Annotated in this window: 218 protein-coding genes, 2 tRNA genes, 1 pseudogene and 2 riboswitches (1 of these 223 only partly in view); of the genes and pseudogenes, 121 read left to right on the top strand and 100 right to left on the bottom strand. The window is 54.7% G+C overall.

The genetic code is table 11. The features are described 5' to 3' along the window. Positions 1-504, bottom strand: the 5' end (the start) of a protein-coding gene (locus tag IE156_RS13925; RefSeq protein WP_189393152.1) for an arabinose transporter. Its footprint begins 717 nt before the window's first position; only the first 504 of its 1,221 coding nucleotides appear in the window; it begins with the start codon at positions 502-504; its stop codon lies beyond the left edge, outside the window. An 86-nt stretch (positions 505-590) separates the two neighbouring features. Here IE156_RS13925 and IE156_RS13920 point away from each other — a divergent pair, with 86 nt between their 5' ends. Continuing rightward, positions 591-1,214, top strand: coding sequence for a TetR/AcrR family transcriptional regulator (locus tag IE156_RS13920; protein ID WP_189393151.1), 624 nt, complete (start codon positions 591-593; stop codon positions 1,212-1,214). A gap of 130 nt (positions 1,215-1,344) precedes the next feature. On the opposite strand, the gene IE156_RS13915 is transcribed toward IE156_RS13920, so the two are convergent. From IE156_RS13915 to dapD, 4 genes are read right to left on the bottom strand one after another with little or no spacing between them, the layout of a single operon-like run. Then, positions 1,345-3,270, bottom strand: a complete 1,926-nt coding sequence (locus IE156_RS13915; protein WP_189393150.1) for an ABC-F family ATP-binding cassette domain-containing protein — start codon at positions 3,268-3,270, stop codon at positions 1,345-1,347. Continuing rightward, a complete protein-coding gene (prmB, locus tag IE156_RS13910; RefSeq protein ID WP_189393149.1) occupies positions 3,267-4,190 on the bottom strand; it encodes a 50S ribosomal protein L3 N(5)-glutamine methyltransferase in 924 nt (307 codons plus the stop codon). The genes IE156_RS13915 and prmB overlap by 4 nt, the downstream gene beginning before the upstream one ends. Continuing rightward, positions 4,184-5,320: a succinyl-diaminopimelate desuccinylase gene (gene dapE, locus IE156_RS13905; protein ID WP_189393148.1), complete on the bottom strand. Its 1,137-nt coding sequence runs from the start codon at positions 5,318-5,320 to the stop codon at positions 4,184-4,186. Before dapE ends, prmB begins: the two co-directional genes overlap by 7 nt. 2 nt (positions 5,321-5,322) lie before the next feature. Then, a complete protein-coding gene (gene dapD, locus IE156_RS13900; RefSeq protein ID WP_189393147.1) occupies positions 5,323-6,141 on the bottom strand; it encodes a 2,3,4,5-tetrahydropyridine-2,6-dicarboxylate N-succinyltransferase in 819 nt (272 codons plus the stop codon). Positions 6,142-7,002: 861 nt separating this feature from the next. Here dapD and IE156_RS13895 point away from each other — a divergent pair. Beyond that, positions 7,003-7,908: a hypothetical protein gene (locus IE156_RS13895; protein ID WP_189393146.1), complete on the top strand. Its 906-nt coding sequence runs from the start codon at positions 7,003-7,005 to the stop codon at positions 7,906-7,908. Between the two features lie 132 nt (positions 7,909-8,040). Here IE156_RS13895 and IE156_RS13890 read toward each other — a convergent pair whose 3' ends face one another. Next, positions 8,041-8,808 carry an AraC family transcriptional regulator gene (locus IE156_RS13890; protein ID WP_189393145.1) on the bottom strand — a complete coding sequence of 256 codons (768 nt, stop codon included), beginning with the start codon at positions 8,806-8,808 and terminating at the stop codon, positions 8,041-8,043. A 105-nt stretch (positions 8,809-8,913) separates the two neighbouring features. Between IE156_RS13890 and IE156_RS13885 the strand changes: the two genes are divergently transcribed. The 3 genes from IE156_RS13885 to IE156_RS13875 all read left to right on the top strand — a co-directional run bounded on the left by IE156_RS13885 (position 8,914) and on the right by IE156_RS13875 (position 12,125). Then, positions 8,914-9,720: a sulfite exporter TauE/SafE family protein gene (locus tag IE156_RS13885; protein ID WP_189393144.1), complete on the top strand. Its 807-nt coding sequence runs from the start codon at positions 8,914-8,916 to the stop codon at positions 9,718-9,720. Positions 9,721-9,843: 123 nt separating this feature from the next. Continuing rightward, positions 9,844-11,610 (top strand): SLC13 family permease, encoded by a 1,767-nt coding sequence (locus IE156_RS13880; protein WP_189393143.1) that lies wholly within the window; start codon positions 9,844-9,846, stop codon positions 11,608-11,610. 44 nt (positions 11,611-11,654) lie between these two features. Next, positions 11,655-12,125: a PaaI family thioesterase gene (locus IE156_RS13875; protein WP_229841349.1), complete on the top strand. Its 471-nt coding sequence runs from the start codon at positions 11,655-11,657 to the stop codon at positions 12,123-12,125. 6 nt (positions 12,126-12,131) lie between these two features. On the opposite strand, the gene IE156_RS13870 is transcribed toward IE156_RS13875, so the two are convergent. Then, entirely contained in the window at positions 12,132-12,470 is a 339-nt protein-coding gene (locus IE156_RS13870) for a DUF202 domain-containing protein (protein WP_229841348.1), read from the bottom strand. Positions 12,471-12,819: 349 nt separating this feature from the next. Here IE156_RS13870 and IE156_RS13865 point away from each other — a divergent pair, with 349 nt between their 5' ends. After that, the gene (locus tag IE156_RS13865) at positions 12,820-13,218 is read left to right on the top strand and encodes a DUF1090 domain-containing protein (protein ID WP_189393141.1); all 399 of its coding nucleotides are present in this window, start codon (positions 12,820-12,822) and stop codon (positions 13,216-13,218) included. Positions 13,219-13,404: 186 nt separating this feature from the next. Next, entirely contained in the window at positions 13,405-14,328 is a 924-nt protein-coding gene (locus IE156_RS13860) for a DNA/RNA non-specific endonuclease (protein ID WP_189393140.1), read from the top strand. 14 nt (positions 14,329-14,342) lie between these two features. Here the strand turns inward: IE156_RS13860 and IE156_RS13855 are convergent, their stop codons facing one another. Further along, the gene (locus IE156_RS13855) at positions 14,343-14,768 is read right to left on the bottom strand and encodes a hypothetical protein (RefSeq protein ID WP_189393139.1); all 426 of its coding nucleotides are present in this window, start codon (positions 14,766-14,768) and stop codon (positions 14,343-14,345) included. A gap of 133 nt (positions 14,769-14,901) precedes the next feature. Between IE156_RS13855 and IE156_RS13850 the strand changes: the two genes are divergently transcribed. The 3 genes from IE156_RS13850 (at position 14,902) to IE156_RS13840 (ending at position 17,057) form a co-directional block, all read left to right on the top strand. Beyond that, complete coding sequence (locus IE156_RS13850) at positions 14,902-15,141, top strand: hypothetical protein (protein WP_189393138.1); 240 nt, start codon at positions 14,902-14,904, stop codon at positions 15,139-15,141. A gap of 45 nt (positions 15,142-15,186) precedes the next feature. Then, the gene (locus IE156_RS13845) at positions 15,187-16,152 is read left to right on the top strand and encodes an arsenic resistance protein (protein ID WP_229841400.1); all 966 of its coding nucleotides are present in this window, start codon (positions 15,187-15,189) and stop codon (positions 16,150-16,152) included. Positions 16,153-16,520: 368 nt separating this feature from the next. Then, on the top strand, positions 16,521-17,057 hold the full coding sequence (locus IE156_RS13840; RefSeq protein ID WP_189393137.1) for an AmiS/UreI family transporter: 537 nt from the start codon (positions 16,521-16,523) through the stop codon (positions 17,055-17,057). Positions 17,058-17,128: 71 nt separating this feature from the next. Here the strand turns inward: IE156_RS13840 and soxR are convergent, their stop codons facing one another. After that, positions 17,129-17,590, bottom strand: coding sequence for a redox-sensitive transcriptional activator SoxR (soxR, locus tag IE156_RS13835; RefSeq protein WP_189393136.1), 462 nt, complete (start codon positions 17,588-17,590; stop codon positions 17,129-17,131). A 239-nt stretch (positions 17,591-17,829) separates the two neighbouring features. Between soxR and IE156_RS13830 the strand changes: the two genes are divergently transcribed. Next, positions 17,830-19,185: an MFS transporter gene (locus IE156_RS13830; RefSeq protein ID WP_229841397.1), complete on the top strand. Its 1,356-nt coding sequence runs from the start codon at positions 17,830-17,832 to the stop codon at positions 19,183-19,185. A gap of 710 nt (positions 19,186-19,895) precedes the next feature. Further along, positions 19,896-20,213: a hypothetical protein gene (locus tag IE156_RS13825; RefSeq protein ID WP_189393134.1), complete on the top strand. Its 318-nt coding sequence runs from the start codon at positions 19,896-19,898 to the stop codon at positions 20,211-20,213. Between the two features lie 717 nt (positions 20,214-20,930). Here the strand turns inward: IE156_RS13825 and IE156_RS13820 are convergent. Together IE156_RS13820 and IE156_RS13815 are read right to left on the bottom strand one after the other, a co-directional pair. Then, a tRNA-Leu gene (locus tag IE156_RS13820) sits at positions 20,931-21,015 on the bottom strand. A 123-nt stretch (positions 21,016-21,138) separates the two neighbouring features. After that, positions 21,139-22,356 (bottom strand): CaiB/BaiF CoA transferase family protein, encoded by a 1,218-nt coding sequence (locus IE156_RS13815; protein ID WP_189393133.1) that lies wholly within the window; start codon positions 22,354-22,356, stop codon positions 21,139-21,141. A 167-nt stretch (positions 22,357-22,523) separates the two neighbouring features. Here IE156_RS13815 and tig point away from each other — a divergent pair, with 167 nt between their 5' ends. From tig to lon, 4 genes are all read left to right on the top strand, one after another. Further along, positions 22,524-23,834 (top strand): trigger factor, encoded by a 1,311-nt coding sequence (gene tig / locus IE156_RS13810; protein WP_189393132.1) that lies wholly within the window; start codon positions 22,524-22,526, stop codon positions 23,832-23,834. Continuing rightward, positions 23,834-24,487, top strand: a complete 654-nt coding sequence (gene clpP, locus IE156_RS13805; RefSeq protein WP_308430479.1) for an ATP-dependent Clp endopeptidase proteolytic subunit ClpP — start codon at positions 23,834-23,836, stop codon at positions 24,485-24,487. The genes tig and clpP overlap by 1 nt, the downstream gene beginning before the upstream one ends. Before the next feature lie 100 nt (positions 24,488-24,587). Continuing rightward, a complete protein-coding gene (clpX, locus tag IE156_RS13800; RefSeq protein WP_189393131.1) occupies positions 24,588-25,889 on the top strand; it encodes an ATP-dependent Clp protease ATP-binding subunit ClpX in 1,302 nt (433 codons plus the stop codon). Between the two features lie 267 nt (positions 25,890-26,156). Beyond that, positions 26,157-28,622 carry an endopeptidase La gene (gene lon / locus IE156_RS13795; protein WP_189393130.1) on the top strand — a complete coding sequence of 822 codons (2,466 nt, stop codon included), beginning with the start codon at positions 26,157-26,159 and terminating at the stop codon, positions 28,620-28,622. 273 nt (positions 28,623-28,895) lie between these two features. Here the strand turns inward: lon and lexA are convergent, their stop codons facing one another. From lexA to IE156_RS13780, 3 genes are all read right to left on the bottom strand, one after another. Further along, entirely contained in the window at positions 28,896-29,552 is a 657-nt protein-coding gene (gene lexA / locus IE156_RS13790; RefSeq protein WP_189393129.1) for a transcriptional repressor LexA, read from the bottom strand. Positions 29,553-29,657: 105 nt separating this feature from the next. Further along, a complete protein-coding gene (locus IE156_RS13785; protein ID WP_189393128.1) occupies positions 29,658-30,218 on the bottom strand; it encodes a GNAT family N-acetyltransferase in 561 nt (186 codons plus the stop codon). Positions 30,219-30,290: 72 nt separating this feature from the next. Beyond that, complete coding sequence (locus IE156_RS13780) at positions 30,291-31,493, bottom strand: amino acid aminotransferase (RefSeq protein WP_189393127.1); 1,203 nt, start codon at positions 31,491-31,493, stop codon at positions 30,291-30,293. Positions 31,494-31,577: 84 nt separating this feature from the next. Between IE156_RS13780 and uvrB the strand changes: the two genes are divergently transcribed. The 8 genes from uvrB (at position 31,578) to IE156_RS13740 (ending at position 39,238) form a co-directional block, all read left to right on the top strand. Next, the gene (gene uvrB / locus IE156_RS13775) at positions 31,578-33,599 is read left to right on the top strand and encodes an excinuclease ABC subunit UvrB (RefSeq protein WP_189393126.1); all 2,022 of its coding nucleotides are present in this window, start codon (positions 31,578-31,580) and stop codon (positions 33,597-33,599) included. Between the two features lie 375 nt (positions 33,600-33,974). Continuing rightward, positions 33,975-34,466, top strand: coding sequence for a low molecular weight protein-tyrosine-phosphatase (locus IE156_RS13770; protein WP_189393520.1), 492 nt, complete (start codon positions 33,975-33,977; stop codon positions 34,464-34,466). Between the two features lie 141 nt (positions 34,467-34,607). Beyond that, on the top strand, positions 34,608-35,084 hold the full coding sequence (gene iscR / locus IE156_RS13765; RefSeq protein ID WP_189393125.1) for a Fe-S cluster assembly transcriptional regulator IscR: 477 nt from the start codon (positions 34,608-34,610) through the stop codon (positions 35,082-35,084). A gap of 33 nt (positions 35,085-35,117) precedes the next feature. After that, a complete protein-coding gene (locus IE156_RS13760; RefSeq protein WP_189393124.1) occupies positions 35,118-36,311 on the top strand; it encodes an IscS subfamily cysteine desulfurase in 1,194 nt (397 codons plus the stop codon). Continuing rightward, a complete protein-coding gene (locus IE156_RS13755) occupies positions 36,308-36,712 on the top strand; it encodes an iron-sulfur cluster assembly scaffold protein (protein ID WP_189393123.1) in 405 nt (134 codons plus the stop codon). The genes IE156_RS13760 and IE156_RS13755 overlap by 4 nt, the downstream gene beginning before the upstream one ends. 31 nt (positions 36,713-36,743) lie before the next feature. Next, entirely contained in the window at positions 36,744-37,067 is a 324-nt protein-coding gene (locus tag IE156_RS13750) for a HesB/IscA family protein (RefSeq protein ID WP_189393122.1), read from the top strand. A 6-nt stretch (positions 37,068-37,073) separates the two neighbouring features. Further along, positions 37,074-37,952, top strand: a complete 879-nt coding sequence (locus tag IE156_RS13745; protein ID WP_189393121.1) for a methylglyoxal synthase — start codon at positions 37,074-37,076, stop codon at positions 37,950-37,952. A 269-nt stretch (positions 37,953-38,221) separates the two neighbouring features. Beyond that, positions 38,222-39,238 (top strand): Bug family tripartite tricarboxylate transporter substrate binding protein, encoded by a 1,017-nt coding sequence (locus tag IE156_RS13740; protein ID WP_189393120.1) that lies wholly within the window; start codon positions 38,222-38,224, stop codon positions 39,236-39,238. Between the two features lie 201 nt (positions 39,239-39,439). On the opposite strand, the gene lysS is transcribed toward IE156_RS13740, so the two are convergent. From lysS to infA, 5 genes are all read right to left on the bottom strand, one after another. Beyond that, positions 39,440-40,963: a lysine--tRNA ligase gene (gene lysS / locus IE156_RS13735; RefSeq protein WP_189393119.1), complete on the bottom strand. Its 1,524-nt coding sequence runs from the start codon at positions 40,961-40,963 to the stop codon at positions 39,440-39,442. A gap of 11 nt (positions 40,964-40,974) precedes the next feature. Further along, positions 40,975-41,712, bottom strand: coding sequence for an SDR family NAD(P)-dependent oxidoreductase (locus IE156_RS13730; RefSeq protein WP_189393118.1), 738 nt, complete (start codon positions 41,710-41,712; stop codon positions 40,975-40,977). Between the two features lies 1 nt (position 41,713). After that, positions 41,714-42,818 (bottom strand): peptide chain release factor 2 gene (gene prfB, locus IE156_RS13725; protein ID WP_189393117.1). Its coding sequence is split into 2 segments (ribosomal slippage): positions 41,714-42,736 and positions 42,738-42,818, totalling 1,104 coding nucleotides; the frame shifts between segments, so codons are not numbered across the junction. A 111-nt stretch (positions 42,819-42,929) separates the two neighbouring features. After that, entirely contained in the window at positions 42,930-44,639 is a 1,710-nt protein-coding gene (locus tag IE156_RS13720) for a methyl-accepting chemotaxis protein (protein WP_189393116.1), read from the bottom strand. A gap of 112 nt (positions 44,640-44,751) precedes the next feature. Beyond that, complete coding sequence (gene infA / locus IE156_RS13715) at positions 44,752-45,021, bottom strand: translation initiation factor IF-1 (protein ID WP_189393115.1); 270 nt, start codon at positions 45,019-45,021, stop codon at positions 44,752-44,754. 701 nt (positions 45,022-45,722) lie between these two features. Here infA and IE156_RS13710 point away from each other — a divergent pair. After that, a complete protein-coding gene (locus tag IE156_RS13710; protein ID WP_189393114.1) occupies positions 45,723-46,628 on the top strand; it encodes a DMT family transporter in 906 nt (301 codons plus the stop codon). Between the two features lie 127 nt (positions 46,629-46,755). Here IE156_RS13710 and IE156_RS13705 read toward each other — a convergent pair whose 3' ends face one another. After that, on the bottom strand, positions 46,756-47,691 hold the full coding sequence (locus IE156_RS13705) for a bile acid:sodium symporter family protein (protein ID WP_189393113.1): 936 nt from the start codon (positions 47,689-47,691) through the stop codon (positions 46,756-46,758). 347 nt (positions 47,692-48,038) lie between these two features. Between IE156_RS13705 and IE156_RS13700 the strand changes: the two genes are divergently transcribed. Further along, positions 48,039-48,962: a DMT family transporter gene (locus IE156_RS13700; protein WP_189393112.1), complete on the top strand. Its 924-nt coding sequence runs from the start codon at positions 48,039-48,041 to the stop codon at positions 48,960-48,962. Positions 48,963-49,072: 110 nt separating this feature from the next. On the opposite strand, the gene recJ is transcribed toward IE156_RS13700, so the two are convergent. Together recJ and IE156_RS13690 are read right to left on the bottom strand one after the other, a co-directional pair. Next, positions 49,073-50,782 carry a single-stranded-DNA-specific exonuclease RecJ gene (recJ, locus tag IE156_RS13695; protein ID WP_189393111.1) on the bottom strand — a complete coding sequence of 570 codons (1,710 nt, stop codon included), beginning with the start codon at positions 50,780-50,782 and terminating at the stop codon, positions 49,073-49,075. Next, positions 50,764-51,711, bottom strand: a complete 948-nt coding sequence (locus IE156_RS13690) for a hypothetical protein (RefSeq protein WP_189393110.1) — start codon at positions 51,709-51,711, stop codon at positions 50,764-50,766. Before IE156_RS13690 ends, recJ begins: the two co-directional genes overlap by 19 nt. Positions 51,712-51,753: 42 nt before the next feature. Between IE156_RS13690 and IE156_RS13685 the strand changes: the two genes are divergently transcribed. The 9 genes from IE156_RS13685 (at position 51,754) to guaB (ending at position 65,566) form a co-directional block, all read left to right on the top strand. Continuing rightward, positions 51,754-53,028, top strand: coding sequence for a lipoprotein-releasing ABC transporter permease subunit (locus IE156_RS13685; protein WP_189393109.1), 1,275 nt, complete (start codon positions 51,754-51,756; stop codon positions 53,026-53,028). Continuing rightward, on the top strand, positions 53,021-53,734 hold the full coding sequence (locus tag IE156_RS13680) for an ABC transporter ATP-binding protein (RefSeq protein ID WP_189393108.1): 714 nt from the start codon (positions 53,021-53,023) through the stop codon (positions 53,732-53,734). Before IE156_RS13685 ends, IE156_RS13680 begins: the two co-directional genes overlap by 8 nt. 78 nt (positions 53,735-53,812) lie before the next feature. Further along, on the top strand, positions 53,813-54,646 hold the full coding sequence (locus IE156_RS13675) for a TatD family hydrolase (RefSeq protein WP_189393107.1): 834 nt from the start codon (positions 53,813-53,815) through the stop codon (positions 54,644-54,646). Between the two features lie 173 nt (positions 54,647-54,819). Continuing rightward, a complete protein-coding gene (locus IE156_RS13670; RefSeq protein WP_189393106.1) occupies positions 54,820-57,285 on the top strand; it encodes a DNA internalization-related competence protein ComEC/Rec2 in 2,466 nt (821 codons plus the stop codon). A gap of 121 nt (positions 57,286-57,406) precedes the next feature. Continuing rightward, complete coding sequence (locus tag IE156_RS13665) at positions 57,407-58,303, top strand: alpha/beta fold hydrolase (protein ID WP_189393519.1); 897 nt, start codon at positions 57,407-57,409, stop codon at positions 58,301-58,303. A 6-nt stretch (positions 58,304-58,309) separates the two neighbouring features. Next, positions 58,310-59,158 carry a 3',5'-nucleoside bisphosphate phosphatase gene (locus IE156_RS13660; protein WP_189393105.1) on the top strand — a complete coding sequence of 283 codons (849 nt, stop codon included), beginning with the start codon at positions 58,310-58,312 and terminating at the stop codon, positions 59,156-59,158. A 16-nt stretch (positions 59,159-59,174) separates the two neighbouring features. Continuing rightward, positions 59,175-59,768 (top strand): transcription elongation factor GreB, encoded by a 594-nt coding sequence (gene greB / locus IE156_RS13655; RefSeq protein ID WP_189393104.1) that lies wholly within the window; start codon positions 59,175-59,177, stop codon positions 59,766-59,768. A gap of 232 nt (positions 59,769-60,000) precedes the next feature. After that, positions 60,001-64,062 (top strand): phosphoribosylformylglycinamidine synthase, encoded by a 4,062-nt coding sequence (gene purL, locus IE156_RS13650; RefSeq protein WP_189393103.1) that lies wholly within the window; start codon positions 60,001-60,003, stop codon positions 64,060-64,062. A gap of 43 nt (positions 64,063-64,105) precedes the next feature. Next, complete coding sequence (gene guaB / locus IE156_RS13645) at positions 64,106-65,566, top strand: IMP dehydrogenase (RefSeq protein WP_189393102.1); 1,461 nt, start codon at positions 64,106-64,108, stop codon at positions 65,564-65,566. 839 nt (positions 65,567-66,405) lie between these two features. On the opposite strand, the gene IE156_RS13640 is transcribed toward guaB, so the two are convergent. Beyond that, entirely contained in the window at positions 66,406-67,311 is a 906-nt protein-coding gene (locus IE156_RS13640) for a DMT family transporter (protein ID WP_189393101.1), read from the bottom strand. A gap of 97 nt (positions 67,312-67,408) precedes the next feature. Here IE156_RS13640 and IE156_RS13635 point away from each other — a divergent pair, with 97 nt between their 5' ends. Next, a complete protein-coding gene (locus IE156_RS13635; RefSeq protein WP_189393100.1) occupies positions 67,409-68,203 on the top strand; it encodes an AraC family transcriptional regulator in 795 nt (264 codons plus the stop codon). Here IE156_RS13635 and IE156_RS13630 read toward each other — a convergent pair. Further along, entirely contained in the window at positions 68,200-69,090 is an 891-nt protein-coding gene (locus IE156_RS13630; RefSeq protein WP_189393099.1) for an alpha/beta fold hydrolase, read from the bottom strand. The two genes, IE156_RS13635 and IE156_RS13630, sit on opposite strands and share 4 nt — an antisense overlap. A gap of 161 nt (positions 69,091-69,251) precedes the next feature. Between IE156_RS13630 and guaA the strand changes: the two genes are divergently transcribed. Next, entirely contained in the window at positions 69,252-70,838 is a 1,587-nt protein-coding gene (gene guaA, locus IE156_RS13625; RefSeq protein ID WP_189393098.1) for a glutamine-hydrolyzing GMP synthase, read from the top strand. Positions 70,839-71,467: 629 nt separating this feature from the next. Here guaA and hpaI read toward each other — a convergent pair. Genes hpaI through IE156_RS13605 form a run of 4 tightly spaced genes read right to left on the bottom strand, consistent with a single transcriptional unit; the run spans position 71,468 to position 74,231 of the window. Then, a complete protein-coding gene (gene hpaI / locus IE156_RS13620) occupies positions 71,468-72,232 on the bottom strand; it encodes a 4-hydroxy-2-oxoheptanedioate aldolase (protein ID WP_189393097.1) in 765 nt (254 codons plus the stop codon). Positions 72,233-72,256: 24 nt separating this feature from the next. Continuing rightward, positions 72,257-73,060 (bottom strand): 2-oxo-hept-4-ene-1,7-dioate hydratase, encoded by an 804-nt coding sequence (gene hpaH, locus IE156_RS13615; RefSeq protein ID WP_189393096.1) that lies wholly within the window; start codon positions 73,058-73,060, stop codon positions 72,257-72,259. Further along, positions 73,044-73,754 (bottom strand): flavin reductase family protein, encoded by a 711-nt coding sequence (locus IE156_RS13610; protein ID WP_189393095.1) that lies wholly within the window; start codon positions 73,752-73,754, stop codon positions 73,044-73,046. The genes hpaH and IE156_RS13610 overlap by 17 nt, the downstream gene beginning before the upstream one ends. 24 nt (positions 73,755-73,778) lie before the next feature. Further along, positions 73,779-74,231, bottom strand: a complete 453-nt coding sequence (locus IE156_RS13605; protein WP_189393094.1) for a VOC family protein — start codon at positions 74,229-74,231, stop codon at positions 73,779-73,781. A 157-nt stretch (positions 74,232-74,388) separates the two neighbouring features. Between IE156_RS13605 and IE156_RS13600 the strand changes: the two genes are divergently transcribed. Continuing rightward, the gene (locus tag IE156_RS13600) at positions 74,389-74,955 is read left to right on the top strand and encodes a MarR family winged helix-turn-helix transcriptional regulator (protein WP_189393093.1); all 567 of its coding nucleotides are present in this window, start codon (positions 74,389-74,391) and stop codon (positions 74,953-74,955) included. A 452-nt stretch (positions 74,956-75,407) separates the two neighbouring features. On the opposite strand, the gene IE156_RS13595 is transcribed toward IE156_RS13600, so the two are convergent. Then, positions 75,408-76,322: a LysR family transcriptional regulator gene (locus tag IE156_RS13595; RefSeq protein ID WP_189393092.1), complete on the bottom strand. Its 915-nt coding sequence runs from the start codon at positions 76,320-76,322 to the stop codon at positions 75,408-75,410. 111 nt (positions 76,323-76,433) lie between these two features. On the opposite strand from IE156_RS13595, the gene metE reads away from it, so the two are divergent. The 3 genes from metE (at position 76,434) to IE156_RS13580 (ending at position 81,041) form a co-directional block, all read left to right on the top strand. After that, the gene (metE, locus tag IE156_RS13590) at positions 76,434-78,728 is read left to right on the top strand and encodes a 5-methyltetrahydropteroyltriglutamate--homocysteine S-methyltransferase (protein WP_189393091.1); all 2,295 of its coding nucleotides are present in this window, start codon (positions 76,434-76,436) and stop codon (positions 78,726-78,728) included. A gap of 277 nt (positions 78,729-79,005) precedes the next feature. Then, positions 79,006-79,983 carry a DUF1852 domain-containing protein gene (locus tag IE156_RS13585; RefSeq protein WP_189393090.1) on the top strand — a complete coding sequence of 326 codons (978 nt, stop codon included), beginning with the start codon at positions 79,006-79,008 and terminating at the stop codon, positions 79,981-79,983. A gap of 29 nt (positions 79,984-80,012) precedes the next feature. Continuing rightward, positions 80,013-81,041 carry a methionine synthase gene (locus tag IE156_RS13580; protein WP_189393089.1) on the top strand — a complete coding sequence of 343 codons (1,029 nt, stop codon included), beginning with the start codon at positions 80,013-80,015 and terminating at the stop codon, positions 81,039-81,041. A gap of 253 nt (positions 81,042-81,294) precedes the next feature. Here the strand turns inward: IE156_RS13580 and IE156_RS13575 are convergent, their stop codons facing one another. Next, positions 81,295-81,897 (bottom strand): DJ-1/PfpI family protein, encoded by a 603-nt coding sequence (locus IE156_RS13575; protein ID WP_229841340.1) that lies wholly within the window; start codon positions 81,895-81,897, stop codon positions 81,295-81,297. A gap of 108 nt (positions 81,898-82,005) precedes the next feature. Here IE156_RS13575 and IE156_RS13570 point away from each other — a divergent pair, with 108 nt between their 5' ends. From IE156_RS13570 to IE156_RS13560, 3 genes are all read left to right on the top strand, one after another. Further along, on the top strand, positions 82,006-82,557 hold the full coding sequence (locus IE156_RS13570) for a TetR/AcrR family transcriptional regulator (RefSeq protein ID WP_189393087.1): 552 nt from the start codon (positions 82,006-82,008) through the stop codon (positions 82,555-82,557). A 321-nt stretch (positions 82,558-82,878) separates the two neighbouring features. Beyond that, positions 82,879-83,526, top strand: a complete 648-nt coding sequence (locus tag IE156_RS13565) for a TetR/AcrR family transcriptional regulator (protein ID WP_189393086.1) — start codon at positions 82,879-82,881, stop codon at positions 83,524-83,526. 18 nt (positions 83,527-83,544) lie between these two features. Next, positions 83,545-85,257 (top strand): acyl-CoA dehydrogenase family protein, encoded by a 1,713-nt coding sequence (locus tag IE156_RS13560; protein ID WP_189393085.1) that lies wholly within the window; start codon positions 83,545-83,547, stop codon positions 85,255-85,257. Between the two features lie 36 nt (positions 85,258-85,293). Here IE156_RS13560 and IE156_RS13555 read toward each other — a convergent pair whose 3' ends face one another. After that, entirely contained in the window at positions 85,294-86,169 is an 876-nt protein-coding gene (locus tag IE156_RS13555; protein ID WP_189393084.1) for a LysR family transcriptional regulator, read from the bottom strand. A gap of 150 nt (positions 86,170-86,319) precedes the next feature. Between IE156_RS13555 and IE156_RS13550 the strand changes: the two genes are divergently transcribed. From IE156_RS13550 to IE156_RS13535, 4 genes are all read left to right on the top strand, one after another. Further along, on the top strand, positions 86,320-87,873 hold the full coding sequence (locus tag IE156_RS13550; protein ID WP_189393083.1) for an MFS transporter: 1,554 nt from the start codon (positions 86,320-86,322) through the stop codon (positions 87,871-87,873). Positions 87,874-88,047: 174 nt separating this feature from the next. After that, a complete protein-coding gene (locus tag IE156_RS13545; protein ID WP_189393082.1) occupies positions 88,048-89,028 on the top strand; it encodes a GlxA family transcriptional regulator in 981 nt (326 codons plus the stop codon). 115 nt (positions 89,029-89,143) lie between these two features. Beyond that, complete coding sequence (locus tag IE156_RS13540; protein WP_189393081.1) at positions 89,144-91,276, top strand: amidohydrolase; 2,133 nt, start codon at positions 89,144-89,146, stop codon at positions 91,274-91,276. A 22-nt stretch (positions 91,277-91,298) separates the two neighbouring features. Then, positions 91,299-91,700, top strand: coding sequence for a YybH family protein (locus IE156_RS13535; RefSeq protein WP_189393080.1), 402 nt, complete (start codon positions 91,299-91,301; stop codon positions 91,698-91,700). 58 nt (positions 91,701-91,758) lie between these two features. Here the strand turns inward: IE156_RS13535 and IE156_RS13530 are convergent, their stop codons facing one another. The 13 genes from IE156_RS13530 to IE156_RS13470 form a co-directional block, all read right to left on the bottom strand. Continuing rightward, positions 91,759-92,997 (bottom strand): MFS transporter, encoded by a 1,239-nt coding sequence (locus IE156_RS13530; protein WP_189393079.1) that lies wholly within the window; start codon positions 92,995-92,997, stop codon positions 91,759-91,761. A 228-nt stretch (positions 92,998-93,225) separates the two neighbouring features. Beyond that, positions 93,226-94,746: a tripartite tricarboxylate transporter permease gene (locus tag IE156_RS13525; RefSeq protein ID WP_189393078.1), complete on the bottom strand. Its 1,521-nt coding sequence runs from the start codon at positions 94,744-94,746 to the stop codon at positions 93,226-93,228. A gap of 3 nt (positions 94,747-94,749) precedes the next feature. Then, positions 94,750-95,199 carry a tripartite tricarboxylate transporter TctB family protein gene (locus IE156_RS13520; RefSeq protein ID WP_189393077.1) on the bottom strand — a complete coding sequence of 150 codons (450 nt, stop codon included), beginning with the start codon at positions 95,197-95,199 and terminating at the stop codon, positions 94,750-94,752. Positions 95,200-95,345: 146 nt separating this feature from the next. Continuing rightward, positions 95,346-96,704 carry a sensor histidine kinase gene (locus tag IE156_RS13515; protein ID WP_189393076.1) on the bottom strand — a complete coding sequence of 453 codons (1,359 nt, stop codon included), beginning with the start codon at positions 96,702-96,704 and terminating at the stop codon, positions 95,346-95,348. After that, on the bottom strand, positions 96,697-97,416 hold the full coding sequence (locus tag IE156_RS13510; protein WP_189393075.1) for a response regulator transcription factor: 720 nt from the start codon (positions 97,414-97,416) through the stop codon (positions 96,697-96,699). The genes IE156_RS13515 and IE156_RS13510 overlap by 8 nt, the downstream gene beginning before the upstream one ends. 326 nt (positions 97,417-97,742) lie before the next feature. Continuing rightward, the gene (locus tag IE156_RS13505; protein ID WP_189393074.1) at positions 97,743-98,921 is read right to left on the bottom strand and encodes a YncE family protein; all 1,179 of its coding nucleotides are present in this window, start codon (positions 98,919-98,921) and stop codon (positions 97,743-97,745) included. Between the two features lie 33 nt (positions 98,922-98,954). After that, entirely contained in the window at positions 98,955-99,263 is a 309-nt protein-coding gene (locus tag IE156_RS13500) for a DUF3325 domain-containing protein (RefSeq protein ID WP_189393073.1), read from the bottom strand. Further along, on the bottom strand, positions 99,260-100,936 hold the full coding sequence (locus IE156_RS13495; RefSeq protein WP_189393072.1) for a PepSY-associated TM helix domain-containing protein: 1,677 nt from the start codon (positions 100,934-100,936) through the stop codon (positions 99,260-99,262). Before IE156_RS13495 ends, IE156_RS13500 begins: the two co-directional genes overlap by 4 nt. Then, the gene (locus IE156_RS13490) at positions 100,933-101,250 is read right to left on the bottom strand and encodes a DUF3649 domain-containing protein (RefSeq protein ID WP_189393071.1); all 318 of its coding nucleotides are present in this window, start codon (positions 101,248-101,250) and stop codon (positions 100,933-100,935) included. Before IE156_RS13490 ends, IE156_RS13495 begins: the two co-directional genes overlap by 4 nt. Positions 101,251-101,261: 11 nt before the next feature. Beyond that, the gene (locus tag IE156_RS13485) at positions 101,262-103,697 is read right to left on the bottom strand and encodes a TonB-dependent receptor (RefSeq protein WP_189393070.1); all 2,436 of its coding nucleotides are present in this window, start codon (positions 103,695-103,697) and stop codon (positions 101,262-101,264) included. Positions 103,698-104,040: 343 nt separating this feature from the next. Next, on the bottom strand, positions 104,041-105,078 hold the full coding sequence (locus IE156_RS13480) for a FecR family protein (protein ID WP_189393069.1): 1,038 nt from the start codon (positions 105,076-105,078) through the stop codon (positions 104,041-104,043). Continuing rightward, a complete protein-coding gene (locus tag IE156_RS13475; RefSeq protein WP_189393068.1) occupies positions 105,071-105,637 on the bottom strand; it encodes an RNA polymerase sigma factor in 567 nt (188 codons plus the stop codon). The genes IE156_RS13480 and IE156_RS13475 overlap by 8 nt, the downstream gene beginning before the upstream one ends. 237 nt (positions 105,638-105,874) lie before the next feature. Further along, complete coding sequence (locus IE156_RS13470) at positions 105,875-106,663, bottom strand: AraC family transcriptional regulator (RefSeq protein WP_189393067.1); 789 nt, start codon at positions 106,661-106,663, stop codon at positions 105,875-105,877. Between the two features lie 93 nt (positions 106,664-106,756). On the opposite strand from IE156_RS13470, the gene IE156_RS13465 reads away from it, so the two are divergent. From IE156_RS13465 to IE156_RS13445, 5 genes are all read left to right on the top strand, one after another. Next, entirely contained in the window at positions 106,757-107,011 is a 255-nt protein-coding gene (locus tag IE156_RS13465) for a hypothetical protein (protein WP_189393066.1), read from the top strand. Next, positions 107,008-107,151 (top strand): hypothetical protein, encoded by a 144-nt coding sequence (locus IE156_RS13460; RefSeq protein ID WP_189393546.1) that lies wholly within the window; start codon positions 107,008-107,010, stop codon positions 107,149-107,151. The genes IE156_RS13465 and IE156_RS13460 overlap by 4 nt, the downstream gene beginning before the upstream one ends. A gap of 16 nt (positions 107,152-107,167) precedes the next feature. Continuing rightward, positions 107,168-107,554, top strand: coding sequence for a hypothetical protein (locus IE156_RS13455; protein WP_229841332.1), 387 nt, complete (start codon positions 107,168-107,170; stop codon positions 107,552-107,554). Positions 107,555-107,722: 168 nt separating this feature from the next. Next, the gene (locus IE156_RS13450) at positions 107,723-108,259 is read left to right on the top strand and encodes a dihydrofolate reductase family protein (protein ID WP_189393064.1); all 537 of its coding nucleotides are present in this window, start codon (positions 107,723-107,725) and stop codon (positions 108,257-108,259) included. Next, positions 108,256-108,804 carry a TetR/AcrR family transcriptional regulator gene (locus tag IE156_RS13445; protein WP_189393063.1) on the top strand — a complete coding sequence of 183 codons (549 nt, stop codon included), beginning with the start codon at positions 108,256-108,258 and terminating at the stop codon, positions 108,802-108,804. Before IE156_RS13450 ends, IE156_RS13445 begins: the two co-directional genes overlap by 4 nt. A gap of 143 nt (positions 108,805-108,947) precedes the next feature. Here IE156_RS13445 and IE156_RS13440 read toward each other — a convergent pair whose 3' ends face one another. The 10 genes from IE156_RS13440 to IE156_RS13395 form a co-directional block, all read right to left on the bottom strand. Beyond that, positions 108,948-110,585, bottom strand: coding sequence for a copper resistance CopC/CopD family protein (locus IE156_RS13440; protein WP_189393062.1), 1,638 nt, complete (start codon positions 110,583-110,585; stop codon positions 108,948-108,950). A gap of 54 nt (positions 110,586-110,639) precedes the next feature. Next, positions 110,640-111,176, bottom strand: a complete 537-nt coding sequence (locus tag IE156_RS13435; RefSeq protein WP_189393061.1) for a YcnI family copper-binding membrane protein — start codon at positions 111,174-111,176, stop codon at positions 110,640-110,642. Between the two features lie 58 nt (positions 111,177-111,234). Further along, complete coding sequence (locus IE156_RS13430; protein WP_189393060.1) at positions 111,235-111,660, bottom strand: DUF2946 family protein; 426 nt, start codon at positions 111,658-111,660, stop codon at positions 111,235-111,237. Between the two features lie 92 nt (positions 111,661-111,752). Further along, positions 111,753-112,160 (bottom strand): NUDIX hydrolase, encoded by a 408-nt coding sequence (locus IE156_RS13425; protein ID WP_189393059.1) that lies wholly within the window; start codon positions 112,158-112,160, stop codon positions 111,753-111,755. 120 nt (positions 112,161-112,280) lie between these two features. After that, positions 112,281-112,901, bottom strand: coding sequence for a glutathione S-transferase family protein (locus tag IE156_RS13420; RefSeq protein ID WP_189393058.1), 621 nt, complete (start codon positions 112,899-112,901; stop codon positions 112,281-112,283). Between the two features lie 21 nt (positions 112,902-112,922). After that, positions 112,923-113,525 (bottom strand): ATP-dependent Clp protease proteolytic subunit, encoded by a 603-nt coding sequence (locus IE156_RS13415; RefSeq protein WP_189393057.1) that lies wholly within the window; start codon positions 113,523-113,525, stop codon positions 112,923-112,925. Between the two features lie 375 nt (positions 113,526-113,900). Beyond that, positions 113,901-115,388, bottom strand: a complete 1,488-nt coding sequence (locus IE156_RS13410) for a surface lipoprotein assembly modifier (protein ID WP_189393056.1) — start codon at positions 115,386-115,388, stop codon at positions 113,901-113,903. A 118-nt stretch (positions 115,389-115,506) separates the two neighbouring features. After that, the gene (locus IE156_RS13405; protein WP_189393055.1) at positions 115,507-116,385 is read right to left on the bottom strand and encodes a Slam-dependent surface lipoprotein; all 879 of its coding nucleotides are present in this window, start codon (positions 116,383-116,385) and stop codon (positions 115,507-115,509) included. 62 nt (positions 116,386-116,447) lie between these two features. Further along, positions 116,448-119,615: a TonB-dependent receptor domain-containing protein gene (locus tag IE156_RS13400; protein ID WP_189393054.1), complete on the bottom strand. Its 3,168-nt coding sequence runs from the start codon at positions 119,613-119,615 to the stop codon at positions 116,448-116,450. A gap of 315 nt (positions 119,616-119,930) precedes the next feature. Continuing rightward, the gene (locus IE156_RS13395) at positions 119,931-120,908 is read right to left on the bottom strand and encodes a helix-turn-helix domain-containing protein (RefSeq protein ID WP_189393053.1); all 978 of its coding nucleotides are present in this window, start codon (positions 120,906-120,908) and stop codon (positions 119,931-119,933) included. A 145-nt stretch (positions 120,909-121,053) separates the two neighbouring features. On the opposite strand from IE156_RS13395, the gene IE156_RS13390 reads away from it, so the two are divergent. The 10 genes from IE156_RS13390 to IE156_RS13345 all read left to right on the top strand — a co-directional run bounded on the left by IE156_RS13390 (position 121,054) and on the right by IE156_RS13345 (position 132,445). Beyond that, complete coding sequence (locus IE156_RS13390; protein WP_229841330.1) at positions 121,054-122,118, top strand: class I SAM-dependent methyltransferase; 1,065 nt, start codon at positions 121,054-121,056, stop codon at positions 122,116-122,118. A 5-nt stretch (positions 122,119-122,123) separates the two neighbouring features. Then, positions 122,124-123,359, top strand: a complete 1,236-nt coding sequence (locus tag IE156_RS13385; RefSeq protein ID WP_229841328.1) for an MFS transporter — start codon at positions 122,124-122,126, stop codon at positions 123,357-123,359. A gap of 160 nt (positions 123,360-123,519) precedes the next feature. Continuing rightward, positions 123,520-124,692: a molybdopterin-synthase adenylyltransferase MoeB gene (moeB, locus tag IE156_RS13380; protein ID WP_189393051.1), complete on the top strand. Its 1,173-nt coding sequence runs from the start codon at positions 123,520-123,522 to the stop codon at positions 124,690-124,692. A gap of 19 nt (positions 124,693-124,711) precedes the next feature. Then, positions 124,712-125,119 (top strand): M67 family metallopeptidase, encoded by a 408-nt coding sequence (locus IE156_RS13375; RefSeq protein ID WP_189393050.1) that lies wholly within the window; start codon positions 124,712-124,714, stop codon positions 125,117-125,119. A gap of 72 nt (positions 125,120-125,191) precedes the next feature. Next, positions 125,192-125,464 (top strand): MoaD/ThiS family protein, encoded by a 273-nt coding sequence (locus tag IE156_RS13370; protein ID WP_189393049.1) that lies wholly within the window; start codon positions 125,192-125,194, stop codon positions 125,462-125,464. An 83-nt stretch (positions 125,465-125,547) separates the two neighbouring features. Next, entirely contained in the window at positions 125,548-127,365 is a 1,818-nt protein-coding gene (locus IE156_RS13365) for a CoA transferase (protein WP_229841326.1), read from the top strand. Beyond that, positions 127,362-129,023, top strand: a complete 1,662-nt coding sequence (locus tag IE156_RS13360) for an AMP-binding protein (RefSeq protein WP_189393048.1) — start codon at positions 127,362-127,364, stop codon at positions 129,021-129,023. The genes IE156_RS13365 and IE156_RS13360 overlap by 4 nt, the downstream gene beginning before the upstream one ends. After that, on the top strand, positions 129,020-130,213 hold the full coding sequence (locus tag IE156_RS13355) for an acyl-CoA dehydrogenase family protein (RefSeq protein WP_189393047.1): 1,194 nt from the start codon (positions 129,020-129,022) through the stop codon (positions 130,211-130,213). Before IE156_RS13360 ends, IE156_RS13355 begins: the two co-directional genes overlap by 4 nt. Further along, on the top strand, positions 130,210-131,403 hold the full coding sequence (locus IE156_RS13350; protein WP_229841325.1) for an MFS transporter: 1,194 nt from the start codon (positions 130,210-130,212) through the stop codon (positions 131,401-131,403). Before IE156_RS13355 ends, IE156_RS13350 begins: the two co-directional genes overlap by 4 nt. 1 nt (position 131,404) lies before the next feature. Then, positions 131,405-132,445, top strand: a complete 1,041-nt coding sequence (locus IE156_RS13345; RefSeq protein ID WP_189393046.1) for a glucuronyl hydrolase — start codon at positions 131,405-131,407, stop codon at positions 132,443-132,445. Positions 132,446-132,728: 283 nt separating this feature from the next. Here IE156_RS13345 and IE156_RS13340 read toward each other — a convergent pair whose 3' ends face one another. Then, positions 132,729-133,103, bottom strand: a complete 375-nt coding sequence (locus IE156_RS13340) for a DsrE family protein (RefSeq protein WP_189393045.1) — start codon at positions 133,101-133,103, stop codon at positions 132,729-132,731. Between the two features lie 138 nt (positions 133,104-133,241). Between IE156_RS13340 and IE156_RS13335 the strand changes: the two genes are divergently transcribed. The 4 genes from IE156_RS13335 (at position 133,242) to IE156_RS13320 (ending at position 134,793) form a co-directional block, all read left to right on the top strand. Further along, entirely contained in the window at positions 133,242-133,553 is a 312-nt protein-coding gene (locus IE156_RS13335) for an ArsR/SmtB family transcription factor (RefSeq protein ID WP_189393044.1), read from the top strand. Between the two features lie 99 nt (positions 133,554-133,652). Then, complete coding sequence (locus IE156_RS13330; protein WP_189393043.1) at positions 133,653-133,850, top strand: YgaP family membrane protein; 198 nt, start codon at positions 133,653-133,655, stop codon at positions 133,848-133,850. Positions 133,851-134,063: 213 nt separating this feature from the next. Next, positions 134,064-134,612 carry an ATPase gene (locus IE156_RS13325; protein ID WP_189393042.1) on the top strand — a complete coding sequence of 183 codons (549 nt, stop codon included), beginning with the start codon at positions 134,064-134,066 and terminating at the stop codon, positions 134,610-134,612. Beyond that, positions 134,605-134,793, top strand: coding sequence for a hypothetical protein (locus IE156_RS13320; protein WP_189393041.1), 189 nt, complete (start codon positions 134,605-134,607; stop codon positions 134,791-134,793). Before IE156_RS13325 ends, IE156_RS13320 begins: the two co-directional genes overlap by 8 nt. A gap of 99 nt (positions 134,794-134,892) precedes the next feature. Here IE156_RS13320 and IE156_RS13315 read toward each other — a convergent pair whose 3' ends face one another. Then, positions 134,893-135,729 carry an AraC family transcriptional regulator gene (locus tag IE156_RS13315; RefSeq protein ID WP_189393040.1) on the bottom strand — a complete coding sequence of 279 codons (837 nt, stop codon included), beginning with the start codon at positions 135,727-135,729 and terminating at the stop codon, positions 134,893-134,895. Between the two features lie 283 nt (positions 135,730-136,012). Between IE156_RS13315 and IE156_RS13310 the strand changes: the two genes are divergently transcribed. Continuing rightward, on the top strand, positions 136,013-137,683 hold the full coding sequence (locus IE156_RS13310; RefSeq protein ID WP_189393039.1) for a 2-isopropylmalate synthase: 1,671 nt from the start codon (positions 136,013-136,015) through the stop codon (positions 137,681-137,683). 198 nt (positions 137,684-137,881) lie between these two features. Here the strand turns inward: IE156_RS13310 and IE156_RS13305 are convergent, their stop codons facing one another. The 3 genes from IE156_RS13305 to IE156_RS13295 all read right to left on the bottom strand — a co-directional run bounded on the left by IE156_RS13305 (position 137,882) and on the right by IE156_RS13295 (position 140,251). After that, a complete protein-coding gene (locus tag IE156_RS13305) occupies positions 137,882-138,352 on the bottom strand; it encodes a MarR family winged helix-turn-helix transcriptional regulator (protein ID WP_189393038.1) in 471 nt (156 codons plus the stop codon). Positions 138,353-138,374: 22 nt separating this feature from the next. Next, positions 138,375-139,250 (bottom strand): alpha/beta hydrolase family protein, encoded by an 876-nt coding sequence (locus IE156_RS13300; protein WP_189393037.1) that lies wholly within the window; start codon positions 139,248-139,250, stop codon positions 138,375-138,377. 128 nt (positions 139,251-139,378) lie between these two features. Beyond that, positions 139,379-140,251 carry a LysR family transcriptional regulator gene (locus tag IE156_RS13295; protein ID WP_189393036.1) on the bottom strand — a complete coding sequence of 291 codons (873 nt, stop codon included), beginning with the start codon at positions 140,249-140,251 and terminating at the stop codon, positions 139,379-139,381. 143 nt (positions 140,252-140,394) lie between these two features. On the opposite strand from IE156_RS13295, the gene IE156_RS13290 reads away from it, so the two are divergent. The 12 genes from IE156_RS13290 to IE156_RS13235 all read left to right on the top strand — a co-directional run bounded on the left by IE156_RS13290 (position 140,395) and on the right by IE156_RS13235 (position 152,664). After that, positions 140,395-141,570, top strand: a complete 1,176-nt coding sequence (locus IE156_RS13290) for a muconate/chloromuconate family cycloisomerase (RefSeq protein ID WP_189393513.1) — start codon at positions 140,395-140,397, stop codon at positions 141,568-141,570. Between the two features lie 68 nt (positions 141,571-141,638). Beyond that, complete coding sequence (catA, locus tag IE156_RS13285) at positions 141,639-142,574, top strand: catechol 1,2-dioxygenase (protein ID WP_189393035.1); 936 nt, start codon at positions 141,639-141,641, stop codon at positions 142,572-142,574. A gap of 136 nt (positions 142,575-142,710) precedes the next feature. Continuing rightward, on the top strand, positions 142,711-143,406 hold the full coding sequence (locus IE156_RS13280; RefSeq protein WP_189393034.1) for a 3-oxoacid CoA-transferase subunit A: 696 nt from the start codon (positions 142,711-142,713) through the stop codon (positions 143,404-143,406). 26 nt (positions 143,407-143,432) lie between these two features. After that, on the top strand, positions 143,433-144,113 hold the full coding sequence (locus IE156_RS13275; RefSeq protein ID WP_189393033.1) for a 3-oxoacid CoA-transferase subunit B: 681 nt from the start codon (positions 143,433-143,435) through the stop codon (positions 144,111-144,113). Then, a complete protein-coding gene (pcaD, locus tag IE156_RS13270) occupies positions 144,110-144,913 on the top strand; it encodes a 3-oxoadipate enol-lactonase (protein ID WP_189393032.1) in 804 nt (267 codons plus the stop codon). The genes IE156_RS13275 and pcaD overlap by 4 nt, the downstream gene beginning before the upstream one ends. Positions 144,914-144,951: 38 nt before the next feature. Further along, positions 144,952-145,227 (top strand): muconolactone Delta-isomerase, encoded by a 276-nt coding sequence (gene catC / locus IE156_RS13265; protein ID WP_189393031.1) that lies wholly within the window; start codon positions 144,952-144,954, stop codon positions 145,225-145,227. A gap of 141 nt (positions 145,228-145,368) precedes the next feature. Further along, positions 145,369-146,550, top strand: coding sequence for a benzoate/H(+) symporter BenE family transporter (locus tag IE156_RS13260; RefSeq protein WP_189393030.1), 1,182 nt, complete (start codon positions 145,369-145,371; stop codon positions 146,548-146,550). Beyond that, positions 146,547-147,809: a GTPase gene (locus IE156_RS13255; RefSeq protein WP_189393029.1), complete on the top strand. Its 1,263-nt coding sequence runs from the start codon at positions 146,547-146,549 to the stop codon at positions 147,807-147,809. The genes IE156_RS13260 and IE156_RS13255 overlap by 4 nt, the downstream gene beginning before the upstream one ends. Next, complete coding sequence (locus tag IE156_RS13250) at positions 147,809-149,344, top strand: GTPase (RefSeq protein WP_189393028.1); 1,536 nt, start codon at positions 147,809-147,811, stop codon at positions 149,342-149,344. The genes IE156_RS13255 and IE156_RS13250 overlap by 1 nt, the downstream gene beginning before the upstream one ends. A 268-nt stretch (positions 149,345-149,612) precedes the next feature. Next, the gene (locus tag IE156_RS13245) at positions 149,613-150,551 is read left to right on the top strand and encodes a ZIP family metal transporter (RefSeq protein ID WP_373296537.1); all 939 of its coding nucleotides are present in this window, start codon (positions 149,613-149,615) and stop codon (positions 150,549-150,551) included. A gap of 184 nt (positions 150,552-150,735) precedes the next feature. Beyond that, a complete protein-coding gene (locus IE156_RS13240; RefSeq protein ID WP_189393026.1) occupies positions 150,736-151,377 on the top strand; it encodes an ABC transporter ATP-binding protein in 642 nt (213 codons plus the stop codon). Positions 151,378-151,554: 177 nt separating this feature from the next. After that, positions 151,555-152,664, top strand: coding sequence for a histone deacetylase-like amidohydrolase (locus IE156_RS13235; RefSeq protein WP_189393025.1), 1,110 nt, complete (start codon positions 151,555-151,557; stop codon positions 152,662-152,664). A 51-nt stretch (positions 152,665-152,715) separates the two neighbouring features. Here the strand turns inward: IE156_RS13235 and IE156_RS13230 are convergent, their stop codons facing one another. The 7 genes from IE156_RS13230 to IE156_RS13200 all read right to left on the bottom strand — a co-directional run bounded on the left by IE156_RS13230 (position 152,716) and on the right by IE156_RS13200 (position 160,832). Next, positions 152,716-153,651 (bottom strand): helix-turn-helix domain-containing protein, encoded by a 936-nt coding sequence (locus IE156_RS13230; RefSeq protein ID WP_189393024.1) that lies wholly within the window; start codon positions 153,649-153,651, stop codon positions 152,716-152,718. Between the two features lie 237 nt (positions 153,652-153,888). Beyond that, a complete protein-coding gene (locus IE156_RS13225) occupies positions 153,889-154,500 on the bottom strand; it encodes a superoxide dismutase (RefSeq protein ID WP_189393023.1) in 612 nt (203 codons plus the stop codon). Positions 154,501-154,554: 54 nt separating this feature from the next. After that, entirely contained in the window at positions 154,555-155,034 is a 480-nt protein-coding gene (locus tag IE156_RS13220; protein ID WP_189393022.1) for a DUF2753 family protein, read from the bottom strand. 299 nt (positions 155,035-155,333) lie between these two features. Continuing rightward, positions 155,334-156,767 (bottom strand): hypothetical protein, encoded by a 1,434-nt coding sequence (locus IE156_RS13215; RefSeq protein ID WP_189393021.1) that lies wholly within the window; start codon positions 156,765-156,767, stop codon positions 155,334-155,336. 248 nt (positions 156,768-157,015) lie between these two features. After that, entirely contained in the window at positions 157,016-158,944 is a 1,929-nt protein-coding gene (locus IE156_RS13210) for a DUF8189 domain-containing protein (RefSeq protein ID WP_189393020.1), read from the bottom strand. Between the two features lie 165 nt (positions 158,945-159,109). Beyond that, positions 159,110-160,273 (bottom strand): NnrS family protein, encoded by a 1,164-nt coding sequence (locus IE156_RS13205; RefSeq protein ID WP_189393019.1) that lies wholly within the window; start codon positions 160,271-160,273, stop codon positions 159,110-159,112. A 79-nt stretch (positions 160,274-160,352) separates the two neighbouring features. Beyond that, positions 160,353-160,832, bottom strand: coding sequence for a MarR family winged helix-turn-helix transcriptional regulator (locus tag IE156_RS13200; protein ID WP_189393018.1), 480 nt, complete (start codon positions 160,830-160,832; stop codon positions 160,353-160,355). 414 nt (positions 160,833-161,246) lie between these two features. On the opposite strand from IE156_RS13200, the gene IE156_RS13195 reads away from it, so the two are divergent. Beyond that, the gene (locus IE156_RS13195; protein ID WP_189393017.1) at positions 161,247-162,386 is read left to right on the top strand and encodes an FAD-dependent monooxygenase; all 1,140 of its coding nucleotides are present in this window, start codon (positions 161,247-161,249) and stop codon (positions 162,384-162,386) included. 269 nt (positions 162,387-162,655) lie between these two features. Next, positions 162,656-163,972 carry an MFS transporter gene (locus IE156_RS13190; RefSeq protein WP_189393016.1) on the top strand — a complete coding sequence of 439 codons (1,317 nt, stop codon included), beginning with the start codon at positions 162,656-162,658 and terminating at the stop codon, positions 163,970-163,972. 195 nt (positions 163,973-164,167) lie between these two features. Here IE156_RS13190 and IE156_RS13185 read toward each other — a convergent pair whose 3' ends face one another. Further along, a complete protein-coding gene (locus IE156_RS13185) occupies positions 164,168-164,437 on the bottom strand; it encodes a hypothetical protein (protein WP_189393015.1) in 270 nt (89 codons plus the stop codon). After that, a complete protein-coding gene (locus IE156_RS13180; protein WP_189393014.1) occupies positions 164,434-165,237 on the bottom strand; it encodes a YggS family pyridoxal phosphate-dependent enzyme in 804 nt (267 codons plus the stop codon). Before IE156_RS13180 ends, IE156_RS13185 begins: the two co-directional genes overlap by 4 nt. A 77-nt stretch (positions 165,238-165,314) precedes the next feature. Here IE156_RS13180 and IE156_RS13175 point away from each other — a divergent pair, with 77 nt between their 5' ends. Further along, the gene (locus IE156_RS13175) at positions 165,315-166,622 is read left to right on the top strand and encodes an aminotransferase class I/II-fold pyridoxal phosphate-dependent enzyme (protein WP_189393013.1); all 1,308 of its coding nucleotides are present in this window, start codon (positions 165,315-165,317) and stop codon (positions 166,620-166,622) included. Positions 166,623-166,720: 98 nt separating this feature from the next. Here IE156_RS13175 and IE156_RS13170 read toward each other — a convergent pair whose 3' ends face one another. After that, positions 166,721-167,596 carry a DMT family transporter gene (locus IE156_RS13170; RefSeq protein WP_189393012.1) on the bottom strand — a complete coding sequence of 292 codons (876 nt, stop codon included), beginning with the start codon at positions 167,594-167,596 and terminating at the stop codon, positions 166,721-166,723. 85 nt (positions 167,597-167,681) lie between these two features. Between IE156_RS13170 and IE156_RS13165 the strand changes: the two genes are divergently transcribed. From IE156_RS13165 to IE156_RS18555, 3 genes and pseudogenes are all read left to right on the top strand, one after another. Next, entirely contained in the window at positions 167,682-168,197 is a 516-nt protein-coding gene (locus IE156_RS13165; RefSeq protein WP_189393011.1) for a MarR family winged helix-turn-helix transcriptional regulator, read from the top strand. A gap of 39 nt (positions 168,198-168,236) precedes the next feature. Beyond that, entirely contained in the window at positions 168,237-169,904 is a 1,668-nt protein-coding gene (locus IE156_RS13160) for a VRR-NUC domain-containing protein (protein WP_189393010.1), read from the top strand. After that, positions 169,901-172,078, top strand: a pseudogene (locus tag IE156_RS18555) (ATP-dependent DNA helicase); the annotation flags it as partial. The gene IE156_RS13160 and the pseudogene IE156_RS18555, both read left to right, overlap by 4 nt. Here the strand turns inward: IE156_RS18555 and IE156_RS13155 are convergent. The 10 genes from IE156_RS13155 to IE156_RS13110 all read right to left on the bottom strand — a co-directional run bounded on the left by IE156_RS13155 (position 172,023) and on the right by IE156_RS13110 (position 185,588). Beyond that, a complete protein-coding gene (locus tag IE156_RS13155) occupies positions 172,023-173,384 on the bottom strand; it encodes a D-amino acid dehydrogenase (protein WP_189393009.1) in 1,362 nt (453 codons plus the stop codon). The pseudogene IE156_RS18555 and the gene IE156_RS13155 sit on opposite strands and share 56 nt — an antisense overlap. A 48-nt stretch (positions 173,385-173,432) precedes the next feature. Next, a riboswitch (glycine riboswitch) is annotated at positions 173,433-173,513 on the bottom strand. Positions 173,514-173,517: 4 nt separating this feature from the next. After that, positions 173,518-173,605, bottom strand: a riboswitch (glycine riboswitch). Positions 173,606-173,696: 91 nt separating this feature from the next. Next, positions 173,697-174,767, bottom strand: coding sequence for an ABC transporter ATP-binding protein (locus IE156_RS13150; protein WP_189393008.1), 1,071 nt, complete (start codon positions 174,765-174,767; stop codon positions 173,697-173,699). Continuing rightward, a complete protein-coding gene (locus IE156_RS13145) occupies positions 174,764-176,530 on the bottom strand; it encodes an ABC transporter permease (RefSeq protein WP_189393007.1) in 1,767 nt (588 codons plus the stop codon). The genes IE156_RS13150 and IE156_RS13145 overlap by 4 nt, the downstream gene beginning before the upstream one ends. A gap of 72 nt (positions 176,531-176,602) precedes the next feature. Continuing rightward, positions 176,603-177,688 (bottom strand): ABC transporter substrate-binding protein, encoded by a 1,086-nt coding sequence (locus IE156_RS13140; protein ID WP_189393006.1) that lies wholly within the window; start codon positions 177,686-177,688, stop codon positions 176,603-176,605. 95 nt (positions 177,689-177,783) lie between these two features. Continuing rightward, a complete protein-coding gene (locus tag IE156_RS13135; protein WP_189393005.1) occupies positions 177,784-180,321 on the bottom strand; it encodes a sensor histidine kinase in 2,538 nt (845 codons plus the stop codon). Further along, complete coding sequence (locus IE156_RS13130) at positions 180,321-180,995, bottom strand: response regulator transcription factor (RefSeq protein WP_189393004.1); 675 nt, start codon at positions 180,993-180,995, stop codon at positions 180,321-180,323. Before IE156_RS13130 ends, IE156_RS13135 begins: the two co-directional genes overlap by 1 nt. Before the next feature lie 139 nt (positions 180,996-181,134). Continuing rightward, entirely contained in the window at positions 181,135-182,625 is a 1,491-nt protein-coding gene (nadB, locus tag IE156_RS13125; RefSeq protein ID WP_189393003.1) for an L-aspartate oxidase, read from the bottom strand. Further along, positions 182,625-183,758, bottom strand: a complete 1,134-nt coding sequence (gene nadA, locus IE156_RS13120; protein WP_189393002.1) for a quinolinate synthase NadA — start codon at positions 183,756-183,758, stop codon at positions 182,625-182,627. Before nadA ends, nadB begins: the two co-directional genes overlap by 1 nt. Positions 183,759-183,968: 210 nt before the next feature. Further along, positions 183,969-185,015 carry an NADP(H)-dependent aldo-keto reductase gene (locus IE156_RS13115; RefSeq protein ID WP_189393001.1) on the bottom strand — a complete coding sequence of 349 codons (1,047 nt, stop codon included), beginning with the start codon at positions 185,013-185,015 and terminating at the stop codon, positions 183,969-183,971. A 156-nt stretch (positions 185,016-185,171) separates the two neighbouring features. Continuing rightward, positions 185,172-185,588, bottom strand: coding sequence for a YkgJ family cysteine cluster protein (locus IE156_RS13110; protein ID WP_189393511.1), 417 nt, complete (start codon positions 185,586-185,588; stop codon positions 185,172-185,174). Positions 185,589-186,045: 457 nt separating this feature from the next. Between IE156_RS13110 and IE156_RS13105 the strand changes: the two genes are divergently transcribed. Next, positions 186,046-186,122, top strand: a tRNA-Val gene (locus IE156_RS13105). A gap of 160 nt (positions 186,123-186,282) precedes the next feature. On the opposite strand, the gene IE156_RS13100 is transcribed toward IE156_RS13105, so the two are convergent. Both IE156_RS13100 and IE156_RS13095 read right to left on the bottom strand, forming a co-directional pair. Continuing rightward, positions 186,283-187,503, bottom strand: a complete 1,221-nt coding sequence (locus tag IE156_RS13100; RefSeq protein ID WP_189393000.1) for a tyrosine-type recombinase/integrase — start codon at positions 187,501-187,503, stop codon at positions 186,283-186,285. A 16-nt stretch (positions 187,504-187,519) separates the two neighbouring features. Next, complete coding sequence (locus IE156_RS13095) at positions 187,520-187,756, bottom strand: helix-turn-helix transcriptional regulator (RefSeq protein ID WP_189392999.1); 237 nt, start codon at positions 187,754-187,756, stop codon at positions 187,520-187,522. Positions 187,757-188,038: 282 nt separating this feature from the next. On the opposite strand from IE156_RS13095, the gene IE156_RS18600 reads away from it, so the two are divergent. After that, positions 188,039-188,323 carry an HNH endonuclease gene (locus IE156_RS18600; RefSeq protein WP_189392998.1) on the top strand — a complete coding sequence of 95 codons (285 nt, stop codon included), beginning with the start codon at positions 188,039-188,041 and terminating at the stop codon, positions 188,321-188,323. Positions 188,324-188,354: 31 nt separating this feature from the next. Here IE156_RS18600 and IE156_RS13085 read toward each other — a convergent pair whose 3' ends face one another. Then, a complete protein-coding gene (locus IE156_RS13085; RefSeq protein WP_189392997.1) occupies positions 188,355-188,828 on the bottom strand; it encodes a class I SAM-dependent methyltransferase in 474 nt (157 codons plus the stop codon). Positions 188,829-188,916: 88 nt separating this feature from the next. On the opposite strand from IE156_RS13085, the gene IE156_RS13080 reads away from it, so the two are divergent. Then, positions 188,917-190,338 (top strand): HNH endonuclease, encoded by a 1,422-nt coding sequence (locus IE156_RS13080; RefSeq protein WP_189392996.1) that lies wholly within the window; start codon positions 188,917-188,919, stop codon positions 190,336-190,338. Between the two features lie 28 nt (positions 190,339-190,366). Here the strand turns inward: IE156_RS13080 and IE156_RS18550 are convergent, their stop codons facing one another. Together IE156_RS18550 and IE156_RS13075 are read right to left on the bottom strand one after the other, a co-directional pair. Further along, positions 190,367-190,672 carry a hypothetical protein gene (locus IE156_RS18550; protein WP_308430478.1) on the bottom strand — a complete coding sequence of 102 codons (306 nt, stop codon included), beginning with the start codon at positions 190,670-190,672 and terminating at the stop codon, positions 190,367-190,369. After that, positions 190,650-191,306 (bottom strand): phosphoadenosine phosphosulfate reductase domain-containing protein, encoded by a 657-nt coding sequence (locus IE156_RS13075; RefSeq protein ID WP_308430477.1) that lies wholly within the window; start codon positions 191,304-191,306, stop codon positions 190,650-190,652. The genes IE156_RS18550 and IE156_RS13075 overlap by 23 nt, the downstream gene beginning before the upstream one ends. A gap of 166 nt (positions 191,307-191,472) precedes the next feature. Between IE156_RS13075 and IE156_RS13070 the strand changes: the two genes are divergently transcribed. Then, positions 191,473-192,162, top strand: coding sequence for a hypothetical protein (locus tag IE156_RS13070; RefSeq protein WP_189392995.1), 690 nt, complete (start codon positions 191,473-191,475; stop codon positions 192,160-192,162). Here IE156_RS13070 and IE156_RS13065 read toward each other — a convergent pair. Further along, complete coding sequence (locus IE156_RS13065; RefSeq protein ID WP_189392994.1) at positions 192,159-193,055, bottom strand: recombination-associated protein RdgC; 897 nt, start codon at positions 193,053-193,055, stop codon at positions 192,159-192,161. The genes IE156_RS13070 and IE156_RS13065 overlap by 4 nt on opposite strands. 66 nt (positions 193,056-193,121) lie before the next feature. Between IE156_RS13065 and IE156_RS13060 the strand changes: the two genes are divergently transcribed. Then, a complete protein-coding gene (locus IE156_RS13060; protein WP_189392993.1) occupies positions 193,122-193,703 on the top strand; it encodes a hypothetical protein in 582 nt (193 codons plus the stop codon). Positions 193,704-194,276: 573 nt separating this feature from the next. Here the strand turns inward: IE156_RS13060 and ssb are convergent. The 6 genes from ssb to IE156_RS13030 all read right to left on the bottom strand — a co-directional run bounded on the left by ssb (position 194,277) and on the right by IE156_RS13030 (position 198,261). Beyond that, positions 194,277-194,774: a single-stranded DNA-binding protein gene (ssb, locus tag IE156_RS13055; RefSeq protein WP_189392992.1), complete on the bottom strand. Its 498-nt coding sequence runs from the start codon at positions 194,772-194,774 to the stop codon at positions 194,277-194,279. Continuing rightward, positions 194,775-195,410, bottom strand: a complete 636-nt coding sequence (locus IE156_RS13050) for a lambda exonuclease family protein (protein ID WP_189392991.1) — start codon at positions 195,408-195,410, stop codon at positions 194,775-194,777. After that, positions 195,410-196,147, bottom strand: a complete 738-nt coding sequence (locus tag IE156_RS13045) for an ERF family protein (protein ID WP_189392990.1) — start codon at positions 196,145-196,147, stop codon at positions 195,410-195,412. The genes IE156_RS13050 and IE156_RS13045 overlap by 1 nt, the downstream gene beginning before the upstream one ends. 7 nt (positions 196,148-196,154) lie before the next feature. Then, complete coding sequence (locus IE156_RS13040) at positions 196,155-197,222, bottom strand: coiled-coil domain-containing protein (protein WP_189392989.1); 1,068 nt, start codon at positions 197,220-197,222, stop codon at positions 196,155-196,157. Between the two features lie 195 nt (positions 197,223-197,417). Further along, entirely contained in the window at positions 197,418-197,795 is a 378-nt protein-coding gene (locus IE156_RS13035; RefSeq protein ID WP_189392988.1) for an ead/Ea22-like family protein, read from the bottom strand. Between the two features lie 106 nt (positions 197,796-197,901). Next, the gene (locus IE156_RS13030) at positions 197,902-198,261 is read right to left on the bottom strand and encodes a hypothetical protein (RefSeq protein ID WP_189392987.1); all 360 of its coding nucleotides are present in this window, start codon (positions 198,259-198,261) and stop codon (positions 197,902-197,904) included. A gap of 282 nt (positions 198,262-198,543) precedes the next feature. Between IE156_RS13030 and IE156_RS13025 the strand changes: the two genes are divergently transcribed. Next, positions 198,544-198,876 (top strand): hypothetical protein, encoded by a 333-nt coding sequence (locus tag IE156_RS13025; RefSeq protein ID WP_189392986.1) that lies wholly within the window; start codon positions 198,544-198,546, stop codon positions 198,874-198,876. A 169-nt stretch (positions 198,877-199,045) separates the two neighbouring features. Here IE156_RS13025 and IE156_RS13020 read toward each other — a convergent pair whose 3' ends face one another. The 7 genes from IE156_RS13020 to IE156_RS12990 form a co-directional block, all read right to left on the bottom strand. Then, positions 199,046-199,384: a hypothetical protein gene (locus IE156_RS13020; RefSeq protein WP_229841322.1), complete on the bottom strand. Its 339-nt coding sequence runs from the start codon at positions 199,382-199,384 to the stop codon at positions 199,046-199,048. Continuing rightward, entirely contained in the window at positions 199,369-199,608 is a 240-nt protein-coding gene (locus IE156_RS13015) for a hypothetical protein (RefSeq protein ID WP_189392984.1), read from the bottom strand. Before IE156_RS13015 ends, IE156_RS13020 begins: the two co-directional genes overlap by 16 nt. Before the next feature lie 115 nt (positions 199,609-199,723). Then, positions 199,724-199,951 carry a hypothetical protein gene (locus IE156_RS13010; RefSeq protein ID WP_189392983.1) on the bottom strand — a complete coding sequence of 76 codons (228 nt, stop codon included), beginning with the start codon at positions 199,949-199,951 and terminating at the stop codon, positions 199,724-199,726. A gap of 954 nt (positions 199,952-200,905) precedes the next feature. After that, positions 200,906-201,139, bottom strand: coding sequence for a hypothetical protein (locus IE156_RS13005; protein WP_189392982.1), 234 nt, complete (start codon positions 201,137-201,139; stop codon positions 200,906-200,908). A 787-nt stretch (positions 201,140-201,926) separates the two neighbouring features. Continuing rightward, positions 201,927-202,769, bottom strand: coding sequence for a DNA adenine methylase (locus IE156_RS13000; RefSeq protein WP_189392981.1), 843 nt, complete (start codon positions 202,767-202,769; stop codon positions 201,927-201,929). A gap of 64 nt (positions 202,770-202,833) precedes the next feature. Next, positions 202,834-204,225, bottom strand: a complete 1,392-nt coding sequence (locus IE156_RS12995) for a ParB N-terminal domain-containing protein (protein WP_229841319.1) — start codon at positions 204,223-204,225, stop codon at positions 202,834-202,836. Positions 204,226-204,374: 149 nt separating this feature from the next. Then, positions 204,375-204,755: a helix-turn-helix transcriptional regulator gene (locus IE156_RS12990; protein ID WP_189392980.1), complete on the bottom strand. Its 381-nt coding sequence runs from the start codon at positions 204,753-204,755 to the stop codon at positions 204,375-204,377. A gap of 48 nt (positions 204,756-204,803) precedes the next feature. Here IE156_RS12990 and IE156_RS18595 point away from each other — a divergent pair, with 48 nt between their 5' ends. After that, positions 204,804-205,064 (top strand): transcriptional regulator, encoded by a 261-nt coding sequence (locus IE156_RS18595; RefSeq protein WP_189392979.1) that lies wholly within the window; start codon positions 204,804-204,806, stop codon positions 205,062-205,064. 42 nt (positions 205,065-205,106) lie between these two features. Here the strand turns inward: IE156_RS18595 and IE156_RS12980 are convergent, their stop codons facing one another. Then, a complete protein-coding gene (locus IE156_RS12980) occupies positions 205,107-205,313 on the bottom strand; it encodes a hypothetical protein (protein ID WP_189392978.1) in 207 nt (68 codons plus the stop codon). A 63-nt stretch (positions 205,314-205,376) separates the two neighbouring features. Between IE156_RS12980 and IE156_RS12975 the strand changes: the two genes are divergently transcribed. From IE156_RS12975 to IE156_RS12935, 9 genes are all read left to right on the top strand, one after another. Beyond that, positions 205,377-205,949, top strand: coding sequence for a toxin YdaT family protein (locus IE156_RS12975; RefSeq protein WP_189392977.1), 573 nt, complete (start codon positions 205,377-205,379; stop codon positions 205,947-205,949). Positions 205,950-206,007: 58 nt separating this feature from the next. Beyond that, entirely contained in the window at positions 206,008-206,361 is a 354-nt protein-coding gene (locus IE156_RS12970; protein WP_229841311.1) for a recombination protein NinB, read from the top strand. Further along, positions 206,358-206,756, top strand: coding sequence for a nuclease domain-containing protein (locus IE156_RS12965; protein WP_189392975.1), 399 nt, complete (start codon positions 206,358-206,360; stop codon positions 206,754-206,756). Before IE156_RS12970 ends, IE156_RS12965 begins: the two co-directional genes overlap by 4 nt. Then, complete coding sequence (locus tag IE156_RS12960) at positions 206,753-207,583, top strand: phage replication initiator YdaU family protein (protein ID WP_189392974.1); 831 nt, start codon at positions 206,753-206,755, stop codon at positions 207,581-207,583. Before IE156_RS12965 ends, IE156_RS12960 begins: the two co-directional genes overlap by 4 nt. A gap of 1 nt (position 207,584) precedes the next feature. Next, entirely contained in the window at positions 207,585-208,238 is a 654-nt protein-coding gene (locus IE156_RS12955; protein ID WP_189392973.1) for a DUF6475 domain-containing protein, read from the top strand. Beyond that, a complete protein-coding gene (locus IE156_RS12950; RefSeq protein ID WP_189392972.1) occupies positions 208,235-208,570 on the top strand; it encodes a DUF1064 domain-containing protein in 336 nt (111 codons plus the stop codon). The genes IE156_RS12955 and IE156_RS12950 overlap by 4 nt, the downstream gene beginning before the upstream one ends. Before the next feature lie 150 nt (positions 208,571-208,720). Continuing rightward, on the top strand, positions 208,721-209,080 hold the full coding sequence (locus IE156_RS12945) for a hypothetical protein (protein ID WP_189392971.1): 360 nt from the start codon (positions 208,721-208,723) through the stop codon (positions 209,078-209,080). A gap of 469 nt (positions 209,081-209,549) precedes the next feature. Next, the gene (locus tag IE156_RS12940) at positions 209,550-209,933 is read left to right on the top strand and encodes a hypothetical protein (RefSeq protein WP_189392970.1); all 384 of its coding nucleotides are present in this window, start codon (positions 209,550-209,552) and stop codon (positions 209,931-209,933) included. A gap of 549 nt (positions 209,934-210,482) precedes the next feature. Next, positions 210,483-210,704 carry a hypothetical protein gene (locus tag IE156_RS12935; protein ID WP_189392969.1) on the top strand — a complete coding sequence of 74 codons (222 nt, stop codon included), beginning with the start codon at positions 210,483-210,485 and terminating at the stop codon, positions 210,702-210,704. A gap of 136 nt (positions 210,705-210,840) precedes the next feature. Here IE156_RS12935 and IE156_RS12930 read toward each other — a convergent pair whose 3' ends face one another. Then, on the bottom strand, positions 210,841-211,647 hold the full coding sequence (locus IE156_RS12930; protein WP_189392968.1) for an HNH endonuclease: 807 nt from the start codon (positions 211,645-211,647) through the stop codon (positions 210,841-210,843). 98 nt (positions 211,648-211,745) lie between these two features. On the opposite strand from IE156_RS12930, the gene IE156_RS12925 reads away from it, so the two are divergent. From IE156_RS12925 to IE156_RS12840, 19 genes are all read left to right on the top strand, one after another. Continuing rightward, positions 211,746-212,354 carry a terminase small subunit gene (locus IE156_RS12925; RefSeq protein WP_189392967.1) on the top strand — a complete coding sequence of 203 codons (609 nt, stop codon included), beginning with the start codon at positions 211,746-211,748 and terminating at the stop codon, positions 212,352-212,354. Beyond that, positions 212,341-213,816, top strand: coding sequence for a phage terminase large subunit family protein (locus tag IE156_RS12920; protein WP_189392966.1), 1,476 nt, complete (start codon positions 212,341-212,343; stop codon positions 213,814-213,816). The genes IE156_RS12925 and IE156_RS12920 overlap by 14 nt, the downstream gene beginning before the upstream one ends. Before the next feature lie 4 nt (positions 213,817-213,820). Then, a complete protein-coding gene (locus IE156_RS12915; RefSeq protein ID WP_189392965.1) occupies positions 213,821-215,245 on the top strand; it encodes a DUF4055 domain-containing protein in 1,425 nt (474 codons plus the stop codon). A 12-nt stretch (positions 215,246-215,257) separates the two neighbouring features. Then, the gene (locus IE156_RS12910) at positions 215,258-216,004 is read left to right on the top strand and encodes a hypothetical protein (RefSeq protein ID WP_189392964.1); all 747 of its coding nucleotides are present in this window, start codon (positions 215,258-215,260) and stop codon (positions 216,002-216,004) included. A gap of 96 nt (positions 216,005-216,100) precedes the next feature. Further along, positions 216,101-217,075 (top strand): major capsid protein, encoded by a 975-nt coding sequence (locus IE156_RS12905; protein ID WP_189392963.1) that lies wholly within the window; start codon positions 216,101-216,103, stop codon positions 217,073-217,075. A 49-nt stretch (positions 217,076-217,124) separates the two neighbouring features. Further along, positions 217,125-217,478 carry a hypothetical protein gene (locus IE156_RS12900; RefSeq protein WP_189393545.1) on the top strand — a complete coding sequence of 118 codons (354 nt, stop codon included), beginning with the start codon at positions 217,125-217,127 and terminating at the stop codon, positions 217,476-217,478. Positions 217,479-217,487: 9 nt separating this feature from the next. Further along, positions 217,488-218,000: a DnaT-like ssDNA-binding protein gene (locus IE156_RS12895; RefSeq protein WP_189392962.1), complete on the top strand. Its 513-nt coding sequence runs from the start codon at positions 217,488-217,490 to the stop codon at positions 217,998-218,000. 395 nt (positions 218,001-218,395) lie between these two features. After that, complete coding sequence (locus tag IE156_RS12890; protein WP_189392961.1) at positions 218,396-219,457, top strand: structural protein; 1,062 nt, start codon at positions 218,396-218,398, stop codon at positions 219,455-219,457. Continuing rightward, a complete protein-coding gene (locus tag IE156_RS12885) occupies positions 219,454-219,915 on the top strand; it encodes a hypothetical protein (RefSeq protein WP_189392960.1) in 462 nt (153 codons plus the stop codon). Before IE156_RS12890 ends, IE156_RS12885 begins: the two co-directional genes overlap by 4 nt. Beyond that, positions 219,912-220,337 carry a DUF4128 domain-containing protein gene (locus IE156_RS12880; RefSeq protein WP_189392959.1) on the top strand — a complete coding sequence of 142 codons (426 nt, stop codon included), beginning with the start codon at positions 219,912-219,914 and terminating at the stop codon, positions 220,335-220,337. The genes IE156_RS12885 and IE156_RS12880 overlap by 4 nt, the downstream gene beginning before the upstream one ends. Before the next feature lie 591 nt (positions 220,338-220,928). Continuing rightward, a complete protein-coding gene (locus IE156_RS12875; RefSeq protein ID WP_189392958.1) occupies positions 220,929-221,711 on the top strand; it encodes a hypothetical protein in 783 nt (260 codons plus the stop codon). Then, a complete protein-coding gene (locus tag IE156_RS12870; RefSeq protein ID WP_189392957.1) occupies positions 221,702-222,112 on the top strand; it encodes a hypothetical protein in 411 nt (136 codons plus the stop codon). Before IE156_RS12875 ends, IE156_RS12870 begins: the two co-directional genes overlap by 10 nt. Before the next feature lie 137 nt (positions 222,113-222,249). After that, positions 222,250-222,969, top strand: a complete 720-nt coding sequence (locus IE156_RS12865) for a hypothetical protein (protein WP_189392956.1) — start codon at positions 222,250-222,252, stop codon at positions 222,967-222,969. Between the two features lie 89 nt (positions 222,970-223,058). Then, a complete protein-coding gene (locus IE156_RS12860) occupies positions 223,059-223,475 on the top strand; it encodes a phage-derived protein YdaY family protein (protein ID WP_189392955.1) in 417 nt (138 codons plus the stop codon). Then, a complete protein-coding gene (locus IE156_RS18650) occupies positions 223,460-223,795 on the top strand; it encodes a phage tail assembly chaperone (RefSeq protein ID WP_444541880.1) in 336 nt (111 codons plus the stop codon). The genes IE156_RS12860 and IE156_RS18650 overlap by 16 nt, the downstream gene beginning before the upstream one ends. Before the next feature lie 63 nt (positions 223,796-223,858). Next, positions 223,859-224,236 (top strand): outer membrane protein assembly factor BamE domain-containing protein, encoded by a 378-nt coding sequence (gene bamE / locus IE156_RS12855; protein ID WP_189392954.1) that lies wholly within the window; start codon positions 223,859-223,861, stop codon positions 224,234-224,236. A 57-nt stretch (positions 224,237-224,293) separates the two neighbouring features. Continuing rightward, entirely contained in the window at positions 224,294-227,749 is a 3,456-nt protein-coding gene (locus IE156_RS12850; RefSeq protein ID WP_189392953.1) for a tape measure protein, read from the top strand. 134 nt (positions 227,750-227,883) lie between these two features. Beyond that, complete coding sequence (locus tag IE156_RS12845; protein WP_189392952.1) at positions 227,884-228,240, top strand: hypothetical protein; 357 nt, start codon at positions 227,884-227,886, stop codon at positions 228,238-228,240. After that, on the top strand, positions 228,227-228,658 hold a 432-nt coding region (locus IE156_RS12840), incomplete at its 3' end, for a hypothetical protein (protein ID WP_194523899.1). The genes IE156_RS12845 and IE156_RS12840, both read left to right, overlap by 14 nt.

Below are 228,658 nucleotides of genomic sequence, written 5' to 3'. Positions count from 1 at the left end.
CGCACCGTACATGGCCACACCGACCCAAGCCATGACCTTGCCGGCATTCTGTGGGCCGACTAAGCCAATCCCCCAGCTCAAAGCACCTGTCACGATCAGGCTTTCCCCGCAGCCAAGCAGGATACGGCCTATGACCAGCACCCAGACCGACAGGGTGGGCGTAGTGATAAAGCTTAAGGACGCCATATAGGTCAGCCCGGACAGGCCCATCACCATCAGGCCCAGCATCATGGCGTGCTTGGCCCCTTGCGTGTCGGCCAGATTGCCGGCCCAGGCACGCGAGAACAAGGCGGCTGCGAATTGGGCTCCAATGACCAAACCCACTACCAGGGTGCTCATCTCCAGAGCATTGTGTACATGCAAAGGCAGCACAGGTAAGGGCAGGCCTATGCTTAAAAAACTGATGAAAACCGCCAGAGTAATAGGCAGCAGCGCTCGAAAAACATGGGCGGCAGGTGGGGACTGCGCCGTAGAGGTGGCTAGAGCCGATTGGGGTACAGACATACAGAAACTCCAAACATGAGTAATTGCTCGATATTTAAGATAATATGAATAATTGCTCACATCGAAAACTCGCCTTTGGAGTCTCTATGCCAACGCTTCCTCAAGCCAGACGTATCCCTCGTCAAAGCCGCTCACGGGCTTTGGTGGAAGCCATTTTGGAGGCAACGGCTCGCGTTTTGTCCGAGCGTGGCTACGCCGGAACCAATACCAATGTGGTGGCGGAGATGGCCGGAGTCAGTGTGGGATCGGTGTATCAGTATTTCCCTAACAAGGATTCCTTGATCGCCGCTTTACACGAGCGCCATGCGCTGCAGATGAACACGGCCATGGAAAGTAGTCTGGCGGATACGCGGCCCCTGGATTTAAGGGGGCGGCTGACGGCCTTAGTGCAAGCCTGGTTGGCCGCGCATCGGGTGGACCCGGAATTGCATCGTGTACTGGAAAAAGACTTTCCTTTCTTCGATGCGCCGCCCACCGAGAGTCAGGCCGATCAAAGCATCCGTAATCGTATACGCCAGCTATTGGAAGAGCATCGCAGCGAGGTAGGGCCCCAGGACCTGGATCTGGCCACTTGGGTGGTGATGCAATGTTTGGAATCACTTATTCACGGCGCGATTATCCCGCCCGGTGTTCCTTACCCGCCTGAACAGGTGGAGCAAGCTATTGTGGGTTTGCTGTGTGGCTATCTGGGCTGTGCCAGTTCGGCGTGATGCTGCAAGCTGCCTCCCTGAGCCAGAAGAAAGGCGCCACCCTTTTCGGTATGGCGCCTTCTTGGTTTCCGTCCGTTCAGACAGGCTTCAGTGAGCCCAATAAGAAGATTGGCTGCCAACGCAGGTTTGTTTAAACCTGTCGTCCAATCTCCTCCATCGCTTCCTGAATGTCGAGCCACTCTTCTTCCAGCGTCTGATGCGTCTTGCTGAGTTCACCGTGTTCGGCCATCAGGGCTGGACGCTGATCTTTATAGCGGTCTGAATAAAAGTCCGGGTCTTGCATCAAGGTATCCAACTCTTGCAAGCGCAGCTGAGCTTTCTCCATGGTGGACTCCACTTTCTTCAAGCGGCTTTCCAATGGCTTGCGTTGCTGGGCCTGACGCTGGCGTAACTCGGCTTCCTGGCGGCGTTGGGCTTTACGGTCGGTGGTGTCGGCACCGGAATCTGCTCGTGCTTCCTGGCGAGCTTCTGAGCGTGATTGCGCACTGCGAGCCAGCAACCAGTCGCGGTAGTCTTCCAGGTCACCGTCAAACTCTTGAACTTGGCCGTCGGCCACAATCCAGAAAGAGTCGACGGTAGAGCGCAGCAAATGACGATCGTGCGACACCAGCAGCACACTGCCGCCGTAATCGGCCAGCGCGGTTGCCAGGGCTTCACGGGTGTCCACATCCAAGTGGTTGGTGGGCTCGTCCAGCAAAAGCAGATTGGGTTTTTGCCAGACAATCAGGGACAGGGCCAAGCGTGCCTTTTCACCACCCGAGAAGGGGGCTGTCAGGCTGGTGACCATATCGCCGCTGAAACCAAAGGAGCCCAGGTAATTACGCAGCTCCTGCTCGCGTACATCCGGGGCCAGACGGGCCAGATGCTGCAAAGGAGTGGCATCGGCATCAATGGAATCCAGTTGGTGCTGCGCGAAGTAACCTATCACCAGGCCTTTGGCTTCTTGACGTTCTCCGTGTATGGGTTCCAGTTTGCCCGCCAAGGTTTTGACTAGCGTCGATTTACCCGCACCGTTCATCCCCAGAATCCCCACGCGAGCGCCGCCACGCACCATCAGGCGCACTTGAGCCAAAATGGGTTTTTCTTGACCTGGGTAGCCTAAATCGGCTTGATTCAAGGTCAGCAAGGTGTCGGGTGTGTAGTCAGGCGAAGGCAAGCGAATAGAGACGCTGGAATCTTCCCGCAAGGGAGAGACCATTTGCATGCGGGCCAGGGCCTTGACCCGGCTTTGGGCTTGTTTGGCTTTGGTGGCCTGGGCTTTGAAGCGGTCAATAAAGCCTTGCAACCGAGCGGCTTCGCGGGTTTGACGCTCGTAGGCAATTTGGCTTTGTTGCATCCGTTCGGCGCGTTGTGCCAGAAAATCGTTATAGCCACCTTTGTAGCGTACGAGCTTGCCTTGGTCCACGTGCAGAATCGAACGGGCCACGGCATCCAGAAATTCGGTATCGTGCGAAATTAACAGCACGGTGCCGGGATAAGACACTAACCAGCGCTCCAGCCAGAGCATGGCATCCAGGTCCAGGTGGTTTGTAGGCTCGTCCAGTAAAAGCAGATCGGAAGGGGCCATCAGGGCGCGTGCCAGGGACAGGCGCATTTGCCAGCCACCGGAGAACTCCTGCACAGGCAGCATCCACTGATCGGGGCGGAAACCCAGGCCGGCCAGCAACTGCTCCGCACGTGACGGTGCGGACCAGGTATCGGCTTCGATCAGGGCGTTTTCTAGCTCGGCAATGGTGTGGCCGTCGCTGTCGGGTGTATTGGCGCGTGCTTCTTGCAAGGCGCGTAAGCGCTCGTCGCCGTCAATCACAAACTCGCGGGCAGGGCGGCTGCGGTCTGGGATCGTTTGGCGCACACTGGCTACTTTCCAAACTTCAGGGATGCTCAGGTCACCCCCATCCAGATCCAGCTCGCCTTGTAGCAAAGCAAACAGCGAGGATTTACCTGCGCCATTCTTTCCCACAATCCCCAGGCGTTCGCCTGGATTGACGATGAAATCGGTATTGTCCAGCAGGACTTTGACGCCGCGACGCAGCGTAATTCCAGTTGCGCGTATCACAGAGCCAGTTGCTCCCGGCTTAACAAGAGAATCTGGTCTTCAGCGGTTTCGGTGCTTAACCAGATGGGTTCCAGCTCCGGGAAAGCGGCGACGAAGTTGTCGTACTCATTACCGATCTCCAGTACCAGCACGCCTTCAGGCGCCAGGAAGTTGGGGGCGGCTTCCAGAATTCGACGCACCAAGTCCATGCCATCGTCACCACCCGCCAGGGCCAGTTGTGGCTCGTGCTTGTATTCCTGCGGCAAGCACTGCATGGACTGTTCGTTCACATAAGGCGGGTTGCAGATGATCAGGTCGTAAGAGGCCTGTGGCAGCTGATCCAGCAGATCGCTCTTGTACAGGCTCATCCTGTCGTTCAGCTCAAACGCATCGATATTCGATTGGGCCACTTCCAAGGCCGCGTCAGAAAGATCAACGGCATCGACTTGAGCTTGTGGGAAGGCCAATGCCGTCAAAATTGCCAGACAGCCAGAGCCGGTACACAAATCCAACGCATGGTAGACCGCGTCGGGGTCTGCTACCCAAGGTTGCAGTTGCTCGGACAGCAATTCAGCAATAGGCGAGCGGGGCACGATCGTGTCGGCGGTAACGCGGAAGCGATGGCCTTGCAGCCAGGCTTCGCCGGTCAGATAGGCAGCGGGAACACGTTCGTTACAGCGGCGGGCGAGCAAAGCCAAGTAGGCGGCGCGTTCCGACTCCAGAAGCGTGGCATCCAGATAGGGCTCCAGCGTATCCAGCGGCAAATGCAAGCTGTGCAGCAGCAAATACGCGGCCTCGTCCCAGGCGTTGTCGCTGCCATGACCAAAGGCCAACTGACAGCGATTGAACTGGCTAACGGACCAGCGTAGTAAGTCGCGCACAGTGCGCAGCTCCTGCTGGGCTTCCAGCAGGGAGGAATTGTCGATGCAAGGGCTTAACAAAGCAGGGATTCCAATGTACGGCGATAAATGTTTTTAAGAGGCTCAAGATCAGCAACAGCAACGTGCTCGTTGATCTGGTGAATACTGGCATTGAGCGGGCCAAACTCGACCACTTGAGGGCAGATTTTAGCGATAAAGCGACCGTCCGAGGTGCCTCCTGTCGTAGACAAGTCGGTTTCCAAACCGGTTTCGGCTTCAATGGCCTGGCTCAGGGCCTGGCTCAAGGGGCCTGCTTCGGTCAGGAAGGGCTCACCGCCCAGTGTCCATTCCAACTGGAAGTCCACGCCGTGGCGTCGCAAAATATAGTCAACTTCGGCTTGCAGACCGGCAGGGGTCTGCTCTGTAGAAAAACGGAAGTTGAAGTGCACATCCAGTTGACCAGGGATCACATTGCCCGCACCGGTACCGGCATGGATATTGGAGATCTGAAAGCTGGTAGGCGGAAAGTCGATATTGCCCGCGTCCCACATGCGATCCGTCAACTCGTGCAGGGCAGGAGCGAAGACGTGCAGTGGGTTGATCGCCAATTGCGGGTAAGCCACATGGCCTTGGCGGCCTTTGACTATCAAATGACCCGACAAGGAGCCGCGACGACCATTCTTGATGGTGTCACCCAATTGGCGCGAGCAGGTGGGCTCACCCACAATGCAGTAATCCAGTTGCTCGCCACGCTCTTGCAGCACCCGGCATACATGCACGGTGCCATCAGTGGCCGGCCCTTCCTCATCCGAAGTCAGCAACAGGGCAATCGAACCCTTGTGGTCAGGATGCGCCTGCGTGAATTCTTCGACTGCATGCACAAAGGCGGCAATCGAGGCTTTCATATCGGCGGCGCCACGACCATACAGTTGCCCGTCGCGCACAGTAGGCTCAAACGGTGGCGAGTCCCACGCCGCTTCCGGGCCAGTGGGAACAACATCCGTATGGCCGGCAAAAACGAATAAGGGGGCTTGGGTACCACGGCGGGCCCACAGATTGGCAACCGGGCCGCTGGGTAGGTGTTCCAAGCTGAAACCGGCTTGCTCCAGCCGTGCGCCCAGCCATTGCTGGCAGTGGGCGTCCTCAGGGGTTACCGAGGGGCGGGCAATCAGGGCGCTTAGTGTATCTAGTACAGAAAAGTCAGTGCTCATGTTCAGGCGCGAAGTAAGTCATTAATACTGGTCTTGGCGCGGGTACGGGCGTCCACACGCTTGACGATGATGGCGCAGGCCAGGCTATACAGTCCATCTGCCGAGGGCAGGGAACCGGGTACCACGACCGAACCGGCGGGGACGCGGCCTTGGTAAATCTTGCCCGTTTCGCGCTCGTAAATTTTGGTGCTTTGCGACAGGAATACGCCCATGGCCAGCACCGAGTTCTCTTCTACGATGACCCCTTCCACTACTTCGGATCGGGCACCAATAAAACAGTTGTCCTCAATGATAGTGGGATTGGCTTGCAAGGGTTCCAATACCCCACCTATACCCACCCCACCGGACAGATGAACGTGTTTGCCGATCTGTGCACAAGAGCCCACCGTGGCCCAGGTGTCCACCATGGTGCCTTCGCCCACATAGGCGCCGATGTTCACAAAGGAGGGCATCAGCACGACATCGGGGGCGACGTAAGCGCCCTGGCGCACGATGGCACCGGGCACGGCTCTAAAGCCTGCCTGGGCGAACGCGGCTTGGTCGTGCTGCTCGAACTTAAGGGGCACCTTGTCGTAAAACGGGGCGGGTTCGCTGGCCATGACGCGGTTCTCATTGATCCTGAAGGACAAGAGAATGGCTTTTTTTACCCAGTCATTAACCTGCCATTGTCCATCGAGTTTTTCCGCCACGCGCAGGGAACCGTAGTCCAGCTTTTCAATCACGGTATGGATGGCCGTGCGCAGTTCAATGCTGTGTTCTTGGGGGGAGAGGGAAGCTCGTTGTTCCCACGCCGCTTCGATTAGACTTTGGAGGTCGCTCATAGGCTAGGCTCTGTGTGAATTCAGGCCGTCTTTGGCAGTACAGGGATGCAGAAGGCGCATGATGCGCGGCTTACCACCGCAGCGGCCGAACTTGAATGGAGGCAACAGGATAACCGAGTCTGCTACTTCCATGCACGGTTTTATGGTTTTCTTTGTCGCTTTTGGACGCTTGGCGGCTGGTCGTGAACGCTGGAGCGAGGGTTATGGTTTGGGGGTTATCTGGCAGGTAGAGGCAAGGTCCAAGGGTCATATTTGGATTTTGGCTTAAATGCAGACTTTTAAAATTTACTTTATTGGTAAAGTTGTTTTCTCTCGATTCCTAACCCTCGAGAATTTTTTCAATTTGCCTTTGTTTTTCTTATTGCTCTTATTTTATTTATTTATTCTTATGGGACTCAATTAAATCTTCTGAGTAAATAAATATTTCAAAATAATAAAAAATGCAGATGGGCGGTTCTGCTTATTCTGAGTTCTGCTGTGCTGATAAAGCCTGCCGGGTTTACTTCGTATGCTGGTGATTCAGTCCCTTTTCCCCTGTAGACCATAGACGTAAAGACATTTGACCCTGCTTGCCCGGAGTTTAGTACTCTGCCGGCTTTGTTCGCTTTCTTCTGCGCGAATACGTCCAGTGATTCGGTTTCCGTTTTTACATTTTATAAAGATAATCGATCTTTTATCTGCCTAGAATAATTACGAAGTCTTGATTTTCAATGCAATTTGTTCTGGTTTCTTCATTCATTGGGAGGGGTTATGAGATCGATCCTTTTATGGCTAGTGGGTGTACCTATCCCTATCATCATCTTGCTGGCTTTGTTTTGGCACTAAGGTGCTTGCGATCACAATCTTGAATAAGGAATCATCATGGCTATAACGCAATTTGGTTCGGATGCAGGCTTGGGAACGCCAGCAATAGCGGAATCTTCACATTCCGCCTTGTCTTGGGGAGCCGTGATCGGGGGCGCTGTCATTGCAGCCGCCCTGACTGTGACGTTGCTGGTGGGCGGTACTGGTCTGGGTTTTATGGCGATCTCTCCCTGGAGCAATGATGGGGCCTCAGGGACCACCCTGGCCATCAGCACGATTGTTTGGCTGTTTGCCACGCAAATCATTGCTTACGGTATTGCCGGTTATGTGACAGGACGCCTGCGTACTAATTGGACCGGTGTGCATGGCGATGAAGTTCATTTCCGTGATACGGCCCATGGCTTTCTGGTTTGGGCGGTGAGTGTGGTTGTCAGTGTGTTCTTGCTGGGTTCCGGTGTTGCTTCCCTGGTGTCGGGAACGGCTCAAGCAGGTGCCAATTTGGCGGGTGCGGGTGTTGGTGCCGCCTCGGCAGTGGTCGGTCAAGCGGGTAAGGATCAGGCTCAAGGTCCCGGTCTGGCCTATTTCACTGATACCTTGCTGCGTCCTTCGGACCCGGCCAATACACCGGCACAGAACGCCAATCCGGAGCGCGAAGTTAGCCGGATTTTGGCCCGTAGCCTGAAAGAAGGGCAGGTGTCCGATCAAGACCAGGACTACTTGCTGCGTCTGGTGGCAGATCGCACGGGTTTGACTCCAGAGCAGGCTAAGGAACGCTTGGACTCGGTACAAAAGCAAGCCAAGGAAGCGGCAGAGAAGTTGGAGCAGCAGGCGCGTGAAGCGGCTGACACTGCCCGCAAGGCGGCAGCTGCCTTTGCATTGTGGGCTTTTGCTTCCTTGTTAGTTGGAGCCTTCGTAGCCAGTTTGGCGGCAACCATTGGTGGACGGGCGCGCATCACGCGTTAAGCCCAGCCAAGCGGGCATGATCCGCTGTGTTTTGAAGCGGATATGGCAAGGCCCCCAGATTCCTGAAATCTGGGGGCCTTGTTTGTATAGGCTCAAGTGGAGCGTGTTTTACCGAAGTCGCTTCAGGCGACTTCAAGAAGCACGAATAAAGTTGCTTGGGGCTTGCCCCAAGCGACGGCGGAACATGGTGGAAAAGGCACTGCTGCTGTCATATCCCAAATCCAGTGCAATCTGCGTGACTGACTGCCCGGCAGCGAGCTTGGCCAGGGCCGCCAGCAGGCAGGCTTGCTGGCGCCATTCACTAAAACTCATGCCTGTTTGTTGACGGAACAGGCGCGTAAACGTGCGCAGGCTTTTGTTTAAGCGCCCGGCCCATTGTTCGGGTGTGGTCTGAATATGGGGTGCACTTAAAAACGCTTTGCACAGCTTGGCCAACAGTGGATCTTGGGGGATGGGGGCAAACAATGGCATCGTTGGGGCCAGCCCCACTTCATGCAGAAGCAGTTGGGCCAATGCGCCATCGCGTCCTGCTTCATCGTATAGAGCGGGCATAGTCAAGGAAGCTAGCAAAAGCTCATGCAATAAGGCGCTGATCACCAGCACCTCGCAATAATTGCCTATCCGGGGAGCGGCATCCGGCTCTATATAAAGGCTGCGTGTGCTGGCTCCTTGCATGCGCACTTGGTGACGCTTGCCAGCTGGAATCCATACACCGCTATAGGGCGGAATAAGCCAGGCACCATCGTCCGTCTCTACCTCCATCAGGCCGGTCATGGCATAGAGCATTTGTGCCCGTCGGTGCACATGGAAGTCGAGTAATGTGCCCGGTGCGTAGTCCGTTCCAATGGCCAGCAAGGGGCGGGGGGTGGCATCCACGCTGTCCAGTCGTACATTGTGCATAAGGTGTTTTCTGGCCGAAACTCAAGTATTGTTGACCGATTTTAGTATGTCAGCCAAAACAGGGCGACTTATCCTGAGACTTTGCAAGTACTTTGCCGGGTCGCTATGTATTTTCTTTTGCTGTTTTTCGGTTTGCTGGCCGGTGTGACGACCGTGCTGTTTGGGTTTGGCGGTGGCTTCGTCGTGGTCCCCGTGCTGTATTCGGTGCTGATTGGGCTGTACGGTACGGATAGCCAAATGGGGCAGTCGGCCATGCATATTGCGGTCGCCACCTCGACCTGCGTGATGATTTTTGGTGCTGGCTTGTCGACGTGGCGTCATCATAAGGCCGGCACCGTGCAGTGGGATCAGGTGCGTCCTTTGCTTGTGTTTATTGCCATTGGGGCCATTCCGGGTGCGGCGGTGGCCATGGCCTTGAGTGGTTCCTGGGTGCGTTGGGTTTTTGTGGTGTATTTGGGCATCACCATTGTGGATAGTCTGTTTCGCTCGGGTTTTACGCAAGAGGCGACCCGTGGCATTCGTCCTTTGGGCCAGGCCACCAGTGCCGGGACAGGTGTGCTCATTGGAGCTATTGCCGCTTTTTTAGGCGTGGGGGGTAGTGTGATTACCGTGCCCTTGATGCGCCGACGCGGTGCCAGCATGACGGCGGCAACCGCAGCGGCCAACCCCTTGTCCCTGCCTATGGCGGTCGTTGCTAGCCTGATCTATGCCATCCTGGCTTGGGACGTCGGTTCTTTTGGCCCTTGGCATGTGGGCTTCATCGATTTACGCGCTTGCCTAGTGCTGGTCGTGGGTTCCTGGTTGGGGATTCGTTTTGGCTCGCGCTGGATTGGCAAGATCCCCGATAGCCTGCATGCCAAGGCCTATGTCGCTTTGCTGGGTTTGGTGTTCTTGGTGATGCTGCTGGTTTAAGCGGGTTCAGCCCGTCCTGCCCAATGAACTTGTATTTTTTGTTTGCTGCGGCCGTGCGCAGCCGCTTAGAAGCGTAGTTTTTCCCTATACTGGGTTGCACCAAACAAAGGGGAGTGGCGCAGCATGACAGCAGAGATTGCGGTGGTCTTGGGTCTGGCTCTAATAGCGATTGTCTTGTTTGCTACCGAAAAACTCAGAATAGATGCCATTGCCTTGCTGGTCCTGAGTGCCTTGGCTGTCTTGGGGCTGGTGACACCGGAGCAGGCTGTGGGCGGCTTCAGCAATCCGGCCACTATTACGGTGGCCGCCATGTTTGTACTGGCTGCTGGTCTGCAAAACAGCGGGGCGCTCTCGGGGATTGGGGATTTGCTGGGCAAGGCCCGCTCACCGTTTCAGTTCTTATTAGTGCTGTTTTTAGTCTTGGCCGTGATTGCCCCTTTTGTGAACAACACGGCGGTCGTGGCAGTGTTCATTCCGATAGTGATGGCGGCCACTGCCCGCATTGGCATGTCGGCCTCCAAGGCTTTGATCCCCTTGTCCTATGTCTCGCAAATGGCCGGTGTCTGTACCTTGGTCGGGACCTCTACCAACTTGCTGGTCAATGCCATTGCGCGTGATCTGGGCCACCCTGGCTTCACCATGTTCGAGTTCACCTCGCTGGGTGTGATCTGCATGGTCGTCGGTTGTTTCTACTTGTTGACGGTGGGGCGTTGGTTATTGCCCGATGCGCGTGGTGGCGAGCTGGTCGAACAATATGAGCTGGGCAAGTACATTACTGAGCTGCGGGTGATGCCTGACTCTTCCCTGATTGGCCAGTCGGTCGGTGACGCCAAATTAGGAGAGCAGTACGGCGTGTTCGTGCTGGAACTGTTGCGTGGCGACACCAAGGTTTGGGGGCCGCGCGAGCAAAAGATTGAGGCGGGTGATGTACTGCTGGCGCGCGGGGATTGGACCAAGCTGGACGAGCTGCGTAAAGAAGCCGGCCTGGAAGTGGACCCGCAGTTCAAGTTGGAGCAAGGCTCTTTTGAACAGGTGGATCAGGTTCTGACCGAAGTGATGATTGCACCGCGTTCGCGCCTTAGCGGTCGTACGCTGGGTAGCTTGGGGGCAGGTTGGCACAAGAATGCCACCGTCTTGGGGATTCATCGCCGTGCTCAGGTTTTGCGGGAGCAACTGCGCGCCGTGCGCTTGCAGGTGGGCGATATCTTATTGGTCTTGACCCCGGCTTCCGAGGCTGCGGATCTGCGTGCCGACAGCAATATCATTGTGCTGTCTGAACGCGAAGCCGAAAAAGAAATGGGCTGGCGTGCGCCGTTTGCCTTGATCACGATGGTGTTGGTGATCTTGCTGCCCGCCTTGGGTTGGGTACCTATCAGCATCACCTCCCTGGTGGGGGCGGTGGCCATGACACTGGCTGGTTGTTTGAAGGCTGATGAGGTTTACGACGCGATCGATTGGCGCATCATTATCTTGATGGCGGGCTTATTGCCCTTGGGAATGGCCATGAGCGAGACGGGCGCTGCCCAGTTCCTGGTGGAAAATACAGTGGGCCTGGTGAAATCCTATGGGCCTTTAACGGTATTGGCTGTGGTGTACCTGATGGCCTTGCTGCTGACGGAGTTCATGAGTAACGCTGCCGCCGCTGTGCTGCTGACTCCTATTGGCATGTCTACCGCCAAAATGATGGACGTGGACGCCACTCCCTTTCTAATCGCGGTGACTTTCGCGGCCTCCACCAGTTTTGCCACTCCCGTGGGTTATCAAACCAACACCATGGTGTACGGGGCAGGTGGCTATCGATTTACGGATTTTCTGAAAGTGGGCTTGCCGCTGAACTTGATTTTCTGGGTTCTGGGCGTCATTTTTATTCCTGTCTTCTGGCCGTTTTAATCTTGCCTGACAGAGTCACGATAACAATAAAGGAGAGCTGATCCATGAGCACAGCTACTACTCAAGCCAAATCTACACTGGACCCACAGATTGCGCAGGCGGTGCAGGACAGCTTTGCCCGGCAAAATGCCATGAGTCTGATTCGCGCCACCTTGCCTGTGGTGGAAGAGGGTTTGGTGGAAATCCATTTGCCGCATTGGGATGGGGTACAGCAACAGCATGGCTTTGTACACGGCGGGGTGGTTGGGATGATTGCCGATTCAGCCGGGGGCTATGCGGCGATGAGCTGTACGCCCTTGGGTGCCAGTGTCTTAAGCGTGGAATACAAACTGAATTTTTTGGCACCGGCGAATGGCCGGTCCCTGATTGCCCGCGGTTCGGTAGTGCGTCGAGGCCGTAATCTGATTGTGACCCAGGCCGAGGTGTTTGCTGTGCAAGAGGATAAACACACGCTGTGTGCATTGATGCAGCAAACCATTATGGTGATGCAGGGACGTGACGAGAAAAACGCGTAGACCTGATTAACCTGTCAGATCACCTGAGGAGCTTGGCAGCTCTTTTTGGCTTTTGCATCGGTAGCTCAACAACAAGGCCCATAAGCTCACCATGCACACACCATAGATGATGGCCCCGTAAGAGACGGAGATATCGATGCCGCAGACGCGTGAAAACCGGTCTGCCGTATCGCAGATATTTTTAATGGCCAGCACAAACAAGACCGTGTTGACCGCCATGGCCAGACACGCAGAAACTGCGCGTTCTGCCCAGACCAAACTGGCGACGGCCAAAATGGACAGGGGCATCAAGGAATTGAGCACACTGGTATGCCAGGTCGAGTAGGCCTGGGAGGTATTGAGCAAACTTTCACTGACGTGCGCAAACGGAAAGAGCCAGAGAACAAGCAAAGCAGCGCACAGGAAAAAGATCAGTTTCCTGATAGTGATGTTGAACACGATTAAAGTAAAAATTTGCTTTATAAGAATTTTGAGTGTAACTGAAGTGTTTTATGTCTAAAGACAAGTTGTGTAAATTTTCCGCCACAACTTAAGACAGTTTTGTTACTTGAATGTGATTGTCAGGACTAAACCGTGAGTTTAGTCCGGGTTTCGTGACAATTAGACTATTTTTGCTTTCAGAAATCGCTTAAGTCTGATCGAGAGCGGCAATTGTATGATTACCTTTAGCGTGAACCCACCAGGAGCAATACAGATGAAAATCTCTGCATGGTATTTGAGTGCCGTACTTGGCGTGATGGCCTTGCCCGCATGGGCCGATAACCCCGCGTGCCAGTACAAGGCAGCCGAGATTCAAAACCAGATCGACTACGCTCGCCAACATGGCAATGAGCATCGCGTAAGAGGGCTGGAGCGTGCCTTGGCCAATGTGCAAGCGCATTGCAAGGACGCCAATTTGCTACGAGATAAGCAGGAAGAAATCCGCGAGCAAGAGGAAGATATCCAGGAACGGATCAACGAGATTGCTGAAAAGCGTTCCGAAGGCCGTCAGGATAAAGTTCAGAAACTGGAGAAAAAGCTGGAACGCGATCAGGCAGAATTAGCCCAGCTGCAAGATGAATTGAAAGAGTTGCAGGCCTTCACGACAAAGTAAGGGCAGGGGCCCGGCTCTGAATAAAAGCCAGTTCAGACCTGCGACTCTATAAAGAAAGACAAAGCGAAAAGGGGAATACTGGCTCCTGTGTGGGGCCAAGCCCTTTTCCGCTCTGCAGGACTGCTTATAATCACAGGTGCAGTCGGCGCAATGATGTAGGCCGATCAAGCATTAAACAAGAGTGGTATGAGCAGAAAAAAAACAGGTCGTAGCGTTAAAAAAACAAGCAGCACAAAAAGTTCAGGGCAAGGGCGTTTTACCCGGTTTCTCAAATCTGTCTTTGTGACTGCGGTAGCTAGCTTTGGCATCAGCACCGCCTGGCTTCATCCCCAAGGTTTCAATTGGCAAAGCGTCGAGCCGTTTCTGGTGTCGTTGGGTTGGCCCATTGAAACCCAGCAGGGCAGCGTACCTGTCCCGGCGTCTGTAGAAGGTTATGTACAGACCTCCTTCGCACAATGCCCGCAGTTTTTCCCAGGCTCTCGGCCTGTGGTGCCGATGGCCTACACGCAAAGAGAGCTGTGCTTTAGCGCGTTTGCCATCTTGCACAGCGGCCAAACCAAGACACCGGTATTCGTCGCACAACGTTTGAATCGACAGCAGATTCAGTCCGCCAAGGGCTTGAAGCGGACGGATCGTTTCTATGCTGAAGGCCGTTTGCCGCAGGCTGAACGTGCCGAGCTGAATGACTACCGAGGCTCAGGATTTTCCCGTGGGCATATGGCTCCTGCAGGAGATATGGCATCCGCTCAGGGTATGGCGCAGAGTTTCTCCCTGGCCAATATGGTGCCGCAAAATCAGATCCATAACGCCGGCCCCTGGAACAAGATCGAAGCCGATACCCGTAAATACATCGCGCGTGCGGCGGGTAATGTCTACGTGTTTACCGGTCCGGTGTTCGAGCGCAATGCTGCCACTATCGGCTCCAGTCAGGTGGCTGTGCCCACTCATTTGTTCAAGCTGGTGTATGACGCCACAACTCGACGCTCTTGGGTGCATTGGCAAGCCAATCATGCCTCGACCCGGGTCGGACCGCCCATCAGTTACGAGGAGTTTGTGCGGCGTACCGGTTTGCATCTATTGCCAGACTTAAGTCTGCAGGCAGCTGGCTAGAGGCAACAAGGATATTAATGGCCCAGCAGGGCGTGGACCTGATCTTCAGAGAAGTACACGCTGTCGCCCACCTGAAAGACGCTATTGGCTACCAGTTGCTCGGTGATTACCCCGCGCACATAGCCTTTGGGGGATTGGGGCAGTTGGGTAATCCGTACGCTGATATAGCGCTCGCTGGTGTAGGACACCAATTGCACCTGCATGTCGGGTTTCAAGTTCAAAGCACCGGGGAAACGATCCAGATCATCGTGACTGACGACCACGCGGAACGCGGTGGGTCTGTGGATGACATAAGTCCCTTTGATCTTGTGATGCAGGGCCAGTATCGCCCGTGCAGCAGGACTACTGGGCGTCTGAGTATGGCGTACCTCTTGTTCCAGTTCAGGGCTGGGTGAGAACTGCAGAAGTTGGGCCAATAGCAGGAATTGGTCTTCAGTCATAAATTGCAAATTCGCAGGAAAGAGAATCGACGTACTTTGAGGCCTCAGGGTACAGTGTGCCTATTGTCCGCGATCCGGTCTTGTTTCGATTCTCGGTACGTGCAGAACATGATTTTTTTGTAGGGAAAACACAATGATAGTTCGACGACTGTTTAAAAGCGCCGTGGTGCTGGGTTTGGCCGCTTTGATGGCTGCTTGCTCCACAAGCAAACCAGGTGGCGGCGCGATGTCAAAACTATTCAATGAATGTACCTGGGATCGCGAGTCTTGCATGCACAATGGCCGCTATGACGCGGATGAGCGTGAGTACGCCGAACAGGAAGCCAAAGACTTGAACCGTCAGTCTGCGGCCCGCTTGCGTCGCAGCCGCTAAAGCTTTATTTTCACGGCGGTATGGAAAGCGTGGGAGAGTGAAGTGCTGGCCGTGATTCGTGACCGTTTGGAGAGCAGGCAGATCGCCATTTACTTTGTGGCGATGCTGTTGGCCGGTTTGCTTGCTGGCTTTTGGACGATGCCGCTGAGCCTGAGCAACTGGATCAATCCAGCGCTGGCCTTCATGCTATATGTCACCTTCTTGCAGGTACCTATCGCTCAGTTAGGTAAGGCATTGACTCAACTGCGGTTTCTAGCCGTCCTGTTGTTTGCCAACTTCTGCCTGATTCCCCTCTTGGTGTTCGCCTTGCTGCCTTTGTTGCCAGACCATACGATGCTGCGGCTGGGGGTGCTGCTGGTCCTGTTGACACCTTGTATTGATTATGTGGTCACCTTTGCTCAGTTGGGGCGGGCTGATTCCCGCACACTGTTGGCGTCGACTCCAGTCTTGCTCATCGTGCAGATGTTGCTTTTACCGCTCTATCTAAAGCTGGCCTTGGGTGAGCAGTTCGGACTGTATATCAAAGCCGGGCCTTTTTTAGAGGCCTTTTTTTCCCTGATCGTGATCCCCTTGTTATTGGCGGGGGCGACTCAGTATCTGGCCGCCAAAAGTCGCCTCTGGACACAGATCCACGCAGGTTTGGGGCTGGCTCCTGTACCGGCTACCGCCTTGGTGCTTTTTATTGTGGTGGCAGCGGTTCTTAGGCAATTAGAGCCTGCGCTGGATGTGTTGCTGCGCGTGCTGCCGGTGTACGTTCTGTTTGCCATTTTTGCACCTGTCATTGCGTGGTGTTTGGCCCGCCAAGCGCGTCTGGCTGTGCCTTTGCGGCGCGCCGTAGTGTTCAGCAGTGCCACACGTAATTCCTTGGTGGTGCTGCCGTTGGCCTTGGCGATTCCCGGTGCATTACCGTTGCTGCCAGCCATCATTTTGACTCAAACCCTGGTGGAGCTTTTAGCGCAATTGGTCTACGTGCGTGTCGTGGCTCGCTGGGGACAAAACGAGCAGGCCTGAGTAGCGATGGTGTCAGTCTTATTCTCTGACTGATTTCTTGGCTTGATCCCCTCAGGTTTAAGCGTGCCTAGATTTCCTAGTTCCTTGATTCAATATATTTTTATTTGATTTCACGTCATTGTTGTGACGAGGGCGGCCAGCGCCTGCCGAGTCTTGCTCAGAGCTTCTAAACGCCACTTTTTTCTTCGCCTATTTCCGCCTGAAAACAGCCAGGAAATTGCACTCTGTTTTCTTATAGAGCTTATAAAAAAATCCCAATGGCTATTTCGTGGCCAAGCTCTATGATCTGCTCCGCCTCAGCGCTGAGTGCAACATCATGTTGCGGGCACGTTCTGTGTCCGCCTTCTATTACTTAGGAAATTTTCAAAATGCTAGTTGCCGCTTTTCTGGCGTTTGCAGGCCTGTGCCTGTTCGTTAATGGTGTTCGTCTCTACTACTCTGAAGGTCATCAAGCTGGCAGGCTGGTGGATGCCAAAGATGCTGCTATCGTCAATCTGTTCACAGCGGTGCTGGGGTTCATTTGCATGTCCCACATTCTGAACCCCGCCAACAGTACGGTTTACTCCCCCTTGTCAGCGATCTACCTGGGTCTGTTCGCCTTGACCTATTTCTGGGTAGGGGTGAATGCCTTTACAGGTAGCGACGGACGTGCGCTGGGCTGGTATTCGCTGGTGGTGGCGTGTATTGCCGTGCCTGCAGCCATTACCAATCTAAGCCTTGCCGAGCGGATTTTTGATTACTGGCAAGTAGTGAGCTGGCTATCTTGGGCAGTGTTGTGGTTCATGTTCTTTTTACTGCTGGTGTTGAACAAACCTATAGCCCGATTGACTGGCATGGTGTCGGCGGTGCAAGGCATATTGACGGCCTTGCTGCCTGCCTTGTTGTATTTCTGGGGTGTAATTTAAGCTAGAGCGAACTCTTGCGAGACGTAAAAGCCCAGCGTTCAGACTGGGCTTTTTTACGGTAGGGCTAAGCCTTAGCTCATTTTTTGCCTTAGGTTCAGTAACACTGCCCCATTCCCCACCAATGACAACTGATCTCCTGGATTTCTAAGCGGGCAGGTCGTCATCGACAAACACCCACAACCAATACAGCCATCGAGCTCATCACGCAGCTGCGTCAGGCTGTGAATCCGTTCATTGAGCATGTCGCGCCAGTTGGTAGATAGTTTCGCCCAATCTTTGGCATTCAGCGGTCTGCCTGAGGGTAAGTCATCCAGTGCTTCTTTAATCGTGGCCAAGGGGATACCAGCCCGTTGCGCGATTTTGATGACGGATATTTTGCGCAGCACCTCCCGGTGGTAGCGACGTTGGTTGCCGTCACTGCGCCAGCCCTGGATCAATCCTTTCGCCTCGTAGTGGTGCACGGTTGCAATGGTGACTCCGCTGCGACGTGAGACTTCGCCTACAGACAGCGGAACGCTAATGTCGATTTTCATAATGTCTGAATCTCTTGACCTCATCTATACATGAGGTTTTATAAAAGATGCTTCTGGTCTGTGCAAGCTCTTTGGGCTGCCGGGCTTCATCACAATAAAAGAATCGAGATCGTATGAAGAATCAGCATGCCCCTGTGGGCGATGTTCAAGGGGCACAGGCCGAGCTGTCAGAAAGCCAAGAACAAAACTCCATACCCAAGAAGTCTGAATGGGGGGATTTGTTGTCAGGGGCCAATGCAATGCGTGCCCTTGTCTTGGCGGGCGGTGTTGTCTTGCACGCCGTCAATGTCTATATCGCCACCACCATCTTGCCCACTGTTGTGCAGGACATCGGTGGCCTTGGTTTGTATGCCTGGAACACGACGCTTTTTGTAGTTGCCTCTATTCTGGGCTCGGCGTTGTCACCCAAATTGCTTGAGGTTACAGGCCCGAAGGGAAGCTACGGTTTGGCCGCCTTTATTTTTGCCGTGGGAGCTGTCATTTGTGCGGCTGCCCCCAGCATGTCCATCCTGCTATTCGGGCGCTTTGTCCAGGGCATTGGCGGAGGTTTTCTTTTTGCCTTGGCCTACGCCATGATTCGTATCGTCTTTGATGAGCCCTTGTGGCCTCGCGCAATGGCTTTGGTATCGGCGATGTGGGGAGTGGCAACCTTGTTAGGGCCAGCGGTTGGCGGTGTGTTTGCGCAGTGGGGGATGTGGCGCGCTGCTTTTTGGTCTGTAGCTTTGATCGCGATTGTTTTTGCTGTTCTGGCGTCGGGCGTACTACCTAAACGAGAGCGCCAAACGGGCGTGGCTGCCAAGGGAGCTATCCCGCTCGTGCAACTGACGCTGCTGACGCTCTCCGTGTTGGCGATCTCAGCGGGTAGTGCATCCTCGGAGTTAATTCAGAATGTGCTGGGTTTAGTGCTGGCCTTGGTGCTAGCGGTGGTATTGATTGCCGTCGAACGTCGCTCGCATAACAAGTTGTTGCCCTCTGGGGCATTTCAATTCCGCTCGGCGATCGCGGCCTTGTATGCCTTGATGTCTTTGCTGGTGTTGACGGTGACTAGTGGAGAAGTCTTTGCTCCGCTTTTTCTGCAAGTCTTGCATCAGCAATCGCCTTTGATTGCCGGCTATCTGGCCGCCTTGATGGGGGCGGGCTGGACGGTTGGAGCAATTATCAGCTCGGGTTTACTGAGCGACTCCGCCATCAAACGGGCCATTCTGGCTGGGCCAGTTTTAGGACTTCTGGGAATGGTGGGATTGGTTATCCTGGTACCTACAAGCAGCTCGGGTCTGTGGTTTGATCTGGTGCCAATTTGCCTGGCCCTGGCAATGATTGGTTTAGGAGTGGGCCTGGCTTGGCCTCATTTGCTGACTCGTGTTTTAAAGTCAGTAGTCCCCGAGGAGCAAGAGCTGGCCGGGGCGTCCATCACCACGATTCAGTTGTTTGCGACTGCAGCTGGAGCGGCCTTGGCAGGAATGATTGCAAATGCGGGTGGGTTGATTGATCCGGGGGGTGTAGAAGGGACCAGTCGGGCTGCTTATTACTTGTTTGGATGCTTTTTGCTTGCGCCGCTAGTGGGGATTATTGTGGCCAGGAACTGTAGGGTGTGAAAAAGGTCTGAGTAAGGAAGTGCTGGCCCATTGCTTTTATCAGTAGTAGGTCCTTTTTGCGCGATGTTTGAGCCAACGATCTGGCTTAGGGTTACGATCAGGACGCCTGTCGTTTCCCTAGTATCGATAGGGGCCTTAGTGCAATGCTTGGTTCTGCGCTTTTTCCTTATTAAGTGATGGAGGTTAGGACGTGAATAGTGCTCCCATTCCCAATCCAGCCCCTAAGCCCATGCGTTGGCCTAGTGACTTCCCGGGTAAGCACGACAGGCAGGATTAGCCACGATACTTGCCCATAGAGCCGCTCTATAAGAGCGGCTTTTTTATGTCTGCGATTTATGCTTGATGGGCGCTGCTGCTATTTCCCAAGCTTTTTTATTCATGTTTTGGGCTATGATCGCGTCAACTTGGCCGGCACTGAAGCAGTCATGGCTTCTGGGCATCTTACCCATTAGGTGTATTTAGACATCGTGTCTATTTTGGTGCTCGGATGAGCCGTCATGATTTTGTACAAGTCCGGAAAAGTGAGTGTTTGGAAGGCGATCAGTTTTATTGCTATCGCACCAATCGCTTTTGTCTTGCTGGACGCGGTTTTTAATGTGGCTAGTCTGACCGCGCCCTTGCCGGCAGCGCATGGCCGTTCCTAACGGCTGTGATGTTTCTAGACTCTGCTTATAAATGATGATTCCCAGAATAATAAAAGGGGAGACGCAATGAAGAAATGGATCGCTGCATCACTGCTGCTGACAATGACGCCGAGCGCTAATGCGACGTATCGAGAGGTTGAGCAGGTGGCTAAGGTTTGTCGGATGATTTCAGAAATTGGGGAGGGGATCATGGCTATGCGACAAGGCGGACATACAAAAGAGGAGATTCGTAGCAGGGGCGAGCCCAGTGCGATGATTGATCAACTAGTCAATGCTGCTTTTAATATTCCGGATGCCGGTGACCCAAAACAGCGTGGCGCGGTGACAAATTCTTTTAAGCGAGACGTGTATATAAGCTGTCTCCAGGATGCGGCTGATCAGTGAGGCGGATAAGCTCTGGTGCAGGACTTCGGTATGATCGCCTGCCTGCTTCACTGATGGCAGTGATAAGTGTCGTCTCTTTTTTTGCTTCGTCTCAAGTAGCGTTTGCGTCTGCAGGACAGCCGGACCAGGAGAAGTGGCTTAGTCTATGTGGCGATATCTCTAGTGTGGGCGCAGCTGTAATGGAGGCCCGCCAGCAAGGGGTTTCCAGAGACGCCGCAATGAAAGCGGCAGAGGGCAATCGCATCATAGAAGGTTTGATAGAAACGGCGTACCGGGCTGAAATCGACCCGCGGGAAGAAAATCCGCAGCGTGATGTCAGAGAGTTTGAGAGAGGCCTCTATCAACAGTGTGTAAGAGGGGCGCCCTTCAAACAGGATCCCTAGGTTAGGTGGCTATTTCTTATTGGGGAATCATCGCCTTCGGGCGGTTTTTGCATGGGGAAAGATTGTTTCCCACCCGTTTCTGAGCAGCCTTTTAATAAAGGGCTTGTTGCAAAGTGCATGGAGGTCTGGACTAACTAAGGCCTGATCACACAATGAATTTTGCCTTACCTCGATTCTCAGACGTATGTTTAGCGTTGCTGCTTATGCCTCCTTTTTTCGGAGGCTTACGACCTTGAGCACTTGAAGGCAGGTTGTCACAAGCCAACAGAGTAAGAAAACTACGCCGTTAATATTACTTAAAATTGATTTTATTGAATCAACGGTTTTCGTTTGATGGTGCGAACGGAGAGACTCGAACTCTCACACCTCTCGGCGCCAGAACCTAAATCTGGTGCGTCTACCAATTCCGCCACGTTCGCAAAACGAAAGAAGTAGATTCTAGCGTGGATTTTCACCTTAGGCAAGCAGTCAACGTGCTTCAGAAGTAAATAGATTAGGTGCCATCTGTCGAAGACTGAAGCCTGGATTTGTACTGCTTTGTTTTAACTGCGTTTTGGGCTCTTGGCGATCAATCCGCGCTCTTGCCAATCGGCTTGTTGTTCGGCGCTGATGCCTAAGTTATCCAGAATTTCCTGTGTGTCCTGACCCAAGCGGGGGGCGGGGCGGTAGAGGCCACCAGGAGTGGTGCTGAGCTTGGGAACGATGCCGGGAACTTTAAGGGGTGTGCCGTCAGGCAGGGTGCTGTCCAACAGCATATCGCGGGCTTGATAGTGCGGGTCGGCAGCAATATCGGCGATGTCGTAGACCCGGCCTGCAGGAACGCCTGCCTGATCCAGTGTTTCCAGTACCTTATCCAGCTCAAGCGCGCTGGCCCAGTGACCGATGGCAGCATCAATGACGCCTGCATTTTGGGCTCGACCATCGTTGTGGGCGTAGGCTGGGTTGTCGGCCATATCGGCACGGCCAATCGCGGTCATCAGGCGCTTGAAAATGCTGTCGCCATTTCCTGCGATCAGCGCGTATTTACCATCTTGGCAGACGTAGGCATTGCTAGGTGTGATGCCGGGCAGACTGCTACCCGCCGGTTCGCGTATAGCGCCGAAAGCGGAGTATTCCGGCAGCAGGCTTTCCATCATATTGAAGACGGATTCATACAGGGCCACGTCAATATACTGGCCTTCACCCTCGTTCTGCTCACGTTGACGCAGAGCCATCATGATGCCGATTACACCATGCAGAGCGGCCAGGGAGTCGCCAATGGAGACGCCAACGCGTACGGGAGGGCGTCCTGCTTCACCGCTCAGGTGGCGCAACCCCCCCATGGCCTCCCCAATCACACCAAAGCCTGGTTTGTCTTTGTAAGGGCCGGTCTGGCCGTAGCCCGAGACACGCAACATGATCAGGCCCGGCTTAATGGCTTTCAAGTCTTCCCAGCCCAGGCCCCATTCTTCCAGCGCACCGGGGCGGAAGTTTTCAATCAAAATATCGCATTCTTTGATCAGGGCACGTACCACGTCCTGACATTCGGGCTGACGCAAGTCCAAAGCCAGTGACCGTTTGTTACGGGATTGCACCTCCCACCAGACCGAGTTACCGTCGTGCAGCAGACGCCATTTACGTAAGGGGTCACCGCCTTTTGGGGACTCGATCTTGATGACGTCAGCGCCAAACTCGCCCAGGATCTTGGCAGCAAAGGGGCCAGCAATCAATTGGCCCAGTTCCAGGACCCGGATACCGCCTAAAGGGGTGTTCTTGTGCATATCAGTCTTGCGCAGGGGAGGTAAAGTAAGGGATCATAGTCCGGCACGGCTGTATTGTCTTGACAGGGAATTATGATTCAAAATACGTTTGTTTGGATTTACCGTGCCAGTTTCCGGTAAAATGCCGGATTACTCTTATCAATTACTCAATTTAATATAGGTCTTCAATGCAGCCCGAGGTTGAAATTCTGTCCGGCTTGGAGCGCCGAGTCGATGTGGTCGTTTCGGTGGCCGACGTAGAAAAACAAGTCCAGGCCCAGCTCAAGCGTGTGGCTCGTACGGCCAAGGTACAGGGCTTCCGTCCCGGTAAAGCACCTTTGTCCGTCGTCGAACGCAGCCACGGCCCTGGAATTCGTTATGACGCCATCAACGAAGAAATCGGCAAATCCCTGGATAAAGTCATCCAGGACTCCAATTTGCGCGTAGCCGGCACTCCTAATCTGGAAGCCAAAGAAGGTGAGTCCGATGAAGGCACGATGGCCTTTACCGCGACCTTCGAAGTGTATCCAGAAGTGGCCGTGCCCGATCTGTCCAAACTGGACATCAAACGTGCCGTCACGCCCGTTACCGACGAAGACATCCAGCGCACGGTAGACGTGCTGCGCAAGCAGCGCGCCAACTACGAGTCCAGCGCTGACCGTGAAGCCCAAGAAGATGACCGCATCACTCTGGACTTCGTGGGCACGATCGACGGCGTCGCTTTTGAAGGCGGTAGCGCTGAAGGCTTCCAGTACCTGCAAGGCCGTGGCCGCATGCTGCCCGAGTTTGAAACTGCAGTGGCTGGCATGAAAGCAGGCGAGACCAAAACCTTCCCTCTGGAATTCCCTGCTGACTACACTGGCAAGGAAGTGGCTGGTAAAACTGCCGAATTCAAGATCACCGTGACAGACGTGGCCCAGCCAGTTCTGCCCGAGATGGATGCTGAGTTTGCCAAGTCCCTGGGTCAGGCTGAAGGTGATGTTGCTGCTTTGTTGGCTGATGTCCGTGCCAACATCGAGCGCGAAATCAAGGCTCGTGTTCACGCCCGTAACAAATCGGCTGTGATGGACGCTTTGTTGTCCGCCAGCGAATTTGACGTGCCTAAGGCTCTGGTCGACAACGACGTGCAAGGTCGCATCGCTTCGGCTCGTGCTGAACTGAAAGAGCGTGGCGTACCTGACGCAGACAAGATGCCTATTCCTGCGGAAGCTTTCCAGGAAGAATCCACTCGCCGCGTGCGTTTGGGTCTGCTGGTATCCGAACTGGTCAAGGCTGCTGAATTGCAAGCCAAGCCCGAGCAGGTTCGCGCCCGCATCGAAGAATTTGCCCAGAACTACGAACAGCCCGCCCAAGTGGTGGCCTACTACTTGTCTGATCGCCAGCGTCGCGCCGAGATCGAGGCAGTTGTACTCGAAGACAACGTCGTCGAGCATGTACTGTCCCAGGCCAAGGTGTCCGACGAGGAGGTGGCGTTCGACCAAATCATGGGAACCAACTAATGTCGTCAACCTTTGTCGACTTCTACGCCTCAATGCATGGGGGGCAATCCGTTGCCCCTACAGGTTTGGGCTACGTGCCTATCGTGATCGAGCAGTCCGGTCGTGGAGAGAGGTCTTACGACATCTACTCACGCCTGCTGCGCGAGCGCATTATCTTTCTGGTGGGCCCGGTTCATGACAATTCGGCCAACCTGATCGTGGCTCAATTGCTGTTCTTGGAGTCGGAAAATCCTGAGAAGGATATTTCGCTCTACATCAACTCGCCCGGTGGTTCGGTCTATGCAGGCCTGGCCATCTACGACACGATGCAGTTCGTCAAGCCGGAAGTCTCGACATTGTGTACCGGCATGGCTGCCAGCATGGGCGCGTTCTTGTTGTCGTCGGGCGTCAAGGGCAAGCGTTTGTCCTTGCCTAACTCGCGCATCATGATTCACCAGCCTTCGGGCGGTGCGCGTGGTCAGGCTTCCGATATCCAGATTCAGGCCAAGGAAATCCTTAGCCTGCGTGAACGTCTGAATAAGATCCTGGCCGAGAATTGTGGCCAGTCTGTTGAGCGTATCGAGCTGGATACCGAGCGTGACAACTTCATGGCAGCTGAAGATGCTGTGGCTTATGGCCTGATCGACAAGGTGATGAACACTCGTGACGAGTAATCATCTGTCCCAACAGGGATCGATCTAAAGCAGTAATATGGCTGTTCGGGGGCGGGACTTGTTCCCGTCCTTTTACCATCCTGAAGTGAAATTTAAATTTATGTCCGAAAAGAAATCGGCCGACGAGAAAGTTCTGCATTGCTCGTTTTGCAATAAAAGCCAGCATGAGGTCAAGAAACTGATCGCTGGACCTTCGTCCGTGTTTATCTGCGACGAATGTATTGATCTGTGTACCGATATCATTCGTGACGAAGCAGCGGGCGCCACTCCTGATGGTGAACGTAAGGAATTGCCTACCCCCAAGGAAATCAAAGAGTTTCTGGATGGGTATGTTATTGGCCAGGAAACGCCCAAGCGTACCTTGGCGGTAGCGGTCTATAACCACTACAAACGCATTCGTAGCGGCAAAGCAGGCCGCGATGATGTCGAGCTGTCCAAAAGTAATATTTTGCTGATCGGGCCTACGGGTTCGGGCAAAACGCTGCTGGCCCAAACCTTGGCCCGCATGCTGGATGTTCCTTTTGTGATGGCCGACGCCACCACCCTGACCGAAGCCGGTTACGTGGGTGAGGACGTTGAAAACATCGTTCAAAAACTGCTGCAAAACTGCGATTACGATGTGGAAAAAGCGCAGCGTGCGATTATCTACATCGACGAAATCGACAAAATTTCCCGTAAGTCGGATAACCCTTCCATCACCCGTGACGTCTCGGGCGAGGGCGTGCAACAGGCACTGCTCAAGTTGATCGAAGGCACTGTGGCTTCAGTGCCTCCGCAAGGTGGCCGCAAGCATCCCAACCAGGACTTTGTGCAGGTAGATACCACCAACGTCCTGTTTATCGTGGGTGGTGCTTTTGATGGCCTGGAAAAGGTGATCCGCGACCGTACTGAAAAATCCGGTATTGGTTTTTCGGCTTCGGTTAAAGCCAAGTCCGAACGTGGTGTGGGCGAGCTCTTTTCTGAAGCCGAACCCGAGGATTTGATCAAATTTGGTCTGATTCCCGAGCTGGTAGGGCGTTTGCCGGTAGTCGCCACGTTGGAAGAGCTGCACGAAGACGCCCTGATCCGCATTTTGACCGAGCCGCGCAATGCCTTGGTCAAGCAGTTCCAGAAGTTGCTGGGCATGGAAGGTGTGGAGCTGGAAGTTCAGGCCGCTGCCCTGCGTGCCGTGGCTCAGCGTGCCATCAAACGTCGTACCGGTGCGCGTGGTTTGCGCAGTATTGTCGAGCAAGCCTTGCTGGACACCATGTACGAATTGCCGTCCCGCAAGGACGTCAATAAAGTGGTGCTGACCGAAGATGCCGTTCTTGGAAAGAGTAAACCCGAATTGATTTTGGGACCTCCTTTGTCCGATAGTGAGACCAGTGACACTGAGTCGCCCTTGAAAAACGCAGTAGCTTAGAGACAGGGGCGTTTGTGCTCTGCCTGGCCTTGGTCAGGCGGACATAAACAAAACAGGGCGACAGCCAAGAGAAAGTGGGAGGGGATCGATGACGATCGCTAAGCGTAGAAGCTTGTCTCTCTTTAACTCTGTAAAGTTCTGTTCCGATGTTGGTCCGGCCTACTTGAAATATCAAAATTCGCCACAATCTGAGCTACAACAGGTTAAACCGTGAAAGGGAAGCCCAGGCTTCCCTTTTGCGTCTAAGGACATTTATAGGAAATGACTATGTCTGCGAGCCAGATTCTTTCTACGGAACCTATTGAGCTGCCGCTGCTTCCTTTGCGCGATGTAGTGGTGTTCCCTCACATGGTGATTCCGCTTTTTGTTGGCCGTCCTCGCTCGATTAAAGCTCTTGAGCTGGCTATGGAGTCCGGCAACAACATTATGTTGGTGGCACAAAAGTCTGCAGGCAAAGACGATCCCGCTCCAGAGGATCTCTACGAAATTGCGTGCGCGGCCAGTATTTTACAAATGCTCAAGTTACCCGACGGCACAGTCAAAGTGCTGGTGGAAGGCTTGCAGCGCGCCCGAATTACACAAGTTCAAGATGCCGAAACTCACTTCGTTGCCTCAGTGGTTGAAGTGCCCGGCGACGCGGGTGATGCGGCTGAAACCGAAGCCTTGCGCCGCGCGGTGCTGGGTCAGTTCGAGCAATACGTCAAACTGAATAAAAAGATCCCTCAGGAAATTCTGACTTCCCTGACGGGTATCGATGATGCTGGCCGTCTGGCCGATACCATCGCAGCGCACCTGCCCCTTAAGCTTGAGCAAAAGCAGGGTATGCTGGAAACGCCCAAGGCGATGGAGCGTCTGGAAAGCCTGCTGTCGCAGCTGGAAGGCGAAATTGACATTTTGCAGGTCGAGAAGCGTATTCGTGGCCGCGTCAAAAAGCAGATGGAAAAGAGCCAGCGCGACTACTACCTGAACGAGCAGGTCAAGGCGATTCAGAAAGAGTTGGGCGAGGGTGAAGACGGTGCTGATGTTGAGGAACTGGAAAAACGCATCGAACAGGCGCAACTGAGCAAAGAAGCGCTCAAGAAAGCCGAGTCCGAAATGAAAAAGCTCAAGCTGATGTCGCCGATGTCAGCCGAAGCGACAGTGGTGCGCAACTACATCGAGACACTGGTTGGTCTGCCTTGGCGCAAAAAGAGCCGTATCAATAACTCCTTGAGCAATGCCGAGGAAGTATTGGATACGGATCACTTTGGTCTGGAAAAGGTCAAAGAACGTATTGTGGAATACCTAGCTGTGCAACAGCGGGTCGACAAGCTCAAGGCTCCGATCCTGTGTCTGGTAGGCCCTCCTGGCGTGGGTAAAACCTCGCTGGGGCAGTCCATTGCCAAAGCAACGAATCGCAAGTTCATTCGTATGGCTCTGGGCGGTGTACGTGACGAGGCCGAGATTCGCGGTCACCGTCGCACCTACATCGGCTCCATGCCTGGCAAAGTCGTTCAGAACATGAGCAAAGTGGGTGTACGTAACCCCTTGTTCCTGCTGGACGAAATCGACAAGATGGGCGCAGATTTCCGTGGCGATCCTTCCTCGGCGCTGCTGGAGGTCTTGGACCCCGAACAAAACCACACCTTCCAGGATCACTACCTGGAAGTGGACTACGACTTGTCCGACGTGATGTTTGTGGCAACCAGCAATACCTTGAATATTCCGCCGGCCCTGCTGGACCGTATGGAAGTGATTCGCCTGTCCGGTTATACCGAAGACGAAAAAGTGCGCATCGCTTTCGATTACCTTTTGCCCAAGCTGATGAAGAACAACGGCGTGCGCGACGGTGAGCTGGATGTGAAAGAGGATGCCATACGCGATATCGTGCGCTATTACACACGTGAAGCCGGTGTGCGTTCTTTGGAACGTGAAATCAGCAAGATCTGCCGCAAAGTGGTTCGTAAGCTGCTGGTGGCTAACCCGCAAGCAGGCACGCGTGCTGCTCGTAACAAAACGCTGACTCAAGAGACTCTGGTGGTCAACGCAGAGAATCTGAACGATTACCTGGGCGTGCGTCGTTTCTCTTTCGGCCTGGCCGAGAAAGAGAACAAGATTGGTCAGGTAACTGGCTTGGCCTGGACCGAGGTGGGCGGCGAGTTGCTGACCATTGAAGTGGCTGATATGCCCGGTAAAGGCAATGTGCTGCGTACCGGTTCGATTGGCGACGTCATGAAAGAGTCGGTCGAGGCAGCCCGCACAGTTGTCCGTTCTCGTGCTCAGAAGTGGGGCATTGCCAATAGCGTGTTTGAAAAGCGTGACCTGCACGTGCACTTTCCAGAAGGCGCAACACCCAAGGACGGTCCATCGGCGGGTATTGCCATCACGACCGCTATCGTGTCCAGTCTGACAGGGATTCCTGTGCGTGCCGACGTGGCCATGACGGGCGAGATTACCTTGCGCGGTGAAGTTCTGCCTATCGGCGGCTTGAAAGAGAAGCTGTTGGCAGCCCAGCGCGGTGGTATCAAAACCGTGATGATCCCAGAGGAAAACGTCAAGGACCTGGCTGACATTCCAGATAACGTGAAGAACACGCTGGAGATCATCCCAGTGCGTTGGATTGATCGTGTGCTGGAAGTTGCCTTGCAAGACGCTGTAACGCCTCTGAGCGACGAAGAAGTGGCCCGACTGGCTGCTGAGGCATTGGCTGCCAGCCGTGTCTCTGGAGCGGCTTCCGAGTCCTTTAAGCACTAAGCAGTAAGCAACCTACAAACAGGCTACCTTGGTTTCAAGGTAGCCTGTTTGCATTTTGGCGGGAGCTGCGTGTTTGGATAATCCTGGCTACTGCTACTGCTACTGCTACTGCTACTGCTACTGCTACTGCTACTGCTACTGCTACTGCTACTGCTACTGCATCGGCAAATGTAGAGCTTCGAGTCCGAGTCAATAAAAATCCCCATAGACCAAGCGGTGTATGGGGATTTTTGTGTTCCAGGCCACGATCAAGGCCCGAGACAGGAATAATGCTTAGTGCAGTGGACTGGTGCGAATCAGACCCACAGCAATCCCTTCCAGGGCCAGCGAGTCTGGGTCTGTGACAATGATGGGTTCAAAGTCAGGGTTTTCTGGTAATAGGACGACTTGATTGCTGGAGCGGGACAGGCGTTTGACGGTGACGTCATCGCCAATACGAACCACCACAATCTGACCATTGCGTGCTTCGGTCGCTTTTTTAACGGCTAGCAGATCACCGTCAAAAATACCGGCGTCTTTCATGCTTAGACCGCGAACGCGCAGCAGGTAGTCTGGTGTCTGGGAGAACAGGCTAGGGGTGACGCCGATTTCACGTTCTATATGCTCGGTGGCCAGAATGGGGCTACCCGCGGCGACACGGCCAATAATGGGCAGCAATAAGGCATCGGCCAGATTGGCAAGCGCATTGCTGGGGGCCGCGCTTTCACGCGTATCCGGGCCCAGTAGGCGTATGCCGCGAGAGGCACCGGCAGTCAGCTCGATAGCACCTTTGCGGGCTAGTGCTTTTAAATGATCTTCGGCGGCATTGGCGGATTTGAAGCCCAGCACCTGAGCAATTTCTGCTCGAGTAGGTGGGAAGCCCGTGCGTTCGATTTCAGAACGGATGATGTCCAGCACTTGTTGTTGGCGTGCAGTGAGCTTGACGGTCATAGTATTGTCTGCTGAATATATATACAGTAAAGATTGTGCGTTACAGTTCGCATTTTGGCAAGCAGCACGGCTGCTAAAGGCTTAATTTTCGACCCTTTAGGCTGCTTAAGCAGGCCGGGGCCAGTCTTGACGGTCAAGTGTGTACAGCACATGGGGGACTAGCTTATGGCCTGCCGGTACACCGGGGTGATCAAACGTACCGGGTTGGGCCTTCATGCCTAGTCGCTGCATGACGGTTTGTGAAGGTAGGTTCAGTTGGGCGGTGTAAGCCACGATCTGCTCCAATCCTAAAGTATCAAAACCGAAGTTCAGGCAGGCTGTGGCGGCCTCGGTGGCATAACCTTTTCCCCAGCATTCGGGCAGCAGGCGCCAGAGGACCTCTACGCAGGGCTGAAAGGACAACTCGGTCAGCGGCCGGTTCAAACCCACCATACCGATGAATTCGCCGCTTTCTTTCAATTCAACTGCCCAGGGGCCCCAGCCATGTTCTGCGATCAGGCTCTGGCTGCGCTGGGCTAGCGCGTCGCTTTGTGTGCGGTCCAGGGTGGCCGGGTAAAAGCGCAGGGTGTCTGGATCACCATTCAGGCGGGCGAAAGGTTCCAGATCAGTAGGCTTCCAGGGGCGTAAAACCAGGCGTTCAGTGTTCAGGGAAATAGCCTTGCTCATGATGATCCTTAAAGGGCTGGAACGACAACGCCCTTCCGAAGAAGGGCGTTGCGTCATTACGTGGCAGTCGGTTTACTTCAGGACTTGGGCGATAGCCTTGACCACACCGTCGATATTTTGGCTGTTCAGTGCGGCGACGCAGATGCGGCCGCTGCTGACGGCATAAATACCGTGCTCTGCACGCAGGCATTCAACCTGTGCGGCTGTCAGGCCGGAATAGGAGAACATGCCGCGTTGTTGCAGGACAAAATCAAAGTTTTGAGCCACGCCTTGCTCTTTCAGCTTGCTAACCAACTGGGCGCGCATGTCGCGGATGCGATCACGCATGCCGGACAATTCGGTGGCCCAGGTCTGGAACAGCTCAGGCGAGTTCAGTACCGTTGCGACAACCTTGCCACCGTGAGTGGGTGGGTTGGAGTAGTTGGTGCGAATGACGCGCTTGACCTGGCTCAGTACACGCGAGGTTTCGTCTTTGCTGGACGTGACCAGCGTCAGGGCACCAACGCGCTCGCCGTATAGCGAGAAGGACTTGGAGAAGGAGGAGCTGATGAACATGGACAGCCCCAGCTTGGCAAACAGGCGCACCACGCTGGCATCTTCTTCCAGACCGGCACCAAAGCCTTGGTAGGCGATGTCCAGGAAAGGAACCAGTTGGCGCTCTTTGATCAGCTCGGCGATCTGAGTCCATTGCTCGGTGCTGGGATCAACGCCGGTGGGGTTGTGGCAGCAAGCATGCAGCACCACGATGGCCTGGGCGGGCAGGGCGCGCAGCGAAGCCAGCATGCCGTCAAAGTTCAGGCCATGGCTTTGTGCATCGTAGTAGGTGTAGGTATTGACTTTGAAGCCAGCGCGCTCGAACAGGGCACGGTGGTTTTCCCAGCTAGGATCACTGATGTAGACCTCGGACTGCGGCAGCAACTGCTGCAGGAAGTCGGCACCGATTTTCAGTGCACCAGTTCCACCTAGGGATTGCACGGTCAAGGCACGGCCTTCGGCAATGATGGGGGAGTCAGCACCCAGCAACAGGGTTTGAGCGCCCTGGTTGTAGGCATTAATACCTTCAATAGGCAGGTAGCTGCGGGCAGCCGCCTTGCCCATCATGGCTTCTTCAGCTTTTTGAACAGCCTGCAAAATCGGGATACGCCCTTGATCGTCGTAATAAACACCGACTCCCAGATTAACTTTGCCGCTGCGTTCGTCAGCATTGTATTGTTCGTTCAAACCCAAGATGGGGTCGCGTGGAGCCAGTTCGACGGTTTCGAAGAGCGATGTCATGGTGATATGGGGGCTTTAGTGCAGAAAGGTAGAAAAACAAGGCATTAATGTGATAATACGGGCTTACCCTAAAGTGTGTCTAGCATGAAATTTGAGCCTGCCTTTCAAGAGTTTCCGGGGAGTTCCTTCAAACTTTTCCAACCTTATTTGCCTGCGGGCGACCAGCCAGCGGCGATTGAACAGCTGGTAGAGGGGATTGATGATGGCTTGATGTACCAGACCCTCTTGGGGGTGACGGGCTCAGGCAAGACCTACACGATGGCCAATATTATTGCTCGCACGGGGCGTCCAGCCATTGTTTTGGCGCCCAATAAAACCTTGGCCGCGCAGTTGTACGCCGAGATGCGTGAGTTCTTTCCGCGCAACGCTGTGGAGTACTTCGTTTCTTACTACGATTACTACCAGCCCGAGGCCTATGTGCCTTCGCGTGATCTGTTCATTGAGAAGGACTCGTCCATCAATGAGCATATCGAGCAGATGCGTCTATCGGCTACCAAAAGCCTGCTGGAGCGACCTGACACCATTATTGTGGGTACCGTGTCCTGCATCTACGGTATCGGTAATCCAGGCGATTACCATGCCATGGTGCTGACCTTGCGCAAGGGTGATCGTATTGCCCGGCAGGAGTTGCTGGCACGTCTGGTTGCCATGCAGTACGAGCGCAATGATCTGGATTTTCAGCGCGGGATATTCCGTGCCCGTGGCGAGGTCGTCGATATCTTCCCGGCGGAAAACGCGGAACTGGCATTGCGGGTGAGCCTGTTTGATGACGAGCTGGAGGAGTTGGAGCTTTTCGATCCGCTGACAGGCAAAGTGGTGCAGAAGCTGAACCGTTTTACCGTGTTTCCCAGTTCACACTATGTGACACCACGCGAGACGGTGTTGCGGGCGATTGAAACCATCAAGCTGGAACTGCGTGAGCGCTTGGATTTTCTGGTCAAAGAAGGTCATCTGGTGGAGGCGCAACGTCTTGAGCAGCGTACCCGCTTTGATCTGGAAATGCTGCAGGAGCTAGGCTTTTGCAAAGGCATCGAGAACTATTCTCGGCATTTGTCAGGCGCAGCACCGGGCGATCCACCACCGACCCTGATTGATTATTTACCGCGTAACTCGCTGATGTTTATTGACGAAAGCCACGTCACCATCGGGCAGTTGGGGGCCATGTATCGCGGCGACCGCTCGCGTAAAGAGACCCTGGTGCAATTTGGATTCCGTTTGCCCTCGGCCATGGATAATCGGCCTCTCAAACTGGAAGAGTTCGAGCGCCGCATGCCTCAAACTGTATTTGTTTCGGCCACGCCAGCTAATTACGAGAAAGAGCACACCGATAATGTGGTCGAGCAGGTGGTGCGTCCTACGGGCCTGGTGGACCCTGAAATTGAAGTCCGCCCGGCTACGACCCAGGTGGATGATTTGCTGGGCGAGATCAAGTTGCGTACGGCTCAGCAGGACCGCGTATTGGTCACGACCTTGACCAAGCGCATGTCCGAGGACTTGACGGACTACTTGTCGGAACACGGAGTACGCGTACGCTACCTGCACTCTGATATTGATACGGTGGAGCGGGCCGAAATTATTCGGGATCTGCGCTTGGGCGTGTTTGATGTGCTGGTCGGGATCAACTTGCTGCGTGAAGGCCTAGACTTGCCTGAGGTCTCCCTGGTGGCGATTCTGGATGCAGATAAGGAAGGCTTTTTGCGTTCTGAGCGCAGTTTGATTCAAACCATAGGCCGGGCAGCGCGTAACCTGAATGGGAAAGCCATTTTGTATGCGGACCGAATGACGGACTCCATGCATCGCGCTATCGAGGAAACTGAACGCCGTCGCGCCAAGCAGGTGGCCTTTAACGAAGAGCATGGCATTACGCCACGTGGTGTGAGTAAGGCGGTGCGGGAGTTGATTGATGGTGTGGTGTCCTCAGACCCAACTGCCAGCCTGCGTGAAGATGTGCCAGAGGCGCTGATCCGGGACGAGAAGGCGGCGGCGCGCGAGATCAAGCGTCTGGAGAAAGAGATGATGGATCACGCCCGCAACCTGGAGTTCGAACAAGCTGCTGCCGCGCGCGACAAGTTACAAAGACTTAAAACCAAGTTGTTGATGGCTTGACCATTCTTATTGAATTAGCCTGGTTTTTTAGGGCTCAGCGCCCCGCTTGAAAAAGTGGGGCGTTTTCCTTTGTCTGGCTGCTTGTTGTGTATTTGCAACTATCAGCGGATAAAAACATAGAGATTTGGCCGTTCCTCTACCGGCTTTCATGACTCAGGTGTATTGCTTGATTTATCTCACCACGAGAATGCGGCTAATCCGCTAAGCAAAGAGTGCCGCGCCTTTGGTTTATTCCATACTTCAAGTAGCTGCGTACGATTCGTATTTGAAGACCGGGTGCGATGCCAATTTGGCCTTTTAAAGGCGATTTTTAAGGGTGGTTTAGACCCTTGCTCCGTCTTGCCTTATCTGGGGTTTTCCCGCAGACTTTGACGCATTATGAGTAAGGTTCTGTTTGTCTGTACAGGGAATATTTGCCGCTCTCCCAGCGCCGAAGGCGTCTTGCGCCAACTGGTCGACCAAGCCAGTTTGTCGGAGGCTATTTTGGTGGATTCAGCCGCTACACATGGCTTTCATGTGGGCGAGCATCCTGACACACGCGCACAGATAGCTGCTCGTAAACGCGGTTATGACATCTCTACGTATCAGGCTCGGCAAGTTCAACGCGACGACTTTCGCAACTTCGACCTTATTTTGAGCATGGATTGGGAAAACCACGCTGCTTTGCAGCAAATGTGTCCCCCCCTGTACCGCCACAAGCTCATGCTGCTGATGCGCTTTGCCACTGATTTTGAAGCGGCGACTGTGCCCGACCCGTATTACGGCGGCCAGGATGGCTTTAATAAGGTCATGGACTATATCGAGGATGCCTGTCAGGGTGTGTTCGAGCAGGTTCGCAAGCGTGTGCCCAATTACCGCGCTGCCTGAGTGGCTAAATAACACTGCAGTATAAGTGTAAAATCACGCGCTCAAACACGGTAGTTTCCCCCGTATTTGCTATACTGGACCAAATTGGTCGGATTTGCCCTTGGCAGTCCGGCCGCTTTCGCCTTTGGCAAGGAAACTATCATGCGTTTGACGACAAAAGGGCGTTTCGCCGTAACCGCGATGATCGATCTTGCGCTGCGCCAGCAAAGTGGACCGGTGACGCTCGCAGGCATCAGCCAGCGACAGGGTATCTCGCTCTCCTATCTTGAACAGTTATTTGGCAAGCTGCGTCGCCATGAACTGGTCGATAGTGTGCGTGGCCCAGGTGGTGGCTATACGCTTGCGCGTCTGGCCCGTCACATTACCGTTGCTGACATTGTGTTTGCGGTCGATGAGCCCGTTGATGCCACCCAGTGCGGTGGCAAGGGTAATTGCAAGCAGGGCACAAATGGGCAGAAAGGCGAGTGCATGACTCACGAGCTTTGGGCAACGCTTAGTCGTAAAATGGTCGATTATCTGGATTCTGTCTCGCTACAGGACTTGGTTGACCAACAACGTCTGCGTCAGCTCAAGTTGGCCTCTCAAGAAGCCGGTCAGCCAGAAGAATGTACTTTGTAGTTGGCCAGTGCCACTATTGACCCGGAGTTTTGTATGAATCGCGCTCAGCGTATCTATATGGATTATGCCGCCACGACACCGGTAGACCCGCGTGTGGCCGACAGCATGATCCCCTGGTTGACGGAACGATTTGGTAATCCGGCCTCCAGCAGTCATCCGTATGGGTGGGATGCCGAAGAGGCGGTGGATCAGGCGCGTCGTCAAGTGGCCTCGCTGATTGGTGCAGAGCCGCGAGAAATCGTCTGGACCTCCGGTGCGACCGAAGCGATCAACCTCGCGTTGAAAGGCGCTGCTCAGTTTTATCAGTCCAAGGGTCGCCATATTATTACGGTCCGTACCGAACATAAGGCGGTGCTGGATACCTGTCTGGCCTTGCAGGACGAGGGCTTTGAAGTCACCTTCCTAGATGTTTTGCCCAGCGGGCTAGTGGATCTCAAGGTGTTTGAGCAGGCCATTCGTCCTGACACTATTTTGGCCTCGGTCATGTTGGTGAATAACGAAATTGGCGTGATTCAGGACGTGCAGGCGTTGGGCGCTATTTGCCGCGAACACAAGGTGTTGTTTCATGTGGATGCCGCCCAGGCCACGGGCAAGGTGGCGATCAATCTGCAGGAATGGCCGGTGGACTTGATGTCCATGTCTGCCCACAAGACTTATGGTCCCAAAGGGATTGGCGCCCTGTATGTCCGTCGTAAACCAGCCGTGCGTTTGAAGGCGCAGATTCATGGTGGCGGTCATGAACGCGGTTTCCGTTCGGGTACCTTGGCTACTCATCAAATCGTGGGCATGGGTCGTGCGTTTGAGCTGGCGGGTGAACACATGGATGAAGACAATCGGCGCATCACTGCGCTGCGAGATCGTCTGTGGGCCGGTTTGCAGCAGATCCCTGATCTGTTCTTGAACGGGACGCTGGATCAGCGTGTTCCCCATAATGTGAATATCAGTGTGGACCACATTGAAGGCGAAGCCTTGATGATGGCCCTGACCGATTTGGCGGTCTCCAGTGGTTCGGCCTGTACGTCGGCTAGCCTGGAACCTTCCTATGTGCTGACAGCCTTGGGCCGTAGCGATCAGTTGGCCCACAGCTCACTGCGTTTGAGCCTGGGCCGTTTCACCACAGAGCAGGATATTGATGACACGATTGCCGCCATTGCGCGTGTGGTTGAACAATTGCGGGCGATCTCTCCTTTGTGGAGCGAGTCCGGTTCGGAGCAGTTTGCGCAATGATATATAGTGATGCTGTCATGGAGCATTTCTTGCACCCGCGTCATGTGGGTGTCATGAACAGCAGTGATGCTGATGTAGGTACGGGTGAGGCAGGAAGCCATGACACCGGTGCCTTGATACGCATCCAGCTCAAAGTGTCAGAGCAGGGCCAGATTCAGGACAGCTGCTTCAAGGCTTATGGCTGTGGCTGTACGATTGCTGCGGCTTCTTTTGCGGCACAGTGGTTGCAAGGTCTCAGCCTGGAGCAAGCCGCCCAGTTTTCGTCCACGGACGTGCAGCAGGCACTGTCACTGCCGCCGGTTAAAGTGCATTGCGCTTTGCTGGCTCAAGAGGCCGTTCAGTCTGCGATTGCCTCTGTACAGAACAAAGGCCTTGTTTCTTTGTCCAAGCCTGAAGGCTGAATTTCCGTAGATTTATAGAAAGGAAAAGATAATGTCTATTTCTCTTACTCAGCCCGCCGCAGAACATATCCAGCGTCATTTGCAAAAACGCGGAGGCGGTTTGGGGCTACGTTTGGGTGTACGCCTGACCGGTTGCTCGGGTCTGGCTTACAAGCTGGATTTTGTTGATGAAGCCGTTGCAGGCGATCAACTGTTTGAAGAGCACGGCGTTAAACTGTTTGTGGATCCAAAAAGCTTGCCGTTTATTGATGGCACGCGTCTGGATTATGGCCGTGATGGCCTCAATGAAGGTTTCAAATTCATTAATCCAAACGAGAAAGCCTCCTGCGGGTGTGGCGAATCGTTTACCGTGTAGGGACCCATGTCATTACGTTTCGGTTTGGCGGCCAATCAATTGCACCATGATTCGGCAGATGCGGCTTTGTTTCAGTGGTTGCGACGCTCTGCCAGCGGTATACGCGAATTGGAAATTGAGCTCTATACGGTAGGACGTACTTGTAACGCTATCGAGCGTTCGGGCCTGCTGGAAGGCTATGGCGGCCTGGTTCGTTATCCTTATGGCCGTGATGGCGGCTTGATGAAGCTGGTTGCGCGGGTGACACAGAACCCCGACGGCACGCCACCTTTTGACGGTGCCATCTACCTGATCGACCCGGTTGATCCTTCATCCATCTTCCCGGAGGCGCTGGCGCTTAAGCGCCAATGCATCACACATGGTCGTCCTTTCATTTCCACCCTGATGGGCGCGATTGAATGGATTGAAGTGGAACGTGTCAGCCGCGGCCTGTGGCCTGACTCCAGCTGCAAACGTATCTTCGATTTTCCCAACCAGACCTTGGCCATGATTGCGCACGATGCACTCAAGGACAAAATGATCGACTTTGCTGACAAGCATTTTGATCTCTTGTCGCGCTTTGGGCAGCGTGTCGGTACCGGTACCACCAGCCGTTTGCTGAACGAGCTGGCTTGGTCCAAAGGCTGGCCTAAGGACACGCCCTGGATTCAGTCCTACCTAAGTGGGCCTTTGGGTGGTGATGCGCAGATTGCTGAACTGGTGCTGGAGAATCGTTGCCAGCGTGTGATCTTTTTTGAAGATCCGCACGTGGCCCGTCAGCATGAAGCGGATATCCAGTTGTTGGAACGCGCTGTGCGTGTGGTGGCCGACAAGGCTTCATGTTTTTCTTCACCGGAGGTGGCCCATAAATGGGCGCAGGCGGTGATGCGCTTGCCGGTGGATTGATTGCACAAGCGCTGCAAGGTGTAGCTACCTTCTGGTGCTGGCAGTAAAAAGGACGCTTAAGAGCGTCCTTTTTTTATTTCAGCATGGTGCGTCATCTTGGTAGACATTTGGACTGCGCCACAGCCCGCTCTAGCTGCTTGATCGCTTGCTTGGTCGAGGACGGCTTGATTGCTCGATAGGGCTTCACTAGACTACGGATCCTGGCTCACAATGACTACAGCACAAGGTTGCCCGATCAATTGGCTGTCTCTGATTGTTAGGAGGTAGGCGTGAATCGACGTAAGGTCCTGAAAGTTACCGGTGCGGGCATCATCGCCCAGTTAGGGAGCGTTACTTCTTCATTTAGTGCCGCGTTTGCTGCGGTTCCTGCGCTCGCGCAGCAGGTCGATGCTTTTCCTTCGAGCCCAGTCCGCATCGTCGTCCCGGTCAATCCGGGCGGCAATGCCGACCGTATCGCGCGAATGCTCGCACAAGGCCTCGCTAAATTGTGGCAACCAACGGTGATCGTGGACAACGTGCCCGGCGCTCACACCAGCCTTGGCGTCAAGCAAGTAGTTCGAGCAGCACCGACCGGTTATACCCTGTTGTCGAGCGGTGATCAGCTTGCGGTCAATGCCGCTCTCGGGCGTAAGCTACCCTACAGCGAAACCGATGTCCGAGGCGTGACCCGCACTATCGTCAATTCACAGGTCCTGGTGCTGCGTCCGGGACTGGGCATCACCCATTTCGAGGAATATGTTGCGCTGTTAAAGCGACGGCCGGGCGAAGTGTCCATGGCGCTGCCCATCGGCCATGGCAGCATCTATCATCTGGCCGTCGAGTTACTCAACCAGCGTCTGGGCACGTACACCAACAACATCCCCTATGCGGGTGGGGCACCGGCTTTTCTGGACATACTTGGCGGTCATGTGGATGGCGCGCTCATTGATATTTCGTCGGCGACTCAGGATGTTCAGGCTCGTAAGCTCGTGCCTCTGGCCGTCACTTCGACGGTGCGCTCCAAGGTTCTACCAGATGTTCCGACCTTTCAGGAACTGGGCGTGCCTGACTTTGTGATCGAGAGCTGGCAGGGGATATTTGTGCCACGAGCCACGCCGGATGAGGTGGTGGCATGTCTCAATCACGACATTACGGGCGTACTTCGCTCACGGGAGTTCGCCGCGCCCCTGGAGGAGCTGGGTTTTGTGATCGCGCCCAGTTCGGCTGAGTCGCTCGACCAGATTGTGGCGCGTGACATCGCCGTGTTTCGTGAAGTGGTGGCAGCCGCTGGGATCACGCTGGAGTGACGTTCGGCGATCGCAGGGGGAGGCTCATGTCGTCCTGCCTGAGGCTGGCTTCCCGCATTAGTAGAGGGGGCTTCGTGATGCTATTACGAGCTCGCTAGCAGCGCGAGGTAGGGTTAAATCCATGTTATATATGGAGTTTTTAGCGTCAGGCTAACTTCAGGAGTTGCCTGACGCTCTTTCTTTTTGAACTCTGTAGAGCGATTAGTCTTCGCGGCGCAGGTGCGGGAACAGAATCACGTCACGGATAGCAGGGCTATCGGTCAGCAACATTACCAGACGGTCGATACCAATACCGCAGCCGCCTGTGGGAGGCATGCCGTACTCCAGAGCGCGGATGTAGTCGGCGTCGTAGAACATGGCTTCTTCGTCACCGGCGTCCTTGGCTTGGACTTGGGCCTGGAAGCGGGCGGCTTGATCTTCAGGGTCGTTCAACTCCGAAAAACCGTTGGCAATTTCGCGACCAGTGATGAACAGCTCAAAGCGTTCGGTGATGCCTTCCTGGGTATCCGATGCACGGGCCAGAGGCGAAACTTCCACGGGGTAGTCCACGATGAAAGTAGGGTGCCAGAGCTTGGATTCGGCAGTTTCTTCAAACAAGGCCAGTTGCAAAGCGCCTCGGCCTGCATCACGTAGCGGGGGCGAGTTCACGTCCACTTTCAGGCGAGCCAGTTCAGTGCGCAGAAACTGGATATCATCCAGCTGTTCCTGGGTGTAGGACGGCGCGTACTTCATGATGGCGCCTGTAATGGTCAGGCGATCAAATGGCAGGCTCAGGTCCAGCTCACGTTCCTGGTACTGCAAGCTTGCCGTGCCGCGAGCACTGATGGCTGCCTCACGAATCAGGTTTTCAGTGAAGTCCATCAGCCACTGGTAATCTGTGTAGGCTGCGTAGAACTCCATCATGGTGAATTCTGGGTTGTGACGCGGGCTGACGCCTTCGTTACGGAAGTTGCGGTTGATCTCGAACACACGCTCGAAACCACCCACGACCAGACGCTTCAGGTACAGCTCGGGAGCAATACGCAGGTACATTTCCATGTCCAGCGCATTGTGGTGTGTGACGAAGGGTTTGGCCGACGCGCCACCCGGAATAGGGTGCAGCATGGGGGTTTCCACTTCCAGGAAGTCGGCCTGGGCCATGTGCTGTCGCAGGCTGCTCATGACCTTGCTGCGTGCCAGGAAGGTCTGACGGGTGTCTTCACCCATGATCAAGTCTACATAGCGCTGGCGGTACTTCAATTCCTGGTCAGCCAGACCATGGAATTTGTCAGGCAGGGGACGCAAGGACTTGGTCAGCAGGCGCACACTGCTGGCGTGTACGGACAGCTCACCCTTATTGGTTTTGAAGACGGTGCCTTCCACGGCCAGAATGTCACCGATGTCCCAGCCCTTGAATTCCGCGTAGCGTTCTTCGCCCAGTGCGGCTTTGTCCAGATAGATCTGGATGCGGCCAGAGGTGTCTTGCAGCGTGGCAAAACTGGCTTTACCCATGACGCGTTTGAGCATCATGCGGCCTGCCACTTTCACGGTTTTGGCGGTGGCAGCCAGGGCGTCCTTGTCCTGTTCGCCGTATTGGCTGTGCAGTTCGGCCGCGTGGGCATCAGGGCGGAAATCGTTGGGGTAGGCGATGCCCTGTTCGCGCAGGCGATCCAGTTTGGAACGACGCTCGGCGATCAGGCGGTTTTCGTCTACGACGGGTGCGGAAGTGTCTAGCTGTTCAGTCATTGTGTCAGTACTTATTCGTAGTGGCGGATGTCATCCAGGATGTGCTGGCCAAAAGCGGGGCTGTCCAGGTGGCGCAAAATTCGCTCGGCCGTCTCGTCCGGGCTGCTTAGCTGACCTTGCTGATGCAGGTCGATAAAGCGATTCAGATTCGGGAACTGGTCGCGGGACTGGCTACGGATATGGCCTTGCATATCGGTATCCACCACGCCAGGGGCCAGGGAGCAAACCGCCAGCTCGGGGTTTTCCAGCTTCAGGGTCTGGGTATAGAAATCCAGCGCTGCTTTGCTGGAGCCATACACGGCCCAGCCCGATACGGGCTTGCGGCCTGCACCCGAAGAGATATTGAGCACCTGTCGCTGGGCATCCTGGGGGGCGCCTTGTAAAAAGGCGGCGGTCAGGCTCATGACACTGGCGACATTCAATTGCAGCGCCTGTGTAATGGCCTGGGCATCGAGCAGGTGGCTGGCCTGCCCAACGGGATCAACCGTGCCGGCATTGTTAATGAGCACGTAGCGTTGAGCCTGTGTCTGGCTAAGTAAGGCTTGCAGGGCCTTGGCAGCCTGTTGTGCGCCTTCCGCGCTGGCCAGGTCTACTTGCAGATGCTGGTGAGCCCCTTGGGGCGCATCCAGTTGCAGTTCACTGCGGGCCAGAGTGATCAACTGATGGCCCGCGGCCAGTGCCTGACGGGCCAGGGACAAGCCCAGACCTCGTGAAGCACCACTTAGAACAGTCAGCGTGGAAGTGGGCATATTAAATACCTTGTTTCAGGCTGGCCTGAATGAAGGGGTCCAGATCGCCATCCAGCACTTTTTGGGTGTTGGACATTTCCAGGTTGGTACGCAAATCCTTGATGCGGCTTTGGTCCAGCACGTAGGAACGGATCTGGTGCCCCCAGCCTACATCGCTTTTGGAATCTTCCAGCTTCTGTTGCTCGGCCATGCGGTTACGCATTTCCAGCTCGTACAGGCGCGATTTCAGCATCTGCATGGCTTCGGCACGGTTACGGTGCTGCGAACGGTCGTTCTGACACTGCACCACAATACCGGTGGGCTCGTGGGTAAGACGAACGGCCGAGTCGGTTTTGTTAATGTGCTGACCACCGGCACCACTGGCGCGGTAGGTATCGACACGCAAGTCAGCCGGATTGATCTCGATCTCGAAGGAGTCGTCGATCTCCGGGTACACGAACACGCTGGTGAACGAGGTATGGCGGCCGTTGGAGGAATCAAAGGGGCTTTTGCGAACCAGGCGGTGTACGCCGGTTTCAGTACGCAGGAAACCGTAGGCGTAATCGCCTTCAATCTTGATGGAGGCTGATTTGATACCGGCGACGTCCCCGTCGGATTGCTCCAGAATTTCTGCTTTAAAGCCTTTGTGCTCGGCATAGCGCACGTACATGCGCAGCAGCATGGAGGCCCAGTCCTGGGCTTCAGTACCACCTGCACCGGCCTGAATATCCATAAAGCAATTCAGGGGGTCGGCCGGGTTGGAGAACATGCGGCGGAATTCGAGTTCTTCGATGCGGCTGGCCATGGCGGCGCAATCTTCTTCGATAGCGGCGATGGTGGCATCGTCCTCGTCCATGGCGGCCAGCTCGAACAGGTCCTGCGAATCTTTCAAGCCCGTGTGCAAGGCGTCCAGCACATGCACCACGTTCTCCAAACTTTTCTTTTCGCGGCCCAGATCCTGAGCGTGTTGAGGCTTGTCCCAGACGTTGGGGTCTTCCAGTTCAGCATTGACTACGTGTAAACGATGTGCTTTGTCATCGTAGTCAAAGATACCTCCGTAAGGCATTTTCCCGCTCCGAATAATCGGCAAGGCGGGCTTCCAGTTGATTAAGTCGTTCCGATTCCATGATTCAGCGGCTTTCCTATGTTTGAGGTGCCATCTGCTCCAGCCAGTAAGGCGGCGCGCGGCAAACCTCCGATTTTACCCTTATCGGAGGTCTATGGCACGCATTGGCCGCTCAGGAGCCGGACATTGTGCAGGCCTGTGTGCGGTAGGCAGACGCAGAATGGTAAACCCGCGAGCTTGGCGCGGCTGAAAGGGAGAGGGCAGGCTCCTCGGATAGTGCCGTATCCAGGCTGAAATGGGCCACCACTTGGGCGAGCAAGGTGGTCTGTTCCAGCTGCTCCTGCGCTGTATGGGCACTGTGTTCAACTAATTGGCGGTTGGATTGACCTTGCTGGTCCAGGCGTGTCATGACGTGATTAACGTACTCGATATGCGTTGCCTGATCCTGGGAAGCCAGGGCAATGTCGGCCACAATGCCGCGCATCTCATTGACCTTGTGCTGTGTATTGGCCATGACCTGCGCCATGCTACGGGCTGCGGCTGAGCTTTGTTCGGTTTGTTCCACCGAACTGGAGATCAGTGTGGCGATTTGGTGCAAGGCATCGGTGGAGCGCAAGGCCAGATTCCGCACCTCGGCCGCGACCACAGCAAAGCCATGGCCATGGACTCCGGCACGGGCAGCTTCCACGGCCGCATTCAAGGCCAGAATATTGGTCTGGAAGGAGATGCTGCGGATCAGTTTGGTGATTTCGCTCATCTTGTGCGAGCTGTCGGCAATGGCATTGATGGTGTCGAGCAAGCGGTGTGCTGCCTGATTCCCTTGGGCAACCTGGCTGGAGGTGTCCTGGGCCAGATGATCTGCTGTTTGGGCTTGCTGGGCATTCTGACGCACAGTATCAGCCAGTTGGCCCATGGCTTTGACGGTCTGGTTCAGTTCAGTGGACTGGTCCAGAATCTGTTCGCTCAAGTTTTGGCTGCCCAGCACAATCGCATGCGAGCCATCGCGAATTAAGCCGGTTTGCTCGCGGATTTGATGTACTACGGTTTGCACACCTTGGCCGATGCCGTTTAGCGCCGTCAATAAGGTGCCAAACTCATCGTGACGGCGTACCGTTAATTGAGCATTAAGCTTGCCTTGAGCCAATTCTTTGGCCAGGTTCGCCCCTTGGTCCAGCGGCTGCTTAATAGAGCGATACAGCAAGCGTAGGGCTACTGTGCTCGTGATGAAGAATGAGGCCAGGGCAGCCAGTGCTAGTCCGAAGGCGCGATCACTGCTACGACCAGCCTGCTCCAGGGAATTATCCAGGCGTTGGCTGAACTGATGTTCGAACTGATCCAGGGTATTCGTGATGTGGGTGGAGGCTTGAAGGTATTGCTGGCTGAACACCAGCACTTTGGCCATCAAGGCATTGGGCAGGGCGATACTGATTGCACCTGTGCCATCGTCAAACTGGCCGCTAGTGGTTTGAATGGCTTCAAGCTGAACGTGGCTCAGCTCCAGTGTTTGTTCATAAGCCGAGCGCAAGAGTGCCAGCTCAGACGGCTCCAGCTCTAATTCGCCAAAGCGGTCCAGCATGGTGTTCGCCACGCCGTCTTGATCGGGCTGGGCGCCCGTGAAGATGGCCAGCAAATGACGGAAATTATCTTGAAATTCGACTTGCTCGCTGGACACAAAGGCAATGGTCTGGCGGCTGATTGATTCGCTGATGCGCTTGAAATCTTTGCTAAGCGCGGTCGTCTGGTGGCGCTGGGCCTCCAGATGTTTGCGTTGCTCGATATTGTGGCTTAGATGCTGCAAGGCAAGCAGCATCAGGATCAAAAACAGGCTAAGAACGGCAAAGTAAGCGATAAAGCCTGTTTTGAGCGTGAGTAATTTCTTCAAGGCGACTCCCACAAAGTGTGAGGTGCGCCTGAGCAATCATCTCTTTTGTCGCACCCCTGTCATGCGTAGTTATCTTTGCATCTAATTGTGACAGGGGTGTGGCGGTGTCTGCTTAACGGCGGTGAGGCGTACGGCGAGGAGTAACAGGGCCACCCACACGTTTAGGCAAGTGGCGGAAGATAATGCGACCCTTGCTCAAGTCGTAGGGCGACATTTCCAGGGTGACACTGTCACCTGCCAAAATGCGGATATGGTGCTTGCGCATTTTACCGCCGGTGTAGGCGATAACGGCGTGACCGTTTTCCAGGGTGACACGAAAGCGCGAGTCGGGCAGGATTTCAGTGACGGAACCTTGCATTTCAAGTAACTCTTCTTTGGCCATATAACGGGATTCCTTTAAAAATAATAACTCCCGTCAGGCCCAAAGGGGCGGGACAGGAGGGCATAGCCGCAAGGGAAGACCGACGAGCCGCATGCGCGGCATCATGAGTCCAGCTTGCACTAGGCCCGTAAAAATCGAGATGAAACTGTGCTAGTCAGGAGCGTATCGTTCCAGACGGGGCTGGGTTGATCTAATTGGAAACACGATCGCTGTTCAAGCTTGGTTAAAACGGGGACGCCCACATATCGCGTCTGTCCGTTTGAAACAAAGGCAACAAAACCGATAACTGTCGAGAGTGTAGACCCACACAGTGGCAGATGGGATGGACCCATGCCGTCAACGGGTGTCGTAGTGGTGCCAAGTAGCGCACTTGGGGTGCTTGAACGGGTCAAGCTTTATGCCCAAAAGTGGGTGTGTTTCAAGGCCGATTTACCCTTGATAGCTGCATCTGGCGGTTTGATGGTCAGACGAGCGTGGATGGGATGGGCTAAAAAAGATCAGCGCCATGACGTGACAATTCCATGATTATAAATAATATTTATGGATTGGTCAAAGATTGACCAGGTCAAGCCTGCACAAACCGCAAAGTAAAGCCGTAGAGGGGAGGGTGTTCTTGCCTATATACTAGGGCCAATCGTAACGGCGCAGTGTTGACCTGATGAAGGATCACATGCGCCGTTTCCGTTTTTTAGGACAGGCTTGTGAGCACTCAGAAACTGACCCCCGGCACGACCGCCTTGCTGGTTTTACCCACTATTTTGTGGGCCAGCAATGCCATTGTGGGGCGCTTGATTCATGATCAGGTTCCCCCTATTACCCTGAATTTTTTCCGTTGGCTGGTGGCCTTCACGATTTTGCTGTTTGTCGGGCGTCAGGTCCTGCGACGTGGCAGCAATCTGTGGACTAACTGGAAGCGCTACTCGATTCTCGGTTTGTTAGGTATAGGTATCTATAACGCCCTGCAGTACTTGGCTTTGCAAAGCTCGTCTCCTATTAACGTGACACTGGTCAATGCCAGCCTGCCGTTCTGGATGCTGGTGATCGGGCGTATGTTCTTCAAGGCCAAGGTCAATGGGCGGCAGCTGATTGGCGGCCTGATGTCTTTGCTGGGTGTCGTACTGGTGCTGACACGTGCGGACTGGCAGGAGCTACTGGCCTTCAGTTTTGTGCCCGGCGACGTCTATATGGTGATCGCGACCATTGCCTGGGCCGTTTACAGCTGGATGCTCAGCACACGTCGCCATGAAGGAGTGATTGCTGAAACCTGGGCGACGGTTGTGATGGCGCAGGTCTTTTTTGGCCTGATCTGGTCCGGCGCTTTTGCGGCGATGGAGTGGCAGTTCACCGACTGGCATATCGACTGGAGCTGGGGTCTGGTGCTGGCCATTTTGTACGTGGGCACGGGTCCGGCTTTGGTGGCCTTGCGCTGCTGGGGCGTTGCGGTCCAACGGGTGGGTGCGGCAACAGCGGGTTTCTTTGTGAACCTGATGCCGGTATTCGCTGCGCTGATGTCGGTCTTTATTCTGGGCGACACCCCCAAGCCCTACCACGCCGCGGCTTTCCTGCTGATTGTGGGCGGGATCTACGTCTCATCGCGTAAAAACTGAGGGTTGGCGACGGTTTAGCCCGTGCTCAGTTGTCTTTCAATCTGCTGGACCCCAAAAGGGGCGCTCGGAAGAGCGCCCCTTTTGGGGGTGACGGGCTAGCGTTCAATCCTTGGTGCGTGGCAGCCGATTATTGCTTGCCATCACCCATGCGACGGAAAATAGTCGCGACCAAAGGACCGGAAATATTGTGCCAGACGCTGAAAATCGCGCTGGGCACCGCGGCCAGTGGCGAGAAGTGTGCGCTGGCCAGCGCTACACCCAGGCCCGAGTTCTGCATGCCCACTTCAATGGACAAGGTTTTACGCTGTGCCAAAGGCATGCCGCTTAAGCGTGCCAGCACATAACCCAGGATATAGCCCAGCGTATTGTGCAAAACCACGACGGAGAACACCAGCAAGCCGCTGGTCGCAATCTTGGCCTGATTGCCAGCGACAACGGCAGCCACAATGGCGACGATGGCGATAACCGAGATCAGAGGCAGGGCCGCTACACCGGCTTTGACTTTCTCACCCAACAGGGACTGCACAATAATACCCAGGGCGATGGGCAGAATCACTACCTGAACAATGGACCAGAACATCGCCGAGGCACTAACTTCCAGCCACTGACTGGCCAGAAAATAAATCAGGGCGGGGGTGACGACAGGGGCCAGCAAAGTGGTGACCGACGTGATGGCAACTGACAGGGCCAAGTCGCCACGGGCTAGAAAAGTCATCACATTAGAGGAGGTGCCGCCGGGGCAACAACCGACCAGAATCACACCAATCGCCAGCTCGGGTGGCAGGGAAAAAGCGTAGGTCAGAAACCAGGCCAGGCCGGGCATGATAATGAACTGTCCCAGTACGCCAATAGCCACACGGCCAGGGCGCACAAACACTTCGGCAAAGTCCTGGCGCGACAAAGTCAGCCCCATACCGAACATGATGATGCCCAGAAGTGGAACAATATAGGCGCCTAACCAGCGGTAGTGGTCGGGGAAGTAAAAGGCCAGAATGGCAAACAGTAGAACCCAGATGGCAAAGGTATTGCCAACAAAACGGCTCAGGCGGGCGATAGCCTGCATGATGAAATATCCTTCAAGGAGCACGGCTGGCCGGTAGGCCCGCGCGGTGCGGATTAGTCTGTTACGGGGAGCAGCATGTGTCGGGCCGGGGTAGGGGCCGTCAATCGCAGACCTGCTTAAGGGCTGGCGACACGGACTTCCGGTGGGATGGGATAAAGCGCTGGCAACACGGGGCTGTACGGGGTGATCTGGGTAAGGTCAGGGGTACGGGCAGGTGTGAGCGAAACGGGCAACATGGCAGAGCATGTTTTTTATCCTGGAAGGCCGAGCTCGGGCGTATTGTAGACCTTGGCCTTAGCGGTATTTTGATTAGCTGCCTTGCAAGTGTGTGTATTAGGAGATCGTAGGTGAACACAGCGGGATCACGTCTGGGGGCTTATGCCTGTTTGGCTCTGTCCATGACTTTGGTGGGAAGTTACATCGCCTTGACGCGGCCTTTGGTCGCTGCCTTGCCCGTGTTTTTATTGGCTTGGCTACGTTTCGGGATTGGTGGAATTGCCATGTTGCGTTGGCTGCGCAAACCGGCCAGCGAACCTGTGCTGGATAGGCGTACCCGTGGCCTGATTTTTCTGGAGTCTTTTCTGGGCAACTTCATGTTCACCTTGTGCATGGTGACCGGCATCAGCATGACCAGTGCGGTATCTGCAGGGGTAATTCTGTCTGCTATTCCCGGCATGGTGGCTTTGTTCAGCTGGTATTTCCTGAAAGAAAGCATAGGTCCACGCACTTGGGCATCTTTGGCCTTAGGGGTGGGCGGTATCGCTTTGCTGGCTTTGGTGCAGGCTGATGATCATGGTGTGGAGCAATTAGACCCGGCTAAAATTTGGCTGGGCAATGCGCTGATTTTTTGCGCCGTTTTGTGCGAGTCTGCCTATGCCGTCATCGGTAAGCGTTTGACTGCCGTGCTTAGCCCCAAGCGCATCAGCGCGATTATCAATCTGTGCAGTTTGGTTTTAATTACCCCTCTGGGCCTATACGCCGCTTGGGGGTTTGATTTCACGGCACCGACAGGCTGGGTCTGGCCATTGCTGGTTTTCTATTCATTGGCGGCCAGTGTCTGGACAGTATGGCTGTGGATGACTGGCGTGCGTTTTGTACCAGCCTCACAGGCGGCTGTTTTTATGGTTTTGATGCCCTTGGGCACGGCGGCGGTGGGTGTGTTGGTGCTGGGAGAAAGCTTTACCACCGTGCATGTCTACGCCTTTATCTTGGCTTTGGCAGGTCTGGTATTGGCGACTTTGCCAGGCCGGTCTGCCCTTAAATCGTCCTGACTTCCCATAAAAAAACCTGCTTTGTAAAACAGCCCCGCAAAAACAGGAGATCTCTCCAAAATTTGCGGGGCTGTTTTACAAAGCAGGTTTTTAACGACGGGAGGCTTGGTTTAGCTTTGTTCTTGGGCGAACTCAATAATGAATTGCACGCTGACATTGCCATTCCATTCGTTCTGATCCAGGCGGTAGGCCGCTTCGATATTTTCAGGCAACAAGGTATCGCGATTGAACCAGATCGCATCAAAGTACTCGCCGTTACGCTCCAGGCTTAATTTCAGATGCTTGTTCTTGAGCAGACGTTGCTGGCGCACGAAGAAATTGTCGCGGAAAACCGGTGCTGGAAAGCCCGCTCCCCAGACTTGCTTTTGCAATAGTCCAGCCACCGTAATGTTGATGTGCTCGGGCTCCAGCGAACCGTCAGTTTCAATGATGGGATCAAAGTGATAGCGGCCAGTCAGCTCTTGCACGGCTTCTTCAAAAGCCTGCACAAAGACTTCGTAATTGTCTTCTTCAATCGTCAGGCCTGCCGCCATGGCGTGGCCACCGAATTTTAGAATCAGACCGGGATAGCGTTTGGACACCAAGTCCAGCGCATCGCGCAGGTGTACATCGGGAATCGAACGGCCAGAGCCTTTGATTTCTCCTTCATCGCCCTGGGCAAATGCCAGGGTAGGGCGCCAGTACTTTTCTTTCAGGCGAGATGCGACCAGACCGACCACGCCTTGATGCCATTCGGGGTGAAACACGCAAACGGTGGCGCTGGTATCCGGTTCGGCCAGCTCGGCGGCGCGCAAGGCTTCTTCACGCATGGATTGCTCAATCGAGCGGCGATCCTGGTTCATGTCTTCCAGTTCACTGGCCAGACTAGCGGCCTCCTCCTCGTCGTCTGTGATCAGGCAGCGTATGCCCAAGGCCATGTCGGCCAGTCGGCCTGCGGCGTTGATGCGGGGGCCTAAGGCAAAGCCCAGGTCAAACGCACTGGCTTGGCGTGGATCACGGCCAGCCACCTGGAACAGGGCGCGCAGCCCTGCCTGCATCTGGCCTTTGCGCATGCGCTCCAGCCCTTGGGTGACGATCAGGCGGTTATTGGCATCCAGGCTGACGACGTCGGCCACGGTGCCCAGGGCCACCAGATCAGCCAATTCATTCAGGCGGGGGCCCGCATTGGCCTCGTACACACCGCGCTGTCGCAGCTCTGCGCGCAAAGCCAGCATCAGGTAGAAAATAACGCCTACGCCAGCCAAATTCTTGGAAGGGAATTCGCAGCCGGGCTGATTGGGATTCACAATCGCCAGGGCCTCAGGCAACTCGTCACCGGGCAAGTGGTGATCGGTGACCAGAACCTGCATGCCAGCCATATGAGCGGCTTCCACCCCATCAATACTGGCGATGCCGTTATCCACGGTAATCAGCAGGTCAGGCTTGCCAGAGGGGTGTTGTTCGGCCAGTTCCACTACAGCAGGTGACAGGCCATAGCCTGTTTCAAAGCGGTTCGGGACCAGAAAGTCCACCACGGCGCCCATGCTGCGCAGTGCCCGTAGGCCCACGGCACAGGCAGTTGCGCCGTCGCAGTCGTAATCGGCAATGATCAACATGCGATCACGGCGGGCGATGGCGTCTGCCAACAGCACTGCCGCCTCTCGCGCCTGAGTCAGCAGACTAGGCGGAATCATATTGCGCCAGGCCGGATCGATCTGCGCAATGTCAGTCACGCCACGCGAGGCCAGCAGGCGGGCCATTAAATCGTGAATCCCGGCCTGTTTCAGATTTTGGCTGGCGGTTTCTTGTTCGGGACGGTTTTTCAGGATAGGGGTGACCACCACTGACTCCAGTTAGAGGTTTGTTTGAGCAGGGACAAAGGCCAAATGCGGCGCGGGAAGGGACCGACTTGAGCGTAGCGGTCCAGTCCTGTCAGCACCAGTTCCGGCACAGGCCCTGCGGCCAGGGGGGCGAGCACCGTGCGATCCAGCTCGGCCAGTTGTTGCAGCCAAAGGCCCCAGTCTTGTCGTATCAGGCTGTCTTGCAAATCATCAATAACGCGCAACTGGGCCGGTTCCGGACCCAGTTGATTACAGGTAGCACCACCAAATAGCCACAAGCTGTTTACATTGGGCAGGCCTGCCTGTTGGCGCTCCTGCTTGTCGGGCAGCGCAAAACTCAGCATTTGGAATTCATTAATCAGGCGACGCCAGGGCCGTGTTTGCACATCCTGCGTCCACCAATTATTCAAATTGCTTTGGCTGACCAGCTCTGTAGAGGCCGCTTGCACCGTAAAATCAGCCGGTGGCGTGATGCGCCAAAGCTCAGGGCTGAGGTACTCAAATTGAAAGCCGGTGCCATCCAGGTAAGGCCGAATGGCATCCAGCAGGCTGCGGCTGTAAGACTCGGACAAGGCCAGTTGTTCACTGGGTAAAAGCATGGCCCCCTCACGCGAGGGCGCAATGTGAACCAGCTCCGCCAGCCAGACGGGTTCATCCGCGGCAAGCGACTGGATTTGTTTCAACTGGCGTAGCCGCAAAGGGGCCAGACCTGCGCTAAGATGCTGGGCTTGGTGCGCCGTAAAGCCATGGGCGTGCAAAAGCCAGGATTGTGCTGGCGTGCACAGATCCACGGCCGGGTCGCGTACCGACAGCGCGCCTTTGCCCTGAGCCAGCAAGTGGATCAAGTTGGGGGCCGTCTGGGCCAAGTGTTTAATGAGTTCGCGCGCGATGGCCGGTTCCGGCAGCGCACCGTTGATTACGATCTGCATGACAGCGATTGTAGTGTTTTCTTTGAGGCGATAGCAGCTCGCATGGGATACGAATTTTGGATAGGGGCGCGGTATGCCGGTCTGGCCCGAGGCCGTAAACGGCGTGGGGGACGAAAAGACCGTTTCGTCTCCTTTATTGCGGGCAGCTCGATGGCAGGGATTGCCCTGGGGGTTGCTGCGCTGATTGTGGTGCTGTCCGTCATGAACGGTTTTCAGACCCAGGTACGGGATCGCATGTTGTCAGTTTTGCCGCATATCGAGTTGATTGTGCGTAATTCAGACCATCAGCAGGTGCTGAATGATTGGCAAGCGCTGGCCCAAAAAGCCCAGACCAATCCGGCCGTTGTGGGCTCGGCTCCCTATGTGGCGGGGCAGGGCATGCTGGTGCGGAGTAATCAGCTGATGGGGGTACAGGTGCGCGGCATTGAGCCCGACCACGAAACCAAGGTATCCGAGCTGGCCCAGCAAATGGTCATGGGGCGGCTGGAAAATCTGCGTCCCGGTACCTTTGGTATCGTGTTGGGTGAGCAGTTGGCTAACCAGCTGCGGGTCAGTACCGGTGACACGGTGATGCTGATGGCCCCTCAAGGTTCCATCTCGCCAGCCGGCTTTTCACCTCGCATGCGTCAGTTCACGGTAACGGGTGTGTTTTCCTCCGGCTATTACGAATACGACGCGAGCCTAGCCTTCGTCAACGTGGAAGATGCCGCCAAAGTATTCCGGGATAGCGGCAATAGTGGTGTGCGTTTGCGTATCAAAGATATGCAGCAAGCCCCGATGATTGCGCAGGAACTGGCCAATAAAATGCCGCGTACGGTCATGGTGTCGGACTGGACGGCCAATAACCGTACCTGGTTTGCCGCCGTACAAACTGAAAAACGCATGATGTTCTTGATTCTGGCGCTGATTGTGGCCGTAGCCGCGTTCAACCTACTGTCCTCCTTGGTGATGGCGGTGAAAGACAAGCAGTCAGACATTGCGATTTTACGCACCATTGGTGCCACCCCCAGCGAGATTGCCCGTATTTTCTTGGTGCAGGGTGCTTTGATCGGTGTGGTGGGTACCTTGCTGGGTGTAGGTTTGGGCACCTTGATTGCCTACAATATCGATGTCATCGTGCCCTTTATTGAAAACCTGATGGGTCGTAAATTCTTGCCCCAGCAGATTTACTTCATCAGCGACCTGCCTTCCAATCCGCAGGTCTACGACATTGTGTTGATTGCCATCGTTTCTCTGGTTCTGTCCTTCCTGGCCACGCTGTATCCAAGCTGGCGTGCTTCCAAGCTTCAACCCGCACAGGTGCTGCGTCATGACTGATCTTATCGCTCCCACTGTGTTGCGTGCACGCGATGTCAGCGTGCATTACGAGGAAGGCGGCAACAGTATCCAGGTACTGTCCGGGGTCAATCTGGAAGTGTGCCGTGGCGAGATGGTGGCCATTATTGGGGCATCGGGTTCGGGTAAAAGCACCTTGCTGCATGCTTTGGGGCTGTTGGATAAGCCCAATACCGGCAGCATCGAAGTCAATGGCACACAGACTGAGAGCCTGAACGAAAGCGAACGTAGTCAGCTGCGCAATAAGGTATTGGGCTTTGTGTACCAGTTCCATCATTTGTTGGCCGAGTTTGATGCGCTGGATAATGTGGCCATGCCCTTAATTGTGCGTCGTATGAAACGTAAAGATGCGCGTGAACAGGCCCAGCAGATTCTGGAGCAAGTGGGCTTGTCGCAGCGTGTGCATCACTATCCGGGGCAGTTGTCCGGTGGTGAGCGTCAGCGCGTTGCTCTGGCGCGTGCCTTGGTAACGCGACCAGCTTGCGTGCTGGCAGACGAACCTACCGGGAATCTGGACCGTTACACGGCAGAAGGCATGTTCGAGCTGCTAAGTCGGGTGAATGAAGAGTTCGGCACAGCCTTTGTTATCGTCACTCATGACCAGGCTTTGGCCTCCTTGGCTCATCGCCAATTAGTCATGGATAAGGGTTTTCTGACTCAGGAAATCAAGACCGACCGCCGGTCTTAATCGCCAGCAGGGGCGCGGTCCTCAGTACCGCGCCTATCGACTTGCAGGGCTGGCCTGGTTCTTGTGGGGAGTCTCGCTATGCTTATCGATACGCACTGTCACCTGGATGCCCCCGAGTTTGCTCAAGATCGTGAGCAGGTCATTGAACGCGCCCGTCTAGCAGGGTTGCGTTCGATTGTGGTGCCCTCTGTAGGCGTATTCGACTTTCAAGCAGCTCGAGAGACAGCGCTGGCAGCAACTGGCGGTGTTTATGCCTTGGGTATTCACCCCTTGTTCTCTCCCCAAGCCGGTGCTGAAGATTTAGAGGCTCTGGAACAAGAAATCCAGCGTCGTCTGGATGATCCACGCTTTGTTGCTTTGGGTGAAATCGGTCTGGACTATTTTGTTCCTGCACTGAAAACAGAAGCAGCCAGTCGTCATCAGGAGTGGCTGTATGAAGCCCAGTTGTCGTTGGCGCAGCGCTATGGCTTGCCCGTGCTCTTGCATGTGCGCCGTTCTCAAGATCGGGTGCTGAAATATCTGCGGCAGTTTCCTGATGTTGGTGGAATTGCCCATGCTTTTAATGGCAGCGAGCAGCAGGCACAGATGTTTGTGCGACAGGGCTGTGCGCTGGGTTTTGGCGGGGCCATGACCTTTGCTCGCGCCAAACAGATTCGTCGTCTGGCACAGGACATGAGTCTGGACGATATCGTGCTGGAGACGGACGCACCGGATTTGGCCCCGTCCTGGCTGGTAAAGCCGGGGACCCCGTTGGCGTCGGTTCGCAATGAACCGGCTGAAGTAAAAGGGATTGCGGAAAGTTTGGCTGAATTGCGCGGCATGGAAGTGGCGGATGTCATTGCCCGGACCGGAGCAACAGCCCGCCGGGTCTTACCTAGATTGGATGCGTTTTTGTCCGTTCAGGGGTATTAAGTTCATCGCCGCTATTGTCTTTGAGCCTTGTTTTTATCCTCTCAGTGAACGGAGTGTATTTCTCCTTAGGTATGAGCCGAGGTCGACAAAACCAGCCTGAACTAGCCAGCTGACACTGCCTGAACCTCTACGCTAGAGATTTGCGTGGAGGTCACGATGACAGGGCAGAGCTCATGATAGGACGCGCCTGTTTGGCCGCCTTTGTGGCTGCAGCCACCTTTACTCATTTCCTGGCACCGTCTTATCTAAATCTGCCTGTCTGGATTTGGCTGGTGGCTATTTTGCTGGCCTTGCTGCTGGCTCTTCGCTTCCCTCTGGGCTATGCGCTGGTCTTGGCGTGTTTAGGGTCAAGCTATAGCGTCTGGCATATACAAGACAGATTGAGCCAAGCTGTGCCTGCTGCTGATATTAATAAAGTCAGCCGTGTGGAACTGGAAATCCAGTCTTTGGTGCACATGGGGCCAGCCTACAGGCAGTTTCAAGCAAGAGTCCTTAGCTCCCAGCCGCCCGGTTTACCTGAGCAAGTTCTGGTGCGCTGGACCGCTACCCAACGTCATTCCCTGTACCGCGAGCCTGCTATCCAACATTTTCCGGAGCTGATGCCTGGTCAGCGCTGGCGTATGTCTTTATTAGTCCGGCCACCTCAAGGAGCACGCAATCCGCACGGCTTTGATGCTGAGCGGCATGCCATCACTCAGGGCTGGCGGGCAGTGGGGAGCGTGCGGGGCCAGCCCCAAGAGATGGAGTTCGACCCAGCTCATTCCTGGGCCACTTGGACCGAGCGCCTGCGTCACTCTTTGCGAGCAGCATTGATGCCCTATGTGCAAGAGCGGCGCTGGGGAGGGGTGATGCTGGCTTTGTCCTTGGGCGATCAAGCCAGCATAGCTGCACCCGATTGGGTGACCTTTAACCGTAGCGGCTTGACGCATCTGGTGTCCATCAGCGGTACTCACGTTACGTTCCTAGCGGTCTTGCTAGCCGGTTTAGTGTCTTGGTGCTGGCGGCGTGTTCGTTGGCGACGCTGGGCATTGGCCGAACAGATTCCAGCTCAAGTTGCGGCTACTTGGATCGGCATTGCAGGGGCGGGCGCATATTGCGTCATTGCCGGTTGGGGCGTTCCCGCCCAACGTACTTTTTTGATGCTACTGGTGGTAGGGCTGTGTCGCATTCGCGGTTTGCATTTGGGCGCTAGCCGGATTTTATTGATCGCAGCGTTCGTTGTGGTTTTACACGATCCTTGGGCGGGGCTGACAACGGGTTTTTATCTCTCCTTTGCCGCCGTGTCCGTCTTGTTTGCTTTTGCTCATCTGATGGGGCAAGTACCGTCGGCAGGTTCCATGTGGCAGCGCTGGGGTCGACGAATTTGGTTTGCGATTCAGCTGCAAGTGTTGATTACCTTGGCTTTGCTGCCCGCTTTGGCTCCGCTATTTCACGAGATATCCCTGGCTTCTTTACCAGCCAATGCTTACGCCATCACGTTGATCGGCTCTGTGGTTACGCCATTGGTGCTGGCGTTGCTGATTTTGGTGGCAATACAAGCGCCGCCAGAGTGGTGTGAGCGTGTGGCCCAGGTCGCCCATGCGGTTCTGGATTTGACGATGCAACCCACTGTCTGGCTAGCAGAGCGCAGTTTAGCCAGCGTGCCTGTGCCAGCGCAGCATTGGGCTTGGACCGTGCTGGCGTTGCTGGGTGTGTTACTGATGCTTTTGCCGAAAGGATTTATGTCACGCTTAAGTGGCTTGTCACTTCTGATACCTGCGCTGGCGCTACGTCCCCCTTTATTGCAGGAAGGGGACTGGGACCTGTTTGCCCTGGATATTGGGCAGGGTAGCGCCGTGGTGCTGCGCACCCGCAGCCAAGTGCTTTTGTTTGACGTGGGAAACCGCTATGGCCCCGATTCGGACGAAGGTAAGCGCAGCATTGCGCCTTGGCTGAAAGCCAAAGGAATAGGCCGTGTAGATACCTTGGTGCTATCTCATGCCGATATGGACCATGTGGGTGGAACTCGCAGTGTTTTGCAGGCCGTTCCCATTAGCCGCTCGTACAGCAGCTTTGATCTGGATGCGCATTTGAACCGCGAAGAGCGTCTACTGGGAGTCATGTCCGGCTCCACGGTTCGCCCGGAACAGGCGTTGCGCTGCCAGCATGAGGTGAGCTGGGAGGTGGACGGTGTGCGTTTTCGTTTCTGGTGGCCGCCAGCAGATGAGGCCAGTTTTAAAGCCGCCTATGGCAGCCAGGAAGACAAAAACGCCATCAGCTGTGTGCTGGAGGTTCAAGGCGCGCGGCACAGTGCTTTACTCTTGGGCGACGCAGGGGTGGCCCAAGAGCAGGCCATGCTGGCGGCAGGTCTGGAGGCAGTGGATGTTGTTGTGGTCGGGCATCATGGCTCGCGGACTTCCTCGGGGGCTCACTTTGTGAAACGCATGCAGGCTGGACTGGCAATTGCGCAATTAGGCTGGTGGAACCGCTTTAGCCATCCTCATGCTGTTGTCCAGGCACGGTGGGAGCGCTCCGGTGCTTTGTTTCTACGCACAGACCAATGGGGTGCGTTGACGGTTGAGTCGCGTCCTTCGGCCCTGTATTACTTTGGCGAGCGGGACCGATACGCCCGCTACTGGCAGTCACCAGCGCCACCCTGACGGCAGGACAGAAACGGCATAGTAAAGCCCCTCGGCTGGGCTACAATGCTCCTTTATTTGTCAAATTCTGGTCTGAGCGTTCATGACAACTGATCTTCAGGATCCGCGCCTTAATTGGGTGATGTGTGCCAGTGCTTCGGGCACGCACCGCATGGCGTACTGGGAGTGGGGCGATCCCAATAACGACCAGGTCTTGATGTGCGTGCATGGTTTGACGCGTACTGGCCGGGATTTTGATCAATTAGCCCAGCGCCTATCCAAGCGCTACCGCGTAGTGGCCCCCGATATCGTCGGGCGCGGCCGCTCTGACTGGCTGATTGATCCGGCTGCTTACGCCATCCCCCAATATGTAGCCGATATGCTGGTGCTGATTGCCCGCTTGAAGCCAGCCCGATTGGATTGGGTGGGGACTTCCATGGGTGGTTTGATTGCTTTGGGATTGCAGGGGGCGCAAGCCATGTCGGCGCTGCTGCGTCCTGCTCGCCCCGGTCCAGGCTTGCCATCGGCACCGTTGCAACTGCCTTTGGGGCGTGTCGTTCTGAACGATGTAGGCCCCGCTCTGGATATGACGGGTTTGCAACGTATCAGTCAGTACGTCGGTCAGTCCGTGCTATTTGATACCTTCGAGCAGGCAGTGGATTACGTACGCTCGGTCTCGGCTTCGTTTGGTGAGCATTCCTCCGAGGAGTGGACCGATATATCCCGCCATGTGTTTGTAGAGCACGAAGGCAAGTGGCGTCGACATTACGATTTGCGCCTGTCGCAGGCCTTTGCCCAGCAGGCGGATGTAGATCTGGAAGCGGCTCAGGCTTTGTTGTGGGGGGCTTACGAAGGCTTGCCAGACAAAGTCTTGATTGTGCGTGGTCAGGAGTCTGATCTTCTGACTCCCGACGTCGTTCAGGAAATGTTGCAGCGCCACCCCAACTCGCAGTTGGTGACGATTCCAAAGGTAGGACATGCGCCCATGCTGCGCAATGCCGAACAAATTGACCACATCGACTATTTTTTAGCTGGATAGCCCCCTATGAGTGTTCAGGCCCGTTTACCCGTTGATTTGCATTGCCATTCCATTTACTCAGATGGCGTGTTGAGTCCCGCGGAACTGGCCCAGCGTGCGCATGCTAATGGCGTGCAACTGTGGGCTTTGACGGACCATGACGAGGTAGGTGGCCTGAAGCTGGCACGCCAACATGCTCAGGAGCTGGGCATGCGCTTTGTGGACGGGGTGGAAATCTCGGTCACCTGGGCGAATAAAACTGTCCATATTGTGGGTCTGGGTATCGATCCGGAGCATCCTGCCCTGTGCCGTGCTTTGCATGATATTCGTGCGGGTCGCGGGCAGCGAGCCCGTTTAATGGGCGAGCGCCTGGCAGAACTGGGTTTTCCCAATGCCTATGAAGGTGCCGTACCTTTTGCGGCCAACCCTGAACTGATTAGCCGTACTCACTTTGCTCGTTATTTGGTTCAGCAAGGCTATTGCGTTGATATGAACGAGGCGTTTCGCCGCTATCTAGCCGACGGTAAACCGGCTGCGGTTGAGACCGTGTGGGCGAGCCTGGAAGAGGCCGTCACCTGGATACGGGATGCGGGCGGCAAAGCAATCATTGCCCACCCCGGCCGTTACGAGCTGGACGAAACCCGCAGCCATGTTTTGTACACCCAGTTCCTGGAATTGGGGGGTGTGGGCATTGAGGTATTGACAGGCAGTCACTCTCCGCAGGAATACAGCGTCTACGCCCAAGTGGCGCGCAGCTATGGTTTTGAAGTGTCCTGTGGCTCGGATTTTCATGGCCCTAAAGAAGGGCGAGTGGATTTGGGCGGTTTGCCGCCTTTGCCCTCGGGCTTGAAACCCGTCTGGCAGGAGTGGCTCTAGCAGGAGCCTTGAAACTATGAATAAAGCCTTTGTGAAAGAGTCCGATCAGGACGATGACGACGATCTGGATTCCCCAGCCAGCGCATTGCCCAGCGGCACCAAAAACTACATCACCGTGATGGGTTATCGCCGTTTGCGTGGCGAGTTAAGCCATTTAATGAATAAAGAGCGACCTGAGGTCGTGCAAATCGTCTCTTGGGCAGCGTCCAATGGCGACCGCTCCGAGAATGGCGATTATCTCTACGGTAAAAAGCGCCTGCGTGAAATTGATCGCCGAATCCGCTTTTTGACTAAACGCCTGGAAATTGCTGAAGTGGTTGATCCCGGCCTGCAGCCCAATCCGGATCAGATCTTTTTTGGTGCAACAGTTGTCTATAGCGACAGCCAGGGCGAGGAATTCACCATCACTATTGTGGGGGTGGATGAGGCCGAGCCGTTGCAAGGCCGCATCAGCTGGATTTCCCCCGTGGCCCGTGCCTTGATCAAGGCACGTGAGGGCGACACCGTAGTGCTGCGTACCCCGGCCGGTAAAGAAGAACTGGATATTCTGGAAGTGTCTTACCCGGACCCGGCACCTGCTCCCGATCTGGATGGAGACAGCCCGATTTGAGCGCCGTCCCTGGTCCGTATTGGAGATTGCGGGGCGCTAATCGCTCCGGCCCCTCAAGACGTCTGGTCGAGCTTGCCGGGTTTGCTGCGTTTCCAGCTGTGGCCGCGCTGTCTGCTCTTGAACTGAGTTTTCCCTTTTTGTGCACGCCATTTACCGATGTGACCGCTTGCGTCGCTTCCGGGTAAAATGGCGTGTTTTCTATTTCTCCCACCTTTTTTGCCCCTCTCGTATCGTGAGCCAAATCCTGTACTTCCCCGGTTCGTCCGTGCTCTCCGCATTTCGTCGTGAGCGTTTGCTAGAGCGTGTCGAGCAGCGTCAACTGCCTGTTGCCGACATTCTTGCCCTGCACGAATACTACGTCTGGACTGAAGAGTCCGGCCTGGATGCCAGTGCGCGTCAGCACCTCAGCGATCTGCTGGACGATGGTCTGCCCGCGCTTGACCCTCAGCCGCCTAAAGGCGCCTTGGTTCTGCGGGTGGTGCCTCGTTTGGGCACTGTGTCCCCCTGGGCCAGTAAAGCGACTGATATCGCCCGCAACTGTGGCTTGAATGCGGTTCGCCGCATCGAGCGTGGTGTGCGCTACATCATTACCCCCAAGCGTGGCTTGCTGGGTAATAAAGAGCTGGATCAGGCACAGTTGGAGCAATTAGCTGCTCTGCTGCACGACCGCATGACTGAAACGGTGGTGGGTCTGGATTTTGACGGTCAGGACTTGTTTACCCAGTTGGAAGGCAAACCTATCCAGACGGTCGACATTCTGGGCGGCGGCGTAGCGACTTTGCAGCAGGCCAACGAAGAAATGGGCCTGGCTTTGTCTGTAGATGAAATTGAATACCTGATGGATGCGTTCAGCCGTCTGGGTCGTAACCCACACGATGTTGAGCTGATGATGTTTGCGCAGGCTAATAGCGAACACTGCCGTCACAAGATTTTTAATGCGCAGTGGGTCATCGACGGCCAAAGCCAGGGCAAGACGCTCTTTGGCATGATTCGCGAAACCCATGCGGCTCAACCAGAAAATACGGTGGTAGCGTATTCGGATAATGCCGCCATCATGACGGGCGGCCCCGCCACGCTGTTCCACGCCGGTATTAATGACCAGGCCAATGAGCCTGTGTATCAGCGCCACGAAGCCTTGGTGCACACCTTGATGAAGGTGGAAACTCATAATCACCCCACGGCGATTGCGCCGTTTCCAGGTGCCTCTACCGGTGCCGGTGGCGAGATTCGTGACGAAGGTGCAACAGGCCGTGGTTCCAAGCCCAAAGCGGGTTTGACCGGCTTTACCGTGTCCAACCTGTGTTTCCCCGAGCAGATGGAACCTTGGGAAAAAGACTCCCACGGCATCCCTGACCGTATTGCCAGCCCGCTGGACATCATGATTGAAGGCCCGATTGGTGGTGCAGCCTTCAATAACGAATTTGGTCGCCCCAATTTGTTGGGCTACTTCCGTACCTTTGAACAGACAGCAGGCGATCAGCGCTGGGGCTACCACAAGCCCATCATGATTGCCGGTGGCTTGGGCTCGATTGATGATCGCCTAACCCACAAAGATCCACTACCTGTCGGTGCCTTGTTGATTCAGCTGGGTGGCCCCGGCATGCGTATCGGTATGGGTGGTGGTGCCGCTTCCAGTATGGGCGTCGGTGCCAACCGTGCCGAACTGGATTTTGACTCGGTTCAGCGTGGTAACCCGGAAATGGAGCGCCGTGCCCAGGAAGTGATCGACCGCTGCTGGCAGCAGGGCGAGAACAACCCGGTTATTGCTATCCACGACGTGGGGGCGGGTGGCTTGTCCAACGCCTTCCCAGAGCTGGTGAACGATGCCGAACGTGGTGCTATTTTTGAGTTGACCCGCGTTCCTTTGGAAGAGTCGGGCCTGTCGCCTGCAGAAATCTGGTCCAATGAATCGCAGGAACGTTACGTTCTGGCTATTTTGGCCAAGGATTTGCCGCGTTTTGAGCGTATCGCCCAGCGCGAGCGTTGCCCTTTTGCTGTCGTCGGTGTCGCCACTGAAGAGCGCCAATTGCGTGTGACCTTCGGCGAAGGTTTGCCTGGCGTGGACGAAGTGCATACTCCCAAGAGCATTGAAGAGCGTCCAGTTGACGTGCCTATGGATGTGATTCTGGGTAAGGCCCCACGCATGGAACGCGACGTCAAGCGTCTGGAAGGCGTCGCTGAGCCCTTGGACCTGACTGTTATTCCGCTGACCGAAGCCATGCATCGGGTGCTGCGTCATCCCACCGTGGCCAACAAAACATTCTTGATCAGCATTGGTGACCGCAGTGTGGGTGGCCTGTGCAGCCGCGATCAAATGGTGGGCCCATGGCAAGTGCCGGTGGCTGATTGCGCCGTGACCCTGGCCGATTATGAAGGCGTACGTGGCGAAGCCATGTCCATGGGCGAGCGTAGCCCTAGTGCCATGATTGATCCCGCTGCCTCGGGTCGCATGGCCGTGGCAGAAGCCTTGACCAACTTGGTCGCCAGCGATGTGCGCGATCTGAAGGACGTCAAACTGTCGGCTAACTGGATGGCTGCTTGCGGCGTAGATGGTCAGGATGCTGCCTTGTTTGATACCGTCCAGGCCGTTAGCCAGTGGTGCCAAAACCTGGGTCTGTCCATTCCCGTGGGTAAGGATTCCTTGTCCATGCGCACCAGCTGGGAGCAGGATGGTGAATCCCTTCAGGTGATTTCTCCCGTTTCCCTGGTGGTGACCGCTTTTGCTCAAGTGGCTGACGTACGCCGCACCTTGACTCCTCAACTGCAGACCACTCAGGGCGATACTGCCTTGGTCTTGATTGATCTGGGGCAGGGCAAGCAGCGTATGGGCGCTTCGGTGCTGGCTCATGCCTTCAATCAGGTCGGACAGTCCGTTCCTGATATGCAGGATGCTGAAGCCATGTTGGCTTTTGTGAAGGTCGTCCGTCAATTGGCCGACCAGGAACTGATTTTGGCTTATCACGACCGTTCCGACGGTGGTCTGGCTGCGACAGTGGCCGAAATGGCCTTTGCAGGTCACACTGGTGTATCCGTCAATCTGGATATGCTGACCATCGATCCGCATGCCGCCGACTGGGGCGATTACAAGATTCGTGCCGAGCAAGTATCGGTACAGCGCGATGAAATTACCTTGCGCGCCTTGTTCAACGAAGAAGCCGGTGCTGTTATTCAAGTCCCTCTGGCCAAGCGAGATCTGGTCATGCAAACCCTGCGTGAAGCCGGTTTGTCTGCCCACTCTCACGTTATTGGCAGCTTGAACAAGACTGATCAGGTCGAGTTCTACCGCGATGGTGCTTGCATTTACCAAGCCCCACGCATTGAATTGGCCCAGCAGTGGAGTGAAGTTAGCCGCCGCATCATGGAGCGTCGCGACAACCCCGCGTGCGCACAGGCGGAATTCGAGCGTTGGCAAGATGTTAAAGACCCCGGCATTACTCCCCGTGTGATCTTTAACCCGCAAGAAGACATTGCGGCGCCGTTCATCGCCACAGGAAAACGCCCACGCGTTGCCATCTTGCGCGAGCAGGGTTGCAATAGTCAGGTTGAAATGGCCTGGGCCTTTGATACCGCCGGTTTCGAGGCCGTTGACGTACACATGACAGATTTGCTGTCGGGCCGCGCATCGCTGGAAGGCATGCAGGGCATGGTGGCTGTGGGTGGTTTTAGCTACGGTGACGTGCTGGGTGCAGGCGAGGGCTGGGCCAAGACCATTCGCTTCAACAGTCAGTTGTCGGATCAGTTTGCGGCTTTCTTTGGTCGCAGCGACACCTTTGGTCTGGGTATTTGTAACGGTTGCCAAATGATGGCGGCCTTGGCCCCCATGATCCCCGGTGCCGAATTCTGGCCACGCTTTACCCGTAACCAGTCGGAAAAATACGAGGCACGCTTCTCTAGCGTAGAGATTGCCGCTTCGCCATCGCTGTTCTTCAGGGGCATGGAAGGCACACGCTTGCCGGTTGCTGTGGCACACGGCGAAGGCTTTGCCAACTTCCAACGTCAGGGCGATGCGTCCAAAGTGGCTGCTGCTGTGCATTTTGTGGACCACCTCGGTCAGCGTACCGAGCAGTATCCGCTGAACCCTAACGGTAGCCCCTACGGCTTGACCGGTGTGACCACGGCTGATGGCCGCTTCACCATCATGATGCCGCATCCTGAGCGCGTGACGCGCAACGTCATGATGTCCTGGACGCCAGCGCAGTGGGGCGCGGCTGATCAGGGCGCTGAACAGATGGCAAATGGTGGATTTACTCCCTGGATGCGGATGTTTCGCAACGCTCGGGTCTGGATTGCGTAAATACTTGCGCGTATAATCGATTTTTGGACGGAGTAATAAAAGCATGCGTCTCATCAAGAAAGCACTGACCTTCGACGATGTGTTGTTGGTCCCCGCTTACTCCGAGGTTCTGCCTCGTGATACATCCTTGCTCACCCGCTTCACGCGGGACATCACCCTGAATATCCCGCTGGTTTCGGCTGCCATGGACACGGTAACCGAAGCGCGCTTGGCCATTGCCATGGCGCAGGAAGGCGGTATCGGGATCATTCACAAAAACATGACGGCGGATGCCCAGGCACGTGAAGTTGCACGTGTGAAGCGTCACGAGTTCGGTATTGTGATTGACCCGGTCACGGTTACGCCCACTATGAAGGTGCGCGATGCCATCAATCTGCAGCGTCAGCACGGTATTTCCGGTCTGCCTGTGGTTGAAGCCGGCAAGCTGGTGGGTATTGTCACCAACCGCGACTTGCGCTTTGAAGACCGCCTGGATCTGCCCCTGCGTGATGTGATGACGCCTCAAGAGCGTTTGATCACCATGCACGAAGGCGCCACGCTGGATGAAGCTCAGGCTCTGATGCACCAGCACCGTCTGGAGCGTGTGCTGATCGTGAACGATCAGTACCAGCTGCGCGGTCTGGCAACGGTTAAAGATATTGTCAAAAACACTGAACATCCGCTGGCTAGCAAAGACAGCCACGGTCAGCTGCGCGTTGGCGCTGCGGTCGGTGTCGGTGACGGTACTGAAGAACGTGTCGAGAAGTTGGCTGCGGCCGGTGTGGACGTGGTGGTGGTGGACACCGCCCACGGTCACTCCCGTGGCGTGATTGAACGTGTTCGTTGGGTCAAGAAAAATTTCCCTCGCATTCAGGTTATCGGTGGCAACATTGCGACTGCTGATGCGGCTCGTGCCCTGGTCGAGGCCGGTGCAGATTGCGTCAAGGTCGGTATCGGCCCTGGCTCTATTTGCACGACTCGTATTGTGGCCGGTGTGGGTGTCCCTCAGATCACTGCGATTGCTGATGTTGCCAAGGCGCTGGAAGGTACAGGCGTGCCTTTGATTGCTGACGGCGGTATCCGTTTCTCCGGCGACGTGTCCAAGGCTTTGGCCGCTGGCGCTTCGGCCTGCATGATGGGCGGTATGTTCGCGGGTACGGAAGAGTCTCCTGGTGAAGTTGTTTTGTTCCAGGGTCGTTCGTACAAGTCCTATCGCGGTATGGGTAGCTTGGGTGCGATGGTGGACGGTTCGGCCGACCGCTATTTCCAGGACCCTTCGAATAACGCTGATAAGCTGGTTCCTGAAGGTATTGAAGGTCGCGTGCCTTACAAGGGCAGTGTTATTGCCATCATTTACCAATTGGTGGGTGGTGTGCGTGCTTCCATGGGCTACTGCGGTTGCAAATCGATTGATGAGTTGCATGCCAAGGCCGAGTTCGTGGAAATCACTTCCGCAGGTGTACGTGAATCGCACGTGCATGATGTGCAGATCACTAAGGAAGCGCCTAATTACCGCGCAGACTGATCTTAGCTAGTCTCTTGCATGCCAGAAACCGCCAGCCTTTGGGTTGGCGGTTTTTTTTGTGTTTGCTGTCTTTGTATCGGTTTTTGCCTTTGCCTTTGTATTTGGGAGGGCTGGGTCTCAGAAGAGACGCCTCTTAGGGCCTGGGTTTGGGGCGTTGGGCGGACTACTTGCCGGTGCTGCGCACCGGTGCCCTTGTCGGTGTCCGGGTCCGGGCGCGCTCTGAACTCACCCGATGATTGGTCCCCCGGACCAATCACAAGCGTCGGGCTCGAACAGCAGAGCGCTTGCACCCCGGATCCAGACACCGCCTGCGGCAAGTAGTCTGACTCGCCCAACGCCCCAAACCCAGGCCCTAAGAGGCTCAGACTGAGGGGGATATGGCAGCTTCTGTTCTTCTGGTGGGTTTACGGAGGGAGTGGCGTGAGAGGAGTAATAATTTGGTCAGGAAAATGCTTGATGGCAATGATGGAGAAGGGATAGCGCGAAAGGAGTGGCGAACAGGAAAGGCGGTTGCTGCGTGCTTATGCCTAATTGCAGAAGAGGGTGGCTGTTAGTGGTAAGTGGTTCGTGGAATGAGGTAGTAAATGATATCGGCTAGTAAAAATCGCCCTTTTGATAAAAGGGCGGCTTACTTCAGGAATGCGTGGTGCGCCTATCCTAAAATTGCTAATCGGCTAATCGGCTAATCGGCTAATCGGCTAATCGGCTAATCGGCTAATCGGCTAATCAGTCAATCAGCCAGCCATCTTGCAACTGGTTATTTGCTCAAGTAGTTAGTTTTCTGCCAGCTACTTCCCAACCAATTGATGTCGGGATGGAGAGCCAGGGCTTCTATTTTTTTATTCTGCTACTGCCGGTTTGGTTTTGAACAGCCACCGTTGCGGTGGCCATTGAGCCAGAATTACACCCGTTAGAGTCAGCAAGCCACCGCTGACATGATGTGCTCCCAGTGTTTCGCCCAGTAGAGGGATAGCTAGCATCGCCGTCATGAAGGGCAGGATGTTTAGAAACAGGCTGCATCGAGCTGGCCCCAGCCGTGTGATGCCTTGAATCCAGCAGTAGGGCAGCAGTACGGATGCCAGAATGCCTGCGTAAAGAATCAAGGGAACAGTCTGTTCATTTAATTGGGTTTGTTCGACGGGCAGCCAGAAAAATACTGGCAGCAAAGTGATTAATGCTCCCCAAGCCTGAAGGTAGGTCGATTGCCAGGCAGGTACGGTGATGTGCCATTTTTTCAAGAAGACGCTGTAAAAGGCGTAGCTCAATGCGGCGGTCAACATCAACAAGTCGCCAGAGCGTACGCCTTGGCTTAACAGTTGTATGGGATGGCCGCCGCTAATTAACCAGACGGTGCCAAATAAGGCGATCAGTGCACCAGGCAGCATGCCGCGAGCCCCCGTTCCGGGCAGTAAAAGGCGAGTCGTCATCAGGGTCAGCAAGGGTGTCAGGGCTGTAATCACCGCCATATTTGTTGCGCTGGTGCTGGCCGCCGCCCAGTAAGACAGGCATTGATAAAAGGCCATGCTCAGAAAGCCCAGAAAAAGCAGTTTGGGCAGTTGAGGGCGGATTGAGTGCCAGTGACGCCAGACAGGTCGGGCTGCAAACAGGCTCATGATGGATAGTGCCAGTACGACTCGATAAAAACTCATGGCGGGGGCTGCGATCAGGCCGTGCGCCATTTTGGAAACAATCACGTTGCCGGACCATAAAAGCATGGTCACCAGTGGATAGGCATAGTTGCGCATAAGAAGCATCCGTTCAAAAGGAAGACGTATGCTCGCTGTAGACCGGTCTGCCTGTCTTTCGCTAAACTGACTTGCTTTAGCGCAAATGAGACAGCTTATGGTCGATCCTCTTATTCATATGCCCGTTGAGCTGGCTAAGATGCCTATTAGTGGTTTGGCGGCAGATTATCCAGACGGCCACCTTATTGAGGAGCACCAGCATGTGCGCGCTCAGTTCTTGTATGCCGTGCAAGGGGTGATGGTGATTGATGCGCAAGAGGGGCGTTGGGTTGTCCCGCCGAGCCGTGGGGTCTGGCTGCAACCTGGGCGTCCCCATACTGTGCGTATGCGTGGTCAGGTCAAAATGCGCACGATCTTTGTCGATGTAGATGCTGCACCGGGTCTGCCGACGCGTAATTGTGTGCTGGATGTTAGTCCCTTGTTGCGGGAGCTGGTTCTGGAAGCCAGTCGGATTCCTTTGGTGTACTCGTTGGATAGTCGGGACGGCCGTTTGATGCGTTTATTGCTGGATGAGCTACGCGAATTGCCTGTGTTGCCGTTTCACCTTCCCTGGCCGGAAGAGCAGCGTTTGCTGCTGGTGTGTCGTCAGTTAGAAGCCAGTCCTGATGACGACAGAGATGCCAACGCTTGGGCGCAGCAACTCGCGATGAGCGTTAAGACTTTCCATCGCCTGTTTCGCCGCCATACCGGTATCAGCTTTGGGCAATGGCGTCAGTTCGCCCGCCTATTGGGTTCTTTGGAAGGCTTGGCAGCTGGTGAACCTGTTGTACAGGTGGCTCTGCAGCACGGTTACGCTAGTCAAAGTGCGTACGCCGCCGTGTTCCGGCGGCATTTTGGAGTGACTCCCAGGGAGTTCTATCGCTCTCAAGAAAATGTGAGCAAGACGGATTAGTCCGCCAGCTCCAGCAATAATCGGGACAGCATATCGGGGTGGGTCATCAAGGCGCAATGCCCGCTTTCCAGCTCCCGGTATTCCCAATCTTTCTGCTGGCTAGCCCATTCCCGGGAGGTATCTACACCTCTGAAGGCCGGTTGTGTGCAAGAGATATATGAGCAAGGCCGGCCATTGCCAATGACAGGGTTTTGCAAGCGCAGGGACGAGCGATAAACGCTAAGAGGCTGGGGGGTTAAGCGGTTGCCTACAAAATGCAGGTCGTCTGTAGCATGCAGGCCTAGCGCGCTAAGTGGAGGAGGGGGGACGGCAGGAATTGCACTTTTACCAGCGGAGGCCACCATGCTGTCTACGATCTTTTCGGGCAAGGTATCGAAGGTGCTTGTGCCGTTGGGCAGGATAAAGGCATCCAGATAAATTAGCTGTCGAATGCAGCGTGGCAGCACATCTGCTACGCCGCTAATGACTAGCCCGCCAAAGCTGTGGCCGACTAAAACCACGTTGGAGAGTTCCTCCCAACGTATCAAATTAGCGACATCGTCCACAAAGGTGTTCAGGGTAATGTCCGGGCTGAGCAAGTGGCTGCGTTCCCCCAGGCCAGTTAGTGTGGGAGTAAAGACTTGATGCCCTTTAGCTCGTAATCGGGCAGCCAGGCGGGACCAGCACCAACCGCCATGCCAGGCTCCGTGAACCAATACAAAAGTCAGGCTATCGGATACCTCGTCCGTATTTTCCTGGCATTCATAGACAAAGCTGTGCGAATGATCTCCGGAAGGGCCGGAACCAGGGATATAGCTGCCACCGCCTTGCTGTTGACCGGCCTGCTGAGGTCGGGATTCCTGGTGTTCATTGAGCTCGCTCTGATGAGGGGTACGACTCGAAGACATGCTGAAACTCCCAAAATGGCTGCATGTACTGTAGCTGCCTTGCCGCATGAATGCCAGTGATGCAGGACAATTTCAGCCTGGAGTATTTCTGCGGCTCCCTAAGCGGCGCTACACAGCGTAAAATAGATCTTTTACCGCTTTATTATTGGCTCGATACTTTCATGCACCAGCGAATTCTGATTCTTGATTACGGCTCCCAGGTCACCCAGCTTATTGCGCGTCGCGTACGCGAAGCCGGTGCTTACTGCGAGATTCACCCCGGTGATGTTAGCGATGAATTCATCCGTTCCCAAGAAGGCCTGAAAGGGATCATTCTGTCGGGTAGCCACGCCTCGGTGTACGCCGATGACGCCTTGCAAGTTCCTGCCGCTGCTTTTGAAGCCGGCGTGCCCGTTCTGGGTATTTGCTACGGCATGCAAGCCATGGCTCGTCAGCTGGGCGGCGTTACCGAAGGGTCTGACAAACGTGAATTCGGTTACGCCGAAGTACGCGCCCACGGTCACACCAAATTGCTGGAAGGCATTCAGGATTTTGCTACGGCAGAAGGCCACGGTATGCTCAAAGTCTGGATGAGCCACGGCGATAAAGTTACCGCCTTGCCTCCTGGCTTCAAACTGATGGCTTCCACGCCAACCTGCGCCATCGCGGGTATGGCCGACGAAGAGCGCCGTTTCTATGCAGTTCAGTTTCACCCCGAAGTCACCCACACACTGCAAGGCGCTGCTTTGTTCCAGCGTTTTGTACGTGATATCTGCGGTTGCGTAGGCGATTGGAACATGCCTGACTACGTGGAAGAGGCTATCGCTAACATCCGCACTCAAGTAGGCGACGAAGAAGTCATCCTGGCCCTGTCAGGCGGTGTGGACTCCTCGGTTGCTGCTGCTTTGATTCATCAAGCTATTGGCGACAAACTAACCTGCGTATTCGTGGACCACGGCCTGCTGCGTCTGAACGAAGCTCAGCAAGTCATGAGCACCTTTGCCGACCACATGGGTTTGAAGATCATCCATGTCGACGCATCTGACCGCTTCTTGGGCAAACTGACCGGTGTTACCGATCCAGAAGCCAAGCGTAAGATCATTGGCCGCGAATTCGTGGAAATCTTCCAGGAAGAAGCCGCTAAACTCAGCAACGCCCGCTGGCTGGCACAAGGTACGATCTACCCAGACGTAATCGAATCCGCTGCAGCCAAGTCTGGTAAAGCCACCGGCATTAAATCCCACCACAACGTGGGCGGTCTGCCAGATACGCTGAACCTGAAACTGTTGGAGCCCTTGCGCGAACTGTTCAAAGACGAAGTCCGCAAACTGGGTGTCGCTTTAGGCCTGCCTCCCGGCATGGTTTACCGCCACCCCTTCCCAGGCCCAGGCTTGGGTGTCCGCATCCTGGGTGAAATCAAACGCGAATACGCAGACCTGCTGCGCCAAGCTGACGCCATCTTCATTGAAGAGCTGCGCACAACAGTAGACGAAGTCAGCGGCAAGAACTGGTACGACCTGACTTCCCAGGCCTTTACCGTGTTCTTACCCGTGAAGAGCGTGGGCGTGATGGGCGATGCCCGTACCTACGAATACGTTGTGGCACTGCGTGCGGTACAAACGACCGACTTCATGACGGCGGATTGGGCTGAATTGCCTTATGCACTGTTGAAGCGCGTCTCCGGCCGGATCATCAATGAAGTACGTGGCATTAACCGTGTGACGTATGACGTGAGCAGCAAGCCGCCTGCGACTATTGAGTGGGAGTGATCCCGCGTCTGGCATCGCCAGGAAGCTCAAGGCATTAAAAACTGAAAAGCCCGCGTAATTGCGGGCTTTTTTGTTTTTTGCCACCCCTCCTGAATTACGTTGGCACTTTTTTCCCCTATCAAAGGAAAGTCAGTTGGGGCAAGGAATACGATGCAGCTAACGCGATTACAGTCTGGCTTTTAAATTGCATATGGCCGAGCAAGTTGAACAAGGCGAGTTGACCTACAAACAGACTCAGCGACGCTATGGTATTCAAGGTCGCTCGACCGTTTTAGTAGGGTGCCGTAAACACGGTTTGTAGGACTTGACCTCTCGCCCCTAGGCCGGCGCAAGCCTGGAGCTGCCATGCCTAGCACAGAGTTACGCTAAAAAGTCCTTGGGCAAGCTGTCTGTGGTGCTCAAGCTCTCGGACTGAGCATTCGGAGAGCTTGCCGCTGTATTGACATCAACCGCCCAGCAAATTACCAAGGGTGCCAGCGCGAGTGGGCCACCACGTCCATACCAGCTTGTAATCAGAGGAAGCCAGCATGGCTTGCGTGCATGTCAGACCGGCCCCCCATCCGTTCAATCAAGGGTAGTACGACTCACCTCCCTAAGCTGCTTTGACCTTAGCGCCCGAAGCAAGGCAATTACCCAATATCTCGAAACGACTCGCGCAGGGCCCGTGCACCATTTGACAGTATCCCGACGTCAGAACCTACCGCGACAAACACGGCCCCTAGTTGCAAGTAAGTGCGAGCCATAGCCATGTCGCCGGTAAGAATACCCGCCGCCTTACCTGCTTTACGAATCTCGGAGATGGCAGTGGCTATCGCTTGCTGCACGTGAGGATGTCCAGGATTGCCCAAATAGCCCATCGACGCCGCCAGGTCAGCCGGGCCGATGAACACACCGTCGACGCCGCTGACCCGTGCAATCTCAGGCAGGGCCAACAGACCCGCCGTACTTTCAACTTGCACCAGCGTACAAATCTGAGTATCAGCATGGGCTAGGTAATCGGGTACTTGTTGCCAGCGTGAGGCTCGCGCCAAGGCTGCTCCGACCCCGCGCACCCCAAGTGGTGGGTAGCGCGTTGCGGAGACGATCCGCGTGGCCTGTTCGGCGCTTTCGACCATCGGGATTAGTAGGGTCTGGGCCCCCAGATCAAGTAAACGTTTGATTTCTACGGTGTCATCACTAGCGGCACGGACAACAGCGTGTGCCGGTGTGCTCGCTAGGGCCTGCAGTTGCGCCAAGGTCGAAGGCACGGTGTTGGGGGCATGCTCGTTGTCGATAACCAGCCAGTCGTATCCGCTACCCCCGAGTAATTCGGCGGTGTATGCGTTAGCTAGGCCCAGCCATAGGCCAATTACCGGGTCGTTCTTGCTAAGCGCTTGTTTGAAGGAGTTATGCATAGCGAAATCTTGAAGAGTGAAAGATCAGATGAAGTGGCAACCTACGCTGCCCAGTGGCCCGAAGTCAGCATGAAAGGTGTCGCCCGCGTTGGCATGCACTGGACGAGTGAAAGACCCTGAGAGCACGATATGTCCCGGTTCGAGGCCACTGTCGAACGCAGCCAGGCGATGGCATAGCCATGCAACACCGTTGGCGGGGTGATTAAGAACACCCGCCGACAGGCCCGTCTCCTCGATCACGCCATTACGCATCAACAGTGCGCCTACCCAACGTAAGTCCAGGTCATCCACACGCATTGGACGACCACCGAGGATCACGCCAGCATTCGCCGCATTGTCGGCAATGGTGTCGACCACCCGACGTGGTCGCTGGGTTTCTCGATCGAGCTGTTCGGAGCGCGCGTCAATGATCTCCAGTGCAGGCACCACGTAGCGGGTGGCATCAAGCACATCTAACAGTGTCACCTGCTCGCCAGCCAAGCGCCGGTTAAGGATGAAAGCCAGTTCCACTTCCACCCTGGGAAGAATTAACTGCTCGCGCCGGATTTCACTGCCATCGCCCCAGAGCATTTCATTGAGCAGCACGCCGTAGTCTGGTTCATTAATCTGTGAAGCCATTTGCATCGCCCTTGAGGTGAGGCCGATTTTGTGGCCGATGACTCGCTGACCACGGGCAAGCTTCATCTGTACCCAAGCATGCTGGATGGCATAAGCATCGGTGATACTCATCTCGGGATAGGTCAGCGAAATCTGACGTATCTGCTCGCGAGAGCGCTCGGCCTTATCCAGGTATTCGGCGCTTTGGCGCACTTCAATTGCGTTCAACATCTTGGCCTCCGGAAGATGTCTGGACTGGGGCTTGCCAGCTCAACAAATCCTGCGCCTGTCCCTGATCTTTCAGAGCCTGCCATTGCAGGGGAGAGGGCGTGGGAAGCTGGAAATCGGCTGATACTTTGCAGTACCAGCCCGGACTATGAAGACGCCCGATCAAGGCCATTGGCAATGGGTCGATGAACATTTTGCTGACGTCGGTAACGGCCTCGTCGCATAGATGTACGCCGACGATATCAGCGAGTACAAAGGTTCGCACACCGTCTATATCAATCAACTGACGCACCTTACACTCCATCGAACATGGGCTCGAGCCGATTCGTGGCACGGCCACTTGCTGGCTTGGGAGCATTTCAAGCTCCGCCTCTTGGGCTTCGTTGAGTCCGGCCTCAAAGTCTATAGAGGTGATGGCCATGCGCCCGGCCATGTTTTCCGAGACCAGATTGACCACAAATTCGCCCCGGTCGATGATGTTACGTGCTGTGTCCTTGGGTTCACCCGCGCGCGAACCGATGCAAAGGCATAGCAACGGTGGATCCCCGGACATCACATTGAAAAACGAAAACGGCGCGACGTTGACTGCGCCCGAAGCATTGCATGAACTTACCCATGCGATGGGCCGGGGAACTACCGTAGAGTGCACTAGCTTGCTACGCTGCTCGCCGGTTAAAGCCTTCATATCGAAATACATGTCTCACTCCTGCTAGCTATACATTTAGCGATTGGCGCTTGGGCCCGTTTGCTGCTCATTCACTGCGACACCCGCGGTACGAGCCGTGGCCTGATGCAGCTCGATAAGGTTTCCTGCAGGATCGCGCAGGAACAACTGTTTAAGGTTGGGAGAGGCAACATTGTCGAGAGTGAAGTACTCGATGCCTTGCTCCACCAGTTCTTGTTCGGCGGCGAGTATGTTCTCGACGGCAAGGGCGAAGTGATTCGAGACTGGGTCCTGATCTGGTCCTTTGGCGTATTGGGAAACGCCCTCGCAGCCAAGAATGTGCAGTTGGGTGCCATTGGGCAGGTTGAACCATGAACCGTAGATGCCGGGAATCTTCCAGCGAGACGGATCTTGTGGCAAAGCCAGCACGTTGCGATAGAAATCAAGCATGGCATCGGCCTGCGCATGATTGACGCCGAAACCAACATGGTGCAATTCAATTACTTTCATGGTGTATAGGCTCCTTTGGGATTTTTTAATTGAGGCTTGGCCTTTGATTGTTGTGAAGCAATGGAAATATAGTACGACTATCGTATTATACGCAAGTGGTACTATTTCTTTGCGCTATGATTGCCAACCTTCCCTTTGGTATTGATCTTGATCCAGCATGCAACGGCCCAAAACATCCGCTTCTACGCCATCTTTCACGGCTCTTAAGGCAGCACGTCCGCACTTGGAGCTGATGCGCGCTAGTGCTGACGAAACCACCAATCCAAGCCGTGCAGGGCTAGGATTGTTGATGCTGTGGCTGTGCGACGACATCGAGCAGTGCGCCAACAGCCGCCTGGCGCCTTTCGGCCTGTCAGAGAGCAAATTCGATGTATTGATGTTCTTCAGTCTGGCAGAGCGGGGATTGGTGGAGAGTCAGGCGATTACTCCGTCCAACATCGCGGAGTATTTCGGCGTGACGCGCTCCACGGTGACCTCCTTGCTGGACTGGCTGGAAAAACGCGATCTGCTGCGCCGCAAGTTAAGTACCGAAGACCGACGCAGTTTTGCCTTGGAGCTAACTGCTGAAGGCCGTAAGTTGGTGGACGAAGCTCTGCCGGCGTTCTGGCAGATGTGCGAATCGCTGACCAGCAGCCTTGATGAAGCGGAGTGCCACGTACTGCAAAAGATGCTCGCCAAACTCTGGACACAACTCAAGTCCGGCGCTAAAACGGGTCGTCGCTAGGTGAGAGTACGGCAGACGTCTTTGATCCGGTAATTAGGATGGCGACTCAGGCTAGATAAACATTCGTAATTAGAGGCTCTGGCCTCAGAGCGGGATTGTTTGTTGATGAACGCCAAGATCTCGGCTAAATACACCTGCGTTTGTGTACAAGTGGATACTGCTCTCTGACCTGCCATAGCTCCGTTTGAGAGCGCAGGTGTGCTTAAGCTCGCCGCTGAGGTCCTACAAGCAGGACTTTGATCTTGATCTTTGCAGGAATGAACCTGTGGGCATCCAGGTACGAGGCGTTGTAATAGTTGAGCTTTTGAACCGGGGAAGGCGGGCAAACCTACCGGGGGCTTAGAACCAGATCCAAGACTTCACCATTGATGTTGGTGTGAGGGTAGGCGAGGTGATAAGTGCAAAGCGGCTCTGTTTGAGGTCTGTGAATCGAAGGTTGTGCCACAGATTCCTTAAAGCCCATTATTGCTTTGTCCTGTACCCGGCCCAGACCCCCGAGCCAGCTCCATAAATGCCTGCAGGTAGTCAATGACCGCCTCCGTCTCCCTCATGCCCAGGAAGATCTGCTTGGCGATGCCATGCTTGCCCAACTTGACCGGCACCACATCCAGCTTCTCCGCATACTCCTCCACCAACCATCGGGGTAGGGCTGCCACCCCACGTCCACTGGCCACCATCTGCATCATGATGTCCGTTGTCTCGATCGCTTTGTGGCGTCGGGGGGCGATGCCTGCGGGTAGTAGAAACTGGTTGTAGATATCCAGCCGGTCTATATCCACCGGGTAGGAAATCAGCACTTCCCGGTCTATGTCCTGGGGTCTGGCATAGTCCACGGTAGCCAGTCGATGGTCTTTATTGACCACCAGCACCTGCTCGTAGTCGAAGACGGGCTCGAATTTCAAGCCTGGTTTATAGAGCGGGTCAGGGGTCACGAGCAGATCGATTTCATAGCCAAACAGCGCGCCGATGCCGCCAAACTGGAATTTCTGCTTCACATCCACATCCACATCCGGCCAGGCGCTGAGATACGGCGAGACGATCTTTAGCAACCATTGGTAGCAGGGGTGGCATTCCATGCCTATACGCAGTGAGCCTCGTTCGCCCTGGGCAAACTGACCCAGGCGCTCTTCGGCCAGATCCAGCTGTGGCAACACGCGATTCGCGACGGCTAGCAGGTACTGCCCAGCCTGGGTTAGCTGCAGGTTGCGGCCTTCGCGGCGCCAAATCTCAGTTCCCAATTGCTGCTCCAGTTTCCTCATGGTGTGACTGAGCGCTGATTGGGTGACATGCAGCATACCGGCCGCTGCAGTCAGGGAGCCTTGCTTGTCAACTTGTTGCACGATGGCCAGATGGATGCGTTCTAACATAGTACGTGAAGAATATTCATGGATTGGTGAGATAAAGCCATTTTACTTCATTGAACTGTCTTCCTACAATGCAAGTCATTCTTTAATCCACTGGCCTTTTGAGAGCAGCACATGACGATGATTCATAATCTTGGCTTTCCGCGCATCGGCGCCAAACGGGAACTGAAGTTCGCTTTGGAGTCCTACTGGAAGGGCGATATGTCGCGTGATGAACTCAAGGCTCTGGGCGCTCAGCTGCGTCAGCGTCATTGGGAGAACCAGGCGGGTCTGGATCTGGTGGCCGTGGGTGACTTCTCTTTTTACGATCAGGTGCTGGATGCCAGCTTCTTGCTGGGTAATCTGCCCGAGCGTGTTCAGGGCTTTCAGGGTGATGAGCTGGATAACTATTTCCGCGTAGCGCGCGGTCGTTCGGCCAAGGGTTTGGAAGATCACAGCGCCTGCTGCGGTGGTGGTGTGGCTGCCGGTGAAATGACCAAGTGGTTTGACACGAACTATCACTACATCGTCCCCGAATTTACGGCTGACACCCAGTTCACGTTGGATGCCTCGCGTCTGCTGGAGCAGTTGGCTGAAGCCAAGGCCCAGGGCGTGAAAGCCAAGCCTGTGATTATTGGCCCCGTGACGTATCTGGCTCTGGGCAAGGCCAAGGATGAGTCCAACAAGCTGGCCTTGCTGGAGCGTCTGTTACCTGTGTATGCCCAATTGTTGGACACGCTGGCTAAAGCGGGTGTGGAGTGGGTACAGATTGATGAGCCTATTCTGGTCACCGAGCTGGACGCCGAGTGGCAGCAAGCGTTCAAGACGGCCTATCAGCAACTGAAGTCCGTAGGCGTCAAACTGCTGGTAGCGACTTATTTTGGTGAACTGCTGGAAAATGCCGCTTTAGCCGCTAGCCTGCCTGTGGCCGGTTTGCATGTGGATGCCATCAATGATCGTGATGGCGTGGAATCTCTGCTTAAACTGCTGGGTGACGACAAAGTCTTGTCTCTGGGCGTGATCAATGGCCGCAATATCTGGAAGGCAGATTTGACTGCTGTTCTGGATTGGGTCGAGCCTATCGCAAAACAACTGGGCGAGCGCCTGTGGATTGCACCTTCATGCTCTTTGTTGCACGTACCGGTTGATCTGAACAGCGAACAAAAGCTGGATGCCGACGTGAAGTCCTGGTTGGCCTTTGCTTTGCAAAAGCTGGACGAATTGCGCGTATTGGGCAAAGCCCTGCGTGAAGGCCGTGATGCTGTAAAAGCTGAGCTGGCCGAGAACCTGGCAGCCCTGACGGCTCGTCGCAACTCGCCTCGTGTGAATAATCCTGCTGTTAAAGCGGCTGTTGCCCGTATCAATGCTGAACTGGGTAAGCGCAAGAGCGTTTATGCACAGCGTGCTTCCAAGCAAGCTGAATTCTTGAAGCTGCCTGCCTTCCCCACCACAACGATTGGCTCTTTCCCGCAGACGACTGAAATCCGCCGTGCGCGTAGCGAGTTCAAGGCCGGTCGCTTGGACGAAGCTAGCTATCAGAACGCGATGCGTGCCGAGATTGAGCGCAGCGTGCGTGAGCAGGAAAAACTGGGTCTGGATGTGTTGGTGCATGGTGAAGCTGAGCGCAACGACATGGTCGAGTACTTTGGCGAGCAATTGGATGGCTACGCGTTCAGCCAGTTCGGTTGGGTGCAGTCCTACGGTTCGCGTTGTGTGAAACCACCCATTCTGTTTGGTGACATCAGCCGTCCTCAGGCCATGACGGTGGAGTGGATTACCTACGCTCAGTCCCTGACACAAAAACCTATGAAGGGCATGTTGACCGGCCCCGTGACGATTTTGAACTGGTCCTTTGTACGTGACGATCAGCCCCGTTCGGCTTCTTGCCTGCAATTGGCTCTGGCCATTCGCGAAGAAGTACTGGATCTGGAAAAGGCCGGTGTGCACGTTATCCAGATTGACGAAGCCGCCTTGCGCGAGGGTCTTCCTTTGCGTAAGTCGCAATGGAAGAGCTATCTGGATTGGGCCGTAGAGAGCTTCCGTATCACCGCCAATGGTGTGGGTGACGAGACGCAGATTCACACTCATATGTGTTATTCGGAGTTCAACGACATCATCGCTTCGATCGCCGGTATGGATGCGGATGTGATCACTATTGAAACCAGTCGCTCGGACATGGAGTTGCTGGAGGCCTTTGAGAACTTCCAGTATCCCAATGAGATCGGCCCTGGCGTGTACGACATTCACTCGCCCAATATTCCGACTGAGCAGCACATTGTGGATTTGATGAAGAAAGCCGCCGAGCGCGTGCCTGCCGAACGTCTGTGGGTGAACCCAGACTGCGGTCTGAAAACACGTCAATGGGCTGAGGTGATTCCAGCCCTGACCAATATGGTGGCCGCAGCCAAAGTTTTGCGGGCTAGTGCCTGATCAGATCAGGAGCTGTTTTTGGCGGTAAGTCCCGGCCAAATGCCGGGACTTTTTTTGAGGGGCTGAGTTTACCTGTTCAAACTCTTTTTCTACCTGCATCAAGACTGCTGTGGTTTAGCGTTCTGCAGGGTAGGGAGATGAACAAGGCCGGCCCTGACTATGCGCCAGATAATCAATACAGCGAGTACGTAAATAAGAAGAATTTGTTTTCTAACTTCATTGTTTGAGTTGAAAATAAATCCAAAATCAATATTAGAAATTAGGGCATAAGATAAAAATGAATAAAGAATTCGCATTCAGCATCAAGAGCATTCGTTTTGATGAGAACTATCGTCCTTCAGACAATACGCGCATCACAACCAACTTCGCTAATCTGGCACGAGGTGAGAGCCGCCAGGAGAATCTGCGCAATACAGTGAAGATGATTGACAATCGTTTCAACAGCTTGGCGAATTGGGACAACCCCAATGGTGACCGTTACTCTGTCGAACTGGATATTGTTTCAGTTGATATTGATGTTGAAGGAAATGGCTCTACCTTTCCTACGATTGAAATCCTGAAAACTAATATTATTGATCGTAAAAAAAATAAACGTATTGAAGGCATTGTTGGAAACAACTTTTCATCCTACGTGCGGGATTATGATTTTAGCGTGGTGCTGCTGGAACATAATAAGAATAAAAATGGTTTCAGTGCCCCTGAAGGTTTTGGTGATTTGCACGGCAAGCTGTTCAAGAGCTTCGTGAACTCCACGCTGTACAAAGAGAATTTCAACAAATCGCCAGTTATTTGCCTGAGCGTCTCCAGCAGCAAGGTCTATCAGCGTACGGGGAATCAACATCCTGTTTTGGGCGTTGAATACCAGCAGAACGAGTTTTCTCCGACTGATGAGTATTTCGCCAAAATGGGCTTGCAGGTTCGCTATTTCATGCCGCCTAATAGCGTTGCGCCCTTGGCCTTTTACTTCCGTGGCGATCTGCTAAGCGACTATACGAATCTGGAACTGATCAGTACGATCAGCACGATGGAGACCTTCCAGAAAATCTACCGTCCTGAGATTTATAATGCCAATTCTGCAGCTGGAATGCGTTATCAACCCAGTTTGAAGAATCAGGATCACTCGGACACGCAAATTGTCTATGATCGTGAAGAACGTAGCCGACTGGCGGTTGAGCAGGGCCGGTTCACTGAAGAAAGTTTTATCAAGCCATACAAAGTTATTCTTGATCAATGGGCTGCTAGTTACGCGCTTTGATTAATCAAAAAAAACCAAGGTTATTTATTATGAAAAAATTGCTACCCACCGCCACCGCTGGCAGTTTGCCCAAGCCCTCCTGGCTCGCTGAACCCGAGAAATTGTGGTCGCCCTGGAGACTGGAAGGTGAGGACCTGGTCGAAGGCAAGAAAGATGCTTTGCGTTTGTCCCTGCAAGAGCAATTGCACGCTGGTATCGACATCATTAGTGATGGCGAACAAACCCGCCAACACTTCGTCACCACGTTTGTTGAACACCTGAGCGGTGTTGATTTTGAAAAGCGTGAAACCGTACGGATTCGCGATCGCTATGACGCCAGTGTTCCGACCGTTGTAGGTGCAGTAGCTCGTCCCAAGTCTGTGTTTGTGGATGACGCCAAATTCTTGCGTCAACAGACGTCGCAGCCTATCAAGTGGGCCTTGCCGGGTCCCATGACTATGATTGATACGCTGTACGACAACCACTACAAAAGCCGCGAAAAACTGGCCTGGGAATTTGCCAAGATCCTGAACCAGGAAGCGAAAGAGCTGGAAGCCGCTGGCGTTGACATCATTCAGTTTGATGAACCCGCATTTAACGTGTTCTTTGACGAAGTGAATGACTGGGGTATCGCTACCTTAGAACGCGCTATTGAAGGACTGAAGTGCGAAACAGCCGTACATATTTGCTATGGCTACGGCATCAAGGCCAACACGGATTGGAAAAAGACGCTGGGTTCCGAGTGGCGCCAGTACGAAGAATCGTTCCCAAAACTGCAACAGTCCAAGATCGATATCATCTCGCTGGAATGCCAGAATTCTCACGTTCCTATGGACCTGATTGAACTGATTCGCGGCAAAAAAGTGATGATTGGCGCCATTGATGTGGCGACTAACGCTGTTGAAACCGCTGAAGACGTTGCCAACACGCTGCGCAAGGCGTTGAAGTTTGTTGATGCTGACAAGCTTTATCCTGCTACTAACTGCGGTATGGCTCCTTTGCCACGTGCAGTGGCACGCGGTAAGTTGCATGCCTTGAGTGCAGGTGCTGAAATCGTTCGTAAAGAACTGTTGGGCTAATACGAATTACGGCATAGAGTAGTTGTAGTTCAAGCCGCCCCCAGCAAACAGGATTGATGACATGGTCATAACTGTTGCTGGGGGCGGTTCTATTTGTACTCCTGATGCGTTGCGCGATAGTCCGTTTTTATCGCGGGTGATGAGGCTGAACGTGAGCGTATGAAAGCCAGCCAGCACGAACTAAGCAGCCAATCATAAAAACAAGCAGTGGGGGGAGGGGGACTATCGCTTCCATCGGATCTTCTCAAGCCCTTTAAATATGCGCTTCTTGAATACTCAGTTCAACTAATTTCGCGTAAATCTCTTGTTGTCCTGCCGGGTACACCGGTAGCAAGGTTTCCTGCCGCTTCTGCACATCGAACAGTGACTCTACTAACCAGCCCACAAGATAAAGAGCCGCCAGGCACCCGCCAGCATTGGCGACTTTGCCGTAGCAGACTAAGGCCTGATCGACTGGCTCCAGATCAACGTCATTGAGTGAAGCGCGAGCATCTGGGTGAGTCGTCGCCCGGCGTTGAGGAAGCAAGCCTAGGCGTTCCAGAAAAAACACACCTGCGCAGATCGAACCTATGAGTTGACGCTCGGGGTCCAGGTGAAGATTGGGCAGGAAATCAGGATTGTTCATTGCTGCTGGTACTCCCTTCTTACCACTGCTGAACAAGACCGCATCTGCCTTGCTGGCTTCGGACAGGGGGCCATGGGTTTGTATTTCCAAACCGTGAGCAGATCGTAAAATGGGTGCCGCACCTAATATCCTGACACGCCAGTCTTTTGTGTTTCGACCTAAAAGATCCCACATCAGAAACAGGTCTAGGTCGGTGAAGTGGTCGAAGGCAATCAGTGCTATTTCTTTCATTACAAGCTCCATGTAAAGGGCCGCAGCCTTGGTTCTTAGGGCGGTCACCGTGAAGCTTCGTAGTCTATTTATTCACTAATCACCATACACAGGCTGTATGTTCCCGCGATGAAAAAGCTGACTAGAGACGATTGGATTGAGGCAGGTTTGAAGACTCTGGATCTGGAGGGCTATACCGCCATTTCCGGAGAACGGCTTGCTCGCCGCCTGAATGTGACGCGCGGCTCGTTTTATCACCATTTCCGCAGCCGCGAGGACTTTATTCGGGCACTGCTCTCAACATGGGAAGAGGACTACACCGCCCGCATGTTGGAGTATGCGGCGCAGGGTCAAGGGCCCGTCGATGTTTTGAGGCGCTACATGCATATCGCAGCGGACAAACAGCCCACTCGAGAAGTTGCTATTCGTGCCTGGGCTTTGCACGATCCTCTGGTGGCGGAATATCAGGCTCGCGTGGACGCGACGCGGCAGGCCTTTGCGATCAAAACGTCCCAACGGGCCTTCCCCTTATCCAAGTATTCCGAGACCGTTGGGGAGATCGCACACCTGTGTTTTATTGGTGGTCAGCAATCAGGTGTGCGCCATAATGCGGCTCGTTTCGGAAACTTGCTGGACAATGCTTTGGACTTGTTTACCACACGCCCTAAGTTTCAGCGCTGATTGACGGTGCGGCGAGACAGGCTCTTGTCCTTGCTTTAAAAAGCGGATCGGGCTGGGCCACGTGTTAACTCATCAGTGCATTGATGTGGATTACGGTCTATCACTCATACGTAAGCGTCAATTTCCCCCCCTTTGCTCCTACCCGCAGACCCTGCAGAGTAGTGTTTTTCTGTAGGGTGGAGTGTGCGCAGGGGCAAAGCTCACAGTGCTTACTTGGGCTGGTTCTCACCGCTAGGTGATCACTCCCATCAAAGAAATCTTGTTCCTCGCAAAGAAATGAATTAGGATTTACTCATAAAATGAATCAGAGTTCACTTCTTTATGGCCTATCGTCAAACCCCCGCCGTTGAAGCTCGTCTGCAGGACAATCGCAGCCGCATTCTGGCCGCTGCCCGTGCTTTGGTTAGCGAGGGAGGCTGGCAGGAAGCGCAGGTTGCCAGTGTGGCGGCCGCTGCCGGTATCGCTACGGGAACGGTCTACCGTTATTTCCCTTCTAAAGCCGAACTGTTTGCAGAGGTTTTGTCGCTGGTGTCGCAGCGTGAGGTGGATGTGCTTACGGAAATCGCCCAGGCGGATGGCTCTTCTACCTTGCGTCTGCATGCGGCCGTAGCAAGCTTCGTCAAACGCGCCATGCGTAATCCTCGTCTGGCCTATGCCTTGATTGCCGAGCCTTGCGATAAGGAAATTGATGCGGCGCGTTTGGTTTACCGTGCGGCGATCAGTCAGGTGATTCACTCCATTGTTTCCGCGGGCCAAGTTGCCGGAGAAATGCGTAGTGATGTGCAGCCCGATATTGCTGCCACTGTGATTGTGGGCGGTTTTATGGAAGGCTTGATCGGCCCACTTTCTCCTTTGAGCCGTCAGCAGCACGATGGCACGGACAGTTACCAGCGCCAAGTGGCGGCGCTGGCTGATCAGATTGCCTATATGGCTTGCGCCAGTGTGGCGGTCCTCTCTGCCACGCCTTAAAAAAGTTCGGAGACAGATATGAACCAGCCTCTTTCCCCCAGTCTATTGGATGCCGCAAGGGATCGTTACAGCACACACAAGGTCTTGAATCAGGCATTGCCTGCCAGTGGTTTTAATGCTTTCAACGGCGATAAAGTGCTGCAGTCTGCTATCGCACGTGAAGCCCCTTGGGCCGCCTCGCGTTGTCAGGCTTTGGGGGCGGTGGCGGGGGATGAAAACGTGCAGGAACTGGCGCGTTTGGCGAATCGCCATATTCCTGAATTAAAAACGCATGACCGTTTTGGAAACCGAATTGATTGGTTGGAGTTCCATCCTAGCTGGCATGAACTGATGAGCCTTGCATGGCAGCACGAAGTCCCGAATTTGACTTGGCGTACGCAAGAGCAGAATGGCCATTTTGCGCGGGCGGTGCTGTCTTATTTATGGAATCAGGTAGAGCACGGCACAGGCTGCCCAACCGGGATGGCTTATGCCGCGTATGCAGGTTTTGAAGCGGAGCCAGCGCTGGCGGTATGGGCGGATAAACTCAAAGGCACTCGCTATGAATTCAGCCGTCGCGAAGTGGGGGATAAGCCCTCAGTAGTCATTGGCTATGCCATGACAGAAAAGCAGGGGGGGTCTGACCTGCGTGAGACACAGACCACCGCGCGCTTCTCCCATAGCGCGGATTACCACGGTGCAACTGCGTATTGGTATGAGCTGACCGGCCATAAGTGGTTTTGTTCGGTGCCGCAGTCGGATGGTTTTTTTACGCTGGCCAAGGTCGATGGTGGAGTAACGTGCTTCTTCTTGCCGCGCACCTTGCCAGACGGCAGCTACAACCGTTTTTTTGTGCAGCGTCTTAAGGACAAGGCCGGTAATAAGTCCAATGCATCCAGTGAAGTGGAATACGCCGGAACACTGGCGATTCGGGTAGGTGAAGAAGGGCGCGGTATTCGGGAAATCTTGTCCCATTCGCATCTCACGCGTTTGGATTTTGCGATTGGTTCGGCAGGCTTGATGCGACAGGCGCTGACTTTGGCCTTGCGTCACACCACATCGCGCAAGGCTTTTGGGAGCTCGATTGCCGACCGGCCCATGATGAGTAATGTGCTGGCCGATATGGCGGTAGAGGTGGAAGCGGCCACGTTGATGGCGCTGCGGGTAGCCAAGGCCACGGATCAAATACCCCGCTGTGAGCATGAAAAATTCCTGGCCCGTGTCGCCACGCCAGCCGCCAAGTATTTCAATTGTTCGCGTGCGCCTTCCATTGCGAACGAGGCCTTGCAGTGTCACGGCGGGAACGGGTTTATTGAAGAAAACCCCATGGCCCGTGTGTATCGGGAGGCGCCCTTGAATAGTGTCTGGGAAGGGACGGCCAATATGATGTGCATGGATGTGCGCCGCGCCATGATCAAGGACCCTCGCACGGTTGACGCGGTCTTCAATGAACTCAAGCCTTTAGCGGGACAAGATGCACGTTTTGATGCACTGGTCCGACATACCGAGCGCATGGTGCGTGGTGCGATTGAAGATGAGTTCCTGGCGCGCCCCATGACAGAGGCAGTGGCCCGTGCATTGCAGGCGGCAGAACTGATGCGATACAGCTCTCAAGAGGTCGTGGATGTGTTTTTAGGTACGCGCAGCCCAAAGGAAGTCGGGGCTTGGGGCGCGCACTATGGCACTTTGGCGATGACGGTTTCGTCCGCGACGGCGCAGAAGATTGTGCGTCGAGCGAGGGTGTCGGATTGAACCGCTAGGCTTGAGCGCTGGATCGTTAAAAGGGAGCTACGCGACTTCAGAAACTCTGGCGGAGCGATGCTCCCGATACGCCGCTGCCAGCGTTCTTAATGCTTCCCGAGATCGTTGATCTGTCAGTGTCGAATGCAAGACAATCCGAGACGAAGGCAGGGAGGGTAGCCCTAGACGCTGGCTAACATCGACCACATCTGGCGGTGCCAAGCGGCATGAAAAGGCTGCCACTGCCAAACCCGCAGAGACCGCAGCCATCACGGCAGCATGGCCTCCACCGACGAACACTTCATTCCATTCAATCCCGGCGCTAGTTAAGGCATGGGTCGCAATATCGCGGACCCCACAGCAAGGGGCCAATGCGGCCAACCGTAAGGCTTTACCTTCTTGCTGATGAAAACAGGGGGCGGCAAACCAGGCAAAGTGCTCGGGCCCCAAATCCTCTCCGTCACGGCGATGGTCTTCCTGCCGGACAATGACTGCATCCAGTTCACCTTTATCAAAATCCTCCATCAAACGGTGCGAACTCTCCAGACGTACTTCAATCGTCAAGGCAGGGTCGCGCTCGTTCAAGCGGGACAATAACGTGGGGACTTCGGGGCCGGCAACGTGCTGGGCAATGCCCAGTCGAAAGCGTCGGCAATCGCATGACAAGGCCGCTCTGGCTCGGTCGTGCGCCGCAATGAACTCGCGTGCTGGATTAATAAAAACTGTGCCTTGGGCAGACAGCCGGACCAGTCTGGGAGTGCGTTCGATCAGCTTGTAGCCCAAGCGTTCTTCCAGGCGTTTCAGCTTCACGCTGATAGCGCCTTGTGTGGTGCCTAAGGCTTCGGCGGCTTTGGTAAAGCTTTGGAACTCGGCAATGCTGACAAAGGCTTGTACGGATTCCACATCCAGAACGGGGCGGCTCATGATCTATCCATATCTGTCGTTTCTGATATGTTCGATCATAGCATTGATGAATAGTAATCCGATCCCTACTATCTCTCCTAAAGAGCTGCGCCGCTTGTGAGATGGTGCGCCGATACGGCGGCCATGTATTCATGATTCTTGGAAGATAGTATGACCCCCCCTATATCTTGTCAGGGCCGATATGCCTTGGCTGCTGTGTGCTTGTCAGCCTTGATGCTGGGCCTGGAAATCTCTAGCGTCCCCCCGATTTTGTCCACGATTGAACAGGTGATGGGTGCTAGTTTTCGGCAACTGCAATGGGTGATGGCGGCGTACACCATCGCCATGACTACCATTTTGATGGGGGTGGGGACTCTGGCCGATCGCTATGGTCGCAAACGTGTTTTTACGATCGGGATTATTGCTTTTGGGATTACGTCTTTGGTGTGTGGCCTGACAGAAAGTGCGGCTGTCTTGATTGGTGCGCGTTTTTTGCAGGGCTTAAGTGCCGCAATGATGTTGATCTGCCAGATCGCCATCTTGTCGAATCAGTTTCGGGATGGGCAACAGCGGGGTAAAGCTTTTGCTTGGTGGGGTGTCGTTTTTGGGGCAGGGCTGGGTTTTGGGCCGATTGTGGGAGGGATGATTCTGGCCTTGGCCAGCTGGGAGTGGGTGTTTCTGATTCACGCTGTGCTGGCGATCGCCACGTTGCTCTTGGCCCAAGCAGGGGTGCAGGAGTCGCGGGATCCGGATGCAAGCACCCTGGATGTTGCCGGTATCGCCACCTTGTCGCTGGCGGTGTTTTGTTTGGTGTTGTTTGTCACTCAAGGCCCCGCGCTGGGTTTTGCCAGTGCGCAGGCGCTAAGCATTATTTTCTTGTCCGTCCTGAGCTTGATTGCTTTTGTGCTGGCAGAGCGCAGAAGTTCTAGACCTATGCTGGAGTTTTCTGTGTTTCGCATCCGCCGTTTTTCCGGTGCGCTGTTAGGCTCAATGGGAATGAATTTCAGCTTCTGGCCTTTTATCATTTACCTGCCTATCTACTTTCATGTGGGCTTGGGCTACGACAGCGTGCAGACAGGCTTGGCACTACTGGCCTATACCTTGCCCACCTTGTTTGTGCCGCCCTTGGCAGAGCGTCTGGCGCAACGTTGGCAGCCGGGTATTGTCATCACGATGGGGCTGTCTTTGATTGGGCTGGGTTTTGTGGTGATGAAAATCGGCAGTGTTTCCGCTCAGCCTGGCTGGTTTATTTTGCCGGGTTGCGTGCTGGCAGGTATTGGATTGGGTATGGCCAATACGACGACGACCAATGTGATTACAGCGTCGGTCCCAGCCGAGCGGGCTGGCATGGCCTCGGGGGCGGATACCAGTGCACGCATGATCTCCCTGGCTTTTAATATTGCTGTGATGGGCTTTGTATTGGTCCAGGGAATCATCAGCTCTCTGCGCAATGGTCTGGGTATCTCTGCGGATACTGAGCTCCGTTATCTGGCAGAAAAGATAGCCTCCGGCGACGTGAGTGTGGTTTCGCAAAACGGGGCTCTATTGGCAAACGCGGTAGACCCCTTAGAGGCTGTACACACTGCATTGATCGCTGGTTTTGGCTGGGTCATGGTGTATGGTGCTGTGGCTGCTTTCGCTTTGGCCGTTTTCAGCTTTGCGGTGTTTGGACTTGGCAAGAGGCCCGTTCAGGCTTGCTGCGATGCAAAGTGCGAAGCGGCTTAAGTCAGGATGCTTGCTGTTGGTCAGTCTTCAAAGTGAGGTTCATCCTGCTTCAGGCTTCCGTGATTAAGCCACTAAGCATCTGTGCTACCATCGCCGGGCATTCTAGTGTGGGCATGGTGCCTGCTAGAAAATTGGCTCGTCCGTTTTGGTCGGACCTGGTTCATTGCGTGGCTTATGAACTCTTCACTTCGCGCCGCAACATCTGATTCGCCTGCTTTGCGTCAGCTTGTCATCCTGGTTTTTGAGGGGGTGACTTTAACGGACGTCTCCGGCATTAGTGATGTCTTTCATATTGCCTCGACGCATTTTCCTGCGCCTGCCATACCGGGCTATCAAGTGGTAGTGGCGTCCTTGCAGGGTGGGCCGGTGCGAACGTCTTGCGGGGTGGTGATCCATACTGATCCTATAGGTATGTGCAAGGTGCAGGACATTGATACCTTGGTCGTGCCTGGCGGCGGTCCGCCAGACCATCCGCCGGTACCGCAAGACTTGGTGGCCTGGTTGCGTGAATATGGGGCTTTGGCTCACCGTGTTTGTGCGGTGTGTACGGGCGCCTTTCTGGTGGCCGAAGCGGGTCTGGCCGATCAGCGGCGTTTGACGACGCATTGGCAGGCGGCACAGGTCTTGGCGGCTCGTTATCCGGCTGTTCGTGTGGACCCTGATCCCGTGTTTGTACGGGATGATCATCTCTGGAGTACAGCGGGCTTCAGCGCTGGCGTGGATATGGCTTTGGCCTTGCTGGAAGAGGATCGCGGCTACGATGCCGCGATGGATCTGGCGCGCTTGCTGGTGGTGTTTTTGAAGCGTTCTTCGGCACAGTCCCAGCACTCGGAGACGCTCTCTAGTCAATGCGGTGTTATGGCGGATTTTGGGCGTTTGCACGCCTGGATGGCGGACAATCTGGGGTCGGGTTTGAGTATCGAAGCCCTGGCCGAGCACGTCAATATGAGCCCGCGTACCTTTGCGCGGCGCTATGTTGAAAGCGTAGGGCGCACGCCCGCAAAAACAGTAGAACTCTTTCGGGTGCAGGCAGCGCAACGCTATCTGCACGAGGCCCGTTTGTCTCTTAAACAAGTAGCTGCGCTGTGTGGCTTTAGCAGTGCCCAGCATTTGCGCCGGGCCTTTGCCCGTCACGTAGGCTATAGCCCTGATTAACTTTCCAAGCGACGCCGCTTAAGTCTGTTTGGCAGAATCTGCCTGCTTTTTGTCCGTGATGACTGGCGCCAGCCCAGTACAGTCTTTATCAGATAAAAAAAACGGGGACAATCAGATGGGGAAAGCTCTGCAGGGACAGGTATGGCGAGCGGCCAACCGTGATCATGGTCGTCAGTTTATTGACGAGCAGACGATCCGTAACGTAGCGCAGAACAAAGCGAAGCCTTCGCTCTGGGGTAGGGTGGGGGAATACAGCAATCAAGACAGTTATGGGCGTTTGCGGCCTTGGCCTCGCGCTCGATGCGCCTGCCATTTGGGTGGGGCAGATTTTCTGGCCATGCTCGGCACTTATGCGACCTTGCCTGCCATCCAACAAGCACAGCCTTGGACGCGGGTTGGCCGATTGACGCAGTCTTTCCACTGGACTTGCGGTGCATCTTTTTGGCAGCGTCTGCTGGCAGGACAGGATCAGCCCGCGGCCGAACAAGAAGCATTGCAAGCGGCGATACGGACAACCTTGCTGCAGGAAGTTGAAGCGGCAACGTGGGTAGATGCCGCCAACATCACAGAGACGATAGCCCCAAGAGTGGCGGCGCAGGCCAGTGCTCCGGCCTCGCAAAGCGTTCAACTGAGCAATCCAGCTACGGGGCAAGACTCTGACCGTAAGGGACAGGCTGGCTGGGCGGATACGGTCTTGATGCATGGACGCATTTTTACCGGCGATGTGGATCGCCCTTGGTGCGGGGCCCTGGCGATTGCCGATGGTCGCATCCTGCTTGCTGGGGATTGGCAGCAGGTCCAGGAGCGGGTTGGCCCAGAGACAGAGGTGATCGATCTTCAAGGAAGGGTGGTGATTCCAGGTTTGAACGACGCTCATATGCATCACACGCCTGATCCTATGGGTATTCGCTTGCCCCTGGATCTGGAAGCCGATCCGTTTTTGGATGAGCTCCTTGCGTTGCTGAAAACGGCCGTAGCGGAGTCGCCAGAAGGCACCTGGATTTATGCGACCTTAGGAGCAAACCTGATTAACGAGCCAAGGCTGGATCGCATCTTGCTTGATCAGCTGGCCCCGGCGCATCCAGTATTGTTGTTAGGGATGACCAACCACACCAACATACTAAACAGCGTCGCCATGGCTCGTTTAGGTCTGGATGATGCGGTGCTGGATCCCGTGGGCGGAGTGTACGAGCGTTTGCCGGGTTCACGCCGCTTATCGGGCCGGATTCATGAGTACGCGTCCTGGTCCCCACAACGCTGTTTCGCGTCTATGGCTACGGTGGAAGAAGGGGTAGCCAGCTTGCAGGCTTTGGCCGCTGACTGCTTGCGGTGGGGCATTACCAGCATTCAAAACATGACGTGGACGCCAGCTGAGCGATACATCACGATGCTACAAGTCGCAGCCTTGCCGATTCGAGTCAGGGTGATCCGTTTCCCACCCTCGGGACACGCAGGCCGGTTGATCAGTGATGGCTATGGTTTGCCCCGGCATCCGGGGGAGCGCATTGAGTTTCATGGCACCAAGTGGATTCTGGATGGCACACCGATTGAAGGGGGCGCTGCGGTTACGCATGCCTATTCCGGTGCTGCCGCGGCCAATGCTATGACACCCTTGCACGGGATCGAGAATTTTTCGCGGCAGGAAATTAAGCACATGCTGCAAGAAAGCCTGCAGGCTGGGGAACAGTTGTTGCTGCACGCTATCGGAGACCGAACATTGGAAAGCGTCTTGTGCGTGCTGGAGGAATTTGAGCCGCAGGTGGATTGGCGTGCGCGAGCCTTGCGGATTGAACATGCCGATGGTTTGACTCCGGCTCAGCTAGCCCGCTTGCCTGACACTGGGGCCATGGTAGTTCAGAACCCGACACACTTCTGGTTTTATGCCGGTGACAGCGGGTTTTCGAGTTTTAGCGGCGCATTCCGTAGCCTCGCGCAAGCCGGGGTATCGGTAGCGATTGGCTCGGATGGGCCATTGAATCCCTTTCTGAGTCTGTTTGCGGCTATCGACCATCCAGCTCGTCCCGGTGAAGCCATGACGATGGAGCAAGCTGTGCGCGCCTATACCTATGGCAGTGCTGTGGCCGAAGGGCATGGGGCGGACAAGGGCCGTTTGTTGCCCGGCTGCGTGGCGGATTTGGCCGTGCTGTCGCAGGACATCTTTAGCGTCGCGCCAGAAATGCTGCCCCAAACCTGCAGCGTGTTGACCATGGTGGATGGACAAACTGTCTATCGCAGCGCCGCATTCTAAACGTATTTTCAAGGAGAAACTTATGCGGGATCAGGCAGAACTACAGCTGGCCATTCAGGCGGCAGAAGACAAGTTGGCTCTGGCTCTGAGCAGCCGGGATGTGGCGACCTTGCTTAAGCGCTATACCGATGAAATTCACTTGATGCCTCATGGCGTGCCTACCTTGGTGGGCAAAGTGGCGGTGGGGGCTTATTTTGAAGAGGTCTTTCGCATGGGTGTTTGCGGGGCGCAGTTTGAGACGCTGACGGTAGAAGGAGAGGGCGATGAAGCGCGGGAAGTGGGGCGCTACACGTTGTACGCCGGGGCTTCGCAGGCGGCGCGGGTAGTTGCACAGCAGGGGCGTTATTTGGTGATCTGGCGCAAGGTAGCGGGCGAGTGGCTGCTACATTGGGATATGTTCAATGCAGAGCAGGCCGAAGCCTGAAGGTAATCGACAAGGAATGGGGCTTTGCCCCAACCTTGTCGTGCTTAGAGCCAAGCCTTTACGCAGTGGCTTTGTTTTTAGTTGGGCCAGTTGCGGCGAACAGCGCAACCAGCACCAGCAGGATGCCGACCAGGACATACGGCACGCCGGGTGACACTTCATACAACAGGCTTCCGGCTAGCGGGCCCAGAACGATACCTAAACCTTGGGCGGCACCAATCGAGCCAGCGGCGGCGCCTTGTTCATGAGGTTCAACCGCATTGGCAGCCAGTGCGGAGAAGGCAGGAAATATCCAACCCATTCCCGCTGCAGCGAAAAAGTAGCAGAGCATCAGCATCGACTGACTGTTCACCAAGGCAACCGCCGCAAAGCCAGCAGCGCTGATCAAGCCACCGACACGAATCAGACGGTGAGGTGCCCAAGAGAGCTTGCGCACGATCAGTTGAGACGTAATCAAACCCACTCCAACCAAGGTCAAGGCAAAGCCGGCGGCTTGAGCAGCCGACTCTGGTTCCAGCCCTAGTCGGTCAATCGCAAAGAAGCCGACGGCAATTTGTCCAACCGCCACGCTGAACATGGCGGCAAAGGCCACCAGCATAGCCTGTCGCAAACGGGCGTCGCCCAGGCGCAAGCTGGCTGGTTTGATGTCGTTGACCACCGTGGTGCGCGGTAAACGACGCCACAAGATCACCAGAGCCAGCAAGGGCAGTAAGGCGGTAAGGTACAGCGGGAGGTCCAGACCGTATTTAGCCAGCATGGCTGCCATGGCTGGGCCAGCGACCAAACCAATTCCATTGGCTGCGCCTAAAGAAGCCATGACATTGGCCCGTCGCGCAGGGGCGATGTGATCCGCTATCAGTGCCTGACTGGTCGTGGGGATGGCAGCGAAAAAGCCACCTATGGCCCCACGGGTAATCAACAAGCCAATAAAAACTATCCAAGGGGCGGCTTGCAGGTGCAGGGACAGGATCAAGACGGCGCACATGGCCCAGTACGCCAGCATGAATCCGCCCACTCCGATCAACAAAACAGGACGTCGTCCGCGTTTGTCACTCAGTGCTCCCCAGGGGCGTGATAACAGCATCCACAAGACGCCACCTACGGTAACGACCGCACCTGCTTGCCACGGCGCGAGATGTAAAGAGCGGCTAATGGGCCCGATCAATGAGACAAACGCCATCATGGCCATGGTGCAGCTCATGTAGGCAATGATTAAAGGTTTTAGATTTAAGGGGACTGAATGGTCTGTCTGGAGGAGGGTATCCGCAGGGGCAGATTGAGGCGTGTCCTGAGTCATAGGATGTGTGATGGCGCTTACGTAATGGCTAAGAAGGCTCTCAAATGATATTGAGATTCAATATCATTACGTAAGTCGCAGAATTACACCAGCGGTTTATGAAAAAACACCCCAAAACGTGGACGGAAGTCCAAATTTTGGGGTGCAGTTCAGTCATGCCGGGTTTCTGTTAAAGATCACTGTCCTTATACCTACGCGCCGACCTTGGGTTGAGCTCAGGCATCGCGATCAGGCTTTTACCAACTGTCCCATCTTTTTCTGGCTGTTCGAGCGCCAGAAGGAGTAGGTCAAACCCATCATCAGCAACACGCAAGCGATGATGAATACCATGCTGATAGGTCGCTCCAGGAAGATCATCGGATCTCCACGGGAGAGCAGCAGGGCACGGCGGAAGTTCTCTTCCACCATAGGTCCCAACACAAAGCCCAGCAGCAAGGGGGCGGCTTCAAAACGCAGACGCATGAAGAAGTAGCCCAAGATACCGAACAGCAGCACGATGTTCACATCGAACAGGTTGTTATTGGTGCTGTAAACGCCCACGCACACAAAGAACAGGGCGGCGGGGTACAGGTACTTGAAGGGCACGGACAGCAGGCGCACCCACATGCCGATCAGGGGCAAGTTCAGCACTAGCAGCAGGATGTTGCCCACCCAGAAACTGGCGATCAGACCCCAGAACATATCGGCGTGCTCGACCACCATTTGGGGGCCAGGTTGAATGCCGTGAATGATCAACGCACCCAGCATCAACGCCATCACTGGATCGCCAGGAATGCCCAGGCTGAGTGTGGGAATGAAGCTGGTTTGAGTGGATGCGCTGGTGGCGGCTTCCGGGGAAGCAATGCCTTCAATCGCACCGCGCCCAAAGCGCTCGGGGTTCTTAGCCACTTTCTTTTCTGTTGCGTAGGCAATAAAAGAAGCAATGGTGGGCCCGGTGCCCGGCAAAATCCCGAAGGCTGCACCAATGGCGGTACCGCGCACCAGAGCGCCCCTGGATTTCTTGATATCGCCTTTTTCCGGACGCAAGGAGCGGCTGGAAACTTTACCGATGCTTTTGGTATGACCGCTATTGATCCGGTTGATGTTCTTCAGGAAATCCGCGATACCAAACAGGCCCATGGCCAGCGCCACAATTTGCAAACCGTCCTGTAGTTCCGGGATGTTGAAGTCAAATCGGGACACGCCGCTGTTTACGTCGGTGCCCACCACACCAAAGATCAGGCCCATCACCACCATGGCCACCCCTTTGATGGCCGAACCTTTCGCCAAAGTGGCACCGGCCAAGAGGCCCAGCATCATCATGGAAAAATATTCTGCCGGACCGAACTTGAAGGCCACATTCACCAGCACGGGTGAGAACAGAATCATGGCCAAAATGCCGATGGTGGCCCCAAAAAAGGAGGAAAGCATCAGCATGAACAGGGCCGATCCTGCTTTGCCGTTGCGGGCCATAGGATTGCCATCCAGACAGGCCACCGCATGGGACGCCGTGCCGGGCAGGTTCAGCATGATGGAGGTAATGCCGCCACCATATTGGGAGCCGTAGTAAATACCGGCCAGCATGATCAAGGCGGCGGTGGGTGTCATGGCGTAGGTCAGGGGCAGCAGGATAGAGATCGCTGCCAGCACACCCATACCGGGCAAAACCCCGATAAGGTTGCCCATGAAGACACCAAATACGGCCCACATCAGGTTGTCCAGTTGAAAGGCAACACTAAAGCCGTGCATGAGATTAGAGAGGATTTCCATGCTTTAACCCCAGGTGAACAGGGGGAATTGCAACTCCAGCCCCCAAGAGAAAATAACCACACCCAGCAGCGTCACAAAGATGGACAGCAAAAAGGCAGTGATCCAGGAGTGCTCTTTGTCGCCCATGGCGGAGATGAACACCAGGGCAAAGGTTGCCGGCACCAAGCCGCCGTAGCGACCCAAAATAATGAAGGCGATGATGCCGCCCACAATGGCTAGCCAGCCACGCCATTGCGGCGGGCCGTAGTCTTCTTCCTCCTCATCGTCGTGTGCGGCGGTCTCTATAAACAGGTACAGAGCCCCCAGTGCGATCATCACGATGCCCAGTAGAAAGGGGAAATAGCCTGGTCCCATACGGGCCATGCTGCCCAGAGAGTATTTCTGGCCCATCAGGACCGTGAATACGCCCACCCCCACCATCAAGCCGGCTGAGTAATATTTTTGTTTGCTCATGAATCTCCTCATTCCCGTAAAGCAATCATGATTCTTATAAGGCTCAGTAAGAGCATGTAAAAATCAGGCTAGCTTAGCGGAGCAGAAGAGGGCTTAGGATGACAGTTTCATTACTTTTTGGTCATGTTTAAAACGGCTGGCAAGACTCAGGCAGGCAGCAAAATAGTGACTTTTAACCCGGGCTTGGCATTGGAGAAAATTATCTCGCCCCGGTGTAGTTCGATAATGGCAGCCACACTGGTTAATCCAAGTCCAAAGCCTTCGTTTTCATTATTAAAACGATAGAAGTATTTTCCTACATTCTCGTATTCGCTTTCAGGCAATCCGGGGCCATCATCTTCTACCGTGATAGATATTTTATGATCAGGCTGTTTTTTGATTTCTACGCTGGCATGGGAGTGGGCATATTTAACGGCGTTATCCACTAGATTTGCTAAAGCACTGGCTAATAGATTGCTATCACCATTAATAATGACTTTATCAATTTTCTTTTTTTGCAGTGTAATGCCTTTTTCTTCAGCAAAAAAACTGTACAGATCCAGCACATCTTCGGCGATTACCTCTAAATTGCAGGTTTTGAAGTTCTGTCTTTGTACGCCTGCATTCAGTTCGGCGATCTGCAAGAGCTTGCCTAGCAGGATGCTCAGGTTTTCCACTTCTTCGATGGCTTCTTGCTGCGCGTCTTGAACGTTCTGGGGCAGGCCGGGTAGGTTTTGTGTTTCGCGTAACTTGCCCACGATGCGGGTCAGAGGGGTGCGGATGTTGTGGGCCACCGTGTCGGAAATATGCCTGGCACCTTGCATCAGGCTCTCGATCTTGTCCAACATACGGTTGATGTCATGATGAATCAGGCCGAACACGTCATCACTTTCGGAGGTGATGCGTTTGGAGATATCACCGGCGCCCACCTGCTCGGTCAGCAGGCGGATTCTGCCTACACGGTATTTCAGTTCGCTGCTAAAGACGTAGGCCCCCAAAATCACCAGCATCAAGGCCAGGATCATGGATGTCACGATGATGCGGCTCAGCATGGCACGCAGCTCATTCAAGGTGCCCAGTTCATGCCCAACCACCAGTGTTTCGCCGCCGGATAATTTGGTGACACGGACATTGCCTTCGGACAAAGCGTCAATATGCTTGATTTGTACTTCCACCACTTGTCGTTCGGGCAGATCGTTCAGACCGGGGATTTCGCTGATATTACCAACCAGAGTGTGGTTGTATTCATCCATTAGCAAGTAGATCTCCTGCCCCGAGTCAATGCGGTCAGACAGGGTCAGTTCGATCATGCGCAGGATTTCGTCCCGCCCGCCGACTTCATAGGCAATGCTCAAGCGTTGGACGGCCACGTTGATTTGCCGCAGATGCTCGTCGCGCAAAGCCCCAAAGACCTGAACGTAGAAAAAACCGATTAAAAACAGCGTGGTAAAGATGGCCAGGATGCTGTAATTCAGGGTTAACCGGAAGGAGGTGGACTCCCACAGCCGTTTTATGAACTCAATCATCGCAGCGTTTTAGCTTGAAACCGTCAATGCTTTCTTTGTCGCTTAACACGTAGCCCCGGCCACGCACCGTATGGATCAGCGGCGTGGCACCTTCTTTATCCACCTTGCGTCGCAAACGGCTAACCAATACGTCGATGACATTGGATTGCGGGTCGAAGTTATAGCCCCACACTACTTCCAGCAACATGGTGCGGGTGACGATTTTGTGGCTGTTCATTAGCAGGTAAGACAGTAGCTTGATTTCGCGCGGCTGCAGTTCTAGCACCTCGTCACCACGGGAGATTTTCTGGTTGCGGATATTCATCACCAGATCATCGACTTGCAGGTTCTTGATTTCCGCGTTGTCGCTGCTGCGGCGTATCAAGGCGTGTAGTCGAGCGGCCAATTCCTGAAAGGAAAAAGGTTTGATTAAGTAATCGTCACCACCGGCTTTTAATCCATCCACTTTATCGTCTACACCAGATAAAGCACTTAATACCAGAACGGGAACTTTTTTCCCTAAAGATCGTAAGGTGAAAAGAATAGACAGGCCATCTACATTATTTGGAAGCATTCGATCCAGAATAATTACATCCCAGACCTCTTTCATGGCATTTTCTAAACCGGAGACACCATCGTGACTGGTAACGACTGAATATCCAAGCTCGGATAAGCCATTCACTAAGTAGCGAGCATTTTCTCGGTCATCTTCTATCAGTAAACAATTCCACATTGGCTGCCCCGGAGCTTGATGAATAGACTAAATAATCCATTCAGCGAATGAATGGATTGCAAAGCTTAATATTGAAAATTAGATGAATATGACAAAACGGTAATGTTTGATGTCAGAAAATAAAAATTTTGCCCATCTGAATAAGTTGGCTAGGCATCCTAGCGTATATCAATAATTAGTCAGCACATTATTCTAGTTAAAATTCCAAGGCTTGACGTGAGATATCCGCCTAGAAAAAAATACGTGCCCAGCCAAACTTGGCATGGGCACGTATTTCGATGCGAATCAATTCCTGTTGTTTGCCGCAATCAGGTCGGCGTCAGAGCTTAAAAGCGCAAGCGCACTAGGCCTTCTTTCGTGCCTTTGGCGGCATCTTCCCCGTTTTTAATCGTGGCGTAGACATCGCCGGTATTGGGGTCTAAGGCCAGGCTATTAGGGTGGGCCGGTAATTCGATGCTGTGCAGTTGTTGGCGGGTTTTGTTGTCATAGACCTCGACCGTACCAGCCCCCCGGGTAGTGACGTACAAGCGCTGGCGCTTCTCATCCAGCAGCAAATCCAAAGGAGCTTTGCCAGTAGGGATGCTGTGCTCTACCTGAGCGCTGACCGGGTCGATGACGACAACGCGATTGCCTTCACCGCGAATACGGTATTCCAGCTTGCCTGCATTTTTACGCATAGTGTTGGTACGTTCATCGCCAACATCGGTAGCCAGTAAGCGGCGTTGGCTTGAGTCAAATTCCAGATTAATCAGCTGGTCCGCAGCGACTTCTGCTTTTTGGGTGACGGCCAGACTGCCGGTATCCACGGTAAAGACTTGCCCTTGGAAGTTGGACACGTAAAGCTGATTGTCCGCCTCATTAAGCGCCGCGCCTCGGGCTACGTAACCGAAGCCAGGGATTTCTTTTTCCACTTTCATTGTGTCCAGGCTGATGACGTATAAAACGCTGTCCTGGAACCACAGGCCGGGGGCAAAGAGGCGATTGTGTTTTTTGTCCAAAACCAGCTCGCGCGGATAGTGGGTGTACAGTTCCATCTCTTTGCCGTTCGGGCCGATGCGTTTCACTTTTTTGGCCAGTTGGACGGTGTTCAGTACGGTCTTTTTCGCGGTGTCGATAACGGTAATCGAGCTGTCCACAGCATTGCCTACGTATAGACGGTCGGCGGCATCATCCAGTGTCAGGGCAAAGGCTTTGCGCTCCAGCGGCAGATGTCCTTTCACGGCCAGGGTTTGTGGGTCCAGAAAGTAGATGGCGCTAGGGGGGGAGCCTTCTTCAAAATTGCCTGCCGCGGCGACATACACCGTGTTGTGGCGGGCACTGAATGCAACTTGGTACAGGCCTTCGGCTAGAGTGACCCGCTCCACGAGGGGGGCGGCTTGCTGCGTGCTGGTGGCGACCGTCTCGGCTGATACCGTGCTGTTTTGTTGAGACTCAGGTGTGGCGCAGGCTGTCAGGAGAACAGCGGCGCAAAAAATGGCGGTGAGTTTAAAAGGGGAACGCTTCATGGGTAACTCCTTATGAAATCTACAGTTAATTGTTCAGCTGCGATGCTTGCGGCGGTCAAACAGGAGCAGGCCTGTAAACACCAAACCGCCTGCCATGCTGGTGTGGCCGCTATAAGCTACGAATCCAAATCCCCAGCCCATGGTCTGTGCGCAAACCAGCAGGGCAATAAGCAGGAGAATCCATCCTGCACAGCGCAAGAGCAGGGTGCGAGTTTTGGAGAGTTCTTTGTCGAACAGATCCATTTGATGGCGGTACATGGCCAGGGCCAGGCACAAGAAGCCGAACAGGCAGGGTAGGAAAATCAGGCCATGCGCCAGCAGGTCTATTTGGGAGGGGTTCATGGCTCTTGTCCCTGCCTATCAGGTGTATCTGGCTGGCTGGGTGTGTTGGGCTTTGCGCGAGGGGCAGCTTTATTTGAAGCTGTTTTAGCGGCCGCTTTGTTTTTGGCCTTATGGCGTGTGACGCGCCGCGCCATATAGGCATGCAGTACCGCAAATACCCACAAACTGATATCAAAGCTTGCGAATAGCCAATCTCTGGATTGCAGGCTGTTAAACAGGTGCCGATCTGTCAGGAAGATATTCAAGATAGGCAAGGCAGCCAGTAATAGCGTCGCCAGCCACAACAGTTCCAGCCACGCGCGTCGTGCCGGGCGCAGGCAAGTCCAGAGCAGGGTGATTGCCCAGACGATGAAAAAGCCATGCACTTCCCATTGAGCGCGTTGTGCCATATCCAGGGGCAGCAGCCGGTTCAGCCATAAGAAGCCGGTGACGGCGACAGACAGGCCTGCGATGCTGGCAATGTTCAGGCGCTCTACCATGGCAAAGCCAAAGTAGGGTTTGCTGGGGTCGGCGAGCTTGCTGCGTCGCTTCACGGTCCACAGCACCAACCCGGTACCGACCATGGCCGTCCCGGCCAGACTGATCAAAAAGTAAAGCCAGCGTGTCGCAATGTCGGCAAAGCGACCCAAGTGCAGGCCGTAAAGCACGCCTTGAGTGCTTGCCGCCGGGCCAGAGGACTCTTTGGCACTGATCAGTTCGCCGCTGACCCCGTCAAACAAAAGATACTGCGGGGTAATGGATATGCGCTGAGCTTGCTGACGGGCGACGGCAACGCGGGCATTGCTGTCATTGGCCAGATTCACTTGCACTGAACCCACACTGTTCTTGCCCCAACGCTCTTCTGCCTGCTGTACCAGATCGCTGATCGGGACCAGCGTGGCGGGCGTGCCCGATGGCTGGCCTGCGGGAAGGAAAAAACGCATCTCACTATTTACGGCGGCGCGATCTTGCATATTGGGCAGTTGCTGCATACCCCAAGGCATGTACAACAACATCAAGGTGATCAGGCCACTCCAGGTAATCATGAAATGAAAAGGCAGGCCAAAGACCGATAAGGCATTATGTGCGTCCAGCCAGGAGCGCTGGCCCTTGCCCCAACGGAAGGTGAAGAAGTCGATAAAGATCTTCTTGTGCGTAATCACCCCGCTGACAATGGCGATCAGCATGAACATGGCCGACAAGCCTGCAATCCAGCGTCCCCACAAGGGAGACATATAGTGCAGGTTGAAGTGAAAAGCGAAGAAGAAATCGCCGCCTTCGGTGTCCCGGATACTGAGTTTTTGGCCGCTGGCAGGATCAAAAATGGCTCGATCAAAGGCAGGGCGATGTGCGTCTGATCCCGGCGGCGTACGCCAGAAAGCACTGGCCAAGGGGTTGCGGCTGGTGGGCAAGGTCATCAGTACCAGAGGGGAGCCGGGATCTTGCGCAATAATCGTGTCCAGCACGCTCTGCGCCACTTGCTCGGCGGGCTGTTCAACCATGAGGTTCAGCTCCGGACGCATATAGCTGGAGAGCTCCTCACGGAAGTACGACACCGTGCCGGTCAGGAACATGGCGTACAGAATCCAGCCTACCAGTAGCCCTGTCCAAATATGGACGTTGGACATGATCTGGCGCACACTTTGAGGCTTGCTGACTTTGGGGCGTTTGGCGCTTGTGGCGGTGTCTGTCATCGCGCCGCCTCCATCCAACCTTGCGCCGCAATGGCAAGCAGGCAGAGCCCTGCGCTGATCGCCAGCCAGATCCAGGCTCGCGTGGCGGAACGTGCCAGAAACGCGCCCAAAGCAGTGGCTGTCCAGATGAGAAAGCTAAATTGCGCCCCCCATAGCACGGCTTCTGGTCGGGAGGTAGGCAGGGCCAAAGTTGCCACTGAAAATAAGGCCGACAACATATAGCCGCCCAGGCTGGCGGCCAAAATGCGTGAGAGCAGTGGTAGCTGAGCCCGCAGCTTGGACAGGCTCAGCGTTTGTAGAAACAAGTCTTTCATGAAAGCCCGTCTTAGAAGTCGATTTGCATCGACAGGCGATAGCTTCGAGGTGCACCAATGGAGGTAGAGCCATTCCAGACGCTGGACCAGTAACGCTTGTCGGTTGCGTTGATCACGTTGGCGCGGAAGGTGACTTTATTGCTGGCAATTTTGGTGCTGTAGCGCAGGCCCAGATCTAGACGGGTCCAGCTCGGTATTTTTTGGGTGTTTTGGGTATCTACCCACTGCGAACCTGAATGCATGGCCGATGCCGACAGGGTCAGATTGCGATTCCAGATGGTGTCCCACTCCAGGCCCAGGGATGAGTTCCAACGCGGCACGCCTATGGCTTGTTTGCCGTTCAGCAAACCACCATTGGTTTTAGTGGAAACGGCATCGGTGTAGACCACGCCACCCAGAATGCGCAGTCCGGGGTTCAGCTCGCCCGCAATCGTCCATTCAATCCCGCGGTTGCGTTGCTCGCCATCAGGTTTGTAGGTATTGGTGGCTTCGTTCTTGGTCATGCTGGGCTTGGCGATCTGAAACAAGCTCACGGTGTTCAGCACGGTGTCGTTGTCCCATTTCACGCCCACTTCGTATTGCTTGGTTTTGTAGGGGGAGAAAACTTCCCCAAAGTTGGCGGCCGAGGCATCCGAAACAGAGCCTCCTTGGGACAGGCCCTCGATGTAGTTCGCATACAGGGAGACAGGGGCATCCCAGGGTTTGATGACCAGAGCAATGGCAGGGGTCAAAGCGTGCTCGTCATAGCGGTCGGTAACGGCACCGCTGGCATTAAAGCCTTTTTGTTGGACACGCTGAAACCGCATGCCTGCCGTCAGCAGCAGGCGATCATCAAAGGCTGACAAGGTGTCTGCCAGCGCCAGGCTGCTCAAGGTGGTTTTGCCGGTTTTGTAGACGGCAGGTTCGTCGACATCCAAAGGTGGGGCCGGGTCATACAAGTTCGAGGCCCAGGCTTTGGACGCTGCGGTTGCACCAGACTCCTGGGTAATCATATTGGCGCTCAACACCACATGGTGAGCAATAGAGCCGGTGGAGAATTCGCCGCGTGTGCCCATCTCCAGCGCATTCACATCAAAGTAGTTTTTGATATTCATGCCCAGAGCGGTGTAGTCGCCGTTTTCTTTGGCACGTTGACCAAAGGCATTGTTCAGATAGCCTGAGCCTTTCTGGTTCTTGGTCCCGCCCATGACAAAGGCTGTCCAGTTGTCTGTAATATCAAACTCGGCCGAGCCGATGATGGCTTTGCTGGCGGAGTTGCTATAGGCATTGGGCAGCGTGTTGGTTTTCGGATTAGGGGGAGCCGGAAATTCGCCGAGTGCAAAGCTGGTCAGAAAAGGCGCGCCACCGCGCTGTTTTTCATTGATGTCATACAGATCCAGCGAGGCGCGCAGACGGTCGCCTTGATAGTCCAGGGCGATAGCTCCCAGGCTGCGGTTTTCGCGTTGACCGTGCACGTCCAGATTGCCGTCGGCCTTGACGCCGTTAATGCGTACACCGAATTTGTCGTCCTCGCCAAAGCGACGGCCAAAGTCGATGTGACCGCCCACATTGTTGTGGGACTTCAAGGTGGTGGTGAAACGGGTGATAGGGTCGGCGGTAGCCCGTTTAGGCACCAGATTAACGACGCCGCCCACGGATCCGCTTAAAGACATGCCGCTTAACAAAGCGCCTGGCCCTTTCAGGACTTCAACACGCTCCAGCAGCTCGGTAGAGGTGCGGTTATGGGGGACCAGACCGAACAGACCATTCCAGGCCAGTTCATGGCTTTGCGTCCAGAAGCCGCGTACATAAGTGTGTTCGCCCAAACCGCCTTGGGGGAAGACGCTGCGCACTGAAGGGTCGTGGCGCAGCACTTCAGCCACCGAGGTGGCCTGTTGGTTTTCAATGTATTCAGAGGTAAAGCTGGTGGTGCTGAAGGGCGTGTCCATCACGTCCTTATTGCCCAGCATACCCACACGGCTGCCCGAGGCGATTTGCCCACCGGCGTAAGCCGCAGGCGCTTCGGAGCTGGAGCCCACTACGGTGACGGCGCTTAAGGTAGTCAGACTGGCGCTGTCAGCGCTGGCGGCAAGCAAGGTAAAGACCTTATTGCCCGAGGCCAGTATTTGAATCCTTGAACCCGCCAGAATACGCTCCAGAGCGTCATGCGGGGTGTAGTTGCCGGAGATCGGCTGGGAGGTTTTACCTTCCACCAAGGTATCGGAGAACAGCAACTGACTGCCGGACTGGCGCGAGAAGTTCCGCAATGCAGAGGACAGGGATTGGGCTGGGATATTGAACGATTGGGCCGCTTCCTGAGCATGGGCAGGGCTGGCCATAGCCAACACGCTGATAGAACTTGCCAGCAAGGTACTGAGCAAGCCGGGCTTAAGGGTAAAGCAGGCCTGGCTGGCAGACGCAGGGCGGCAGGCGCTCAGGGCCAGACACCATTGGCGAAATGACTTCATGAAGGTCTCAACTATCAAAATCAACGATATAGCGGGCCGCAGCAGGGCAGGCACGCATTCCTGTTTTGTAGAGCGCTAGTAGCGGCAGGGGAGGCACAGGCCGTCACTTCGCAAGAGATCAATGCTCTAGCGCGTCGTACAGGAAGGGGGAGTTGAGTTCAAAGCCATGGATAGAGTCAGCCAAATAGATAATAAGCAGCGCGCTTTGCAGGGAGACGACGCGGCTGGCGTGTCTGCCCAGCAAAGCGGACTGATAGCCTGAAAAAGCAGGCCATATCTATAAAGATGACTTTCGGACAAAGTAGGCTACAAAAAGGCCGGCCTAAACTGTAAATATTTGTATCTACTTACCCGAGATTCGATAAACGTTGCCATCCAGGTTCTCAACGCGAACGGGCAACAATTGAGGCAAAGCATCCAGAAAGTCAGTGGGACGCTGGGTATTGGCAAACCCGGAAACCGGGTAGGGGCGAATCTGCGTGCCAATCAGTTCAATCGGCTGCGTCATATAGCTTTGCAGTTCATCAATGACTTCATGCAGTGGCGTGCGTTTGAAAATCAGCTGACCACTTTGCCAGGCTCCGGCCCGATCCGGGGTGCTGGGGCTGGTTTTTTGCAGCCCGGTATCGAGGTTGATACGCAAGGCGTCACCAGCGCTCAAGGTCGTGCTGTAGTTTTCGCGATCCCCGGTGCTGTTTACATTGACGACACCTTCGCGCACGCTGACATAGACCCAAGAAGGGGCCAGGCGCACATTAAAGGCCGTGCCAATCACCCGTACTTGGGTGTTCGCACTTTTGACCACAAAGTGATGATTGCCTTGTGGTGCAACCTTAAAGAAAGCCTCGCCCTGCAGCAGTTTCAGCGTACGTTCTTGCGGGGTGTATTGAACATCCAGCGTACTGTTCTGGTTCAAGCTGACCACACTGCCATCAGGCAAGGTGATATCTCGCTGCTCGGCCTGCGCGGTTTGGACATGCTGAGTGTATTGCGGGCTGTGCTGATACCAATACCAAGAGCCCACACCTACAGCCACACAGAATGTCAGGGCGCCGCCCAGGACGGCTTGCCAAGGCAGGCCCAGACGATCGCGCCAACCTGCTTTGGGTCGGTGAGCCCTTGTATGTGATGGTGCTGCGGGGGCCGTCAAGCTAGCCGCATCAGAGGCGTCACCGATCGCAGAGGCAGGGCGTTCGATGCGTTCAAACGCCTGCCAGGTCAGGCTGATTTCTTCGTAGGCTTGATGATGGCGCGGGTCTTGCTGCAACCACTGCTCAAAGGTGATCTTGTCTTGTTCCGTCCAATGCTGGCTGTCTTGCTGACGCGTGAACCAGTCAGAGGCTGCTTCATAGAATAGAGCGACGGATGGATCATTATTCATCGTCGGTTTCCTTGGAAGAGAGCATAGACAGGGCGTGTTCGACAGAGTAGTCCATCCGCAGACGGCAATAGGCGACAGTTCTGGATATATATCGGCTGACCAGGGCGCGGGAAATATTCAATTTCAGGGCGATTTGTTCGTAAGTCAGGTGGTCGAAGCGGTGCAGGGAAAAGGCCTCGCGTTGCAGCTCGGGCAGCTCTTGCAAGGCTTGTTCAATACGGTTTAAACACTGCAAATGTTCCGTGCGTTGCTCGGGGTTGCTGGCGCTTAAGGTGCTGGGGGCTTCATTGTCCTGTGTTTCATCATCCAGTGATAGCACGACCGGGCCGCGGCTTTGTTTATTGCCGGTCTCGCGCATGATATTGATGGCAATCTGTGTCAGATACGCCTTGGTATTGTCCGGAGCCTGGGTGTTGCGGGAAGCGGACCAGCGCGCAAAGGATTCCTGCGTAACATCTTCAGCATCGGCGTCATTACCCAGCTTGCGCTTCAAGAAACGAAATAAAGGCAGGCGCAACTTTAAATACGCCTGCTCCAGCAGTTCATCACGTGTGCTCATGAGTGAGTCAGCACAGGCGCGTCGTCCGCTGGGATACAGACGTTTCCAGAGTGTGAGACGGTTGAGAAAGGCAAAGCGGCAAGAACAATCATAGGGGGCAAACAGCCGTGCAGGACGAAGACAGGAATGCATAATAGCAATTATTCTCATTTACTACATTGCTGAGTTGCTGCGTATGGACTTGGATCCTATCGGTATCGGTGAGTCGTTCTGTGTCTGTAGTGTCGTGAACACGTATCAAAGCTGATTACGGTAATTAGCTGGAGTCTGGCCAAAACTGCGTCGGAACAGGCTGATAAAGGCGCTGGGGCTCGAATAACCTAAGTCGTAAGCAATGTTGGCGACGGGGACGCCGGCGGCCAGCATCTCCAGGGAACGCATCAATCGGGCGCGTTGACGCCAGGCGGTGAAGTTAAACCCTGTCTCGGTCACAAAGCGGCGGCTTAGCGTGCGTTGGCTGACGGCTGCCCAGTCGGCCCACTGCTCCATGCCCTTATTGTCGCTGGGGTCTGCAATCAGGGCTCGGGCAATCCGTTGCAGCCGTGGATCCTGAGGCAGCGGCAGGCCAAATGGTTCAATCGGTAGATCACGGATTTCATCCAAGATGACGGCGGCGATATGAGCCTGGGCGTCGGGCAAGGGGACGGCGGGGATCAAGTCCCAGGAGCAGGCGCGCAGCACGGCTTCACGCAGCAAGCCCGAGGTACGCAAGGTGCAAGCTTGCTGCGGTAAATCCGCGCAGGCAGCTTCGTCTACATAGACACTCCAGCCATGAAACGGGCCGTGCGACTGGCCCGAGTGCAGGGTATTTGGCGGCAGCCAGACAGCATGAATAGCAGGCACGATCCAAACCGCATCCTCCACCCCCACGGAGAGTAGGCCGCGTAGCGAGCCAAACAATTGTCCGCGAGCATGTTGATGGACCCGGGAAGACAGCTCTGAGTCGTGGTTGCCCGTTACCGCAAACAGAACGGGATGTGCGGGGAAGTCCAGAAACTCGTGCAAGCCGATCTTGCGTTCTTTCATGGCCTTATTTTGATATTTATTGACCGATGAAGTATACAGCCGCCAAAACCTTTCTGCCTACACTGAAAGCCCTGATGAATAAAGGAGCTACTGATGCAAGCACAAGACATTCTCCCTGACCATGCCAATGACGTTCAGATTGACGGCACCACGATCCGCAAAGGAACGGTGGGTGCGTTTTTGCATAATGCAGCGGTGCTGCGCCAAGCGGATGTCAGCGACGCTCAACGCCAGCATGCCTTGAACGATATTCTGGCCGCCTTGCCCGCTTTAAAAGCGCTGGGCTTGTTCGATACGCTGGAAATCCGCGACCCTCAACTGCGTGATTTTGTGGAGTCCCGGCTGTGATGAGAAATGATGGCGCAACGGTCCGACCGTATTTATTGCGCGATACCGCTTGGCTCTATGTGCCTAGTGGTTTGATGCATGCCTTCGGGCGTGCCCCAAGTGTGGGTGCCCGTCGCTTTGACGCAGGCTGTCTTTATTGATAGCAAGGAGAACGTCATGCAAGTGGATGATACCCAGTTCCCATTGGTGTTTTTAAGAGAACACGAGCAGGAACACACGTCGCAACAGACCCAAGATCAACTGGAGGCTTTGTTGAACCGGGGCCAGCGCTTTGTCTTGTTGACCGAGCGTCTGGGTGGTGAAGATCGTAACCAGGAAGAAAGCCACGAGGATCGCAAGCAGCGGGCTTTGTTTTTCAAGCACAACAAGCAACGCTTGAAGGATTTATGCGCCGGTATGGTCGTGATTACGCAAGGACGAGCCATTCCGGCGGCAGCCCGTTTAGCGCAACATACCTTGGGGCGAGTGCTTGGACTACGTTTTGCCTTTGTCTTTGACGAAGGGGAGGCACGTGTGGAGGCCAGCCGTTTCTTGACGCCTTAAACAGCGTATCTGTTTCTCTGTTAAGTCGATTTTGTAGCGTGAAGGCGGCCTTTTTGTTCGTGAGTGAAAGCAAAATTTTTTTTGACTTGATCGTAGTGCTTGTCAGATTTTAGTGTCCAAGGACGAATTTATCTATAAAATATACATCGTATATATAAAGGGTAGATGATGAGCACTGCACACGTTTTCATTGGCATCAGTCTGGATGGATTCATCGCGAAACCGGATGGTGATATCGCCTGGTTGCTGGAACGCAGTGATCCTGCCGAGGACCATGGCTATTCTGCTTTTATTGCCGACAAAGATGCGGTCGTCATGGGGCGCGGGACGTACGAAAAAGTCCTGTCTTTTGACGTCTGGCCTTACGACTTGCCGCTGGTGGTCTTGTCCAAACAGTTAGCCGACACCCCCGTTCCTGAATACTTGCAAGGTAAAGTCCGCTTCTCCAAACAGACACCCGAACAAGTGATGGAGCAACTGGCGGCGGAAAATCGGCAACGTATCTATGTGGATGGCGGCCAAATTATCCAGTCCTTTTTACGTGCAGGTTTGGTTCACGACATGATTCTGTCCACCATGCCTGTTCTGATCGGTGAAGGTCGCAGCTTGTTTGGCAGTGTGAATCAGGAGATGGACTGGAGCTTGGTTTCCAGCCAGAGCTTTCCTTCCGGTTTAGTGCAGTCTCGCTATCAGCGTAAATCATGAGTCGTGGACGAGGGCGTCCGGCGGGGGGAACTGGCTTGACGCTGAAGGACATTTTGACTGCCGGGCTGGCGCTGCTGGACGAGGGCGGCGAGCAAGGCTTGAGCATGCGGGCTTTGGCGTCCCGTCTGGGCGTCACTCCCATGAGCCTGTATAACCACGTGCCAGACAGAGCGGGTTTGCTGCGTGCTTTGTCGGATCGGGTGTATGCCCAGGTGCTGGACGGGGTGGATCAGGAGCAAGACAGGCAGGCCGAGCTGCGGATGATCTTGCTACGCTACCACCAGGCCGTTTGCCGTCATCCTAATCTGACTTTGGCAATTTTTGCAGTACCCGAAGCCTTGGCGGGGGTAACTCGAGAGATTACAGATCGTTTGCGCCTGCTGTTAGCATCCATCACCCCGGAAGCGGAGCTATGGCTGACTATTTTGGTCGATCATGTCCACGGTTGCGGGCTGCCAGTGTCTGCTACGGCGGATGGGCAGAGTCTGGAGGGGCTGTATCAGCAGGCTCTGGATAAGCTGTTAACGTGTCTGTCGGTGCATTAGAACGGCTAGTGCGGCCCGTATCTTTACTGCGCGATAGGGGCTGCAAGTATCCCTCCGCCATTGGTGCTTTTATAGATGGCTGGACGTGCACTAGGGTCAAGGTTGATGAACTCATATCAGGCGAGCAGATCAGTGTGCTGTGATCAGGGTGTGGGAGTTTGAAGCTCTAAGGTGGTGTCCAGACGAATGCGTTCGAAGTCTGAAATCAGCACCTGAATCCGAATGTCCCAGCTGGCAAGATGAGGCAGCTCTATAGGGTTGATCTCCCATTGATGTGGCGACTGGGGATGGGCGGGGAAGGTAATGGATTCGACACCGGCTTGTGGATTGGTAAAGATCACCTCAACTTCTTGTGCCTTTAAGGGGCTGAAATCGGGCTCAAATAATGAGAGTTTCAGTGTGGCCGCCTGCGGTGGACTGGCCGGGGTATAAACCAGATCCGCCATGCCCGCATCCGTATGGATATGAGCAGAAATGCTAGGTGTGGGAACTTGTGCCAATGCGCGTGGTGGCGGCGTAAAACGCCACAACGTCAGAACCGCCAGAATCAGCACCACCAGCAGGTATTCCATTTTGACGATGCGCAGCATGCGAGACCGGGCCTCGGATTGCTGATTCAGCACTGCCCGGCTTAGGCGGTAGCGGTTGTAAGCCCCTAATCCCAACAGTAAAGTGACCAACAGCAGTTTGACGCTTAGAACCTGTCCGTACGCGCTTTGCCATAGAGACGAGACTTGGTCGAATTGAACATAAATCAGTGTGGCACCACTGCCTAGCAATAGGACTAAAGCGGCTGGAATCAGGCGCGAGAACCGGGCTAGTAATTGGGATTCTTGGCCCCGCTTTAGTGCAAAAGCCAAAGGCAGCAAAGCTCCAATCCACAGCGTTAAGGCGATGATATGCAACCAGACGCTGGGCCGAGCCAGCCAGACCGGCTCGGCTGTGCTGGCATGGCCACTGGCCGCCAAAGAGCCACCCAATAAGAACAGTGCCAAGATCGCCAGTAGGGTGTAGCTGAGCCGATGAGTCATTTTCCAGGATAGAGCCGCACAGAGCACGGCAAGCCAAGCCAATACCGCAGCAAGCCCCATCGACGTTGTGGCAGCCGTTTTCCAGACTATGCTGTTGAACAAAGCCGATAACGGTAAATCCAGAGCATCTACGCCCACTAGTCCCAGGTTCAGTAAAACGGCCCCTGCACCCAAGGCTAAAGCAGAGAGGACGAATCGGCTTGCTGGCGCGGGTAGTGTGCCTGTGGACGGAATCTGGGATCTATAAACCGTCCAAGCTATGCCGGTAAATAGCCCCAGATAGCCCAAAAGACGGGCCAGCCAGATCACGCTATTTCTGAGCGGATCGCCGCTACGCTTATCCACCGTTTGGGCGCTGGGCATACCGAGGGAAAAGGTCAGTGTGCCACCAACGGGATGGCCATCGGCCGAGATGACCCGCCAGCTGACTCCGTAGGTGCCGTGCTCGTCCAAGGCAGGCAGGGCCAGTTCCAATGCATTGTTCTGTGTTAGAGGCTCTTTTAAATCTTCGGTTGAGCCATCGGGCCGGATCAGCTTCATGACTAGCGGCGATATCGACTCGTTAAAGCTCAAGGTGACGTTGTGGGGAGCGTCCTGCAAGACAGCACTGCTATTGGGCGTGCTGGCAATTAAGGATGCATGGGCGTAAAGCCGGGGAGCCCAGACCAGCAAGATGAAGGTCATCAACACGATGATCAGTCTGGGCAAGCTGGTGGACAGGGGAGCGCGACGCATGATCTGCGTTTGCATAAGGTTTCCTTCAGGTGGATGCGCGCCAAAGACGCGCATCCGTGGCCTGTACGGTTAAGGCTTGGGCAGCAATTGCACGCTGGGGGCGGGTGCATCCGAATGGTCTGCCGCGTCTTTTTTATTGGTAGCGGCTTGGTCTATCCAGCGCTCTACGCCTTGTTCACACTCTTGGATGACCGGGAAATACAGTGTGCTGTCGGGCTGGAGTTCGTCGCTTAGATAGCTGATGAACACGAACTCGTCGTAGTGCTCGTCCTGCAAGGGACCACCGGCCCAGACCACTTCCTGAACGCCCGAACTGACCTTGGCCCCCCAGCGGGTGTAGGGCTGTTTGTAGTCGCCTTTCACCGTTTCCAGGGTCCAGCCTGCTTTGGGCTGCGGCTTGATACCGACCACACCTTCAGGAATTCGGACGCGGATTTTAGTAGTGGCAGAGCCCTTGCAGCCATGCGGTACAGTCAGAACAGCCTTGTAGCTGCTGCCTACCGGGGCTTGCTTGGTTTGCAAAGAAACGTGTGCAAGGGCAGAAGAAGTGAACAGAACAGCAGCCATGCCCAGAACGGCACGGAAAGAGGGAGCAGAAATCGACATGAAAAACCTCGGCGAGATAGAAAAAACAGGGGCCGTCAGGGACGGCTATCCGGACGTATCAAGCGAGGTGGGGGGGCGGGGCGCGTGAGCCTAAAGGTGGGCCCCGAGCAGGAGGCGTAGACCAGGTCTGCTGGATTTCGGCCAGCAAAACAGGTCGATACGCAATCAGGCTGATCAGGGCTGGGACATCCTGCGTAGGCAATAAGGCGGACGAAGCCGCAATGCCAAATGGACAATCTTGCGGGTTTGGGTGGTGATCGGAGTCCTGCTGTGTATCGTGGCCCAGCAGATCAATCCAGAGCGTACTGGCCGGATTGCCCGCCGTACAGAAGGTAATGGCAAAGCCATTATCTTGTGCCGAGCGGGTCGGCATATAGCCTGCCGGGATAATGGCGCGACAGACGTAGGCCAGCAGAGCCAGGCAAAACAGAAGTTGCCAGACTCGGATTTCGCGACGAACGAAACGGGGACCTAGGGCGTGCATGCGAAAAAGTATATTACAAAACTGGCTGCTGCCTGATGAGGGATTAAGTCCTTATATGGGGCCTAATCGTAGTGAGGCTGGGCCTTGTAAACTCAGGTTTTAATGCCTTGAATCGTTGCTACAGCGACTTGAGTTGCCAGGGTCAAGGGCTGCGGCAGTGTGTCCAGGTCAAACCAGTTCATATCGCTGTGTTTTTCAGGTTCCTGTATGACTGGCTGACCGGTAAAGGATTTGACCAGGTAGACCGGAGCCACCCAGTGTTCGGCCCGATCCGCGTCTATCTGGTCCACATTGACTAGCAGCTCCAGCTTGTCCAGGTGCAAACCCACTTCTTCAGCAATTTCCCGTTTTACGGCTTGTTCCAGAGTTTCCATCCAATCCACCTTGCCGCCGGGTATGCCCCAGTGCCCGGCTTCTGGCGCACGCACCCGCTGGAGCAGCAGGATTTGGCCGTTTTGCATAATGACTGCACCGCAGCCTACTCGAATGATTTCGTCCATTTTTTATATCTCGGGCTTAAAAAAGGGGAGCTAGGGCAAGGACTGATTGTTTCGTCGCCCATAAAAAAACCACGAACACAGTGCGCGGTTTTTGTCATGCTGAGACAGGCAGAATACCGCTTAAGGAAAGCCAGCACATTGCCCTATAAAGGCCGGCCGTGCGGCCACGCGATGATAATAGTCCTGAGCAGCTTCAAACACCGGGCGGTCAAAGGGTGTATTTAACCAACGGTGAATGGACAGACCCAGAATGATGTCAGCCAAGCTGAAATCCGGACCTGTGGCATAGGTGGGTGTCTGTTCCAGCCGCGTATTCAAAATGGACATGGCGCGTGTCCAGGCGGTCAAGGACGTCTGGATTTGTTCTGCGTCCTGGTGCTTAGGAGATTGCCGGGACAAGCTCCAAAAAGCGTAGGTCCATACTGGGCTCAGTTCGCTGGCCTGCCAGTCCAGCCATTGATCCACCTGGGCGCGTTGCCAGGCATCTTGCGGATACAAAGTGTGGGAGCCCTGGCGATTAGCCAGGTAACGCATGATGGTATTGGACTCCCACAAGACCCGATCCCCATCCAGCAAGACAGGGATTTTGGCATTGGGATTCAGCGCCCGGAACTCGTCCGTATTGACGTCTCTAAAACCCATGCCCCAATCTTGCCGCTCAAATTCCAGATTCAGTTCCGCGCAGGTCCACATGACTTTGCGCACATTGATGGAGGACTGTCTGCCAAGAATAGTTAGCATGATGGGGCTTTCCAATGGTGTTTATTTGCTGGTGGGCAGCAGCTCGGTGCGTCGCTCAATAATGCGCGAGATCAGGCCATATTCAATGGCTTCCTCGGCACCCATCCATTTGTCGCGCTCGATATCATCACGCACACGTTCAATGGGCTGACCCGTTTCGCGCGCGATAACTTGGGCGATACGCTCGCGAGCCTTCATGATTTCTTGAGCTTGAATAGCCATATCGCTGGCCTGACCACCGGCGCCACCGCTGGGCTGGTGAATCAGAAAGCGGGTCTGCGGCAGGCAAACACGGCGTTCGCGGGCAGCACCCAGAAACAGGTGAGTGGCCGCACTGCCCACCCAGCCCGTACCTACCATGGTGACGGGCGAGGCGATGAAACGGACCACATCATGGATGGCGTCGCCCGATTCCAGGTGGCCTCCGGGCGAGGACACGATCATGGTGATGGGGGCGTCGGACTCGGCATCCAGTGCCAGCAGCTTGCGCACGGTCTCCGAGGCGAGCTTATCCGTGATGGTGCCAAAGACCAGCACAGTACGGGCGCGGAAGGCTTTTTCTTCCAGAAAGGCGCTGTCTTGCGGGCTGGTATCAGAGCGAGTTTCTTTTTCTTGGCCAAGCATGAGGAGAGACTCCAAGGGATAAGTGTTCTGTCTGCTAAGGAAAATCGATTGCTCGACTATATCCCGGCTTATGGTCAACCGGGCTTTCACTTGGCAAATTTTGTGGTTTTTTTTGTCCGGTCTTGGGGAGAACAAGACCGTGTAGTCCTGACTCCCGGATCAGCTTCACAGGAACGGGCGTATCCATAAGGAGTGGCTGGGCGTTGAGCCCTCGCACAGAACGGTGGCAGTGTTATTGGAGCCCCTTTTCTTACAGGCAACCCAGCGTTCGCTTTTATTAAAAAGAGATACCTGTCAGATCTCCTGTCGGCTTAAGCGTTGGAGGCTTAAAAGGAGCAGCAGCAGACAAGCCGCTAAAGCAAGTGGGGCGCTATCTTAAAAACGTTTTTCCAGTTTCAGCGCGACTTCGGTTTGCTTGTATTTGAAGGCCCAGTCGATATTGCTGTTGTTGAAGGTGTGCTTCACATACAGATTGGGCGTAATGCCTTTGAACGCAAAGCGTGGCATGCCCACGTTCAGGATATAAATCTGTTGGCGGTCCTTGCGCAGCCCGCCCAAGAACAAGTCTTCGGCATCGTGTCGAGTCTGCCGGTACAGGGCCGTGGCGTTGATGTTGAAACCCGCATCAAAGGCTCTGTAAATTCCCAGGTTCGCCATATAACTGCGGCTTTGTGCCGTTTGCTGAGACTGCAGATTCCGGGTGTAATTCAGGCCCCCGTAGACCACGGTTTTGGCATCGATCAGATAAGAGCCGTACAAGCCTATCTGGTTCTCTTTAGTGCCTTCAAAGTACTGCCGTAAATCGCCTTTGTAGGACAGGCTCTTGTGCTGGGCATTCACGCCTACTTGCAGCCGGTCGCTAAGATTGTGCTTCCAGTCCACGCGCCCACCCCAGGACTGATAGCTGGTGCGACGGTTGGTGTAATTGTTCTCGAACAGGGGCGTAATCGACAGGTCGTTTTTGGCGTCCTGATAGTTGTAGCCCGCGTAAAGAATGCTGGTGTTGTCGCTGTAGTAGGTCGCCTTGGGCTCGGCTTCTTTGTGCTTGTCGTACAGATTGCCGTAGCTGATGCCGCGCACCAGCAGATTATGGTTGCCACTTAGCTGGAAACGTCGATTCAAGGTCAGGTCGTAGACCATGGCTGTGGATTTGATCGGGTCCGGCATCTTGCGCACCGACGGGAAGCACCCAAAGAAATAGCAAGTGAAGAAGGTGTCTTCCTGGCCGTTTTCTTTATTGATATTGCTGTTGTAGCCCAGGCCAATCGAGGCAGAACCGTGCCAGGCATTGCGGTCTTGCAGGGCACCTTGAAAGCCTTCAATGACGGGTCGTACTTCTTCTGGAATACCGGCAGAGGAAATCTGGCTGAACAGTTCTTTGGCTTCGCTGGATTGATAGTCCTCGAACAGTACGCGGGCCAGCTCCAGCTTGGCGCGCATCATGTTCGGATCACTTTCCTGAGCCTCGCGTAGTTTGCGGATAGCCAGACCGTGATCGCCCTTGCTGCGAGCCACCATGCCTTGTGCCATCTGCACCAAAGCAGGGTTGTGGCCGGGCAGCTCTTGATACTTTTCTACAAACTGATCCACCTTGGCCCACTGCTGCAGATTGATGGCGACATAAATGGCCGGTTCCAGATCGGTTAGCGTGGCATCGACGCTGTAGGTCGTGCCGTTGATGGTGATCAGGGCCGACGGGTCCACATCGGGCGGGGTTTCTTCCACTAAATGGGAGCGTTCGCGTTCGTTCAAGTTGCGGTCGATTTGATTCAGAAGTCGGCGCGTATCGTCGTCGTTGGCTTGCACCGCGCTGGATGCCATGGCCAGCAGCAGGCACAAAAGGGGAAGGGCTCGCCCATGCATGAATGAAAACCTTGCAAGAAAAAGGGGAGATGGACGCGGGGTCCAGAGAGAAAGGGGATCGAGCCTGTCGATCCCTTTTTTCTTATGGCAACACTAGGGTGTTGTCAGATAGCCGTTATTAGCGGGCACCGCCGAAGGCCATGTCTTTGGCACCGTTGGCTGGGTTGTAGTAAATACCTGCCAAGGCTTCTGCTTGGGAACCGTAGAATTGGCCTCGAATTTTCGAGGAATCACTAAAGTCTTGTGCAAATTGGCCATTGGAAGCAATGGAGGTGCCGTTGAAGTTCACACCACCGACAGAGCCAGCCAATGTACCGCTACCACCGCCGTAGTTAGCTGTCAAAACGCCGCTAAATACACCGCCTTGAGTGCCCGGATTGTATTTGCGTACGGCTACAACGTTGTATTCAGCATTGACCAGAGCAGGCATCGCAGTGGTTGGATTTTCACCTGTGTAGAACACAGTGCGATCTGCGCTGTTCATGTTCAAGTCGGTGCTGCTGCCTTGGCTAGGGCTAGCGACGCGAGGAGCCCATTCACCAAAATACACTTCTTGACCAGAAACTTTTGCCACGACTTCACCGCCGAAGTGTGGGTAGCCAGTCAGGGGGTTGTTCATTTGACGATAAGCGTAGATTTGGGTGCCTGCACCAGTACCGCTGCTAATAGTGTGACGCCAAGTTTCCGAGATTTTCGTGCCAGCAGGCATTTCAATATAGCCATGGCCGTCTGCATTGCCTAATACCTGGTTTGTCTGCCAAATGGGACCGCTCTTGAAGCTGACCACACCCGACTGATCGGCTGGGTTCGCAGTGTAGGGATCGGTGCCGGGCATGGAGATACCTGCTTCGCCGATGGCCATCATCGTGGAGGGTTTGTCAGCAACGACAAAACCTTTGGAAGCGCCACCTGCAACGGGGGCGGCGAAGCTGCTGGTGGAGGCCAGCAGGAAAGCCGAAACAATAGCCAGTTTTTGTACATTCAGACTTGCTTTCATTACGAACTCCATTAAGTGAAGAAAAAGGGCGTTTTTACGAAAACGACCAAAAACCGATTAACTTAAAAACGTGCTGTCATACCGACGCGCACTGTTCGTCCAGGGGCCGGAATAGAGGTGCGGGCCATGGGGTCCAGGTAGTACTGATTGGTTAGATTGCTGATCGCCACGTCTACATTCAGGTTCTTCTGCACCTGATAGCTGGCGTAGGCATCAAAGACCAGGATCGGGTTCCAGTAGTTGGCTCGGTTATAGGCCCAGCCCATAGCTCCAAAGGCACCCTCATCTTTGTTTTTGGCTGCACTGTGATAAACGGCGCGTGCGCCCAGCAATAGTTTCTTTTCTAGGAGACGAGCACCTACATCCAGATTCAGTGAGTACTGGGGTTGTAGGCTGGTTCTGGCAAAAGTGCGAGGGAAGCCTCCATCTACGCAGCTAGGTACGTTGCCACTACCTGCGGCTCCAGGAATGGGGTTAAAGGTTTGTGCGTAGTCGTGGTCGCACAGTTGCTGTTTCAGGCGATACGTACCACCAAAATTGGCAAAGTATTTACCGTTATCCACCCGAGCTTGTAGTTCAATGCCGGACATCTTTTTCTCGGCAAATTGCACGACATTGAAGTCCCAGTCCCGGTCTATATAGTCTTTGATGCGGTTATTGAAGTAGTTGATCCTGATGTCTGCGTAGTCCAGGTTGGGAAAGTAGCTGCTCAGGTTATGGGCATAGCCGATCTCCCAGTTGTAGGCGTGTTCTGGACTGATAGCGACACCTGTGGAGCTTTTGCTGCTGCCTGCCATTGCCATCGAGGACTCAAACAGACTAGGGAAGCGGACAAACTCGTTGTACCGTGCATAGACACGGATATCGTCTGTGATAAAGGCAGTCAGCCCAAGATGGGGAACCCAAGCGTGATCTTTTTGCTTTTTGGGCTCTTCCCATTTATTCGGTATTTCAGACTCATCTTGATAAACAGGCTTTCGGTTGGAATTCGATGCAATATATTTATCCACCGTGCCTTTTTGGCCCTGGGCACCGGTGACCTTCTCACTTGTATCGATTTCGCCATTCGTGAAGGGGTTGTTTGCAGTAAAACCGGTATGTGATTGGCCAGATGGTACAAAAACTGATTCGTCGATGTAGCGGTACCCGTTGACCTTCCCTCGTTGCAGTTGGTCACCCATAAAATCCTCAGGGGTCAAGAGGGGGCCATCAACAAAACTGGGGTCAAAGTCATACCAGGTTTGCCAGTCTTCTTTGTATTTTTCATAGGCTGGCGTCAAGCTTTGAATAATCTTGTTCTCATACGCGTTCGCCTCTTGGTCCGTCATCAAACGCTGTACTTGATAGTTGTAGCCAGTTAGAGCGGGTTGAATAGCCCAATCCTTATGTTGTTGACTACGCATCTCGGCCAGCTTGTCGTCATACGACCAGTAATCGCTGTAACGAGCGCCTGCATTCACCTGCAACCAGTCGATAGGGCGCCAGTCAAAATTAAAACCAAAGTTCCATTGCTGGCGTGTGCCTGAACGCGGTCCCATGTGATTCACGCCCCAGTTCAGTTCAGTCAGGTGCGCGAGCTTTTCCGAAGCATCATGTTGTTTTAGCTTTTCGCGCGTAAAGTCCGCTTGCAAGCTCAAGTCCAGAGTAGGGTGCAAGGCCATTTCATTGCTCAGGTTCAAGCCTGTGCGACGGTGGTCAGTAATTTGCAAGGCACGGGGCACAATGTTGAAACGACCATCTGCATTGGATTCTTTATCCGGTGGAGTCGTTGGGACCTTGGCGCACATGGGCAGATCTCTGCCCAGGATGTGGCAATCCGTATAGTCATCCCATGCGCTATCCCGACCATTCCACCCGTCGCCTTGAGTGCCATAAATAACGTCACCGTTCTGATGGCGAGCACTGTCGCTTTGGGTAATCCAGGCGCCTGCTTTCAAGTTGATGAAGCGGTTGCCTTCGGGGTTCCAGGAGTAGTTCAGATTCCAGGTGTCTTGTTTGACCTTGCTATAGGGGTTCTCGTTTTGCAGAATCTTTTTCTCGCCCTGACCATCCAGCGCATGCACAGCCCAGACCACGTTCCAAGGCACACTCTCGCCAAAGGTATGGTTGCTGCGCATGTAGCTCATATCAATGGCTTGATCGTGAGGTAAACGCAGCGTTCCTTTGAGCAGGGTGGTTTCCAGTTCGCTGGAGGTATTCAAAACCTCTTCACCAGGGCGGAAATATTTGGCGATGTAGCTGATGCTCGGGGATGAGAAGCCCGGTCTTTTGTCGTCCTTGGCATCTTCCTGCCACGAGTCCTGCTCGTACTTCTCGCCACCTTTTTTACCGCTGTAATAGTTGCCGCGACTGCGGTAGCTGTATGCGGCTAGCAGGTCAAAGTTCTCTTGCTTGGTTGCGATTGCCAGGCGGTAGGAGTGGTCTTCGAAGTTGAAGTTCTTGCCGCCATTGCCTTCTTTAGGCATACGTTCTGGCGAAATGGATCCCGGCAGAATGACGCCGTTAGTGCCACCCTTATCAAATACTGCGCCAGGGATGTCTCGGTAGTCTTTACCGAATACTCCGAACGAACGCTCATTCGGCTGAGTCGAATTCGTCGCCGTCTCCGCCTTCAATTCAATCCCGAAACTCTCGCCCGGCTTAACAATATCCTCCACCTGCAACGTACGGATCTGCACCGATCCGCCAATCCCGCTGGCTCCCGACGTTGCCGACACGCCTTTTTCCACCAGAATGCTGCTGATCATATTGGGATCAACATAGTTGCGGTTGGCGACCCCGGCCGGACCCAGCCAGACCGACGTGGCCTGTTCTGTGCCATCAATCGTCAGTGGAATGCGGCCTTCACCCTGGATACCGCGAATGTTCGGGTCCAGCGCGCCGCTATTTCGCGAGTCCCCCGCATAGACACCGTTCAAGCCCTTGAACAAATCGCCCACAGAGCTGCCCTTGTACAGCTCGATTTCTTCCTTGCCCGCGTACACATTGGAGACGTCCTTCTCGAATACATCGGCCTTACCGGCTTCGTCGCGGGTTTCCCGGACCACCGTGATGGTGTCCAGGCGAGTGGCTCGGTCCGAGTCTTCTTGACTCTCGTCCTGACGGGAGGAGGGCGGGGCGCTGCCCATGCTTTGTGCCTGTGTCTGCCCGGCCCAGGAGGCCAGAATCAAGGCATATACCAGCGGCTTAAGCGCGTGTTTTTTGTGTAGAGGTGAAAGGGTGGCGGACATAAAACGAACCAGGGCTCCGTGCGAAAAATAAGAATCTGTAGGGGAAAGGCATCCCGTTCTCTGGCCAAGCTCACCACTTGTCTCAAATGGTGAGGAAAGGCACGGGGATATTATTGACATTAATGCGAATAATTATCACTTAGATTGATATGCGGGACGGAGCAATTCCTATGCAGGACCTGAAAACGGCCGCAATAGCAGGAATTTGTCAAAGCAAAAGGGGAACTTTTCTGGAAGGGGGCCGCAGGGGGCGGCCCTTAAAGAAGGGTAGGCCCCTGGGGGGGAAGGGGCCGAAAACAGCGCAAATACAAAGGCTTAAGTGCGTTTGTTGCCAAAGATGGATTTGGGTGAGCGACCAAAGTACCGCGTAAAGGCAACGGAGAAATTATTGGGATACTTGTAGCCGACTTGCCAGGCAGCCTGAGCCACTTGTTGACCTGATTCCAGCAGCGTATAGGCCTTGCGCATACGCAGCTCCAGCAGCAAACCGATAGGCGTGTTGTCGTACAGATAACGGAAGCCTTCTTTGAGCTTGTGCTCGTTAATGCCTACTGTCGTCGCCAGATACTCCACGGTAATTTGCTGGTCCAGTTGCGAGCTGAGCAGATTGCGCGCCTGCTCCACCCGTTGAATGTCATCCACAGACAAGGGGGCGCCTTTGGCGGCGTCGGGTGGAGCCAGACGGTTGAATTGCTCGGCCAGCAAACTGAGCGCATGAATTTGCAGATTCAACCTGTGATTGTGAATAGGCTGCTCCGGGCTGCATGGCTGCATATACCGTGCCAGTGCGGCTGCATGAGCCATGGTGGCCTGACTGCTGGCCTGAAAAGACAGGCGATGCAATCCCACGCAATCGAGCAAATGGGTAGCCCGTTCGGGACCGACGTACTTGTTCAAGGCCGCTTCGCTAATCACCAGTCGCAGTTGCGATACAGATTCATCCTCTTGATAGTGACGCTCCCCACGCAGGGAGCGGAAGGCCGTCACCGTGGTATGGCCCGCTTTAAAAAGCAGATCTGAACTCTCCCGACCCTGATAGGCCGACTGCCCTTGTAGACCCACGGTCACCACAATGACACGGCCCGCATGGGGGCCGTTGCTTTCTTCAACCAGGGATCGGCTAGGGTGATAGTGCAAGCGGCCCAATAAAAAGCCTTGTTCCAGTTCCACACATTCGGAATAGCAGTGGCCCAGCTCCTCGGGTAATTGCAGCCGGACTCGGCCATCGCTCAAAGCGCGACATGATCGTGGTTCATCCGTGGTTAAGCGATAGCCAAATTTGCGCGTGCTCATCATTTCTCCTGCTAAAAGCGCCTCGCATATAAATTGCTCCGTTCAGCATAGATCTTAATGCAAATAATTCTCATTAAATATATATCATTTCTAGCGGTGATGGCAGATTGACAGGCCATTGTGGAATTTACGGAGGTAGAAAACAGTGCTGGATCGATCGCTTAAAGAGCTTGTGTTATCAGAGCAATTGTTGGAGCCACATGCTCTGCAAGCCTGTTGGGACGCGCAATTGGCAGGGTTGAGCGCAGATGCCTTGAACCTGGCTTTGGAGCATGGTCTGTTTGCGCATCTGGATCAGTTTATCGCTGCTGATGAACTTGCGCTTGCCCTGAAGTGGGACCCGGACAACAGCGCTTATTTGCTGGAATTGTTGTGGAGCCTGGATTTGCTGGAGTGCCAGTGGACCTATCCGCGACGCTATCGCAACTTGCCCAAAGCGGCGCGTTATTTCAATCCGAACTCTACGGACTACTGCGGTGATGCCTTGTTGTTCCGGCATGGCGTGTTGCGGCAGGTGGGTAATCAGCTTGAGGAACTGGTGCGTAAGGGCAAGACGCCCCCAGCGGACCCGAAGCTGATTCAGCAGGGTTGGGCCGCGGCGGCGCGTGCACAAATTGCACAGGAGCAAAGCGCAGTGACTGCAGATGTTGCCTGTGAAATTTTTGGTGCAGTGCCGGAGTTTTGGCAGGCGCAGCGTTTGCTGGATTTGGGCGGTGGCCCGGGACTGGTGGCGATTGCATTGGCCCAGCAACAGCACGAACTTCATGGCGTGGTGTTCGAATACGAAGGCGCGGCCGCCGTTGCGCAACAACGAATTGTGGAGGCGGGTCTGGAAAATCGCTTGAGCACCTTGGCAGGCGATTTGCTTGTGGATGATTTCGGCTCGGGTTACGACCTGATCTGGTGCTCTTCGGTACTACATTTTGTGCCGGACATTCCCGCTTTGCTGGCTCGCCTGCATCGTGCCTTGCGCCCTGGTGGTGTGCTGGTGTGCTGTCACGCCGAAGTGCATACCGAGATCAGCAAGGCCAAGCGAATTTTGCATTATTACCTACACATGCGTATGCAAGGCCGTCAGGTTTTGCCGGAAGGGCAGTTGGCTCAATTACTGGAACAAGCCGGGTTTGATGATGTTCAGCAGTTTGATGAGGTGCGCTTTCCGGTTGCGCCCGTTACTGCATTGATTGCGCGTAAGGCGTGCAAAGGGTGATGAGAATGAAGACTTGGAAAGCGTGGGGGGCGCAGCTGCTGTTTGGCTGGATGAATCTGGTGTTAGCCGTCCCCAGTATTTACCTGATGCTGGGCATGCCATTGGTCATGCGTCAGCATGGCTGGTCCGGCACCGAGATCGGGTTGTTCCAGTTGGCGGCTTTGCCTGCCATTTTCAAATTGCTGCTGGCTATGCCAGTGCAGCGTGTCCGTCTGGGAGGCGGGCATTTTGTGCATTGGCTGTGGTTGATGGCGGTGCTATTGCTGGCGCTGTATGTGGGCATAGGTCGTGAAAACTTGATCGATCAACGAGCCATGTTGTTCGCCTTGACCTTTGCTATCAGCATTGTGGCCACCTGGATGGATATTCCTTTGAATGCATTGGCCGTGCAATATTTGCCGCGCGAGGAGCAATTGCGAGCCGGCAGTATTCGTTCTGCTGCCTTGTTTCTGGGGGCGATTGTCGGCGCAGGCGTCATGGTGCTGGTGCAAGCCCGATGGGGCTGGCAAGCGCCGTTTGCCTTGATGGGATTGGGACTAGTCATAGGTTGCTTGCCGTTTGCATTTCTGCGTTCCAAAGCCGGTTTGCAGGCAGCGGAAACAGAGCACGCCCAGCCCGGTTTTGTGGCCGATTGGGTTAGCTTCTTCGGCCAGGAAGGGGCCAAGCAGTGGACTAGCCTTTTGTTGACCAGCTTCCCTTTTATCGGCGCGGTCTGGTTCTATTTGAAACCCTTGATGCTGGACCAGGGCATGCCTTTGGAAGAGGTGGCCTGGACAGTTGGAATTGCCGGTGGCATTACCGGTGCTGTGTTCAGCTTGCTGGGCGGACGTCTGGCTTCGTTCCTAGGAGCCGCCCGTGCCATTCCTATCTATTTGCTGGCGGCCTTACTGTCCCTGATCTTGCTGACGGTGTCGGTCTGGGCGCAACTGGGGCCGTTCTGGTTGGTAACAAGTGCCATGTTGATTGCAGCCAGTATGGGTGCCGTCTCCGCCTTGCTCTTTGGCCTGACCATGTTCTTTACTCGTAGGCAACGCAATGCGTCTGACTATGGTCTGCAGTCGACCATCTTCACCTTGGCCCGTATGGCCGTTCCTATTGCTGCTGGCATTGTGCTGGACCGCTTCGGCCAGGTCGTGATGCTCAGTGTGTTGACCTTGGGTGTTCTATTTGCCTTTGTGCTGGCTTGGCGAGTGCGTCACAGCGTTGGCGCCAGCACCGAAGTTTTATTGCGCAGTCAGTAAACCATCCCCTGAAAACGCCTTCGCATCCACCTTGCGTCGGCGTTCATCGTTTTTGCTCCGTTTTGCATAGAAATTACAGCCCAAAGGCCATTGTGCCCTTGTGCTTCATGTTTGAGAATACGTCTTGTTCGTATTTATATGTATTTAACCAGGAGTCATTATGACCTTGCCCCCCTTAGTTGAACCCGGTGAGCCTTTAAGCCGTGAAGAGCTAAACCGTTATAGCCGTCACCTCTTGATTCCCAACGTGGGAATGGAAGGTCAGCGTCGCATTAAAAATGCCAAAGTGCTGGTTATTGGGGCAGGGGGGCTGGGCTCGCCCACCTTGTTGTATTTGGCGGCTGCCGGGGTGGGCACCCTGGGCATCATCGACTTTGACCGGGTGGATGAATCCAATCTTCAGCGTCAGATCATTCACACGGTGGACAGCATTGGCGAACTGAAAGTGGAAAGCGCCGAACGCGCAATCCACAAGCTCAACCCGCTAATCAAGGTAGAAACCTATACCGATAGGCTAGAACCGGAAATGGCCGTTGAGCTGTTTTCACGCTACGACCTGATTCTGGATGGCACTGACAATTTCGCGACCCGCTACCTGGTTAATGACGCTTGCTTGCTGGCCGACAAACCCTACGTCTGGGGGTCGATTTTCCGCTTTGAAGGTCAGGTATCCGTGTTTTGGGAAAACGCGCCCGGTGGCGTGGGCCTGAACTATCGCGACTTGTATCCCGAACCTCCTCCGCCCGAGCTAGCTCCTTCTTGCGCACAAGGTGGCGTCTTTGGAGTGTTGTGCGCCTCGATCGCCTCGATCATGTCTACCGAAGCCATCAAACTGATTACCGGTATTGGCGATCCCTTGATCGGCCGCCTGATTGCTTATGACGCCCTGGATATGCGCTATCGCGAATTGCCTATCCGTCGTTTGCCCCATCGCAAGGTGATTACCGAGCTGGAGGACTACCAAACCTTCTGCGGCCTGAATCCACCTGCTGATGCCATGGCCATTCCTGTTCCGGTGATTGATGTGCTTCAGCTTAAAGCGCTGCTGGATCAAGGTCAGGCCCCGGTGCTGGTCGACGTTCGCGACCCGAATGAATGGGAAATTGTGAATATTCCCGGCGCCATTCTGATGCCTAAATCCCTCACCGTGGCGGCAGAAATTGTGGCGGCTTTTGGTCCGGATGCGGATCTGGTGATTTCGTGCCGCTCCGGTGCGCGTTCCAAAACGGTTTGCGAAGAGTTGATCAAGCTGAATGCGTCCAAGGTTCGCAATCTGGAAGGCGGCGTGCTGGCGTGGGTTGATCAGGTTGCCCCTGAACTGGCCTCTTACTAAGCCTTGGAAGGAGCCCATCATGGCCTTGCAGATTAGCCGTGCCGCACTGGAGCAAGTTTTACAGCATGCCAAGCAGGATCACCCTATTGAGGCCTGCGGGCTGATCGCCGCCCAAGAAGGCACGCTGATAGCGAATCGGGTATTGCCTATGCAGAACAGGGCCGCCTCGGAGGTGTTTTACCAGTTTGATTCACGCGAGCAGTTCCAAGTCTATCGACGCTTGGATGAAGAGGATCAGGAGTGCCGCGTGATCTACCACTCTCACACTGCCAGCCAGGCTTTTCCCAGCAAGGACGATATTGATTTTGCAGGCCATCCCGAGCTGCATTACCTGATCGTGTCTACCTGGGAACAGGCCACGGTGCCGGTTCGATCCTTTCGGATTATCGACGGCGGTGTAAGCGAAGAAACCATTGTCATTGTCTAGGGAGCCGTGCTGCCTTCCGCGGGCGCACCCCTCTTAGTGTTAGCAAAAACCATTTCTAAGGAGTTCATCAGCATGTCCATTTCAGTCTCTATTCCGACCTTGTTGCGTCCCCTGACTCATGGCCAGAAGAAAGTGCAGGCCCAAGGTGCTTCAGTGGGCGAAGTTATCGAACATCTGGAAGGGCAGTTTCCTGGCATCAAGGCACGTCTGATGAATGGCGCGGAGCTGCACCGTTTCGTGAACATTTACGTGAACGAAGAAGACATTCGCTTTAGCGATGGTCTGAAAACGGCCACGCGTCAGGGCGACAGCCTGACGGTATTGCCTGCCGTCGCTGGGGGCTAAGACCTTCTGGTCTGCATTTACATGGTGCAAGTGCTGCTTGCTTGAGTCAGCACTTGGTGTGCGCATCACTCTGGTTTGGAACTATGTCTGAATTACTACATGGCTGCGGATTGAGTTGGCAGATGGGGCGACAGCCCTCGCATTGGGCGGGGCTTGCGACTGCTTTCGGGCGGCAAGCCCGCTTACTGGGTTTGTCTGAGCACAGCCAGCCTGCTGACCAGCAAGGAGAAGCGGCCTTTAGCCTGCACTCACCTGATTTTGGAACGATTAGCACGCTGCTGGAAACAGAGGCGGGCGGCATGACGCACGCAGCCTTGAGCGAACTGAGTATGCAGGCGGCCAGTGGCATTTTGTCTGTGCATGGTCGCTCCAGCGGTCTGTCCGGTACGCTGGGTCTGGATTATCTGGCTGTGCTGAGCTCGGCCATGAGCTTGCAAGCTACGCTGGCCGCCGCTTTGGGTCAGTTATGTGGCGGGCGTTTTTCCACGGTGTCGGTGTCGCCCCTGGGATGCGGTTTGCTCAGCATTGGGCAGTATCTGGCGGGTGCGACGGCCAGCCAGGACCCGGAGCAATTGTTGGCAGGCGGTTATGACCCAGGTCTGCGGCCACCTTTTGTATCGCAAGATGGCGTGGTCTTCGAGCTGGAAACCCTGGACCCCCAGCCATGGCGTGCTTTTTGGGAAGCCGTTGGTGTTCCTGCCGAGGTGGCGGGCCAGGCCTGGAAGGCTTTTCTGCTGCGTTACGCCAAGGCGGTTTGCTCCATGCCCGCTGTCTGCTTGAGCAGTCTGCAGGCGTTGAGCTATGCCCGCATCCAGGAGCTGGCCTTACAGACAGGGATGGCAATTTTGCCAGTCCGTACGCCCGCCCAACGTCAGACGGATGCGGATTACACGGCCCTGTCTGGTTTATGGCAATACCAACGTCATAGCGCTCCTGTCTCGTTGCGTGCGTTGACGGCAAATGCGGATCTGCCTCTACAAGGGCTGCGGGTGGTGGAGTCATGCCGCCGCATTCAAGGGCCAATTGCCGGCCATCTGCTGGCGCTATTGGGAGCCGAGGTCATTCGCCTGGAGCCACCGGGCGGTGATCCCTTACGTGCCATGCCTCCGTGTGTGGATGGATGCTCGGTTCGCTTTGATGCCTTGAATCAATTGAAGAGCGTGCAGGAAGTGGATATCAAGTCGGCTGAGGGCCGGCAAGCTATTTACGATCTGGTCCGTGAGTCCGATGTGTTCCTGCACAACTGGGCGCCGGGTAAGGCCAGGGAGCTGCAACTGGATGCGCAAGACCTGCATGCGGTGCGTCCGGATCTGGTCTACGCCTACGCCGGTGGCTGGGGGCAAGATCAGGTGGATGCGCCTGGGACGGACTTCACCGTACAAGCGTGGTCGGGTATTGCTCACACCATTGCTCAAACCTCGGATGCACGGGGTGGCTCTTTGTTCACGGTGCTGGATGTGCTGGGCGGGGTGATGGCCGCGCTGGGTATTAGTGCTGCCTTGCTGCGCCGGGGCCTGACGGGCTCCGGTTTGCGGGTGGACAGCTCCTTATTGGCTACCGCTGATCATCTGGCCCAAGCCGTCTCTCCCATCAGTAAAACCGGCGTATCGGGTGTATTCCAGACAGGAGACGGTTTTATGGCCATCGACTGCCAGAGCCCCGTGCATCTGTACGCCTTGGCCGGGTGGCTAAATGTGTCGCCCGATGCTGTCTGGACGGTTTTGCCGGACCGTCTTCTGTCCCAGTCTGCCCTTAGCCTGGAAGCGCAGTTGGACGTCCTGGGCATACCGGCCCGCCGCGTTCATTGCAACCTGGCGCAACTGCGTGCTGATCCACGCTTGGCGTCCCATTTCCATGACAAGGGCTATTCGTCTGTTAATTCTCCCTGGAGGTTTTTATGAATCACGCTGGCATCATCGATCTGGTCCCTGCGTCATTGCGCCAACGCTGGATAGAGGACGGTACCTACCCAAACAAGCCGGTCTTTACGCTGTTTGCAGAACAAGCCCAGGCACATCCGGACAGGCTGGCGGTTCTCTCGCCAGAAGGCAATATCAGCTATAGCGCCTTGATGGACGCGGTCTTGCGTCTGGCTGGCCGTTTGCGTCAGTCCGGCATCATGGCCGGCGATGTGGTGGCTTATCAGCTCAGCAATCATTGGGTATGCTGCGCCATTGATCTGGCTGCAGCGGCTTTGGGTGCGATCGTTGCACCATTCCCGCCGGGGCGGGGCAAGCTGGATATCCAATCGCTGGTGCGTCGTTGCGATGCACGGGCAGTCATCGTGCCACATGAGTATGCGGGCATTGATCTGTGCGAGGTGATTGAATCCTTGCGGCCCACCTTATTGTCCTTGCGGGTCTTGATTGTGCAAGGTCCGTCGCGTCCGGGTTGGGTGACACTGGATTCTCTGTTCGAGGGCGAGCCATTGCCCTTGTCCGAACTGCCCGAGGTATCGCCCAATTCACCCGTCCGTTTGCTGGTGTCTTCGGGTACTGAATCCGAGCCCAAGTTGGTGGCCTATTCACACAATGCCTTGGTGGGAGGGCGCGGTCGCTTTTTGCAGCGCATTTCACCCAATGATGTGGAATTCCGGGGCATGTATCTGGTGCCACTGGGCTCGTCTTTTGGATCGACGGCTACCTTTGGTGTGTTGTGCTGGCTGGGTGGCTCCTTGGTAGTTCTGCCTAAGTTTGATGTACCCAGCGCCATTGCGGCCATTAATGCGTTCAAGCCCACCTTTATCTTGGGCGTGCCCACCATGTTCCAACGCATAGCGGCGGCTCCCGAACTGGATAAGGCGGATAAATCGTGCTTGCGTGGTTTGATTGTGGGCGGCTCAGTGATTGACGAAGCCACTGTGCGTCGCTGCGTGGAAGCGTTTGAGTGCGGCTTTATCAGCCTGTACGGCTCGGCCGATGGCGTCAATTGCCACAATACTTTGGACGACCCGATTGAAGTGGTTTTGAATAGTGTGGGTACGCCTAATCCGCAGGTATGCGAGATTCGCCTGATCGACGATCAAGGTAAGGAAATGCCACAGGGCGAAGTCGGTGAAATTACAGCACGCGGCCCCTTAAGCCCCATGCAATACGTGAATGCGCCCGAATTGGATGCCCAATATCGAGATGATCAAGGCTGGGTGAAAACCGGGGATTTGGGCTATATCAATGCTCAAGGACAGCTGGTTCTGGCCGGTCGCAAAAAAGACATCATTATTCGGGGTGGCGCCAATATCAGCCCGGTACAGATTGAAGGTTTGGTCATGGCCCATCCCGATGTGGTGACGGTCGCTTGCGTGCCAGTACCCGACGCGGATCTGGGGCAGCGGATTTGCCTGTGCGTGACGGCTCGTGAAGGGGCACCGCGTTTCTCCCTAAAAGAAATGACCGACTTTCTGCGAGAGCAAGGTCTGGAAGTGAACAAGCTGCCCGAGTATCTGCGCTTTTATCGCAGCCTGCCTTTGACGCCAGCCGGTAAAATCGACAAACGAGCGTTGACGGCAGATGCCGCAGCGCTGGGTTCCAGCACAAAGGCCACGGCGGGGATGACAGCATGAGCCACATCGCCATAACCAGCGCCGCCCTGAGCCGCAAATTACGGCACTTTGTGGACACCGAGATCATCCTCAACGAGCTCATCCTGGCCCAAGGGGATAATCTGGCGCGCGAGCTGACCTTGGACTTGACCCGCCGGGCGCAGCAGGCGGGTTTGTTTGGCAGTTTTTACCCGCTGCATCGGGGGGGGCGCTTTGGTAGTCTGGTGGAGTATTTGCCTGTGGCCGAGCAAGAAGGCCGCTCCGAATATGGCCCTGGCATTTTTGGGGCAGATGCCACGCTGGATGCCTATATGTTGAGCCACCATGGCTCGGCCAGTGTCAAACAGCGTTTTCTGACGCCCTTGATAAAGGGTGATGCCGTGTCCAGCTATGCCATGTCCGAGCCGGACAGCATTGGCTCAATTCCCGCCACTATGCAATGTCAGGCCCGCTTGCAAGAGGGGCAGTGGCATATCAATGGCCGTAAATGGTTTATTTGCCGTGCCCAGCTTGCCAGCTTTGCCACGGTGGTGGCGCGCAGCTCGGACGGGCCTATCGATGAGTCCTTGTCCATGGTGATCGTGCCTACCGATGCAGTGGGCTTTAAAGTGGTGCGACCCTTGTCCCTGCTGGGTCGCTACCAAGGTCAGAATGAACTGTCTTTTAATCAGGTGACGGTGCCGGAAGACTATGTGTTGGGTCGCGCCGGACAGGGCATTGCCTTGATGCAAAAACGTCTGGCATTGGGGCGTATCCTGCGCTCTGTGCAATGGCTGGGACTGGCCCAGCGTAGCTTTGACATCATGTGCGAACGCATTCATTCCGAACGTGGTGAACTGGCTCGTTTGGCCGACAAACAGCTGGTTCGGGCACGGGTCTATACCGTGTATAGAGCCATTGCTTCCGCCCGCTGCTTGCTGCGAGAGGCCGCGATCAAATTTGATGCGGGTTTGCCTAATTCGGTAGAGGTCAATGTGGCCAAACTGGCCGCCTCCGATGCGGTTAGCCAGGCGGCAGATTCCGCGATCCAGATTATGGGTGCAGAAGGCTTGGCCGACTGGAGTCCCTTGTCTGGCATTTACCGGGCCGCGCGCACGACCCATATTCTGGATGGGGCCGATGATGCCTTGATCAGCACAGTCGGCAAGCATGTATTGCAGACGGTGCGCGACAGCCAGGAGTGGGGAGAACGGACGAAGGCAGTGGCATGATGGCCTCGACAACAACGTCACGTTCACCCTGGGTTCTGGCCGGTTTGATGACCCTGGCCATGGGTATGCCCATGATGGTGTTTTATGCCATCGGTGTGCTGGGGCCGCAAATTATTCAGGACCTGGGGATTTCTCGCGAGCAACTGGGCTGGTTAACGACTAGTACCTTTGGATTAGCCGCCTTGCTCTCTCCGTGGGCCGGAGCCTTGGTGCAGCGCATGGGTAATCGACACGGTTTGTTTTTACTGTTCTTGCTGGTGGCCATGTCCTTTAGCCTGATCGCCGTTTTGCCAGGCTTTTGGGGTGTGCTGACTGCTTTGCTGTTGTGTGGGCTGGCACAGTCGTTGGCGAATCCGGTGACTAATCAGGCCATTGCCCAACTCGTCCCGGCGGAACGTAAAGCGGGTTTGGTGGGTATCAAACAGTCCGGTGTGCAGGCGTCGGCCTTGTTGGCGGGGTTGGTCTTACCCGCTTTGGCTTACAAGCTGGGTTGGCAGGGGGCCTTTGTGGTATGGGTGCCAGCGATGTTGTGCCTGTCTTACTTTGCTTTGCTGGTGCTCCCTAAAAAGGGGGGGGCGACGCCTTCCCGCATGGCGTGGCGTCTGCCTTGGCCTGGCAGGCAGCTATGGCTTTTGATGGTGATTCAGCTGTGCGCGGGTTTGGTGCTGTCCTCCTTCATTACGTTTTTAGGTGTCTTTGCGCAGCAACTGGGGGTATCACCCTATTGGATCGGCATGTTGGTCAGTGGCTTTGGCGTAATGGGCATTGTGTCCCGTGTCTTGCTGACACCGATTGCCACCCGTTTTGGTGATGAAACCTTGTTGTTGGGCATCCTGTTTGTTATTCCGATTGTGGCCTTGCTGCTGATGATGCTGGCGGCCCCTGAGCGGCTTTGGCCTTTGGGTGCAGGGGTCTTGCTTATTGGTCTGACCTTGGTCGCAACGAATGCGATTGCCATGAGCATGCTGTTGCGGGACTCCCGGTTTGGCGCACCCGCCCGCACGGCAGGTCTGTTGTCTGTCGGTTTTTTTGGTGGCTTTGCGTTTGGCCCGCCTCTATTCGGTCTGCTGCTGCGCTCGCCCGACGGCTTCAGTGCTGCTTGGCCATTCTTGATGGGTATTTTGGTGGGTGCCAGCTTGTTATGTTTGGTTCTATACCAAATTCGTCGTTCGGATAAAGAGAGTGGATAGGATGCCCATAGACGTATTGGAGACGGCGATTCTTGAGTCTTTGTTTGCAAATATGGACCGAGTTGCCGAGCAATGTGGTGATCAGTACCCCTTGTTCAGGCAAGCGTCGTCAGAGCAATGGACCTTGTCACGACGCGGTTCCTGGATGGGGGGCTTTTGGGCCGGACTGTGGTGGCGGCGAGCGTTGATCAGCGGTCAGGATCAGCATAAAGAGCAGGCGCAGTCTTGGAGCCAGAAGCTGCAGGTCTGGCAGGACGAGCCCAGCATCAACCGCAGCTTTGTGTTTTGGTATGGCTCTGGCTTAGGCAGTCTGTTGCATAAAGACAGGCAAGCTCAAGCCTCTGTTGAGCTAGCGGTCCAAGCCTTGTTGAGCAGCTTTGACGCTAGCAGCGGGTACTGGCCTTTAGGTTCCGGTATGGGGGGCGGGGAGGCGGGCAAACATATATTGAATGTGGATGCCTTGGCTCCCACGCTTCTGCTGCTGGATGCACAGGGCGGGCCAGTCGCGCGTCAGTTCGGGCAATGGCACGTGGATGCTTGTCTGCGTTATTTGCAAAAACGTAGCGGTGCTTGGCGCGATACGGTCTTGCTGCGAGGGCAAGATGTGCTGGCCGAGCAGGGTACCGAGACTTGGCAAAGAGGACAGGCCTGGGCCATGTTGGGGATGGCGACGGCAGCGCGTTTGTATGACAGGAAGTCGTATGCCCAGGCGGCTTTGCAAGCGTGTCGATATTGGCATGAGCGTTGGGGCAAGTATGTGCAGGGCTATTTATTAAGAGACGCGCCGGCGATGCCGGTGGACCGATCCGCATGGGCGATTGCTTCTCTGGCCCTGTATGAGCTTGGGCAGATTCTGCCGGAGCAGCAATGGCTACAAGAACAGTCACGCCTGTATCTGGATGCTTTGTTGACACCGGAGTTAAGCCAGACGGGGCGCTTTGTGGGGCATTTGTATAAAGTTGCGCCTGGGCAATCCGAATTGGTGGAATCGGCTTGCGCCAGTTTCTTTTTGGTGGAAACCTTGCTGGCGCATTCAGCTTGAGTTTTCTTCCACTAACCAATCCAATCAAGTCATGTATGGTTTGTTTCTGAAACTGGGTTTTCAGCGCAGCGGCATCATCGAGAACCCGGAGGATGAGGACCCGGAAATCGTGTATGTCTCTTTGTTTAAAACCCGGTTTGATGGATAGCCTGTTACGGCTGAGCTTGTGACTGTTTATCACTTTTTCAAACCGGCCTAAAACAGTAGTCACTGGCGTATCAATCTGTGCAGGCCAAAACCTTCACTAGATGTTGACCTACCTATTTGCAAGAACGTGAGCGGCTTAAGAAATCTGCAAAGACCCTGTCGCTCCCATTAGCAAATCAATGACATCCGGCGCAGTGATGATCTCAAAACGAGGGTCCATCTGCTCGGCACTGAACCCATTGTGCACCATGCAAGATTTGCACACCGCCACGCGTCCCCCTTGGTCAAGATACCTTTTCAAGAGGTCGGCTGCAGGGTCAAAAGGCGTACCAATATTAATTGAATCTGTCGCACCAGGAACACCCAGGGCCACACCTTCAGCCATCAAAATCAGGCAGGCGCTGTGTCCTTTTTGAACCGCATTGACGGCCATGGTGAACGCGACCGTCACCTTGTCGGGATTGCCCTGTGCATGGAAAAGCGTTGAGACGAAAGCAGCGGGATTAGGCATATCAGTTCTCCTGGATCGTGGGTAACAGCTGTCGTTTTAATGGAAGCAAGTTATACATTCAAATTTTTGACCGTATTAATTTAGTATATGCTAAATTAAGATTTATCTAAATTAATAAGTGAAGTAGCTGGATAAATCATGGTTCAAAGCAAATCTGATCTCGAGCTTTTGCAAGAGAGTGCTGAGCAGGCTGTCGCCTTGCTACAGGCAGTGGGTAACCCCAAGCGCCTGCTCATTCTGTGTCTCTTGATTCAGCAGAGGGAGATGAGCGTGAGGGCGCTAAACGAGATGGTGGCGCTCAGTCCCTCGGCCCTGTCACAGCATTTGGCGCGCATGCGTCAGGAAGGTTTAGTCAGCTACAGACGCGAAGCGCAAACGCTGTACTACCGCATTGAGGACCCGAACGTCGCCAAGCTGATTGGCACGCTGAAAGACATTTTTTGTCCTTGAGCCTGTGGGCTTGAGGAGAGCAGGGCGTGTGGATCTATCCGCTAATCAGACCGTCGCCCAAGCCGTTTTTCCCTTGCTTCTTTCTTGAAAGGAATAGCTATGAAAAGCAATGTAGGTAGTTTGGATCGTATTGCTCGTATCGTTGTGGGCGTGGTGCTGATTGCTCTGGCGGCGACCCAGGTCATAGGATGGTGGGGCTGGCTGGGTGCGATTCCCCTGATCACGGGCCTGATCGGTTTCTGCCCCTTGTATCCCATACTTGGCCTTAGCACTTGCCCCTTGAAAAAGCGTCAGTAAACCGTTGGCTTTTTGCTTACTGTTTTTTGTTTAAGAATCGGGTGGTTTTGTTTGCGCTTTGAGTGATACCTGATTGCTCAAAGCGCCTGTTGTTATTGCTTGAAACCGCGTCTGTCGCGCGGATGCTTGGCGGCCAAATCAGTGCCTGAGGCCAGCCTTTGCAGCAATCTATGATACAAATCTGTTCAATGTGGACATTGTTTAGGTGTATTTATGTCTGGCAACAAGGCTGAGGCGGGCAAGAGCAAAAAAATTCTGATCATTGCTGGCCCAAACGGGGCAGGCAAGACCACTTTCGCACGCTCTTTCCTTCCGGCAGAGGCAGAGGTATTGCGGTTTATTAATGCGGACTTGATTGCCGCGGGTTTATCGCCTTTTGCACCAGAAAGCGCCGCTATTAGAGCCGGTCGTTTGATGTTGGATGAGTTGAAAGAAGCTGTTCGAAAAAGCGAAAGTTTTGCGCTGGAAACGACCTTGTCCGGTCAAGGCTATGTGCGCCATATCGAAAAGTGGCAGGCTTTAGGGTATAGAGTCAGCCTGTATTTTTTAAGCCTGCCCGATGCGGAGACCGCCATTGCGCGTGTGGCAGAGCGAGTGCGTCAAGGTGGACACAACATCCCCGAACCTGTCATTCGTCGCCGCTTTGCGGCTGGCATGAAAAACTTCCTGCATCATTATCGGGACACCGTGGATGATTGGGTTTTATACGATAACGCAGGCAGTGTGCCGGTCTTGTTGGAGTGGGGAGAGAAAGATGAATAAAGCAGATATTTCCAAGGCAAAAAACCCGGACTTGCGGGCTTCCTTGGCCGCGCTGGAACGTGCTGCACAGTCGGCTCGTTTTGTGGCCATGCAAACCAATACCTCGGTGGTCTTGGTAGAGAACGGCAAGATGATCAAACTCACGGCAGAGCAATTGCGGCAGGAAGTGAGCAAGAGCTGATTGTGCTTGGCTGCCGTCGCCGTTTTAGTCTGTTAGAGGTTGGGCTCTTTTAGGGCTCGGAGAGTCAGGCTTACGGGAGGTAGGCCTGGAGTGGGCGCCTTATGACGATTGGGGCATCATTTCCTGTTTGGGATACCGGCTCAAGGTTGCTAAAAACTCCGAAGGCGGATAGGTAAAGGTCTTTTTGAAGGCCACTGAATACGCGCTTAAGCTTTCATAGCCGCTTTCCAGCGCTGCCTGCGTGATGGATCTGCCTTGCAGCAGGAACTGGATCGAAGCCATCAGCCGCATCTGTTGCCGCCATTTTCCCAGATTCATCCCCGTGCTTTTCAGAAAACGCCGATGCAAGGTTTTCGGAGTCAGGGCGTAGTGCTGTGCCAATTCGTCTACATTGCGCTGCTGGGCGGGGGAGCCCACCAGATCCTCACAAATCTGCTTCATCAAACTCTCTTCCGGCCATGGCAGATGAAAAGGCAGTGGCTGCAAGGCGCTGAGTTCTTCTATTAACAATTGCCCCAGCAGCGTGTCCCGTAATGTTGGTTTCGCCTGCGGCACCACCTGCACCAGCGCCGCGATCAGCTCGCGCACCAGCGGCGTGACATGGACCACGCAATCATGATCGGGCAACTGGGCGGTCAAAATTTCATCAATAAACAAGCCGTGTACATTCACCGAAGTGGTGGCGCTGAGCTGATGTGGTACGCCCGGACGCAGCCACACCGCCGTTGTGGGCGGAACCAGCCATTGACCGGTTGCAGCCTGCACCAGCAGCACTCCCTCGGTGGCATAAAGCAGATGCCCGCGCGGGTGACTATGCCGTGGGACTTCGTGTCCCGCGGGGTAATGCTCGATCACTCCGGCCACCAGCAGGGGGGAGCTCTCGGCGTGGGACAAGTCCAGCGCCTGCCCACCTTGATCAGGAGATGCGTAGCCCATATTTGGGAATGTCCAAATTAATAAAACAAATGACTATTTTTTGATAGAAGGTCATACGCATTGCAGTCTAAAGTGCTTTTATCGTCTTTAACAAGCACTTTGGGATTGAAGCTGTCGTGACTCATTTGCACTTGCTATCGCTAGGCCTACTAGCCCTGACATCCGGTCGGGGTCCGTACGCATGCGCTTGCGAATGGTCCTATCCTGGTTTCCCCAGACCCCGACTGTAGCCACTCCTTGGAGTAGGGAAGCCAGGTACTCATTCCCTACATTCGAGGTTTCCATGCTGGCTGATCCGTCTCATAAATACCGTCCCTTTCCCGTCGTTAACTTGCCAGACCGTCAGTGGCCCCAGCGCACACAGAGCAAGCCGCCCGTGTGGCTGTCCACCGATTTACGCGACGGCAATCAGGCTCTGTTTGAACCCATGAACCGTGATCGCAAACTGCGCCTGTTCCAGGAACTGGTGCGTATCGGTTTCAAGGAAATCGAGGTAGGTTTCCCCTCTGCTTCACAAACGGATTTTGATATTGTTCGGCAGCTGATTGACGAGCAGATGATCCCGAGTGATGTCACTCCCATGGTTATTACTCAATTGCGTGAAGACCTGATCGAAACCACGGTACGTAGCGTGGCCGGTGCGCGTCGCGTGATTGTGCATTTCTACAATGCGATTGCGCCTGCATTTCGGGAAATTGTCTTTGGGATGGAGGTGTCACAAATCATCGACATGGTGCGACACCATGTGGAACTGCTCAAGCGGCTGACGGCCCAACACCCGGAAACCGAATGGGTACTGCAATACTCGCCTGAGACCTTCTGCATGGCCGAGCTGGATGTGTCCTTGGCGGTGTGCAATGCGGCGATTCAGGCTTGGGATGCCGGCCCCGAGCGAGCCATGATCATCAATCTGCCTACAACTGTCGAAGTGACCACGGCGAACGTCTTTGCCGATCAAATTGAATGGATGGACCGCCATCTGGATAGACGCGAGCATATCGTCTTGTCGGTACACCCGCATAACGACCGAGGCACCGGGGTGGCTTGTGCCGAACAGGCGATGTTGGCGGGTGCTCAACGCGTCGAAGGGTGCTTGTTTGGTAACGGCGAGCGCAGCGGCAATCTGGATGTGGTGACCTTAGCCCTGAATTTGTATACCCAAGCCATTGCTCCCGGCCTGGATTTCTCTGACATCTCTGCCGTGGCTCGTATCGCGGAAGAGGCTACGTCCTTACCTATCCACCCACGTCACCCTTATGTGGGTGATCTGGTCTTTACTGCCTTCTCTGGCTCCCATCAGGACGCGATTGCCAAAGGCTTTGCGGTGCAAAAAGAAGACGCTCCGTGGCGGGTGCCTTACCTGCCAGTCGATCCCAAGGATTTGGGTCGTACTTACGACAGTATCGTGCGCGTCAATAGCCAGTCGGGCAAAGGTGGGATCGCGTTCCTGCTGCAACGAGACTACGGCATTGTGATGCCACGTCGTATGCAGGTGGAGTTCAGTGCCATTGTTCAGCAGATTGCCGATTCCGGTGAAACGGAGTTGAACAGTCAGCAGATCTGGGCCTTGTTCGAGGCTACCTACCTGCAAGCTAATGAACGCCAAGGCACCGCAAGCTACCGGGCACATCGCCTCTTCGATGAGGCGCAAGGGCAGCAGGGCATAGAGCTGCAATGCGCGAATGTAAGTGGCGAAACAGAGACCTATACCGGAACCGGCAATGGCCCTATCGCAGCGACCGTGTCGGCTTTGAAGCTGCCTTTGCGTATCGACAGCTATGAAGAGCGCAGTTTGGGAGCTGGAGCGGATGCCTGCGCGATGGCTATAGTGGAGGCTGTGCTTCCCGGTGTTCCGGGGTCGAAGTTTGGCGTAGGCAAGCATGCCAACATCATTACGGCCAGCGTGATGGCAGTCATGAACGCGGCGGCGCGCTTTGAGGAGGTGGAGGCTTAAGCTGCCATCAATTCGCTGTGGTCCGCGCTACCTAAAGTACTCAACAAATGGGTGCGGACCACCCTAGGATTAGAAAGTAGTCACGCGTTAGTGTGCAATCCTGTTTGATGAGTGCTTTGCACAGGCTATAAGCTGACAACGTAGTCACCCGCCTTATCCACAAAAAGACGGATGCTTCCTATACTCACGAAAATGCCATCAAGCAGACGGCTCGTCCTGCTGATTGATCTCTTTATCGGTGGGGTGGTCCAGGTTCACCACTTGAGTTAACCAACGCGCCACCACCTTTAATTCGTCTTCGCTGAAACCACTTGATAGCTGGTGATTCAAGTCCTGCAACGTTGATTTAGCCTTGATACTTGCCTGCTCACCTTCGGGAGTCAGCGTTAGGCAAATCTTGCGTGTATCCACATCGTCCGTCAGACGTTGAATAAGCCCTGCTGCCTGCATACGTTTAGATAACCCCGTAATTGCAGCCGGAGCCACCTGCAAGGCACTGGCTGCTTCGCCCACTGTCACTGAGCCTTGAGATCGGATCAAGAACAGCATGCCCACTTGTGCTGCACTGATATCTGCCCATGCCGATGGCTGCTTCTGAATCCAGCGCTGCAAAGCCTTATGGGCGTGATTCAATAAAAAAACAAAACGCGGCTGTGATTGTTTGCTCATTTTGGCGGCTGGCGAGTGGGTGTTATGGATGCGCTTTTGAACTGGACTCGCTTTGCGCGACCAGCCAGTCGACAACTATAGGCCAAAGTGCCTCGGCATTGCGTTTACGAAAGAAGCCCATGTGCCCAATATGTGGCAAACCCAGCTTTTTATGCTCTAACTGCAGTCGTTCTATGCGGGCGTTTGTCAGTGGCTCCAAGAGCCGGGAAATGGCTTGGGGGTTTGCCCAAGGATCATCATCAAAACCTAGAACCAGTATAGGAATGTCGACCTGACTGGCGCGTTCCCTGGCCTTGAGCTGCGGGTCGTCATAAAAGTAATGAGACAAGCCGGTCCAGCGACTCCATTGCTGCATTACGCCACGGGGAAGGTTTTCTCCAAAACCTAAACGGCGGCTAGGCATATAGCCGTATAGGTGACACAGAACAGGAGTCAGCACCCGCATAATCAGCCCGACCTTAATGCGTTCCATGGGCTGTTGAATCAGGGCGGTAATACCCGCATGGGAAGCAATCATGACCGCTGCCTGCACCGAGCGGGTCGCCGGTGAAATTGCAATGGAATGACCGCCCACACTATGGCCGACGGCCAAAATAGGCAGGCCCTGAAAGCGTTCCGCAAGCCAGTCTGTCACGTACACGGCATCCTCTAGCATCCAGTCGGACATGGAGACTGGGTAATGACGCAGGTCTTTCAGGCAGGAGCGGCCTATTCCCCGGTAATCGTAGCTAAGAACCGTGAAACCCTTGCTGTGCAAGTGCTCCGCAAAAGAGCGGTAAAAGTCTTGTGGAACGGCAGTGGCGGGGTGAATGATGATGCTCGCTTTGGCTTTGGAAGCAGGCCATAAGGTAGCGACAATTGGGTCTTTGCCTGTTGCGTGAATCGTCACCTGTTCCATACGGGTCTCTGATTTTAGTTAATGTGTTAATGATATTAGAGTGGTGTTGGAAGTGAGTCAATTACCTTGCTGGGGAGCGGCGACTAGTACAGGTAGAGAGCGCTAAGGCTTTTGGTCTGTGCGACGTTTTACATATCCGCTGCCAGACCCTTAATCGCCTCGATATACCAAGCCTGATCATTAATTCTGTGCGTCAGAATAATCGGCGATGTCGCCTGTGGCTCTTCCACTAGCCGATAGTGCAGGTCGTTGCGCAAGCGTGCCGATGTGGGGATTAAACACAGTCCTGAATCTGCCGCGACCAGGCCCAGCGCCGTTTGTAGCTCCCCCGCTTCATAAACCTGAGCGGGGCGTACGCCTTGGTCGTGCAGCAGGTGCAAGATGTGGTCCGCAAAACTGGGTCTGGGCTCTTTGGGGTAGACAATCAGTTTTTGACCTTGCACTTGTTTCAAGCTTAAGGGCCCATCTGCTTTTGCCAAGTCTGAGCTGGGGGGGATGGCCAAGGCCAACTGTTCCTCTCTTAGCACTGTGCGTTGCAGCGATGAATCATTAAGCCGAATCCGCCCGAACCCCATGTCGATCCGCCCGGATTTCAAGGCCTCCAGCTGCTGCATGGAAGTCAGCTCTATGGTTTGCATATCCACTTCGGGATATTGATGCCGTAGCTTGCGCATTAATGCGGGCAGGCCGCCATACAAGGTCGACGCCACAAAGCCAATCGACAAGGTTTGCCGCTGATGTAGCCCGATCTGCCGTGTTGTATGGACTAGCTGATCCACCCGACTCAGTATCTGCAAAGCCTGCTCATAGAACACCCGTCCGGCCTCGGTTAGTTTTAAGGGTCGTGTATTACGCAGCAGCAGGGTCACGCCCAGTTCTTCCTCCAGCAATTGAATCTGTCGGCTAAGTGGCGGCTGGGCCATATGCAGCCGCTCTGAAGCCCGTGTGAAGTTGCGGGTTTCGGCGACGGCCACAAAATATTTGAGCTGGCGTAGATCCATAAGGGAAAACCATACCTTGGCTGAATTGAGAGAGTTTAGTTTCTTGATTTTTAATATTTATATCAGAAACTATACTCTAAAGGTATAGAACTAGACCTATTTAGTCTTGGAGTTAGCAGGCCTGCTTCGTGTTCAATCAAGCCATGGAACACACGCAATCTTCTCAACTATTAGCAGCTCCAGCCCTGATTGAACGGGTGGAGACGTTGCTGCTGGATCTGCCTACGATCCGTCCTCATCAATTGGCGATGACGACTATGCAAGGCCAGACTTTGATGCTGGTGCGCTTGTATTGCTCGGATGGCACGGTTGGCGTGGGCGAGGGCACGACCATTGGTGGTCTGGCCTACGGCGCTGAGTCGCCCGAAGGCATGAAGCTGGCCATCGACACGTATTTCACCCCTTTGCTGCTGGGCGCCAACGCTAATGCGGTGCCTGCCATTATGGCCCGCTTGAATACGGCGATTCAGGATAATCGTTTTGCCAAGAGTGCGGTGGAAACGGCCTTATTCGATGGCCTGGGTAAACGCACCGGCTTACCCGTGTCGCACTTGCTGGGTGGCCGCATGCGCGACAGTCTGCCAGTAGCCTGGACGCTGGCGTCGGGCAATACCGACAAGGATATTGATGAAGCCGAGCGCATGTTGGCGCAGGCTCGTCACCGTATTTTTAAATTGAAGATTGGTCGCCGCCCGGTTAAGGACGATGTGGCACACGTGGCGGCTATTAAAAAAGCCTTGGGCGACCGCGCTGAAGTGCGCGTGGACGTGAACATGGCCTGGAGCCCCTTGCAGGCCCAGCGTGGTTTGGCGGGTCTGGTGGATGCGGGCTGTTCTTTGGTAGAGCAACCGGTACGGCGTGCCGATGCTCTGGCAGATCTGAAAGGCCGCTTCCCGATTGCCCTGATGGCCGATGAATCCTTGACTGGCCCGGCCTCCGCCTTTGCGTTGGCCCGTGACAGTGCGGCAGATGTCTTTGCCATCAAGATCGAGCAGTCCGGTGGTTTGCGTGCTGCCCTGCAGGTTGCGGCCATTGCCGAGTCGGCCGGTATTGAACTGTATGGCGGCACCATGCTGGAAGGCGCAATCGGTACGATTGCCGCCGCCCATGTGTTTGCCACGGTGAACCAGTTGCAGTGGGGCACAGAATTGTTCGGCCCCTTGCTCTTGACCGAGGAAATCCTGGCAGAGCCACTGAACTACAGCAATTTTGAATTACAGATACCTCAAGGGCCGGGTTTGGGTATCGTACTGGACGAGGATCGCGTTCAGTATTTCCGCCGGGATAGGACGCAGGTCAGTGTGGGTTCGGCTGCCTAGGCAATATAAAAGGCCGGGAACACCGGCCTTGCTTGGAACACTTTTCTCAGGATATTAGGAGACACAAAATGAGCGTTAAAATTTTTGATACCCCCGATGTACAGGACTTCCTGCGTTTGGCCTCTGGCCTGGATCAGCCAGGTGGTAATCCCCGCGTCAAACAGATCATGTACCGCATCATCAGCGATCTGTTCAAGACCATTGAAGATCTGGACATCACCAACGACGAGTACTGGGCTGCCGTGGCTTACCTGAACCGTTTGGGTACCGCCAGCGAAGCCGGTCTGGTGTCTCCCGGCCTGGGCTTTGACCGCTTCCTGGACATGCGCATGGATGCCATGGACAAAGAACTGGGTCTGGACAACGGTACCCCTCGTACCATTGAAGGTCCTTTGTACGTGACGGGTGCACCGGTCGAGCAAGGCTACGCCCGTCTGGATGATGGCTCCGATACCGCTGGCGAAACCTTGATCATGCACGGTGTTGTCGTGGGTGCGGATGGCAAGGCGATTCCTGGTGCTCAGGTTGAAGTTTGGCATGCCAATACCAAAGGTTTTTACTCGCACTTTGACCCTACAGGTGAACAGCAGCCCTTCAATATGCGTCGCACCATCATTACCGATGAAAACGGTCGCTACAAGTTCCAGAGCATCGTGCCCAAAGGCTACGGCTGTCCTCCAGATGGTCCTACCCAAGGCTTGCTGAACGAGCTGGGCCGCCACGGTAATCGTCCGGCACACATTCACTTCTTTGTGACGGCTCCTGGCCACCGCAAGCTGACCACGCAGATCAATATCGACGGCGACCCGCTGGTGTACGACGACTTTGCTTACGCCACTCGTGATGGTCTGGTGCCACCACTGACTGAGCACAGCGATCCTGCCCGCATTGCCGCAGAGAACCTGGACGGCCCGTTTGCAGAGATCGTGTTTGATATTTCCTTAACTCCGCTGGTGGAAGGCAAGGATAACCAGATTGTGAATCGTCCACGTCTGGCCGCTTAAGTCTTGTTTCAGTCCAGCGTCCGTGCTTATGTTCTATAAGCACGGCTCTGGGCTGACTTGTTTTTGCAGTGCCTGACGTAAGGGCTGGCTTGGTTTTGGCCCATCCGTAGCGTCAGTGCTTTATACGGAGAACGCAGTGATCGATAAACAGGTAAGCAGTGTTGCACAGGCTTTGCAGGATGTGCAGGACGGCGCCACGATTCTGGTCGGTGGTTTTGGAACGGCTGGTATACCCACGGAGTTGATCGACGGCTTGATCGAGCAAGGCGCTCGTGACCTGACCATCGTTAACAACAACGCGGGTAATGGCGATGTGGGGCTGGCGGCTTTGCTCAAGACGGGCCGGGTACGCAAGATTATTTGTAGCTTCCCCCGTCAGGCTGATTCCTGGGTATTCGATGACTTGTATCGCAGCGGCAAGATCGAGCTGGAACTGGTGCCTCAGGGCAATCTGGCCGAACGATTGCGCGCCGCCGGTGCGGGTATCGGTGGCTTTTTCTGCCCGACAGGCTATGGCACAGAACTGGCCAAGGGCAAAGAAACACGATTGATCAATGGCCGCTGGCATGTCTATGAAGAACCTATTCATGGAGATGTCGCCCTGATCAAAGCCGAGCGGGGGGACCGTTGGGGGAATTTGACCTACCGCATGGCGGCGCGCAACTTCGGACCAGTCATGGCGACCGCAGCTCGCACCACAATTGCCAGTGTGTTTGAACTGGCTGAACTGGGTCAACTGGACCCGGAAACGATTGTGACGCCCGGCATTCACGTGCGCCGCGTTGTGGTGGTGCCGCGCAGCCGCACTGAAGCAGGTGGGTTCAAAGCATGAACGGACAGAGCATGAAGGGGGACAGCATGACGCTTACTTATCAACGCCGCAGTAAAGATGAATTGGCGCAACGTGTCGCCCACGACATTCACGACGGTGCTTATGTGAATTTGGGCATTGGTATGCCTACTTTGGTAGCCAACCATTTGCCTGCGGGTGTAGAAGTGGTGCTGCATAGCGAAAACGGTATCTTGGGCATGGGCCCGGCACCGGCAGCAGGCCAGGAAGATTATGACCTGATCAATGCAGGCAAGCAGGCGGTCACGCTGCTGCCCGGTGGTGCGTTTTTCCATCATGCCGACAGCTTTGGCATGATGCGTGGCGGCCATCTGGATATTTGTGTGCTGGGTGCTTTCCAGGTGTCGGCTACTGGTGATCTGGCCAACTGGAGTACGGGCGAGCCCGGCGCGATTCCGGCTGTGGGCGGCGCTATGGATTTGGCGATTGGCGCGAAACAGACCTGGGTCATGATGGATGTGTTGACCAAGCAAGGCGTCAGCAAGCTGGTTGAACAATGCAGCTACCCCTTGACTGGACTGGCTTGCGTCAAACGTGTCTATACCGATTTAGCTACGCTGGCGTGCACGCCAGAGGGTTTGCAGTTGATTGATCTGGTGCCCGGTTTGACTCACGAAGCACTGGAAGAAATGATTGGCCTGCCCATTGCTGTGTCTGCCGTAGCGGCTGCACAGGGAGAAGGGCAATGACAGTCAGCCCCAGCGCCCTGAATACCGAGCGAGGCATGTTTCGCGTTAGCGTGGAAGGTGATCCGCTGGCTCCCGCTCTAATTCTGAGCAACTCCCTGGGCACCACGCAAGCAATGTGGGATCCGCAGGTAACAGGCTTTGCGAAGACCTATCGTCTGATTCGCTATGACACTCGTGGCCATGGCGGCAGCCCGGTGACTCCCGGCCCCTATCGTTTCAAGGATTTGGGGCGGGATGTACTGGCGATTCTGGATGCGCTGGATATTGAACGTGCCGCTTTTTGTGGCTTGTCCATGGGCGGCCATACCGGCCTGTGGCTGGGCGTTAATGCCCCTGAGCGCTTGAACTCCCTGATCGTTTGCAATAGCGCCGCCAAGATTGGCACTGCCCAGGCTTGGCAGGATCGGGCCGATGCCTTGCGCCAAGGTGGTGCCGCACAGATGCGTACGCTTGCAGATTCGGCTCCTTCGCGCTGGTTTGGGGAGGCGTTCATCAAGCAGTCGCCGGAGCTGGTTAAAGCGATGCAGGACAGTCTGGCCAAGCTCGACCCCCTGGGTTACGCCGCTTGCTGCGATGCTTTGGCCGATTCGGATCTGCGCGATCAGATCAAGGATATTGCCGCACCGACCTTGTTGGTGGCAGGCGAATGGGATCCGGTCACCACCGTAGCCGATGCCCAAGCCATGCAGGCCAACATTCCCGGCTCGAAAGTAGCGGTGGTACCGGCGTCGCACTTGTCCAATCTGGAAGCACCCGAGGCCTTCGAGCGTGCTGTATTGAGTTTTTTAGCCCAGGCCTGAACGCTTGAGCTTGATTATCGTTTTTAGAAAGGAACACCATGCTTTATCTGGTTCACATGATTGTTGATATCCCTGCCTCCTTGCCTGCTGAAGAGGCGGCACGTATCAAGGCCGAGGAAAAATCCTACTCGCAGGACCTGCAACGCTCGGGCAAATGGCCGCATCTGTGGCGTGTGGTGGGCGAGTACGCCAATTACAGCGTGTTCGATGTGGAAAGCAACGAAGAACTGCACAACGTGCTTAGTGCCTTGCCCTTGTTCCCCTATATGCAGATTACGGTGACTCCACTGGCCACGCACCCCTCGGCCATTTAAGTTTCACTAGCGGTAGAGAGTATCCCCACGCCGTGCCTTGGTTTGTGGCCCGGCGGTAAAAAACTCAGGCTGTGATCCCAGAGCAGCCTGAGCAACGAGTAAAGTTGAGAATTCTAAAAACGAGACTGGGGAGACAAAACGATGGGATTGAAAAGTGGATCGGCGTCGGTTTGGGTGGCTGGTTTTTTATCGGTGTTGATTGCCTACGCCGGGCCTTTGCTGATCTTTATTCAAGCCGCACAAGTCGGACGCATTGCGGATGCCGAGCTGATTTCCTGGATCTGGGCGATCTCCATAGGCGCAGGGGTGAGCGGCTTGTTCCTCAGTGCCTATCTGAAGCTGCCCATTATTACGGCCTGGTCGGCACCCGGTACGGCCTTATTGCTGACTTTATTTCCCGATATCTCCATGCCCGAAGTGGTGGGGGCGTATCTCAGTGCAGCCTTGATTATTGTTGTCATTGGCTTGACAGGCGGTTTTGAAAAGATTCTTTCCTTCATCCCTAAAGGTATTGCTGCGGGGATGATGGCTGGTATTTTGCTGCAGTTTGGTATGGCAGCGTTCAAGTCCAGCAGCGACATGCCGGCCATCGTGCTGGTGATGTTGGCGGTGTATTTGCTGGGCAAGCGGTTTTTGCCGCGCTACGCCATTGTGCTGGTGGCCTTGTCCGGATTTGTGATGGCGATGGTCAGTGGTCAGGTTCATATGGACGCCTTCAAGCTGGAGCTGGCTAGCCCGGTCTGGGTCAGTCCGGAATTTAATATCGCTACCTTGCTGAGCCTGACCTTGCCCTTGGTGCTGGTTAGCTTGACGGGGCAGTATCTGCCGGGCATGGCCGTCCTGCAGTTGGCGGGCTATCCCACCCCCTCGCGTCCGGTCTTGGCGGGCACGGGTTTGGCATCGATGTTAGTGGCCTGCTTTGGTGGCATCACCATTGTGCTGTCTTCTATTACCGCTGCCTTGTGTACCGGTAAGGATGCCCATCCTGACCCCAGCAAACGCTATGTGGCCGGAGTTGCTAATGGCGTGTTCTACCTGCTGGGTGGAACCTTTGCCGGTTCGATTGTGTATTTATTCACGGCTTTGCCCGCGTCGCTGATTGCAGCTTTGGCGGGTCTGGCATTGATAGGGGCCATTGTGGCCAATGTGCGGGTGATGGTCAGTGAAAGCGGCTATATAGAGCCCTCGGTCATCACATTTTTAACTACCGCATCAGGAATGAGCTTGTTTGGACTGGGCGCCGCATTTTGGGGCGTCGTGTTTGGCCTGGTGGCCTACCGTTTGTTGGGTCCAGGCATAAGTGAGAAAAGGAAGAGACTATGAATCAGTTGGCTGAATCCCTTGACCATGTATTAGAGCCTGTCTTGGCCGTGTTGCCACAGCGCCGCTGGGATCTGGATCGTTTGCGCGTTCTCTTGCAGTTGAATGTGCCGCCAACGGTAACCGTAGTCGGTAAATATAATCACGGCAAAAGCCGTTTGTTGAACGAGCTGATGGGCAGCGATATTTTTAACGTGGCTGATCGCCGTGAAACAGTGGCCCTGGCCGAGCACGTGCAGCAAGGCGTGCGCTGGCTGGATGCTCCCGGCTTATATGCCGATGTCGCCTTGCAGGACGATGCCCTGGCGCGTGAAGCCATGGGTTTGCAGGCCGATATTCGCCTGTTCGTTCACGCCGCCAAAGAAGGCGAGCTGGACGCGCTGGAAAGTAATTTGCTGCAAGACCTGGTGGCAGATCATCAACGCTCGCAGCGCCAAAACCTGATGGTTATCAGCCAGATCGACCAGTTGGCGGATGATGCCCAAGAGGACAAAGTCTTGACGGCCATTCAACAGCAGTGTGCCGGGTTAAATTTGCATCCGGTGTCCAGCACCCGTTATCGCCAAGGCCGTGATGGTGGTAAGCAGCGCATGTTGGAGAAAAGTGGAATTCCTGCCTTGCAGGCTTCGCTGGAAGCAGCTTTACAGCGTGTACCGCAAGCACGTGAGTTTGAGCGTGAAACCTTGCTGACCGAACTGACGCAAGAGCTAAATACCTTGCAGCACAAGCAGGAGCAAAGTCTTTCCAGCTTGCAGCAGACTCAAAAGCAGCAAGGTATTGATTTTGTTGAAGGCCTGGGCAAGATTCTGGAACGCATAGCCAACGATCTGGAGCCGGTGGTCAATGCCCCTGGTGTGGATCATTCTCTGGTGCCGGATACCTTTGAGTTTGGTTTCAAGATGACCGCAGGCAAACAAGAGCGTGCCCGTTTGCAAATTGCCTATTCGCGTGCGTGTATTGCCATCAATGGGCATTTGGTGGAATACGGTGCCGTGGGTTTGCCCGCTGCACAACGTACTTCAGTACGCAGCATGGATACCGTCATGATTGCTGTGATGGGGGTGTCGGTGAAATACCGTGCCGATCTGCGCCGTATCTTTTGTGAACAGGCTGGACGTGACAAGCTGGTTCAGGACTTCACACATTACTTTGAAGTCTCGGACGGCCGCGTCGCCCTGGAAAAGCAGATTGAACAGACTGAGAACCAGCTTGCGCAAACGCGGCAGGCTTTGGATGGCCTGTCCTCATTGGAGCATGCGTAATGTTGGTGGAAAGCTCGTTTATCAAGGCCGTTGCAGATCTGAATCCTGCCAGTCAGGATATGCAGCCCGCGATTGCCAAGATGGAGCAGTGGTTGGTGGACTTGGGTCAAACCACCGTGTCCAAAGCCTTGACCGGCACCGCGTTGCTTGAGCAAGGCGCCTTGGCACAAAGTGCCCGGAATCTGAATCAGCAGTTGCAGGTACAGCGGGAGAGCTGGGCGGATTCCTGGGCGTCGTTGGCACCCGCTCAAGAACTGGCAGATCGTTTTCGTGACCGTATCATGCTGCTGGTCTTTGGCTCCTTTAATGCCGGTAAAAGTTCTTTGTGTAATTTCCTGGCGGATCGCTTTCGTCAGCAGGGGCACAGCGTAGACTTTTTCCGTTTGGCCGATGGCCAGATGCAAGCTATGCCAGAAGGCTTTCAGGAAGGTGCTACCGAGACCACCGTGGCCTTGCAAGGGGTGTGCTTGGGCGACAAGCTGGTCTTGCTGGATACCCCCGGTTTGCACTCGGCCAATGCACATAATGCGGCCTTGACGCAGCAGTTTCTGGAAAGCACCGATGCACTCTTGTGGTTAAGCAGCTCCAGTGCGCCAGGGCAAGTTCAGGAGCTGGGCGACTTGCTGGTGGAACTGCGCCGCAACAAGCCTTTATTGCCGATTATTACTCGTAGCGATCGTATTGAAGAAGATGAGATCGACGACGAGATCGTTAAGGTTCTGTGCAATAAGTCGGTAGAAAACCGCCAGTTGCAGGAAGAAGACGTGATGACGCGGGCGGCTCAAGCTCTGAACCATTGGGGATTGGGCAGTGGGTTGCTTAAACCCGCCTTGTCCTTGTCCGTGCATATGGCGCGTAGCCAGCAAGAGGAAGGGCTGGAGCAAGCTGGTTTCGAGCGTCTGTATGTGGCTGTGCAAAATCTCTTGGGACCTGCCTTGGCCTACAAGCAGCGCAAACCGGCTGAGCTGCAACTGCACCATATCGAAGAAGTCATTTTGGCTCCTTTGATGCAGACTCTGGACCAAGCCGCTGCGCAATTGCGCCAGCACCTGGACGAACAAACGGTCTTGCTGGAAGATGCTGTGCAAGTGCTGACAGAAAGCACTTGGCGTCGTGTGGTGCCGCAGTTGCCGGATGTATTGGAAAAACATGCGGCGCAGCAGGATGTTGCCGCCGTACGTGCAGAGCTTAGCCAGAACATTGCCAAGGAAGTTGCGGAACAAAGCCAGGTGCTGTTGAGCACGTATCATCTGACCCAGCCTGCTTTACCCAGCTTGAATTTGCCCGCGCATATTGGCTATGAAGTCTTCCAGGAGCAGGGCGAAGGGCAAGCGCCGTTAATTGATTACAACCGTCTTTACATGAGCTTGAACGATGTGGTCATGAATAGTGCCCGTGAACTGGCTGAGCAACTTGTGGAGCAGGCGGAACGTAGTCTGGAACAGGTCAAGCAAGAACTGTTGCAATTGCAAAATGCCGTGTCGGATCAGGCCCAGGCTTTGCAGACGATCAAGCATCAATTACATGCTGCTTGAAACATCGATATTTCGGTTTTATATGATGATATGAGGCACAAAAAATAGCGTAAATAACGGTCGAGCCGTATGCTGGTTTCCTAAGATGTTGCTTATTTGTTGAAATGCTAATGAGAATTGTTAGCATTTCGATATTTATATATTAAATCGATTAGGAAATCGCTATTATGGTTTGTACCGCATCCATGCTTTAGCAAAGAGCCGTTTTACGGCTTTTTGCGTCTCTACAGGCAATGTGGATGGCGTAATTTTCTGGGGGCGCATGGCTATGAAACCGAAAACAAGCCACTACTTTTTACCCAATAAGGGAACCTCGCCTAACTGGCGGCAACACCTGCGCCTGTGGGTTGGACTGATCATCTCCATGGGGGGCGTTTGGGCCCTGTGTCATCAGTTCTGGCTTTACGCACAAGATCATCCGGTGGTTTTGCAAGCCTTGGTTGGTGGCTCGATTGCTGCACTGGCAACCGCCCTGGGCACGGTGCCGGTCATGTTCTCCCAAACCATGTCACAACGTACTCAAGATACTTTGTATGGCTTTGGGGCAGGGGTGATGCTGGCCGCTTGTGCCTTCTCGCTGGTCTTGCCTGGTCTGGAAGCGGCGGAAAATCAGCAGGTATTTGGTGGCGGCGCCTGGGGGGCGGGTTCGGCAGTGGGCATGGCTATCTTGTTAGGTGCCGCGTCATTGATGCTGCTGGATCGTATCTTGCCCCATGAGCACTTTATCAAGGGGCGTGAAGGCCCCGGCAGTGCGTCTTCCACCAAGTTGCGTCGCACCTGGCTGTTTGTCATTGCTATTACCCTGCACAACTTTCCGGAAGGTTTGGCGATTGGCGTGGGCTATGTAGGCAATGAAGGCGTGCGTGCCAATGCGCTGGCTACCGGTATTGCGATTCAAGACGTTCCCGAAGGTTTGGTCGTGGCCTTGGCCTTGTTAGCCGCTGGCTATAGCCGTACTTTTTCTGTGCTTTTGGGGATGGCCAGCGGTTTGGTCGAGCCTATTGGTGCCGTGCTTGGTGCCGTTGCTGTTAGCAGTTCGCTGGTGCTCTTGCCCTTTGGTTTAGGCTTTGCGGCAGGCGCCATGCTGTTTGTGATCAGCCACGAGATCATTCCGGAATCGCACCGGCAAGGGCATGAAACTTTTGCCACGGGTGGCTTGATGATTGGCTTTGTACTGATGATGTTGCTGGACACCGCTTTGGGGTAGGACGTGCGAGCAGAAAGATAGCCTGAACAAGCCCACCTTGTTTCAGGCTATTTTTTTAATCCGTGGGGCCTATACTTAAGCCTCTTGTCTTGCACGACCTTAGCGTTCAGGCGGCGGTTTTCCTGGATGGGCGCTTTGAGGTTAATGTGCAGATAACTCCGTCACCTTCTCAATACGTTCCAGCATGCTACGCATCGACAATCTTAGTAAACATTATGGCGACCACCCCGTATTCCAGGGTTTGACGCATACTTTCTCGCCCGGATGCGTGGCGCTATGCGAAGAAGACAGCACTGGAAAATCCACCTTATTAGGCGTCATTGCGGGTCTTATCGTGCCGGATGCCGGCGAGGTTTGGATTGACGGGCATTCGATGACTCAAACGCCACGGCAAGCCCGAGCCCGCATGGCTTACGTGCCTGATAATTGCTTGATGTTTCCGTCGCAGACAGGGCGTGGCTTGCTGGAGCAAATCGCTGCAGAAAAGAACACCCGCCTGGACGATAGCGTGCTGGATCTGACATACAGACTGGGACTGGAGCCGCATCTGGATAAGCGCTTTGAGCAGATGTCGACCGGTACACGCCGCAAGGTTTTCCTGACGGCTGCCGCCTTGGGTGACCCGGCCCTGGTCATTGCAGATGGCCCTAGCAATGGGCTGGATACGCAGGCTCGTGCTGTGCTGGCTGAACAGTTCAAAATCTGGTCTCAGGATCGCGTTGTGCTGTTCGCCGGTCACGATGAGGAACTGATACAGGCTTGCGGGGCAGAAGAAATCAATGTGGCCGAGCTCGGCGATCCATCGTGGTTCGCCAGGCAGGTATAAGCCATAGAGTCAAAAAGCCAGGAAGACAGAGGCCGCTTGGGTTTGAAAGCGGCCTCTGTCTTTGTCTATCTTGAGCACGCCTAGGGTGCGTGCTAAATTCGGCAATTCTACGGATTCTTTTACCCGTCCAGATCTCTAGCATGGTTATGCCAAGCAAACCAAAATAAAGGAGACGACATGGCAACAGGGTATATCTGGAACACACTTTACGGTTGGGTTGACACCGGAACGGGCAGTCTTGCCTCGGCCAATCTGGCCGCACGCCTACAGCCCATCGGCCACCATTTGGCCCACCCGGATACGAAGCGCCGTTTTCACGAGCTGGTCTGCGCGTCCGGGCAGATTGATCATCTGACTACCATTAAGGCCAAGCCTGCCCGCGACAAGGATATTTTGCGCGTTCATACGGCAGAGCATCTGGCCAATATGCAACGTGTTAGCGCCTTAGCGACGGGAGGCGATACCGGTGACGGCATCACCACCATGGGCAATGGCGGTCTGGAAATTGCCATGCTGTCTGCGGGCGGTGCGATTGAGCTGGTCAAGCAGGTGGTCAGTCGGGAAGTCAGTAATGGCTATGCCTTGGTGAATCCTCCCGGCCACCATGCCCCTCGCGCAGGGGCAATGGGCTTTTGCATTTTCAACAATACCTCGGTAGCCGCAGCCTATGCGCGCGAGGAACTAGGGCTGGATCGTGTCGCGATTGTGGATTGGGACGTGCATCACGGTAATGGCACTCAGGACATCTGGTGGAATGATCCATCGGTTTTGACGATTTCCCTACATCAGCATCTGTGCTTTCCGGCCAATAGCGGTTTCACCGACGAGCACGGCGAAGGAGAGGGGCTGGGTTACAACCTGAACATTCCGCTGCCGCCCGGTGGCGGTAACGCCGCCTATACCTATGCCTTTGAAAAGGTCGTGCTGCCTGCGCTGCGAGCCTATCAACCGCAATTGATTATTGTGGGCTCGGGCTTTGATGCCAGCATGATGGACCCCTTGGCTCGAATGATGGTCACGGCGTCCGGGTTCCGTCAGATGGCACGCCAGATCATCGATTGCGCCGAGGAAGTCTGCGAGGGCCGTATCGCTTTTGTGCAGGAAGGTGGCTATAGCCCCCACTATCTGCCATTTTGCGGTCAGGCCGTTATCGAGGAGCTGACTGGCGTACGGACCCTGGCTGACCCCTACGGTGAATTCCTGGGGGGCATGGGAGGCGACACGCTATTGGATGCCGAGCGGGCTCGGGTGGACGCGGCAGCGGTCTTACTCGATGCTTTGCGTTGATCGGTTCTTAGCAGGATAGAAAGACTTGGCGGCGGACTGGGCTAAGCCCCTTTAGTGGCACAGTCCGGGCACCGCGGCCAAGATTGCTCCATGAGCATCAGGTACATACCAATGATTCAGGGCCGCCTTGACGGCCGCCTCCGTTCGTCGGGTGATACCCAGTTTGCGGTGCAATGAGGTCACATGTGAATGTACGGTGCGCTCGCTTAGGAACAGGCTGGCTGCGATTTCACGGTCGGTATAACCCGTCATCAGCCAGCCCAATACTTGCATTTCTTTAGCGCTCAGCGCTGCGGGCAAGGCGGCTGGAACCAGCCGAACCAGCACATCACCTTTGGTAAAGCGCTGCGCCTGCAGTCGATAACTCCGTTTTCCTTCCAGCCAGTAAGCCTGTAAGGTAGATGCGTCCTGGCGCATGAAGGATAGGGCTTTGGCCAGGGTGGGGCTGAAGGCCGGTGCATCTGTCACCATGTCGTTCCGCAAGGCCAGTCCGCCCGCTTGCGGTACCAGGTGCAGCTCAATGCCACTTGGCGACGCGATATTTCGCATGGCCTCTTCCAGCAGTACTTTGGCGCCTAATGCCAGCGTGCGCACATGGCGGTTAAAGCGTCCAGCTTGCTGAGAGGAAAAGTGGGCCATTCCAAGGTAGGTATCGCCATGTTGAAGCTCAACAGTCATGCCATCCAGGAAACCGCCACGTAGCAAGGCATCGGTGTAGATGGCCGTGCTGCGAAACGGGGGATTCATGGTGTCAGAGCACTCGGAGATAGACGGCGGCAGCAAATCCAGCGGGGAGGCTTGTGCCGTAAAACCGGGTGCGTAAAGTTGTGGGAAGCCCGTGCCCAAGGCAGAGGCGCAACTGACGTTATAGCCCTCGCAATGCAGTTCCAGATGGGTACGGCTTTGTGGCGCACAACCCAGCAACTGCACCGCATCGAAGTGAAATAGCGTGCGTAAGGATTGAATACGATCGCAAAGACTCACCATGGGGCAGACCTGTTTGTCGATTGATAAAGGGGCGAATTATCAACTTAGCGCCTGGTAGCTGAGAGCGCAATGGGGCCATACCCGAGCCAGCGGAAAAGTGGGAGGTCTTTGTCCCCTCCACAAAAACAAAAACCCTCCTAGTCAGGAGGGTGAGCGCACAAAAATGCGTGATGGAACGGGCTGTTGCCCCGTGTGCCCTTGCCTGAGCAGGCCAAGAGACCAGACCTGAATAATCCCTTATTTAACGGCTTCCAAATATCGTCTCAGCACTTCGGGCCAATTAATGACATTGAAAAACGCGGCAATGTATTCAGGCCGGCGATTCTGATACTTCAGGTAGTAAGCGTGCTCCCACACATCCAGACCCAAAATAGGTGTATTTCCCTGCATCAACGGGCTGTCCTGATTGCCAGTGCTCTCTACCACCAGCTTTTTTTCCGGTGTCACGCTGAGCCAAGCCCAACCACTGCCAAAACGAGAAATGGCGGCTTTGGTAAACGCTTCCTTGAATTTCTCAAGACCACCCAAATCCCGCTCAATGGCATGAGCCAAGTCTTTAGGTACAGAAGTATCAGCATCCGGTGTCATTACCGTCCAGAACAAACTGTGGTTAGCATGACCGCCGCCGTTATTGCGGACCACAGCTCGCACAGATTCGGGCAGCGTATCCAGGCCGGCAACCAGCTCATCAATGGGTGGACAAGGTAAACCAGCTGCCTCCAGCGCTGCATTCAGATTATTGATATAGGTCTGATGATGTTTGCTGTAGTGGATTTCCATGGTCTGGGTATCAATATGAGGCTCCAGAGCATGGTAGGCATAAGGCAGGGCAGGTAGGGTGTAAGACAAAACGCACTCCTCGATAAGCCCCAGGCAGTCAGTGCCTGGGGGACAGAATAAAATTCAATGAGAAAAAGAGCGTTCCTGCGGACTTACCGCCCCTAAAAACAGGGCGGAGCAGGTAGGGACATGATGGGGGTGGCGACGGGCATAACGGGCCAGCTCGGCATAGGTGCGCCGGCTATGCTGCCAAGCAGCCATGCGCCAATCGTCCGACAAATGGGTATTGGCTGCTGCGCAGCACAAGGTTTCGTGAGCCGTACACAGGTGCAAGCCTTGTTCATCACTTTGACCCAGTTGCTCGCAGGCATCGGCCAGATTCAAATGGGCAATTACCCAGGCGGCAATGGTGGCGTCGGCTCCTTCGCTAGAGCCAAACAGCAGGGGTTTGACGTAGGCGCGGGCCTGTTGATAATGCGCGATGGCATCGGTGTAATTGCAGGCTTGAAAAGCCTGATTGCCTTGGGCGATCAAGTTACGCCAGGAGGCTAGTTCATCGCGGTGAACTAACGCGTGCTGTGGCTGAGGGCTGAGTGTCTGCATGCATTGCTCCTGATAAAGGTAGCGCATCAATAATGAAATTAATGATAATGATTTGCATTTATATTATCAAGAAAATCCCAGCAGCAAATCGTAAGCAGATCAAACGCCAGTCAAAAAGGGGGGGAGGTAAGGCTGAAAGCCAGTGTTATCGCGGTTTTAGGCAAGACGGGAAGGCATTTAGGTGTATACCCTGAAGTCTTTGCTACTGGCTGTAGATCAAGGTCTGGGAAGCAGCCAGACAAGAAAAAAGGCTGAAAGCCCGAGAGCGTTCAGCCTTGATTCATCCTGCCTGGATCGTCTTAACGACGTTTGGCCGTCAGTTCGTACTCCATGTCTTGGTCGTAGCTGCCCAAGGACATGGCTTTCACTTCGTATTCGCCCACTTCCAGCTGAACTTCCAGACGGGCATTCAGGTCGCCGCCGCTGTCGTCGTCTTCAGCCACGGTCTGGCCGTCTTTCTGTAGCGTCAAGTAGGTGTCAAAGGTAGGAGATGTCATGTCGATGACGTAGCTGCCAGCCTGACGCACGTTCAGTTTGTAGCTGTCGCTGGTGATGCCTTGCAGCATCAGCGCTTGACGGGGCTCACCCACGCGCAGCACACCGCCACCGGCGTTCGCAGGCACCTCATCGGCCGAGGCCACCAGAACATACAGACCGGCCTGATTGGAGCCAGAGATCTTCACCTGATGCTCACCAGCAGCCAGCACGCTACGTACTCGTTGTTGACCCGCTTCATCGCCGTATTGATTGGCGCTGTTGGAGTCCACTTCCAGCGTAGCCTGGAAACCTTGGGCATCCATTTGTACCGTTACCAGCTTGGGCTCGGACAGGGTGAAGCTGTAGGTTTGGGTTTCGCCCGTGAACAGACCTGTTTTGCCGTCACCGCCCAGGTTCAGGCTGTCGCCGGTTTTCAGCTCGATCTCGCCTGTCATTTCTTCAGGTTTGATTTCCAGCGAGAAACCGCCCTGGAAGTTTTGTGCGCCCATGGCCGAGCTGGCCTGAACAATGTATTCACCCGCCTTCAGGTAAACCTGCATGCGGGCATCCGTGCCACCACCGCTGTCATCATCCGAAGCCAGCTCCATGCCTCGACGATCCATCAGTTTCAGATAGGCGTCCATGCTGTTTTGCTCAGCCTTCATGGCGATGCTGTACAAGCCGTCTTTATCGATATTCAAGCGGTAGCGCTTCTGACCGCCCAAGGCCCAGTCATTAATCGTCTGGTCTTGAGTCAGGGGCTCGCCGGTATAAGCTTTCAGCGTGTCTACAACGACCTGGAATGGACCGTAGGAGCTGGTATTAAAACCGCTGACGACCACTTGATAGGTGTCGTTGAAGTCGGCTTTAAAGCCCAGGGAGGTCGCCTGACCTTTGGTCTCGCTATCCGGGCAGTCTTCGCAACGCTGAGTGCGTGTCACCAGTTCGCCATTGCGCAGCACGCTGATTTGCGGGCGCAAAGGACCGCTGACGATGATCTTGATAATCTGGCCTGCTTCGGCCTTCACATCAAACAGGCTGCTACGTACGCCATCGCTCAGGTTCAAAAAGCTCTTGCTGGTCAATTCACCGGAGCTGGACTGGCCCAGCGTCAGGGTTTGGGCGGAGCCGATGGTGCTGGGGGCGCTGACCGGGCTGTTTGCGGCCGGTGTGGGTACGTTTTTGGCGTAATAAATGGCGCCACCGGCGCCGATCGCGATGCCCAGCAGGGCAGCAAATAAAGTAGTTGGCTTCATGATCTCTGAAGACTCGCTAAATAAAAGAGTAAGGCACCGATAAGCCGGAAGCCGTTAGCGGGCGATTGTACTGGAGCTGAGAAGGCAAGCGCACGCTATTGCAACAAGATAATACGGACAGGGTCGGAATTCTTGAGACAGAGTAAGAGGCGGGATCACGAACTGGATTCGCTTTTTGGCCTGGGCGAGACTCTGGCAGCTAGGTAGCACCCCTGTACTTTGTTACGTTTAAAAGGAGGTATGGGGCATCAAGGTTGCACAAAGGGTTGGGTAATGAAGGCGGGCGCCTCGCTAAAAGACTGTCCTCCTCCCGGCGGAGGCGCTTGGGTAAGAGCCACTTGTACCCACTTGCCGTGGCGACGCTCCAGCAGTCGATAGTGCTGTTTGGGGCCGATAGGGCGATTAGCCAGATACAGCGTCCCACCCAGCTTATAAAGGGCAGGCTGAGATGCAGATTGCTTTTCTACTTCGTAAATTTGATCTTTATCGACTAGAACAATGGCCCCGCCTGGGCCTTTCTGAATGGCGACGACGACTTGTTCTTGTTCGCCCAGGCTAAGTGCGGGAATGCCCACATAACTTAGGCCCAGATCCTGGGGGCGGGACCAATGCTGATTGCCAGGGTTTTGTGCCAGACGCAGCAGATGCTGGCTTTGGCGGTCACGCATATACAACTCAATGCCGCCTTGCGCATTCACGATAGAAGCCAGTCCTCCACTGATGAGAGGGCTGGGCACAGCTTGCCAGGGTTGCCATTGCGAGTTGGCTTGCTGATACGTCTGGAACAGTTGCCCCCCTTGATTGCTGGCAAACACATGGGCGCGTCCTTGAGTGTCTACGCTGAGCGTAGCGGGATAGGCCGCCTGCGCCAGTGTGGGCAAAGCCTGCCACGGGCTCCAGCCGTAATCGGGCTGACGGGCGGCACTCCAATAAAAGTGACCATCCGTTCCCATGGCAATTGCCTGGCTGGCATGACGGCTCACCAGTGGGGTGTGCAAAACACGGGTGCCGGGTACTTTTTGCCAGGCCAGCCATTCGTCTTCGTCGGGTGATCGGCTGACCCAGACCTGGCCAGTGGCATCACGGGCAAAAAGGCCGGGGCTGCCATCGGGGTATTGAAAGGCGCTCAGGGCATCGGCTGTGCGGCCGCCTAATGTGGTCCAGCGCTGTTCGTCTACGTCCCACTGGTTGATGGCGTCGTTTTGTTCACCGGAGGCAAAAAAACTGAGTCTGCCAGTGCTATCGCTCAAGAGGCTGGCCGGATAGTCCGCGCGGCTGGTGTAGTAGCTGCGTTGCACCCAGGCAGCGGCCGGGCCGGCAGGTTCCTGGCAAATAGCGGGGCCTTTGCAAGCATGTTGATCGTGCCAGGCATAGCGCCGGAAAATCTCGGTTTTGCTGTGAATCTCACTTAAGGTCAAATTGCGGGACTGTTCTTGAATCGGATAATCCACATAGCCAATTTGTGCGTAATTGCCAGGAGCAGCCAGCATGGCTTCCCGAACCAGACGGGCACTGGCGATATGGTCCGGGTGCCCATGCCCGGTGCAACGCCAGCACAACTGGGTGTAGGGAGTTGGATTGGTGTCGTCCAGGTAGCGAATGCTGGTGGGGCGATAAAGCCGTATCAAGGCAGCCAAGGTCTGAACCAATTGTTCCCGGTTCAGACTTTGCTGGGGACTGTCCAAGGTTTGGACCACTTGGCCGGGAACGGACTCGGCGCGACTCAAAGGAGTCAAGCTGCCCCAACCTGGACCTAGCCACGGATCTTGCAAACGCAAGTGGCTAAGCTGAATACCCGACCTGGCGCGTAGCGTAAATTGGGCGATAGAAGCGCTGCCCACCATCAGACGAGCCTGCTGCCACTCATTGGCCAGCCCAGCCATATAGGCATAGGCCGCACGGACGCCGCGCTCGCGGCTATACATATACTCCAGCCCCCCTTTGCGCTCGCTGGCGGTCAGGTACAGGACTTGCATGCAGGACCCGGCCTGAATAGCGCTGAGCAAGTCCGGATTCATAAACAATAAGTCGTCATCCATATGGCCGACGACGACCAGATCTCGGCTGCCCTGGCAGGGATCGGTTGCGGCTAGCGCCGGAAGCGGCAAAAGCAGGGTGCACAGTCCGATAAACAGAATGCGTTTCAGGGTGGCGCAGGCCAAAAGGGCAGCAGGCATGGGGGAGTGTGTGCGGATTAATAAGGATCAGAACGATCCGTCCCGCGTTGGCGACTGGGGGTGTCACCAACGTGCCTGCTTAGTATAAGCAGGCACTGTCAGGCAGAAAATAAAGATAAACGGCACCAGGGACTTTGTATTTAAAGTGTGGCGCCGATGCTGCGATCAGTTCATTCTGGGGCGAATGAGCATGGGGGCAAACTGATGCAGGTAATTAAGCATGGCCAGAATCCAGCACAAGCCCGCGATATGCAGCAGTGGCAGACTCCAGCTGCTGGGAATCAAAGCCAGCAAGCGCAATACACAGGCGGCGATCAAAAGCACATAGCCCAACACCACTTTGGGCGTGGCGCGCAAGGGGCGTCCCAAATGGCCCAAGGCAGTACGTGTCAGCATGCCGATAATCATGATGCTAAAGCCGGCCAAGCCCACAATGTGTACCGGCCAGGCTGCGCGCAGAATCCAGCCAGCCTCATAGGCGGCGGCACTGAGGAGGCCGATGGCCAGACCGGCATAGCCCAGATACAGAATCCACAAAAGCGGGGTCTTGCGGCTGGCCCAGGGCTGCCAACGAATCCATTGGAAGCAGGCGATCAAGCCCAAGGCGGCCAGGATGATTGCCAAGGGCAGACGCCAAGGTGTCAGTGAGAGAACAATGGCAATGGCACTGAGCCCCATTTGCCAATGACCGCTGCGTGTTTGTGCGGGCAGGCTCAGGCTGGGCAAGGCACGCATGGCAAAGAAAGGGATGATGCGGCGAGCAATCAGCAAGGTGATCAGCCCCATGGTCCAGAAGCCGCTATAGAAATAGGGCATGGGATCTTGGCCCTGCATCAGGCTGTACATGAACAGGCTGTGGCTAAGGCCCAAAGCCAGCAGTGCGACCGGAATGCCGTAATTGCGCTTGTTGCGGGCGATCAGGATAACGCGAGCCAGTTCGGCTGCGGCAATAAAGAAAAACAGGGCGTCCAGCAGCAGCGCTGCCATCAGGCCATTAGGAAGCAGAAAGCTGAATCTGGCTAGAATCCAGATCAAACACAAAGCCCCTAAAGAGGGGCCGCGCAAAGTGGGCTGCCCGGTCCAGGTCGCACTGGCGGTTAGTAAAAACCCCACGGCAATGGTGCCGATAAAGGCCCAGAGCATTTCATGGGCATGCCAGTACAAGGAAGGGATGGCCGTATTGGCCAGCCAGCCGGGAGTATAGAGCCAGAGCGCAATACTGGCCGCGCCCCAAAGCGTGGCTAAAAGATAAAGGGGACGAAACCCCAGTTCCAGGAATGCGCGCCATTCTGGGCGGGTAGAGGCAGGGGAGGCAGTCAAAGGATTCATGGCAGATCAGTTATAAGATGTATTTTAAATATATCTTAAAGGCCGAATAAAACATAGTCTCTTAAAGTGATGCTTGGCCTTATTCTTTGTCGGACATTTCCAGCGTGCTGTCTATCATTTTGCGCAATAAATAGACGATGGCCACGCGTTCAGCGGGGTTCAGATTGCCCATGGTCAGCTCGCTGATGGTATGGGCACGGGGAATGACGCGATCCAGCAGGTCCAACCCTTCCTGAGTCAGTTCCACAATAACCTTACGACGGTCGTCCTTATCCGGGGCCAGCTCGATCAAATCGCGCGATTTCAGGCGCTGAATAATGCCCCTTATGGTGGCCTGGTCTACCGCCGTGGCTTCCACCAGTTCTGTTTGGGAGCTGGGGCCGTGGTCGCGCAAGGCGCATAGCGTCACGAATTGAATGGCGGTTAGCTGGTTGTCACCCACGTAATGTTGAAAGATAGCCGTATGCCGCTGACCTGCCTTGCGCAGTAGGTGGCCGATTTGTTCGGTGACATCGTAGGACAAGGTTTGAGGCTCAGAAACGGGGGAGGTAGGCTGCATAGTCTTTCTGTCTTGTTGTGGAATGGGCAGGCCAGATGCGGAAATAACCCTGCGAGTATACCTGTGCGAGGGATGCTGCATGCCTGATCCAGATCAGTTATTTCTTATTTAAAGTATCTGGTCTTTTAGGGTGTGCACCGCAATAAATGAGTCTACACACTGTTAAATTTGAAAATTAAATAAATTTGATGTCTAGATTATCAAGGCTTGGTTTTGTTTTGATTTTAAAATATAAGTATTTGATATTAATTGAATAAAAACTGATTTTCTACGCTTTAAAGACCTATATAAATTAACTTAAGGTAGGTATAAACCCTAGCCCAATCACCTGTTTTCATGCTTAAACTTAGTGTGTACACTACTAAAAAACATGTGGTGAGCACTTTTAATGAGTGCCGTGATTTGGAGCTAACGATGGAAAAGACAGTCAAGATTGCGATTGTAGGGGCCGGTCTTGGCGGAGCCGCTGCGGCGACTCTGTTGCAGCAAGCAGGCTTTGATGTACAAGTATTTGAACAGGCGCCAGAGTTCTCGCGTTTGGGTGCCGGTATCCACGTGGGCCCCAACGTCATGAAAATTTTCCGCCGCATGGGTCTGGAAAATCAGCTAGATCAAATGGGCTCGCACCCCGACTTTTGGTTTAGCCGTGATGGCGAGACGGGCGATTACCTGTCCCGTATCCCTTTGGGCGAATTTGCCAAGAAAGAATACGGTGCGTCCTACATTACGGTGCACCGTGGCGATATGCACGCTTTGCAAATCGACAGCATCAAGCCGGGCACCGTGCACTTTGGCAAACGCCTGCAAAATCTGGTGGAGCGCGAAGAGGGCGTGCTGCTGGAATTTGCTGATGGCACCAACGTAACGGCTGACATTGTGATTGGCGCCGACGGCATCCACTCCAAGATTCGCGAAACCTTGCTGGGCGTGGAAGATCCTATTTACAGCGGTTGGGTTGCACACCGTGCGCTGATCCGTGGTGAAAACCTGGCTCGCTTTGCCGATGAATTTGAAGACTGTGTGAAGTGGTGGACAGACGATCGCCACATGATGGTGTACTACACCACCGGTAAGCGTGATGAATACTACTTTGTGACGGGTGTGCCACATCCAGCCTGGGATTTCCAGGGTGCATATGTGGACAGCTCGCAAGAAGAGATGCTGGCAGCTTTTGACGGCTATCATTCCACCGTTCAGAATCTGATCAAGTCGACAGAAAGCATTACCAAGTGGCCATTGCGCAACCGTAATCCTTTGCCTTTGTGGAGCCGTGGCCGTCTGGTGATGTTGGGTGACGCATGTCACCCCATGAAGCCTCACATGGCTCAAGGCGCTTGCATGGCTATTGAAGATGCCGCCATGTTGACACGCTGCTTGCAAGAAACCGGTCTGTCGGATTTCCGTACGGCGTTCCAGTTGTATGAGCTCAACCGTAAAGAGCGTGCAACTCGTGTTCAGTCCGTGTCCAATGCCAACACGTTCTTGCGTACGCAAGAAGATCCGGCTTGGGTATATGGCTACGACCTGTACGGTCAAGATCTGAAGTCCAGCTAAAGTGCGTACCGTGCTGATTCCGGGAGCGATCCGGATTCAGCACAGCGCCCATCAGTTCGGATTCCGGTTCTGTGCAGGGCCTCTCTCTATAAAGAGACCTGCCAGGTCGGGAGTCTCCGTTGATCCATCACTCTTAATCTGTAAACGGTCTGCGACCCACTGGGGGGAATGCGGACACGTTCCGGGCCCTGCTGTGTTCTGTCAGGTGCTGTTTTTAGGCAGTTTTCTGGTTCACCAGGCATACCAATAATTATCTGGAGATATACAAGGTGCATTCATCCATCCAAAGTCCCACGGCTGTGCCTGCAGACCGGGACGGTAACGGAGATCTCTATAAGAAGATCGTCTGGCGTCTGATCCCCTTTCTGTGCTTTTGTTATTTGGCTGCTTACCTGGACCGAATTAACGTCGGCTTTGCCAAACTGCAGATGCTGGATCATCTGCAATGGAGCGAGACGGCTTATGGTCTGGGTGCCGGTCTGTTTTTTCTGGGCTACATCCTGTTTGAAGTACCCAGCAACCTGATTCTGGAACGTGTGGGCGCCAAGCTGTGGATTGCCCGCATCATGATTACCTGGGGCTTGTTGTCTGGCCTGACCATGTTTGTGACTACACCCACGCAGTTCTACATTCTGCGTTTTGTGCTGGGTGCAGCAGAAGCCGGTTTCTTGCCTGGCGTGCTCTTTTACCTGACCTTGTGGTTCCCCACGTACCGACGCGGCAAGATCATTGCTTTGTTCATGATTGGTTTGCCCCTGTCCAGCGTAATTGGTGGCCCCTTGTCCGGCTGGATTATCGGTCACTTTGACCACATGAATGGCTGGCGCGGCTGGCAGTGGTTGTTCCTTTTGGAGGCCATTCCTAGTGTGCTGTTGGGTATCCTGACATTTTGGGCCTTACCGAATAATTATCAGTCTGCCCCTTGGCTAAGCACGGAAGAAAAGTCTCGTTTAGCAGCTGACTTGGCCGCTGACGATGCCGAAGGTAAAGGCGTCAAGCACAGCTTTAAAGATGGTTTCTTCAATCTGAAAGTGTGGATGTTGGGCGGGATCGACTTCTCGATTCTACTGGGAACCTACTCCATCAGTTTCTGGATGCCGTCCTTTATCCGCGCTGCGGGTGTGCAGGACCCGTTCCAGATTGGTTTGATGACGGCGATTCCGTCCTTGGCCGGTGTGGTCGGTATGTTGATGATTGGTGCCAGTTCTGACCGTCGTCGTGAACGTCGCTGGCACTTGATTGTGCCGCTGACTATCGGTGCGATTGCCTTGGCTGCCAGTACCTTTGTAGCTCACGATGCCTGGTTGACGGTTTTGGCCTTCACGGTGGCTTCGGCAGTGATTATGGGTGCAGTGCCTGTGTTCTTTAGCTTGCCAGCGACCTTCCTGAAGGGCACGGCAGCGGCGACAGGTTTTGCCTTGGCATGCTCGCTGGCCAATATTGCCGGTCTGGTCAGTAACTCCCTGATCGGTTGGGTCACCGACCTGACAGGCTCGGGCAGTGCCGCCTTGTGGTTGTTTGCCGGTAGTTTGATGGTAAGTTGCTTGTTGGCCTACGCTTTGCCTGCCAAACAGGTCAACCGTTAAGCACTCTGCAGTTCCAGGTATTTGACGTAGCAACATACCTGGCTGTTTGAATTGCACCCCAAAAGTTGGATACGGATCCAACCTTTGGGGTGTTTTTTATGAAGCAGTACGATGAGCAATTCATGCTCAAGGCGATCAGGCGCTACAGGACGGGCAAGCTTAGTGATCAAGAGCTGGCCCAGTCATGGGCTAGGCTCAGGCAATAACTTTGCTGCCTTGTTGCAACCAGGCATGCAAATCTACGGTTTCGTACAGAACTTGTGCACTGAGGACACGCAGGCCATGAGGGCCGCTATCCAGAATGCGGTGTTCGCCTTTGGCTTGTTGCAGTTCCAGCTCAGTGTCGGGCAAGGTCATCAAATGCCGGGCGACGACCACAAGTTGTTCGGGCGGGCAGCAGGGGCTGGATTCAAAGTGTCCGACTTCTTTGCCGTTTTGGCGGATGATCAGGCGTAATGGATTCATGATGTTGTTGCCGTATCAGAGACGGGCCAGTAAAAGTTGTTGGGCGTGGCGCGTGCACCAAAAATGGCCTGTCCAACGCGCACAATCGTGGAGCCTTCGGAGATAGCGACTTCATAGTCGCCGGACATACCCATGGACAATTCACGGATGTTTTCAGCGTGGGGGATGTCGTTGCGCAGTTGATCGCGCAAATTACGCAGTAGAACAAAGCAAGGGCGTACCCGTTCCGGGTCCGCGTCCATCAGGGCCAAGGTCATCAGACCCTTCACACGTAGCGCAGAAAACTGTGGTAATTCGCGCACAAAAGCGTGAACTTCGTCGGGCGGCAACCCAAATTTGCTTTCCTCGCCCGAGGTGTTCACCTGTACGAATACATCCAGGCTACGGCCTTCGATTTGCAGACGGCGGTCCAGTGCTTCGGCGGTCTTGAGCTTGTCCAAGGCGTGGAATTCAGACGCAAAGCGCGCAACAGACTTGGCTTTATTGCTTTGCAAGTGTCCAATAACAGCCCATTCCAAATCGGGTAGTTCTTCGCGCAGCGCCTCGTATTTGCCTTCTGCCTCTTGAACCTTGTTCTCGCCCAGCAAGCGGCAACCGGCTTGATATGCCAGACGAATACGGTCAATCCCGAAGGTTTTACTGACCGTTAACAGACGCACATCGCCAGCAGCCCGTCCGTAGCGCAGACAAGCAGTGTCAATTCTTTGTTGTACCAGGGCAATGCGTTCCCGAAATGCCTCTACACTGGTGGAGGTGGGATAATGCTCGGCGTGAAGTACATCAGGGGCGGATTCGGACATGGCGCACCAATAAGGAAGAAAAAAAAGATAAACTCGACCCTGCGGGTCGCGCACAAACTATTATGTCATAGGTCAAAATGAATATCCAGGGAAGCAATGCGAAGGAACTTTTCGATGATATCCGGCAACAAGTGGCGCTGGGGCGTATTGCTCCGGGCCAGATATTGCCGCCGGTGCGCGAATTAGCCCAAACACTGGGATTGAACCGGAACACCGTCGCCCTTGCTTATAAGCGTTTGGTGTCAGCGGGGGTGGCCGATGCCCAGGGCCGCCGTGGCACGCGTATCCGCGAGGCTATTCGTGAATTGGCGCGTGAAGGTCATGGCGCCAGTTCAGCCTTGCAGGATCTGGCCAGTGGTAATCCGGCACTGGCTTATTTGCCGGCTCCCACACAATTGACGGCTGGGGTGCGTGGCCAAACCCAGGCCTTGTACGGCGCGGATCCCTTGGTGCCCGAACTGCGCGCCGTGTGCCAACAGGTTTTTCATAAAGACACACCGCTGGAGACCGATTATCACGTCAGCTATGGCGCAGTAGATGCAATCGAGCGTCTGTTGCAAGCCTTTCTGCTGGCGGGCGATAAGGTCGGGATTGAAGATCCGGGCTATCTGAATAGCATTAACTCGGTCAATACCTTGGGCTATAAGCCAGTGGGTATCGCGGTTGATAGTGAAGGCATTGTGCCCGCTTCTCTGGAAGAAGCCTTGGCAGATGGCCTGCGCGCCTTGATTCTGACACCGCGTGCGCACAACCCCACGGGCTGCTCCTTGAGCCGGGCGCGGGCCAAGCAAATCGAACAAATCCTCAAGCAGTATCCCGAGCTGCTGTTAATGATTGATGACCACTTTTGGATGCTGGCCAGCAGCCCTTATCGCAATGTGATTCCCGCCGATCATCTGCGCTGGGCCCTGATCCGTTCCGTATCCAAGGGCCTGGGACCTGATTTGCGTGTGGCTTTGGTGGCCTCTGATCTGCAAACCGGCGAACGCCTGTCTCAGCGCTTGGCATCTGGCGCGCAATGGGTCAGCCATCTCTTGCAGCAAATGGTCGTGCATGGCCTGACCGATACGGATATCAAAGCGCAGACCCGCGTGGCGCAAGCGGCTTATGTGCAGGCTCGCACTGATTTGATGCATGCCTTGAAAAAACAAAGCATCCCTTTTTGGGATAGCGAAGAGGGTTTCAACTTGTGGATTCCGCTGGATCGGGAAGCCGAACCTGTGTTGGCCGGGTTGGCCGCGCGTGGCTGGCTGGTGCGATCTGGGCAAGTGTTTGGTGTGAGTAACCCTGCTCAAGGTTTACGTGTCAGCTTTGCCAATCTGGATGCCAAAGGTGCACAGCGCTTTTCAACTGATTTGGCCCAAGTGCTTCAAGAACGCTATTAATCACTATCTTGCTGCTTCGAGTGGAGTAGCAAGATAGTGAGCTCTACACCGTGCGCCCACCCGTTCAGCTAAAAAAGGGGCGCTATTTTTATACCTGCTTAATTCGATTTTTTGGGCCGATTACTAATCCATTGCACTGCCAGCACGCTGCCCATCACCAAAATAATGCCTATCAGACTAGAGCCTGTCATGGCCTGACCTAAAATCAGCCAACCCAAGATTACAGCGGTCAACGGGCTGAGCAGGCCCAGCGAAGACACCGCTACCGAAGGCAAGACCGCAATGCCGCGGAACCATAGGGTGTAGGCTAGCAGAGCGCCCACCAAACAGAGATACAGATAGCCGCCAATTTGCACCGTGCTTAAGGAGCTATCCAGCGGCGGGTCCACCCATAGAGCCAAGGGGGCGAGCATCAAGCCGCCTAACATTAACTGCCAGGCCGTGAACGCCAAAATGGGCATGCCGCTACGCCAGCGATGCGACAAATAGGTGCCCAACGCCATACATAAAGCGCCCACAACCGCGGCCACCATACCCCAGGTATCCCATTGGCTTTCTGGGGACAGTAGTAAAACCCCCATGCCGAAAATACCCACCAGGCAGGCGACTAAGGCCATTGTGACGGGGCGTTTGCCTTCCAATGCCCAGGCCAGCGCAATAACCACTAAAGGTTGAGCCGCACCGACGACGGCCGCCAAACCACCCGGCAAGCGATAGGCTGCGACAAAGAGCAGTGCCTGAAAAGCACCAATGTTCAAGGCGGCCAAAATCAGGGTGCGCCCCCAATCGCCAGGGGCTGGCATGCGGCGGCTCCACAGTAACAGCATCAGGCCAGCAGGAAAGCAGCGTAAAAATGCCGCAATAAAAGGGCGATCAGGCGGCAGAATTTCGGTAGTGACAATATAGGTAGAGCCCCAGATGGCAGGGCCCAGTGCGGTCAGCGCCGTCACAATCCAAAGGGAAAATCGGTTCATGATGAAAGTATCTTGATGTCGAGATAAATGCCAGTGTAGGGATGATTTATCTTAATATCAAGATAAATATCAGAATCGAGAAACCATGAGTACGAGCGAAGACCGCGACGCGGTAGACCTGATCATCAATCAATGGCGGGAACAGCGGCCCGACTTGCAGAACCTGGAGGCGATGGCTCTGCTGGGACGCATGACGCGCTGCTTTCAACTGCTGCAAAAACAGATGAGCGAAAATTTCAGGCGTCACGGCCTGCAATTGGGCGAGTTCGATGTGCTGGCCAGTCTGCGCCGCTCCGGTCCGCCCTACACCTTGGCACCTACGGCCTTGTTTTCCACCTTGATGGTCAGTTCCGGCACCATGACGCATCGTTTGCAGGGCCTGGAAAAGCAGGGTTTGATTGAACGCATTGCGGACCCGGAAGATGCCCGCCGTATTCTGGTGCGCTTAAGCCCGACGGGTCTGGCCTGTGTGGATGCGGTTGTCGTGGACCATTTAGCGAACGAAGAAAACATGCTGGAAGGCCTGGATGCAAGGCAACGGCAAAGTCTGGATACCTTGTTACGTGACTGGATGCGTTTGTTGGAGTCGCGCCAGACTTGAAGGAATGCTAAAGTAGCTGGATATATACACAGCTTACTTATGACCCCGCCAGAGCTTCCTCCTTTCTACTATCTGCATAATTTCCATCAGGTTTTGCACTGGGTACAGCACGCCAGTGCCGACTTGCTGGAGCCAGAACACGTCCATTGCGGCCGTGGTTTTTTGCTGGCCTCTCAGCCAGCGCAAGCCTTATTGGTTCGTTTGTTGATGCGCAAAGGCCCCGTATTTCGCATCGACAAGCTGCGTTACGCCGAGATTGAGGATTTGAATGCAGCGGTGCAGGAGTTAGCTGCTTGTGGCCTGATCGAAACGGACCCCGAACTGGATCTTGACACTGTGTTTGCTGTCCATACGGTGCCTGAGCTGCGCCGCTTGTTCAGCGATCTGCCTGCCGCCGGGCGTAAGGCGGATTATCAAGAGAAGATCAGCCAAACGCATGGCGACCAAGCGCGGCCCTTTCTGGAATGGTGCATAGATATCAGTTTGCAGGCCCCCATGCTGCGTTTGTCGCCAGAGGTAATGCATTGGGCACAGCGCTTGCAACTGCTGTTCTTTGGCAATCATTACCAGGACTGGTCCGAGTTCGTGCTGAGCGATTTGGGGCTGTATCGCTATGAAACGGTGGTGTTGGATCAGGCTAGTCGGGCATTCCGACACGGCGAGGATGTGCGTCTCTATGAAACCTTGTCCGAGTTGCGCGATGCGCAGGACGAGGCCAATCCCGATCACTGGGTGCAGCGCCTTGCCGCTGTGCAGGCTGTGGAGACCGACAGCGACTGGTTGCAGCGGCGCAAGGCGAAGACTTTGTTCCAATTGGGTCAGCAAGCGGAGCGACAACAGTGGTGGCCCTTGGCCGAGCAGGCCTATACCCAGACTACTTGGCCGGGGGCGCGCTATCGCCAATTGCGCGTTCTGGAACGCCAAGAGAATCACCAAGGGGCCTGGCCCTTGTTTTGTCAGGCTTGGCTTGAGCCAGAGAACGAAAGCGAAACCCAAAAGTTATTGCGCATGCTGCCGCGCATGCGTCGCAAACTAGCGGTAGAGGCACCGCCCAGTGTGTCACCAAGCACACCGGCAAGTCCTACCCAACGTAGCGATCTCATTTTGTTTGATGATGGTAAGAGGGTGGAAGCGCAGGTGCTGGCTCATTGGGACAGCCCGTTAGCCCCCGTTTTTTATGTGGAAAATGCGCTGTTCCCGGCTTTATTAGGTCTACTTAGCTGGGATGCTATTTTTGCCCCTTTGCCCGGGGCCTTCTTCCATCCTTATCAGGCCTGCCCAGCCGACTGGGGGAATCCGGATTTTGTGTCGCGCCGTCAGGGTTTGTTTGATCAGGCCCTCAGTGTGCTGGATGGAGCTGATTACAAAACCGTGATCTGGCAGCGCTGGCAGGAGAAGCGGGGCATACAGTGCCCCTTGCTGATCTGGCCCGCCCTGGATGAAACCTTGATCGAGCAGGCGTTGCAGTGCATTCCAGCGCAGCATCTGCAGTTGGTATTTAAGCGCATTTTGCAAGACTGGCGCGACAATCGCTCCGGCTTGCCAGATTTGGTGCGCTTTATGCCTGCCCAGCAAAGCTATGAATTAATTGAAGTTAAAGGGCCCGGTGACCGGCTGCAGGATAATCAACGACGTTGGTTAAGTTATTTTGCCCAGCATGCCATCCCGGCACGGGTTTGCTACGTGACCCGGCCCGAGCTCGTATGAAAGCCTGGACAGTAGGCGTACGTGCCTTGTGTGAATTCACCGCTCGCAGCGGTGATCTGGACTTGCGCTTTACCCCTGCGGCCACAGCGCAGGAAGGCATAGTAGGCCACCAACAATTACGTTTGCGTCGTCCGGCACATTACGAGGCTGAAGTCCCCTTGTCCTACGAGATGGAAGGGCTGTTGGTGCGAGGTCGGGCTGATGGATACGATCCGATCAGCAAATGCCTGGAGGAGCTGAAAACCTATCGTGGTGCTTTTGACGCTATTCCCGAACATCACCGCCGTTTGCATCTGGCCCAGGCTAAAGTTTATGCCGCCATGATCTGTCAGGAGCGCGACTTGCCAGGCGTGACTGTTAGCGTGGTGTATTACCACGTCGACAAGCACAAAGAGACCTGCATTGCCGAGTATCTGGAGCGCGCGGATCTCTGGGTCTTCTTCGAGCAGCAATGCCGTGCCTATGTTGAATGGGGACGGCAGGAGCAGAGGCACCGTCTGGCGCGGAATCAGGCCTGTACGGAACTGCAATTTCCTTTTGAGCAGTTCCGCGTCGGTCAGCGGGAACTCGCGGTGGCGGCGTTTCGGGCACAGCGTGATGCGCAGTGTTTATTGGCCCAAGCGCCGACGGGCATTGGCAAAACCTTGGCCGTTGTTTTTCCCGCTCTGAAAGCCATGCCCGAGGCGGGCGTGGACAAGCTTTTTTATCTGACAGCTAAAAATTCGGGCCGACAAATGGCCCTGGATGCCTTGAGCCGCTTAAGCCCAGAAGGAGAAGGCGCTTGGCGAGTGCTGGAAATGGTTGCCCGTGACAAGCAATGCCCGAATCCGGATAAAGCCTGCCATGGCCAGTCCTGTCCCTTGGCCCAGGGCTTTTATGATCGTCTGCCCGCAGCTCGCCAGCAGGCGTTGGAACAGCCCATCTTGGACCGCCTACGCTTGCAACAGGTGGCTAGTGAGCATCAAGTCTGTCCTTATTATCTGGGGCAGGAAATGTTGCGTTGGGCCGATGCCATTGTGGGCGACTATAACTACTTCTTTGATACACATGCGGTTTTGTACAGCCAGACGCTGGCGCAACAATGGCGCAGCGCCGTGCTGGTGGACGAGGCCCATAATTTAGTGGAACGGGCCCGATCCATGTATTCGGCGTCTTTCTCGCAAATGCAATTGCGTATGGCACGTAAAGCGGCACCGTCGGCCTTGAAACGTCATTTCGCCCCTTTGACTCGCCTGATGGAGGATCTGGTACCCGAGGAGGGGGGCGATCAATGGGGGCTGGAAAAGATTCCGTCCGATCTGTTGGAGCAATGTGAATATCTGGCGGCTCGGTTGGGAGCCTATGTGGCAGAAAACCCCATGCCCCAAGACAGTCCTTTGCTGCAATTTTATTTTGAGCTGCTGTATTTTGTGGATCTGGCCGGGCAGTTTGGCTCGCACTCTTTATTTGATATTTTGGCGCATCGCGATGGCGTGTTGCTGAATCTTCGCAATATTGTGCCCGCTCCCTTTCTGGCCGAACGCTATGGGGATGCGCACGGTGTTGTCCTGTTCTCCGGTACCTTGAACCCGTCGCAGTTCTATCGCGATGTCTTGGGTTTGCCCTCAAGCACGGCCGAGTTGAATGTAGCTTCGCCTTATCGAGCGGAGCAATTGCGGGTGCGTCAGTATGCCGACTTGTCCACGCGTTATGCGGACCGAGCCCATAGCCTGAATGGGGTCTGCGATATTGTTGGGCAGGCTTACCGGGAACAACCGGGCAATTATCTTTTGTTCTTGAGCAGCTTTAATTATCTGGAACAGGTGAGCCTAGCCTTGCAGGAGCGTTGGCCGGATATGCCTTTGTGGCATCAGCAAGCGGGCATGAGTGATCAGCAAAGAACCCAGTTTCTGGATCGTTTTACGCTGGATGGACAGGGGGTGGGATTGGCGGTCTTGGGCGGCGCATTTTCTGAAGGGGTGGATTTACCCGGTAAACGCTTGATTGGGGCCTTTATCGCCACCTTGGGCTTGCCCCAATTCAATCCCGCTAATGAATCTGTGCGGCAAGTCATGGCCCGGCTCTTTGGGGAGCGGCGGGCCTATGACTATACCTATCTCTATCCGGGACTACGCAAGATTACACAGGCCGCGGGTCGTGTGATTCGCGATGAACAGGATCAAGGTTCTGTGTATCTGCTGGACGAGCGCTATGGGCAGCGGCGGGTGCAGCAGTTGTTGCCGGACTGGTGGCAAATTGAGCAGGTGCGGACTGACGCTCGTTCTGGGCAATGACCTCGGTGATGATTTGGGCGGTGGCCGCAGACAGCGTCCAACCCAAATGGCCGTGGCCGGTGTTGTAGTACACGCCGGGGCGGCTGCCTGCTTTCACACGGGGCAACATGTCCGGCATCATGGGACGCAAGCCAGCCCAAGGCACCACGCGGTCGGTGGCGGCATCGTGGAAGTTACGGCGTGTCCAGTTTGTCAGCGGAGCGATACGGTCGGCGCGAATGTCTTTGTTCGAGCCGTTGTACTCTGCCGTACCGGCCACGCGCAGGCGCTCGTTGCCCAGGCGGCTGGTCACAATCTTGGCTTCCTCGTCCAGCAAACTGACCCAAGGGGCAGCATGTTGGGCTTCAGGCGTGTCCAGATATACCGAGATTGAATAGCCTTTGACGGGGTAAATGTTCAGGTAATCGCCCAGCATATGGGCCAAGTGGCGGCTGCCTACACCGGCGCACACGACCAGCGAATCGACGGACAGCGTATGGGTCTGCGCTTCGGCGCCTTCACCCGTACGCAGTTGGATACGATGTGGAGGGCCGCAATCAATACCCAGTACTTCCGTATCTTGCAAGAACTTTACGCCGCGCTTGGCGCAGGCATCAGCCAGACCACGCGTGTATTTATGAATATCGCCCGTGGCGTCCGAAGGCGTAAAGAAACCGCCGTAGTATGTGCCTTGCAAAGCGGGTTCAATCTGGTGGATTTCATCGTTGGTAACGGTGCGCCGCTCCAGGCCACCCTTGTGCAGTAATTGACTGACCTTCTTGCCAGACTCAAAGCCGCCTGCGGTGTGGTAGATGTGCAAGATGCCGCGCTGTTCCAGGTCGAAATCAATGTTCTCGTCCTTGGCCCATTGATACAGGTTCTCGCGGGCGGTAATGGCCAGCTTGACGGTTTCAATGGTGTTTCGTTCGTAGCCGGAAATCGCGCCCATAAACTGGGCCATCCAGCTGTATTTGTGCCAACTTGGCTTAGGGTTGAACAGCAGTGGGGCGTCTTTGCGCATCATCCACTTCAAGCCCTTCAAAATGGTGCTGCGGCTGTTCCAGACCTCGGCATTGCAAGCGGAAAGTTGCCCGCCGTTGGCGAACGAGGTTTCCATCGCGGGATAGCGCAGACGGTCGATGACAGTAACTTGATAGCCCTTCAGGCTGAGGGCGTAGGCGGTGGTAATTCCGGAAATACCGGCACCAATGACGGCAATATGCGACATAACAGGCTCCAGACAGGTGAATTGCCACCCAATAGTGGCAATACCCCATCTGTCCTGTGACCTGAGAGTTTATCCAACCTGTAAAGAGGGTTGGGCTCCTTCGGTGGGCGTCATGCGCCGCTCTCCAGAGTGTCGGGCTGGTACGATCCTTTTGCCTGAGAGATTCCGGGGTGGTTGCTCCGTCGGCGCCTGATTGAACAGGTCTCTTTCATACCGCCTGTAATGACGGGACTACAGTAGCTGGGCTTGTAAAAGTTTGCAATCAGGGTAAACCAAGAGCCGGATGCAGCGGCCCCTGGTTTTAAAAGTAATTTAAGAGGGGTAGATCCATAGTTTAGAGGGGGGCAATTGCAGATGATGCACGCCGCCCGGCAGGGGCTCCGGACCGAAAGCGCGCAAGGTTCCGGCTGAGGGATCTGCCATGCGGAAGACGTGCTCCCACTTGTCGCCCAGGTACATGCTGGTGGACAAATGCAACTGCAGCGTCTCGGGGCCGGGTTGGGTGTTCAACTGCACCTGTTCGACACGAATCACCGCCGTCGCTTGCTGACCGGGTGTCAAGGGGGCCGCCGCATGGCCCCACAACTCCCAACCAGGACCGCTTAGACGAGTCTGCTGGTCGCGCTGCTCGCTGACCGTGCCTTGCAGACGATTGTTGGAGCCCATGAACTCCGCCGTATAGAGAGTCTTGGGATTGCTATAAACCTCTTGCGGGGTGCCTTGCTGCTCGATATTGCCACCATTTAGCAGCAAAATTCGATCTGAAATGGCCATGGCTTCGGCCTGATCGTGGGTCACCATCAGGGCTGACAAGCCCATCTCCACAATCAGCTCACGCAGGAACACGCGGGCTTCCTCGCGCAGCTTGGCGTCCAGGTTGGACAGTGGTTCGTCCAGCAAAATGACCGGCGGGTTGTAGACCAGTGCGCGAGCAATGGCTACCCGTTGTTGCTGACCGCCCGACAATTGGCTGGGATAGCGTTCGCCCAGGCCTTTCAAACCCAGCTGGTCCAAAATGGCCTCTACCTTCTGACGGCTTTCGGCTTTGGATGTTTTACGCAGCGTCAACGGGTACGCCACGTTTTCCTGTACCGTCATGTGCGGCCACAAAGCGTAGGATTGGAACACCAGCCCCAGATTGCGGGCTTCAGCAGGCAGGTCAATGCGGGCCTGCGAGTCGTACAGCACGTCATTATTGATAGTGATACGGCCTTGAGAAGGCTGTTCCAACCCGGCAACCGCACGCAGCAGGGTGGTTTTGCCACTGCCCGAAGCGCCCAGTAAGGAGACCACTTCGCCCTTATTCAGGCTCATGGAGACCCCTTTCAGGACAGGGTTTCGGTCGTAGGCCAGGTGGATATTTTCTACAGTCAGCTCGGTCATCGTAATTTCACTCCGAAGCGCAATGCGATGGTCAGGCCAATAACCACCATCACGATATTAATAAAGGACAGGGCGGCCACAATGTCGATGGCACCGGTGGCCCACAGGGAAACCAGCATGGAGCCAATCGTTTCCGTCCCGGGCGTCAGCAAATACACGCCCGTGGAGTATTCCCGCTCGAAAATCAGGAACATCAGCAACCAAGACCCAATCAGGCCGAATTTCGCCAGAGGCAGGGTGATCTGGCGCGTCACCTGACCGGGACGTGCCCCCGTGCTACGGGCGGCTTCTTCCAGTTCGGGGCCGACTTGCAGCAGGGTCGAGGAGATCAGACGCAAGCCGTAAGCCATCCAGACCACGCTATAGGCCAGCCACACACTGAAGATGGTGCTGCGCAAGGCACGCAGAGGGCTGACAACAACACCTCGCAGCCATTCCGACATGGGCAATACGGAAAGCCAGCCGTTTTCCAGAGACTGATCTAACCACATCGGCACGAACAGGAACATCCACAAGAAGGCCAGACCGGCCAGCAGACCCGGTACGGCGCGTGGAACCAGCACGCTGTAGTCCAGAAAGCGGGTAATGCCATCCGGTTTGCGGTGCATGGCCAAACCGATAAAGGTGTAGCAAACCACGGCCAAAGCACCACCGAAAACGCCAATGGCAATCGAGTTCAAAATAGCGCGCAACAGATTGGCCTGCCCGAATACTTGTCTAAAGGCATCCAGGGAAAGTACGTCCATCAGCGACACGCCAATGCCCCAGTTGGACACAAAAGCACGTAGAACCACACCCACAACCGGCACGATTACCGTGAAGAATAGCCACAGTGCGACCAATGTGGCCGCAGCCCAGCGCCAGCGACCCAGCGGCAGGGAACGAGCCTGGGAGGCTTTACCTTTGACGGTCACAAAGCGGTTCGCAGTACGCATCAGACGACGTTGCAGCATCACCAATGGAATGGTCATGGCAATCAGGATCACGGCAACGGCTGCCATCAAGTGATAGGACGGAATGCCAAGTTTGTTGGTCAGCTTGTACAGGTAGGTGGCCAGAACCAGATGGCCCTCGGGATCACCCAGCACCAGAACCAGACCAAATACTTCCAGACCCAGGAAAAATAGCAGAACGCAGGCGTACAGAATGGCAGGGCGAACCATGGGCAAGCTGACCGAGCGCATCACCTGCCAGGGGCTGGCACCGGCACTGCGGGCGGCTTCTTCCACGTCCGAACCCATGCTGCGCAGGGCCGAAGAAATATACAGATAAGCGTGTGGAACGTGAGTCAGACCCGCGATGATGACGATGCTGGTGAAGGAATAGATGTTCCAGGGCACAAAGCCGATCAGGTCCAGTGTCCAGGTCGAGAAAAACCCAACAGGCCCGGCGGCGACAATGTAGCCAAAACCCAGCACCATAGGGGAAACAAAAATGGGGACCAGAATCAGCGGTTCGATCCAGGTACGGCCAGGCAGGTCGGTGCGCACCATCAGGAAGGCAAGAATGCCACCTAAGGGGATAGAGATGCCCGCCAGGCCAAAGGCCATGATGAAGCCGCTACCCAGCGCTTTGTAAAAATCGGGATCGTCAAAAATGAAACGGAAGGCATCCAGCCCCAGAGACTTGTCAGCCGCGAAGAAAGGGGCGGATAACAGGCTTTGGATGATGATCAGGCTAAGCGGCACATAGATGGCCAGTGCCGTTATAAGAACAACGACATGGCGCGGCCAGGCCTGCCACCGAAGGCGTAAGGCGTGCATGATAAGGATTCCAGGCGGAAAAGAGGCAGGGTGGCGGCGTAGGGCCGCCACCCACATCAAAGACGAGAAGTCTTATTTATTGGCAGCAGCGCGCCATTGCTTGATGAAGTCCAGGCGTTCTTTTTGCTTGAGGAAGTCCAGCAAGGATGAGTCCACGGGGATAGGAGTCAGGTCAACACCGGCCAGTTTTTTGGTCAGGCCGTCCACATCGTTATCGCCTTCCACGTCAGAACGGATAGAAGCCAGCTCTGCCTTGTTGGCCAGCACGTCCTGCCCATCTTTGGAGAGCATGTAGTTCAGGAAGACGCGGGCAGCATTGGGGTTTTGCGCCTTGTTGCTGATGAAGGCCACGCGCGACAGGACCAGGGTGTAGTCGGAGGGGTACACAATCCCGATGGCTTTATCCTTGGCAGCGCGGGTTTCCGCGTAGGAGCCCAGCAAGTTGTAGCCGATCAGGTTTTCGCCGGAGCTGACGCGCTCCATCATGGTGCCCGTAGAGGATTGCAGGACCAGATTGGCTGAGCCTACGCCCTTAATGAAGTTCCAGTAGCTCTCGCCTTTCTTGCTGTCCTGGGCGGCCAGCATATAGCCCACGGCGGACTTCTCTATATCGTAGGTGGTGACTTTGTTGCGGAAACGGTCTTTGTCGCTTTCTACCAGCTTGGCCAGTTCAGCATGGGTCTTAGGTACTTCTTCCGGCTTGATCAGACGGTTGTTATAGATGAAAACCGTAGGCTCATACGTTGTACCAAAAGCTTTGTTTTCCCACACGGCCCAGCTGGGCAGGGAAGGGATTTCAGGCGACTCGTAGCTGGCCGCGTAATCGGTGGCCAATCGCATGGCCGAATCCATGGACGAGCTCCAGACAATGTCACCACTATTGCTGCCCGAGGCTTGCTCGCTGATGTAGCGGTTGTACAGCTCGGTGCTGTTCATGTCGTGGTATTCGACTTTGATCTTGGGGTGAGCAGCTTCAAAGGCGGAAATCAGCGGGCTGGCTGCTTTGGTGTCCGTCGTGGAATAGATGATGACTTTGCCTTCCTTGTCGGCGGCGGGAGCCAGATCGCTTTGGGCCCAGGCCGCTTGACCGGCAAGCATGCTGGCGCTGAGCGATAGGGCCAGCAGGGTAAGACGGCGGGGGGTAGTGAATGCTGACATTCGAGTCTCCTTGGTTCAGAGTCCCGTCGAGATGCGGGACTTGTGGGGGTGATCGGTGTCATTGCATTGTGTTGACTCTAGCTGTCAGCATCCTGTCACGGTTGATAGGGAGGGTCTCGCAGGCCGATAGGCGTGTCGGTGACTAGACGACGCCAGTTTTGCAAGAAACGGTGGCGTCGGGTTGGGTCCAGACCCACGAGTAAGGATGGGTTTAGGACTAAGGGCTGAATAATTCCAATCGATTGATTTGAAACGGTTTTTGTAAACCAGCTACCTGACTCAATGGCATTGAGCGAACCTAATCCAGCTGGGCCCGCAATGGTTTCCTGACCTCGCGGTGAGAGCAAGTAATCAATAAAAGTGGCCGCTAAATCGGGTCGGCGCGCCTGTTTATGAATCAATGCGCTGCGGGTAAACACCGAGACATAATCGCTGGGAACCACGATGGCAATGTCCGAACCGGCCTTTTGACGGGCCAGAGCGTAGGAACCCAACACGTTGTAGGCCACATCCAGCGTGCCATTGTCCAAATCGTCCAGAATGGCGGCGGTATTGGCATAGAGGCGGGTTCCGACGCGGCCCAAGGCATTGGCCATCCCCCAGAAGGTTGAGGAAGTTCGTTCGTCGTAAAGTGCGAACAAATAGCCTACGCCGCTGATCTGGATATCGTAGGTGCCGACCCGGCCCATCAATGGGTGGCTATTGCGCTCCAGCAGCTTCAGCAGCGCCTCGCGGGAAGCGGGCAGATCTGGTGGTAGACGGGAAGGTGCATAGGCAATCACTGCCGGTTCCAGCGTGAAGCCGAAGACTTCATTGCGCCAGCGTGCCCAGCCCGGCATGGCAGTGGTCAGACTTGAGCTATGAGAACGAGCATAGCCATCGTTAGCCAGTTTGACCTGAAGGTCCGAGGCCGAGCTGATCAGCAAATCTGTCTCTGGCAGGCTGCCTTGGGTCGCGTGCCGATACAGTGCGCTGGAATCCATCTCGTGATACAGAACACGCACTTGAGGCTGAGTTTGCTGGAAGTCGTGTACCAGCACTTCAAACAGTTCCGTGTCGGTGGGGCCAGCAATGACTAATAACGGCTGATCCTGCGGCTTTTGTTTGGAGGCCAGTGCCGGATAGTCGTGGCTGCGTATGCCCATATCCAGACCTGCCGGTGGCTCATTGGCTTGCGCTGTATCGGCTTGCATTGTCAGTCCCACCAAGACCAGGGCTAGAGCAGCCAGAGTTTGGGCCATGCCAGTAGAGGATTTTGGGGTCTGTAACTGGGCCGGTATTTCTATACGTACGGTAAGCCCGTGTGGGGCGTGGTCACGCAGCAATAAAGTGCCTTGATGGGCCTGCACGACCGTGCGTACGATGGATAGTCCTAGGCCCGACCCTGGTAGACCTTGGCTGGCTGGGCCACGTTGAAATCGTTCCAGTAAGCGTGTTTTATCCTTATCACTGACCCCTGGCCCCAGATCTGAAACATCAAACACCACCAGGCCGGTAGGACGGGTATAGACGCGTACTGAAATGTGCTCGTCGCTATAGAGCATGGCGTTATCGATCACATTGCGCAGCATTTCCCGCAAGGAAACATGGTCGCCCACGAGTTGGGCTCGCCGCGCTGACGGGGTGATGTGAACCTGTAGACGATGGGCCCGGTCCGGGTCTACGCGTCCTTGAATCTCTTGAATCAAGGGGGCAAGGTCCAAGGGCCGCATCGTGCTGCGATCCAGGCGATGGCTAACCGTGGCATCCATCAGCAGTTGATTCAGCAAATGTGTGGCGTGCGTCGTATTGTTCAGAATGCGTTGCAGGCGGGGACGTACCGCTTCCGAGCCGGGTTCGTCCATGGCTAGCTGGGTTTGCAAATGGACAGCGGCCAAGGGAGTACGAATTTGGTGTGCAGCGTCGGCCACCAGATTATTCAAGGTTCCGACTGCCGTTTGCAGACGATTCATGAAGGCGTTCAAGGTGTCGACCAGGCGGCGAATTTCCTTGGGGACTGGGGTGTCGATGGCTTGCAGATTGTCATGAGAGCGCTCTCTTAGCGCGGTTTCCAGTTCGGCCAACGGTCCAAACGCGCGGCGTATCCCCAGACTGGTAATCATCAAAGCCAACAAAATCAGGCCAGTTAATGACAGGGTGCTGCGGCTTAGCAGTTCATCCGCCAGCGCTTGCCGGGTTCCCAGTGTTTCTGCGACACGAATGGTGATCCATCCACGGCCCAGCGAATGTTCGCCTGTCAGCAGCCGCCCAATAGTGGCCACGCGCACAGGAGTGTCCTGATACGTGATGGTGTCATAACGCGGCTCAGAGCTGGTGGCTGGAGGCAAGCTGGCCCCCAGGTCCGGGTAGCCGGAAATGATCCCGCTAGAAGAGCGCACACTGTAGAAAATGTGTTCCTGTTCGGGCAGCATGGCCATGGCCGAGTAAGGCAGCTCCAAAGAGAGTTCGCCCTCGTCAATCTGGATGGCATTGGCAATGGTCAAGGCGGCGGCTTTCAGCAGCCGGTCATAGGCAGAATCTGCGGCGCGTTGGGCGTATTGGCGTGACACCAGTCCTAGCGCCAACAGGGCTACCGCCAGCAGGCAAACTGCCAGCGCCAGCACGCGGTGCTGGATAGACAAGGGGCCGCGCATTAGCTGGCATCGCCCAGGCTGGCCATATAGCCGGTACCCCGCACCGTATCGATACGAATCGCAATATCGCTCAGCTTGCGCCGCAAACGCGAGACATGCAGCTCCACGGCATTGGGGCTGGAGTCTTCATCGAAATTGAATAATTGCATCATCAGGCGCTCTTTGGTGACGACCTGACCGGTACGGCTTAACAGTAATTCCAGCAGGCAGAATTCGCGCTGCCCGAACTCTACTGTCTGATCCCGGCAGTTGATGCGACGGGCCGCAATATCAATGCTGACGTGACCCAACTGCCAGATCTCGGCCTGTGTGGTGGCCGGGCGGCGCATCAAGGCTCGTAGCCGTGCTTCCAGCTCACGCAGATCGAAAGGCTTGACCAGATAATCGTCTGCACCCAGATCCAGCATGGAGACACGGTCCTCAATTTCAGAACGGGCGGTCATGACCAGAACCGGTAGGCTGGGCGTTTGCCGACGCAGGTGTCGCAAGATACTGAAGCCGTCCTGATCGGGCAGCATGATGTCCAAAAGCAGGACATCCCAATGATCCATATCCAGATAGCGCAGGGCCTGCTGCCCGTTCATGACCCATTCCACGCTATGTCCCCCGGCACTGAGCCGGCTGGCAATAGCTTCTCCCAAATCCTCATTGTCCTCGACCATGAGTAAACGCATAGTGCCTCCATCGAATGGACTCCTGCATAGTGGCTGCCTTCCCTAAACGTGGATTGATATCCAGGTTTTTGGGAGCTGCTCAATACCGAGGAGCCTCTTTATATGATTTTTTTATTCTATCCCATCGATATGCGGCGTCTTAGTTCAGTCGGAAATGCGCTCCTAGGCTAAGGGGGCGCGCTAAAGCGGCCTGGGCCAGTAGCCATGCGGTGTCCAGCTGCAGGCTCATGGCGTGGTTTTCTGGGGTCTTGGAGATTGTATTGATTTGTTGGCGCCATTCTTGGACGGTTTGCAGCGCTTCTTGTAGGCCGGCACGGTTTCGCAGCAAACCAAGATGCTCTTGCGTCACGGCTTGCAAGGCGGACAGTGTGATTTTGGTCTTGGTATTTACTGCTGACTTTTTGTCTGCGGGAACCAAGGGCAAGCGTTTTGTGGGGACGTTGGCAGCAATGGTTTGGGCCGCGGTGCGCCCCATCACCACACATTCCAATAAAGAATTGCTGGCCAAGCGATTGGCCCCGTGTAGACCCGTGCAGGCGACTTCACCGATGGCATACAGGCCGGGTACTGTGCTGCGCCCGCTTAAGTCGGTTTGAATACCGCCGCAGCTGTAATGGGCAGCAGGGGCAACGGGTATCCAATCGCAGCGTAAATCCAGGCCGCGACGCAAGCCTTCTTCGAGCGCTTTAGGGAAGTGCTGCTGCAAGGTGTCGGCTCCAAGATGGCGCACATCCAGCCAGACGTGATGGGTATCGTCATGACGCATTTGTGCTGCAATCGAGCGGGACACAATATCGCGAGGGGCCAGTTCGGCGCGCTGGTCGTAGTTGGCCATAAAGCGGTGGCCGTGAGCATCCAGCAGATAGCCGCCTTCGCCCCGTAAGGCTTCCGTCAATAAAAAGGTCGTGCCCTGTGCATGCAGGCACGTTGGGTGGAATTGAATGAACTCCAGATCGCGCAGCTGGGCACCCACACGCCAAGCCAGGGCCACACCTTCACCCAGGGCGCTGGAAGGGTTAGTGCTGTGTGAGTAAAGACTGCCCAGCCCACCTGTCGCCAACACCACATGGTCGGCCAAGATTGTTTGGTAGCGGCCCGCCTGTTTATCGTAAATATCGACTCCGGCGACTTGGCCTTGCTCGTTCCTGCGCAAGGCCAATGCCTGGCAATGAGGGCGTGGCAGGATATTGGGAGCATGAGCCAGCTGATGGAGTAGGGCTTGCATGATGGCCTGCCCACTGGCATCTGCGGCATGCACGATGCGTCGTTGGCTGTGTCCTCCTTCGCGCGTCAAATGCAACTGGCCGTCATCGCTTCGGTCCAAGGGAACCTGCTGTTGAAGTAGCCAGTCAACGGCTTGTGGGGCAGCGTACACAATCCCGCGTACCGCGTTTGGATCAGAGTGTTGTGCGCCCGCTTCCAGTGTGTCTGCAATATGTTGTTCCAGACTGTCTTCCGCGCTTAAAACAGCCGCCAGCCCACCTAAGGCCATAGGGCTGGCCCCGCAAGGAGCTGCTGCGGTGCTGAGCAGGGTAATCCTCATGGAAGAAGGAAGAGACAGAGCAAGAGTGGTGCCTGCCAGTCCTGCACCTATGATCAACACTTCCGTGTGCGTTAAGCCGGTTTGCATCAAGCCGCCCCTACATCTTGAAACTGCTTGCTGTGTTCAGCCAGATCGGCACTGACACGTAAGGTGTTTTGCTGTGCAGCTGCAAAGTCCATCATGCGTTGCAAGGAGCGCCGTGCGCCTTCACGCAAAGCAGCGTCAACCTGAATGCCTGGACCGGGCTGCTTGAGGCGTTCGTGTAAAGCGTCCAAACTGTTGAGCGCCATCCACGGGCAATAGGCGCAGCTTTTGCAGGTCGCGCTTTCGCCTGCGGTGGGGGCTGCTAAAAAGGTTTTTCCTGGAGCTTGCTGACGCATGGCATGCAGAATTCCTTGATCAGTCGCCACAATAAACGTGTCGGCAGGGTGCTTGATAGCGGCACGCAGCAGCTGCGTCGTCGAGCCGACAACATCCGCTAGTGCAACCACGGAGGCGGGGGACTCCGGATGAACCAGAACTTGGGCGTCGGGGTACTCGCTCATCAATGCTGTTAAGCCGTCCGCCTTGAATTCGTCATGAACCAGACAGGAGCCTTGCCAGAGCAGCATGTCGGCACCAGTTTGTTTTTGAATATAAGAGCCCAGGTGACGATCTGGTGCCCACAGGATTTTCTTCCCTTGAGCATGCAGATGTCGAACGATATCTAGCGCGATTGAAGACGTGACCACCCAATCAGCCTGAGCTTTCACCGCAGCACTGGTATTGGCGTAGACAACGATTTCTCGATCAGGATGTGCCTCACAAAATTGCTTGAAGTCCTCTGGCGCGCAACCCAAATCCAGCGAGCAAGTGGCTTCATCGTGCACAGCCAATACACGTTTTTCAGGGCTTAGGATTTTGGCGGATTCCGCCATAAAGCCCACTCCGGCAACCAGTACTGTGCTGGCCCTATGCTCTTGCCCAAAGCGTGCCATCTCTAAAGAGTCACCCACGCAACCACCAGTTTCCAGAGCCAAGTCCTGAATATCAGGATCGGTGTAGTAGTGCGCGACCAGCACCGCATCTTGCGCTTTCAACTGTTCTGCTAAAGATCGTTTCAAGGCGGCTTTGTCAGTTTGCAGATTGAGTTTGATGGGTACTTCATGCCAGGTAATCTGCCGGCTTACAGCGTCCTGGGAATCAGTTTGGCAGACATCAATGGGGTAACGCCGAGTCATAGCTGTCCTTGATGCTCATTTTGAGCATAAATAACTTAAAAAAAGGGAAAACCAGATTGTCTGAGCGACGAGGGGAATCGTCTCTTTGTTATGCTTTTTTTGAGCATAAATAAAAAAGTAGCGCTCTGCAAGCGAGAAAATAGACACAGGGAAAACAAAAGAGGGGTGCCCCGCCTTGGAAATAAACCTCCAAAGCGGGGTGCGGACCAGTTAGGGCGCGGGATTGGGCGAGTGATGGTGGATAGCGTTGATCTTGGCGATCAGTTCATCACTTAGTTGCACATCCGCAGTGGCAATGTTTTCGCGCAACTGCTCCAGCGTCGTTGCGCCAATCAAATTGCTGCTGGTAAAAGCTTGCTGGTTGACCCAAGCCAGGGCCAGTTGCGTAGGCGTTAAACCGTATTCGCGGGCCAGCTCGTTATAGGCCAGCGCCGTTTCGCGTGCGCGGGGGGCGTCGTAGCGCGTGAAGCGCTCGTACAGCGTCAAACGGCCTTTCTCCGGTTGGGCACCGTGATCGTACTTGCCCGTCAGTACACCCATCGCCAAGGGCGAGTAAGCCAACAAGCCCAGGCCGTCATAACGGCAGAATTCGGACAGACCTTCCTCGAACACGCGGTTAAGCAGGTTGTACGGGTTTTGAATCGTGGCAATCAGGGGCAGGGAGCGTGAACGGGACAGTTCCAGGAAGCGAGACACACCCCAAGGTGTTTCATTGGAGACACCGATATGGCGTATCTTGCCCTGACGCACAAAGTCGTCCAAAACCGCCAGGGTTTCCTCAATAGGAATGGTGTCTTCTTCCTTCCACGGGTAGCTACGTTGTCCGAAGGTCACCGTGCTGCGATCTGGCCAATGCAGCTGGTACAGATCCAGATAGTCTGTTTGCAGTCGACGCAGGCTGTCGTGCAGAGCTTGTTCCAGGTTCTTGCGATCCAGACTGGTTCCGCCATTGCGGATATGGCCAGGGCGCTTAGGATCGCGTTGCGGACCGGCAATTTTACTGGCCAGAACGATGTCCTTGCGGCGGCCAGTCTTGGCCAGCCAGGTACCAATATATTGCTCGGTCAAACCTTGCGTGGCGGCCATGGGGGGGACAGGATACATCTCGGCGGTATCCACCAGCGTCACCCCCAGTTCCAAGGCCAGATCCAGCTGAGCGTGTGCATCGGCCTCACTGTTCTGTTCCCCGTACGTCATGGTGCCTAAACCAATCAGGCTGACATCCAGGTCTGTATTGCCCAGCTTGCGGTATTTCATTTGCTTCGACTCCGAAAGCGCAGGGCCGGGCGGCCCTACAAACCGTGCATGGTAGCGTATTTAGACGACATGCCGCAGGGCTTATCGGACAGATCGCCCATAAAAAAACCACCGCCAGTTATGTGCGATGGTTCTTGTTGTTGAGTGCTTCAGAGCTCAGGCCGCCTCGTCATGCTCCGGTAACGCGGGTGGGGCGGGTAGCGGACGCTTAGGCAAGAGTGGCAAGCCATGTTTGCTGCGTAAACGCTGACAGTCCACATTGGGGCTGCCATCCAACTCCCAGATCTGATAATCCCGACAAGGAGTGGGGCGATCAAGGTAAATAGCGCAATGAATACCGGGTTGCCCCAACGTGCCACGCAAGGCAATACAACGACCTTCACCCAGTTCAGTACCTTTCATACAGGCGCGCAGTGGACCTATCTTAGTCGTCAGCTCCACAGGCACCGTACCGCCAGTCTCGCCATTTAACTCGCCGCTATAAAAAGACACCCGGAAGTGCGAACAACACACCCCGCAGCTTAAGCAGGGATTCTCGTCAAAAATCTCGTCATTAGGTGGCGTATATAACACCGCCTCCAGGGCGACTTCCTGAACACCAGGTAGATCAAGCAACTGGGCAGGGGTAGGCGGGAGAGAAGAGCAAGTCATGTGCGTAGGTGTCCCGTAGCGGCTGCAGAGCGGTTTCAGAAGAGAACGATAATCTGCAGGCGTAAAGCAGTTATTTTATTTTTGCCCGCAGAACTTGGATAGAAAAATCGGTGGCGGCAGGTCGTCTTGATGCGGCAGAGAGACAGATCTTATGTATCTGTATGTTTCGTGATGCTTGAGTGCTGGGAAAGACTGAAATGGGCTGGGTTTTGACTTTTTTTGCTTCTTCTTTATAAAACAATAGCTTGAGTGTTTTTTGAGATCATAGGGAAACTGAACGCTGAGGACTTATAAAAAAAAGAGCATCTTTTTTATAAGAAAATGCGAAATAGTGTTGACAGCATCATAGGGAAGATCTATTATTTCATTTCTTCATTGCAGGCGGTTAGCTCAGTTGGTTAGAGCGCTACGTTGACATCGTAGAGGTCGCTGGTTCGAATCCAGTACTGCCTACCAGAATACATGCACACAGCTCCAAGCTGTGCCAAGAAAAGCCCCAAAGATCAATGCTTTGGGGCTTTTTTGTTGCCCAGCGTTCCAAGCTGCGCCAAGCCAGTCCCAGATCGTTTGGGGGTATGGATGGGGGTATGGTGTAACAGGAATGGGGGTATGGAAATTACGAGGCTTTTTCAAGCTGTTCGTCCAGATAATCCGACCACCATTGCATCAGTTTTTTGCGCTCGTCCAGGTACATGGCATGGTTGTATGCGCGGCGCACTTTGTTTCTGTCGCGGTGAGCCAATTGCCGTTCAATGGCGTCAGGGCGAAAGCCGCTGTGCTCATTCATGATGGTCGATGCCAACCCTCGGAAGCCGTGCCCTGTTTGCAGCTTCTCATAGCCCATGATTTTTAATGCACGGTTCATGGTGTCACTGCTCATCACAGCGCCGCGGCGATTATGGACATTGGGAAACAGGTACTGAAACTGCCCCGAGTGCTGTCGCAAGCTTTCCAAGATAGCAAGGGCTTGGGTTGAAAGCGGCACGATATGGTCGGGCGCGGTCTGCTTTTGTGCCAGGCGTCCCTTCATGCGCTCGCCTGGTATCAGCCACAAGGCATTTTTCCAATCAATTTCACTCCATTGCGCCCAGCGCAGCTCGTTTGTCCGCGGAAAAGTGCGCATCATCAGCTTGATGGCCAGACGCGTCTCTGGTCTGCCGTGATAGCGCTCAACGCTGGCGAGTAGGGCGGGGAGGTCCGTTTCTGCTACGTGTGGGAAATGCTCTACAGGTGGGCGCTCTTGCAGAAACTGCCGTAGCCCTTGTGTGACGTCTATCTGAATTAAGCCAGTACCGCAGCCGTATCGGAAGACCATGCCGACTGCTTCCAACACTCGTGCAGCCATCTCTAGCGCGCCGCGTTGCTCTACCTGCTGCACCAGTTCCAGTACAGCTTTTCCAGTCACGCTGGAAATGGAGCGCTGGCCGATATGAGGATGCACGTTTGCGGCAAGAGCATTCGAGATCCGCGTAAAGTAGCCTTCGCTCCATACCGGTCGACGAGTTTCCAGCCATTCGTCTGCGACCGCCTTGAACGTGATACCCATGGTCGCCGGCGGGGGCGCCTCGCCAGGCTCAAGTCCTTCTGATAACCGGGCTTTGGCTTTTTCACGCTGTTCTCGGGCGGCAGCAAGACCTATCTCCGGATAAGGGCCGAAGGTCAGGATGTTTTCCTTCCCCGTCATGGGGTGGCGGTACTTCAGTCTCCAGCGCTTTGAGCCGGAGGGGAGCAGCTCAAGGTACAAACCACCGCCGTCAAAAAGGCGGCTCTTGCCGCCCGTGCTGAATTTTGCTGCTTTGCACTTTGAGTCCGTCAGCGGTGGAATCTTCTTTGCCATGTCTTTAGGTTTCCTCTTATTTATAGGAGTCGGGATTATTGAGCCAGGCAAGGATGTCCTCACCCTTCCAGGCTGTGCAAGCTCTGCTTACCAGCTTGGCGGCCGGCGCTTGTCCAGCAAGTACTCTTTTGCGCCAGGTTTCTCGACTAAACGGGATGCGGTCGGCGAACTCGTCCCACCGGTACAGGCCCTCGGGGTGGATGGTGGGGGCGCTTTTGTGAGCCGCTGCCATCGAGTTGTTGGGTTGTGGCATGGTTGTGTTCTCCATGAAAAAACCGGCGCAAGGCCGGCTGGAATCATTCCTTATTCGTACAGGTTGAAATCGCTTGTTGTTGTGTTTCAGCCGCAGCTTTTAAGCCAGTGCATCTGCTTTACCCTATAATCAAAACCGCCACGGGAATGCTCCGTGGGGGAGCGGCGATCTCTGTCACGTTCCTGGTCAATGTGCGTCTGCACGGACCCATGCCTTAATCAGATCACTGATGAGACATAGCCTTGATGGCTGGCGCCTTTTCTTAATTGATTAGGAGCCGCTATGGCTAAGACATCACTTCAAAAAGCTCGTGCGCGGGCATTCAAACTTCAAAATGGTTGCTGCTTTTATTGTGGGCAGCGTATGAACCAATCCCCCATTACAAAATGCACTGCGGAGCACCTCCAAGCCCGATCTGAAGGTGGGGGAGTGGTTGGCAACATCGTTGCGGCGTGTTGGTACTGCAATAACCACAGGCACAGAAGCAGGATTCCCATGGTGCCCGAGGCTTGGCAGGTGTATGTCGGCAGAAAAGTGCAGCAGAAACGGTGGCCGACCCTGACCTAGGAGGAGCGTGCCTGGTTGTGTGGGTGGGTGTTCATGACTGTCCTTTCATGAAGGTGATCCAGTGGGTATCGGCACGTTTCCCGCTGGGATGGCCGAACAGGGGCTTGTGTGGAGTCAACTTAAGGATCTGACGAGTGGGGATCTGGATCTCGTTCCATTTAAAAATCAGCACACCCTCTGGCTTAAGGACGCGGAAGCATTCCGCAAAGCCACGACGCAGATCGTCCTGCCAGTCATCACTGAGAATTCCGTACTTGGCACGTAGCCACGATCCCCGCCCAGCGTGACGCAGGTGAGGGGGATCGAAGCAGACAAGGCGAAAGCTCTCATCTGGGAAGGGCATGGCCCGGAAGTCCATATTCAGATCGGGCGTGATGTTGAAGGCCCGTCCGTCGCAAAGCGCGTGATTCTCGCTGCGAATATCTCCGAAGAGAGCGCGTTGGTCCTGGCGGTTGAACCACATCATGCGGCCACCGCAGCAGGGGTCTAGAACAAGCTGTGTCATGTAAATAGCTCCTATATATGGACGCAAAAAAAACTCACTAAGCGTTACACTTGGTGAGCTAAGTTCAATTATTAAAAGGGGTTTGGGCGTGACTGAATTTAATGCTTGGGTTTTTCAGGGAAACCCTAATATTTATGACTTAGAGAAGTACATACAGTCTTCTAGGCAGATATACTGGAATACTCCCAATCAGAATAGAACAAAGATAGCTATTGGAGATCCAGTCATTATTTGGCGTTCAACATTTGATCGAGGGGCTATCGCGGTCGGTTATGTGAATGAGCTTCCTACAAAAGCTGCTGAGGTTTTACATCCTGAAGCTCTAGGCAGTGAGTTTTGGGTGGAGCAGGAGGCTGTTAAGGAAGAGGAGTGGAAAACAGGGATTCAATTAGCAGATATTCGTGTGGGATCTGTCCAGGGTATGGTTACCCGGGAGCACTTTAAGCAGCATCCTTTGTTGCAGAGATCACAAATCATAAAGAATCCTAGGGGAACTGTATTTCAGATGTCCCAGACTGAGTTTCAGGCTTTTGAAGAGCTCTGGAAAAGCTCGTCAATGCTAAGTGCGTCGAGTTTAGTGGGTGAGTCGTGTGCCAAACATAAAAACTCTATTCGAAAGCGTTCCTTTTGGTGGGTCAGCCATGGATCATCGTTCAGTCGCGAATTAGACGGCGGGTACATTTGGTGCCCGGTGGTGCGTGATGAAGATGTGCAGAGACCTACTTGGATAAACGTAAGCAAGGTCCGCAAGGGGGATCTCGTGGTGTCTTACGCCAAGGGGTTGGTCCGAGCTGTTGGAGTGGCGATTACTGATTGTTTTGAAGCGCCTGTACCTGAAGGACATGGGTTTTGGAATGGCACGGGATGGCAGGTAGATGTTGATTGGGTATTTTTAGATGATCAATTGAGACCCATGGAACATATGTCTCAACTTGGCGATCTACTTCCTGCACGAAATTCACCATTACGACCGTCTGGCGAAGCTAATCAATTTTATCTATGTGAGGTGTCTGAGCAATTTTTCGACGTGCTCATCGAACTGGTCGGTCAGTTGGACATTAGATTTGAATCAAAATTAGATGATGCCGAAATTGACGCATCGTCATCATCAGAAACTGAGGCCAAATATTTGCGGAAGGCACGTATAGGTCAAGGAAAGTTTCGTGAAGGCGTCATGTCTGTTAGGCATTTTTGCTGCGTGACTGGCACCGAAGATTCGCGCTTGCTCACCGCTAGTCATATAAAGCCGTGGCGTGATTCAAACAATGACGAGCGTTTAGATAAACACAATGGTTTCATGTTGGCCCCACATGTCGATAAATTGTTTGATAAAGGTCTGATTTCTTTTTCTGATGATGGAGATATTCTTGTGTCCAGCAAGGAGATTAAGGATGTTCTTATGTCTTGGGGCATTAGCCTAGATCATCGATGCCCTCCTTTTCATAACGAAAACTTACCGTACTTGGCTCAACACAGGGCGCTGTTTGGCTTTGCGGATCTTGATTCTTGACCTTTGAGGTTTTTGGAGTGTTGTTGTTTCATTCGCATAAGCCATAGATAGACGAGCAACTGGAGGCGTCTGCAAAGACCCGCGTGAGGTCGAACTGGCGCCCGCCTCGGCTGGTCATCGACCACTCCACCATCCTGTCGATACCGTAGTTTTCGTGAGTGATGATGTCGCCTTCTTTGTAGGTCGGGTCGTCTACGGCACTGAAGAAAGTGCTGCAACCGCGCTTGCTAGCAAGACTTACCAGGCGCTCCCACTCACGCACTCTATCCACCTCTTCTGGCCAGCGCTGGGCAATCTGGCGCAGTTCATCTTTATTGCAGTTGACGCAGGGCATGCATCCAACTCTCTTCAGCGCCCTGCAAATACAGTGGGTTGGGCTTTATGTTCATTAAGTGGTGGGCATCAAACACATCAGCAACTTTCCAGCGCAGGATTGGCCGGTAGTTGAATAATCCTCCACCTACCTCATCACACTCCGGCAAGTACCGACGTGCCAGGCTTTCCTCAGCCCGCACCCCTTGCCACGATAAGACCATTCCACCTTCCTCCATAAGTGGCAGCATCACCTGTTCAATTAACGGGTTTGCTTTCAGTTCCGTTGTGCAGAACCGAGTCTTGGTGCTGGGGAAGCGGCCTTTCCATAAACAGAGATCCAGAAACGGGATGCCGGTGGGATGCAATACGGCCAGGGCCTGCTCAACAATCGAGTCCGGGACATCCTTCTCACGCCACTTCGTATCCACATAAAGACGCTTCCTGGCGATCTGCTCAGAGAAGTCGGCCTTCACCCAGCGGATCGGCACGCCAGTGGCCTGGGCCAAGTAGTTCACATAGTCATAGGTCTGCTGATGCTCATGTCCAGTGTCCGCAAAGACGGCCTGCAGGTTGGGTACTTCCTGAACGATGGCCAGCAGCAGTAGGGCGGTGCTGTCCTTCCCGCCTGATACTGAGACGACGTTGTGGGTCATGGGTTGATCCTAGAAAAGAAAAACCCCGGTTGAGTAAATCAAGCGGGGTTAAGGGGTGTTGCTGTAGTCGTGATGCTTCATAGGGGTGGAATCCTATGCCCGAGCCACAGGGGTTCGGCTATGATCCTTGCGGATATGTGCAAGGGAAATTGCGTGGAGGCCCATAGTGAAAAAAAAAATATACGATGAAGAGGCGTTGCTATTGTTGGCTCTGCTTGTTGGGGTGGGAGCTGGAACGGGTGTTGGGATGTTCTTTTTTCCTTATTTAAGACCTCTGTTAGCGTTTGACGGGGCTGCTGCTTGGGTTCAAGCGTTTGGTTCGGTAACTGCCGTGGGTGTGGCTATATATGTATCGAATCGGCAAAGCAGAATTGAACGAGAGAGCCGTGCTTTGATTGCAGAAAGTGCAAAGAAGTTGGCAACGGATTCTGGGATAGCGGAATTAGAGGCTGCTGCACAGCTTGTGGAGCGCTTAGGGCAAGATGTCAAGAAAGTGTGCGAGGGCGCTATTGAAAAACTTAAAGATGGAGATATTACGAATTACAGAAGATCAAGGTATCTACGCAATAGCCAAGCAGCGGTTAGCAGAATTCCTTTGCATCAAATGCCATATGCCGTTATTGCTCGGCATACTATCGACATTGTTCATTATTCAAATGTATGTGCTGAGTTACTGCTTGGCATGAGCCCACACACCGATAGATTTGGTGCGGATATACTTGCTTCCCCACAGACTCCGTTAGAGCGCTTGCAGGTCTTGTTGGCAAAGACAGATGAATCATTGGAATATTTGGATAATGCCGTTAGGCTGTTTGACGGGGAGTCACCTGCTATTTCTGCGCGACATCTTTGTTAGGCTCGCTCGCCGTCCAGCACTTCGACCAGATCGCTGATCATTTTGGCCAGCTCGGCGGTCATCAAGGTCATGTCGGCATCAAAGATTTCATCGTCATTGACGGCTGTCACGTCCTGCTTTTCAGTCAGAATGTCCAGTGGAGCGACGCGTTTTACGTCCAGCGCATCGGTCAGCACAAAGCTGATGCGATCCGCCCAGGTCATGGCCAAACGAGTGCATTGCTTGCCGGCTTCAACGTGCTTGCGCACTTCGTCGATGTCGGCGCTTTGTTTCACGTAGCGCACAGCAGCACCGCTATCGCCGGTGGAGCGCAGTTCAGTGTCCTGGTCCACAGTAAAGTTGGCCAGTTCTTCTTCCTCGACCAGCCAGGAAGTCATGGCGGCACCGGGAGATTGCTCGGTGTACAGAGCTTGCACGGGGAAGGGTTCCACGCTCTTTGCGAACAGGCCTAAAACCTCTTCGCTCTTAGCCACGACTGCGGCATCAATGACAAACCAGCGGTTTTGTGTGTCGATCCACACTAAAGTGTCGCGCTGCACGGCATGGGAGCGAGGCATCAAGTCCACAATTACTTGTTCCTTGATTTCCTTCATCTGCTTGCGGCCTGGCTTGCAGCCTTGCTGCTCTTCGATTTCGCGGGCCTTCTCGTGAGCTGCCTGGTTAACCACAGCACTGGGCAGCAGTTTCTTTTCAGCACGCATGCAGATCAGATACTGCCCGTTCACTTCATGGACCAGCTCACCTCCTTCACGTGGCGGCACCCAGCCCAGGCTGAGAGGTTCTTGGCTGCCGCCAGGGGCGAACTTATGCTTGGCCAACATTTCGGCCAGTTGTTGAGCGGACAAGGCAAATGCCGTATCCAAGCGATAGATACGCAGGTTTTTAAGCCACATGGGTGTATTCCTTTCAGGATGGGCTATGCTCACGCGGATAAATCATCGCGTGAAGAGGATAGGGAAATGAAGACAGAGGGCTGTGAAGCGCGGACATTGGTCGCGCTGGTGGTGGGGGTGGGGTTTGGGGTGGTTATTGGTATTGCGACGCTTGCGGCCGCACACCCGGCATTTCAGTCAAAGGAATGGGCAGCCTGGGTGCAAGCTCTTGGTTCTATCGGCGCAATTGCCGCAGCGATATTCATTATGAAGCATCAGTCCAAGGTACAGATGGAAGAGCGGAGGCAAGAAAAAAAGATTTTTTTGGAGACTGTCTCCGGTCTTATGGAGGGTATACGGACTAGACTGATTGCAGCCGAGAATAAGAAACTAGTGGCCTCAGATGATGAAACTTGGAACGCCTTTGAAATTGATCTGTCTTGCCTAGAGGTTACAAACATGGAGATGTTCGAGTCGAAGGCTTTATTAGACGCCTTTATAAAGTCAAGGGCGAATCTGAATTTAATGGTCAAATTTAAATTTATTAATAAAGACGCTGTTCAATTTTCTGTGGTTATGAGGGGTTTGGTGGAAAAGACGAATGAGGCTGTGTTTGAGTTTTTGCAGGAAAGTGATGCTGTAAAAAACTCAATAGAGCATCGCCGTTAGTGATGGTAGATACGAAGGCTTTTAAACCGCATGGATCTGCTCCTTGCAAGATGGTTTAAGCTGACCGGAGTCAATGATTTGGATGGGGGGAGCATGGACTTACTAGTAGCCGCTAAGAATCAAGTCTTGGCGGACAGCGATGTGGTTGTGGAGTTCTTTTGGTCTTTTAATTGGCTAGAGACCAGGATTATTCAGAACCATGGACAAGGCTGGGGTGAGGGGGTTTTTAAATCTTTCGAAGGAGCGGAGTCTCTAACAATATGTTGGTCAAGATTTGCCCACCACCTAGAAGACTGTCTGGTGGAAGAGGTTGACTGCAGCGAGTTTGCGATTCTGTGCGAGCGTCCCCCTCAGCGACGTTCGCAAGAAACAGGGTTCTGGAGTAGTTCTAGGCCGAGACCGCTAAGTCTTAGGCGCGCTTTCTCCCAAGTTCCTACGCTTAGGAACAACTTGTTTCATGGCTCGAAAAGTGAGGGATGCTCAGTTCGCAATACTGAGCTCCTTCAAGCTGGTATTGCGGTTATTCGTTGCATTTATGACAAGCAAGGCGTGGTTTTCAGGGTTTAGCAGGAACTAGAACGGAATGTCGTCATCCATATCGGCTAAGTTGTCCGTCATTGGTGGGTGTTGTTGCGGCTGCCCACGCCCCGTGGCCTCTGCGTAGTTGTTGCGCTGCTGGCCCTGCGGTTGCCGTTGTTCTGGCTGTGGTGAGTTACCGTAGCCTTCGCTTCCACTGTCACGACCACCCAACATTTGCATTTGCTCGGCGATAATCTCGGTTGTGAAACGCTCCTGGCCGTCCTGGCCTGTCCATTTACGGGTGCGCAGACGACCTTCTACGTAGACGGGACGGCCTTTGCGCAGGTATTCGCCCGCGATTTCAGCCAGACGGTTGTAGAACACCACACGGTGCCATTCCGTTTCCTCGCGCTTTTCGCCGGAGGTACGGTCTTTCCACTGCGAAGTCGTGGCAATGGAAATATTGCAGATGGCCGAGCCTTCCGCGCTGTAGCGTACTTCTGGGTCGCGGCCGAGGTTGCCCACCAGAATGACTTTGTTGACTGAGGCCATTTATGCGGCCTCCAGCAGGGCGTCCCGCAGCTCTTGTTGATACTTGGTGACCGTCCGCTCGAACTCCATCAGATCGGATTCCAGCGCATCGATCTGGTCGTCGTTGCGCTCGATGCGGATAATCTTCATTCGACCCAGGTCGTGAACCCACAAGACCAGATCCACCCATTTGCGGCCAAGCAGCCACATCGCGCCATTGCACTGGTCTACGTAGGCTGCAATATCACCGTTCACAAAGGCGGTGAACAGAGTGTCGCTGCTGACCATTGTCTTGATTTCAATGATCCCATCCTGACCGACCAAACCGTCTACGCTGACCCCAAACAAGCGGTCGTGTGTTGTGATGAAACCGGCTTCGTCAACGATGTGACCTGTTTTGCGCTCATAAACGGCGCGGCCGTGTGGCTCTTGCTCGGTGCCCAGGCGCATGGCGCCGTTCACAAAGACCTGCATGGGCTCGCCGCCTTCGCGCTCTCGGGCGACGTCCATGGCATAGTCCAAACATTTCTTGGACGGGGCTCCGCTTTTCAGACGGTCGCGGCAGTCCTTGAATCGGCTGCCGGTGATGACGCCCTTGCGGGCTAGGAGCCATTCTGGAGTGCCTTGTTCGGCGGTGTGAATGATTAAGCCTTCCATTACTGAGCCTCCGTGAGCATCTTTTTCTTGTCCGATACGGCCTTTTTGAAGGCGTTGTAATCGGCAAGGTTGTTGGTTGCGTAAATGACGTTGCCGCCTTGTTGCCAGATGGTCTCTAGCTCTTCCAGCGTTTCGGCCTTGGCTACTTCGCTAATCCAAGAGTCTTTCAGAGCAGGATCTGCTGGGGCTCGACCATCGGTGTCGTCATCTTGCTCGGACAGGCCGGTAATGGCCTTCAAGGTGTATCGCTCCAAGTAGGTCTTGGTGCTGGCGCGTGACTGAATAGCGTTGCGGCCTGGGCCGGCATCTGGTGGCCCGCCCATGCTGACACTTTCTTGATGACCCCCAACGTGCCGCAGGTAGCAGGTAACCTCCATCCAGTCTTTGTCATCCTTAGTCAGTTTCCAACTGGACGAAAGCCCATGCTTGGAGAGGGCGGGGGTGACTGCATTCACAACATCATGCAGCTCGGCGTATTTTTGATTCTTAAGCGGGCCATCGGAACGGGCCTTACCCTTGATGATCGTGACTGATTCGGCCTTGAATGCAGCGAACGCCTCGTCATAAGCTTTCTTGGCCTGGGTGGCGTTGTAGCGATCCTGCAGGTCCATCATTTGCCCGATCTGCTCAGGACTCATTCCAGATTGCAGGGCGGCGATTGCCATGGCCATTGGCGACCCGGCCGGGGCGGGTGCTGCGACAGCAGTCTGTGGGGTCTCAATGATTTCTGTGCTCATGGTGTCCTCAATATTGGATTCGGATAGCCGGGATCAGACCTTTGGCGATCAGAATGACGGCCTGCTTGGCGCATGCGTCGGGCAAGCCATTTTTGATAAATGCAGCTAGGGCTGCGTTGTTGATGCTGGCCTTGTGCGCGATATCGGCTTCGCGGCTGCGCTGCTCGGCCTCTTCGGCTGCCTTGGCGTCGGCTTGACGCTTGATTTCTGCCTGGCGGGCGGCCTCGGCGGCTTGCTCGGCCCGCGCAACTGATGCAAGCCGTTCAGCTTCGGCCTGTTCTTCGGCGCGGCGCTGACGTTCAGCAGCGTCTTTGGCGTCCTGCTCGGCCTTGGTCTGGGCGGCTTTCGCGTCTGCCTCGCGTTTGGCGGCAGCATCGCGTTCAGCCTGGGCCTTCGCCTCTGCGTCGGCTCGGGCTTTGTCTGCCGCTTGCTGGGCAATCTCAGCTTCGCGGTCTTTCTGCTCCTGCTCGGCCTGCTTGCGTCGTAGCTCGGCCAGTTCCGCCTGCTCAGCTTCGTACTTCTGGCGCTCAGTCAGGGCTGCGTTCAGGATTTCCAGCGCTTTGGCTTTGACCCGGTGAGCCTCGGCCTCAAAGTCTTCCCAGGACTCGCCAATCACCGCAGATTCAACCGTTACAATGCGCTGGCGCAGGGTTTCAACATCAAGCCCACCGACTTCTCGGGCTTGGCCTGCCATGTTTTCAAGTGCAGCGCGGTGGATCTCCACACGCTTTGCCTCAGCTTCTTCCCAGTCGGTTAGAGGTTTGCGCACTTCGTCGCGCAAAGCGTCCATCTTTGTATTCCAGTCCCGGCGCTGGGTGTCGATTTTCTTCGGCACTTCTTTGTACTCAGCAGATAGCGCTGCACCCATCTTCTCTACACCCGTTTTCGTGCGCGTTACCTTGTAAGCGTCGGCGGCGCAGGCTTCGCGGTCTTTGCGTTTGCTCATGTCGTACACGGTGCCGCATACCTTCTCGCGTACCTGCTTGACGTAGCTGTCCAAGCCTCCGGGCGTGGTAAATGTTTCTAATGCCGTCTCTTGGGCAGGCAGTTCAATCAGTTCTGTGGATTCGGTCATGTCATGCTCCAACTAGATAAGTCACCAGGGAAGGGCCGAATGCGATAAGCCCGCCTACCGTGATAACTGCAGGTATTGCGATTGCGAAGGTAGGGAACCAGCCCCAGGGCGGGGTGCTGCTATTTGGTGCGTAGCATCCCTGGCCATCGAAAGGGTTGCGGCGGCGAGTGCGGGGGAAGCCTGGGTTTTGGTCGGTCATGTTGGTTCTCCCGATAGGGCGGCTAAAGCAATACGCACGCAAGGTCGATCGCTGCCCCATGCTTCTTCGGCTGCATTTGCCAGATCTGCTAGAGCTTCCCGCAGCCTCTCAATCTCAGCCGCCTGGGCGTCTCGCTCTGCGAGTAGCGCGCAGATGGTTTCAGGATTGGCCGCTGCAATCAGCAAGGCATTGGCGCGCTGTTCAGACTGTTGCTCTGGGTGAGGCCATCCGGTTTCGACGAACGCCATGACGCCGCTGACACTTCCGCCTCGAACGACTATTCGGTGTGAATCTCCTACTTCGTTGATGGATCGTGGGCCCGGCGTGGGCCCGTTTGCCAGCGCCGCACGCAGTTGCGCGTAGTTGTAGCTCATGGCTGCCTCCAGATACTGATCACTTCTGAAATTAAGTAAGCAAAGCCCATGCAGCCAAAGACAATGGCCAACAATGTGACAATGCCAAGAATGAATGCAGCAAGGTCTAGCACGACAGCGCCTCCAGTTCCTGCTCGGTCATTGCGTCGTGACTGGCGTCTGCCCAGCTCAGGATCAGGGCGTTGATGTGGGCATTCAGGCCGTTGGTGTAAACCGGGTCATTTGCCAGCATGGCTTTTAGGAAAGGGCCGACTGCGTCTGATTTCTCGTAGGAAATAAGCTGGTCGCTCATGACCTCCAGCAGGTCGGCGCGGCTTTTGAGATTGGGCAGGTCGGGGCGGCCCCAAGACATCAGCACCGCCTGGGACTTGCCGATGAGGCAGTCCTTGATCTGCTGTGCAATAACTTCGCGGCGGCGCTCCGCCAGCTCGTACGCGCATACCTCGCGTTCTGCGATAGCGTTCATTTTTAGCTCCGGGGGGATTGCGCCGAAACCCGGCGCTTGAGAATAGGGAGAGGGTTAGCTTGCATCCCCCACCGTCACGACTTGCGCGCGCAATTCGGTATTGGCAGGTTCTGGAGTTCTATGCCCTCTAGTCGCAGCACTCCCGACCGCCCATGGCGTGGGCGGGGTTGATTTAGAATTGGTTAAGGGAGTGGGAATGCTGCGGCTGGAGGGGGCTAATTGCCGTTTTTTGCGGGCCTGTATACTGCGTAGTATCCAATTCGCTTGCGATACGAGGACGCTATGATCAAGCCAGGTAAAAACATCGCTATAAAAATTCCGACCTATAAATGGCAGGAAACCGTGGAGTTCTACCGTGATCGTGTCGGGCTAACGGTAAAGAAAATATTGAATGAAAGTATCGGCTTCGAGTTTGGTGAAATGACTCTTTGGCTTGATCGCGTAGAAAAGCAGAGCCAGACGGACGTGTGGCTTGAGCTTTTCAGTGATGACCCTGACTCTGCAATAGAGCAACTGGGTGGGCCAGCTCGTGACCATCTTGAGCCGCTTGATGGTGTTGAGGGCCACTGGACAAACGATCCTGCTGGGGTCGTCCTGCTTGTTCGTAAAGAGTAGTACTTCGAAGACGTTTGTTCTTGCCATCATCAAGGCGGGCAGGGCTTGATACCTGCTGTGCCTTTTGGCTCGGATCATTACCTAAAGCCTAACGAGGGATCACCTAACCCCATTGCGTGTCCTATCCACGCCGCCGCCTTGATGATGCCCCTCATGAGAAGGGCTGTGATCACCACCACGCAGAGGCTTGTTCTTTCGCACGGATCAGATCATCTTCAGTAAGGTGGGTGAACCCTCCATACTTAGTGTCTAAGTCGCTACCTACCGTCCAAGCTTTAAGCATGTGGCTTTTGCTGCACCCCCTGTAATCAATGGCTGGGTTTAAGCAGCTGAAAACCTGCGCTGTTCTGTGTGCAGTGATTCCCTTAAGGTGACGGTTGAAGATTTCTGCTCGCTCCTTTATCCCGGTCCCCGCTTTCTCTTGCTCGTCATGCTTGCCCGGAAAATCTGCGGGCCAGCGCATTGGTTTATCCATTTGACCTCCCGTAGAAATCAGTAAGGCAGCCATGCCATAGGCATCTTGCCGGTGCGCTTGTTGGGCCTTCCATCTGGCTTCGGCCCGCGCGCCATGACAGTCAGCCCATCATGAGCAACCGTCTTGCGCGCCAACGCAATCCAGTCGTGGCAAAACTGGGGTGCATCAAACTCCGGCGACACCTGCCTGTGTTTGGCTGATTCAAAAATCTTTGCAGCACGATCTGCGTACCATTGCTGCAGATCCTCTGCTGTCATTTGCTCCAGCTCCTTCTTGGGGGGGCTTTGCGAGCCGCCAGCGTTTTGGCCAGCGATTCCGTCATACCAAATACACAGAAAGCGGACATGCCGTTCTCCTATAGCGGGGGCGGTGTTACATCACACGGCCAAGACAATCACAAAGATAGGTGCGCAGCAGCTTTAGGGCCTCGTCCTCCTGGCCCAGCGACAGCGCCTGGAACATTGCTTGTAGAGCGGGGGCATGATCAATGTGATCTAAACCCCGACTCTCCAACTCTGAAATCAAATCGCTTGTATCGATGTCGCTGAGCTCGACATCCACATCAATATCGACGGTCGTTGATACGGTGACGCTCGACATACAAATCTCCTCGCATGAAAAACCGCCCTGAGTAGGACGGTTTCAGATGCGGCCCCACCAAAGGGGCCATATGTGCTGGGATTCCAACCAGCATGACCGTTTCCGTTTTTGGCCGTCTACGCCTCACCCTCTTTCTCCGTAAACCGTGCTTTGACGGACTGGAGACGGCAGGGATACCGCGCAGAGCTACTGCCATGCCCGTAGGTGCTATTGAGCCGGACGAACACCCCACATGGGCGGGGTGAGCAACATCGGCAAAATGAACCGGAAATTCAGGGGAGGGTGCAGCAGGTCCGCTATACTTCGAGGCTTAGGGACTGTGAATCCCTATAGTTGCGGCCTCACAAGCTGCTGAAGGTGATCCAGCGCTGATCTGTACAGCTGCCGCCGAGCGTTAACGGGCGTAAGTGCAGATTGGCGATGGTGAGCCGGACACTGGAAAGCGAGGCTGACCAGTGTCGCGGGGAGCTATCCTAGGTTGCGAACCGCAAGCGCCGCGCATGGGCGCTATATAAGTACTACCAGGCTTAACGCCTGTGGCCACAGGCTTTCCTTGGATCTGCAATGAACCAGAAAGTTACTGTGAAGGTGGACGTTAAGGTTGATGTGGCCGCCATCCTAAGGGTGGTTGCTGCCATCATCCTGATAGTCGTTACCTAGGAAAAGCGGGGCGGTAGATTCCGTCCCGCTGCTCCTGAACCTTTCAAGCACGCATCTCTGCGCACCCTCTCTTGAATTCCCGTTTTGTTAAAGAGCCCCGCCGTGGCGGGCGCAGCCTTTGCTGCTGGCGCTCTCTGAACCGTTACTTACCGTGGCTTTGCCTAAAGGTGTTCTGCGGTTTTGGTGAAGCGTTGGAATGAAGTATAGAAACTCTTTACTTGAAAGTCAACTAAATCTATACCTAATGGATAGATAAAGTAGACCAACCATGGAGGTGGGGCTACTCGTTAAGTTTTATCGGAGGGAGGTGAAGCGGGCGTGCGCTAATTCGGCCAGTTCAAGTGTCGTTAGAAATATGTTCTGTCGATCTGCTTGGCTGATGTGGTCGAACAGGCCGGGGGCAGCGGCCCAGGCGCGTAACAGTGAAATGCTTTGAAGGAGTGACTCCATTCCAGCGTCGTACTCAGCGAATTGCAGCGCATTTTCTTTGCGCTGTGATGCCGGCGGCTTGTCGGTATTACTCGTCATATCGCAATGCTCTTCTCTTACAAGTGGGCGTTTTAGATACGCGCTCTGATTGGTTTGTGAGTCCACAAGGAGCGCGCCAATATGGCGGGGCTGGGGGATAGTTATACTGTATATCTATACAGTATTTTAGGTCAAGTTAACGCGGCTAATCATATGGCTGGGCTTTGCCGAGAGGACCGCCTGCGTAAGTCTCGTGCCAGCCCAATCTGGTACGATTTCGTCTTTATTCGTTACTTGGGAGAGGGGAGTGTATAAACAGACATCCGGTGCGCTGGGGATGATGGCTTTGCTTTTCGCATTATTTACCGTTATTGCTGCTACGGTTGCTATCTACACTTACGGGGAAATTACCGTCGTAGAGCCAGGCCTATATGGGCTGGCTCCATCTGTTAAGACAGTGACGAACTGGCCTCTGATTATTTCTTGCGTTTCTGCTGGGTTTTATTCAATAGCGTTTGCTGCTTTGTTTATGTATGTTGAAACGACCAGGAACGCAGTTGCCAAGATAGCCAACCATCTTGGAATCGAGGGAGAAGAGCCCAGTAGCGCCCAACCAATAAGCGAGGCCGACGAGCAAGCGCAACCAAGTGCCAGCACGTCCCCAGCGCAGAGGCAGGTTAGGCGGGGAAATCGCTCTGTATAGTGCAGCGACCGTAGCAGGCAACAAAAAAGCCCCTCTTGGACCGCACCCCAAAGTAGGATCAACGTCCAACTTTTGGGGTGCAGCTCAGGGGGGGGCTGCGTCTTTGCAGATAGCATATCGTTAGACACCAATAGAGCGCGAACGTTACTTCCGTAGGCCGGACGTAGGCTGTAACCCAGGGGCCAGCACTAAAAGCTCCGAAGTACGCCTTTTTACCTGTGCATAATAGATTAGGCTTTTTCGGTAAATGGAAAGTCCGGAATACAGGGCCTCAATCTCTGGTGTGTCATCGTACGTCAGCATCCATGGTCTTTCCAGATTTTTAATCCGGGCGGCAAGATTTGCGTGATCATCCGGTTTATAGAAGCTTAAATAAAGGTCTTGACCTCTATTGAAGTACGGTGGATCGATGTTTATTAAGGATCTGCGAGGTAATTCTTTGTTCCAGGTTTCAAGACATTGTACGGCGTCCATTTTGCTGAGCCGAACTACTTCACGATAAACATGGATACGCTGAATTTTATGAATTAGATCTTTTTTATTAAATCGGCAATCTAATTTGTAATTTCCTGTCTGTGCTTTTCCTCCAATAACTCCACCCTTCAGTATTCCTGATCTATTAGTTCGATTTAAAAATAAAGTTGCAAATGCTAGTTCTGACGATTTGGCTGATGGATCAGCTAATATCTTTCGTTGCTTATGCCATTCTTCAATTGTTACTTCTGTTTTTAGAATTCGCTCACAAAGGGAGTCTGGTTGATTCACTACTGCATCCCAAAATGCGTATATCGCTGGGTCTAGATCATTCAACCAGACCTCTGTCATGTCTCCATTTAGGAGCAGACGCCACGCTATGCCAGCTCCACCTGCAAATGGCTCTGCGTAGACACCGCCATAGAGACCGTTGGCACGAGTCAAGTCGATGACGAAGGGGCTAAGTTGTGTCTTCCCGCCAGGGTAACGTAGTGGGGTATCAGTGATTGGCATGCAGCGAGGATAAGCAAATTTCAGAGTTTTGGCCAGCCCTAAATATGATGTTTTAGTGGTCGACTTATAGTTCGTCTAGCATCGCTCGCAAAGATGGCTCCCACGTGTCGAAGAGGGCACGAAGGTGAGGCCGTGTTGGGATGGAGCCTCCGTGTACAGCATGCCCTAGACTATGCAGGCTGTAAGGTTGATCCCGACTTCCGGCAGCCTTGCTAATTACTGTAAGTGCCTTGCCGGTGACTCCGAGTACGGCAAGCTCATTCATACAAACTTGCGTCAGTTTGTGATCATTCATTTCAGGGCTGTATTTTCCTCTCTTCTTGGCGAACAAGATCATCGTCTGTTCGACAAATGCTCGTAGTAAATAGTTTGCTGCAAACGGAAAATCATCTAACCTCATGCTTAGTGCTTCAGCGCGTAGACGGAGTAGAACCCTATCTTTGCAGGGAACCATAAAGCTGCTGTCAAAGAGGGTTGAGATTTGGGCTGGATTACGAGGGGTGCGTTTTTTCTTAACGAGACTAAGCTTTGTGTCGGGAGCTGACGCAACGGGTAGTGTGGCTGTAATAGCCTCTGGTGGAGCTGGATTGTCGATGGGTGTAACTGGAGTTTGATTATTGGATTTAAGCGTTGTTGCGTACTTTAATCTGTCTTCGCTATTCGTTCTAGAGTTAACCAACAATGTATCGTCATTCTGTTTGGTGATGCTATCCATTACCAATTTAAGAAGTGCTAAATCGACTTCACCAGTCTCATGTGTGTAGACTAATTTCGAAGCACTACCTAAGCCAAGCAACGCTCGGACACCCGGTGTGCCGAGATATCTAGTAATGGTTGTTAGGCTGACCTTATCCCTTTGCTCTTGTGTCAACAGCCCTGTGTTTACGAGTCTATCTAAAACTTCGAGAGCTAGTTTATTCGCTTTGGAGGAAGTGTTCCGATTACTTCCGGCTGCCCGGGTTTTTTGATCTGCGTTCCATTCGCGCGTTCCACGCCCGCCTTGAGGGCCAAGATGTCGAAGGTCGATCCATGGCTTTGCAGCCTCCCTATCAGCGAAGACATGAACCTTAACGTCTTTGGGGACTTTGGCCGTTGCTGTTAGTCGTCGCAGCTGTGCTTGCAGTTCACGATTGGGTGCTCGACTGGGATCCAGCAAAAGAATGAGGGCGCACGTCCTTCGATTGCCTTCAACTGCTATGAAGTGACCTGGATGGCCGTCATATGGGATGACGCCTAATACATCTAGTGGACTTAGCGCTCCCCTAGTCGCGATATCATTTGCCAACTCTTCGATCAGTTCTTCGTTGCATAGTTGTGCAATGACCTCACTATCAGACTCAAGCGGGGTGTGCCGAGGGTTTTCTGGATCAAGATGTAGTCGGTTAACAGAAAGAGTTCTATCCCCTAGCTCTTCTTTTAATTCAGGGCTTGCTTGGCTGAATGTATCGGGGGCCATATGTGTTTCCTCCACTTTACATGATGATAGAAGTGTTTAAATTTAATTACTTTATGTATAAAAAATAAGGACCCGAATGGGTCCTTGTCTCTTCCTGCTCAATCCTTCTTACGTACAGCCTCCCTGGGCTGGGTCACGTTTCCAGTCATTCACTTGCTCTCGTCTTTCTTCACGTCCAGGCCGAGCTGGGCGGCGGACAGGAGGATAACTGCCTCAAGGCCGGCTTGGTCATGGGGGGCGAGGCCCTCAATCTTGTCTTTACTCACTTTTCTGAATGGCCATGCGGACTCCGTGATTATCGGCGCATCAAGCCCAGGCAGTGGCATCTCGAACCCTGTTATTTGGACGATCTTGATTAGGTTTCCAAAAGACGGTTCATGCCGTCCGACTTCCCAAGCTGAGATATTTGCTTTCGTAAGGCCGAGCTGCTCCGCAAGCTGATCTTGAGTCAGCTCTTTGTACTGCCTTGCCGCTTTGATCCATTCATTTAGCTTCATGTTGCCGAGTGTAGAGAAAATCTGTACATGCATGGTCTATTTAATATTGACTATGAAGTATAGAAATCCTATACTTCGATCATGAAAACCACAGAACCTATCCATCCTCTTCAGGTAGCGGCCCAGAAATTTGGGTCGGAGGCGGCCTTGGCTCGTGCAATTGGAGTGACGCGCGGCGCTATGAATCAGTGGAAAAACCCAGGTCGCGAAGTGCCTGCAAAGCATGCGCCTCTTATTGAGTCTCTCACTGGCGTTTCCTGCGAACGACTATGTCCATCAGTGAACTGGGCGGTGGTGCGAGGTTCAGGAAACCCAAACTATGCGGAGCGCGCAAATGTGTGATCCAGAAAAGCGGGAGCCGATTCCCATCGGCCCCACAGACATTTAGTGAAGGGTAGAGGCCCCTGCTTCACCTAAACCGTGAAATTCATTCCAAAGCAATCGATCCAGCACGCCTTCTACGTGAGCCTCTGTTGGGTATTCAAACATTTGCCTGGCCAACTCCGTGGCACGGTCCAGTAGTTCCAGGCGTTCAAAGTCGATTTCTTCATCCATGCCGGTAGTGTCCGGCCCATTCAGATTCTTATCCATACGTAGTTCCCGAGGATTGCAAAGGTCTCAGGGGCTACTTTACGAAAGCAGGACGGATCAATCATGCGAAACGAGTCGCACAAATCCAAGCTAAAGACCTTGCTGCATTACGTGGACCAATGGCGTGCGCGCGTAGGTAGCCGGGAGGCGGTGGCGCTGGCCATTGTTGAAACCCATCAACGTCACGGCCTGGAGTCCAGCAGCAAAGTTCGTTTCGAGACAGCCGGTGACACATTTACGTTGGCCAAGAACGCGGCTGATCGGATCTTCCGCTGGCTCGACGATCAGACCAAAGACAGCAACTACATGCCAGCGAACTTCGAGCAGTCCATTCTCCTGGCCATGCCAGAAGACCTGCGCTACGCCTATGTGAACGAAATGTTGCGTCCTCTGGGCTTCTCCGCGCGCAAGTTCATTTTCTGCTTCGGGCAAGAGTTCGATGTGGTGGACCGCGTAAAAGCGATCAACAAGGAAGGTTCGGAAGCCATGGCGGCGGTGTTGAACTTATCCCAAGACACCAGCCTGGACGCGATGGAAGCAGCGCATAAAGAGCTGTCCGAATCCATCGGCACCCAACGTGCGGCGCGTTCAGCACTGGAAGAGCAGATCGCCCAGCGTAAGCACGTGGAGGCCTGACATGCGTTTGATCTATCGAGAATTCACGCTTCGGGATGGACTGAGTTGGAACAATCTTGTGGCATTGGTGCGGGCGAATGCGCGTGCCGCGATCGACAACGATAAGCCGCTCAAGGTCATCGTGACTCAAGCAGAAGCAAAGCGTCGCAGCGTCCAGAACCGCTACTACTGGGCTGCCGTGATTACACCGATCGCTGAGCAGGCCTGGGTAGGCGGGCGCCAGTTCAGCAAAGAGTCCTGGCACGAACTGTATGGACGCTTGTTCGGGGTTTGCGAGGACATCACGCTGCCCGATGGTGAGGTGGTAACCCGTCGGCTTTCCACTACTGATATGACGGTCTCGCAGTTCTCCGAGTATTGCGAGCGTGTTCAGGCTCATGCCGCCCAAGATTATGGAGTGGAGTTCTCATGAGAGCGTGGAACAGCACCCTGCGTGCCGGCGGACCGCTGCGCACTTATAAGCCGATGAAAGTTACGGACTGGAAGAAGCGGACGCCTAAGAAACGAGTCGGGCGGCACGACGCCAAGCTGCGCAATGCCGTGCGTGGCCATCCATGTTATTTGCAGATTCCCGGGCTATGTCGCAGCTATCCCGACGACCCGACTGTGGTCCCGTGTCATCCCAACTGGCTGGAGTACGACAAGGCAGGCGCACTGAAAGCCCCTGATTTTTATACCGTCCCTGGCTGCCATGCCTGCCACGCAGAGTTGGACCAAGGGCGGCGATTTACTCGCGATGAGAAGAAAACGATCTGGGAGCGTGCGTTCGCTGCTTGGCGACCAGTGCGGGATAAGGAGTTTGTATGAGCGTCAAGGTAATGACGGCCGTATTTGAACGGTACCCGGTCGGTGGCGGTGAGATGATTCTCGCCCTGGCGCTGGCCGATCACGCTGATGACGACGGATGCAAGGTGTTCCCGTCCATTGAGCATTTGATGATCAAGACTCGTCAGTCGCGCCGCACAGTCCAGTATCAGCTACGCAGGATGGAAGAGTCTGGCTGGCTGATTCTGGTCAATAGCGGTCATGGTGGACGGGGGCAGTCTCGTGAGTATCGAGTCAACCTTGATTGGATTAAAGGTGGCGATTTACCGGGCCAAGAAAACGGTGCAGAAATTGCACCCATTTCTGATGGGAAAAACGGTGCAGATTTTGCGCCCATTAATCCACCCGAAAAGGGCGCAATCCACGACATAAAGGGCGCATCTGACGACACAAAGGGTGCAAACGGCGACATGAAAGGGTGCAACGGGTTGCACCCGCATATAACCACCATAGAACCATCAAGTAACCGTCATAAACCATCAAAGGCTGAAGCCTTGGCTTTGCCCGACTGGCTGGACTCTGATTCGTGGTCGATGTGGGATGAATTCCGAAAAGAAAAATCCGGTAAGGCTTGGACGGAGGCAGCCAAACGGCTTTCTCTGCGAACACTCGGCAAGCTACATGCCGCTGGGCAGGACCCCATAGCCGCCATTGAGCAGAGCATTGAGCGTGGTTGGACTGGGCTTTTTGGCGTCAAGGAAAGCAACACCGGACAAGGGCCCTCAGCGCAGTCCGGAGGCTTGAATCGCCAGGAGGCACTGGAGTCCCGAAACCGAGAAATTGCCCGTCTAGCCGCTTTGGAGTCCTGAGATGCACGACACTGAAAAACAGCAGTTCTTTGGCCTTATGGCCGATGTTTATGCCTTCTACCACAGGGACACATCGCGCTTTGCGTTGAACGTCTGGTGGGAGGCCATGAAACCCTTTGATTATCCAGCCGTAAGTGAAGCCATTAATCGCCACTGCGTGAATCCTGACAACGGTCAGTATGTACCGAAACCTTCAGACATCGTGAAGCTGTTGCGTGGGTCGACGCAAGACAGCGCCTTAGTGGCGTGGGCCAAGGTCGACAAGGCTGTGCGCAATGTTGGTACTTACCGCAGCGTGACCTTCGACGACCCGATCATTCTGCTGGTTCTGCAGGATATGGGCGGCTGGATCGCGCTAGGGACGAAGAAAGAGGACGAGTGGCCGTTTGTGGCGCGTGAGTTCGAGAACCGCTACCGGGGCTACGCCACACGCCCTAGCCTGGAGTATCCCCGTTGGCTGCCCGGTATTGCTGAGGCGCAGAACAGCCAGGCTGGCCAGCCTATTGAGCCGCCGGTGCTGATCGGTGATGCCGTGCGCGCCAAGCTGGTGCTGCAGAACGGTTCCGATACCCAGCGTATCGGATTCCAGCAGCTCAGCGACAGTGAAATGCAAGAGGCCTTGGCGCCCAGTTCGCCGCGGAGGCTGCAAGCATGAAGCGCAAGTACGGAAACCGCAAGGTCGTGCTGAACGGCATCAGGTTTGACAGCCTTCGCGAAGCGGAGCGATACAGCCAGCTCAAATTATTGGAGCGGGCAGGGCAGATCACCGGCCTGGAACTGCAGCCGCGTTTCGAGCTGATCCCCAAGCAGCGCCGCGATGACGGCAGGCCTGAGCGGGCCTGTGAGTACGTGGCTGATTTCCGGTATACGGACGCCCGCACCGGTAAGCAGGTAATCGAGGACGCCAAGGGCATGCGCACGCGGGACTACATCATCAAACGAAAATTGCTCTTGCAGGTCCACGGCATTTCGGTGAGGGAGGTATAGCCATGTCATACCCAAGCTGGATGTACCAAGACCTATCGAAGCACGTTGACTTCGTGCGCCGTAAACGGCAAGAGCACCAGGAGCGGCAGCCAGAGGTAAAGCAGGAAAGGGCACGGGAAGGACTTAAAGCATTATTCGGGGAGGGCAGCCATGCAAAAACTGAGCGGCGATGATTTGCTCTGGAACTGGGCTCGCTGGTGCTGGTCGGGCGAGACGGTCGGGAACATGGAGCGGTATGTTCCCTGGGAGGACGACTACCGCCCGATCAACCAAGACCATGCCCAGGCAGTGGATGCCTTGTACCAGCGCTTGCCTCGCTATCAGGCCATGGTGGTGCAAGCCGAGTACACCCGCAAGAACTCACACTTCGGCAACTTATCGGCATCTGATCGCCTGGTGGTAGCGCGCCGATGGATTCGCCAGATCACCGGGGCCATCTTGCGGGATGAGGATTACAAACGGCACCTGGAAGGATTCAGGGCCAAGGTAGAAAAGGAGGTATTGCTGTGAAGTACGCGTCGGAGGTGATAGATCTGCTGGCGGCGTATCCGGGGCGTCGCTTTAAAATGCGGCAGATCATCAATTACGTAGGCGGCAATGCCGATCAGAAACGGCGGGCAGTAATCCGCACTGGCGTTTGGCGTGTGTTACGCGACCTGGAGTCTACAGGGCATATCCGATCGAATCGTAGCGAAGTAGGTAATGGCGCCCACGCGGATTGGTGGTGGGCGGAAAGCATAACATCAGGCCCTGGAAAACCATTTCAAGAACCATTACATTATCAGCAGCACAACTGTGCCTATAGGTTTTGAACAGGCCCACCCATCGGAAGATTGGCTGGGTTTTTAGGCGCTCCATCCGATGGAGTGATGGCCTTTAGTTCCCAGATGGAAAGATAGGCGGCACAAGAACGACGGCATGACCCAGATATAGTATGCTGACAATGTGTATTGTCTAGTAACTTATTGTGGAGTCGCATATGCAGGTTAATGGTGATGAGGTGGCTGCTGGAGGCGTATTCGCCGCGGCTGGGGCTGCTGGGGGTGGCGCAATAGGCGCTTCTTCCCTGGGTGGGATTGCCGCTGGGGCTGCGACTGCTGCAACAGGTGCAGCTGGCGTTGGTGCGGGCGCAGCCGCGTCAGCCACGACAGCCGCATTGGCTACGGCTGGTGGGGGTGCCGTTACCGCCGGGGGGGCTGGGATGGCTGGAGGCGTCACTGCCGTGGCCACCACGGCCGCCACTACCGCCGCCACTACAGGTGCGGTTGTTGTGGCTGGTGCCGCTCTAGCTGGGGCAGCAATCGTTGGAGTAGCTGGATACTTTGGTTACAAGGCATACAAAAGTTGGCGACAGACGCCCTAACAGGTCGTACGATTAGCTGCCCCGAGAGACGGCTTTTTTTATGGATGAAAAAAATTGGCCCGCTAGCTAGGCGTTGCCTAGCTGTCGATTAGGCTGAGGAAAACACGTAGCCATTTCTTATGTTTCTCCCCATATCGAAAATCGGTGAATAGATATGCCGAAATCTTCTAGGCAGTAATGGCGCACCAGTTGAAAGATTGAGCGGGCTTTTGTTTTGATGTGCAGGGCTGGCTGTTGTGGGCGATCGGCTCAAAGCGCAGATAATATAGAGAAATAAACTGCCGAAAAACCAGCACTTAGCACTGTAATCGCAATGCTTAGTGCTCGATCAACTCCGCGCGTTCGCCAGGCTAGTACGAGCGAAAGTAATGTAATGATCGGAAGAAGGATGATGATTGGCATGGGGTAGCTTTTCCAAGGGGGAAAGCATGCTAGTTTATCACTCAGCGCATTCAGCACATGCGGATTCCGCCCGCCCATCGTGAGATCGGCGGTTTTTGTTGGGGAGCAGATCGGCTTCAGGTAGAGTGTGAGTTTTTGGGTGTATGTATGGCAACCCTAATCCAAGAAGTGCAAGCTGTATTGGATTTCATAGACAATATCAATCCTTATGAACAGCAGATATCTCCGTTCCCAGTGGGTCAAGATCTTTGGGGGCAGGAGGATAGAATTGTCGAGGGCGTAGAAAACGTCTTGAGAAACGAAGGGAACGATGAGTTCACTTTAAGCCCCTCAGAGAATTTTATTCATATAGAGCGAAAACAAAAATAACCTTCATCCGCCTCCGGGCGGTTTTCTTTATGGGCCAAGGAAAGAGCGCTGATTGAAAAACAGCGCCCATGAGTTGACGTACGTACGATTGGGCACAGCGGGGCATTATCTCGTGGAGACTCTGCGCCTTACTGTCTTAAAATTTCCCAAATTTCGCTCTGTGTAATGCTAAATATTTTTTTTGGTCAGCATTCAGTGGAGGTAAGCAGCGCTTTATTATCCCCAGTGCGCTTACTTGATTTTCAATTTGTTCGGTTAGCAGCAGCTCACCAGTATCAGAGAAGCTGATTAGGTGCCGGTCGAACAAAGCGTCAACGCTGGCAGCAAGCAATAGCCCATTGTTGGAGCTGAGCCTATCGTGATTAGTTGCTCGTTTGTCTGCCCATGCCAAGATGTGAGATGCCCGAAGTGCCTCAGGAATAGTGCATCCTGTTATCGGGCACTCACTTTGCCATTGTTTTAAAAGTGTCTTACGGAAAGCTCCTTGGCCGATACGAGCCTCTATCAATGCTCGCCGTGTTGTTACTGATGATTCTGCCTCTACAGCCCTCAGTGCTTGGCGTACATCTATGGTTTCATCTTCGATAGCAAGGTTATCCGGATCAAACAGAGCCCAGTTGAGCTTCGCTAGATCAAGTCCAAGCTCGTTTGTCGGGACATATGAGTAGGGTAGCCGATTTAGAGGGCCGTATCTGGGTACGTCAAGGTACGCGTACTTGCTGATGTTGACGCATATACGCCCATACTCATTTTGAGTAACGCCACTCACCTTTCCAATAAGAAATGCTTTTCTGTGTATGTCGGGTGAATTCTGTTGATTGTGAGTGCAGATAACGTAGTCACAGTTTTGTACTCTTTTCGCGGCTGCTGTCCACCATGCAATACCGTCTTCGTATCGAAAGTCAGACATACCCTTACGAGTTAGAACGATTAGTGATTCCATGATCTTTGGCCTACTTCCTTCATAGATACATTGTGTTTGAAGACCTATTGTCACATTAAGAGGGTCATTATATTTTGGCGAACAATGAGGGTAGATATATGGCCGCTAGAGATAAGGCAGCCGCCAGGTCTTTCGGTGTTCGAGCTCTGACAACAAAGCAACGATGCTTTGTTGAGGAATACTTAATTGATCTGAACGCCACCCAAGCTGCTGTTCGTGCTGGGTACAGTGCCAAGACTGCCGGCCAGATCGGTGAGCAGAACTTGAAGAAACTTGAAATTGCCAAAGCAATACAAGAAGCCCAAGAAAAACGCTCGGAGCGCGTTCAGGTGGACGCTGATTACGTCCTAGCCAGGCTGGTCGAGATAGATCGAATGGATGTGCTGGACATCATGACCGATGCAATGAGTCTGAAGCCGCTCAGCGAGTGGCCTAAGGTATGGCGGCAGTACTTGACCGGGTTCGACCTTGCTGAGATGTTTGGCGGTTCGGGCGATGATCGCGCGGCCATCGGTGTTCTGAAGAAAATCAAATGGCCTGACAAGGTAAAGAACCTGGAGCTGCTGGGCAAGCATGTCAGCGTCCAGGCGTTCCGCGAGCAGGTCGGGCACGGAAGTCCTACTGGCGGACCGATTGAGCTGGCCACCCTGACGAAAGAAGAATACAAACAGGCCCGGCAGGAGATGCTGGCTGATGACGACTGCTGACCAAAGAAAATATGCCCGCAAGATAGAGTGTGAAGAAGACGGCCTATATTTTGGCCGTTTTTTTTTCAAGCAACGCATGGGTGCCAAGATGATCGTGGCCCCCCACCACAAGGTGATCCAGCAAACGCTTGATCGTGTGGTGTCTGGTGAGATTACCCGCTTGATCATTAATGTCCCGCCTGGGTACACAAAGACTGAGCTTGCCACGATCAATATGATCGGGCGCGGCCTGGCGCTGAACAATCGCGCCCGGTTCATGCACTTGTCTTACTCGCACAATCTGGCGCTACTGAACTCAAGTACGGCGCGGGGCATTGTTAAGTCTCAGGCTTATCAAAGCATGTGGCCCATGATGCTGCGCGACGACGCGGACAGCAAGGCTATGTGGTGGACTGAGCACGGCGGTGGCGTGTATGCGTCGTCAGCCGCCGGCCAGGTGACGGGTTTTCGAGCCGGGCACATGGAGCCGGGTTGGCAGGGCGCGCTGATCATTGACGATCCGGTCAAGCCTGATGATGCATACAGTGATACGGTGCGCGGCGGCATTAACGACCGATTCAATGAAACGATTAAATCCCGACTGGCGATTGAAACCACGCCGATGATTGTGATCATGCAGCGGATTCACTACCAGGACCTCAGCGGCTATCTGCTGCGTGGCGGGTCCGGGGAAAAGTGGCACCACCTGAATCTGCCAGTGATCATCGACAACAGCCTGCCTTACCCGGAAGAGAACACGCACGGCATCCCGATTGACCATGGCCTTCCTGATGGCTGGCTCTGGCCTTTCAAGCACAACGAATCACACCGGACTGCGCTGTTTTCTCACCGGCGCACGGCAGAGGCGCAGTATATGCAGCGCCCACGGCGATTCAATGCCGAGGGGGCGCTGTGGACTGAGGCGCTGATTACAGCCGCTCATGCTTTGCAGATCAGGCATGAGCTCGTACGCACGGTGGTGGCGGTTGACCCGGCCACGACTGCGAGCGACGAAAGCGACGAGACCGGCATTGTGGCAGCCAGCTCCTATGGATCAGGCGACAACCGCCAGTATTCGGTAGACGGCGACTATAGCGGCAAGTACAGCCCTAACGGCTGGGCACTGAAGGCAATCGGTGCATATGAGCAGCACAATGCTGACGCTATCGTCATCGAGACGAACCAGGGCGGCGATATGGCTGAGTCAACGCTGCGTAATGCCGGGTTTAAGGGTCGTATCGTGCGCGTCCACGCCAGCAAAGGCAAGTTCGCCCGGGCTGAGCCTATCTCAGCACTCTACGAGCAGGGCCGGGTGGCGCATAAAGGCGCTCTGTACCTACTCGAAAACCAACTTATGGAATATGTGCCAGCAACGGCCAAGAAATCGCCTGACCGGCTTGATGCCGCAGTCTGGGCATTGACCGAGCTCGCGCCAAGTATCGGCTTGAAGTCGGCCGGAGTTGTCACAACCGCTTTTGGATAATCACATGCAAGACCCAAGTATCAAACACCCGGAGTACATCAGCTTTGCTCCTTCATGGGAGTTGATGCGCGATGCCGTAGCGGGTGAGGACGATGTTAAGGCTAAAGGTGATAAGTACCTGCCGTTGAAAACCGGTACAGCAGCCATCGAAGACCCGGTTGCCAAGGCTCGCGTGTACGACTTGTATAAGACGCGAGCTGAGTTCCCCGAAGTTACAGCGCCTACTATCCGGGGCGCGGTCGGCATTATGCTGGCCAAGCCCGCGAAAGTTGATCTGCCGGAGTCCATGGAGCACCTAAGAGAGCGGGCTACGCTTGATGGCTTGACGCTAGATGCACTGCACCGGCGGATGGGCATGGAGATCCTGACTACTGGTCGGTATGGCTTACTGCCAGGTCTGACTGAGGACGGGGTGCCGTATCTGTCAGGCTACGTGGCTGAGTCCATCATCAATTGGGACTCTACCAATGGCGTTCCCGATTACGTCGTTTTGGATGAGTCTGGCCCCGTCCGTGATCGAGAGACCGGCAAATGGAAGCAGGTGGAGCGATTGCGCGAGTGCTTGGCCTATGACGGTGTTTACCGTGCGCGAGTATGGGAAAAGACGGAGGGGGGCTGGTCCGCTGGCGAAGAGGTTGCTGCTTCAACGCCGCGAGGTGACGCGCTGGATACCCTGCCATTTATCTTTACAGGATCCCTGGATTTAACGCCCGAGCCAGACGATGTGCCGCTGTACGGTTTGGCAAAGCTGGCTGTGCGCATCTACCGCCTGGATGCTGACTTCTCCTTCTCGCTGCACATGACCAGCGAGCCGACGCCAGTGGCCATAGGGTTTGACGATCCTGTAAGTGCAATTCAGCAAGGACTTGCGCCCAAAACGCTGGGTTCTTCAGTGCTGTGGATTTTGCCGCAAGGTGGCGACGCCAAGTATTTGGAGTTTAGTGGGCCAGGGCTGGAGAAGCAGGCTAATGCAATTCAAGAAGCCCTTGCACGAGCGGCTCAGTTTGGTGCCCAGGTACTCCAGTCAGGGCAGTCTGCTGAAAGCGGTGAGGCATTGAAACTACGGGCCGCAAGCCAGACAGCCACGCTTACAAGCATTGCTCAGACCTCTGCCGCTGGGCTAGAGCGGGCACTGCGCAATATCGCCAAGTGGATTGGAGAAGATCCTGAAAAGGTTGTCGTTACGCCGAACCTAGAGTTCTTTGATCGTTCGATCACTGCGCAGGACATCCAGGCACTGGTCGCCGCGTGGCAGAGCGGTGCTATGTCGCACCGGGCGCTATTCGACAAGCTGCAGCAGGGCGGCGTGATCCACGAAGACAAATCTTATGAAGAAGAGGAAAAGGACATTGGCGACGACGACGCTGATGGCGATCCTCTGGCGGGCGTAGGCTCGCTATTTCCCAGCGCCGAGGGCGCTACCAACTAAGGAGGCCATGACGTGGCTTTGAAATCTTTCTATACCGAAGCAAGCGAGGTTCCAGAAAACCTCAAAGACCTATACACAGAAGCGGCCGATGGCCGCTTTGTTTTGGACGTCGAGGATATCGACGCGCACCCGAAGGTTTCCGGCGTGATTCGCGCCAATAAGGAAAACGCGGTCAAGGCCAAAGAGCGCCTAACCAAGATCGAGGAGCTGGAAGGCCGGATTGGCGCGCTGCCCGAGGACTTCGACGCCGATGAGTGGGAGCGCCTTAAGTCTGGCGCTAAGCCAGACGAGCAGATTACGGCCTTGAAAGAGCAGCATGCACGAGCGGTGGAAGGTCTGAAGGCTAAGCACAAGACGGACCTGGACGCTATCACGGCACAGGTTGCAGAGCGTGACGGCTATATCGACGGGCAGACTCGGCGTGATGCGCTGAATGCTGCCCTTGATGAAGCAGGTTTTGATCCTGTCCATAAGCCGATGCTTTCCAAGTTCCTTGCAGATCAGATCAAGGTTCGTCGCGAAGACGGTGGTCAGCGAGTTGCTTTTGCTGATACCGACCTGGGTGAAGTCTCTCCGGTGGAGTTCGTGAAAGATTTTGCTGCCAAGCAAGGCAAGGCGTATCTAGCCAAGGCATCCGGGCCTGGCGCACCTGGAAGCCACGGTGCAGGGCAGCGCGGTCAGACTGCCGGAAATTTTGGCGGCTCCAAAGAAGAGCGTCAGCAGGCAATCGCTGCCAAGTATCCAGAACTTGGCCGATAGAAAGCTGCCCCGATGGGTGCAGCAACGCGCGAGGCGCGACAACACAAACTTAGCCGCCTCGCGCGGCATCCATCTTTACAGCTATAGGAGCTACAGATGTCTCTCTCTCAAATGGAAGTATTCAATAAGTACTTCATGCCAGCGACGATTGAAACGCTGGCCCAAATGGTCGATAAATTCAATGCCGCCTCCAACGGTTCCATTGTTCTGACTACTGAAGGCTTTGAAGGCGATTTCGTGATGACTTCGTTCTTCAGAAACCTGTCCAATGCGCGCCGCCGCGTTGATCGCTATGGCACCAACAATGCCGTGACGCCGGTGGATCTGTCGCAAGATAAGTTCGTGGCAGTGAAAATTGCTGGTGGTTTTGGCCCTGTGCGTTACGAGCCCTCGCAGATGACGTGGCTTAACAAGCCTACGGCTGAGGGTGTCGAGGTTGCCTCCCGCGCCTTTGCTGAGTTGCTGCTGCAAGATCAGCTCAATACCGTCATTGCTGCTCTGGTGGCCGCCATTGGCAATCAGGGGGCGGCCGCTACCGTGGATGTGTCTGCATCCAAGAAAGTGGACTATCTGACAGTCAACGAGTCGCACGCTCTGTTTGGGGATCACTCCAGCCAGATCGTTGCTCAGGTGATGGATGGCATTCAGTACCACAACTTCATCGCCTTGAATCTGGCCAATGCTCAAACGTTGTTCCAGGCAGGCAACGTGCGCGTGGTCGATATTCTTGGCCGTCCGTCGGTTGTCACTGATGCGCCAGCTCTGTTTACGGCAGCTGCAGGAGAAGATGCTGCTAAGCGTCGCGTTTTGTCTTTGACTACCGGCGCGGCCTTGGTGCGCGATCCTCGCAACCTGGTCTCCAACGTGGAAACTAGCAACGGCAAGGAACGAATTGAAACCACGCTGCAGATTGACTACGACTTTACCGTTGGCCTGAAGGGCTATGCCTGGGATATGGCCAATGGCGGCAAATCACCAACTGATTCTGAGATCGCTACTGGGTCGAATTGGGATCTGGTTGTGTCCAGCATTAAGCACAGCGCCGGCGTAATGGCTGAAGGTCAGGGCTAATCGGTTTGAAGAGGGCGGCTTAGGCCGCTCTACTTATTTGGAGATTTAGATGAAAGTTATCTATCAAAAGCACCCGGTTACTCCTGAGCAGAAAGTGGAGCTGCGGTCTCAGGGCTACAAGATCATTGATGCGGCTTTTGCTCCGGCTGGTTACGAGCACCCGTTTACCCGGCGTGAGCAGACTGAGGAGCAAGCTAAAGCTGAGCTAGAAGCGAAGTCAACAGAGCGCGTTGAGGCTGAAAAGCTGGCGTCTGATGCAGCTAATGCCAATACAACGCTTTGGGATGGGCTGGACGAGCTAGACGCAGAACAGCTGCATGCTTTGGCTAAGGAACGCGGGGTTTCCGTTCATCACAAGGCGGGTGCTGACAAAGTACGCGAGGCGTTGCGTAAAACGGCGTAAGGAGCCGGTATGAAATATTACGGCTCTCTGGATGGGGCACTGGAGTATCACTCGATGTCGGCCGGTGGTGCCGCGTGGTCTGCTGATGGTGTGGCTGATGCCCAGCGTACAGCCGCGCTTGTGCGAGCTACCCGGTCGCTGGATGGGCAGTATGGGGAACGTTACCCGGGCAAGCCCACGCAAGGCCGTGCACAGTCTCTGGCATGGCCAAGATCAGGCGCTGTCGATCATTGTGCAAATGAAGCGTTGCCCGACAATTCCGTACCGATCGAGATCGAGCATGCCACCTATGCACTCGCGCTGGTGGAGCTTCTGACGCCAGGCGCGTCCAGTCCGAGTTTTACTCCGGGTGCTGTGAACAAGCGTGAGCGCGTGGATGTGATCGAGCGAGAACGATTCGGGCCGGCTGATGGCGTTGCGCTGACTCTTGATATGCAGCGCGCGCAACTGGCCGAAGTTGAGGATTTGCTGCGCTGCCTACTGGTCAACCGTGGCGCAACACAGTGCATTTTGAGAGCGTGATATGGCCGACTTCTATTCAGACATGGCTAAGATGGCCGCTGACTTACTGGCCCCGACGAGCCAAGGTGGACTAGGGCAGGGCGAAATCAAACTGACCCGCAAGACTCCTGGCACGCCAGACCCGAGTAAGCCATGGGAGCCGGTAGAACCAACAACGCAGACTGAGCCCCTCCGAGGTGCGGTGCGCGGTGTGAGTAAACAGATTATCGGCACTGAGATGGACGGGACGGTAATTCTGGCATCTGATCGGCAGGCTATATGTACCGTTCCGACGATGCAGTACACGGCGGGCGATGTTCTGTCTGTGGACGGTGTACCGGTTCACATTATTGCGGTTGAGCGCATACCGGCCGCTGGGGTTACGAGCGCGGTGAAATTCATTATTCGGGGCTGATATGGCTACACGCAGACCCAACCGGTCGCAGGCTCGCCTATTCGCACAACTGATCGCTGAGCTTGAGCCCGAGGTTCACAGGGCGTTCATGGCCAGCGTCACCGACCTGCAAGCCCAGGTCGATTGGCGGGCCTTGCTCGATGCGCTTACCAGAACAGACATCGAAGGTGCGATTGCTGCTCTCAATATCAATGAAGCGGCCTGGGCTGAGTACTCGTCCAAGATGACACAGGCGTATGCGCTGGCAGGCGCATCCACGGCAGCGCAGATCCAGGCGCAGGGGTTAGGCGGTATCGGTACTCGGTTTCGCATGACTAACCCCGGCGCTCAAGAGTGGATTCGGCAGAACGTAGCGAACCGCGTTGTGGGGTTCTCAGAGGAACAGACCCAAGTGGCTCGTATGGTCATTGAGGCTGGGTTCGGCAGAGGCCAAGGGCCACGCAATATAGCAGTCGATCTGGCAGGTAGAGTGCAAGGTGGGTCACGCGCTGGCGGTGTGCTCGGGCTGGATGCTCCCCGTGCAGCACGTTTGCAGGCAGTCACACAGGGTATGCGCACCGCAGATGGTGTGCGAGATCTGGTGATTGTCCGGCAGGACGGAAAACTGGCGCTCCGGTACAAGGTCAATGCAGCCACCGAGCAACGGATTATCCGGGCCTACAAGGCAGGAACTGCGGTGCCAGAAGCGGACCGACTGATCAGTGAGCGGCAGTACAGCAACGCGCTGTTGAAATCCAGAGCCGATACGGTGGCATTAACTGAGACAGCTAATGCTGTTATGTCGGCTCGGGACGAGCAATGGCAGCAGTTAGCGGAGTCAAAGGGGTTGGACAAGAGCGCAATTATCAAGACTTGGCATCATCGGCGCGGCGCAACCAAAGAGAGCCGTCCAGATCACGCGGCTATGTCTGGTCAGTCGGTCCGAGGATTGGACACGCCCTTTGTGTTCCCTGATGGAACGAGTATGCAGCACGCACACGATCCAGCCGGCGGAGCAAAACACGTTATTTCATGCGGCTGTGACACCACATACCGCCTGGATCATTCTGTGGGGCTGGAATGAGCAATTCATTTGCTGCAACAGTGTCAGCCTGGGCTGCACAAAGCGAGAAGAGGCTTGAAGCAACTCACAGACGCTCGATTGAGCTGCTTGCTGATGAAATGCGGGAAACCAAACCAAATGGTGGGCGCCTACCTTTTCAGGCAGGGAACTTGGCGCGGTCGCTTATGGCTTCTACGCAAGGTATGCCACAAGGAGCAGAGGGCGCTGCGGTATTTCTTAAAGATCAAGACGTGGGGGCGGTTACCGCCACTCTTGATCTGGGTCAGCCTGTTTGGATTGGCTACCAAGCTATCTACGCTCGGCGGCAGAACTACGGGTTTGTCGGCGCAGATTCATTAGGTCGCGTTTACAACCAAGCTGGCTCATATTTCGTTGAAGGTGCCATAGCAAATTGGCAGCAGATCGTAGCCAAAGCGGTGGCGGAGCTGCAATCAGGAGTCGAGGCGAAAAGCAAATGAGCGCAAAAACCGAAACGGCAATTTGGCTGGCTATAAAGGGCCGGATAGAGTCGCTACCCCTGTCCTATACCAAGGCTTGGCCGGGCCAAACCTTTGAGGTGCCGCATGCCGGCGGGCTGCCGCAGCCTTACTTGCGAGTAGGGCGAGTTACCGTGGCGCCAGTTCGGCAAATGATCGCGCCAGGCAAGCCGCACCGACGAACAGGAGCCTTGATCATCACTCTGGTTTATCCGCTTGGCCAGGACGTTTCAGCCTACGACCAGATCGCGGGAACGGTCGCAGATCATTTTCGTGACGGCACGCAAATGACCTACGGTGGTGTGTGTGTGTCAGTGACTGACTATCCATACGTCCAAGAGGGCTATGAAGATAACGGGTTCTGGACTGTTCCGGTCCGCGTCCCATGGCAGTGTTTTGCATAGGAGATAACGATGTGCACAGATTGTGAGGCCCGGCGAAAGTTGGCGCGTGATGCTTGGGTAAAGGGAAAAATCGGTGAGGCTGCCGGCCATGTAACTAAAGGCGCAGCCGAGATGGTGGGCCTGAAGCCTAAGACTGGAGGTCAGGAACTCGCCAGAAAGCCTGAGCGGGCGAAAGCAACCGCGAATAAAGAATAGCCGCCATCCAGGCGGTTTTTTTATACCCGTTCATTCGGGCAAACGCTTCAAGCAACCTTAAATCGGTGGATACCGAGCCCGCAAGGGTGGAAGAGCTTTGACAAGATCCGAGTTGACTGCTGGGAGCGGACCCCAAGTCAGCCTGGTACGATCAGATGGTTACACGCCACGACTTTTTTACAACGGGCATATCGTCGGCTGGGGAACTGTTTGTGTGGCTCTGAAAAAGAGCCTAAACTTCGCGGCAAGCTACGTGCTATAGTCGTTTTACAATTTTTACATTTGTGGTGGTTGTCATTCGCCAGCTTAGTTAGTGTGTTCGCTTGCGCTTGCATTTAAAAGAATCTTGAGGTTTCTGATGGATTCTGTAAATGGTTTAAATAATATATTGGAATTATGTCTCTAGCACAGCCTGTAACCATAATAAATGAAATAGTAGATGGCTTTAATTTGGAGTCTAGCAGAGATGCGTCCATAAGAAAGAGCAATGACTTTAATTATAGAAAATTGCTTTCTGATATTAATAAGCTGAAGAAGGTGGATGCGTTTTCAGGTTGGCAATTGCAGGCTGCTCTTCAGGTTTTTACCGGCGACATTGAAGAGTTTAGACGATGCATGGATATCGCTAGAGGCTTAGGTGATATTTACAGCAAACAATCTATTGGGATCTATTTTCCTACTTTAGTTCAGCTCGGGTTGTCGTCTGAGTGTCAAGCGGAGCTGAAAAGTAAGGATTGGCCAAGGCTAGGGATGGTTTCCCAAGTTGGGGAGGCGGCTTTAATGTCCGGGTCGTTACATCTGTTGTTGGAAATGTATGCGCAAGCAGATGAGATACAGTTACAGTATAAGCCAGCTATTGATGTAAATATTTTGCAAAAAATGGTAGCTGTTTTACAAGCTGGTCGCTTAAATGATATAGATATTGGGGCTCTTCTTGACTTGGCATTTGCGCAGCTAAAGAAGAAAAGCCTTCTCTCATCGGATATCTGTTTTGATTTTGTTGAAGATGATGGCGATGGTAATTTAGTAATACATATTGGTTTGGCTGCGGGCCTTGAGTCCTTGCTGGAGTTGCAATGTGATTTTGCGTTAGCGGTAGCCATGGGACGTAAAAATTATCCTCGGGTACACGTTTTATTCGAGTTTCCAGGGAAAATTCGGGAGATGGCATGTCAGTAACTCCTCAAGAATTGATGACGTTCGCAGATGAGTTGTGGAGAAAAGCGGATTGTGAGCTGAGCCATAGATTTGCTGTTAGTAAGTTTTATTACTCTATTTATCATTTGTGTGATTCAGAGTTTTCCTGTTACCGGCTTTCTTCCGATGATCTGAGAGGGGGGGTTCATCAAAGACTATGGGAAGGATTGAAAAGTTTCGAGTGCGAATCAGACTTTGATAAACAGGTACTTTTGCGAACAATTGGGATTTTGGGTGATATCCTAAGAGTGCGACGGGTTTCTGCAGATTATTTTTTAGATGAAAATATTAATTCTGGTGACTCCCGTCTGGCACGGGGACACGCTAAAGATGTTGCTAGTAAGGTTCAGCAATACTTGACCGCTGCTACTGATATGCCTTAACTGATTTTTAAGAGAGCCCTCTTGCGAGGGCTTTTTTATTGCCTTTCACCTACACGCACCTAACACTTAACTGACCCGGCCAAGCGCCGGGTTTTCTTTTCGCCGCCCCGTGCGGCTTTTTCCATTTGGAGACGCACATGAGCGAGCAGCTCTACACAATCGCGGGAACGCGAGTTTTTATCAGCAGCATGCCTGTACCGGCCAAGGGCAATACAACCCTGGCTGATTTCGCCAATACCGACTGGATTGAGATTGGCGGCCTGTACAACCTGGGCGAGCTGGGCGGGGAGCAAGCCGTCAACGAGTTTGAATTGATTAATGAAGAATGGACTCGCAAGACCAAAGGCGGCCGCAATGGCGGCACGATGACCAACCAGTTTGTGCCTATGGCGCTGGACCCAGGTCAGATTAAGTACTTGGAGGCCATTGAGCATTGCCGCCCTTATCAATTCAAGATCGAGCGTGGCGCTGATTGCACGCCCGAGTCTACCGTGACTATCACAAACGCAGACCCGGCTGTTGTCACTTGGGAGGCTCATGGCTTGTTCGCCAATCAGCCCGTGGTGTTCGCTACAGATGGCACGCTTCCTACCGGATTGACGGCAGGCACTGTGTATTACGTCTTGGCTAATGGCCTGACCGCGAATGCGTTCAGCGTTTCGGCCACAGAAGGCGGCACGCCCATCGCTACCACGGCAGCAGGCACCGGCACTCACACTGCCTCCGCCCCGCCTGTAGGCATGACCGATTTGTTCCAGGGCTTGGCTACTGACGGCGCACGCTCCGGCGGTGCCAAGAATGACTTGTATACCCGCACCTGGCCCATCGCAGTTGATGGTCGGATTGTGACGATTTAACGAACCCGCGTCAGCGGTTAGGGGCTGGAAGGCTTGGTTCACCTGCCAGCTCCGCTTAACGAACCAGAACCGAAATAGGAATTACAGACATGGATATCAATGAACTGGTTTTGACTGACGAAGCCCTGAACGTAATTGATTCTGGCACGTGGGTCGGCGACCTGGACGGTGCGCCTGGTGTTGAGTTTCTGGTGTGTGGCATTGGCTCGAAAGATGCTCAAAAGGCGCTTACACAGAAGCAGGCGGCACTGCGCTTGAAAAATCGAGGTAAACCTTTGAATGAAGAGCAGCTATCGAAAGCCATGCGCGAAACCCTGGCCGAAGTGGTTTTGAAGGGCTGGCGCGGCCTGAAAGACGGTGGCAAGGATTTGCCTTACACCCCCGAACTGGCCACCAAATTCATCACGTCTCGAAACGGTGAGCGTTTTGCCGGCATGGTCCTTCTGGCGGCTCAGCGAGTGGATGCAGACGCCAACCTGTATGTGGAAGAATTGGCAAAAAACTAATCGCCCGCCTGCGATGGAGCCTCAAGCACCCGAATGCTCATGAGCAAATCAAGGCTTATGAGCATTACGGGCAGGAGGTTCCGCCGGGGCTTATCCCTCCAGATCTTCATGATGTGGAGTGGTCCTACTGGCGGGCTTTCCGTGAGCTTAGCACCGAACGTCCAGGCGGGCTTACAACGGGGCCGATTCCCTGGTCGGCGATTGAGAAATATGCGGAGCGCAAGCCAGGCCTTAATCCGGATACGTTTCTGCTACTGATGCGAGAAATGGATGATGTGTATCTGTTTCATCAGACCAATGAGAAACCGTCTTCGCGGTAGCGCCTAGCGCGGGCTTTTCCCGTTGGGGTATCATGGCCCGTATTCTTTTGTTACGGAGGGGTTATGAGGCGTTTCTTTGTGGCGGTATTCTCGGTTTTGCTTATGGCTGGATGCGCAAATAAAATTGATTACAACAGGGGCTCATTGCATCTCGGTATTGGAATGAGCAAGCCTGAAGTTATCGGTGTTCTGGGTGAGCCGCGTCGGACTGATGTAAATGAAGATCGAGAGCGATGGATTTATTGGAATAAGGTGCTAATTGGATTTACTCCATTTGATAACGAGAACCTAGCGCAAGATAGACTGGTAGTGACCTTTAAAGATGGGAAAGTTAGCAAATGGAGCAACCAAACTTTAGCCGACGATATTACGGAGGCTAGTCAAAAGACACTAGATTCGTCTTATAAGGCGGCTAGGGAGCTCCAGAAAGCCTCACAATAGAAGTTGTATTAGAAGTCCCCAACCCGCTGCGGCGGGTTTTTTTATGGGTAAAACATTATGGAAGTCGCTGCTTTAGGCCTTCGGGTTGATGGCGCAGATGGTATTGAGCGCGCCCGTGATGCGCTTGGCCGTTTTACTGGGGCAAGCGAGGATGCTGAGCGCTCTACCGAAAAGCTTGGCAAAGAGAGCCAGAAAGCCAAGGGACCGATTGATGGTCTTGGTCGTGCCGGTGAGTCAGCAGCATCGAAAATGTCACTCATGGGCGCGGCCGCGCTTAAAGCTGGTGCTTTTGTGGCCGCAGCACTCAGCGTAAACGCTCTCAAAAATTACGCTGACTCCTGGTCGGACATGCAGAGCCAGGTTGGTGCCGCTACGGGGGATATGGCGAACGCGGCTGACTCAATGCAAAGGCTTACGGATATGGCGAATGCGTCATATTCGCCGCTTCAGCAGACAGTTGGCGTGTATGCCAGAAACGTGGCGACGTTCCGTGATTTGGGCCGCAGCGCCTCCGAGGCAGCCGATTTCACAGAGGCGGTGAACCATGCGCTGGTTACAACTGTCACCCGTGGGCAGGATGCGGATGTTGTAATTGGATCGCTGTCTCGGTCCCTTGCTACTGGAAAGCTCGACGCCCAGGCGTTTGACACGATCGTCTCGCGCAGCCCGCGAATTCTGAAGGCAATGGCCGATCAGCTGGGCGTTACTACCAGCGCCTTGCGAAAACTGGCTGTTGAAGGGAAGGTCACGAGCGACGTTATCGCCACAGGAATGGTTTCATCGCTAACCCGGTTAAGCGAAGAGGCCGCATTGATGCCTGCCACTATGGCAGACGCGTTCGTGCGTGTGCAAAACAATATTACCGAGTTTGTAGGGAAAATTGATAAGGCATCAGGCGCATCGGCCTTCCTGGCTGAGTCTGTGCTTGGCTTTGCTGACGGGATTCGTAAGGCGGGTGATTACGTGCTGGCATTTGGGGCTTTAGTAGGTCCAGCCTTTGATGTTGCTGGGTCAGCGCTGTTGGCTGTAGCCAAGTACGGTGACATTGCTGCCATAGCCTTGGCTGGGTTCTATTCCCCGGCTTTGATTGGTGGCCTTACTGTTCTAACCAAATCGTTGGCTGTCGGGGTAGTTGGAGGCATTAAGGCGGTGACTGCCGCAATTGCAGCCAATCCCATTGGAGCGATTGTGGCCGTGCTGGCCGCTGCTGGGTACGCCATGTATTCAGCATTCTCTGAGGCAAAAAGCGGTGCAGATGCTCTCGCCCGTACGGTGGAGGACCTGAAATCACCGCTCAGCTCGGTAGTCGAAAGCTTTAATAAACTCAGCAAGGATCAGCAGGCAAGCAAACTCGTTCAATACACAAAAGCGTTTGAAGAGGGCACAAGAAAGGCGGACTCAGCATTTTCTGATCTTATTGCGAGCGTTGGCGGCATCAATCTTCTTCGATTTGGCGTCCCCGTTGCAGAGTTGGATTTGGTTATTGATCGCTTGCATGCAGCGCGTGCAAGCGGTGAGTCGCTATCTCCAATTTTGAGTAACTTTGCCACTCGGTTTGGCATCCCGCGTAGCGCCCTTGACGAGTGGGCTACTTTTGCCGGAAATTTTGATGAGCTAAAACAAAATGCGCAAGGCGCGGGGAGTGTCCTAGACGCCACAAATCGGTCCCTGAGCATTCTTTCATCCACCTCGAACAGCTTTGCTTCTGGTATCGAAAAATGGGACGAGTACCTTAAAAAGCTGACTGACGCCCGCGACGTTATCGGCATGAGCGCACGCCAACTGGGCGTGTTTGAGGCTGCACAGGCGGGCGCTAATTCTGTTCAGCGGGAAATGGCTGGTGTTATCACCGCACAGACTGATGCGTACAAGAAGCTGCAAACGGCTATTGAGGGCAAGGACAAAAAAGCCGCCGAGGCCGCCAAAAACAATATCCGGGCGTTGGATGTCGAGCGGCAGAAGGTGGAGCTGCTGGCCATCAAAACCCAGGCCCTTATTGCCGCGACCAATGCGTTTGCGCGTGGGGAGGTGTCAGGCGATGTGGCAAGCGGCATTTTGCAGAACATGCTCGCTGGTTTTGCCCAGGCTGAAGCTGCTATTCAGGTGAGCAAAGAGGCTGAGGCGCAGATTTCCAATATCTACGCCAATGCTGTGCCGCGCACGACAGGCGGCGGTGGAGCATCCAAAGAGAATGAGCTCAAGAATGTAATCAAGCAGCTCATGCTTCAGAAGGGCGCCCTGGGAATGACGACCGAGCAGGCCGCTCGGTACGAGATTGAGATGGCCAAGGGCTCGGAGACAGACCGTAAACGAGCCTTGACGCTGTACGACCAGATCCAAGCCTGGAACGAAACAGAGAAGGCTATGCAGGCGGCGATTGACTCGAGCCGCCAGTACTTGGCCTTCCAGCAGGAAATGGATGTGTTCCAGCAAAAGCTGAATCTGGATTCGGCTGGTGTTGGGATGGGTGATCGTCAGCGTGAATTGGCCCAGGCTGACCTCGCGATCCGTCAGGAGTACGCGCAGAAGCGTCTTGATCTGGAGATGGCCCAGCAGGTTAAGGAAACCGCGCTCACTCAGGAGCAATACCAGTACCGTCTTGATTTGTTCCGGCAGTTCGAGGAACAGAAGCTGGCGGGCCTGCAGCACTCAGCCGAAGCGCGGGCGATAGCCGAAGCTGACTGGACGAATGGTATGGCTCGGGCCTGGGATAACTTTGCTACCCGCGCCCAAGACATTGCAGGGCAGACAGATGCGCTGTTCACTGGCATGCTGGATAACATGACCCGAGGGTTTGGCGATGCATTTGAGGCCATGATCTTCGATTCGGAGAACCTGGGCGAATCGCTCAAGGGCGTGGCTGAGGGGATGGCTCGTTCTGTGGTAAATGCCCTTGGCCAAATGGCTGCTCAGTGGCTGGCGTATCAAGCTGTTCAGTTGATCGTTGGTAAAACTACCCAGGCGTCTAGCGCAGCAACGATGGCGGCCAACGCGCAAGCAACGGCGCTGCAAGCTGGTCTGGCGGCGTATGCTAGCACCGCTGCTATCCCTGTGGTTGGCCCTGCCCAGGCTCCTATAGCAATGGGTGCTGCGTTGGCGGTTGCTACGCCCCTGGCTACTGCTGTGGGCTTAACAGCAATGGCCGGCATGGCTCACGACGGCATTGATTCTGTTCCTCAGACAGGAACATGGCTGCTGGAAAAGGGTGAACGAGTTACGACAGCTAAGACGAGCGCACGCCTTGATTCGGTGCTGGAACGCATTGACTCCCGACAGCGTGGTCTACGGGCGGGCGCTGATCAGGCTGTAATGCCCCGGCTCGTGATCAACAACAACGGCACGCCGCAGGATTACAGCGTTCAGTCTATTACTCGCGATGAGGTCGTCTTGATCGCCGAGGATGCGGTGATGCGCAAGGCTCCTGATGCGGTTTCCAGAGAGCTGGCGAACAATAACTCAAGAGTGGGCAGTTCGATGGCTAGTCGATTCAACATCACTCCAAAGAGGCGCTGATGGATTGCTTAACTAAGTTTCCGTTTGTTCCTCAGCAAGCAGGGTACACAGCGGACTTTGCTGACGGGATTGTGTCGTCAGGAATGGACGGTGGTCCAAGTTTTCGCCGCCTGGACACGACCGGGAACCCGCTCATGGTGTCTGCTAGTTGGGTTCTGGCTTGCGACGATTACGACATGTTCCAGGGGTATGTGCGCAACTGGATGAGGTCGGGCGGCGATCCATTCCTTATAGACCTGGTTCTAGAAGGGATGGAAGCCACTGAGTACCAAGCGACTTTTGTGCCTGGCACGATTCGTTTGTCGTCCAAGAATGGCAATACCATCATCGTCAATGCCCAGCTTGAAGTCCTGCCTAACTTCGTCTCCCCATGTAATGACGAGTGGGCGGCCAGAGCAATGCTGGATGCGGTCTTTGGTGATGATGTCTGTGAGGCCATCGATATTCTGGGCAAAGTAGTTAACGAGGATCTGGTCTATGTCAGAGAATGATTTCTTCTTTAAGGCGCGAAGGTCGGTCTCGCGCATTGAGGGCCTGGAGATAAGCCATCCGTCTTTCTCCGGGTCTTTTTTTTTGGTCCGCAACCCAAACCCCTGGATGAAGCGCCAAGTGCTGGGCCATGGGGGCGGGGTGGTGCAGGAGTATGAGTATCTGCCGATGCGCATGCAGCCCAAGGACACGCGCGGGGACTTGGATTTTGGGATGCGGGTGGATTTGGGCGATCTGGGCGAGATTATCCCGGAGGAGTTGCAGCGGGTGATTGATGCCGGGACGAGCCATATCAAGCCCACCGTCATTTACCGGGCCTGGCGTTCTGACAAACTCAGTGAACCAATGATCGGGCCGATTGTGCTGCAGGCGGACGAGATCTCGCGCACGCGTGACGGATCGTCGTTTGAAGCGGTTGCT

The sequence above is a fragment of the Alcaligenes pakistanensis genome (assembly GCF_014652815.1).
Taxonomy (GTDB): domain Bacteria; phylum Pseudomonadota; class Gammaproteobacteria; order Burkholderiales; family Burkholderiaceae_B; genus Alcaligenes; species Alcaligenes pakistanensis.
This window is presented reverse-complemented; position numbering and strand designations above follow the sequence as displayed.

Excerpts from the sequence above, each read along its gene's own strand:
- IE156_RS13920 (WP_189393151.1), top strand. The coding sequence starts at position 591 with ATGCCAACGCTTCCTCAAGCCAGACGTATCCCTCGTCAAAGCCGCTCA.
- dapE (WP_189393148.1), bottom strand. The coding sequence starts at position 5,320 with ATGAGCACTGACTTTTCTGTACTAGATACACTAAGCGCCCTGATTGCC.
- dapD (WP_189393147.1), bottom strand. The coding sequence starts at position 6,141 with ATGAGCGACCTCCAAAGTCTAATCGAAGCGGCGTGGGAACAACGAGCT.
- IE156_RS13895 (WP_189393146.1), top strand. The coding sequence starts at position 7,003 with ATGGCTATAACGCAATTTGGTTCGGATGCAGGCTTGGGAACGCCAGCA.
- IE156_RS13890 (WP_189393145.1), bottom strand. The coding sequence starts at position 8,808 with ATGCACAATGTACGACTGGACAGCGTGGATGCCACCCCCCGCCCCTTG.
- IE156_RS13885 (WP_189393144.1), top strand. The coding sequence starts at position 8,914 with ATGTATTTTCTTTTGCTGTTTTTCGGTTTGCTGGCCGGTGTGACGACC.
- IE156_RS13880 (WP_189393143.1), top strand. The coding sequence starts at position 9,844 with ATGACAGCAGAGATTGCGGTGGTCTTGGGTCTGGCTCTAATAGCGATT.
- IE156_RS13875 (WP_229841349.1), top strand. The coding sequence starts at position 11,655 with ATGAGCACAGCTACTACTCAAGCCAAATCTACACTGGACCCACAGATT.
- IE156_RS13865 (WP_189393141.1), top strand. The coding sequence starts at position 12,820 with ATGAAAATCTCTGCATGGTATTTGAGTGCCGTACTTGGCGTGATGGCC.
- IE156_RS13860 (WP_189393140.1), top strand. The coding sequence starts at position 13,405 with ATGAGCAGAAAAAAAACAGGTCGTAGCGTTAAAAAAACAAGCAGCACA.
- IE156_RS13855 (WP_189393139.1), bottom strand. The coding sequence starts at position 14,768 with ATGACTGAAGACCAATTCCTGCTATTGGCCCAACTTCTGCAGTTCTCA.
- IE156_RS13850 (WP_189393138.1), top strand. The coding sequence starts at position 14,902 with ATGATAGTTCGACGACTGTTTAAAAGCGCCGTGGTGCTGGGTTTGGCC.
- IE156_RS13840 (WP_189393137.1), top strand. The coding sequence starts at position 16,521 with ATGCTAGTTGCCGCTTTTCTGGCGTTTGCAGGCCTGTGCCTGTTCGTT.
- soxR (WP_189393136.1), bottom strand. The coding sequence starts at position 17,590 with ATGAAAATCGACATTAGCGTTCCGCTGTCTGTAGGCGAAGTCTCACGT.
- IE156_RS13830 (WP_229841397.1), top strand. The coding sequence starts at position 17,830 with ATGCGTGCCCTTGTCTTGGCGGGCGGTGTTGTCTTGCACGCCGTCAAT.
- IE156_RS13825 (WP_189393134.1), top strand. The coding sequence starts at position 19,896 with ATGAAGAAATGGATCGCTGCATCACTGCTGCTGACAATGACGCCGAGC.
- IE156_RS13815 (WP_189393133.1), bottom strand. The coding sequence starts at position 22,356 with ATGCACAAGAACACCCCTTTAGGCGGTATCCGGGTCCTGGAACTGGGC.
- tig (WP_189393132.1), top strand. The coding sequence starts at position 22,524 with ATGCAGCCCGAGGTTGAAATTCTGTCCGGCTTGGAGCGCCGAGTCGAT.
- clpP (WP_308430479.1), top strand. The coding sequence starts at position 23,834 with ATGTCGTCAACCTTTGTCGACTTCTACGCCTCAATGCATGGGGGGCAA.
- clpX (WP_189393131.1), top strand. The coding sequence starts at position 24,588 with ATGTCCGAAAAGAAATCGGCCGACGAGAAAGTTCTGCATTGCTCGTTT.
- lon (WP_189393130.1), top strand. The coding sequence starts at position 26,157 with ATGTCTGCGAGCCAGATTCTTTCTACGGAACCTATTGAGCTGCCGCTG.
- lexA (WP_189393129.1), bottom strand. The coding sequence starts at position 29,552 with ATGACCGTCAAGCTCACTGCACGCCAACAACAAGTGCTGGACATCATC.
- IE156_RS13785 (WP_189393128.1), bottom strand. The coding sequence starts at position 30,218 with ATGAGCAAGGCTATTTCCCTGAACACTGAACGCCTGGTTTTACGCCCC.
- IE156_RS13780 (WP_189393127.1), bottom strand. The coding sequence starts at position 31,493 with ATGACATCGCTCTTCGAAACCGTCGAACTGGCTCCACGCGACCCCATC.
- uvrB (WP_189393126.1), top strand. The coding sequence starts at position 31,578 with ATGAAATTTGAGCCTGCCTTTCAAGAGTTTCCGGGGAGTTCCTTCAAA.
- iscR (WP_189393125.1), top strand. The coding sequence starts at position 34,608 with ATGCGTTTGACGACAAAAGGGCGTTTCGCCGTAACCGCGATGATCGAT.
- IE156_RS13760 (WP_189393124.1), top strand. The coding sequence starts at position 35,118 with ATGAATCGCGCTCAGCGTATCTATATGGATTATGCCGCCACGACACCG.
- IE156_RS13755 (WP_189393123.1), top strand. The coding sequence starts at position 36,308 with ATGATATATAGTGATGCTGTCATGGAGCATTTCTTGCACCCGCGTCAT.
- IE156_RS13750 (WP_189393122.1), top strand. The coding sequence starts at position 36,744 with ATGTCTATTTCTCTTACTCAGCCCGCCGCAGAACATATCCAGCGTCAT.
- IE156_RS13745 (WP_189393121.1), top strand. The coding sequence starts at position 37,074 with ATGTCATTACGTTTCGGTTTGGCGGCCAATCAATTGCACCATGATTCG.
- lysS (WP_189393119.1), bottom strand. The coding sequence starts at position 40,963 with ATGACTGAACAGCTAGACACTTCCGCACCCGTCGTAGACGAAAACCGC.
- IE156_RS13730 (WP_189393118.1), bottom strand. The coding sequence starts at position 41,712 with ATGCCCACTTCCACGCTGACTGTTCTAAGTGGTGCTTCACGAGGTCTG.
- infA (WP_189393115.1), bottom strand. The coding sequence starts at position 45,021 with ATGGCCAAAGAAGAGTTACTTGAAATGCAAGGTTCCGTCACTGAAATC.
- IE156_RS13705 (WP_189393113.1), bottom strand. The coding sequence starts at position 47,691 with ATGCAGGCTATCGCCCGCCTGAGCCGTTTTGTTGGCAATACCTTTGCC.
- IE156_RS13690 (WP_189393110.1), bottom strand. The coding sequence starts at position 51,711 with ATGCAGATCGTAATCAACGGTGCGCTGCCGGAACCGGCCATCGCGCGC.
- IE156_RS13685 (WP_189393109.1), top strand. The coding sequence starts at position 51,754 with ATGGGATACGAATTTTGGATAGGGGCGCGGTATGCCGGTCTGGCCCGA.
- IE156_RS13680 (WP_189393108.1), top strand. The coding sequence starts at position 53,021 with ATGACTGATCTTATCGCTCCCACTGTGTTGCGTGCACGCGATGTCAGC.
- IE156_RS13675 (WP_189393107.1), top strand. The coding sequence starts at position 53,813 with ATGCTTATCGATACGCACTGTCACCTGGATGCCCCCGAGTTTGCTCAA.
- IE156_RS13670 (WP_189393106.1), top strand. The coding sequence starts at position 54,820 with ATGATAGGACGCGCCTGTTTGGCCGCCTTTGTGGCTGCAGCCACCTTT.
- IE156_RS13665 (WP_189393519.1), top strand. The coding sequence starts at position 57,407 with ATGTGTGCCAGTGCTTCGGGCACGCACCGCATGGCGTACTGGGAGTGG.
- IE156_RS13660 (WP_189393105.1), top strand. The coding sequence starts at position 58,310 with ATGAGTGTTCAGGCCCGTTTACCCGTTGATTTGCATTGCCATTCCATT.
- greB (WP_189393104.1), top strand. The coding sequence starts at position 59,175 with ATGAATAAAGCCTTTGTGAAAGAGTCCGATCAGGACGATGACGACGAT.
- guaB (WP_189393102.1), top strand. The coding sequence starts at position 64,106 with ATGCGTCTCATCAAGAAAGCACTGACCTTCGACGATGTGTTGTTGGTC.
- IE156_RS13640 (WP_189393101.1), bottom strand. The coding sequence starts at position 67,311 with ATGCGCAACTATGCCTATCCACTGGTGACCATGCTTTTATGGTCCGGC.
- IE156_RS13635 (WP_189393100.1), top strand. The coding sequence starts at position 67,409 with ATGGTCGATCCTCTTATTCATATGCCCGTTGAGCTGGCTAAGATGCCT.
- IE156_RS13630 (WP_189393099.1), bottom strand. The coding sequence starts at position 69,090 with ATGTCTTCGAGTCGTACCCCTCATCAGAGCGAGCTCAATGAACACCAG.
- guaA (WP_189393098.1), top strand. The coding sequence starts at position 69,252 with ATGCACCAGCGAATTCTGATTCTTGATTACGGCTCCCAGGTCACCCAG.
- hpaI (WP_189393097.1), bottom strand. The coding sequence starts at position 72,232 with ATGCATAACTCCTTCAAACAAGCGCTTAGCAAGAACGACCCGGTAATT.
- hpaH (WP_189393096.1), bottom strand. The coding sequence starts at position 73,060 with ATGTTGAACGCAATTGAAGTGCGCCAAAGCGCCGAATACCTGGATAAG.
- IE156_RS13610 (WP_189393095.1), bottom strand. The coding sequence starts at position 73,754 with ATGTATTTCGATATGAAGGCTTTAACCGGCGAGCAGCGTAGCAAGCTA.
- IE156_RS13605 (WP_189393094.1), bottom strand. The coding sequence starts at position 74,231 with ATGAAAGTAATTGAATTGCACCATGTTGGTTTCGGCGTCAATCATGCG.
- IE156_RS13600 (WP_189393093.1), top strand. The coding sequence starts at position 74,389 with ATGCAACGGCCCAAAACATCCGCTTCTACGCCATCTTTCACGGCTCTT.
- IE156_RS13595 (WP_189393092.1), bottom strand. The coding sequence starts at position 76,322 with ATGTTAGAACGCATCCATCTGGCCATCGTGCAACAAGTTGACAAGCAA.
- metE (WP_189393091.1), top strand. The coding sequence starts at position 76,434 with ATGACGATGATTCATAATCTTGGCTTTCCGCGCATCGGCGCCAAACGG.
- IE156_RS13585 (WP_189393090.1), top strand. The coding sequence starts at position 79,006 with ATGAATAAAGAATTCGCATTCAGCATCAAGAGCATTCGTTTTGATGAG.
- IE156_RS13580 (WP_189393089.1), top strand. The coding sequence starts at position 80,013 with ATGAAAAAATTGCTACCCACCGCCACCGCTGGCAGTTTGCCCAAGCCC.
- IE156_RS13575 (WP_229841340.1), bottom strand. The coding sequence starts at position 81,897 with ATGAAAGAAATAGCACTGATTGCCTTCGACCACTTCACCGACCTAGAC.
- IE156_RS13570 (WP_189393087.1), top strand. The coding sequence starts at position 82,006 with ATGAAAAAGCTGACTAGAGACGATTGGATTGAGGCAGGTTTGAAGACT.
- IE156_RS13565 (WP_189393086.1), top strand. The coding sequence starts at position 82,879 with ATGGCCTATCGTCAAACCCCCGCCGTTGAAGCTCGTCTGCAGGACAAT.
- IE156_RS13560 (WP_189393085.1), top strand. The coding sequence starts at position 83,545 with ATGAACCAGCCTCTTTCCCCCAGTCTATTGGATGCCGCAAGGGATCGT.
- IE156_RS13555 (WP_189393084.1), bottom strand. The coding sequence starts at position 86,169 with ATGAGCCGCCCCGTTCTGGATGTGGAATCCGTACAAGCCTTTGTCAGC.
- IE156_RS13550 (WP_189393083.1), top strand. The coding sequence starts at position 86,320 with ATGACCCCCCCTATATCTTGTCAGGGCCGATATGCCTTGGCTGCTGTG.
- IE156_RS13545 (WP_189393082.1), top strand. The coding sequence starts at position 88,048 with ATGAACTCTTCACTTCGCGCCGCAACATCTGATTCGCCTGCTTTGCGT.
- IE156_RS13540 (WP_189393081.1), top strand. The coding sequence starts at position 89,144 with ATGGGGAAAGCTCTGCAGGGACAGGTATGGCGAGCGGCCAACCGTGAT.
- IE156_RS13535 (WP_189393080.1), top strand. The coding sequence starts at position 91,299 with ATGCGGGATCAGGCAGAACTACAGCTGGCCATTCAGGCGGCAGAAGAC.
- IE156_RS13530 (WP_189393079.1), bottom strand. The coding sequence starts at position 92,997 with ATGACTCAGGACACGCCTCAATCTGCCCCTGCGGATACCCTCCTCCAG.
- IE156_RS13525 (WP_189393078.1), bottom strand. The coding sequence starts at position 94,746 with ATGGAAATCCTCTCTAATCTCATGCACGGCTTTAGTGTTGCCTTTCAA.
- IE156_RS13520 (WP_189393077.1), bottom strand. The coding sequence starts at position 95,199 with ATGAGCAAACAAAAATATTACTCAGCCGGCTTGATGGTGGGGGTGGGC.
- IE156_RS13515 (WP_189393076.1), bottom strand. The coding sequence starts at position 96,704 with ATGATTGAGTTCATAAAACGGCTGTGGGAGTCCACCTCCTTCCGGTTA.
- IE156_RS13510 (WP_189393075.1), bottom strand. The coding sequence starts at position 97,416 with ATGTGGAATTGTTTACTGATAGAAGATGACCGAGAAAATGCTCGCTAC.
- IE156_RS13505 (WP_189393074.1), bottom strand. The coding sequence starts at position 98,921 with ATGAAGCGTTCCCCTTTTAAACTCACCGCCATTTTTTGCGCCGCTGTT.
- IE156_RS13500 (WP_189393073.1), bottom strand. The coding sequence starts at position 99,263 with ATGAACCCCTCCCAAATAGACCTGCTGGCGCATGGCCTGATTTTCCTA.
- IE156_RS13495 (WP_189393072.1), bottom strand. The coding sequence starts at position 100,936 with ATGACAGACACCGCCACAAGCGCCAAACGCCCCAAAGTCAGCAAGCCT.
- IE156_RS13490 (WP_189393071.1), bottom strand. The coding sequence starts at position 101,250 with ATGAAAGACTTGTTTCTACAAACGCTGAGCCTGTCCAAGCTGCGGGCT.
- IE156_RS13485 (WP_189393070.1), bottom strand. The coding sequence starts at position 103,697 with ATGAAGTCATTTCGCCAATGGTGTCTGGCCCTGAGCGCCTGCCGCCCT.
- IE156_RS13480 (WP_189393069.1), bottom strand. The coding sequence starts at position 105,078 with ATGAATAATGATCCATCCGTCGCTCTATTCTATGAAGCAGCCTCTGAC.
- IE156_RS13475 (WP_189393068.1), bottom strand. The coding sequence starts at position 105,637 with ATGAGCACACGTGATGAACTGCTGGAGCAGGCGTATTTAAAGTTGCGC.
- IE156_RS13470 (WP_189393067.1), bottom strand. The coding sequence starts at position 106,663 with ATGAAAGAACGCAAGATCGGCTTGCACGAGTTTCTGGACTTCCCCGCA.
- IE156_RS13465 (WP_189393066.1), top strand. The coding sequence starts at position 106,757 with ATGCAAGCACAAGACATTCTCCCTGACCATGCCAATGACGTTCAGATT.
- IE156_RS13455 (WP_229841332.1), top strand. The coding sequence starts at position 107,168 with ATGCAAGTGGATGATACCCAGTTCCCATTGGTGTTTTTAAGAGAACAC.
- IE156_RS13450 (WP_189393064.1), top strand. The coding sequence starts at position 107,723 with ATGAGCACTGCACACGTTTTCATTGGCATCAGTCTGGATGGATTCATC.
- IE156_RS13445 (WP_189393063.1), top strand. The coding sequence starts at position 108,256 with ATGAGTCGTGGACGAGGGCGTCCGGCGGGGGGAACTGGCTTGACGCTG.
- IE156_RS13440 (WP_189393062.1), bottom strand. The coding sequence starts at position 110,585 with ATGCAAACGCAGATCATGCGTCGCGCTCCCCTGTCCACCAGCTTGCCC.
- IE156_RS13435 (WP_189393061.1), bottom strand. The coding sequence starts at position 111,176 with ATGTCGATTTCTGCTCCCTCTTTCCGTGCCGTTCTGGGCATGGCTGCT.
- IE156_RS13430 (WP_189393060.1), bottom strand. The coding sequence starts at position 111,660 with ATGCACGCCCTAGGTCCCCGTTTCGTTCGTCGCGAAATCCGAGTCTGG.
- IE156_RS13425 (WP_189393059.1), bottom strand. The coding sequence starts at position 112,160 with ATGGACGAAATCATTCGAGTAGGCTGCGGTGCAGTCATTATGCAAAAC.
- IE156_RS13420 (WP_189393058.1), bottom strand. The coding sequence starts at position 112,901 with ATGCTAACTATTCTTGGCAGACAGTCCTCCATCAATGTGCGCAAAGTC.
- IE156_RS13415 (WP_189393057.1), bottom strand. The coding sequence starts at position 113,525 with ATGCTTGGCCAAGAAAAAGAAACTCGCTCTGATACCAGCCCGCAAGAC.
- IE156_RS13410 (WP_189393056.1), bottom strand. The coding sequence starts at position 115,388 with ATGCATGGGCGAGCCCTTCCCCTTTTGTGCCTGCTGCTGGCCATGGCA.
- IE156_RS13405 (WP_189393055.1), bottom strand. The coding sequence starts at position 116,385 with ATGAAAGCAAGTCTGAATGTACAAAAACTGGCTATTGTTTCGGCTTTC.
- IE156_RS13400 (WP_189393054.1), bottom strand. The coding sequence starts at position 119,615 with ATGTCCGCCACCCTTTCACCTCTACACAAAAAACACGCGCTTAAGCCG.
- IE156_RS13395 (WP_189393053.1), bottom strand. The coding sequence starts at position 120,908 with ATGAGCACGCGCAAATTTGGCTATCGCTTAACCACGGATGAACCACGA.
- IE156_RS13385 (WP_229841328.1), top strand. The coding sequence starts at position 122,124 with ATGAAGACTTGGAAAGCGTGGGGGGCGCAGCTGCTGTTTGGCTGGATG.
- moeB (WP_189393051.1), top strand. The coding sequence starts at position 123,520 with ATGACCTTGCCCCCCTTAGTTGAACCCGGTGAGCCTTTAAGCCGTGAA.
- IE156_RS13375 (WP_189393050.1), top strand. The coding sequence starts at position 124,712 with ATGGCCTTGCAGATTAGCCGTGCCGCACTGGAGCAAGTTTTACAGCAT.
- IE156_RS13370 (WP_189393049.1), top strand. The coding sequence starts at position 125,192 with ATGTCCATTTCAGTCTCTATTCCGACCTTGTTGCGTCCCCTGACTCAT.
- IE156_RS13365 (WP_229841326.1), top strand. The coding sequence starts at position 125,548 with ATGTCTGAATTACTACATGGCTGCGGATTGAGTTGGCAGATGGGGCGA.
- IE156_RS13360 (WP_189393048.1), top strand. The coding sequence starts at position 127,362 with ATGAATCACGCTGGCATCATCGATCTGGTCCCTGCGTCATTGCGCCAA.
- IE156_RS13355 (WP_189393047.1), top strand. The coding sequence starts at position 129,020 with ATGAGCCACATCGCCATAACCAGCGCCGCCCTGAGCCGCAAATTACGG.
- IE156_RS13350 (WP_229841325.1), top strand. The coding sequence starts at position 130,210 with ATGATGGCCTCGACAACAACGTCACGTTCACCCTGGGTTCTGGCCGGT.
- IE156_RS13345 (WP_189393046.1), top strand. The coding sequence starts at position 131,405 with ATGCCCATAGACGTATTGGAGACGGCGATTCTTGAGTCTTTGTTTGCA.
- IE156_RS13340 (WP_189393045.1), bottom strand. The coding sequence starts at position 133,103 with ATGCCTAATCCCGCTGCTTTCGTCTCAACGCTTTTCCATGCACAGGGC.
- IE156_RS13335 (WP_189393044.1), top strand. The coding sequence starts at position 133,242 with ATGGTTCAAAGCAAATCTGATCTCGAGCTTTTGCAAGAGAGTGCTGAG.
- IE156_RS13330 (WP_189393043.1), top strand. The coding sequence starts at position 133,653 with ATGAAAAGCAATGTAGGTAGTTTGGATCGTATTGCTCGTATCGTTGTG.
- IE156_RS13325 (WP_189393042.1), top strand. The coding sequence starts at position 134,064 with ATGTCTGGCAACAAGGCTGAGGCGGGCAAGAGCAAAAAAATTCTGATC.
- IE156_RS13320 (WP_189393041.1), top strand. The coding sequence starts at position 134,605 with ATGAATAAAGCAGATATTTCCAAGGCAAAAAACCCGGACTTGCGGGCT.
- IE156_RS13315 (WP_189393040.1), bottom strand. The coding sequence starts at position 135,729 with ATGGGCTACGCATCTCCTGATCAAGGTGGGCAGGCGCTGGACTTGTCC.
- IE156_RS13310 (WP_189393039.1), top strand. The coding sequence starts at position 136,013 with ATGCTGGCTGATCCGTCTCATAAATACCGTCCCTTTCCCGTCGTTAAC.
- IE156_RS13305 (WP_189393038.1), bottom strand. The coding sequence starts at position 138,352 with ATGAGCAAACAATCACAGCCGCGTTTTGTTTTTTTATTGAATCACGCC.
- IE156_RS13300 (WP_189393037.1), bottom strand. The coding sequence starts at position 139,250 with ATGGAACAGGTGACGATTCACGCAACAGGCAAAGACCCAATTGTCGCT.
- IE156_RS13295 (WP_189393036.1), bottom strand. The coding sequence starts at position 140,251 with ATGGATCTACGCCAGCTCAAATATTTTGTGGCCGTCGCCGAAACCCGC.
- IE156_RS13290 (WP_189393513.1), top strand. The coding sequence starts at position 140,395 with ATGGAACACACGCAATCTTCTCAACTATTAGCAGCTCCAGCCCTGATT.
- catA (WP_189393035.1), top strand. The coding sequence starts at position 141,639 with ATGAGCGTTAAAATTTTTGATACCCCCGATGTACAGGACTTCCTGCGT.
- IE156_RS13275 (WP_189393033.1), top strand. The coding sequence starts at position 143,433 with ATGACGCTTACTTATCAACGCCGCAGTAAAGATGAATTGGCGCAACGT.
- pcaD (WP_189393032.1), top strand. The coding sequence starts at position 144,110 with ATGACAGTCAGCCCCAGCGCCCTGAATACCGAGCGAGGCATGTTTCGC.
- catC (WP_189393031.1), top strand. The coding sequence starts at position 144,952 with ATGCTTTATCTGGTTCACATGATTGTTGATATCCCTGCCTCCTTGCCT.
- IE156_RS13260 (WP_189393030.1), top strand. The coding sequence starts at position 145,369 with ATGGGATTGAAAAGTGGATCGGCGTCGGTTTGGGTGGCTGGTTTTTTA.
- IE156_RS13255 (WP_189393029.1), top strand. The coding sequence starts at position 146,547 with ATGAATCAGTTGGCTGAATCCCTTGACCATGTATTAGAGCCTGTCTTG.
- IE156_RS13250 (WP_189393028.1), top strand. The coding sequence starts at position 147,809 with ATGTTGGTGGAAAGCTCGTTTATCAAGGCCGTTGCAGATCTGAATCCT.
- IE156_RS13245 (WP_373296537.1), top strand. The coding sequence starts at position 149,613 with ATGAAACCGAAAACAAGCCACTACTTTTTACCCAATAAGGGAACCTCG.
- IE156_RS13240 (WP_189393026.1), top strand. The coding sequence starts at position 150,736 with ATGCTACGCATCGACAATCTTAGTAAACATTATGGCGACCACCCCGTA.
- IE156_RS13235 (WP_189393025.1), top strand. The coding sequence starts at position 151,555 with ATGGCAACAGGGTATATCTGGAACACACTTTACGGTTGGGTTGACACC.
- IE156_RS13230 (WP_189393024.1), bottom strand. The coding sequence starts at position 153,651 with ATGGTGAGTCTTTGCGATCGTATTCAATCCTTACGCACGCTATTTCAC.
- IE156_RS13220 (WP_189393022.1), bottom strand. The coding sequence starts at position 155,034 with ATGCAGACACTCAGCCCTCAGCCACAGCACGCGTTAGTTCACCGCGAT.
- IE156_RS13215 (WP_189393021.1), bottom strand. The coding sequence starts at position 156,767 with ATGAAGCCAACTACTTTATTTGCTGCCCTGCTGGGCATCGCGATCGGC.
- IE156_RS13210 (WP_189393020.1), bottom strand. The coding sequence starts at position 158,944 with ATGCCTGCTGCCCTTTTGGCCTGCGCCACCCTGAAACGCATTCTGTTT.
- IE156_RS13205 (WP_189393019.1), bottom strand. The coding sequence starts at position 160,273 with ATGAATCCTTTGACTGCCTCCCCTGCCTCTACCCGCCCAGAATGGCGC.
- IE156_RS13200 (WP_189393018.1), bottom strand. The coding sequence starts at position 160,832 with ATGCAGCCTACCTCCCCCGTTTCTGAGCCTCAAACCTTGTCCTACGAT.
- IE156_RS13195 (WP_189393017.1), top strand. The coding sequence starts at position 161,247 with ATGGAAAAGACAGTCAAGATTGCGATTGTAGGGGCCGGTCTTGGCGGA.
- IE156_RS13185 (WP_189393015.1), bottom strand. The coding sequence starts at position 164,437 with ATGAATCCATTACGCCTGATCATCCGCCAAAACGGCAAAGAAGTCGGA.
- IE156_RS13180 (WP_189393014.1), bottom strand. The coding sequence starts at position 165,237 with ATGTCCGAATCCGCCCCTGATGTACTTCACGCCGAGCATTATCCCACC.
- IE156_RS13175 (WP_189393013.1), top strand. The coding sequence starts at position 165,315 with ATGAATATCCAGGGAAGCAATGCGAAGGAACTTTTCGATGATATCCGG.
- IE156_RS13170 (WP_189393012.1), bottom strand. The coding sequence starts at position 167,596 with ATGAACCGATTTTCCCTTTGGATTGTGACGGCGCTGACCGCACTGGGC.
- IE156_RS13165 (WP_189393011.1), top strand. The coding sequence starts at position 167,682 with ATGAGTACGAGCGAAGACCGCGACGCGGTAGACCTGATCATCAATCAA.
- IE156_RS13160 (WP_189393010.1), top strand. The coding sequence starts at position 168,237 with ATGACCCCGCCAGAGCTTCCTCCTTTCTACTATCTGCATAATTTCCAT.
- IE156_RS13155 (WP_189393009.1), bottom strand. The coding sequence starts at position 173,384 with ATGTCGCATATTGCCGTCATTGGTGCCGGTATTTCCGGAATTACCACC.
- IE156_RS13150 (WP_189393008.1), bottom strand. The coding sequence starts at position 174,767 with ATGACCGAGCTGACTGTAGAAAATATCCACCTGGCCTACGACCGAAAC.
- IE156_RS13145 (WP_189393007.1), bottom strand. The coding sequence starts at position 176,530 with ATGCACGCCTTACGCCTTCGGTGGCAGGCCTGGCCGCGCCATGTCGTT.
- IE156_RS13140 (WP_189393006.1), bottom strand. The coding sequence starts at position 177,688 with ATGTCAGCATTCACTACCCCCCGCCGTCTTACCCTGCTGGCCCTATCG.
- IE156_RS13135 (WP_189393005.1), bottom strand. The coding sequence starts at position 180,321 with ATGCGCGGCCCCTTGTCTATCCAGCACCGCGTGCTGGCGCTGGCAGTT.
- IE156_RS13130 (WP_189393004.1), bottom strand. The coding sequence starts at position 180,995 with ATGCGTTTACTCATGGTCGAGGACAATGAGGATTTGGGAGAAGCTATT.
- nadB (WP_189393003.1), bottom strand. The coding sequence starts at position 182,625 with ATGCAAACCGGCTTAACGCACACGGAAGTGTTGATCATAGGTGCAGGA.
- nadA (WP_189393002.1), bottom strand. The coding sequence starts at position 183,758 with ATGACTCGGCGTTACCCCATTGATGTCTGCCAAACTGATTCCCAGGAC.
- IE156_RS13115 (WP_189393001.1), bottom strand. The coding sequence starts at position 185,015 with ATGAAATACCGCAAGCTGGGCAATACAGACCTGGATGTCAGCCTGATT.
- IE156_RS13100 (WP_189393000.1), bottom strand. The coding sequence starts at position 187,503 with ATGGCAAAGAAGATTCCACCGCTGACGGACTCAAAGTGCAAAGCAGCA.
- IE156_RS13095 (WP_189392999.1), bottom strand. The coding sequence starts at position 187,756 with ATGCCACAACCCAACAACTCGATGGCAGCGGCTCACAAAAGCGCCCCC.
- IE156_RS18600 (WP_189392998.1), top strand. The coding sequence starts at position 188,039 with ATGGCTAAGACATCACTTCAAAAAGCTCGTGCGCGGGCATTCAAACTT.
- IE156_RS13085 (WP_189392997.1), bottom strand. The coding sequence starts at position 188,828 with ATGACACAGCTTGTTCTAGACCCCTGCTGCGGTGGCCGCATGATGTGG.
- IE156_RS18550 (WP_308430478.1), bottom strand. The coding sequence starts at position 190,672 with ATGCCCTGCGTCAACTGCAATAAAGATGAACTGCGCCAGATTGCCCAG.
- IE156_RS13075 (WP_308430477.1), bottom strand. The coding sequence starts at position 191,306 with ATGACCCACAACGTCGTCTCAGTATCAGGCGGGAAGGACAGCACCGCC.
- IE156_RS13065 (WP_189392994.1), bottom strand. The coding sequence starts at position 193,055 with ATGTGGCTTAAAAACCTGCGTATCTATCGCTTGGATACGGCATTTGCC.
- IE156_RS13060 (WP_189392993.1), top strand. The coding sequence starts at position 193,122 with ATGAAGACAGAGGGCTGTGAAGCGCGGACATTGGTCGCGCTGGTGGTG.
- ssb (WP_189392992.1), bottom strand. The coding sequence starts at position 194,774 with ATGGCCTCAGTCAACAAAGTCATTCTGGTGGGCAACCTCGGCCGCGAC.
- IE156_RS13050 (WP_189392991.1), bottom strand. The coding sequence starts at position 195,410 with ATGGAAGGCTTAATCATTCACACCGCCGAACAAGGCACTCCAGAATGG.
- IE156_RS13045 (WP_189392990.1), bottom strand. The coding sequence starts at position 196,147 with ATGAGCACAGAAATCATTGAGACCCCACAGACTGCTGTCGCAGCACCC.
- IE156_RS13040 (WP_189392989.1), bottom strand. The coding sequence starts at position 197,222 with ATGACCGAATCCACAGAACTGATTGAACTGCCTGCCCAAGAGACGGCA.
- IE156_RS13035 (WP_189392988.1), bottom strand. The coding sequence starts at position 197,795 with ATGAGCTACAACTACGCGCAACTGCGTGCGGCGCTGGCAAACGGGCCC.
- IE156_RS13030 (WP_189392987.1), bottom strand. The coding sequence starts at position 198,261 with ATGAACGCTATCGCAGAACGCGAGGTATGCGCGTACGAGCTGGCGGAG.
- IE156_RS13025 (WP_189392986.1), top strand. The coding sequence starts at position 198,544 with ATGATCAAGCCAGGTAAAAACATCGCTATAAAAATTCCGACCTATAAA.
- IE156_RS13020 (WP_229841322.1), bottom strand. The coding sequence starts at position 199,384 with ATGGCTGCCTTACTGATTTCTACGGGAGGTCAAATGGATAAACCAATG.
- IE156_RS13015 (WP_189392984.1), bottom strand. The coding sequence starts at position 199,608 with ATGACAGCAGAGGATCTGCAGCAATGGTACGCAGATCGTGCTGCAAAG.
- IE156_RS13010 (WP_189392983.1), bottom strand. The coding sequence starts at position 199,951 with ATGTCGAGCGTCACCGTATCAACGACCGTCGATATTGATGTGGATGTC.
- IE156_RS13005 (WP_189392982.1), bottom strand. The coding sequence starts at position 201,139 with ATGACGAGTAATACCGACAAGCCGCCGGCATCACAGCGCAAAGAAAAT.
- IE156_RS13000 (WP_189392981.1), bottom strand. The coding sequence starts at position 202,769 with ATGCCAATCACTGATACCCCACTACGTTACCCTGGCGGGAAGACACAA.
- IE156_RS12995 (WP_229841319.1), bottom strand. The coding sequence starts at position 204,225 with ATGGCCCCCGATACATTCAGCCAAGCAAGCCCTGAATTAAAAGAAGAG.
- IE156_RS12990 (WP_189392980.1), bottom strand. The coding sequence starts at position 204,755 with ATGCATGTACAGATTTTCTCTACACTCGGCAACATGAAGCTAAATGAA.
- IE156_RS18595 (WP_189392979.1), top strand. The coding sequence starts at position 204,804 with ATGAAAACCACAGAACCTATCCATCCTCTTCAGGTAGCGGCCCAGAAA.
- IE156_RS12980 (WP_189392978.1), bottom strand. The coding sequence starts at position 205,313 with ATGGATAAGAATCTGAATGGGCCGGACACTACCGGCATGGATGAAGAA.
- IE156_RS12975 (WP_189392977.1), top strand. The coding sequence starts at position 205,377 with ATGCGAAACGAGTCGCACAAATCCAAGCTAAAGACCTTGCTGCATTAC.
- IE156_RS12965 (WP_189392975.1), top strand. The coding sequence starts at position 206,358 with ATGAGAGCGTGGAACAGCACCCTGCGTGCCGGCGGACCGCTGCGCACT.
- IE156_RS12960 (WP_189392974.1), top strand. The coding sequence starts at position 206,753 with ATGAGCGTCAAGGTAATGACGGCCGTATTTGAACGGTACCCGGTCGGT.
- IE156_RS12955 (WP_189392973.1), top strand. The coding sequence starts at position 207,585 with ATGCACGACACTGAAAAACAGCAGTTCTTTGGCCTTATGGCCGATGTT.
- IE156_RS12950 (WP_189392972.1), top strand. The coding sequence starts at position 208,235 with ATGAAGCGCAAGTACGGAAACCGCAAGGTCGTGCTGAACGGCATCAGG.
- IE156_RS12945 (WP_189392971.1), top strand. The coding sequence starts at position 208,721 with ATGCAAAAACTGAGCGGCGATGATTTGCTCTGGAACTGGGCTCGCTGG.
- IE156_RS12940 (WP_189392970.1), top strand. The coding sequence starts at position 209,550 with ATGCAGGTTAATGGTGATGAGGTGGCTGCTGGAGGCGTATTCGCCGCG.
- IE156_RS12935 (WP_189392969.1), top strand. The coding sequence starts at position 210,483 with ATGGCAACCCTAATCCAAGAAGTGCAAGCTGTATTGGATTTCATAGAC.
- IE156_RS12930 (WP_189392968.1), bottom strand. The coding sequence starts at position 211,647 with ATGGAATCACTAATCGTTCTAACTCGTAAGGGTATGTCTGACTTTCGA.
- IE156_RS12925 (WP_189392967.1), top strand. The coding sequence starts at position 211,746 with ATGGCCGCTAGAGATAAGGCAGCCGCCAGGTCTTTCGGTGTTCGAGCT.
- IE156_RS12920 (WP_189392966.1), top strand. The coding sequence starts at position 212,341 with ATGACGACTGCTGACCAAAGAAAATATGCCCGCAAGATAGAGTGTGAA.
- IE156_RS12915 (WP_189392965.1), top strand. The coding sequence starts at position 213,821 with ATGCAAGACCCAAGTATCAAACACCCGGAGTACATCAGCTTTGCTCCT.
- IE156_RS12905 (WP_189392963.1), top strand. The coding sequence starts at position 216,101 with ATGTCTCTCTCTCAAATGGAAGTATTCAATAAGTACTTCATGCCAGCG.
- IE156_RS12900 (WP_189393545.1), top strand. The coding sequence starts at position 217,125 with ATGAAAGTTATCTATCAAAAGCACCCGGTTACTCCTGAGCAGAAAGTG.
- IE156_RS12895 (WP_189392962.1), top strand. The coding sequence starts at position 217,488 with ATGAAATATTACGGCTCTCTGGATGGGGCACTGGAGTATCACTCGATG.
- IE156_RS12890 (WP_189392961.1), top strand. The coding sequence starts at position 218,396 with ATGGCTACACGCAGACCCAACCGGTCGCAGGCTCGCCTATTCGCACAA.
- IE156_RS12885 (WP_189392960.1), top strand. The coding sequence starts at position 219,454 with ATGAGCAATTCATTTGCTGCAACAGTGTCAGCCTGGGCTGCACAAAGC.
- IE156_RS12880 (WP_189392959.1), top strand. The coding sequence starts at position 219,912 with ATGAGCGCAAAAACCGAAACGGCAATTTGGCTGGCTATAAAGGGCCGG.
- IE156_RS12875 (WP_189392958.1), top strand. The coding sequence starts at position 220,929 with ATGTCTCTAGCACAGCCTGTAACCATAATAAATGAAATAGTAGATGGC.
- IE156_RS12870 (WP_189392957.1), top strand. The coding sequence starts at position 221,702 with ATGTCAGTAACTCCTCAAGAATTGATGACGTTCGCAGATGAGTTGTGG.
- IE156_RS12865 (WP_189392956.1), top strand. The coding sequence starts at position 222,250 with ATGAGCGAGCAGCTCTACACAATCGCGGGAACGCGAGTTTTTATCAGC.
- IE156_RS12860 (WP_189392955.1), top strand. The coding sequence starts at position 223,059 with ATGGATATCAATGAACTGGTTTTGACTGACGAAGCCCTGAACGTAATT.
- bamE (WP_189392954.1), top strand. The coding sequence starts at position 223,859 with ATGAGGCGTTTCTTTGTGGCGGTATTCTCGGTTTTGCTTATGGCTGGA.
- IE156_RS12850 (WP_189392953.1), top strand. The coding sequence starts at position 224,294 with ATGGAAGTCGCTGCTTTAGGCCTTCGGGTTGATGGCGCAGATGGTATT.
- IE156_RS12845 (WP_189392952.1), top strand. The coding sequence starts at position 227,884 with ATGGTGTCTGCTAGTTGGGTTCTGGCTTGCGACGATTACGACATGTTC.